Annotated in this window: 206 protein-coding genes, 2 tRNA genes, 4 other RNA genes, 6 pseudogenes and 1 other annotated feature (2 of these 219 running past the window's edge); of the genes and pseudogenes, 90 read left to right on the forward strand and 128 right to left on the reverse strand. The window is 59.2% G+C overall.

What is annotated here, in order from left to right; all coding sequences use genetic code 11:
- From ACQUTI_RS03055 to ACQUTI_RS03080, 6 genes are all read left to right on the forward strand, one after another.
- Positions 1–527, forward strand: the 3' portion of a protein-coding gene (locus tag ACQUTI_RS03055; RefSeq protein ID WP_004202926.1) for an ABC transporter permease. 433 nt of this gene lie to the left of the window's left edge; only the last 527 of its 960 coding nucleotides appear in the window; the start codon falls outside the window, past its left edge; its stop codon occupies positions 525–527.
- Positions 524–1474 (forward strand): oligopeptide ABC transporter permease, encoded by a 951-nt coding sequence (gene opp4C / locus ACQUTI_RS03060; RefSeq protein WP_072140468.1) that lies wholly within the window; start codon positions 524–526, stop codon positions 1472–1474. The genes ACQUTI_RS03055 and opp4C overlap by 4 nt, the downstream gene beginning before the upstream one ends.
- Positions 1471–2451: an ABC transporter ATP-binding protein gene (locus ACQUTI_RS03065; protein ID WP_114465570.1), complete on the forward strand. Its 981-nt coding sequence runs from the start codon at positions 1471–1473 to the stop codon at positions 2449–2451. The genes opp4C and ACQUTI_RS03065 overlap by 4 nt, the downstream gene beginning before the upstream one ends.
- Complete coding sequence (locus tag ACQUTI_RS03070) at positions 2448–3419, forward strand: ABC transporter ATP-binding protein (RefSeq protein ID WP_049092639.1); 972 nt, start codon at positions 2448–2450, stop codon at positions 3417–3419. The genes ACQUTI_RS03065 and ACQUTI_RS03070 overlap by 4 nt, the downstream gene beginning before the upstream one ends.
- 368 nt (positions 3420–3787) lie before the next feature.
- Positions 3788–4315 carry an anti-virulence regulator CigR family protein gene (locus ACQUTI_RS03075; RefSeq protein ID WP_023318456.1) on the forward strand — a complete coding sequence of 176 codons (528 nt, stop codon included), beginning with the start codon at positions 3788–3790 and terminating at the stop codon, positions 4313–4315.
- 118 nt (positions 4316–4433) lie between these two features.
- Positions 4434–4922: a DinB family protein gene (locus ACQUTI_RS03080; protein WP_254465459.1), complete on the forward strand. Its 489-nt coding sequence runs from the start codon at positions 4434–4436 to the stop codon at positions 4920–4922.
- A 13-nt stretch (positions 4923–4935) separates the two neighbouring features.
- On the opposite strand, the gene ACQUTI_RS03085 is transcribed toward ACQUTI_RS03080, so the two are convergent.
- From ACQUTI_RS03085 to ACQUTI_RS03095, 3 genes and pseudogenes are all read right to left on the reverse strand, one after another.
- Positions 4936–5739: a helix-turn-helix transcriptional regulator gene (locus ACQUTI_RS03085; protein ID WP_306065949.1), complete on the reverse strand. Its 804-nt coding sequence runs from the start codon at positions 5737–5739 to the stop codon at positions 4936–4938.
- Positions 5740–5895: 156 nt separating this feature from the next.
- Positions 5896–6009, reverse strand: a pseudogene (locus tag ACQUTI_RS03090) (helix-turn-helix transcriptional regulator); the annotation flags it as partial.
- A 159-nt stretch (positions 6010–6168) separates the two neighbouring features.
- A complete protein-coding gene (locus ACQUTI_RS03095) occupies positions 6169–7701 on the reverse strand; it encodes an MFS transporter (RefSeq protein ID WP_254465458.1) in 1533 nt (510 codons plus the stop codon).
- A 116-nt stretch (positions 7702–7817) separates the two neighbouring features.
- Between ACQUTI_RS03095 and ACQUTI_RS03100 the strand changes: the two genes are divergently transcribed.
- The gene (locus ACQUTI_RS03100; protein WP_109938399.1) at positions 7818–8735 is read left to right on the forward strand and encodes a LysR family transcriptional regulator; all 918 of its coding nucleotides are present in this window, start codon (positions 7818–7820) and stop codon (positions 8733–8735) included.
- Between the two features lie 74 nt (positions 8736–8809).
- Here ACQUTI_RS03100 and ACQUTI_RS03105 read toward each other — a convergent pair whose 3' ends face one another.
- The 4 genes from ACQUTI_RS03105 to ACQUTI_RS03120 all read right to left on the reverse strand — a co-directional run bounded on the left by ACQUTI_RS03105 (position 8810) and on the right by ACQUTI_RS03120 (position 13433).
- Positions 8810–9799 (reverse strand): isopenicillin N synthase family dioxygenase, encoded by a 990-nt coding sequence (locus ACQUTI_RS03105; protein WP_074377614.1) that lies wholly within the window; start codon positions 9797–9799, stop codon positions 8810–8812.
- A 20-nt stretch (positions 9800–9819) separates the two neighbouring features.
- The gene (locus ACQUTI_RS03110; protein WP_048294994.1) at positions 9820–11238 is read right to left on the reverse strand and encodes an amidohydrolase family protein; all 1419 of its coding nucleotides are present in this window, start codon (positions 11236–11238) and stop codon (positions 9820–9822) included.
- Between the two features lie 11 nt (positions 11239–11249).
- On the reverse strand, positions 11250–12239 hold the full coding sequence (locus ACQUTI_RS03115) for an ABC transporter substrate-binding protein (protein WP_043519923.1): 990 nt from the start codon (positions 12237–12239) through the stop codon (positions 11250–11252).
- 294 nt (positions 12240–12533) lie between these two features.
- Positions 12534–13433 carry a LysR family transcriptional regulator gene (locus ACQUTI_RS03120; RefSeq protein ID WP_122542770.1) on the reverse strand — a complete coding sequence of 300 codons (900 nt, stop codon included), beginning with the start codon at positions 13431–13433 and terminating at the stop codon, positions 12534–12536.
- 207 nt (positions 13434–13640) lie between these two features.
- Here ACQUTI_RS03120 and ACQUTI_RS03125 point away from each other — a divergent pair, with 207 nt between their 5' ends.
- The 12 genes from ACQUTI_RS03125 (at position 13641) to ACQUTI_RS03180 (ending at position 25717) form a co-directional block, all read left to right on the forward strand.
- On the forward strand, positions 13641–14609 hold the full coding sequence (locus tag ACQUTI_RS03125) for a PDR/VanB family oxidoreductase (protein WP_048324506.1): 969 nt from the start codon (positions 13641–13643) through the stop codon (positions 14607–14609).
- Positions 14610–14620: 11 nt separating this feature from the next.
- The gene (locus ACQUTI_RS03130; protein WP_169319455.1) at positions 14621–15904 is read left to right on the forward strand and encodes an amidohydrolase family protein; all 1284 of its coding nucleotides are present in this window, start codon (positions 14621–14623) and stop codon (positions 15902–15904) included.
- Positions 15894–16376: a RidA family protein gene (locus tag ACQUTI_RS03135; RefSeq protein WP_004202959.1), complete on the forward strand. Its 483-nt coding sequence runs from the start codon at positions 15894–15896 to the stop codon at positions 16374–16376. The genes ACQUTI_RS03130 and ACQUTI_RS03135 overlap by 11 nt, the downstream gene beginning before the upstream one ends.
- On the forward strand, positions 16369–17250 hold the full coding sequence (locus ACQUTI_RS03140; RefSeq protein WP_017899559.1) for a creatininase family protein: 882 nt from the start codon (positions 16369–16371) through the stop codon (positions 17248–17250). The genes ACQUTI_RS03135 and ACQUTI_RS03140 overlap by 8 nt, the downstream gene beginning before the upstream one ends.
- Positions 17250–18233 carry an ABC transporter substrate-binding protein gene (locus ACQUTI_RS03145; protein ID WP_126494295.1) on the forward strand — a complete coding sequence of 328 codons (984 nt, stop codon included), beginning with the start codon at positions 17250–17252 and terminating at the stop codon, positions 18231–18233. The genes ACQUTI_RS03140 and ACQUTI_RS03145 overlap by 1 nt, the downstream gene beginning before the upstream one ends.
- On the forward strand, positions 18230–19060 hold the full coding sequence (locus ACQUTI_RS03150) for an ABC transporter ATP-binding protein (protein WP_032431880.1): 831 nt from the start codon (positions 18230–18232) through the stop codon (positions 19058–19060). The genes ACQUTI_RS03145 and ACQUTI_RS03150 overlap by 4 nt, the downstream gene beginning before the upstream one ends.
- 1 nt (position 19061) lies before the next feature.
- Entirely contained in the window at positions 19062–19877 is an 816-nt protein-coding gene (locus tag ACQUTI_RS03155) for an ABC transporter permease (protein ID WP_032456197.1), read from the forward strand.
- A gap of 26 nt (positions 19878–19903) precedes the next feature.
- Positions 19904–21325, forward strand: a complete 1422-nt coding sequence (locus ACQUTI_RS03160) for an FAD-binding oxidoreductase (RefSeq protein ID WP_167878459.1) — start codon at positions 19904–19906, stop codon at positions 21323–21325.
- 674 nt (positions 21326–21999) lie between these two features.
- A complete protein-coding gene (locus tag ACQUTI_RS03165; protein WP_108450365.1) occupies positions 22000–23553 on the forward strand; it encodes a hypothetical protein in 1554 nt (517 codons plus the stop codon).
- The gene (locus ACQUTI_RS03170) at positions 23550–24239 is read left to right on the forward strand and encodes a hypothetical protein (RefSeq protein ID WP_108450364.1); all 690 of its coding nucleotides are present in this window, start codon (positions 23550–23552) and stop codon (positions 24237–24239) included. Before ACQUTI_RS03165 ends, ACQUTI_RS03170 begins: the two co-directional genes overlap by 4 nt.
- Before the next feature lie 10 nt (positions 24240–24249).
- On the forward strand, positions 24250–25185 hold the full coding sequence (locus ACQUTI_RS03175) for a peptidoglycan-binding domain-containing protein (RefSeq protein WP_060655959.1): 936 nt from the start codon (positions 24250–24252) through the stop codon (positions 25183–25185).
- A gap of 52 nt (positions 25186–25237) precedes the next feature.
- Positions 25238–25717, forward strand: coding sequence for a hypothetical protein (locus ACQUTI_RS03180; protein WP_064189797.1), 480 nt, complete (start codon positions 25238–25240; stop codon positions 25715–25717).
- Between the two features lie 137 nt (positions 25718–25854).
- Here ACQUTI_RS03180 and chrA read toward each other — a convergent pair whose 3' ends face one another.
- The 4 genes from chrA to ACQUTI_RS03200 all read right to left on the reverse strand — a co-directional run bounded on the left by chrA (position 25855) and on the right by ACQUTI_RS03200 (position 29907).
- Entirely contained in the window at positions 25855–27222 is a 1368-nt protein-coding gene (gene chrA / locus ACQUTI_RS03185; protein ID WP_065877524.1) for a chromate efflux transporter, read from the reverse strand.
- On the reverse strand, positions 27191–28150 hold the full coding sequence (locus tag ACQUTI_RS03190) for a chromate resistance protein ChrB domain-containing protein (RefSeq protein ID WP_122542778.1): 960 nt from the start codon (positions 28148–28150) through the stop codon (positions 27191–27193). Before ACQUTI_RS03190 ends, chrA begins: the two co-directional genes overlap by 32 nt.
- 129 nt (positions 28151–28279) lie before the next feature.
- Positions 28280–29473 (reverse strand): MFS transporter, encoded by a 1194-nt coding sequence (locus tag ACQUTI_RS03195; protein WP_004202975.1) that lies wholly within the window; start codon positions 29471–29473, stop codon positions 28280–28282.
- Between the two features lie 197 nt (positions 29474–29670).
- On the reverse strand, positions 29671–29907 hold the full coding sequence (locus ACQUTI_RS03200) for a tautomerase family protein (RefSeq protein WP_004202976.1): 237 nt from the start codon (positions 29905–29907) through the stop codon (positions 29671–29673).
- A gap of 60 nt (positions 29908–29967) precedes the next feature.
- Here ACQUTI_RS03200 and ACQUTI_RS03205 point away from each other — a divergent pair, with 60 nt between their 5' ends.
- Complete coding sequence (locus tag ACQUTI_RS03205; protein ID WP_048324517.1) at positions 29968–30429, forward strand: winged helix-turn-helix transcriptional regulator; 462 nt, start codon at positions 29968–29970, stop codon at positions 30427–30429.
- 236 nt (positions 30430–30665) lie between these two features.
- The gene (locus ACQUTI_RS03210; protein ID WP_004202979.1) at positions 30666–31883 is read left to right on the forward strand and encodes an MFS transporter; all 1218 of its coding nucleotides are present in this window, start codon (positions 30666–30668) and stop codon (positions 31881–31883) included.
- A 60-nt stretch (positions 31884–31943) separates the two neighbouring features.
- Here the strand turns inward: ACQUTI_RS03210 and ACQUTI_RS03215 are convergent, their stop codons facing one another.
- Entirely contained in the window at positions 31944–32852 is a 909-nt protein-coding gene (locus ACQUTI_RS03215; RefSeq protein WP_004202981.1) for a DUF535 family protein, read from the reverse strand.
- A gap of 289 nt (positions 32853–33141) precedes the next feature.
- On the opposite strand from ACQUTI_RS03215, the gene ACQUTI_RS03220 reads away from it, so the two are divergent.
- Positions 33142–33282, forward strand: a complete 141-nt coding sequence (locus ACQUTI_RS03220; RefSeq protein ID WP_002908189.1) for a hypothetical protein — start codon at positions 33142–33144, stop codon at positions 33280–33282.
- A 45-nt stretch (positions 33283–33327) separates the two neighbouring features.
- Here the strand turns inward: ACQUTI_RS03220 and ACQUTI_RS03225 are convergent, their stop codons facing one another.
- Positions 33328–34218: a LysR family transcriptional regulator gene (locus tag ACQUTI_RS03225; RefSeq protein ID WP_017899570.1), complete on the reverse strand. Its 891-nt coding sequence runs from the start codon at positions 34216–34218 to the stop codon at positions 33328–33330.
- 140 nt (positions 34219–34358) lie between these two features.
- Between ACQUTI_RS03225 and ACQUTI_RS03230 the strand changes: the two genes are divergently transcribed.
- From ACQUTI_RS03230 to ACQUTI_RS03255, 6 genes are read left to right on the forward strand one after another with little or no spacing between them, the layout of a single operon-like run.
- Positions 34359–35066, forward strand: coding sequence for a CoA transferase subunit A (locus ACQUTI_RS03230; protein WP_004202983.1), 708 nt, complete (start codon positions 34359–34361; stop codon positions 35064–35066).
- A gap of 1 nt (position 35067) precedes the next feature.
- The gene (locus ACQUTI_RS03235; RefSeq protein ID WP_049003325.1) at positions 35068–35724 is read left to right on the forward strand and encodes a CoA transferase subunit B; all 657 of its coding nucleotides are present in this window, start codon (positions 35068–35070) and stop codon (positions 35722–35724) included.
- A 9-nt stretch (positions 35725–35733) separates the two neighbouring features.
- Positions 35734–36915 carry an acetyl-CoA C-acetyltransferase gene (locus tag ACQUTI_RS03240; protein ID WP_122542780.1) on the forward strand — a complete coding sequence of 394 codons (1182 nt, stop codon included), beginning with the start codon at positions 35734–35736 and terminating at the stop codon, positions 36913–36915.
- An 11-nt stretch (positions 36916–36926) separates the two neighbouring features.
- A complete protein-coding gene (locus ACQUTI_RS03245) occupies positions 36927–37850 on the forward strand; it encodes a 3-hydroxyacyl-CoA dehydrogenase family protein (RefSeq protein WP_122542782.1) in 924 nt (307 codons plus the stop codon).
- A gap of 44 nt (positions 37851–37894) precedes the next feature.
- On the forward strand, positions 37895–39289 hold the full coding sequence (locus ACQUTI_RS03250; RefSeq protein WP_196531944.1) for a GntP family permease: 1395 nt from the start codon (positions 37895–37897) through the stop codon (positions 39287–39289).
- Between the two features lie 23 nt (positions 39290–39312).
- Positions 39313–40083 carry a 3-hydroxybutyrate dehydrogenase gene (locus ACQUTI_RS03255; protein ID WP_122542784.1) on the forward strand — a complete coding sequence of 257 codons (771 nt, stop codon included), beginning with the start codon at positions 39313–39315 and terminating at the stop codon, positions 40081–40083.
- A gap of 19 nt (positions 40084–40102) precedes the next feature.
- On the opposite strand, the gene ACQUTI_RS03260 is transcribed toward ACQUTI_RS03255, so the two are convergent.
- Positions 40103–40975, reverse strand: coding sequence for a LysR family transcriptional regulator (locus ACQUTI_RS03260; RefSeq protein ID WP_004145376.1), 873 nt, complete (start codon positions 40973–40975; stop codon positions 40103–40105).
- Between the two features lie 106 nt (positions 40976–41081).
- Between ACQUTI_RS03260 and budA the strand changes: the two genes are divergently transcribed.
- The 4 genes from budA to ACQUTI_RS03280 all read left to right on the forward strand — a co-directional run bounded on the left by budA (position 41082) and on the right by ACQUTI_RS03280 (position 45378).
- A complete protein-coding gene (gene budA / locus ACQUTI_RS03265) occupies positions 41082–41861 on the forward strand; it encodes an acetolactate decarboxylase (RefSeq protein WP_002908205.1) in 780 nt (259 codons plus the stop codon).
- Between the two features lie 9 nt (positions 41862–41870).
- Positions 41871–43550: an acetolactate synthase AlsS gene (gene alsS, locus ACQUTI_RS03270; protein WP_004202990.1), complete on the forward strand. Its 1680-nt coding sequence runs from the start codon at positions 41871–41873 to the stop codon at positions 43548–43550.
- A 23-nt stretch (positions 43551–43573) separates the two neighbouring features.
- A complete protein-coding gene (locus tag ACQUTI_RS03275) occupies positions 43574–44344 on the forward strand; it encodes a (S)-acetoin forming diacetyl reductase (protein ID WP_004151179.1) in 771 nt (256 codons plus the stop codon).
- 392 nt (positions 44345–44736) lie between these two features.
- Positions 44737–45378, forward strand: coding sequence for a hypothetical protein (locus ACQUTI_RS03280; RefSeq protein ID WP_122542788.1), 642 nt, complete (start codon positions 44737–44739; stop codon positions 45376–45378).
- Positions 45379–45506: 128 nt separating this feature from the next.
- Here the strand turns inward: ACQUTI_RS03280 and ACQUTI_RS03285 are convergent, their stop codons facing one another.
- The 4 genes from ACQUTI_RS03285 to ACQUTI_RS03300 form a co-directional block, all read right to left on the reverse strand.
- The gene (locus ACQUTI_RS03285) at positions 45507–46043 is read right to left on the reverse strand and encodes a GNAT family N-acetyltransferase (RefSeq protein ID WP_023318484.1); all 537 of its coding nucleotides are present in this window, start codon (positions 46041–46043) and stop codon (positions 45507–45509) included.
- Positions 46044–46118: 75 nt separating this feature from the next.
- Entirely contained in the window at positions 46119–49235 is a 3117-nt protein-coding gene (kexD, locus tag ACQUTI_RS03290; RefSeq protein ID WP_122543653.1) for a multidrug efflux RND transporter permease subunit KexD, read from the reverse strand.
- A gap of 37 nt (positions 49236–49272) precedes the next feature.
- Positions 49273–50157 (reverse strand): ABC transporter six-transmembrane domain-containing protein, encoded by an 885-nt coding sequence (locus tag ACQUTI_RS03295; protein ID WP_049093749.1) that lies wholly within the window; start codon positions 50155–50157, stop codon positions 49273–49275.
- A 229-nt stretch (positions 50158–50386) separates the two neighbouring features.
- Positions 50387–50776, reverse strand: coding sequence for a transporter (locus ACQUTI_RS03300; RefSeq protein WP_004184323.1), 390 nt, complete (start codon positions 50774–50776; stop codon positions 50387–50389).
- 282 nt (positions 50777–51058) lie between these two features.
- On the opposite strand from ACQUTI_RS03300, the gene ACQUTI_RS03305 reads away from it, so the two are divergent.
- Entirely contained in the window at positions 51059–51763 is a 705-nt protein-coding gene (locus ACQUTI_RS03305) for a response regulator (protein WP_032431070.1), read from the forward strand.
- Positions 51760–52821, forward strand: coding sequence for a HAMP domain-containing histidine kinase CrrB (gene ccrB / locus ACQUTI_RS03310; RefSeq protein WP_043519876.1), 1062 nt, complete (start codon positions 51760–51762; stop codon positions 52819–52821). The genes ACQUTI_RS03305 and ccrB overlap by 4 nt, the downstream gene beginning before the upstream one ends.
- On the opposite strand, the gene ACQUTI_RS03315 is transcribed toward ccrB, so the two are convergent.
- The 3 genes and pseudogenes from ACQUTI_RS03315 to ACQUTI_RS03325 all read right to left on the reverse strand — a co-directional run bounded on the left by ACQUTI_RS03315 (position 52818) and on the right by ACQUTI_RS03325 (position 55568).
- Entirely contained in the window at positions 52818–53753 is a 936-nt protein-coding gene (locus ACQUTI_RS03315) for an ATP-grasp fold amidoligase family protein (protein WP_043519874.1), read from the reverse strand. The genes ccrB and ACQUTI_RS03315 overlap by 4 nt on opposite strands.
- 236 nt (positions 53754–53989) lie before the next feature.
- Positions 53990–55027, reverse strand: a pseudogene (locus ACQUTI_RS03320) (S66 family peptidase).
- A 178-nt stretch (positions 55028–55205) separates the two neighbouring features.
- On the reverse strand, positions 55206–55568 hold the full coding sequence (locus tag ACQUTI_RS03325; protein ID WP_023318491.1) for a TonB family protein: 363 nt from the start codon (positions 55566–55568) through the stop codon (positions 55206–55208).
- 811 nt (positions 55569–56379) lie between these two features.
- On the opposite strand from ACQUTI_RS03325, the gene ACQUTI_RS03330 reads away from it, so the two are divergent.
- Both ACQUTI_RS03330 and ACQUTI_RS03335 read left to right on the forward strand, forming a co-directional pair.
- Positions 56380–57096 (forward strand): SDR family oxidoreductase, encoded by a 717-nt coding sequence (locus ACQUTI_RS03330; protein WP_017899578.1) that lies wholly within the window; start codon positions 56380–56382, stop codon positions 57094–57096.
- 128 nt (positions 57097–57224) lie between these two features.
- Positions 57225–57920: an alpha/beta fold hydrolase gene (locus tag ACQUTI_RS03335; protein ID WP_017899579.1), complete on the forward strand. Its 696-nt coding sequence runs from the start codon at positions 57225–57227 to the stop codon at positions 57918–57920.
- A gap of 1112 nt (positions 57921–59032) precedes the next feature.
- On the opposite strand, the gene ccmI is transcribed toward ACQUTI_RS03335, so the two are convergent.
- From ccmI to ACQUTI_RS03395, 12 genes are all read right to left on the reverse strand, one after another.
- The gene (gene ccmI, locus ACQUTI_RS03340; protein ID WP_060655968.1) at positions 59033–59875 is read right to left on the reverse strand and encodes a c-type cytochrome biogenesis protein CcmI; all 843 of its coding nucleotides are present in this window, start codon (positions 59873–59875) and stop codon (positions 59033–59035) included.
- A complete protein-coding gene (locus tag ACQUTI_RS03345; RefSeq protein WP_074186545.1) occupies positions 59872–60318 on the reverse strand; it encodes a cytochrome c-type biogenesis protein in 447 nt (148 codons plus the stop codon). The genes ccmI and ACQUTI_RS03345 overlap by 4 nt, the downstream gene beginning before the upstream one ends.
- Positions 60319–60329: 11 nt before the next feature.
- Complete coding sequence (locus tag ACQUTI_RS03350) at positions 60330–60884, reverse strand: DsbE family thiol:disulfide interchange protein (RefSeq protein ID WP_122542580.1); 555 nt, start codon at positions 60882–60884, stop codon at positions 60330–60332.
- Entirely contained in the window at positions 60881–62833 is a 1953-nt protein-coding gene (locus ACQUTI_RS03355) for a heme lyase CcmF/NrfE family subunit (RefSeq protein ID WP_080935626.1), read from the reverse strand. Before ACQUTI_RS03355 ends, ACQUTI_RS03350 begins: the two co-directional genes overlap by 4 nt.
- Positions 62830–63288 carry a cytochrome c maturation protein CcmE gene (gene ccmE / locus ACQUTI_RS03360; protein ID WP_428923202.1) on the reverse strand — a complete coding sequence of 153 codons (459 nt, stop codon included), beginning with the start codon at positions 63286–63288 and terminating at the stop codon, positions 62830–62832. Before ccmE ends, ACQUTI_RS03355 begins: the two co-directional genes overlap by 4 nt.
- Positions 63272–63502, reverse strand: a complete 231-nt coding sequence (gene ccmD / locus ACQUTI_RS03365; protein WP_004203001.1) for a heme exporter protein CcmD — start codon at positions 63500–63502, stop codon at positions 63272–63274. The genes ccmE and ccmD overlap by 17 nt, the downstream gene beginning before the upstream one ends.
- Complete coding sequence (locus ACQUTI_RS03370) at positions 63499–64236, reverse strand: heme ABC transporter permease (RefSeq protein ID WP_064183289.1); 738 nt, start codon at positions 64234–64236, stop codon at positions 63499–63501. Before ACQUTI_RS03370 ends, ccmD begins: the two co-directional genes overlap by 4 nt.
- Before the next feature lie 49 nt (positions 64237–64285).
- Positions 64286–64945 carry a heme exporter protein CcmB gene (gene ccmB / locus ACQUTI_RS03375; RefSeq protein WP_017899585.1) on the reverse strand — a complete coding sequence of 220 codons (660 nt, stop codon included), beginning with the start codon at positions 64943–64945 and terminating at the stop codon, positions 64286–64288.
- Positions 64942–65565, reverse strand: a complete 624-nt coding sequence (ccmA, locus tag ACQUTI_RS03380) for a cytochrome c biogenesis heme-transporting ATPase CcmA (protein ID WP_428923203.1) — start codon at positions 65563–65565, stop codon at positions 64942–64944. Before ccmA ends, ccmB begins: the two co-directional genes overlap by 4 nt.
- Before the next feature lie 83 nt (positions 65566–65648).
- On the reverse strand, positions 65649–66989 hold the full coding sequence (locus ACQUTI_RS03385) for a c-type cytochrome (protein WP_428923204.1): 1341 nt from the start codon (positions 66987–66989) through the stop codon (positions 65649–65651).
- A 10-nt stretch (positions 66990–66999) separates the two neighbouring features.
- The gene (locus tag ACQUTI_RS03390) at positions 67000–68784 is read right to left on the reverse strand and encodes a GMC family oxidoreductase (RefSeq protein WP_002908285.1); all 1785 of its coding nucleotides are present in this window, start codon (positions 68782–68784) and stop codon (positions 67000–67002) included.
- 2 nt (positions 68785–68786) lie between these two features.
- The gene (locus ACQUTI_RS03395; RefSeq protein ID WP_074194570.1) at positions 68787–69542 is read right to left on the reverse strand and encodes a gluconate 2-dehydrogenase subunit 3 family protein; all 756 of its coding nucleotides are present in this window, start codon (positions 69540–69542) and stop codon (positions 68787–68789) included.
- A gap of 501 nt (positions 69543–70043) precedes the next feature.
- On the opposite strand from ACQUTI_RS03395, the gene ACQUTI_RS03400 reads away from it, so the two are divergent.
- Positions 70044–70415: a VOC family protein gene (locus ACQUTI_RS03400; RefSeq protein WP_004203014.1), complete on the forward strand. Its 372-nt coding sequence runs from the start codon at positions 70044–70046 to the stop codon at positions 70413–70415.
- Between the two features lie 7 nt (positions 70416–70422).
- Here the strand turns inward: ACQUTI_RS03400 and ACQUTI_RS03405 are convergent, their stop codons facing one another.
- From ACQUTI_RS03405 to ACQUTI_RS03415, 3 genes are all read right to left on the reverse strand, one after another.
- Positions 70423–71493, reverse strand: coding sequence for an ABC transporter ATP-binding protein (locus tag ACQUTI_RS03405; RefSeq protein WP_428923205.1), 1071 nt, complete (start codon positions 71491–71493; stop codon positions 70423–70425).
- Positions 71486–73255, reverse strand: a complete 1770-nt coding sequence (locus ACQUTI_RS03410; RefSeq protein WP_004189548.1) for an ABC transporter permease — start codon at positions 73253–73255, stop codon at positions 71486–71488. The genes ACQUTI_RS03405 and ACQUTI_RS03410 overlap by 8 nt, the downstream gene beginning before the upstream one ends.
- 75 nt (positions 73256–73330) lie before the next feature.
- Entirely contained in the window at positions 73331–74419 is a 1089-nt protein-coding gene (locus tag ACQUTI_RS03415; RefSeq protein WP_004203017.1) for an ABC transporter substrate-binding protein, read from the reverse strand.
- A gap of 303 nt (positions 74420–74722) precedes the next feature.
- Between ACQUTI_RS03415 and ACQUTI_RS03420 the strand changes: the two genes are divergently transcribed.
- Both ACQUTI_RS03420 and fdhF read left to right on the forward strand, forming a co-directional pair.
- The gene (locus tag ACQUTI_RS03420; RefSeq protein WP_004203019.1) at positions 74723–75802 is read left to right on the forward strand and encodes a malate/lactate/ureidoglycolate dehydrogenase; all 1080 of its coding nucleotides are present in this window, start codon (positions 74723–74725) and stop codon (positions 75800–75802) included.
- 246 nt (positions 75803–76048) lie between these two features.
- A complete protein-coding gene (fdhF, locus tag ACQUTI_RS03425) occupies positions 76049–78199 on the forward strand; it encodes a formate dehydrogenase subunit alpha (RefSeq protein ID WP_428923206.1) in 2151 nt (716 codons plus the stop codon).
- A 40-nt stretch (positions 78200–78239) separates the two neighbouring features.
- Here the strand turns inward: fdhF and ACQUTI_RS03430 are convergent, their stop codons facing one another.
- A complete protein-coding gene (locus ACQUTI_RS03430) occupies positions 78240–79397 on the reverse strand; it encodes a M20 aminoacylase family protein (RefSeq protein WP_004203021.1) in 1158 nt (385 codons plus the stop codon).
- A gap of 296 nt (positions 79398–79693) precedes the next feature.
- Here ACQUTI_RS03430 and ACQUTI_RS03435 point away from each other — a divergent pair, with 296 nt between their 5' ends.
- From ACQUTI_RS03435 to ACQUTI_RS03445, 3 genes are all read left to right on the forward strand, one after another.
- Positions 79694–80893 carry an MFS transporter gene (locus tag ACQUTI_RS03435; protein WP_004203023.1) on the forward strand — a complete coding sequence of 400 codons (1200 nt, stop codon included), beginning with the start codon at positions 79694–79696 and terminating at the stop codon, positions 80891–80893.
- A 115-nt stretch (positions 80894–81008) separates the two neighbouring features.
- A complete protein-coding gene (locus tag ACQUTI_RS03440) occupies positions 81009–81443 on the forward strand; it encodes a VOC family protein (protein WP_428923207.1) in 435 nt (144 codons plus the stop codon).
- 41 nt (positions 81444–81484) lie between these two features.
- Positions 81485–81877, forward strand: coding sequence for a VOC family protein (locus ACQUTI_RS03445; RefSeq protein WP_017899596.1), 393 nt, complete (start codon positions 81485–81487; stop codon positions 81875–81877).
- A gap of 129 nt (positions 81878–82006) precedes the next feature.
- Here the strand turns inward: ACQUTI_RS03445 and ACQUTI_RS03450 are convergent, their stop codons facing one another.
- From ACQUTI_RS03450 to ACQUTI_RS03490, 9 genes and pseudogenes are all read right to left on the reverse strand, one after another.
- A complete protein-coding gene (locus ACQUTI_RS03450) occupies positions 82007–82594 on the reverse strand; it encodes a DUF1062 domain-containing protein (protein WP_254465463.1) in 588 nt (195 codons plus the stop codon).
- 299 nt (positions 82595–82893) lie between these two features.
- Positions 82894–83616, reverse strand: coding sequence for an amino acid ABC transporter ATP-binding protein (locus tag ACQUTI_RS03455; protein ID WP_002908374.1), 723 nt, complete (start codon positions 83614–83616; stop codon positions 82894–82896).
- Positions 83603–84367, reverse strand: coding sequence for an amino acid ABC transporter permease (locus tag ACQUTI_RS03460; RefSeq protein WP_004151161.1), 765 nt, complete (start codon positions 84365–84367; stop codon positions 83603–83605). The genes ACQUTI_RS03455 and ACQUTI_RS03460 overlap by 14 nt, the downstream gene beginning before the upstream one ends.
- A gap of 63 nt (positions 84368–84430) precedes the next feature.
- Positions 84431–85198, reverse strand: coding sequence for a basic amino acid ABC transporter substrate-binding protein (locus tag ACQUTI_RS03465; protein ID WP_004203029.1), 768 nt, complete (start codon positions 85196–85198; stop codon positions 84431–84433).
- Positions 85199–85290: 92 nt separating this feature from the next.
- Positions 85291–86224, reverse strand: a pseudogene (locus tag ACQUTI_RS03470) (MurR/RpiR family transcriptional regulator).
- Positions 86190–87167, reverse strand: a complete 978-nt coding sequence (locus ACQUTI_RS03475; protein WP_074195275.1) for an ABC transporter substrate-binding protein — start codon at positions 87165–87167, stop codon at positions 86190–86192. Before ACQUTI_RS03475 ends, ACQUTI_RS03470 begins: the two are co-directional and overlap by 35 nt.
- The gene (locus ACQUTI_RS03480; RefSeq protein ID WP_004203033.1) at positions 87157–88209 is read right to left on the reverse strand and encodes a FecCD family ABC transporter permease; all 1053 of its coding nucleotides are present in this window, start codon (positions 88207–88209) and stop codon (positions 87157–87159) included. The genes ACQUTI_RS03475 and ACQUTI_RS03480 overlap by 11 nt, the downstream gene beginning before the upstream one ends.
- The gene (locus ACQUTI_RS03485; RefSeq protein WP_231786708.1) at positions 88206–89231 is read right to left on the reverse strand and encodes a FecCD family ABC transporter permease; all 1026 of its coding nucleotides are present in this window, start codon (positions 89229–89231) and stop codon (positions 88206–88208) included. The genes ACQUTI_RS03480 and ACQUTI_RS03485 overlap by 4 nt, the downstream gene beginning before the upstream one ends.
- The gene (locus ACQUTI_RS03490) at positions 89228–90049 is read right to left on the reverse strand and encodes an ABC transporter ATP-binding protein (RefSeq protein ID WP_004203036.1); all 822 of its coding nucleotides are present in this window, start codon (positions 90047–90049) and stop codon (positions 89228–89230) included. Before ACQUTI_RS03490 ends, ACQUTI_RS03485 begins: the two co-directional genes overlap by 4 nt.
- 505 nt (positions 90050–90554) lie before the next feature.
- On the opposite strand from ACQUTI_RS03490, the gene ACQUTI_RS03495 reads away from it, so the two are divergent.
- Entirely contained in the window at positions 90555–92627 is a 2073-nt protein-coding gene (locus ACQUTI_RS03495) for a TonB-dependent siderophore receptor (RefSeq protein ID WP_124989303.1), read from the forward strand.
- Positions 92628–92881: 254 nt separating this feature from the next.
- On the opposite strand, the gene ACQUTI_RS03500 is transcribed toward ACQUTI_RS03495, so the two are convergent.
- The 7 genes and pseudogenes from ACQUTI_RS03500 to ACQUTI_RS03530 form a co-directional block, all read right to left on the reverse strand.
- Entirely contained in the window at positions 92882–93670 is a 789-nt protein-coding gene (locus ACQUTI_RS03500; RefSeq protein ID WP_017901271.1) for an ABC transporter ATP-binding protein, read from the reverse strand.
- Positions 93664–94659: an ABC transporter permease gene (locus ACQUTI_RS03505; protein WP_017901272.1), complete on the reverse strand. Its 996-nt coding sequence runs from the start codon at positions 94657–94659 to the stop codon at positions 93664–93666. The genes ACQUTI_RS03500 and ACQUTI_RS03505 overlap by 7 nt, the downstream gene beginning before the upstream one ends.
- Positions 94640–95677 (reverse strand): ABC transporter substrate-binding protein, encoded by a 1038-nt coding sequence (locus ACQUTI_RS03510; RefSeq protein ID WP_032456230.1) that lies wholly within the window; start codon positions 95675–95677, stop codon positions 94640–94642. The genes ACQUTI_RS03505 and ACQUTI_RS03510 overlap by 20 nt, the downstream gene beginning before the upstream one ends.
- The gene (locus ACQUTI_RS03515; protein WP_032456231.1) at positions 95674–96648 is read right to left on the reverse strand and encodes an ABC transporter substrate-binding protein; all 975 of its coding nucleotides are present in this window, start codon (positions 96646–96648) and stop codon (positions 95674–95676) included. Before ACQUTI_RS03515 ends, ACQUTI_RS03510 begins: the two co-directional genes overlap by 4 nt.
- Positions 96649–96653: 5 nt before the next feature.
- Entirely contained in the window at positions 96654–97805 is a 1152-nt protein-coding gene (locus ACQUTI_RS03520; protein ID WP_216555314.1) for an acyl-CoA dehydrogenase family protein, read from the reverse strand.
- Positions 97792–98887, reverse strand: a pseudogene (locus tag ACQUTI_RS03525) (LLM class flavin-dependent oxidoreductase). The gene ACQUTI_RS03520 and the pseudogene ACQUTI_RS03525 overlap by 14 nt, the downstream one beginning before the upstream one ends.
- A gap of 144 nt (positions 98888–99031) precedes the next feature.
- Positions 99032–99925, reverse strand: a complete 894-nt coding sequence (locus ACQUTI_RS03530; RefSeq protein ID WP_428923208.1) for a LysR family transcriptional regulator — start codon at positions 99923–99925, stop codon at positions 99032–99034.
- Between the two features lie 106 nt (positions 99926–100031).
- Between ACQUTI_RS03530 and ACQUTI_RS03535 the strand changes: the two genes are divergently transcribed.
- Positions 100032–100634, forward strand: a complete 603-nt coding sequence (locus tag ACQUTI_RS03535; RefSeq protein WP_048295026.1) for a cysteine dioxygenase — start codon at positions 100032–100034, stop codon at positions 100632–100634.
- A 5-nt stretch (positions 100635–100639) separates the two neighbouring features.
- Positions 100640–102220, forward strand: coding sequence for a rhodanese homology domain-containing protein (locus ACQUTI_RS03540; protein WP_163619481.1), 1581 nt, complete (start codon positions 100640–100642; stop codon positions 102218–102220).
- 12 nt (positions 102221–102232) lie between these two features.
- Here the strand turns inward: ACQUTI_RS03540 and ACQUTI_RS03545 are convergent, their stop codons facing one another.
- The 8 genes from ACQUTI_RS03545 to ACQUTI_RS03580 form a co-directional block, all read right to left on the reverse strand.
- Positions 102233–102958, reverse strand: a complete 726-nt coding sequence (locus ACQUTI_RS03545) for a polyphenol oxidase family protein (protein ID WP_216555312.1) — start codon at positions 102956–102958, stop codon at positions 102233–102235.
- Positions 102959–103059: 101 nt separating this feature from the next.
- Positions 103060–104256 (reverse strand): 3-(3-hydroxy-phenyl)propionate transporter MhpT, encoded by a 1197-nt coding sequence (mhpT, locus tag ACQUTI_RS03550; RefSeq protein WP_065877487.1) that lies wholly within the window; start codon positions 104254–104256, stop codon positions 103060–103062.
- 71 nt (positions 104257–104327) lie between these two features.
- The gene (mhpE, locus tag ACQUTI_RS03555) at positions 104328–105344 is read right to left on the reverse strand and encodes a 4-hydroxy-2-oxovalerate aldolase (RefSeq protein WP_023318522.1); all 1017 of its coding nucleotides are present in this window, start codon (positions 105342–105344) and stop codon (positions 104328–104330) included.
- Entirely contained in the window at positions 105341–106291 is a 951-nt protein-coding gene (mhpF, locus tag ACQUTI_RS03560; RefSeq protein ID WP_004203053.1) for an acetaldehyde dehydrogenase, read from the reverse strand. The genes mhpE and mhpF overlap by 4 nt, the downstream gene beginning before the upstream one ends.
- Complete coding sequence (gene mhpD / locus ACQUTI_RS03565; RefSeq protein WP_043519828.1) at positions 106284–107090, reverse strand: 2-keto-4-pentenoate hydratase; 807 nt, start codon at positions 107088–107090, stop codon at positions 106284–106286. The genes mhpF and mhpD overlap by 8 nt, the downstream gene beginning before the upstream one ends.
- A 9-nt stretch (positions 107091–107099) precedes the next feature.
- Positions 107100–107966 carry a 2-hydroxy-6-oxonona-2,4-dienedioate hydrolase gene (mhpC, locus tag ACQUTI_RS03570; protein WP_032456237.1) on the reverse strand — a complete coding sequence of 289 codons (867 nt, stop codon included), beginning with the start codon at positions 107964–107966 and terminating at the stop codon, positions 107100–107102.
- 17 nt (positions 107967–107983) lie between these two features.
- Positions 107984–108928 (reverse strand): 2,3-dihydroxyphenylpropionate/2,3-dihydroxicinnamic acid 1,2-dioxygenase, encoded by a 945-nt coding sequence (gene mhpB / locus ACQUTI_RS03575; RefSeq protein ID WP_023318525.1) that lies wholly within the window; start codon positions 108926–108928, stop codon positions 107984–107986.
- 1 nt (position 108929) lies between these two features.
- Positions 108930–110594: a bifunctional 3-(3-hydroxy-phenyl)propionate/3-hydroxycinnamic acid hydroxylase gene (locus tag ACQUTI_RS03580; RefSeq protein WP_004203057.1), complete on the reverse strand. Its 1665-nt coding sequence runs from the start codon at positions 110592–110594 to the stop codon at positions 108930–108932.
- Between the two features lie 177 nt (positions 110595–110771).
- On the opposite strand from ACQUTI_RS03580, the gene ACQUTI_RS03585 reads away from it, so the two are divergent.
- The 4 genes from ACQUTI_RS03585 (at position 110772) to ACQUTI_RS03600 (ending at position 114478) form a co-directional block, all read left to right on the forward strand.
- Positions 110772–111584 carry a DNA-binding transcriptional regulator gene (locus tag ACQUTI_RS03585; RefSeq protein WP_048295034.1) on the forward strand — a complete coding sequence of 271 codons (813 nt, stop codon included), beginning with the start codon at positions 110772–110774 and terminating at the stop codon, positions 111582–111584.
- Between the two features lie 92 nt (positions 111585–111676).
- Positions 111677–112735 (forward strand): ABC transporter substrate-binding protein, encoded by a 1059-nt coding sequence (locus ACQUTI_RS03590; RefSeq protein WP_064154458.1) that lies wholly within the window; start codon positions 111677–111679, stop codon positions 112733–112735.
- On the forward strand, positions 112725–113732 hold the full coding sequence (locus ACQUTI_RS03595; protein WP_004203061.1) for a FecCD family ABC transporter permease: 1008 nt from the start codon (positions 112725–112727) through the stop codon (positions 113730–113732). Before ACQUTI_RS03590 ends, ACQUTI_RS03595 begins: the two co-directional genes overlap by 11 nt.
- On the forward strand, positions 113729–114478 hold the full coding sequence (locus ACQUTI_RS03600) for an ABC transporter ATP-binding protein (protein WP_004203063.1): 750 nt from the start codon (positions 113729–113731) through the stop codon (positions 114476–114478). Before ACQUTI_RS03595 ends, ACQUTI_RS03600 begins: the two co-directional genes overlap by 4 nt.
- Here ACQUTI_RS03600 and ACQUTI_RS03605 read toward each other — a convergent pair.
- From ACQUTI_RS03605 to ACQUTI_RS03620, 4 genes are all read right to left on the reverse strand, one after another.
- Positions 114462–115205, reverse strand: a complete 744-nt coding sequence (locus ACQUTI_RS03605; protein ID WP_048295036.1) for a substrate-binding domain-containing protein — start codon at positions 115203–115205, stop codon at positions 114462–114464. The two genes, ACQUTI_RS03600 and ACQUTI_RS03605, sit on opposite strands and share 17 nt — an antisense overlap.
- A 56-nt stretch (positions 115206–115261) precedes the next feature.
- Positions 115262–116098 (reverse strand): shikimate dehydrogenase family protein, encoded by an 837-nt coding sequence (locus ACQUTI_RS03610; RefSeq protein ID WP_032456243.1) that lies wholly within the window; start codon positions 116096–116098, stop codon positions 115262–115264.
- A 15-nt stretch (positions 116099–116113) separates the two neighbouring features.
- The gene (locus tag ACQUTI_RS03615; RefSeq protein WP_004203068.1) at positions 116114–117436 is read right to left on the reverse strand and encodes an MFS transporter; all 1323 of its coding nucleotides are present in this window, start codon (positions 117434–117436) and stop codon (positions 116114–116116) included.
- Positions 117437–117507: 71 nt separating this feature from the next.
- The gene (locus tag ACQUTI_RS03620; protein ID WP_336579710.1) at positions 117508–119361 is read right to left on the reverse strand and encodes a bifunctional sugar phosphate isomerase/epimerase/4-hydroxyphenylpyruvate dioxygenase family protein; all 1854 of its coding nucleotides are present in this window, start codon (positions 119359–119361) and stop codon (positions 117508–117510) included.
- Positions 119362–119487: 126 nt separating this feature from the next.
- Between ACQUTI_RS03620 and ACQUTI_RS03625 the strand changes: the two genes are divergently transcribed.
- Positions 119488–120126, forward strand: a complete 639-nt coding sequence (locus ACQUTI_RS03625; protein WP_004203071.1) for a TetR/AcrR family transcriptional regulator — start codon at positions 119488–119490, stop codon at positions 120124–120126.
- A gap of 17 nt (positions 120127–120143) precedes the next feature.
- Here the strand turns inward: ACQUTI_RS03625 and fumD are convergent, their stop codons facing one another.
- Both fumD and ACQUTI_RS03635 read right to left on the reverse strand, forming a co-directional pair.
- A complete protein-coding gene (gene fumD, locus ACQUTI_RS03630; RefSeq protein ID WP_004203074.1) occupies positions 120144–120356 on the reverse strand; it encodes a fumarate hydratase FumD in 213 nt (70 codons plus the stop codon).
- 236 nt (positions 120357–120592) lie between these two features.
- Positions 120593–120724 (reverse strand): hypothetical protein, encoded by a 132-nt coding sequence (locus ACQUTI_RS03635; RefSeq protein WP_004217210.1) that lies wholly within the window; start codon positions 120722–120724, stop codon positions 120593–120595.
- On the opposite strand from ACQUTI_RS03635, the gene ACQUTI_RS03640 reads away from it, so the two are divergent.
- The 3 genes from ACQUTI_RS03640 (at position 120669) to ACQUTI_RS03650 (ending at position 122822) form a co-directional block, all read left to right on the forward strand.
- Positions 120669–120854 (forward strand): hypothetical protein, encoded by a 186-nt coding sequence (locus ACQUTI_RS03640; RefSeq protein WP_418133804.1) that lies wholly within the window; start codon positions 120669–120671, stop codon positions 120852–120854. The two genes, ACQUTI_RS03635 and ACQUTI_RS03640, sit on opposite strands and share 56 nt — an antisense overlap.
- A gap of 7 nt (positions 120855–120861) precedes the next feature.
- Complete coding sequence (pykF, locus tag ACQUTI_RS03645; RefSeq protein WP_004203076.1) at positions 120862–122274, forward strand: pyruvate kinase PykF; 1413 nt, start codon at positions 120862–120864, stop codon at positions 122272–122274.
- 311 nt (positions 122275–122585) lie between these two features.
- Entirely contained in the window at positions 122586–122822 is a 237-nt protein-coding gene (locus tag ACQUTI_RS03650) for a major outer membrane lipoprotein (protein ID WP_002908860.1), read from the forward strand.
- Positions 122823–122883: 61 nt separating this feature from the next.
- Here ACQUTI_RS03650 and ldtE read toward each other — a convergent pair whose 3' ends face one another.
- The 8 genes from ldtE to ACQUTI_RS03690 form a co-directional block, all read right to left on the reverse strand.
- Positions 122884–123870, reverse strand: a complete 987-nt coding sequence (gene ldtE, locus ACQUTI_RS03655; RefSeq protein WP_004203079.1) for a L,D-transpeptidase LdtE — start codon at positions 123868–123870, stop codon at positions 122884–122886.
- Between the two features lie 99 nt (positions 123871–123969).
- Positions 123970–124386 carry a cysteine desulfuration protein SufE gene (gene sufE, locus ACQUTI_RS03660; protein WP_004203081.1) on the reverse strand — a complete coding sequence of 139 codons (417 nt, stop codon included), beginning with the start codon at positions 124384–124386 and terminating at the stop codon, positions 123970–123972.
- A gap of 11 nt (positions 124387–124397) precedes the next feature.
- Positions 124398–125618 (reverse strand): cysteine desulfurase SufS, encoded by a 1221-nt coding sequence (gene sufS / locus ACQUTI_RS03665; protein ID WP_254465448.1) that lies wholly within the window; start codon positions 125616–125618, stop codon positions 124398–124400.
- The gene (gene sufD / locus ACQUTI_RS03670) at positions 125615–126889 is read right to left on the reverse strand and encodes a Fe-S cluster assembly protein SufD (protein WP_048295038.1); all 1275 of its coding nucleotides are present in this window, start codon (positions 126887–126889) and stop codon (positions 125615–125617) included. The genes sufS and sufD overlap by 4 nt, the downstream gene beginning before the upstream one ends.
- Complete coding sequence (gene sufC / locus ACQUTI_RS03675) at positions 126864–127610, reverse strand: Fe-S cluster assembly ATPase SufC (protein ID WP_004203085.1); 747 nt, start codon at positions 127608–127610, stop codon at positions 126864–126866. The genes sufD and sufC overlap by 26 nt, the downstream gene beginning before the upstream one ends.
- A gap of 16 nt (positions 127611–127626) precedes the next feature.
- Positions 127627–129114, reverse strand: coding sequence for a Fe-S cluster assembly protein SufB (gene sufB / locus ACQUTI_RS03680; protein ID WP_002908877.1), 1488 nt, complete (start codon positions 129112–129114; stop codon positions 127627–127629).
- Between the two features lie 2 nt (positions 129115–129116).
- Positions 129117–129494 carry a Fe-S cluster assembly scaffold SufA gene (sufA, locus tag ACQUTI_RS03685; protein ID WP_004203089.1) on the reverse strand — a complete coding sequence of 126 codons (378 nt, stop codon included), beginning with the start codon at positions 129492–129494 and terminating at the stop codon, positions 129117–129119.
- A gap of 480 nt (positions 129495–129974) precedes the next feature.
- Positions 129975–130172: a hypothetical protein gene (locus ACQUTI_RS03690; protein WP_004203090.1), complete on the reverse strand. Its 198-nt coding sequence runs from the start codon at positions 130170–130172 to the stop codon at positions 129975–129977.
- Between ACQUTI_RS03690 and ACQUTI_RS03695 the strand changes: the two are divergent.
- Both ACQUTI_RS03695 and lldD read left to right on the forward strand, forming a co-directional pair.
- A pseudogene (locus ACQUTI_RS03695) lies at positions 130171–130263 on the forward strand (hypothetical protein); the annotation flags it as partial. The gene ACQUTI_RS03690 and the pseudogene ACQUTI_RS03695 sit on opposite strands and share 2 nt — an antisense overlap.
- A 288-nt stretch (positions 130264–130551) precedes the next feature.
- Positions 130552–131736, forward strand: coding sequence for an FMN-dependent L-lactate dehydrogenase LldD (gene lldD, locus ACQUTI_RS03700; protein WP_017900850.1), 1185 nt, complete (start codon positions 130552–130554; stop codon positions 131734–131736).
- Between the two features lie 55 nt (positions 131737–131791).
- Here the strand turns inward: lldD and ACQUTI_RS03705 are convergent, their stop codons facing one another.
- The 4 genes from ACQUTI_RS03705 to ACQUTI_RS03720 form a co-directional block, all read right to left on the reverse strand.
- Entirely contained in the window at positions 131792–134893 is a 3102-nt protein-coding gene (locus ACQUTI_RS03705) for an efflux RND transporter permease subunit (RefSeq protein WP_135730036.1), read from the reverse strand.
- Entirely contained in the window at positions 134890–135999 is a 1110-nt protein-coding gene (locus ACQUTI_RS03710) for an efflux RND transporter periplasmic adaptor subunit (protein ID WP_043519809.1), read from the reverse strand. Before ACQUTI_RS03710 ends, ACQUTI_RS03705 begins: the two co-directional genes overlap by 4 nt.
- A 74-nt stretch (positions 136000–136073) precedes the next feature.
- The gene (locus ACQUTI_RS03715; RefSeq protein WP_004203096.1) at positions 136074–136688 is read right to left on the reverse strand and encodes a TetR/AcrR family transcriptional regulator; all 615 of its coding nucleotides are present in this window, start codon (positions 136686–136688) and stop codon (positions 136074–136076) included.
- Positions 136689–136785: 97 nt separating this feature from the next.
- Entirely contained in the window at positions 136786–137781 is a 996-nt protein-coding gene (locus ACQUTI_RS03720) for an NAD-dependent epimerase/dehydratase family protein (RefSeq protein WP_064794723.1), read from the reverse strand.
- A gap of 96 nt (positions 137782–137877) precedes the next feature.
- Here ACQUTI_RS03720 and ACQUTI_RS03725 point away from each other — a divergent pair, with 96 nt between their 5' ends.
- The 5 genes from ACQUTI_RS03725 (at position 137878) to ACQUTI_RS03745 (ending at position 142987) form a co-directional block, all read left to right on the forward strand.
- Positions 137878–138789 (forward strand): LysR family transcriptional regulator, encoded by a 912-nt coding sequence (locus ACQUTI_RS03725; protein ID WP_032456255.1) that lies wholly within the window; start codon positions 137878–137880, stop codon positions 138787–138789.
- A 157-nt stretch (positions 138790–138946) separates the two neighbouring features.
- Positions 138947–139945: an ABC transporter substrate-binding protein gene (locus ACQUTI_RS03730; protein ID WP_004203100.1), complete on the forward strand. Its 999-nt coding sequence runs from the start codon at positions 138947–138949 to the stop codon at positions 139943–139945.
- Positions 139945–140982 carry a FecCD family ABC transporter permease gene (locus tag ACQUTI_RS03735; protein WP_032456256.1) on the forward strand — a complete coding sequence of 346 codons (1038 nt, stop codon included), beginning with the start codon at positions 139945–139947 and terminating at the stop codon, positions 140980–140982. Before ACQUTI_RS03730 ends, ACQUTI_RS03735 begins: the two co-directional genes overlap by 1 nt.
- Positions 140982–141743, forward strand: coding sequence for an ABC transporter ATP-binding protein (locus ACQUTI_RS03740; RefSeq protein WP_004203103.1), 762 nt, complete (start codon positions 140982–140984; stop codon positions 141741–141743). The genes ACQUTI_RS03735 and ACQUTI_RS03740 overlap by 1 nt, the downstream gene beginning before the upstream one ends.
- An 11-nt stretch (positions 141744–141754) precedes the next feature.
- Positions 141755–142987, forward strand: coding sequence for an MFS transporter (locus tag ACQUTI_RS03745; protein ID WP_114446970.1), 1233 nt, complete (start codon positions 141755–141757; stop codon positions 142985–142987).
- 64 nt (positions 142988–143051) lie between these two features.
- Here ACQUTI_RS03745 and ACQUTI_RS03750 read toward each other — a convergent pair whose 3' ends face one another.
- Positions 143052–144083 carry a methionine synthase gene (locus ACQUTI_RS03750; RefSeq protein WP_004203106.1) on the reverse strand — a complete coding sequence of 344 codons (1032 nt, stop codon included), beginning with the start codon at positions 144081–144083 and terminating at the stop codon, positions 143052–143054.
- 23 nt (positions 144084–144106) lie between these two features.
- Positions 144107–145084 carry a DUF1852 domain-containing protein gene (locus ACQUTI_RS03755; protein ID WP_004203107.1) on the reverse strand — a complete coding sequence of 326 codons (978 nt, stop codon included), beginning with the start codon at positions 145082–145084 and terminating at the stop codon, positions 144107–144109.
- A 597-nt stretch (positions 145085–145681) separates the two neighbouring features.
- On the opposite strand from ACQUTI_RS03755, the gene ACQUTI_RS03760 reads away from it, so the two are divergent.
- Complete coding sequence (locus ACQUTI_RS03760) at positions 145682–146002, forward strand: hypothetical protein (RefSeq protein ID WP_004203108.1); 321 nt, start codon at positions 145682–145684, stop codon at positions 146000–146002.
- 98 nt (positions 146003–146100) lie between these two features.
- On the opposite strand, the gene ACQUTI_RS03765 is transcribed toward ACQUTI_RS03760, so the two are convergent.
- The 3 genes from ACQUTI_RS03765 to ydiJ all read right to left on the reverse strand — a co-directional run bounded on the left by ACQUTI_RS03765 (position 146101) and on the right by ydiJ (position 150015).
- The gene (locus ACQUTI_RS03765; RefSeq protein WP_004203110.1) at positions 146101–146349 is read right to left on the reverse strand and encodes a GlsB/YeaQ/YmgE family stress response membrane protein; all 249 of its coding nucleotides are present in this window, start codon (positions 146347–146349) and stop codon (positions 146101–146103) included.
- A gap of 202 nt (positions 146350–146551) precedes the next feature.
- A complete protein-coding gene (menI, locus tag ACQUTI_RS03770; RefSeq protein ID WP_004203111.1) occupies positions 146552–146962 on the reverse strand; it encodes a 1,4-dihydroxy-2-naphthoyl-CoA hydrolase in 411 nt (136 codons plus the stop codon).
- A complete protein-coding gene (gene ydiJ, locus ACQUTI_RS03775; RefSeq protein WP_428923232.1) occupies positions 146959–150015 on the reverse strand; it encodes a D-2-hydroxyglutarate dehydrogenase YdiJ in 3057 nt (1018 codons plus the stop codon). Before ydiJ ends, menI begins: the two co-directional genes overlap by 4 nt.
- A gap of 218 nt (positions 150016–150233) precedes the next feature.
- On the opposite strand from ydiJ, the gene ydiK reads away from it, so the two are divergent.
- Positions 150234–151346, forward strand: coding sequence for an AI-2E family transporter YdiK (ydiK, locus tag ACQUTI_RS03780; protein ID WP_049092301.1), 1113 nt, complete (start codon positions 150234–150236; stop codon positions 151344–151346).
- Between the two features lie 190 nt (positions 151347–151536).
- Positions 151537–151644: antisense sRNA RprA (gene rprA / locus ACQUTI_RS03785), an RNA gene on the forward strand.
- An 85-nt stretch (positions 151645–151729) separates the two neighbouring features.
- On the opposite strand, the gene ppsA is transcribed toward rprA, so the two are convergent.
- Positions 151730–154108 (reverse strand): phosphoenolpyruvate synthase, encoded by a 2379-nt coding sequence (gene ppsA / locus ACQUTI_RS03790; protein WP_004203115.1) that lies wholly within the window; start codon positions 154106–154108, stop codon positions 151730–151732.
- A gap of 75 nt (positions 154109–154183) precedes the next feature.
- On the opposite strand from ppsA, the gene ACQUTI_RS03795 reads away from it, so the two are divergent.
- The 4 genes from ACQUTI_RS03795 (at position 154184) to hemP (ending at position 156816) form a co-directional block, all read left to right on the forward strand.
- Positions 154184–154303: a hypothetical protein gene (locus ACQUTI_RS03795; RefSeq protein ID WP_004203117.1), complete on the forward strand. Its 120-nt coding sequence runs from the start codon at positions 154184–154186 to the stop codon at positions 154301–154303.
- Between the two features lie 144 nt (positions 154304–154447).
- On the forward strand, positions 154448–155281 hold the full coding sequence (ppsR, locus tag ACQUTI_RS03800) for a posphoenolpyruvate synthetase regulatory kinase/phosphorylase PpsR (RefSeq protein ID WP_002909061.1): 834 nt from the start codon (positions 154448–154450) through the stop codon (positions 155279–155281).
- A gap of 154 nt (positions 155282–155435) precedes the next feature.
- Positions 155436–156482, forward strand: coding sequence for a 3-deoxy-7-phosphoheptulonate synthase AroH (gene aroH, locus ACQUTI_RS03805; protein ID WP_004203118.1), 1047 nt, complete (start codon positions 155436–155438; stop codon positions 156480–156482).
- Positions 156483–156636: 154 nt separating this feature from the next.
- Positions 156637–156816: a hemin uptake protein HemP gene (gene hemP / locus ACQUTI_RS03810; RefSeq protein ID WP_023290103.1), complete on the forward strand. Its 180-nt coding sequence runs from the start codon at positions 156637–156639 to the stop codon at positions 156814–156816.
- A gap of 29 nt (positions 156817–156845) precedes the next feature.
- On the opposite strand, the gene selO is transcribed toward hemP, so the two are convergent.
- The 4 genes from selO to ACQUTI_RS03830 all read right to left on the reverse strand — a co-directional run bounded on the left by selO (position 156846) and on the right by ACQUTI_RS03830 (position 160248).
- Positions 156846–158288, reverse strand: coding sequence for a protein adenylyltransferase SelO (gene selO, locus ACQUTI_RS03815; RefSeq protein WP_135698759.1), 1443 nt, complete (start codon positions 158286–158288; stop codon positions 156846–156848).
- A gap of 113 nt (positions 158289–158401) precedes the next feature.
- Complete coding sequence (locus tag ACQUTI_RS03820) at positions 158402–158866, reverse strand: NlpC/P60 family protein (RefSeq protein ID WP_002909082.1); 465 nt, start codon at positions 158864–158866, stop codon at positions 158402–158404.
- A gap of 81 nt (positions 158867–158947) precedes the next feature.
- The gene (gene btuD, locus ACQUTI_RS03825) at positions 158948–159697 is read right to left on the reverse strand and encodes a vitamin B12 ABC transporter ATP-binding protein BtuD (RefSeq protein WP_043519798.1); all 750 of its coding nucleotides are present in this window, start codon (positions 159695–159697) and stop codon (positions 158948–158950) included.
- Positions 159697–160248 (reverse strand): glutathione peroxidase, encoded by a 552-nt coding sequence (locus ACQUTI_RS03830; protein WP_004203124.1) that lies wholly within the window; start codon positions 160246–160248, stop codon positions 159697–159699. The genes btuD and ACQUTI_RS03830 overlap by 1 nt, the downstream gene beginning before the upstream one ends.
- Before the next feature lie 236 nt (positions 160249–160484).
- On the opposite strand from ACQUTI_RS03830, the gene ACQUTI_RS03835 reads away from it, so the two are divergent.
- The gene (locus ACQUTI_RS03835; protein WP_004203125.1) at positions 160485–161285 is read left to right on the forward strand and encodes a MetQ/NlpA family ABC transporter substrate-binding protein; all 801 of its coding nucleotides are present in this window, start codon (positions 160485–160487) and stop codon (positions 161283–161285) included.
- 45 nt (positions 161286–161330) lie between these two features.
- Here ACQUTI_RS03835 and btuC read toward each other — a convergent pair whose 3' ends face one another.
- Complete coding sequence (gene btuC, locus ACQUTI_RS03840) at positions 161331–162308, reverse strand: vitamin B12 ABC transporter permease BtuC (RefSeq protein ID WP_004203127.1); 978 nt, start codon at positions 162306–162308, stop codon at positions 161331–161333.
- A gap of 121 nt (positions 162309–162429) precedes the next feature.
- The gene (locus ACQUTI_RS03845; protein ID WP_428923209.1) at positions 162430–163863 is read right to left on the reverse strand and encodes a gluconate:proton symporter; all 1434 of its coding nucleotides are present in this window, start codon (positions 163861–163863) and stop codon (positions 162430–162432) included.
- A gap of 327 nt (positions 163864–164190) precedes the next feature.
- On the opposite strand from ACQUTI_RS03845, the gene ACQUTI_RS03850 reads away from it, so the two are divergent.
- The 3 genes from ACQUTI_RS03850 to ACQUTI_RS03860 are packed head-to-tail and all read left to right on the forward strand — an operon-like array spanning position 164191 to position 166707.
- Entirely contained in the window at positions 164191–165054 is an 864-nt protein-coding gene (locus ACQUTI_RS03850) for a LysR family transcriptional regulator (RefSeq protein ID WP_428923233.1), read from the forward strand.
- 37 nt (positions 165055–165091) lie between these two features.
- On the forward strand, positions 165092–166357 hold the full coding sequence (locus tag ACQUTI_RS03855; RefSeq protein ID WP_323073592.1) for a D-amino acid dehydrogenase: 1266 nt from the start codon (positions 165092–165094) through the stop codon (positions 166355–166357).
- Positions 166354–166707, forward strand: a complete 354-nt coding sequence (locus ACQUTI_RS03860) for a RidA family protein (protein WP_004203134.1) — start codon at positions 166354–166356, stop codon at positions 166705–166707. The genes ACQUTI_RS03855 and ACQUTI_RS03860 overlap by 4 nt, the downstream gene beginning before the upstream one ends.
- Positions 166708–166759: 52 nt before the next feature.
- Here ACQUTI_RS03860 and ihfA read toward each other — a convergent pair whose 3' ends face one another.
- The 10 genes from ihfA to ACQUTI_RS03910 all read right to left on the reverse strand — a co-directional run bounded on the left by ihfA (position 166760) and on the right by ACQUTI_RS03910 (position 175621).
- Positions 166760–167059 (reverse strand): integration host factor subunit alpha, encoded by a 300-nt coding sequence (ihfA, locus tag ACQUTI_RS03865; protein WP_002909098.1) that lies wholly within the window; start codon positions 167057–167059, stop codon positions 166760–166762.
- Positions 167060–167063: 4 nt separating this feature from the next.
- Positions 167064–169451: a phenylalanine--tRNA ligase subunit beta gene (gene pheT / locus ACQUTI_RS03870; protein ID WP_122542823.1), complete on the reverse strand. Its 2388-nt coding sequence runs from the start codon at positions 169449–169451 to the stop codon at positions 167064–167066.
- Between the two features lie 15 nt (positions 169452–169466).
- Complete coding sequence (gene pheS / locus ACQUTI_RS03875; protein WP_002909105.1) at positions 169467–170450, reverse strand: phenylalanine--tRNA ligase subunit alpha; 984 nt, start codon at positions 170448–170450, stop codon at positions 169467–169469.
- 63 nt (positions 170451–170513) lie between these two features.
- Positions 170514–170638: a sequence feature (Phe leader region), on the reverse strand.
- Positions 170589–170633: a pheST operon leader peptide PheM gene (gene pheM / locus ACQUTI_RS03880; RefSeq protein ID WP_001386830.1), complete on the reverse strand. Its 45-nt coding sequence runs from the start codon at positions 170631–170633 to the stop codon at positions 170589–170591. (Overlaps the previous feature by 45 nt.)
- A 118-nt stretch (positions 170639–170756) precedes the next feature.
- A complete protein-coding gene (rplT, locus tag ACQUTI_RS03885) occupies positions 170757–171113 on the reverse strand; it encodes a 50S ribosomal protein L20 (protein ID WP_000124850.1) in 357 nt (118 codons plus the stop codon).
- A gap of 50 nt (positions 171114–171163) precedes the next feature.
- Entirely contained in the window at positions 171164–171361 is a 198-nt protein-coding gene (gene rpmI / locus ACQUTI_RS03890; RefSeq protein WP_001124225.1) for a 50S ribosomal protein L35, read from the reverse strand.
- Positions 171362–171453: 92 nt separating this feature from the next.
- The gene (gene infC / locus ACQUTI_RS03895; protein WP_004189469.1) at positions 171454–171996 is read right to left on the reverse strand and encodes a translation initiation factor IF-3; all 543 of its coding nucleotides are present in this window, start codon (positions 171994–171996) and stop codon (positions 171454–171456) included.
- A 3-nt stretch (positions 171997–171999) separates the two neighbouring features.
- Positions 172000–173928, reverse strand: a complete 1929-nt coding sequence (gene thrS, locus ACQUTI_RS03900; protein WP_017900777.1) for a threonine--tRNA ligase — start codon at positions 173926–173928, stop codon at positions 172000–172002.
- 431 nt (positions 173929–174359) lie between these two features.
- The gene (locus tag ACQUTI_RS03905) at positions 174360–174593 is read right to left on the reverse strand and encodes a hypothetical protein (protein ID WP_004203141.1); all 234 of its coding nucleotides are present in this window, start codon (positions 174591–174593) and stop codon (positions 174360–174362) included.
- 269 nt (positions 174594–174862) lie between these two features.
- A complete protein-coding gene (locus tag ACQUTI_RS03910; RefSeq protein ID WP_004203142.1) occupies positions 174863–175621 on the reverse strand; it encodes a DUF481 domain-containing protein in 759 nt (252 codons plus the stop codon).
- A gap of 356 nt (positions 175622–175977) precedes the next feature.
- Here ACQUTI_RS03910 and pfkB point away from each other — a divergent pair, with 356 nt between their 5' ends.
- The 3 genes from pfkB to ACQUTI_RS03925 all read left to right on the forward strand — a co-directional run bounded on the left by pfkB (position 175978) and on the right by ACQUTI_RS03925 (position 178266).
- Positions 175978–176910: a 6-phosphofructokinase II gene (gene pfkB, locus ACQUTI_RS03915; RefSeq protein ID WP_004203145.1), complete on the forward strand. Its 933-nt coding sequence runs from the start codon at positions 175978–175980 to the stop codon at positions 176908–176910.
- A 93-nt stretch (positions 176911–177003) separates the two neighbouring features.
- Positions 177004–177288 carry a type V toxin-antitoxin system endoribonuclease antitoxin GhoS gene (gene ghoS, locus ACQUTI_RS03920; protein WP_064149766.1) on the forward strand — a complete coding sequence of 95 codons (285 nt, stop codon included), beginning with the start codon at positions 177004–177006 and terminating at the stop codon, positions 177286–177288.
- A 105-nt stretch (positions 177289–177393) separates the two neighbouring features.
- The gene (locus tag ACQUTI_RS03925; protein ID WP_004203150.1) at positions 177394–178266 is read left to right on the forward strand and encodes a fructosamine kinase family protein; all 873 of its coding nucleotides are present in this window, start codon (positions 177394–177396) and stop codon (positions 178264–178266) included.
- Positions 178267–178309: 43 nt separating this feature from the next.
- Here ACQUTI_RS03925 and tonB read toward each other — a convergent pair whose 3' ends face one another.
- Positions 178310–179056 carry a TonB system transport protein TonB gene (tonB, locus tag ACQUTI_RS03930; protein ID WP_004203153.1) on the reverse strand — a complete coding sequence of 249 codons (747 nt, stop codon included), beginning with the start codon at positions 179054–179056 and terminating at the stop codon, positions 178310–178312.
- A gap of 210 nt (positions 179057–179266) precedes the next feature.
- On the opposite strand from tonB, the gene ACQUTI_RS03935 reads away from it, so the two are divergent.
- A complete protein-coding gene (locus ACQUTI_RS03935; protein WP_002910042.1) occupies positions 179267–179563 on the forward strand; it encodes a YciI family protein in 297 nt (98 codons plus the stop codon).
- Positions 179564–180246: 683 nt separating this feature from the next.
- On the forward strand, positions 180247–180894 hold the full coding sequence (locus ACQUTI_RS03940) for a YceI family protein (protein WP_072206868.1): 648 nt from the start codon (positions 180247–180249) through the stop codon (positions 180892–180894).
- Positions 180895–181172: 278 nt separating this feature from the next.
- Here the strand turns inward: ACQUTI_RS03940 and ACQUTI_RS03945 are convergent, their stop codons facing one another.
- The gene (locus ACQUTI_RS03945) at positions 181173–181346 is read right to left on the reverse strand and encodes a YciY family protein (RefSeq protein WP_023290120.1); all 174 of its coding nucleotides are present in this window, start codon (positions 181344–181346) and stop codon (positions 181173–181175) included.
- A gap of 143 nt (positions 181347–181489) precedes the next feature.
- On the opposite strand from ACQUTI_RS03945, the gene cls reads away from it, so the two are divergent.
- Both cls and ACQUTI_RS03955 read left to right on the forward strand, forming a co-directional pair.
- Positions 181490–182950, forward strand: a complete 1461-nt coding sequence (gene cls, locus ACQUTI_RS03950) for a cardiolipin synthase (RefSeq protein WP_004203158.1) — start codon at positions 181490–181492, stop codon at positions 182948–182950.
- 34 nt (positions 182951–182984) lie between these two features.
- Positions 182985–183314 carry an HI1450 family dsDNA-mimic protein gene (locus tag ACQUTI_RS03955; RefSeq protein WP_002910079.1) on the forward strand — a complete coding sequence of 110 codons (330 nt, stop codon included), beginning with the start codon at positions 182985–182987 and terminating at the stop codon, positions 183312–183314.
- Between the two features lie 63 nt (positions 183315–183377).
- Here the strand turns inward: ACQUTI_RS03955 and ACQUTI_RS03960 are convergent, their stop codons facing one another.
- From ACQUTI_RS03960 to ACQUTI_RS03995, 8 genes are all read right to left on the reverse strand, one after another.
- Entirely contained in the window at positions 183378–184205 is an 828-nt protein-coding gene (locus ACQUTI_RS03960) for an ion transporter (protein ID WP_004203160.1), read from the reverse strand.
- A gap of 54 nt (positions 184206–184259) precedes the next feature.
- Complete coding sequence (oppF, locus tag ACQUTI_RS03965) at positions 184260–185264, reverse strand: murein tripeptide/oligopeptide ABC transporter ATP-binding protein OppF (protein WP_002910083.1); 1005 nt, start codon at positions 185262–185264, stop codon at positions 184260–184262.
- Complete coding sequence (locus ACQUTI_RS03970; protein WP_004151853.1) at positions 185261–186274, reverse strand: ABC transporter ATP-binding protein; 1014 nt, start codon at positions 186272–186274, stop codon at positions 185261–185263. The genes oppF and ACQUTI_RS03970 overlap by 4 nt, the downstream gene beginning before the upstream one ends.
- Positions 186275–186285: 11 nt before the next feature.
- Complete coding sequence (oppC, locus tag ACQUTI_RS03975) at positions 186286–187194, reverse strand: oligopeptide ABC transporter permease OppC (protein WP_004145396.1); 909 nt, start codon at positions 187192–187194, stop codon at positions 186286–186288.
- A gap of 14 nt (positions 187195–187208) precedes the next feature.
- Positions 187209–188129 carry an oligopeptide ABC transporter permease OppB gene (oppB, locus tag ACQUTI_RS03980; protein WP_002910089.1) on the reverse strand — a complete coding sequence of 307 codons (921 nt, stop codon included), beginning with the start codon at positions 188127–188129 and terminating at the stop codon, positions 187209–187211.
- 85 nt (positions 188130–188214) lie between these two features.
- Positions 188215–189849 carry an oligopeptide ABC transporter substrate-binding protein OppA gene (gene oppA, locus ACQUTI_RS03985; RefSeq protein WP_004203164.1) on the reverse strand — a complete coding sequence of 545 codons (1635 nt, stop codon included), beginning with the start codon at positions 189847–189849 and terminating at the stop codon, positions 188215–188217.
- Positions 189850–190592: 743 nt separating this feature from the next.
- Positions 190593–191240 (reverse strand): YchE family NAAT transporter, encoded by a 648-nt coding sequence (locus ACQUTI_RS03990; protein WP_002910095.1) that lies wholly within the window; start codon positions 191238–191240, stop codon positions 190593–190595.
- Between the two features lie 213 nt (positions 191241–191453).
- Positions 191454–191639, reverse strand: a complete 186-nt coding sequence (locus tag ACQUTI_RS03995) for a hypothetical protein (protein WP_032425908.1) — start codon at positions 191637–191639, stop codon at positions 191454–191456.
- Between the two features lie 77 nt (positions 191640–191716).
- Between ACQUTI_RS03995 and adhE the strand changes: the two genes are divergently transcribed.
- Positions 191717–194392 carry a bifunctional acetaldehyde-CoA/alcohol dehydrogenase gene (gene adhE / locus ACQUTI_RS04000; RefSeq protein WP_004203165.1) on the forward strand — a complete coding sequence of 892 codons (2676 nt, stop codon included), beginning with the start codon at positions 191717–191719 and terminating at the stop codon, positions 194390–194392.
- A gap of 146 nt (positions 194393–194538) precedes the next feature.
- On the opposite strand, the pseudogene tdk reads toward adhE, so the two are convergent.
- Positions 194539–195156, reverse strand: a pseudogene (gene tdk, locus ACQUTI_RS04005) (thymidine kinase).
- 561 nt (positions 195157–195717) lie between these two features.
- Between tdk and hns the strand changes: the two are divergent.
- Positions 195718–196125 carry a histone-like nucleoid-structuring protein H-NS gene (gene hns, locus ACQUTI_RS04010; RefSeq protein WP_002910103.1) on the forward strand — a complete coding sequence of 136 codons (408 nt, stop codon included), beginning with the start codon at positions 195718–195720 and terminating at the stop codon, positions 196123–196125.
- Between the two features lie 121 nt (positions 196126–196246).
- Here hns and galU read toward each other — a convergent pair whose 3' ends face one another.
- The 3 genes from galU to rssA all read right to left on the reverse strand — a co-directional run bounded on the left by galU (position 196247) and on the right by rssA (position 199352).
- A complete protein-coding gene (gene galU / locus ACQUTI_RS04015; RefSeq protein ID WP_043519787.1) occupies positions 196247–197149 on the reverse strand; it encodes a UTP--glucose-1-phosphate uridylyltransferase GalU in 903 nt (300 codons plus the stop codon).
- Positions 197150–197346: 197 nt separating this feature from the next.
- On the reverse strand, positions 197347–198360 hold the full coding sequence (gene rssB / locus ACQUTI_RS04020; RefSeq protein WP_017900771.1) for a two-component system response regulator RssB: 1014 nt from the start codon (positions 198358–198360) through the stop codon (positions 197347–197349).
- 89 nt (positions 198361–198449) lie between these two features.
- A complete protein-coding gene (rssA, locus tag ACQUTI_RS04025; protein WP_004203175.1) occupies positions 198450–199352 on the reverse strand; it encodes a patatin-like phospholipase RssA in 903 nt (300 codons plus the stop codon).
- A gap of 112 nt (positions 199353–199464) precedes the next feature.
- On the opposite strand from rssA, the gene ACQUTI_RS04030 reads away from it, so the two are divergent.
- The 7 genes from ACQUTI_RS04030 to ACQUTI_RS04060 all read left to right on the forward strand — a co-directional run bounded on the left by ACQUTI_RS04030 (position 199465) and on the right by ACQUTI_RS04060 (position 201701).
- Positions 199465–199923: a YchJ family protein gene (locus tag ACQUTI_RS04030; RefSeq protein ID WP_017900770.1), complete on the forward strand. Its 459-nt coding sequence runs from the start codon at positions 199465–199467 to the stop codon at positions 199921–199923.
- A gap of 42 nt (positions 199924–199965) precedes the next feature.
- The gene (gene purU / locus ACQUTI_RS04035) at positions 199966–200808 is read left to right on the forward strand and encodes a formyltetrahydrofolate deformylase (protein ID WP_004203178.1); all 843 of its coding nucleotides are present in this window, start codon (positions 199966–199968) and stop codon (positions 200806–200808) included.
- A 159-nt stretch (positions 200809–200967) separates the two neighbouring features.
- Positions 200968–201052: transfer RNA gene (locus ACQUTI_RS04040), tRNA-Tyr, on the forward strand.
- 43 nt (positions 201053–201095) lie between these two features.
- Positions 201096–201228: non-coding RNA, RtT sRNA (locus ACQUTI_RS04045), on the forward strand.
- 38 nt (positions 201229–201266) lie between these two features.
- Positions 201267–201351 (forward strand) — tRNA-Tyr (locus tag ACQUTI_RS04050).
- A gap of 43 nt (positions 201352–201394) precedes the next feature.
- A non-coding RNA gene (locus tag ACQUTI_RS04055) (RtT sRNA) lies at positions 201395–201526 on the forward strand.
- Between the two features lie 43 nt (positions 201527–201569).
- A non-coding RNA gene (locus ACQUTI_RS04060) (RtT sRNA) lies at positions 201570–201701 on the forward strand.
- Between the two features lie 116 nt (positions 201702–201817).
- On the opposite strand, the gene ACQUTI_RS04065 is transcribed toward ACQUTI_RS04060, so the two are convergent.
- Positions 201818–202261, reverse strand: coding sequence for an Lrp/AsnC family transcriptional regulator (locus tag ACQUTI_RS04065; protein ID WP_023318559.1), 444 nt, complete (start codon positions 202259–202261; stop codon positions 201818–201820).
- A gap of 107 nt (positions 202262–202368) precedes the next feature.
- Between ACQUTI_RS04065 and ACQUTI_RS04070 the strand changes: the two genes are divergently transcribed.
- On the forward strand, positions 202369–203265 hold the full coding sequence (locus ACQUTI_RS04070; RefSeq protein WP_049116203.1) for a DMT family transporter: 897 nt from the start codon (positions 202369–202371) through the stop codon (positions 203263–203265).
- Here ACQUTI_RS04070 and narI read toward each other — a convergent pair.
- The 5 genes from narI to ACQUTI_RS04095 all read right to left on the reverse strand — a co-directional run bounded on the left by narI (position 203262) and on the right by ACQUTI_RS04095 (position 211714).
- Complete coding sequence (gene narI, locus ACQUTI_RS04075) at positions 203262–203939, reverse strand: respiratory nitrate reductase subunit gamma (protein ID WP_002910189.1); 678 nt, start codon at positions 203937–203939, stop codon at positions 203262–203264. The genes ACQUTI_RS04070 and narI overlap by 4 nt on opposite strands.
- A complete protein-coding gene (gene narJ / locus ACQUTI_RS04080) occupies positions 203939–204649 on the reverse strand; it encodes a nitrate reductase molybdenum cofactor assembly chaperone (protein WP_023318561.1) in 711 nt (236 codons plus the stop codon). The genes narI and narJ overlap by 1 nt, the downstream gene beginning before the upstream one ends.
- Positions 204646–206181 (reverse strand): nitrate reductase subunit beta, encoded by a 1536-nt coding sequence (narH, locus tag ACQUTI_RS04085; protein WP_004203183.1) that lies wholly within the window; start codon positions 206179–206181, stop codon positions 204646–204648. The genes narJ and narH overlap by 4 nt, the downstream gene beginning before the upstream one ends.
- Positions 206178–209921 (reverse strand): nitrate reductase subunit alpha, encoded by a 3744-nt coding sequence (locus tag ACQUTI_RS04090; protein WP_023318562.1) that lies wholly within the window; start codon positions 209919–209921, stop codon positions 206178–206180. The genes narH and ACQUTI_RS04090 overlap by 4 nt, the downstream gene beginning before the upstream one ends.
- Positions 209922–210325: 404 nt before the next feature.
- Positions 210326–211714 (reverse strand): NarK family nitrate/nitrite MFS transporter, encoded by a 1389-nt coding sequence (locus ACQUTI_RS04095; protein ID WP_004203185.1) that lies wholly within the window; start codon positions 211712–211714, stop codon positions 210326–210328.
- Between the two features lie 311 nt (positions 211715–212025).
- Between ACQUTI_RS04095 and narX the strand changes: the two genes are divergently transcribed.
- Together narX and narL are read left to right on the forward strand one after the other, a co-directional pair.
- The gene (gene narX, locus ACQUTI_RS04100) at positions 212026–213804 is read left to right on the forward strand and encodes a nitrate/nitrite two-component system sensor histidine kinase NarX (RefSeq protein ID WP_114508253.1); all 1779 of its coding nucleotides are present in this window, start codon (positions 212026–212028) and stop codon (positions 213802–213804) included.
- Between the two features lie 10 nt (positions 213805–213814).
- Positions 213815–214465, forward strand: a complete 651-nt coding sequence (gene narL / locus ACQUTI_RS04105) for a two-component system response regulator NarL (protein ID WP_002910198.1) — start codon at positions 213815–213817, stop codon at positions 214463–214465.
- Here narL and ACQUTI_RS04110 read toward each other — a convergent pair.
- From ACQUTI_RS04110 to nasR, 7 genes are all read right to left on the reverse strand, one after another.
- Positions 214462–215844: a YchO/YchP family invasin gene (locus ACQUTI_RS04110; RefSeq protein WP_053810220.1), complete on the reverse strand. Its 1383-nt coding sequence runs from the start codon at positions 215842–215844 to the stop codon at positions 214462–214464. The two genes, narL and ACQUTI_RS04110, sit on opposite strands and share 4 nt — an antisense overlap.
- Before the next feature lie 153 nt (positions 215845–215997).
- Positions 215998–218604, reverse strand: a complete 2607-nt coding sequence (locus tag ACQUTI_RS04115) for a nitrate reductase (RefSeq protein ID WP_138100197.1) — start codon at positions 218602–218604, stop codon at positions 215998–216000.
- The gene (gene nirB, locus ACQUTI_RS04120) at positions 218604–222671 is read right to left on the reverse strand and encodes a nitrite reductase large subunit NirB (protein ID WP_428923210.1); all 4068 of its coding nucleotides are present in this window, start codon (positions 222669–222671) and stop codon (positions 218604–218606) included. Before nirB ends, ACQUTI_RS04115 begins: the two co-directional genes overlap by 1 nt.
- A 10-nt stretch (positions 222672–222681) precedes the next feature.
- A complete protein-coding gene (locus ACQUTI_RS04125) occupies positions 222682–223470 on the reverse strand; it encodes an ABC transporter ATP-binding protein (RefSeq protein ID WP_043520495.1) in 789 nt (262 codons plus the stop codon).
- Positions 223471–223479: 9 nt separating this feature from the next.
- Complete coding sequence (ntrB, locus tag ACQUTI_RS04130; RefSeq protein ID WP_004203197.1) at positions 223480–224364, reverse strand: nitrate ABC transporter permease; 885 nt, start codon at positions 224362–224364, stop codon at positions 223480–223482.
- A gap of 1 nt (position 224365) precedes the next feature.
- The gene (locus ACQUTI_RS04135; RefSeq protein ID WP_114508256.1) at positions 224366–225622 is read right to left on the reverse strand and encodes a CmpA/NrtA family ABC transporter substrate-binding protein; all 1257 of its coding nucleotides are present in this window, start codon (positions 225620–225622) and stop codon (positions 224366–224368) included.
- Between the two features lie 244 nt (positions 225623–225866).
- Positions 225867–226621, reverse strand: the 3' portion of a protein-coding gene (gene nasR / locus ACQUTI_RS04140) for a nitrate regulatory protein NasR (RefSeq protein ID WP_032456276.1). Its footprint extends 427 nt past the window's final position; only the last 755 of its 1182 coding nucleotides appear in the window; its start codon lies off the right edge, out of view; it ends in the stop codon at positions 225867–225869.

The raw sequence follows: 226621 nt of genomic DNA on the forward strand, positions 1-226621 counted from the left end.
TCTGCCTGTTGCTGATTAAATGGTTTGCCGTCGATCTCCACTGGCTGCCGGTAGGCGGGATGACCAATACCGGCAGCGACGAAAGCGGCTGGCAGTATGTGCTGCAAGTGGCTGCCCACCTGGCGCTGCCGGTGCTGGCGCTGGTGATGCTGCAGGCGGGCAGCCTGACGCGCTATGTGCGCGCCAGTATGCTCGACGTGGTGAAAATGGATTTTATCCGTACCGCCCGCGCCAAGGGATTACATGAGCGCACGGTGATCCTTAAACATGCGTTGCGCAACGCCCTGCTGCCGATCATCACCCTGCTGGGCTTTGAGCTGCCGGGGCTGTTCTCCGGGGCGATCATTACCGAAAAGGTATTCAACTGGCCGGGGGCAGGCCACATCCATATCGACTCGCTGGCCGCCCGCGACTATCCGGTGCTGATGGGGTTTACTCTGTTTCTGGCGGTGCTGACGATAGTCGGTAATTTGCTCGCCGACGTGCTGTACGCCTGGGCCGATCCACGTATTCGGGTGAGGTCATGATGATCCTGTCTTACTTTGCTTCCCGTCGCCGCCAGCGGCAGGCGGCTATCCCGGCGCTGGCGCACATTACCCCCTCTCCCTGGCGCCAGGGATGGCGACAGCTGCGCCGTAACCGGCTGGCCATGTTCTGCCTGATCCTGCTGGCCGTAATGGCGGTGTGGTGCGTGCTGGGGCCCGTCTGGTCGCCGTGGAAAGATGATGCCACCGACGCCCTGAGCATCAACCAACCGCCCGGGGCGGAACACTGGCTGGGGACCGATTTCCTTGGTCGCGATGTCTACACCCGCCTGCTGCTGGCCGGGCGCATCTCGCTGATTATCGGCCTGCTGACCATGGTGATGTCGGTATTCCTCGGCTATCTGCTCGGCGCCCTCTCGGGTTATGTCGGTGGGTTAACCGACAGAGTGATCATGCGCGTGGCCGACCTGGTGATGACCATCCCTGGATTGCCGCTGTTGATTGTTGCCGGGGCGATGCTTTCCGAGCTCGATTTTTCCCCGGACTCGCGCATCTATATGGTGGTGGTAATGCTCAGCCTGCTGGAGTGGCCCCGACTGGCGCGGCTGGTGCGCGGGCAATGTCTCTCCCTGCGCGAACGCGATTTTATGCTGGCCACCCAAGTACTGGGCCTGTCGGCGCGTCGCCGGCTGTTTGGCCACCTGCTGCCGAATACCATTCCGATTCTGGTGGTGATGGCGACCATGGCTGTCGCCAACGCCATTCTCAGCGAATCCGCGCTGAGCTATCTCGGCCTCGGCGTGGTGCCGCCAACGCCGTCGTGGGGCAATATGATGGATGCCGCCAATAGCCTGATCGATTTCCAGCGTCGTCCCTGGTTGTGGATGCCGCCTGGGATCGCCATCTTTCTCACCGTGATCGCCATTAACGTGCTGGGCGATGGCCTGCGCGACGCCATGGATCCCAATATGAAACCGAGGCTGAAATGACCCTACCGTTAGTCTCTTTTAATCATCTCTCCGTCTCTTTCGCTGGCGAACGTCATCGCGTGCGCGCGGTGCAGGACGTCTCTTTCACGATTCAGGCCGGGCAAACCGTTGGCGTGGTGGGCGAGTCCGGCTGCGGCAAAAGCGTCACCGCCATGGCGCTGATGGGCCTCCTGCCGTCGCAGGCAGCGCGCATCGACGGCGGCGAAATTCGTTTCGCGGACCGCGATCTGCTGCGGCTGAACCCCAGACAGATGGCCGACCTGCGCGGCCACCAGCTGGCCATGATCTTTCAGGAACCGATGTCGGCCCTGAACCCGGTGTTGACCATCGGCGAACAGCTGTGCGAACCAGCGTTCCGCCACCTCGGCGCCACGCCGAAAGCCGCCTGGCAGCTGGCTACCCGGCTGCTAAGCGAGGTCGGCCTGGCGCGCGGCGACAGCCTGATGGCCAGCTACCCCCACCAGCTATCCGGCGGCATGCTGCAGCGGGTGATGATCGCCATGGCACTGAGCTGTCAGCCCAAACTGCTGATTGCCGACGAACCGACCACCGCGCTGGACGTCACCGTGCAGGCGCAAATCCTGCGCCTGCTGCGGGACCGGGCGCGGGCCAGCCAGATGGCGATGATGCTGATTACCCACGACCTGGGGGTGATCGCGCAGATGGCCGAACAGGTGGTGGTGATGTATGCCGGGAGGATCGTGGAACAGGGCGCCACGGCGGAGGTGCTACGCCATCCGCAGCACCCTTATACGCGTGGGCTCATCGCCTCCCGCCCGGTGCCGGGCGAGCGGCGTCGGCGACTGTACTCGATTCCCGGTCAGGTACCGGATCTGGCCGCCCTGCCGGCGGGCTGCGCTTTTGCCGGGCGCTGCGAACGGGCGACGCCGCGCTGCCGGGAGGCGATTCCGCCGCTGCTCGGCGAGCGCCAGCGGGCCGCCTGCTTTTATAGCGAATTTGCGGAGGCGACAGCATGAGCGATCGCTATGTTATTGAAGTGGATGGATTGAAGAAGTATTTTCCGCTGCGCGACGGCCTCTTTGGCCAGCAGACCGGCGAGCTTCGCGCGGTGGACGGCGTCAGCTTTAACATCCGTCCGGGCACTATTTTTGGCCTGGTGGGCGAGTCCGGCAGCGGCAAAACCACCGTCGGCCGAACCCTGCTTGGCCTGTACGAGAAGAGCGCCGGCAGCGTGAAATTTCACGGTCAGGAGCTGGCCGACCTGACCGCGCCTGCCCTGCGCGCCATACGGCCGAGGATGCAGCTGGTATTTCAGGATCCCTACAGCTCGCTGAACCCGCGGCTGCGTATTGGCGAGGCGATAGGCGAAGCCATGCTGCAGCACAAGCTCTGCACCCGCGATGAGCTCTATGACCGGGTGATCGACGTGATGAAGATCTGCGGCCTGGCGCCGGAACACTACGCCCGCTTTCCGCATCAGTTTTCGGGCGGCCAGCGCCAGCGGATCGGTATTGCCCGGGCGCTGATCCTCAACCCGGATTTTATCGTCGCCGATGAGCCCATCTCGGCCCTCGATGTGTCGATTCAGGCGCAGATCATCAATTTGTTTTCCGACCTGCGCGACGACCGCGGCGTCACGTTTCTGTTTATCTCCCACGACCTCGGGGTGGTGGAGCATTTATGTGACGATGTGGCGGTAATGTATCTCGGGCAACTGGTGGAAAGCGCCAGCCGCGATGCGCTGTTCAGCCGCCCCCTCCATCCCTACACCCGCGCTCTGCTAGCCGCGGTGCCGACCCTCGACCCGCACAGCGAACCGCAGGCGCTGGTGCAAGGCGAGATCCCGGATCCGACCAATCCTCCCGCCGGCTGCCGCTTTTCATCTCGCTGCCCGCAGGCCGGCGATCTGTGCCGCAGAGAAGCTCCGGCGCTGCGCGAGGTGGCCCCTGGCCATCGAGTGGCCTGCCATTGGGTCGCGTCCTGAGCGCGGCCGACGGGGGTTATTTATTTCTAAACAACCGGTCGATTGTGCGCAGCGGCGCCAGGATTTACTATCCGCTCCGTCTTGTGAGACGCGTTATGAATGAAGCGTAATATTTTTGTTCATTTTTGCCCGATGGCTTCGGGCATTTTTTTGCGACACGCCCGGGAGCGATCCTGCCGGCGACAAATTTAGCGGGGCGCGGTCGCCCGTCTGTCAAAACGCAGCAATGGAATTGCTCGCCCGCGTCCCGCTATTCCTTAATGACCTTCCCGTGAAATCCCGGAAAAAAATAAGACTCTATGAGATTGCCTGAGGCATAGCGTTATCTTATTTTTTAAGCGTGTACTCCACATTAAGGAAGCAAGATCATGCTTAAGCGTCGCACTATTAAAACAGCACTGGCGGCGGTTATTTCTCTCGCCGTCATGGCGGCACCGGCCTATGCCAACCCGGGTAACGGTAATGGCAATGGCGGCGGTAATCACGGGAACAGTGGTAACCATGGCAATAGCGGCAATCATGGTAACAGCGGTAACAGCGGCGACCATGGTAATAAAGGACAAAATAAAGGTCAGTCCACCGCCGATCATGGCAACCGCAAAAACTACGGCAAGCCCGACCACGTCGACAGCGATATTAGCTTCTCACGGGCGCGCTCCCTGGCCGTGAACTACGGTCTGGTCGGCTATCAGGCGCTGCCTCCGGGTATCGCCAAAAATGTCGCCCGCGGCAAACCGCTCCCTCCGGGTATCGCGAAAAAGACCCTGCCAGCTTCTATGATTAACGATCTGCCCTATTATCCGGGCTATGAATGGCGGGCGGTCGGCGATGACCTGGTGCTGGTAGCGCTGAGCACTGCCATTGTCACCGCCGTGATTAACGGTGTGTTTGACTAACTCACCTGCTTATTAAAAAGCCTCGCTCCGGCGAGGCTTTTTTTGTGCCTGGCGCTGGAGAGTGACAACTCGCTGGCATCATCGCTAAGATAATGGCTCAACCAACCCGGGACCGACTATGGACAAAGATACTGTAGTGACGCTGTTGAAGTACAAGCGCTGGATTGACCTTGCCACCTTGCAGGCGATCCGCGCGATAGACGGAACAATACATGGCGAAAAACGCCACCTGACCCTCAGGCTGATGAACCATATTCATGTCGTTGACATGATTTTCCGGGCGAATCTGCGCGGCATGACGCACGGTTACACCGCGCTGAATACCCCCGAGACGCCAACCATTGATGCGCTGGAAACGGCAATGACCGCCTGTACGGACGAATACATTCACTACGTCAGCGCCATGACCCCCTCCGATTTCCACGAACGTATCGCCTTCAAATTTGTCGACGGCGGCGACGGCAATATGACCGCGATGGAGATGTTGAACCACATGCTCTTTCACGGCGCCTATCACCGCGGCGCGGTGGGCTGGATGATTGGCGAATGCGGCGGCGTGCCGCCGAAAGATGTGCTGACCGTTTTCCTGCGCGACCATCATTCCTGAGGATGCGAGAGCATCAGCCGTGAATCGCGCGAATGATCAGCAGTAGTTCTGCCTGATTACGGGTGTGGGTTTTCCGGTACAGGGCGCTAAGGTGGGTTCTGATGGTGGCGATAGATACGCCCAGATGTAAGGCGCACTCATCCGGCGTCATGCCCCGCACCAGCAGCTCCGCCACCGCATTTTCGGCAGGCTTGACGTTAAACAGTTCCATCAAGGCGCTGCCGGTGAGAAACGGCTCGGGAATAATCACGCAGGCCATCCCGGTCTGGCGGGCCGCCGGGATCACGAGGATTGGTTTCGGCTGACGCCCGGCGGTATAGCACACGCCTGCCCTCGGCGGCTCTGCCGTCCGGGTGGCCTGCTCGATAGCCCGTTTCAGTTTTTTACTGTCGGTATTGAGGCACAGCGTATCGCCCCCGCTATACCAGGAGAGGCGGGTGTTAGCGCGCAGGTAGCGTTCGGCATGCGCGCTGGCGTAGAGAATTTTACCGCCATGATCCACCAGCCATACCGGGTAGATCCCGTTGTCCATCACCGCGCTCTGGTATTTTATGGTGTCTCGCAGCTGTTCAAATCGGGCGTGAAGCTGGCAGGCGGTTTTTAACGCCGGGATCAAGCGCCTGAACAGTTCAAACTGCGCCGGCTGCGGATAAGCCGCCGTATTGGCCGTCATCAGTGACAGATAGGTGGCATAGCCATTGAGGGTGCATAGCTTGACGCTGGTAAGATTATTCAGATCGTTAGGGTGATGAAACTCATTGTAATAGACGCTGCCGGCAATAAATTTATCGCCTAAATACTCGCGGTCCCGGTACATTTGCCCGACCGGTAACGCGGTCAATATTTTTTCGGCGGGATCGATGGCCAGAAACACGTCGCGATAGGCGGTGAAGACCTTCTCCTCCAGCAGGAATGAATCGGTCAACAGATGCGCATTGCCTTTATCGTAGAACAGAAATGCCGCGTACTGATGGCCGGTGAGGAACGCCAGTTTCTGCAATGCCGATTTCCACAAATCGGGATCCAGGGTGGCCATCAGCACCGTTTCCAGGATCTCGATGTAAATCAGTTCCGGATCACTCGCCATACCGCCACCTGTGAGTCACTGTTTCCGCTGCCGGAGCGGCGCATGTGGCCGCCCTGATCAGCATAGTTCCGCCAGCGAAACAATGACAGTCCCGGTTCGCTAAGCAGACCGGGAAAGGCGGTTGCCGGGAGCGTGACGCCAATGCGCTATCAAGGAGGCTCAGGATCCGCTGTTGCGGGTTTGGATAGCGCTCCCCTTCCGGCATAGCGTCCGCCAGACCATCAGGACGCACAGCAGGGTGACAACCGCCAGCCCACTAAACAGTAGCGTATAAGCAGAGTCATAGCTCTCGCGCAGCGCCCGGAGGGAAAAGTCAGGCAAAAGCGCAGCCGCCTGCGGCATATTGCCGGCTCCCAGCCAGCCTGCGGCGCGGTGAATCACCTCGGGGGCATACCCGTGAACGCGACTCTGCAGGGTCAGGGTATTGCTTGCCGTTAATACCGCGGAGACTATCGCCAGGGCGATCCCCTCGCCGGCAACGCGAACGGTGTTGAACAGGCCTGCCGCCATACCGGCTTTCGCCACCGGCACAGCGGATATCGCCAGGCCGTCCATCAGCCCCCAGGGAAGCGCCGCCCCCGCCCCACAGAGGATCAGAGCCAGCACCAATTGCGAAAGATGGTTACTGTGAAAAGCATCGCCCAGCAACAGCAACCCGACGGAGGCCATCGTCAGCCCTCCCGTGGATACCCGCCCCGGTGAAAACCAGCGGGTGAGCAGGGCCGCAACGGATGGGAAAATCAGCATCGGCGCGGTCAGCGCCATCAGATATAGCGCGCTCTGCGACTCACTCATCCCCTCTCCGCCCATAAAATGCAGTGGAACAACAATCAGCAGGACCACGTAGCAACAGCAGGTGGCGACAGGCAGCAACAGTACGCCGACAAAACGCGGATGGCGCAGCAGGGAGAGTTCCAGCACCGGGTTGCTCACCCTCTGGCAGCGCACGGCAAACGCCACGAACAGTCCCGCCGACGCGATGAACAAGGCCAGCGTGGTCAGCGATAAAAAGCCGCGGGCCGGAATGACCATAAGCGATGCAGTAAACAGCATCAGGGCCAGCGTAAACAGGGTTAAGCCGAGGTTGTCGGGTGTCCGCGGCTGGCTTTGTTCTGCCGCCGGCAGATACGCCAGACCGATAAGCAGTACCATCGCCGAGAGCAGCGCAAACAGGGCGTATACGCCGCGCCAACCCACCGCGTCGGTCATGAAGCCGATCAGCAGCGGGCCGAACGCCAGGCCGGCGCCGAACACCGTGCCCAGGATGCTGAATGCCCGCGTCCGCTGAGCACCGTCATACAGCTGGGCCAGCGCCGCACTGCCGCTGGCTAAAATCATCGCCGCGGCCAGACCTTGCAGCGCCCTCAGCACGCCTGACAGGAAGAGATTGTGCGTCAGACAAAACAGCAGGCTGCTCAGGCAAAACAGCGCGGCGCCGGCGATAAAAATACGTTTTCTGTCGATGGCATCCGCCGTCACCCCTGCGGCCAGCAAAAAGCTGCCGAAAGTCAGCATAAAGCCATTGGTCAGCCACGACAGCGCAGCGGGAGAGCCGCCCAGCGACTGCTGTATCGCCGGGGTGGTCATGACGCCGCCGGTAAAACTTAACGGCAGCAGCAAGGCCGCCATAAAGACAGAAAGCGCGGCCAGGGCGCTGGCGTATCGGGAAGGTGTTCTGGCGGTGAGTAACATCGGGCGGCCCTCATCAGTCGGCAAGGAATGAATAAACTATCGCCATCCTATTGCGGACGTTCTTGCCGATAAATAGACTGAAAATATCTTCTTAAGAGACAAAAGGTTTATAATCGATGGACAGCCTCACTTCGCTGACGTCCTTTGTCCGCACCGCCGAAACGCTAAGCTTTGTTCAGGCCGCCAGGCTGCTGGGGATATCTGCCTCGGCGGTGGGTAAGAATGTCGCCCGGCTTGAGCATAAGCTGGGGGTCCGGCTGTTCAACCGCAGCACCAGAAACGTCAGCCTGACGGCGGAGGGGGCCGCGTTTCTGACCCGCTGCCAGAGTATCCTGGAGCAGATCCAGGAGGCCGAGTCTGAGCTGACCAGCAGTCTTTCACAGCCCACCGGTAAACTGAGGATTTCACTGCCTGTCATCGGCTACCGCCTGTTGCTCCCCGCCCTCACCGCCTTTAGCCGTCTTTATCCGCAGGTTGAACTGGATCTCGATTTTAGTGACCGGCTGGTCAATCTGATCGATGAAGGATTTGATGTCGCTATCCGCAGCGGCGAACTAGCGGACTCCCGCTTGATCGCCAGAAAGCTGGGGGGCTTTCGTTTTGTGCTCTGCGCCAGTCCGGCCTATCTGGCGGAATACGGTGTTCCCGGCTCGCCAGCGGAATTAGCGGCGCACAAGTGTATTTTTTTTCGCTTCCCCGCGACAGGGCTGATCCAGCCCTGGGAACTGCGCGATATGCGGCTGACGGGAGATTTCAGGGCCGCTGCCATTATGACAGTCAATAACATTGAGGCCGCCATTCGCTTAAGCGCGGCGGGGATGGGCATCGCTTATGTGCCTGATTTTGTCGTGCGCGAGGCCATCAACGAGGGACAACTGCAGGAGGTGTTGCCCGGCTGTTGCGTCAAGGATGGGCATTTCTCGGTCCTGTGGCCCGCCAGCCGCTACCTGTCACCAAGAATACGCTGTTTTATTGATTTTATAGCTGCGGCAGAGATACCCTTGTCACCCGTATCGGCAAGCCCTACCCCCTGAAAAGCTCAGCGCCGGATGTCCTGCCGCGCGGCCAGCGAAAGCCGGCGGCAGGACATACCACTCAAGGGAGCATCTTACCCTTTGGCAAAATTGGCCTGGATCCGCTGCTGCAGATAATCCTCGGCGCTGATGGGCGGGTACTTCCTCTGCGGCCCGAGGATCTCGACATCTTTATTGGCCTGGCAGAAAAACGCCAGGCTGTAGCGCGGCCCCTGATATTCGTGGGGCAGCGGGTTTCTCACCCGGTGGAAGTTAGACGGCAGCTGGTCGTCGCTCCAGCGCATTAGCATATCGCCGATATTGCAGGTGATGACCTCTTCGCGCGGCTCAATGCTGGTCCACTGCTGGCTTTCGCGGTCTTTACCGGGACAAACCTGCAGGCCGCCCTGACCGGGGCGCTGGAACAGCAGCGTCAGACAGTCAAAATCGGTATGCGCGCCGGCCCGCCACATTCCCTGCTGCGACTGCTCGGTTGCATAGTAGTGCAGCATGCGCAAGGTGCTCTGATAGGTGTCACGCTGCGGATCGTGCGCGGTGGTGAAAAACGATTCCGGAAAACCGAGCTTTAACGCAAAGCAGGAGAGGATCTTCATCCCCAGCTGCCAGCACTGCGATTCAAACCCGAGCATCGTCTGTCGGAAGCCTGGCAGCTCCCGATCGCTGGGCCAGCGCCCATCCATCAGCGGACGGGTTATCTGATAGGACTCTTTTTGATCCGGCGTGCGGGTCGATGGCCGAACCTGCGCCTTGCTCTCCCAGCCGGCGTTGCCGGCCAGCGGATACTGGCGCTTCACCTCGTCGGGCAGGTTGAAAAACGCCTCGGTCGTGCTGAACGCCTGGCGGATCTCCGCCAGCGGAATACCATGGTGGCTGACCTGGAAGAAGCCGATCTCCACTGCCGCCTCCCACAGTTGTTCGGCAATATCATTTTTTCTTTCGGCAAAGTTCGACAGGTCGATACAGCGCACTTCGCGGGCGAAGGTCTCTTCACCCTCGGCGCCCATCAGCGCCTCTTTTTCCAGTTCCTGTAAGGCGTAGCGTTGATTCTGAGTAGTTGCGTTCATCTTCATTATCCTGTTATCAGTTAAACAGCGACGCGCTGTTGGAGGGTACGGACGGCCGCCAGCGCGTCGTGGCGCATCGCGTCAAGGTCGAGACCGGGAATGGCGTCATCTTCCACGATGGGCCGGCCATTCAGCAGCAGCGCCTTCAGCGCGGCGCGCCCGCCGCAGGCCACCGGCCCAATGGCCATGTCGTGCAGGCCGAAGTAGCGCGGATCGTCCAGCCGGTAAATGGCGAGGTCCGCCTGCATGCCGACCTGCAGAGTGCCGCTCTGCGCTAAGCCGAGGATCTGCGCCCCGCCGGCGCTGCCCCAGCGCACCACATCCTCCACCGTGGCCGCATCGGCCCCGCCCTCGAAGGTGCCTCCGGCGTAGCGCGGCTGCGCCAGCATCCCCTTGCGCGCGCGCTGCAGCAGCCATGCGGCGTGGGCTTCGCTTTGCATATCCGCCGCCTCATTGGAGGCAGCGCCATCCACCCCCAGCGAGACCGGGACCCCGGCCTGCTCCAGCGCCAGCAGATCGGCGATGCCGCTGCCCAGCCGACCGTTGCTTTGCGGGCAATGGGCGATGCCGGTTCCGGTGCGGCCCAGCAGGGCAATCTCCTCCGGCAGCAGCTTCACCAGATGGGCAAACCACACGTCATTTCCCAGCCAGTCATGCTCCGCGCAGAACTGCACCGGCGTCATGGCGAATTTCTGCCGCGCGGCGTCAAGATAATCGACGGTTTCCGATAAATGGCTGTGCAGCCGGATCCCCAGCTGGCGGGCCAGCTTCGCCATCTCCCGCAGCTGGGCGCCCGGCGCGGAGTGCAGGACGGTAGTGGGCGCCATCACCACCCGGCGCAGAGAATCGGGCCGGGGGTCGTGATAGCGGCTGACCAGCCGTTCGACATCCGCCATATAGCCGTCGAAGGTTTCCGGACGCAGCGCCACCGGCAGATCCTGTTCCACCGCCCGACCCTGGGTCGCCCCACCCCGGCACAGAACGATGCGCATCCCCAGCGCTTCCCCTTCGCTGAAGACAATCTCCGAGGTATCGAAAGGCATATCTGGCCAGTACAGGTAGTTGTGATCCGCCACGCTGGCGCAGCCCGAGCGCAGAAGCTCCACCAGGCCAATGCGCACCGCCAGACGAAAGGTATGTTCATCGAAAGCCGCGCGAAAGCGGTACGGCGTGGCGCTCAGCCAGGCCGTCAGGCTCTGGTTCAGCCCCTGCGGCTCGCCCTTCAGCAGCGACTGAAAAAGATGGTGGTGCGTGTTCACCCATGCCGGATAGATCACACAGTCGCGGGCATCGATCTGTCGCTCTTCCGGAAGCGGCGTCAGGCTGCCGATGGCCGCAATCTTGCCGTCGCGGATGCGAATATCTGGCCCGGCCAGCCGCGCCGCCTCTCCGGGCAGACCGCTGAGGATGGCATGGGCATTTTTAATAATTAATGACATGGCGTCGCTCCTCAGGGTTTAACCTGCATGGCCTGAACAAATTCGGTGGTGTAGGCCTGTTTCCAGTCGGTGGCCGCCGCCAGCAGACCGGCGCTGACCATAAAATCACGCGTCTTTTGCCAGCGCGCGTCGGTCATCGTCCCCCAGCCCTGACTGGCGGCATCCCCGCCGTCGATCAGATGATGCTCACGGATCTGGGTCACGCCCCAGGCGAGCAGATCGTCGGTCATTTTCGGATTGTCCTGCTTAATCAGCGCATTGCCCGGCGCCGGATCCTTGAGATAGCTCACCCAGCCCTCCATTGAGGCGCGGACAAACTTCGCCATCGCCGCTTTACGCTCGGCGATGGTGTCCGGGCGGGCGATAAGAATGCCGCCATAGGGAGGGTAACCATGCTCAGAAAAGAGGAAGAAGTTGGCCTTCACCCCAGCCTTCTGCACCTGGAACACCTCGGAGCTGACATAAGCCTGCTGGGCGACAGCGTCGTCGACGACAAAGGGTTGAATATTGAAGGTGTAGGGGCGAACCTGAGCGTCGCTCAGCTGGTATTGCGCCTTCAGCCACGGCCACCATGTCGCCTGACCGGAGCTGGAGACCAGAATGGTTTTATCTTTCAGCCCCTGCAGGGAGGTGACATCGGCGTGGGTCAGCAGCCCCTGGGGATCGTACTGAAAGGGCGCGGCAATGGCTTTCGCCTGGAAGCCGCGCTGAATGCCTTCCAGCAGCTGCAGATCGTAACCGATGATCACATCGGCCCGCTTCGACAACAGCAACTGCATGCCGTTGACCTGGGGGCCACCGGAGCGGATCTCGACGTCGAGACCATATTTTTTGTACAGCCCAGTGGCCTGAGCCTGATAATAACCCCCCTGCTCCGCCTGAGCGTACCAGGAGGTCAGCAGAACGATTTTCTCCTCGGCCTGAACGGCCAGCGAGACACCGCCGAGGGCCATCAGGCCCAGCCAGCGTAAACCCCGGGGAAGGCGTGCGCCTGTTTTCATTATCCCTCTCCTCTTTACGCCGGGAGGGGGAGCGAGCGAATGTGGCTCAGCCTCCCATCCCGGTCAACATTGAACCGCGACATGGTGACTGAGCAATGTCCCGTATGGATAACCCGTACTGACCGCTTCTACTCACACTTAGCTATACAAAAACAATGCCAGATTTTATCGCCCGCGCGCGGCCGCGCAAAATCGCCTGCGCCGCCGCCCTGGGGCATGCAACCTTTGATTCATGCACACAAAAAACGCACCATTATGGTGCACTAATGAATGATTTTAGTGCCTGCCGGTCTCTCACAGCTGGCTGAAGAGCATCTCCAGCTGGTTCAACATCATCGAGGCGGCAAGTGAAAGCTGGCGGGCGGGCGAGACGCACAGCGCCAGCGTGAAAGGCTTAAGCTGCGGATCGGTAAGCGGCACAAACGCCAGCTGGCCGGACTCGATCTCATCGAGAATATCCAGCCGGCACAGTATGCCGATACCCATCTGCTCTTTAATCAGGGTGCGGATCATGTGGATGTTATTCGACACCGCCACCTCCTTCACCTCGTTGCCGCTGATGTTCACCAGCGCCTCTACCGGTTCGCTGATCATCAATGGGGCGGAGGGCAGGATAAACGGGTAGTCGATGCACTGGCTAAAGCGCACAGCGCTGCGGCTGGCCAGCGGATGGCCGGTGGGCATCACGATCCCCATATTCATTTCGGCAAACGCCCTCACCTGCAGTTCACGGGAGGTCTGCGGGTTGAGCATGATGCCGAAATCCGCCTCGCCGGAGATCAGCGCCTGCTGGATGTGGATATTGTTGATGGTGGTCAATGTAAAAGAGATGTTGGGATAATGTTTATGCACCTCTTTGAGCATCGTCGAAAAGAAATGCCGGTTAATGGCATCGATGGTGGCGATGCGCACATGCCCGCGCCGCAGTCCGCGCAGGTCATCCAGCTGCTCACAGACCCGGGTAAAGTCCTTTTTCCAGTTATTGGCCGCATGCAGCAGCAGCTCCCCGGCGGCGGTCAGCCGCAGCCCGGTGGGATGGCGCTCAAAGAGCGGCATCGCCAGCTCCTGTTCCACGCGCAAAATCTGACGGTCGATAGAGGACGCAGAGACATGCAGCGCCTCTGACGCTTTACGAAACGACCCCTGACGGGCCACTTCAGTGAAATAGAGCAGAAATCGGGAGAAGGCAAACATCGTTTGGGTGCTCTCTTTTTTGCAACGGGTTGTGCGAATCAAAGCTCTGGACGCAACAGTTTTATCACAATACCGTAGCATTCATAGCGGAGAAACGATCGTTTCACCCATTTTCTTGCACGCCGGACAGTTCACCGCGAAGGGGAGTTATCTCTTCGCCGACCCTGGCCGCCCTGCAGACAGCGGAATGAGGGAGAGTAAACGGTAATGCACAGCCACGATTTTATTTCGGTCTCGGTCGGGGAAATACGGCCTAACGGCGAGGGAAATCTGTCTTTAATATTGCAGGCAGCGGCCGGGGAAATATTACCGGCCTACTCCGCCGGGGCGCATATCGATATTATTATTCCCGGCGTCGGCCCGCGGCAATATTCCCTGTGCGGCATTCCTGACCGCGGAAATCGCTATGAAGTTTGCGTCAGGCTGGCGGACGCTTCCACCGGCGGCTCACGCTATTTGCACCAGCAGCTCAAAGCCGGCGATCGGCTCTCCATTTCGCAGCCGCGCAACCATTTCCCCCTGCCGCAAGCCGGGCGCTACCTGCTGTTTGCCGGCGGTATCGGCATCACGCCGTTGCTGGCGATGGCTGACGCGATTGCCGCCAGAAAGGGTGAGCTGGAGCTGCATTATTATGTCGCCAGCTCGCGCCAGACCGCCTTCTCCCCGCGCCTGGCTCAGCTGGCCGCGAGCGGCACGGTGGCGATTCACTGCAGCGAGGAAGGCGAGTCGTTTCGCCAGCAGATCCCCCCATGCTTAACCGCGCCCGATCCTGATACCGCGGTGGTGGCCTGCGGCCCGGAGGGCTTTATTCAGCGACTGCGGTCGGTCATGGATGAATATCGCTGGTCGCCGTCGCAATTTGTATTCGAGCGCTTCACTCCCGCGGCGGAAAATAATACTGCGGCGAAAAACGCTTTTTATATTGAGCTGGCCTCCAGCGGGCAGCGTCTGCAGGTCGCCGCGGATCAAACCATTGCTCAGGTATTACAGCACGCCGGGGTGGAGGTCATGCTCTCCTGCGAACAGGGAATGTGCGGGTCATGTATTACCGGGGTCCTCGACGGGATCCCCGAGCACCGGGACAGCGTGCTGACGGCGGAAGAGAAAGCTGGCAACGACCAGATCACGCTCTGCTGTTCGCGGGCGAAATCACCGGGTCTGGTTTTGGATCTGTGAGGAGACTGACGATGACATTCTCCTCCTCTTGCGCGCCGCTCACCGGTATCAGCCGCGCCCGACTCCCGGCCTGGGCGCTGCCCGAAGGCTGGCCGACGCAGGCCAACGGTGAACCGCTGCTGGCGGACCTGGCCTTTCGCGATGGCCGGATCGCCGCATTGACCCCAACCGACCAGCCGGCTCCCGGCCTGTGGGATCTGGCGGGGGCGTTGACGCTCCCCGGTCTGGTGGAACCCCATGCCCATCTGGATAAAACCTTTACCATTGAACGCTGCCGTCCGGCGCAGGCCGGGCTGCTGCCGGCGATCCACGCCATGCATGAGGATCGCCGACACTGGACCGGGGCGGATATTCAACGTCGGGCGTCCGCCGCGCTGGCCCGGGCGGCAGCGAATGGCGTGACCCATTTGCGCAGCCATATCGACTGGTTTACCACCGACGCGCCGGACGCCTGGCAGGAGATCGCCCGCCTCGATACCGGCGGCATCACCCTGGAGCGGGTGGCGCTGGTCCCGCTGCCCCTGTTTCAGGATCCGGCGGATGCCGAGGCCATTGCCCGTGCGGTCGCCAACAGCGGGGAGCGCTGCCTGCTGGGCGGCTTCATCCACTCCTCCAACTGGGACGCCGCCGCCATGGCAAACCTGCTGCATAGCGCAGCCCGCTGGAAACTGGATCTGGATTTGCATATCGATGAGGAGCTCAGCGAGGTGTCTCAGGGGCTGACCTGGTTGGCGGATCATCTCTCCCGCCACCCTTTCCCCGGACATATCTGCTGCAGCCACGGCTGCGCGCTGGCCGCCGGCAGCGACGCGCAGGCGGCGCAAATCCTGCGTCAGCTGGCGGCGCACGGCGTCACCCTTATCGCCCTGCCGATGACCAACCTGCTGCTGCAGGATGCGACGTTCGGCCGCACGCCGCGCCAGCGGGGGATCACCCTGCTGCACGAGGCGCAGGCCGCCGGCGTGGCCACCCTGCTTGGGTGCGACAACGTGCAGGACGCTTTTTGTCCGGCGGGAAGCTACGACCCGCTGGACACCCTGGCCTGCGGCCTGTTCAGCGCCCAGCTTAGCGACCCGTTCGACCGGCAGTCGCGGCTGATCTGCGATCGCGCGGCGCTAACCAGTTCGCCGGCAGACGCGGCGCCCTTTGCCGTCGGGGCGGCGGCCAGCGTGGTGATTTTCCCGGGTAGCGACCGCTTTACCTGGCCTTTAAACAGCGCCGCCCGTCTGGTGGTTAACCACGGCAGGTTAACCCACCGGCGAGTGTGGCAGGAGGAGATGGCACATGAGTCTTGAAGCAGGCGCGGGGGCGCCGCTGGCGCGGTATGCCGCCTGGCGCAGAGCCGGCGATTTTATCTTTCTCTCCGGCATTATTCCGGTCAATCCCCTGACCGGCACCATCGTCAATGGCTTTCAGGATGTGCCTGAGCCGGTGCGGGAGCTGCTGGGGGCGACCGGCGAATTTTCAACCGATGCGAAACAGGGGCCGATACTCGCCCAGAGCTGGTACGTCCTGGAAAGCATCCGCCGCACCGTGGAGTCCGCGGGAGGGCAGATGAGCGACGTTATCAAGCTGGTGCAGTACTTTCGCAACCTTGACCATTTTCCCTATTACAGCCGGGTCAGGAAGCTGTTTTATCCCGACCAACCGCCCGTTTCCACCGTGGTGCAGGTCAGCGAAATGCTGCCCGACGCCACGGTATTGATTGAAGTCGAAGCAACCGTCTGGTTACCCCAGCCAATTCACTCGAGGCACCGCGATGATTAACGGTTACATTCCTGCAGCGCGCTTTCTCCCTTTCCTGAGCTGGACGGACGTGGCCGCCCTGCCGGATAAAAGCAATACGGTTATCGTCCTCCCCACCGGGGCGATCGAACAGCATGGCCCGCATCTGCCCTGCTCGGTGGACAGCGTGATATCTTCCGGCGTGGCGGGCCATGCCCTCGCCAGGCTACCGGCGGCGATCCCGGCCTACGCCATCCCGCCGATCGTCTACGGTAAGTCAGAGGAGCATCTGCATTTTCCCGGCACCCTGACCCTCAGCGGCGATACGCTGCTGCATACCCTGCTGGAGATCGCCGAATCTCTCTATCGGGCCGGTTTTCGCAAGCTGCTGATGATCAACGGCCACGGCGGCCAGCCGCAGATCCTGCAGATCGCCTGCCGGGAAATGCGCCTGCGCCACGGGGATTTCATCGCCATCCCGCACGATGTGTTCAACGTGCCCAACTGCGAAAAACAGTTTCTCAGCCCGCATGAACAGCGGATGGCGATGCACGCCGGGCATAGCGAAACGGCGCTGATGCTGGCGCTGGCGCCGGAGTGCGTTCATATGGAGCGGGCGGTCGCCAACTTCCCGCCGGAATTCCCCTGCCCGACCCTGTCGAAAGGCCGCCCGGCGGCGGCATGGGCAGCGTATGACTTTGGCCCCAGCGGGGTGATTGGCGACCCGACCCCGGCGACGCGGGAGCAGGGCGAAGGGCTGCTCGACTCCCTCGCCGCCAGCTGGGCGCAGGCAATCATCGAGATCCACCGCATGGCCTGGGTCGAACGTCGCGAACCGACCTGGGGCAAACAGCACTGGCACGGCTTTGTCCAGTCCCTCCCCCCCTCTATCGCTGCTGATTCCAAGGAGCCCTGATGAATACCAGATCGACGCCCGTTTTTACCCTGCTGACCGTGGCCGCCCTCGCGACCTCAGCCTCCTCCTTCGCGGCGGAGAAGTTTACGTTTCTCACCAACTGGTATGCCCAGGCGGAGCACGGCGGGTTTTACCAGGCCCAGGCCACCGGGCTGTACCAACACGCCGGTCTCGATGTCGAAATTAAAATGGGCGGCCCGCAGATCAACGTTATGCAGCTGATGGCGGCCGGTCAGGCGGACTGCACCCTTGGCGACAACGGCCAGGCGCTGGAGACCTGGCAGGCGGGGGTGCATGCGGTAACCGTCGCCACCGTGTTCCAGCACTCGCCGACGGTGTTTATCACCCATAACAAAGTAAGCAACCCGGCTGAGCTTAAAGACAAAACCTTCCTGCTCGCCACCGAGGCCTATACCTCCTTCTGGCCGTGGGCGAAGAGCGAGCTGGGTCTGGCTGGCAGCAAAGTGCGCCCCTATACCTTTAACGTCCAGCCGTTCCTCGCCGATAAAAATCTGGTGCAGCAGGGCTACGTCACCTCCGAGCCGTTCTCCGTCGCCAAAGGCGGGCAGCCGTTCTATGTCTATCCGCTCAGCGACTGGGGCTACCCGCCCTACGGCAACTCGATCATCTGTATGGCGGACACCATCCGCAAACGTCCGGCGGCGGTGGCGGCCTTCGTCAAAGCCTCCATGGAGGGCTGGAAAAGCTACCTGCAGAATCCCACCCCCGGAAACAACCTGATCGGCAAAGCGAATCCACAAATGGGCGCCGAGCAGATCGCCTTTGGCATTGCCCAGATGAAGCACTACCAGCTGGTGACCGGCGGCGATGCTAAGACCGGCGGCATCGGCATCATCACCGAGCCGCGGCTGAAAAAAACCTGGGACATGCTGGTGAAAAACAAACTGATCGACGCCAGCAAGGTGCCGTTTGAGCAGACTTACACCCTGGAGATGGTCAAAGACGCCGGAGTGATGCCATGAATACCGCCCCGAAACTGACCGTGATGAGCGACACCCGCTTTACGCCCGCCTCCGCCACGCCGGCCATTGAGGTGCTGTCGGCGGAGAAGATCTACAGCAACGGCACCCGGGCGCTGCTGCCCGTCAACCTGACCATCAATCAGGGGGAGTTCATTACCCTGCTCGGTCCGTCCGGCTGCGGTAAAAGTACGCTGCTGAAGATGGTCGCCGGCCTGGTGGAGCCCAGCGACGGCAAGCTGATGCTGTGGCGGCGCGACAGCCGGGAAAAGGCCCAGCATCCGCTCTCGTTTGTCTTCCAGGAAGCCACCCTGATGCCGTGGAGCAGCGTGCGCAATAACGTCAGGCTGCCGCTGGATCTGGCCGGCGTGCCGCGCGCGGAAGGTAATACCCGGGTGAGTGAAGTCCTTGAACTGGTGGGGCTGGGCAAGTTCGCCGACGTCCTGCCGCGCGAACTCTCCGGCGGCATGCAAATGCGCGTCTCCATCGCCCGCGGTCTGGTCACCCGGCCAAAGCTGCTGCTGATGGATGAGCCCTTCGGCGCGCTGGATGAAATTACGCGCAACAAGCTCGACAGCGATCTGCTGCGTCTGTGGCAGGAGCAGAACCTGACGGTGGTCTTCGTCACCCACTCGATCCACGAAGCGGTGTTTCTCTCGCAGCGGGTGATCATGATGGCGGCCCGTCCCGGACGGGTGGTGGAAGATATCGCCATCCGGGAGCCGTTCCCGCGCAGCGAGGCGTTCCGCGTCAGTCCGGCCTTTTCCCTGTATGCCCGTCAGCTGCAGGACAGTCTGTTGCAGGCCAGCCAGTCTGGTATGGAGCCATAATATGAAAACCACAACCGCAACGCCGTGGATCCAGCATCCGCGTTTTCTCAAAATTCTCTATCCGACCCTCGTCGCGGTGGCGGTGGTGCTCCTGTGGCAGGGCGCGGTAAGCTATTTCCGCATCCCGGCCTTTCTGGTGCCGTCGCCGCTGGTGATGCTGGACAGCCTGTGGACGCATCTCACGCCGCTGCTGCTGGCGCTGCTGTTTACCCTTAAGATCACCCTGATCTCGTTTCTGCTGTCGATTGTCATCGGCGCCGCCGTGGCGTTTATCCTAGTGCAGAACCGGTTTGTGGAAACCGCCCTGTTTCCCTACATCGTGTTTTTGCAGGTGACGCCGATCGTCGCCATCGCCCCGCTGATCATCATCTGGGTGAAGGACGCCACCCTCTCGCTGGTGGTGTGCGCCACCCTGATGGCGGTCTTCCCCATCATCTCCAATACCACCCAGGGACTGCGCAGCGTCTCTCCCGGCCTGCTGAGCTATTTCCGCCTCAATCACGCCAGCCGCTGGCAAACGCTGGTGCGACTGCGTATCCCCTCGGCGCTGCCCTATTTCTTCGGCGCGCTGCGTATTTCCAGCGGGCTGTCGCTGATTGGCGCGGTGGTAGCGGAGTTTGTCGCCGGCACTGGCGGGACCAATACCGGGCTGGCCTATCAGATCCTGCAGGCCGGCTATCAGCTGGATATCCCGCTGATGTTTGCCGCGCTGCTGCTGATCTCTCTCGCCGGGATTGCGCTGTTCGGCGTGATGTCCTGGGTCTCGCGTCGGGCGCTCAGCGCCTGGCATGAAAGCGAATCCGTGCAATCTCATTAATGTTCTGCTGACGAACAGGAAAAAGAATGATGACTGATGAACAGCGTCAACAAGCGATAGCGGCGATCCAGCAGGCACTCCCAGCGCTGGAGTGGACCCTGCAGCCGGCGAAACTCAAACGGCTTTCCCGCGATTTTCACTGGTTCAGTCCGGTGCTCACCGAGCAGCTGGCGGGAAAACAGGCGGACGCGGTGGTTCGCCCGCGCGATGAAGAGGAGCTGCGGCAACTGGTCTCCTCCTGCGCGCAGCACCAGCTGCCGCTGACCCTGCGCGGAAGCGCCACCGGCAACTACGGCCAACTGGTCCCCCTCGAAGGCGGGATGCTGGTGGATATGACCGGGCTCAACCAGATCGTCGCCCTCGGCAACGGCACGGTGAGAGCCCAGGCCGGCATTCGCCTGGCGGACATCGAAACCGCCGCCCGCCCGACGGGCTGGGAGCTGCGCTGTATGCCGTCGACCTATCGCCTGGCGAGCCTGGGCGGCCTCTACGGCGGCGGGTTCGGCGGCATCGGCTCCATCAACTATGGGCCGCTGGCGGCGCCCGGCAATGTGCTCAGCGTCAAAGTGATGACCGTCGAGCCGGTCCCTCGCGTACTGACCGTCCCGGCTCCCGAAGCGCTGCTGCTGCATCACGCCTACGGCACCAACGGCATCATTCTCGAGGTTGAGCTGGCGCTGGCTCCCGCGCACCAGTGGATAGAACGCCTGGACGTGTTTGACGATTTCGCCGATGCGCTGAACTATGCCAACGCCTGCGTCCGCTCCCCGGGACTGGTGAAGCGCCAGGTGGCGCTGCTGGCCACGCCGATCGCCGATTATTTTAGCCACCTGAACGATCGTTACCGCGCCGGCCAGCATGCGGTTATCAGCCTGATCGCCGTGGAGAGCGAAGGACTCTGCGCCAGCCTGTTACCGCGCCATCGCGGGAACAACGCCATCCGTCAGGCCAGCGACGAGGCCCGGACGCAAAACGCCTCGTTAATGGAATACTGCTGGAACCACACCACCCTGCATGCGCTCAAGGTGGACAATACGCTGACCTATCTACAGACGGCGTTTGATCCGCTGCGCTATCCGCAGCAAATTTTACAGATGGAGCAGCATTTCGCCGGGGAGGTAATGTCCCATATTGAATTTCTGCGCGATATCGAAGGCAACCTTACCGCCAGCGGTCTGCAGCTGGTGCGCTATACCACGCCCGAACGTCTCAACGCGATCATGCAGATATTTCGCGATAACGACGTCAAAATTAACAATCCACACGTACTGCAGGTTGAGGACGGCAAACAGGGGGTTATCCGCCCTGACGTGGTGGCGGTTAAACAATCTCTCGACCCGGCAGGATTGCTTAACCCCGGCAAGCTGCGCGGCTGGGCGCTGCGCGACCAGCTGGAGCTGGACAGCAACCCGCTGGCGCGGGCCACCCGCGAAAGCCCCGCGACCTGATCGCCCCCGCTCCGCGTGCGGGCTAACGCGGAGCGGGCCCGTCTCTCTTCCCCCTGCCCGCACGGCGAGTTTTTTTACGTCACTCATTCATATGAATGAGTGGTGTCTCTGTTTCCTCCGTTATACTCATCAAAAAAGCGACGATGAATTTATTCTCGTGGGTTAATTTCGCGGATAGATATGCTTGTTCTGACCACTATTTTATCGGACTCACTAAAAATTACTGGTGAATATGATGAAGAAAATCACACGCAGCGCAGTCGTTATTCTATATGCATTACTCTTCCGCCATTTTACTGGTGGGAGGCATCCTCTTTCATCATGATTAATAAATAACAAAGAAGCATGGGCAATTTTTAAATTACCACGCAGCCATGACGCATCCAAATACATTCTGTCTTTTGCAAGACATAAAACTTGCCGTCATTAATAGTGTTTATATCTAGCGGTTAGAGAAAACTGAAACCAGTAGCTATTGCGGTTCTTTTTTCCTCATATTGGTCTCGCGACAATAAGTATTAGTCTATCGATCATCAGTTAATTTGATTTGTACTCACGGAGGAAAATGATAACTAAAGCCTGTAGCATTGAAAATCAAAATCATTTTTTATGGTAATTCAGGATGCCTCATTATGACGTCCTGCCAATAACGGCCCCACATCGATGAGGTGACTATGGCTAACCAATCAGAAATAAACTGGGCACGGATTTGTAAACTTCCACTGCAAATTGCGATGGTGGGTCTATCTATATTTGCCGTTGCCAAGCTTTTTACATATCTCGATTTACCCCCCATTTCCTGGCCCTCGAAAGAGACAGGCAGTGGGCTCAAGGCCTTTATTGCCATCATCGTTTTCTTAGTCGGCACAGGAATGGTGTCTTTTCTTTGGTGGCTCTCTTCTCGCTATTTTAGACTGGTGGGTTGCGCCGGGGAAAATATCGATAAGGTAGCGCAACTCAAAGACCTGCCCATGGGGCTGCCTGAAGGCACCGTTCGGGCCGTTTTAGCGCTGATCGTGGCCGTTGTGGGCCTGCCTCTGTTGCTGTTCAGCTCTCAATTGGGTACCAGCCCGGAGATTGCCGGGTATCTCAATGGCATTATTACCGGTGTTTTTGGGTATTACTTTGGCACCCGGGCGGCAGCTTCGACGACTAATACGAACAACAGCGTCGCCAGTGCACAGCAAGCGGCGCAAGAGCAAACCAGGCAAGCGGAGAAAGCGCAGAATAATGCCAACGAGAAAATGCAGCTTGCCGAAAAAATACAAAGTACGGCGGATGTCGATTCTTTGCTCGACAAAACGCAACGGCAGTTGGCCTTAGCGAAGGCATTACTGGCAATGCTCCCACAGACTAACTCATTGCCTACCGGACTGGGAGATGTTCTACCCGGAGACCTGAACAATACTATTACCCGCGCAGAGAGCATTATTAATGCCTTGCGTAATCTCAGTAAGAAAGATGTCACCTCCGATCAACTTGACGAACTCAATCAAGTCGTCAATATCCTGACCGGCGCCACTTCACCATTGAGTGTCCTTTTAAGCAAAGCGGCACCCTTAGTGGCACCGGCCATGCCGGCATTAGGCCCCATCGCCGGGATCGTGATGCTGCTGGGTGTCGGCGCTAAACTGGGTTCCGATCAGTTCAAGCGCTGGCGCGCTCGCGTACTGGCAGCCCCGCTGGCCCAAGGGCTGGTTGAAAGCGGGACGCTTACACTCCCCCTGACCCGTGCCGCCCTGGAGAACGCACCTGCAGCCACCCCCTTTTTTGCCTCACGGCCAGCGGCAGAGGTCGACAGCGTCCTGGCAAATGTGCTGGCAGCTGACGATCCTGTGTCTGTGCTCAATGAGGCCTATGGGCCCAACGGACACGTCGCTGCTGACATCGTCCATGACATCGAGGAAGCCACATCTATCGTTACCGCACTGCAGCAATCTCTCCTCGCTCTCTATGGCAAGGGTGACATTACGGAAGAGATCGCCAGCAAAGTGCGCGCAAGCCTGACATCACCCGCGTCTCAAGCATTGGGGGCAGCCAGCACAGCCTTGAACAATTTGAGTGCTTCGGACATCAATCAGCTTATTAATCAGGTCTCTGGTGTTTCAAGGGTGGAAGCCAATCCTGCAGACAGCAGGGCTGCTTTCGACCTGCTGATCATGCTTGTCGATGCTGCCCGCCGTGAGAACGTCGACTTTGTCCAGGCGATTGCGGATCTCAAGTTATGAAGCGCATGCAACGTTTTCTCAGACTGGCCAGCTTGCTATGCCTGCTGACTGCCTGCGCCACCATGCAACTGGCCCACATGAAACAGTTGCAAAGCACCCGGCAGTACGAAGCGATCATTGCGGAAACGCCAGTGGCTTCCTGCAACGATCCCTCTCAAAGTCGTGAAGTCTGTCGGCAGTTCTACGCTATTCGGGGCCATGCCTATCTCAAACTCGCGATGAATGAGTCTCAGCCGGGGGCTCACTGCCCCATGCCAACCCCATCAGCACGGGCCAATATCGACAATGCGGTGCACGATTATGCGCTTGCGTCTTCTGCCGCCGCCAGGGGCAGTGAAGATGAGACACATCTGTTGGAGAATCAGGCCCTTGCTTTGACCTGCTCAGCCCCCTTTAAGCAACCCGCTGAGGCAGTGGCAATGACACGTGAAGCCGTGGCAAAACTGGACCTGTTACCGCCGAATCCATCCCGCGCGCTTACCGCCAGTAATGCCTTCCTCAGCCTGGCTCAGCGTACCGACCTGCCGCAGGCCGATCGCTGTCAGGCCGCCCGTGATGCTCGAATACGCGCCCTGGGCGGACTGAACGGGCAACCGCCAGCCACAGGCGAGATAGCAATACGTCTCCATCAGACCGTCAATGCCGCTGCCATCGGTGGCCCAGGTCTTCCCTCCACCTGTGTATGAGGTAGATACCATGAGCGAACCACGTGACCTGTTTTATTGTTTTCCGCTGATGCGGGGTGAAGATGTACGTGCTGTACAAAAGGCGCTGACCACTCTCGGAGTGCAACCCCCTTGTGGAACTTCAGACGGTATTTTTGGCAATGCCACTCGGCTTTCAGTGGAAGCCTTCCAGCGTAGCGTACACGATTTAATTGTCGATGGCGTCGTGGGCAGGTTGACCCATGATGCGTTATTCGGGAAGACACTTGCGGCGTTTCCTGAGCCGAAAGCCGGGATAGCACCGGCTCAGTGGTCACCTCCGGACGTCTCCTCGTTGATACGCTCAACGGCTTCAAAACCGCCTCTCAGTCGTGAACAGGCCCTCCAGTGCCGTGACTGGTTAATGCAAAACTTTGGTTCCGGGATAGAGAAAGCCGTTGCGGGCACCCCTTTTGATGCTTTGCTGATTTGCGCCATCGCCGCCAAGGAAACCGCCCCGATATGGCTCAACTGGATAAATCAGATGAGTGCCAACGAAATTCTTGCCCGCTGTGTTTTTGATGCCAGCGGTGATGCCCCAGGCACCAGCCGAATCGCATTTCCATCCACTACCGCCGACTTTCGTGACAAGTATGGAGATCAGATAACCACAGAGTTTATCGACGAGGCCAACCGTACCCGAACCCTCAGAAAGATGGAGCCGAAGGACTGGGTCTATAAAGGTTATGGAATATTCCAGTACGACTTGCAACACATCTTGACAGATCCCAGTTTTTTCCTGAACAAGCAATGGCGAGATTTCCCAAGTTGCCTGACGCGGGTGTTGAATGAATTAACGTTAAAGCACCATTCCGCCGACGGAGATTTACGCGAGACTATCCGCCTCTATAACGGCAAGGGGGAACGCGCACAAATCTATGCAGACCACGTACTCATCATGTACGACTGGATGAAGAAAAGCGCCTAGCAGCTTTGTATATGTTCACTATTACCCAACCCAAAATGACGAGGACAAAACTATGCCTAATGGTTACGACTTAATAGACGCAGCAAGAAGTCAGCTTAATGTTAAAGAGGAACCACTTAACAGCAACTCTGGCCCGATGGTAAATACCTATCTCGACTACGTGGGTAGCCCCTCCGGCTCGCCATGGTGTATGGCTTTCGTCTACTGGTGTAGCTGTCAGGCTGATATTCCCGGCCTGCCTAAAACCGCCAGCGTAGCGAAATTCTATCAGGAGTCATTAGCGCTCGGAAAAATAATATCTATTTCCGACATTGCCGTTGGCGATATTGTTTTAAGGGTTGATTATCCCGTCCAGGCCAACGGTCAAAAGCCAGGAGATCATGCCGGAATTTACACGGGGACAGTTGATGGGGTGCCACAATATATCTCGGGGAATACGATATCTGGCAAGGATTCAAAAAATGATGGAACCAGTTCCTATGTCGATGAACATGAGATGAAGCATTTTAATTACGCCGCGCGGTTTTGGTAACGAGGTTATTCCGCGGGAAGTATGCAACAACTTTAAAAAATGAAGATATTGCCACCCATCCGGCCAGTGCCTGCTGAGGCACTGGCCTTTACCCCGCTACCGTATCTAGCCACGTGTCTCTCACCCCGAAGCCGACCTCACCCTGCGCCGGACAGTCCCGCCATATGGACGATAAGCCCCACCGCGGCGGCGGCGGCCAGTACCCAGGTCAGCTTCCACTTATAGCGAAACAGCAGCCCGGTGGCGGCGATAGCAATGGCCGCAGACCATGGGTCGAAACCGGATGGTCCCCAGACACTATGCCAGATAAAAAACAGCGCCAGATTCAGGATAACGCCCACCACCGCGGCGGTAATGGCGGTCAACGGCGCGGTAAATCCCACTTTATTATGCGTGGTTTCAATAAACGGCCCGCCGGCGAGAATAAAGATAAACGAGGGTAAAAAGGTAAACCATGTCACCAGGCACGCCGCCGCGATGCCCCCCAGCAGCACATCATCAACGCCCAACACCGCTTTGGTGTAGCCGCCGACAAACCCGACAAAGGTCACCACCATGATCAACGGTCCGGGGGTGGATTCCCCCAGGGCGAGGCCGTCCATCATCTGCCCTGCGGTCAGCCAGCCATAGTGGGTCACCGCCCCCTGGTAAACGTAAGGCAAGACGGCATACGCCCCGCCGAAAGTCATCAACGCGGCTTTGGTAAAGAACCAGCTCATCTGGGTCAGCGGGTGCGCCCAGCCCAGCATTAGCGCCAGGGTGGCCATCGGCACCAGCCACAGCAGTATCCCGGCGATCAGCACCCGGGCAGTGCGCCGCCAGCTGAACAGGGCGTGGGCTGGGATCGGCGTCGCGTCATCAATAATGGCGGCCCCGCCAGGCTGACTCTGCGCGCGATGGGCGTCGGCTTTGCCGAAGGTCGCCGGCGCCACCCGTCCGCCGATAAACCCGACGATCGCCGCGGTCAGGACGATCAGCGGAAAAGGTACGTTCAGCGCAAAAATAGCGACAAAGGCTGCGGCGGCAATGGCCCAGTAGGCGCCATTTTTCAGCGCCCGCGAGCCGATGCGGTGCGCCGCCTGCAGCACGATCGCCGCCACGGCGGGTTTGATGCCATAAAAAATCCCCGCCACCACCGCGACATCTCCCCAGACGAGGTAGATCCACGCCAGCGCGATGAGCAACACCAGCGAGGGCAAAATAAACAGCACCCCGGCGATGATGCCTCCCCAGGTTTTATGCATCAGCCAGCCGATATAGGTCGCCAGCTGCTGGGCCTCCGGGCCCGGCAGGACCATACAAAAGTTGAGCGCGTGCAGGAATCGCCCTTCCGAGATCCAGCGTCGGTTATCCACCAGCTCCTGGTGCATCATGGCGATCTGCCCGGCAGGTCCGCCGAAGCTGATGAAGCCGAGCTTCAGCCAGAAGCGAAATGCCTGCCAGAAGGATACGGAAGCGACGACGGAAGGGCTGTCAGTCTGCGGAAGAACCACCGTTTTGCTCATGATTACCAGACCTCATTTCACAGGACTTCAGTAAGCCGTCGAACAGCGAGCAGGCTGCCGCCAGCAGTTGGTCATCGTCCGTAATGGTTTCCCGCAGCCCTGCAAGAATGCTTTCCACCCCCGCCGCCTCCGGGGTGGATACCCCACCGACGTCCAGGAAGTGGATCAGCCGGCCCAGAGCGTCGGGGATAGCGGCCTCCAGAGCAAAGCGCCGGACCAGAACTTCGAAGGTCACCCGCGTGCCAACGTGGCTGAACGGCGCCCCGTCATAATCAAAACCAACCGCCGTCGCCGGGCAGTCCTCAGGCGCGGCCAGCCACAGGAACCGCGCATCAGGGTCGATAAAGCGCTGAATTAGCCAGGCGCTGGCCAGACGATCGACCCACGGGCGTCGGCGGGTGGCCCACAAACGGCCGCGAAAGGCCTCTCTATCCAGAAGGCTCAGTTCGCCCGCAACCGCCTGCGGCTCGTCCGGCGATAGCCGCTGATTAATCGCCTGCTCGAGGGTGGCCAGTCGCTCAGCGGCCTGCTCCCGGGCGGCCCCCGGGAAAAAATCGATAGCCGCGATCCGCTGGTAGTCACGCTGAATTTTACGCAGCTGTTTGAGCTGAGCCGCCAGTCCGTCGGCGGATAACGCCCCCTGCAGCGCCAGCAGATCCTGCAACAGCGCATCATACTGTTCGCGACGATCGAATAGCGGCCTGAGCGCCTCCTCTTCCGCCGACTCAATCGTAAACACATACCCGGCCCCGCCCTCCGCGCGGATCACCTGGCAGGTGCTGAGGAAAATGTCATAGCCCTGGCGCACGTCGGGCAGCAGATAGACCCCGTCGCGCAGGACCGCCGCACCGCTCTGCTTCAGGGTTCGCCAGACACGCATGCGCAGCGTGGCTTGAGACGTCGTCAGGTTAAGGATCAAGAGATGCATTGTCATGATGTAGAGATTACTACAGCATGTAGCGTGTGTGACGTTTATTCGCGCGCAGGTTAAGATGAATTTCAGCAATGCATAGCTAAAAAGCACAAAACGAGGGCCCGCGCAGCGGCAGGCCAGGCGCTAAGCGCGGGGCGGCGATAACGGGCGCAGCAGCAGGGTGAACAGCGCCAGCCCCACCGGCGCCAGGGAGCCCCACAGCACCGCGTTCCAGCCGAAGGCGTTGAGCAGAACGCCGGACGAAAACGAACCCACGATCATCACGCCGAAGACCAGAAAATCGTTGAGCGACTGAACCTGGGTCTTCTCTTCCGGGCGGTGGAAATCGATAATTTTCGCCGAGGCGCCGGTGAAGCCAAAGTTCCAGCCGATGCCGAGCAAAATCAGCGACAGCCAGTAATGATACACCCCGACGCCGCTGAGACCGACCGCCACCGAGGCGCCGGTGATCAGCAATCCCGCCGCCGCCATGCGCGCTGCGCCGAAGCGCTGGATCAGCCGGCCGGTGACAAATCCCGGACCGTACATCGCCATCACATGCCACTGGATCCCGAGGTTGGCGGCCTGCTGGGAAAGGCCGTGCATATGCATGGAGAGCGGCGCGGCGGTCATCAGAAAATTCATCACCATATAGGCCACCGCGCCGCTGAACACCGTGGTGGCAAAGCCCGGCTGGCGGACAATCTCGCGCAGCGGCCGCCCTCCGCGAACGCTGGCCGCCGCGGGCTCTGCTGGCGTCACGCCTGCCAGCAGAATGGCGGCGAGCGCCGCCACCAGCGCCTGAGCGAGGAAGGTGAAGGCGAAGGTATGAGTCGGCCAGAGGTGCATGGTGCCGGTGACCAGCATCGGGCCAATGATCCCGGCGGCCACGCCGCCGCCCATCACCAGCGACAGCGCGCGGGCGCGACGTTCCGGAGCGACGCCGTCGGTGGCGGCAAAGCGAAAACTGAGCGCCACCGCGGCATAGGCGCCGCCAAGCATCGCGGCGAAACAAAACAGCAGAAAAGAGCCCAGCACCACCGCCAGAGCGGCCGCCAGACCGGTAACCACCCCGGCGCCGGTACCGGCCATAAACGCGGCTTTGCGGCCCCGCTTACGCGCCAGCGCGCCGAAAGGCAGAATCGAGGCCGCCATCCCCAGCACAAACAGGGTGATCGGCAGCGTGGCCAGCGACGGGCTGGGGGCGATGGTATTGCCGACGATAGCGCCAGTGGCGTAGAACACCACCGAGTTGGCGCCGGCCAGCGCCTGAGCGACGGCCAGGCGGATGATATTGTTGTTCTGCGCCGCCAGCGGCAGCATCTGTTCGCTAGACATCCGTTGTTTTCACCAGTTTGAGAGTGGCGCCAGGCGGGTCGTCTGGCATCGCGCCCTGTTTGTTGGGTTCCCTGACCGTTACCTTAGCCGCAAAATACGCTTTTGCACCATAGCGAATAGCAATATTACCCGGCGACCTGGCCCTCTTCTGCGCCAGATCGCCGGGCCGGGCTTCGCAGCCCGCTTTTTTCAGGAAATCAGTCGCGCCGCGCCGCGGCGAATTTAGCCGCAATCATCGCGGCCGTCGGCTGGACGCCCCCCAGGCTCCACTGCTCCGGGTCATGTTCATCAATGCGGATCCACACCGACTGGCGGAACTGCGGATCGCCCTGCCCCTCAATCTCCACCAGCAGATCGGTCATCCGCCGCAGCAGCTCACTTTTCTGTTCCGCGGTCATGATCCCTTTAATGGTTTGCACGTTAACAAATGGCACGCTATGCTCCTTAGCATCTAAGTCTAAATTTCAAACTCAGAGTAGAAGGCCAATCTCACGATGTCAAAAAATAAATCATTGCCCTACCTCGATCCTGAGCTGTGCGGCCTGGCGGAAGGAGCCAAAATACTGGGCGACCGCTGGGTGCTGCTGATCCTCCGCGAGGCGTTTTACGGCGTGACGCGCTTTGAAACGATGCAGGCGCATACCCATATTACCCGCCAGACGCTCACCATCCGGTTGAAAACCATGACCGAAATGGGCTTGCTTCGCAAAGTCCCCTATCGGGAAGCGGGGGCTCGCGAGCGCTATGAATATGTTCTCACCGAAAAAAGCCGTAGCCTGGCGCTGGTGCTGTTCGCCCTGATGGAATGGGGCCACCAGCAGGTGCTGCACAGCACGCCGCATATTGCGCTGGTGGACAGCGCCAGCGGCGAGGCCGTCCATCCCGGGTTCGTCACCGCCAGCGGCAGCGTGGCGAATCCCGCCGCGCTGCAGATCGTTAAGGCAGACGAACGCTGAGAGCGGCGCGGTTGCCCTGATACAGAACTTTCGTAGGCCTCTGGCGGAAGCCGCGACGAGCAGGTATGTTGCATTGCCACGTTACCCGACGACTGGGTGACATTTTGGTTTCATCGAACGGTGCGATAAAGAATGAGGCTCTCTGCCGGGTCCGATCCCGGCTATTATTCGTGGCGCACGCCATGACCGCCCTGGTCCGCCGCTGATCCGCGGATCGTTCATGCTAAAGGAAGAAAATGTCGCTTCGTTCACTGCGGGCTTTATGTTTGACCAGCTTCTTTATCGCCGACGTTCGCGACGGCCTCGGCCCGTTTCTGGGGATCTTTCTCACCCAGCGTCACTGGCAGGCGGAGGACATCGGCCTGTTGATGACCGTCGGCGGCGTGGCCGGCCTGCTGGCGACCCTGCCCGCCGGCTTCATCACCGACACCTCGCGGCATAAGCGCGTGCTGTTGGCCGGGGTCTGCCTGGCGATCACCCTGACCACCCTCCTGCTCTGGTTCAGTCAGAAGACCAGCGTGGTGGCCCTTTCACAGGTTGCCAGCGGGATCTGCGCGGCCTTTGTCGGACCGTTAATCGCCGGGATCACCCTTGGGCTGACCCGACAGCGCGGCTTTAGCGCTCAGATGGGAAAAAACGAAGCCTTCAACCATGCGGGGAATTTCTTCACTGCGCTGATTGCCGGGGCCATCGCCTGGTACTGGGGCATCGGCGGCATTTTCATCCTGATGGCCTGTACCACCCTGTTTACCCTGATCGCCCTGCTGGCAATCCGCAGCAGCGATATTGACGATGACGCCGCCCGCGGCCTCGAGTCGGCCGTCACGCCCGCTGTGCCTGGGTTTGCCATCCTGTTCCGCCATACGCCGCTGCTGATCGCCGGCGTGACCCTGATGCTGTTCCATCTCGCCAACGCCGCGCTGTTGCCGATGCTCAGCATGCGGATCGCCGCCGCGCCGGGACACCTCAATCCGGGGCTGTTTGCCGCCGCCACGGTGATTATTTCGCAGGTGGTAATGATCCCGGTGGCCATCCGGGTCGCCGGCAGCATCGACAAATATGGTTACTGGCGATGCATTCTGCTGGCGCTGCTGATCATGCCCATCCGCGCGGCGCTGGCGGCCGCCAGCGACGCCCCGGCGATGATGGTCCCGGTGCAAATTCTTGATGGTCTGGCGGCAGGGATTTTGGGGGTGGCGGTGCCCAGCTTTATCGTCTCGCTGCTGCGCGGCAGCGGGCACGTTAACGCCGGACAAAGCGTGGTGATGCTAATGCAGGGCGCCGGGGCGGCGATGAGTCCGGCGTTAACCGGCGCTATCGCCGGGCGCTACTCTTTTGCTACCGCCTTCGGCGTGCTGAGCGTTATCGCGCTGGTCGCGCTGATAGTGTGGTGGCGCAGCGCCCCGCTGCTCACCAACTCGGTGTCGCCGCCGATCGGCGAGAGCGGCCAGTAAAGAAAGGATATCGTCAGGCGGACAACAGCCCCCTGCTGCCTGCCTGACGTGGGAAAGGCGTTAATTCATCTGCGGATTCAAGGTTATTTGCCGCAGAGCGTTCGCCATTTCGAGCTGAATCAGCTCTTTGACACCTTCGCGCTTAATAAACTGGCTGCGGTGTTTACTTTTTACCTCTTCAAGACTTTTTTTGATCTCCTGCGCCGGCAGTTTATACCAGCCGCGAGCCTGTTTCTCTCCGCCCATTTCCAGCCACAGCGATGAATAACTGGCTTTCACCAGATCGCTTTTCACGTGGTAATCGGAATCAATCGCGTAGACCGTAGTGATGCCGAAATAACGCAGGAAACCATACAGCACGCTCATGATGATATTTTTCGGCCGCGCGCCATGCAGCTCTTTGGTCAGCACCTTCACCTCATCATTGGTGATATCTTTCCCGCCCTGTATTCCGCCGATATAAGCGCGGCCATCGTCGGTACAGGAAAAACAGACGCTATAAACGCGCCGGTCGCCGAGAAACAGCTGCAGCATCAGCTCACCCTCCTCCTGAAACGGCGATGCCAGCAGCTTAACGTCAAGCTTTTCGCCATTTTTCAGAGGAATAGCAAACATCGTCCGGCCAAAATCCGCCACGTTATAGAGCTGCGGCAGCACATCGGGCTGAAACGTTTTCTCGATAAAATTCAGCGAACCGTGGGCAATATCCAGCTTGCGCCGTTTTGACATCCGTTTATTAAGATAGGCCTTAAAGGGTTTATCCTCGAAAGGCACCAGTCCCTGGGTCACGGCGGTCAATCGTGCGCACTGATATTTGGCGCAAAGTCCTTGATATTCTCTGTATTTACCTCCTGCGAGCGAGAGCTCTCTGCATTTTCGTAAGAATTTTTTATAGCTTATTTTGACCTGACCGATCACTTTATTATGTTTACGCCATTCTTTGATGGCGCCTGTAACAGTATGTTCCATTGATTAAGATCCATAGATTCATCCATAATCGCGGCCATATTAACATAAAAGCCATTCGTCAATGCTTAATTACACCTTCGTTGTCCTTTCATTTAATATTTAGGCAGGAAATTATTCTGGTGGAGATATTTAAAGCTAACGCCATCCTGTCAACGGTTATTTATGGTGGGTTTTATCTGCTGCCGGCGGACTTAACGCTCTGTGCGTTCGGCGCGAAGAGCGGTTACCTCCGCAGGCGGTTATGCCCTATACTTGACGCTGATTCAAAACCAGCAACGATAGGTAACTTATGGAAATTGATCTCGACAACCTGGTCTTCAGCGGCCTGGATGAAGCGGAAGAGCGCAACGCGGAGCGTCTGGAAGAAGCGGACAAAAAAGCCCAGGCGATCGTTGCCGATGACGATTGCGGCGACGCCTGCAAAATCTGATTATCAAACCGGCCTGCGGGCCGGTTTTTTTGCCCCCCCGCCCCCTCAGGTGGGTAAATACCCTTTCAACGTATCCAGCAGCGCCTGCGCCGCCTTCGACAGCGGCAGATGTCCGGCATGGATCGCCCCAACGCACTTTTCAATCGGCGGATCGCTGAGCGGAATGCACACTGCCCCCAGCGAGGTCATCTGCGTTTTGCATAGCGCCGGCACCGCGCTGCCTCCCAGACCGCTGGCTACCATCCTCCCCACCGTCACCAGTTGGTGGCTCTCCAGCGCCACGTCCAGCTGACGCCCGCTGCGCGCCAGCGCCTCCTCCAGCATCAGGCGCACCGCCGAGGGACGCTGGAGGGTGATAAAGTCGAGAGTTAACAGCTCCTGCCAGGTGAGCTTTTTTTTCTTCGCCAGCGGCGATTGCCGGGGAACGATCGCCACGAAGCGGTCCACCGCCAGCGGGGTAAACAGCAGGTTGTGGTTGGGCGATGGCTCGAAAGCGATGCCCATCTCTACCCGCCCCTCACGCACCATCTCGATTACCTGCTCATTGATCACATCATGCACCGTGACGTTCACCCCGGCATAGCGGTCGCGGAAGGCTTTCAGCGCCTCCGGCAGAACGTTGGCGGCGAACGACGGCATCGCGGCGACCGAGATTTTGCCGCGCTGCAGGGTAAAGCTCTGGCGCATCGCCTCCTCAACGTTATCCCAGTCGGCCAGCAGTTGACGGGCCATCGGCAGAAAGAGTTCCCCCTCCTGGGTGAGGGTCACTTTGCGGGTGCTGCGCTGCAGCAGCGCGCCCCCCAGCGCCTCCTCCAACCCTTTGATGGTCAGGCTGAGCGCTGGCTGCGACAGATTCAGCCTTTCGCTGGCGTGGGCGAAATTGAGAGTGTGAGCTACCGCTAAAAACGCGCGTAACTGTTTGACACTCATTCTCATTTTTCATCCTGTTAACTAATTGAAAGAAATTAGTTAACAGGAAATTAATTAAATTTCCAAATGAGTGAGTCACAAATTCAAAATTATCAAATCAGTCGCCCGCGCCAATGATAAGGGTATTGCAAGGCAGGAGAGACTAGATGGCAGGACTGGATAAACGCGTCGCCAGCTACGAAGCGGCGCTGGAAGGGTTAACGGACGGCATGACGCTGCTCGCCGGCGGCTTCGGCCTGTGCGGTATACCCGAGAATTTGATCGCCGAGGTGAAGCGTCGCCAGGTGAAGGGGCTGACGGTGGTTTCCAACAACTGCGGCGTCGATGGCTTCGGTCTCGGCATGCTGTTGGAGTCGCGCCAGGTCAGCAAGGTAGTGGCCTCTTACGTCGGGGAAAACGCGCTGTTTGAACAGCTGGTGCTGAGCGGCGAGCTGGCGGTAGAGCTCACCCCGCAGGGAACGCTGGCGGAAAAAATCCGCGCCGGCGGCGCCGGGATCCCCGGCTTTTACACCGCCACCGGCTATGGCACGCCGGTCGCCGAAGGCAAAGAGGTGCGCCAGTTCGACGGTAAAAATTACATTCTTGAACAAGCTATTCGCGGCGATTTCGCCCTCGTGAAGGGCTGGAAGGCTGACTGGTACGGCAATGTGGTTTATCGCCATACCGCACAGAATTTCAACCCGCTGATGGCCACCGCCGGGCGCATTACGGTGGTGGAGGTGGAAGAGATTGTGCCGCCGGGCGAACTGCCGCCCTCCGCCATTCACACCCCGGGGATCTATGTCGACCGGCTGATCGTCGGGCAATTCGAAAAACGTATTGAACAGCGCACCCTGCGCGCCGGAGGGCACTGAGATGTTAACCCGCGAACAAATGGCGATGCGCGTCGCCCAGGAGCTGCGCGACGGCGACTACGTCAACCTTGGGATCGGTATCCCGACGCTGGTAGCCAATTACATTCCCGCCGGCATTGAAGTGATGCTCCAGTCGGAGAACGGCCTGCTGGGGATGGGCGAGTTTCCCGATGAGGAAACCCTCGACGCCGACATGATCAACGCCGGCAAACAGACCGTCACCGCGCAAACCGGGGCGGCGATCTTCGATTCGGCCCAGTCGTTCGCCATGATCCGCGGCGGCCACGTCGATCTTACGGTTCTTGGCGCCTTTGAGGTCGACGTCGCAGGGAATATCGCCTCGTGGATGATCCCCGGAAAAATGGTCAAGGGGATGGGCGGCGCCATGGACCTGGTGGCCGGCGCGCAGAACATCATCGTGGTGATGACCCACGCCTCAAAGAACGGTGAATCCAAACTGCTGCCGCAGTGCACCCTGCCGCTCACCGGCGTGGGCTGCATTCGCCGGGTGCTCACCGACCTGGCCCTGCTGGACATTGTCGACGGGGCGTTTGTCCTGCGCGAAGTGGCCCCGGGGGTCAGCCCCGACGAAGTGATGCGTAAAACGGCGGGACGGCTGATCGTCGCCGACGACGTGCGCGAAATGCGCTTCAGCTAAGGAGAGACCATGACCGATATTGCCATAGTTGCTGCCGTACGCACCCCGGTCGGCAGCTTTCGCGGCGCCTTCGCCCCGCTTTCCGCCGTCGACCTCGGCGCGGCAGTGGTGCGCAGCCTGCTTGAACGCTGCCAGCTGCCCGCCGCAGCTGTCGATGAACTGATTTTCGGCCAGGTGCTCACCGCCGGCTGCGGGCAGAACCCGGCGCGCCAGACCGCGCTGCGGGCCGGCCTGCCGGTGGACACTCCAGCGGTCACCGTCAATCTGGTGTGCGGCTCAGGGCTGAAAGCGGTTCAGCAGGCGGTGCAGGCGATCCGCTGCGGCGACGCCGAGATCGTTATCGCCGGCGGCCAGGAGAGCATGAGCAATGCTCCCTATCTGATGAATGGCGCCCGCGACGGCCTGCGTTTCGGCCATGCCAGCCTGCAGGACAGCATGATCCAGGACGGCCTATGGGACGCTTTTAACGACTACCACATGGGCATTACCGCCGAGAACCTTGCCGACGCCTTCGACATCAGCCGCGAGCGCCAGGACGCCTTCGCCGCCAGCTCCCAGCGCAAAGCGGCGGCCGCTATCGCCGCCGGACGCTTTCGCGAGGAGATCGTCCCGGTCAGCGTCCCGCAGGGCAAAAAACCTCCGCGTGTCGTGACCGACGATGAGCAACCGCGCCCGGAGACCAGCGAGCAGCAGCTGGCCAAGCTGCGCCCGGCGTTTCGCCCGGCTGACGGCAGCGTCACCGCCGGGAATGCCTCATCGCTGAACGACGGCGCTGCGGCGGTCCTGCTGATGAGCGTCGATAAAGCGCACGAGCTTGGGCTGCCGGTGCTGGCGCGCATTGTCAGCGCGGCGGTCGCCGGGGTCGACCCGTCGGTGATGGGCATCGGCCCGGTGAGCGCCTGCCGCCAGGCGCTGCAGCGCGCCGGCTGGGCGCTGGACGAGGTGGATCTGATCGAAGCCAACGAGGCCTTTGCCGTCCAGGCGCTGGCCGTCGGCCAGCTGCTCGAATGGGACAGCGAGAAGGTCAACGTTAACGGCGGCGCCATCGCCCTGGGCCATCCCATCGGCGCCTCCGGCTGCCGGATCCTCGTCAGTCTGGTGCATGAGATGCAGCGCCGGGGCGCCAGCAAAGGGCTGGCCACCCTGTGCGTCGGCGGCGGACAGGGCATCGCCATGACCCTTCAACGTTAACAGGAGCCACTATGTTTACACCACGCCTGGCGGTACTCGGCGCCGGACTGATGGGCGTCGGCACTGCCTGCCATTTCGCCCGTCACGGTCACGCCGTCCGCCTGTATGACACCGATCCGCAACGTCTCGCCGAGGTACCCACAGTAGCCGGGGCGATCCTGCGCGAGCTGGAGGCGAGCGGTCAGCAGGATCCCGCCGACCGCGACGCCGTGCTGAGCCGTTTAACCCCTACCCCGGCGCTGCAAGCGCTGGCGGACGCCACGCTGCTGATTGAAGCGATCCCCGAACGGCTGGGGCTGAAGCACGCCCTGTATGCCGAACTGGAAACGCTGATCGCCGACGAGGCGATTATCGCCAGCAACACCAGCGGCCTGCCGCCGGATCAGCTGGCGCAGGGCATGCGCCTCCCGGAACGGCTACTGATCGCCCATTTCTGGCATCCGCCACACCTGATCCCGCTGGTGGAAGTGGTGCCCGGGAGCGCCACCCTGCCCCATCTGGCGCGCCAGGTGAGCGACTTTTGCGCCGCCTGCGCGCTGGAAGCGGTGGTGCTCAACCGCGCCGCGCCGGGCTTTGTCGGCAACCGGCTGCAGTTCGCCCTGCTGCGCGAAGCGCTGCATATCGTCCACAGCGGCATCGCGTCCCCGGAGGTGGTGGACCAGGTGATGCGCGCCTCGCTGGGCCGCCGCTATGCGATGGTCGGCCCGCTGGAGGCAGCGGACATGACCGGCCTGGCGACGGTCCAGGATATCTGCCAGCACCTGCTGCCGGAGCTGGCCAGCGGCACCGAGATGATGTCGCTGGTGGCAGAGAAAGTGGCGCGAGGCGACACCGGCGCCCGCAGCGGGCAAGGCTTTTACCGCTGGGACGAGGCCCGGCGCCAGCGCATCCAGTCGCGCCGGGAACACCAGCTGCGCTTCGCCCTGAAACCCTAGTATCTCGTTCTGTACCCCTACAATAACAATGAGAGTGAGACGTCGTGATGAGTGTGATAATAGCCCTGGCCGCGCTGGCATTACTGATGCTGGCAGCCTACCGTGGATACAGCGTGATCCTCTTTGCGCCGATCGCCGCCCTCGGCGCGGTGCTACTCACCGACCCGGGCGCGGTCGGCCCGGCCTTTACCGGCCTGTTTATGGAAAAAATGGTCGGCTTTGTGAAGCTCTATTTCCCGGTGTTTCTGCTGGGCGCGGTATTCGGCAAGCTGATTGAGCTGTCGGGATTCTCGCGGTCGATTGTCGCCGCCGCCATCCGCATCCTTGGACGCCGCCATGCGATCCCGGTGATCGTGCTGGTGTGCGCCCTGCTGACCTACGGCGGGGTATCGCTGTTTGTGGTGGCCTTTGCCGTCTACCCTTTCGCCGCCGAGCTGTTTCGCCAGAGCGGGATCCCCAAACGGCTGATCCCAGCCACCGTCGCCCTCGGGGCCTTCTCGTTTACCATGGACGCCCTGCCCGGCACGCCGCAGATCCAGAATATTATTCCCACCAGCTTCTTCGGCACCAACGCCTGGGCGGCCCCGTGGCTGGGGCTTATCGGCTCGCTGTTCATTATCCTCTTCGGTTTGCTGTGGCTGGAGCGCCAGCGCCGCAAAGCGCAGGCCAGCGGCGAAGGCTATGGGACCGACCTGCAAAATGAGCCGGAGACCCCGGATGACATCAACCTGCCGCATCCGCTGATCGCTATCGCCCCGCTGCTGCTGGTGGGGGTGCTGAATCTGCTGTTTACCCACTGGATCCCGCAGTGGTACGGCGCCAGCCATGAGCTCACCCTCCCGGGTCTGGCGAAGCCTGTGGTCACCGAGGTGGGGAAAATCACCGCCATCTGGGCGGTACAGGCGGCGCTGCTCTCCGGCATTGTGCTGGTACTGGTCTGCGGCTACCGCAATATTCGCGGCCGGCTGGCGGAAGGAAGCCGGACGGCGGTGGGCGGGGCTATTCTCGCGGCGATGAACACCGCCTCTGAGTATGGCTTCGGCGCGGTTATCGCCGCCCTGCCGGGTTTCCTGGTGCTGTCGAAAGCCCTCGCGGCTATTCCCAATCCGCTGTTAAACGAGGCGATCAGCGTCACGGTGCTGGCCGGGATCACCGGCTCGGCCTCCGGGGGAATGAGCATTGCCCTGGCGGCGATGTCCGAGACCTTTGTCGCCGCCGCCCACGCCGCCAATATTCCGCTGGAGGTCCTGCACCGCGTCGCCGCCATGGCCAGCGGCGGCATGGATACCCTGCCGCATAACGGGGCGGTGATCACCCTGCTGGCGATCACCGGCCTGAGCCATCGCCAGGCCTACGGCGGCATTTTCGCCATCACGGTGATCAAAAGCCTCGCGGTACTGTTTGTCATTGCCACGTTCTATGTGACCGGCATTGTCTGAGACCCGACTGAAGGAGAAATATGATGAATTTAAACGGTAAAACAGCGCTGGTCACCGGCTCCACCAGCGGCATCGGCTTAGGGATCGCCAAAGTGCTGGCGCAGGCAGGCGCCCAGCTGGTGCTCAATGGCTTCGGCGACAGCAGCTACGCCCGGGCTGAAGTCGCCGCGCTGGGCAAGATCCCCGGCTATCACGACGCCGACCTCCGCGACGTCGGGCAGATCGAGGCGATGATGCGCTATGCCGAAAGCACCTTCGGCGGCGTCGATATCGTGATCAATAACGCCGGCATCCAGCACGTGGCCCCGGTGGAGCAGTTCCCGGTGGACAAATGGAACGACATCATCGCGATCAATCTCTCCAGCGTCTTCCACACCACCCGCCTGGCGCTGCCGGGCATGCGCCAGCGCAACTGGGGGCGCATCATCAACATTGCCTCAGTGCATGGCCTGGTGGCGTCGAAAGAGAAATCGGCCTATGTCGCCGCCAAGCACGCGGTGGTCGGTCTGACCAAAACCGTGGCCCTGGAAACCGCGCGTAGCGGCATCACCTGCAACGCCATCTGCCCCGGCTGGGTGCTGACCCCGCTGGTGCAGCAGCAGATCGATAAGCGCATCGCCGAGGGGGTCGACCCGGAGCAGGCCAGCGCCCAGCTGCTGGCGGAAAAACAGCCTTCCGGGGAGTTTGTCACCCCGCAGCAGCTGGGCGAAATGGCGCTGTTCCTGTGCAGCGACGCCGCCGCCCAGGTGCGCGGCGCGGCGTGGAACATGGACGGCGGCTGGGTGGCGCAGTAAGCCGCAGGCGTCGCGAAGTTCAGAACATCGCCAGAAAGCGTTTCACCGTGCGCGAGCGCTCGAAGCGCCGCCAGGCGATGGCGATATCGGTCTTCAGCGGCGCCCCGCTGAGCGGGTGATAGCTGACGTTCGGCTGCTGGATGCAGGTCATCGACTGCGGGACCAGCGCGAAGCCGAACCCGGCATTGACCATGCTCAGCGACGACGAAATTTGCGACGACTGCCAGGCGCGCTCCATATCGATGCCGGCGCGCAGGCAGCTGTTGTACACCAGCTCATACAGCCCCGGAGCCACTTCCCGCGGGAAGAGGATCGGCGCCACGTCGCGCAGCTGCTCCAGGGCCAGGGTCGGCTGCGTCGCCAGCGGGTTATCGCGCGGCAGCGCGATAACCATCGGCTCCTCATCGATAATCCGCAGATTAAAGGCCTTACTGCTCTCGCACGGCAGACGGACGAAGGCAATATCCAGCTCGGCCTCGCTCAGGGCGGTCATCAGATTGGCCATATTGTCTTCCATCTGGTGCAGGGTCACCCCAGGGTGGTCGAGCTGAAAACGGTGCAGCAGCGTGAAGATTTGCGGGTGGAAAGCATCAGAACTGGTAATGCCTAGCGACAGGCTGCCGTTCATCCCGCGGGCAATGCCCTTGGCCTTCTCCAGCGCCGCATCGCTCATGGCGAGGATCTGACGGGCATCCTCATAGAACGACTCACCGGCCTCGGTGAGCTCCACACCGCGGGTCAAACGCCGAAACAGCGGGGTCCCCACCTCGCGCTCAAGCCGCTGAATTTGCTGACTTAACGGAGGCTGTGAAATACCCAGTTCCTTGGCGGCCTGGGTGAAGTGCCGCGTCCTGGCGACGGCGACAAAATAGCGAAGATAACGAAGTTCCATATCGAAAACGTCTCAAACCAGCATGGTTTCTATATTGGAACTGTGAGCTGAATCGGGTCAACATTTATTTAACCTTTCTTATATTTGTTGAACGAGGAAGTGGTATATGAATCATTCTGCTGAATGCACCTGCGAAGAGAGTCTATGCGAAACCCTGCGGGCGTTTTCCGCACAGCATCCCGAGAGCGTGCTCTATCAGACATCGCTCATGAGCGCCCTGCTGAGCGGGGTTTACGAAGGGAGCACCACTATCGCCGACCTGCTGAAGCACGGCGATTTCGGTCTCGGCACCTTTAATGAGCTGGACGGGGAGCTGATCGCTTTTAGCAGTCAGGTCTATCAGCTGCGGGCCGACGGCAGCGCGCGCAAAGCCCAGCCGGAGCAGAAAACGCCGTTCGCGGTGATGACCTGGTTCCAGCCGCAGTACCGGAAAACCTTCGACCACCCGGTGAGCCGCCAGCAGCTGCACGAGGTGATCGACCAGCAAATTCCCTCTGACAACCTGTTCTGCGCCCTGCGCATCGATGGCCATTTCCGCCATGCCCATACCCGCACCGTGCCTCGCCAGACGCCGCCGTACCGGGCGATGACCGACGTCCTCGACGATCAGCCGGTGTTCCGCTTTAACCAGCGCGAAGGGGTACTGGTCGGCTTCCGTACCCCGCAGCATATGCAGGGGATCAACGTCGCCGGGTATCACGAGCACTTTATTACCGATGACCGCAAAGGCGGCGGTCACCTGCTGGATTACCAGCTCGACCACGGGGTGTTGACCTTCGGCGAAATTCACAAGCTGATGATCGACCTGCCCGCCGACAGCGCGTTCCTGCAGGCCAATCTGCATCCCGATAATCTCGATGCCGCCATCCGTTCCGTAGAAAGTTAAGGGGGTCACATGGACAAACAGTATCCGGTACGCCAGTGGGCGCACGGCGCCGATCTCGTCGTCAGCCAGCTGGAAGCCCAGGGGGTACGTCAGGTGTTCGGCATCCCTGGCGCCAAAATCGACAAGGTATTCGACTCACTGCTGGATTCCTCCATTCGCATTATTCCGGTACGCCACGAAGCCAACGCCGCGTTTATGGCCGCCGCCGTCGGGCGCATTACCGGTAAAGCCGGCGTGGCGCTGGTCACCTCCGGCCCGGGCTGCTCCAACCTGATCACCGGTATGGCCACCGCCAACAGCGAAGGCGACCCGGTGGTGGCCCTGGGCGGCGCGGTGAAACGCGCCGATAAAGCCAAACAGGTCCACCAGAGTATGGATACGGTGGCGATGTTCAGCCCGGTGACGAAATACGCCGTCGAGGTGACCGCGCCGGACGCGCTGGCGGAAGTGGTCTCCAACGCCTTCCGCGCCGCCGAGCAGGGCCGCCCGGGCAGCGCTTTCGTCAGCCTGCCGCAGGATGTGGTCGATGGCCCGGTCAGCGGCAAAGTACTGCCGGCCAGCGGGGCCCCGCAGATGGGCGCCGCGCCGGATGCCGCCATCGACCAGGTGGCGAAGCTTATCGCTCAGGCGAAAAACCCGATCTTCCTGCTCGGCCTGATGGCCAGCCAGCCGGAGAACAGCGCGGCGCTGCGCCGTTTGCTGGAGGCCAGCCATATTCCGGTCACCAGCACCTATCAGGCCGCCGGGGCGGTGAATCAGGATAACTTCTCTCGCTTCGCCGGCCGGGTCGGGCTGTTTAACAACCAGGCCGGGGACCGTCTGCTGCAGCTCGCCGACCTGGTGATCTGCATCGGCTACAGCCCGGTGGAATATGAACCGGCGATGTGGAACAGCGGCAACGCGACGCTGGTGCATATCGACGTCCTGCCCGCCTATGAAGAGCGCAACTACACCCCGGACGTCGAGCTGGTGGGCGATATCGCCGGCACCCTCAACAAGCTGGCGCAAAATATCGATCGCCGGCTGGTGCTCTCCCCGCAGGCGGCGGAGATCCTCCGCGACCGCCAGCACCAGCGCGAACTGCTGGACCGCCGCGGCGCGCAGCTGAATCAGTTTGCTCTGCATCCGCTGCGCATCGTTCGCGCCATGCAGGATATCGTCAACAGCGACGTCACGCTGACCGTGGACATGGGCAGCTTCCATATCTGGATTGCCCGCTACCTGTACAGCTTCCGCGCCCGTCAGGTGATGATCTCCAACGGCCAGCAGACCATGGGCGTCGCCCTGCCCTGGGCCATCGGCGCCTGGCTGGTCAATCCTGAGCGCAAAGTGGTCTCCGTCTCCGGCGACGGCGGCTTCCTGCAGTCGAGCATGGAGCTGGAGACCGCTGTCCGCCTGAAAGCCAACGTGCTGCACCTGATCTGGGTCGATAACGGCTACAACATGGTGGCCATCCAGGAAGAGAAAAAATATCAGCGCCTGTCCGGCGTCGAGTTCGGGCCGATGGATTTTAAAGCCTATGCCGAGTCCTTCGGCGCCAAAGGGTTTGCCGTGGAAAGCGCCGAGGCGCTGGAGCCGACCCTGCGCGCGGCGATGGATGTCGACGGCCCGGCGGTGGTGGCCATTCCGGTGGATTATCGCGATAACCCACTGCTGATGGGCCAGCTGCATCTGAGTCAGATTCTGTAAGTCATCACAATAAGGAAAGGAAAATGAAAAAAGTCGCACTTGTTACCGGCGCCGGCCAGGGGATTGGTAAAGCTATCGCCCTTCGTCTGGTGAAGGATGGATTTGCCGTGGCCATTGCCGATTATAACGACGCCACCGCCAAAGCGGTCGCCTCGGAAATCAACCAGGCCGGCGGCCGCGCCATGGCGGTGAAAGTGGATGTTTCTGACCGCGACCAGGTATTTGCCGCCGTCGAACAGGCGCGCAAAACGCTGGGCGGCTTCGACGTCATCGTCAACAACGCCGGCGTGGCGCCGTCCACGCCGATCGAGTCCATTACCCCGGAGATTGTCGACAAAGTCTACAATATCAACGTCAAAGGGGTGATCTGGGGCATCCAGGCGGCGGTTGAGGCCTTTAAGAAAGAGGGTCACGGCGGGAAAATCATCAACGCCTGTTCTCAGGCCGGCCACGTCGGCAACCCGGAGCTGGCGGTATATAGCTCGAGTAAATTCGCGGTACGCGGCTTAACCCAGACCGCCGCTCGCGACCTCGCGCCGCTGGGCATCACGGTCAACGGCTACTGCCCGGGGATTGTCAAAACGCCGATGTGGGCCGAAATTGACCGCCAGGTGTCAGAAGCCGCCGGTAAACCGCTGGGCTACGGTACCGCCGAGTTCGCCAAACGCATCACCCTCGGTCGGCTATCCGAGCCGGAAGATGTCGCCGCCTGCGTCTCCTATCTTGCCAGCCCGGATTCTGATTACATGACCGGTCAGTCATTGCTGATCGACGGCGGGATGGTATTTAACTAATAAAAAATAAGCTCTGACATGGCTTGCCCCTGCTTTCGCGCAGGGGCTTTTTTTTGGTTTGAGTGTAAGCATCCCGGCGAAACGAAGCATCAATATTTGAGGGCTTCTGGCGTTCCTACTTGCGCTTCTGGCACGACGTGGGCAATCTGACTGGGATGAAGGTCTGATTTGAGCGAGGAGCGGAAGTTCGGGAACGGGATAGCTCCATTGATGACTTTATGCTACGTGTTAAACCACAGGTAATGGAGTTGCTGCCGGAGAAAGTAGTATTCTTTAGACTGAGATCTTTTGAAAGGAACTGTAGTTGCTATAAAATTGAGGAACCAAATTTTTTAGCTTTTAAAAAATAAAATATTATCTCTTTTAGAAATTAGATAAGCAGGAGAAAAGCTATGATATCGATAATAAAGGACCTATTTAGTAACCAAGTGATTTCCGCAGTCATTCTTACTATCATTGGAGCGATTACAAAAAAGTATATTCAGTTTCATCGCAGAGACTTTTTTTCACGCTCATCCTCCGAGCAGATAAAAGCAGTCGAATGGCTTAGAACCTCTTCTGTACCCATCTCCGATCCGTTAGCAAAGGCGGAACAGCAGTTCCGCCTACAGTCGTTCGGACTGCATAGAGATTGGCATTTATCTTATAAAATCATATGCTTAAGTTCCGATTATGCACAGTCGTTGATTCCGTCCCTGAAGGCAGTCTTGCGTTATCAGGGCATGTACACAATTACTAACGGGAATATATACCCTCATAAATTCCATAAGCGGATAATACCTTTTGTGTTAATATCTTTGCTATTATATATCGGTGCTGAGATATACAGAGGTTCTTCACAGAGTGATGGTATAGAGATTTTGAAATCTCTATACGTCGTTATTGTGGCTTTTATAGTATGGTGTTGGGTCGCTGCTTGTGCTCTGAGAGTATCAAGCATCAGTAAAAAGCTCAATGCCTATATCCCACCCGCAAACGATTTTAAATCCAAGACATACGATTTCAGTTCAATACTCAATAATAGATATCCCTAGCCTGGCTGATCTGCTTCCCGTAAATACTGATACCTGGCAGTAAGCGAGATCCGCTTCTGGCACGGCGCGAACTGTTAACTGAGCCAAAGGTCCGCCATGAGCGAGGAGCGGACATTTTTCTTCGTCCTCTACTTCATCCATTCTTTATGCAGTAACGCATAGATGTATGTGTCGTCATACCTTGCTTTACCCTCCTCGTTTTCAAAGGAGACAAATTCTTTAAAACATCCTTCACGTCGCATAAGTAGTCGCTCGCATAATTTTTGAGAGGAGTAATTATAATCTTCCACCCAGGCATACAAACGTCTGGCGCCTTTTACTTTAAATAAATAATCAAACAGTGCAGCAACTGACTCGCTTGCATATCCCTGATGTTCAAAACGTTGATTAAAATGCCAGCCTACTGACCAGGTATTGCTGTCTGGCTCGTTGCTATTGTCCGCAAAAAGATGTCCGATTAACGTATCGGTTTCATTTAGACAAACGGCAAACTGTGTTGGGTCAGAGGCTCGTTTAGCCACGTCGACCTCTGCCTCAGCGAGTGAATGTAACTTTTCATCCTTAAAGCAAGGAGTACGTGGTGAAGAGAGGTAATCGAAAAGAGCTGCCGCATCCTCTTCCTTAAAATGGCGAATGATTAATCTTTGAGTGGTAATGATGGTCATAATGTCCTTGATAATGTAATGCCAGCCAGTTCAGCAAGAAGTCTGCTTTAAACTGGCCGGAACACAGGGCAGAGATTAGCCGTTCCGGCTATTCCCCAGTCTGTATTTTCGCATGCCTGTAAATCGTGTGATCGTCACGAAAAATACCGGAACAAAGAAAATGGCTAGTAGCGTTCCGCTAATCATCCCGCCGAATACACCGGTACCAATCGCATGCTGCGTGCTGTCGCTGGCTCCACTGGCAAGCATCAGCGGAACAACACCTAATGTGAAAGCCAGAGAAGTCATCAGAATTGGCCGTAAGCGTAGCTTTGCAGCCGTCAATGTCGCGTCAATAAGGCTCTTTCCTTCTTTCATCAATTGTCTCGCGAACTCGATAATCAGAATCGCATTCTTGGCGGAAAGTCCAATCAGGGTTATCAGACCCACTTTGAAAAAGACGTCATTCGTCATATTTGTAACGGATACGGCCAGCACAGCGCCGAGCAGCCCCAGAGGAACAACGAGCATGACCGCGAAGGGAATGGACCAGCTTTCGTAAAGAGCAGCCAGCACCATGAATACCACCAGTACCGAGATCACAATAAGACCCGGAAGCTGTGATGCAGACTCTTTTTCCTGTAACGAACTTCCCGCCCACTCACCGGCGAACCCCGGTGGTAAGTGCTCAGCCAGATTGTCCATTGCCGCCATTGCGGTACCTGACGATTTTCCCTGTGCGGAACTCCCGGTTATGCGTATGGCAGGATATCCCTGATAGCGTATCAGTTGCTGCGGTGCTACATTCCACGAAAGCGTCACAAAAGTGGATAACGGAAGCATCTGCCCCAGACGGTTTTTGACAGACAAAGCCAAAAGTTGTTCAGGCTGCATCCGGTATGGCGCATCCGCCTGGACGATAACCTGCTGAACCCGACCATTATTGGTATAGTCATTAACATAATTGGAACCTGCTGCAACGGAGATGGTTTGATTTATTTCATCAAACGAAACCCCCATGGCCTCCGCTTTTTCCCTGTCGATATGCAGGTCAAGGCTTGTTCCCTCACCAAGCCCATCAATATAGACATCGGCAAGTTGAGAATTATGATTTGCCTGCACAATAAGTTCATCGGCCGCCTTCTTGAGTGCCTGATATCCTTTCCCGCCTCTGTCCTGTAAATAGTAAGTGAACCCGGATGAGGTTCCCATATCAGAAATGGCCGGAGGCAGCAGACTCATCGTCACCGCGTCCGGCACGCTTCCCATGCGTGACTGAATAGCGTCGGCTTCCTCCTGTGCCGTGGTTCCTTTGCGTTGCTTCCAGTCCTTGAGGGTGGTAAATGCCATGGCCGAGTTTTGACCTGAACCTGAGAAACCAAATCCCAGGATCATAATGTTACTTTCTACCGCCTGCCGATGGGCGATCTCCTCTTCAAATGTATCGACGACCTTAAGCGTCCGCTGCATCGTGGCATCAGAAGGAAGCTGGATTGAGGACATAAAATAACCCTGATCTTCATCGGGTAAAAATGATGATGGTAAGGTGGACAGCCCGGCAAACAATGCCAAACATAATGCAGCGTAGATCATCATCATACGGCCGGTACGCTTCAGTACAAATCCCAGACCAGTGGCGTAAAACGAAGTCAGGCGATGAAAGTGAGCGTTAAACCACGCTGAAAATACGCTGCTTTTACCCTGATGAATACCATGTGGTTTGAGCAGGGTTGCACAAAGCGCAGGCGTTAACGTCAGCGCCAGGAATGCCGACAGTAAAATGGATATCGCCATCGAAATGCTGAACTGTCGATAAATAATACCCACAGAACCGCTGGCAAAGGCCATTGGTATAAACACCGCAGTGAGCACCAGCGTAATACCAATGATTGCCGGCGTAATTTCACGCATCGCTTCTCGCGTTGCATCCTGTGGAGACATTTTTTTGTCTTCCATCAGTCGTTCGACGTTCTCCACCACAACAATAGCATCGTCAACAATAATCCCGATGGCCAGTATCATTCCAAACATGGTTAAAATATTGATGGAATAACCGCTTAATAGCATTACGGTAAATGTGCCGAGCAGCGCCACGGGTGCCACAATCGCAGGAATAAGCGTACAGCGTATCTTGTGAAGGAAAAGCAGCATCACGAAAAAGACCAGAACCATGGCTTCAACAAATGTCTCAACTACCTTCAATATCGATAGCTTTACAAATGGAGCCGTATCGAAAGGCACGGTGAATGTCATTCCCTCGGGAAGCACACCGGACAGTTCTGTTAACCGCGCGCGGATACCCGACGCAGTACTAATCGCATTTGCGCCAGGAGACAACTGAATGGCGGCTGCCGTTGCAGGCACGCCATTTTCACGGATGCCAAATGCGTAACTTTGCAACCCGGATTCCACGCGGGCAACGTCTGCCAGTGTCACCCGGGCGGCTGAGATCTGTGATTTAATCGTGATATTGCGAAATTCTTCAACCGAAGAGAGCTGCCCTTTTACCGTTATTGGATAGGTCACCTCTTGGCTGCTCGTCGCGGGTTCATCTCCGGTTCTGCCCGGTGAAACAATCACGTTTTGTTGACTGATGGCGCTTAATACATCCGTAACAGAGAGCCCATAGCTGTGTAATTTCATCGGATCCAGCCATATGCGGAGTGCCTTTTCTCCGCCAAAAAGCTGGACTTTACCTACACCGGGTACGCGACGGAGTTCATCAGTAACATTCCTTGCAAAATAATCGCTTAAGTCAGCTTCCTGATAGTCTCCGTTTGGCGATTTTAACCCCACCATCATTAAAAAACCGGAATTAGCTGCCTCAACATTTATCCCATTCTGTCTTACCGACTGCGGCAGGCGAGATTCCACAATTTTAATTTTGTTTTGCAGATCCATCTGGGCGAGTTTGATGTCGGTGCCGGGTTTGAAAGTTACCGTAATTGACGCCATCCCTGTCGTGTCACTGGAAGATTCAAAATAGAGTAAATTGTCAACACTCGCAATTTCACGCTCGATCAGAGACACGACGGATGTGTTCATCACTTCCGGGCTGGCTCCAGGGTAACTCACTGAAATGATAATACCGGGTGGCGCAACTTCAGGGTATTGCGCAACCGGTAAACGAGGTATGGACAACAGTCCCGTCAGAACAATAAACAGGGCAATAACCCATGCGAAGATGGGGCGCTCAATGAAAAAGTGCGGCATCAGGTGTACTTCCAGTCAACATACAAAGGGTAAAAGTTCAGCATGGTTTTCCTGATAAAGAGGTCTCATCGTCAGTCGAAACCCGTTTACCGATATCCCTGAGCTGGGAAAATTTCTCAAGAAGTTGTGGTGCGTCATCCAGGCTTGTTGCAAACATCCACATATAGGTCATGACGGAATAAATATGTCCGGCATTAATTCCGGATTCCATGCTCATCCTGATAATGGTCATGGAAAAGAGAGCAGAAACCAGAAGGCCTATTGATAAATATCCCCATGCCTCTCTGTCGGATAACACCACGCGCAGACGGGCAAGTGTGTCATAATGTCGCTTAAGAGCACCAAAAGACGCCTTATTAACATAATCGACCTCTTTCTCAAGGCGATTATTCAGCCGTCTGTAGAATGACTCATTTTTGCTGGCATAGCTTGAGACAAAACACATCAGTATTGCCACGATGATCAAACAGGCTATACCTGTCCAGAATTCAATCCATAACAGCATAATTGCTGCGCCGAAAAGGGAAATGATCGAGGTGATCAATACGGGCAGGTGCAACTCGAAGAAATCTACAAATTCACGGGACAGAGTGACTCTCGCAGCAATAGTCGAGTGATTAAGTGAATATTTTCGCTGGGATAATACTACAGTCACAGCAAGACTTGCGTAGATACGTGCAAACGTTCGCGTATCGACACTACGTCTGGCGGCTCCCATGCACCACATGAACAGAACCATCAGGCCATAAAGGGCCGCATGTGACGTCTGTCCGCCCAGTATGGCATTTATCGCCATGCCCGCCAGAACGGGGTAGAGCAGGAATGCAACGTTTTCAGCAATAACCAGCATGAAAGTAATGCACAATTTCTTTCTGTGCCGCCAGGCAAGTCTCTTAAGTGAGATAGCAACCCCGGGGGCCATAGGTTTGTCGTCGCCTTTATAAATCATGATAAATTATATTAAACATCTGGGTGTAAAGGGTTCTGCAGTTGGTTTATTATGTCAGCTAAGTGAAACGAGACAGCAGAACAGAGCAGTCATAAATCCATGTGCTAAGTGTAACGTGATGATGTCAATCGTGAATGGATGTTTTATGGAGGATATGTGTACTCACTCCTGAGGTTATGTATCATATTGACATTGCATAATATCAAACCATTCTTATACATAAACATAAAGGTAGTCCGCAAAAGAAAACCATTAAAAAAAATTCATAATAAAAAACAAAATCATAGATATCTGGAAAAGTATTCAAAAGCAGATGTAATACAATGATGGTGTGTATAAACAGTAAAACCAGACCGAATGTTATTGCAATGAAGTTTTTAAAAACTCCAGGTTTTTTCTGAATAATAAATGATAATGCTGTAATGATTATCAAAACACGAATCAGTAAAGATGAGGGTAATGTGGATTCTACTTTTTCATTAATTGAATGCACAAGGTAAAGCCAGGTAGATAGCAACCCATATGAAACGATGCAAAATAAAAGTGAGGCCATCAAATTCTCGCGCCGGAAAAAACATTTAGTCAGCACCATAAAACTCCTTAGACAAAGTACATATTGCATGCACCACTTAACCTGGTTGTAGATTATCACTTAGCGATGTTGATTAATTATTTATAAAATGTGTAGTGAATATGGAGAGTGAGTCTGGTAAAATTTTAAGAAAATTTCTTGATGAACTTTTCCAAAAAATACCTGTCAAAAGACATCAAATTGATAATTAATGCTTGTAATTGAGTTAAAGAGCTTTAAGCATGACGATAAAAGTGCTTTCAGGGTAAAATGCATGTTGTCATCAGCACTGTGGAAGAAAATATGAACAACAACAATCTGATTATCGTCGCAGAAGACGATGATGACATCGCTGCCATACTGACAGGCTATTTACGTAAGGCAGGTATGAAAACCTTAAGAGCCGAAGACGGTGAGCAGGCAATCAATCTTACCCGTCTGAACAAGCCTGATCTCCTGCTATTGGACATCCACCTGCCCGTGTACGATGGCTGGAATGTTCTCACCACGTTAAGAAAGGAAACGAATGTACCGGTCATCATGGTGACAGCACTGGATCAAGACGTTGATAAACTGATGGGGCTACGGCTCGGGGCTGACGACTATGTGATAAAACCCTTCAATCCATCTGAGGTTATTGCCAGGGTTGAAGCAGTGCTTCGCAGAACCAGACCGGTTGCAGAGTCTACACATTCACGGCCTTTAAGAACGCCTTTTTTAACGATTTATCCTGATGAATTTTACGTTGAAATCACTGCGCAAGGTGAGGTTTCCACGCCAGTATTAACCACCACTGAGTTTAAACTTTTAACCTATCTGGCGAGAAACCCGAGAAAAGTCTGTTCACGTGAAGAGTTACTCGATGCGTGTTTACCTGAGGGAGACTCGCTGGATCGTACTGTAGACAGTCATATGAGTAAACTTCGGAAAAAGCTTGAACATGCCGGATTGAGGGGCATTCCGGAAAGCATCCGAGGATTAGGCTACCGGTTGGGTGACAAAAAATGAACAAAGAAACAATTCTGAGCCGTCAGATTTTGACATATATGTTGTTGTTAACGTTTGTTATTATTGCCATTGCAATACTCGGTTCCTACTTATTTTATAGTTTCCTGATTTATTACCTGCCGGGTGGAATGAACGAAGGTAGTGAAGATGCTATGACATTCCTTGACTGGATGTGGATTCTGATGGCGTCCATTACCAGTCTGGTCGTTGCACTTTTCTTTACCGTAAAGCTGTCTGCAAGAATATTCAACCCACTGAATGACGTTGCATACAGCCTGAAACAAATCTCTCGGGGGAACCTTAGTGCCAGAGCATTTAACAGCAGTTCTAAGTTGGGAGAGATGAATAGGCTCGTCAATGACTTTAATGAGATGGCTGAAAAGTTACAGACGCTGGATGCGCAGCGAAATTTATGGAATGCTGCAATTGCTCATGAACTCCGGACGCCGGTGACTATCTTACGTGGGAGGCTTCAGGGACTGGTTGACGGCGTTTTCGAACCAGAACCGTCGTTATTCAGAAACCTTCTTAAACAAACTGAAGGTCTGACCAACTTAATTGAGGATCTCCGCGTCGTGAGTTCGTCAGGAGGAGCAGGATACTCCTTGATGCTGAGTGAAGTCGATCTCAAGGCCACGATTTCAAATGCGCTTGATACCTTTTGGCCGGACTTTGATAAAAAGCATTTCAAAATTGTCACTGAGATTAACCATCAGTATTGCGTTTGCGATCCCTTACGCATTATTCAGTGCCTCACCGTTCTTTTTGATAATGCCTTGAAATATTCCACATCACAAACGCTCTTAATAAAAAATGGTATTACAGGAAACGATAATTTTATTATCGTTCAGGACAAAGGACCTGGAATTCCTGAAGAATTCCAGAAGTCCTTATTCCAGCCTTTTCAGCGAGGAGAATACGCCAAAAATATTAATCCAGAGGGCTGTGGTTTAGGGTTGTCGGTAGTTAAAGCCATTATGTGCGCCCACGGCGGAGACGTTAGCTATAGTTTAACACCAGAAAATGGCTCACTTTTCAAACTCTCATGGCCTGTTTAAGGGCATGAATACACAGGCTCGATCGAACCTGTTTTAGCAACAGACAGATCCCACATACTGCCGAGTTTTGCGTCCCAAATTGATGGGGTGATTTTAAGTTTGCCTCTTTTGGGACTTAATGTTATTTCGCTGAAATAGATATCATCTCCTTTTAGCATAAGATCGACGCGGCAGTAGTCTATTTCTTTTGCTAAGTCCTGGGCGGCAATAACGGATTTATGAAATGATTCGGGTTCATCAACCGGCAATGGCGTGTTTGGGTACTCCATCTGAAAGGGTTGTAAATTCCACGCTCTGTCATAAACGTTAATGAATTCGTTTCCATCGCTGTCAGTAAAGTCGGCCTCGATAAAACATGCCACACCGTGAAAGCAATGTATTCTTATCATTTCCGGAGTTATATTTCGGTGTTTACTGGAAAATAGATCCAGATACATTTCGCATAGGATCACGGGTGGTATGTTTTTATACTGCCATTCTCTGGTCGTATAATACATATTCTTTTTAAGAGATAGTTTTAATTTGCTTTTAACCTTAGCGGGATCAATATTCGTTTTATCCGTGCATATGACCGCACTACCACTATCATGATTGCATTTCAAAACAAATTTTGAGGGAAGTTTGTCGAAATCAATATCATCAACTCTGTTATAAACACCTACTAAAGGAATAAGCTTAATTAAATTAGTCCGTTTCTCAACATACTGCCTGACCAGAAGTTTATCAGCAAGCAATGTATAAAATGGGTTGTGGATAAATAAAATGCGATGGCAAATTTTCTCATTAAGCGTTACAGGGTTGAGTAAATCCGGATATGTGCCAGATATTTCTCTTAACCTGTCTGCATGAAATGAAATGTCATTAGTCAAAATTGTTCTGCATTTTCTCAACAAATATTCAATGTATTTGATTTGATAGTTTATTTTGTTCATAACACCTCCGGTTCAGAAAGGAAATTCTGACAGAGGTTTGTTGATTTATTTTTTGCAAATTATGGAGAGTATATGGACCGACATGCTTCTTTATTAACAGAAATTAATCCGGACCATTGTCCGCGCCTTGCACGAATCGGAAAAGTTAACTGCACTGAAGATCCGCTCTGAACGAAGAGCGGATCTTCAGTGCAAAAGAACAGCAAGGCCCGCCTTTATTATTAATAATGCCTTATCTACAACTGCTGAGTTACCCAGCTACCATTTTCAGCGAAAAATACCGTCGCATCGGCTCCATTGACCAGGGATATTTGAGGAGGTATGTGGCCAATATCAACATCATACAGTACGGGCACGGCAATATTCTCAAAAGCGGCTTTAAGGGCATCCAGATAATTATGTTTAGTCGGGTCGCTTACGTCGGGTGCAGCACTTCTGCCGATAAGAACACCATTTAAGTTATCAAACCAACCCTGTAATCGTAAGCTAAATAATGCGCGTGTTAATTCACAGGGAGCCATTTCCACATTTTCAAAATAGAGGGTTATTCCTTGAGGGCTATTGCTCGCCTTGAACAAGGGCACATTCCCGAATGGTGTACCTGCTAACCTGGATATTATTTCGAGGCAGCCGCCGATCAGTTTCCCGCTAAATGTCAGAGAAGATGTAACACCATCAAGGCGTTTCCACTGTGTTTTTTGGGTCAGATTGAAACCTCCGTCTGACGCTGTTCCCCATTGATTTTCATCCGCTTGAAATGCTGTTGAAGAGTACTGTTTGATTACAGTTCCCCGATTCGATTCCAGAATTTCCCATACGGCCTGAGTGGTGGCATCTAACTTTTGAGCGCCAAGATCCATGAGGTTCGGCCCATGCAAAGTAGCCCAGCCCGATATCGTCGTCAGTGGGAAATGAAGTGTACTAAGATCTGAAAAGCCCACAAACCATTTTGGTTTAGACCAGGACAACAGATCAAAATCAATCAAATCAAGTAATTCCATCGCCAGATCACCGCCCCAAGGTGGCATAACAGCTTTTATATCTGGGTCAGTAAGATAAGACATTAATTCTTCAACGCGAGAAAATTTAGTGGCGCTTTTATTTTTGTGCTGCGAGCGTAAGCAGCGTCCTTCGCGGACCTAGTAACCTCTTTTCTTTAGGTTTTTTATGGCGAGTTCCAGTCTGGGATGCAGATGTTCAGGTACGCCAGAAGAGGGAGCGGTTACACCAATAACATCTCCTGGAGCCAGCCTGGGTGGAAAGAGGACACTCATGGATAAATCCTTTTCAGAACATATAGAATTCCATAATCCATAATTAAAGCCAGGATGTAAAATTAACAGGCGAACACTCCGCTTGTTTTTTCTATGAGCCTTTAAAAGGTCTGCTCATGGCACCCAAGGGACTTTACCGGCGTAGATGATGCGTCAGGCAACTAATCCTCAAAAGTGCTTACTGCTTATTCGCGGGACCGCCGGCTGATTTGGGTTGGATCATGACGACTACTCTTTTAGCTATTCCCGGTTTCCCCTTTTCAAAGCGCCATTTACTCATCATTTTCTCGATGATTTTATGTTCAAACTCCGGAGTCGTTGTCGATTCCAGTATCTTAACATTCTGAACTCTGCCATCTGAATCAACATCATACTGAATCCGCAGAGCATTCGGCAGGAGGTTTCCGTTCTTATCATGAGTGGTAATTGCTGTGTTTGCAGAGGAAATGCTGCCTGAAGGTGTGCTGGCGCTGGCCGGTATACCGGCGCAGAGTGCCAGGAACAATGGCAGAATCAGGGTGAATAGTCTGATAGCTTGCATAAATCGTCCGAATTCCAAAATTAACCATGAATCTTCACGTTACCAACGGCGCGAGTGACAGGCTACCAGATGAAATGATCAGTGAATACCGCGTCTTCAGCGGCAATCCCTTTGACCTCCTTACCAGGCGCTTCGTACCACATCCATTCCCGGGGTCGTTTCGCTATCAGGACTAGTGGGAGCTGAGCGACTAAATCAACGATTCCTTTGCCAGCTGTCAGCTACGCTGTCCGGCTCGTCAGGGAACATGACCCGGCTAACACCCACATATGATGAGCATTGATTCGCGTCCCGCGCCGAAGACGTTCAGCTAATTCTTTTTAACTTCGATGCTCGGGATCTGCAGCGCTTGCAACGTTAAGGGAGTGATCTTCGGGGCCTAAGCGGCAGCTTGCTGCTGATGCTAAGGGGAGATTCTTCAGTCATTCCTGCGACACCTGGGAGCTTAACACGGAAGCGGCTGAGCATAGCGCCAGAAGGGAGAATCCCGGATAGCGATGCGTGACGCCTTATCCCGGCTACGCTGTTGGGCCGCTCTTGTGCCGTATTTTTGCCGGTTGGCGGCTGCGCCTTACCCGGCCTACAAAAACTCGCTAACTGACTGGCTTACGCCGCGTTGAGTGGTACCTGGGCATGTCAGCGCTTTCCGCTCCTGGCATAGAGCGGACAAACCAGCTGAGCCAAAGGTCCGCCATCAGCGAGGAGCGGAAGTTGGTCATTATTCTGCTAGTCTGATAGACGGTGAACACAAAAATGGGATTTCAGTAATCATCTGATTCGCATCCCTCCTAATGAGACAGAGGATTCTACTATGGAACCTTATCGTACTTTTCTTATTACTGGCGCAACCAGAGGGATAGGAAGAGCGCTCAGTGACAAATTATCAGGACAGGGTCACCTTGTTGTGGGTATTGCCCGTCATGTTGATGCCGGCTTTCCGGGGGTTTTATATACGGCCGACCTGAGTAGTGCTGATGAAACTCGCGTAGTTTTATTAAAAATTACCGAAAATCATGAAATTCACGGCATCGTAAATAATGTAGGTGTGGCCTTACCTCAACAATTGGGAAACATTGATATTCAAACGTTCCTGAATGTTATGGATATCAATGTACGGGTGGCAGTTCAGATAACACAAGCGCTGGTTAGCAACATGAAGAGCAGAGGCTGGGGAAGAATTGTGAATGTATGTAGCCGTGCTATTTTCGGTGCGACTGACAGAACAGCTTACGCAGCGGCCAAAAGTGCTCTGGTAGGTTGTACACGAACCTGGGCCTTAGAGCTTGCTCAATTCGGGATCACCGCAAACGCGATTGCTCCCGGGCCAATAGAGACAGAGCTTTTTCATAGAACACGACCTGTTGGAAGTGAAGCAGAACAACGCATTTTATCGACAATACCTATGGGCAGACTTGGTTCTCCTGCTGAAGTGGCTTCAGCAATAGCCTTTCTTTTATCATCAGACGCGAGTTTTATTACTGGCGTAGTACTGCCTGTTGATGGTGGAGGAAGCCTGGGAGGACGTTAGAAACGTTAAGGGACTCTGTGGAAATAGACAGCGCCTATCCAGGGCTGGGATTTGATATTGTCGCAGTTAATAAGATATTTTTGACCTGTCAAACCCAATAAATACACTGATACATTTAAGCGAGACATATGAGTTTAAAGCCGCGTAAAATCGTTTTAATTCCCGGGTTTATGCTGAATGAAATGCTGTGGCATGAATTTGAAAGATACCTGCCGTCAAACTGTATTGTTCATCATGCATCTGTAACTGAAGGACGAACCATTCATGATGTAGTGCAGCATCTGATTACTTTTCTGCCTGAGAAGTTTTCTTTGATAGGTTTTTCGATGGGAGGGTATATTGCCCGACAACTGGCAGCAGAATTCCCTGAACGTGTAGAGTCCTTAGTGCTTATTGCCAGTTCCTTACGGGAAGATACGCCGTTAGAGGCTGAAGCAAAGCGGAAAAATGTGCAGTCATTGTCCCCCACAACGTTTAAGGGGCTGAGCAGCTATGCTATTGCCCGGTCACTCCACCCTCTCAACACATCAAATCAGGATATGATTTCAGCTATCCAGAAAATGGGATACTCTCTGGGATTTGAAGCCTTCATCACGCAATCATCCTTATCCAGACAAGGTATACCTTCTGCAACAATATGCTGTCCAACATTGGTTATAGCCAGTGAAGATGATGCCATCCGTTCGATGAAGGAGGCAAAAGAGTTGGTCGAAGCCATACCTTCTGCGTCGTTAAGAATTATTCGGGATTGCGGCCATATGATTCCGCTCGAACAGCCCAGGGAGTTGGCAAGAACTATTGTTGAATGGCTCCCGGCTACGTAAATTATTGGGCGTTTATCCGGCAAATATCCTGACTGACTTCATCAGGGTATGGTCTGTTCCTGGTCACCAGCAAACATGAAGTTCTGCAATAGCAACACGGAAGCGGCTGAGCATAGCGACAGCAGAGAAAATCCCGGATGGCGGCGTATGGCACCTTATCCCGGCTACGCTGTTGGGCCGCTCTTGTGCCGTATTTTTGCCGGGTGACAGCTACACCTTACCCTGCCCACGATTTGGCGCTCTATTCGCGCCCTTCGTAGGCCCGCGCAAGCGTAGCGCCGCCGGACAAGGACAGCGGGCACGGAGCCGATTTTGTGCCGGGTGGCGGCTACGCCTTACCCGGCCTACAGTTCGTGCGACCTGTCGTTAATTTATTCACCCGCCTTGCTGAAACTGCCGGTGCTGGCGGCCTCAAAATCGCTGAGACGTTCCCGGAAGGCCGGGGCAGCCCGCATGGATGCGGGCTGAGGGCCGTGTTTTGCACGGACGCTGCCTCGGCCCGACCCGAAGCCTGCAGGGATAAGTCGAAGGGACCACGCAGTGGCGATTTTGCTGGCCGGAGCCCGGGGGTACAGGGAGCGGCGGCGACTGGCCGCCCCCTGTGCGCTCCCTGCGCCATGCCAGGCATAACGCAGACGATTAACCTGGAGCGCAAACTACGCTGAAGTCACGCGTGATAAACGCTTTGCCCGGGCTGAGAACCTGTAAAACCGATAACAGTCTCCCCCGCCGCCGGGCAAGATATCGCACCGTGGCCGCCATGTTGCCGGGTGGCGGCTGCGCCTTACCCGGCCTACAAAGACCTCCCGTCAGCTCATATCCCCGGGCCCACGCTAACGCAGCGCCGCCGGGAAGATATCAGGCTCCGAGCTCAACATGTTGCCGGGTGGCGCTTCGCTTACCCGGCCTACAAAGGCTACCCGCGATTTGGCGCTCTATTCGCGCCCTTCGTAGGCCCGCGCAAGCGTAGCGCCGCCGGGCAAGGACAGCGGGCACGGAGCCGATTTTGTGCCGGGTGGCGGCTGCGCCTGACCCGGCCTACGAAAACAGGGCTGCCCGTACTCTTCTGGTGGCATGCCCCAGACCCGCGCCTGCGCAGCGCCGCCGGGCAGTTACTGCGCCAGCTGCTGCGCCTGCGCCAGCTGGCGGACGATCGCCTCGCGCCGCGCATCCCCTTCCGGCAGCCGGGCCAGCAGCGCCTGCAGGGCGGCCACGGCTTCGGGGTAATCTTCATTACGCACCGCGCTCAGGGCCAGCATCTCCAGCACCGGCAGGCTGTTCGGCTGCCGCTGATGCAGGTCACGCAGCAGCAGCTCGCCCATCCGAACCTGACCGCTATCTCCCGCCCGCACCAGCGCGCTGGCGTAATCGAAAGCCGCCGCCGGGTCATCCGCCGCCAGAGCATGCGCCCGGCCAAAGGCGCCGATCGCCGTCTCGCCATCGTTTAACAACAGGCCCAGCCGTCCAAGCAGCTGCCAGCCGGGGAGGTCATTCGGGGTATCCTGCAGGTGGCTGCGCAGGCCAAGCCGCAGCTCCGCCAGCTCATCCATTCGCAGCGGCGCCGCCGTCGGGTCCTTAACCTGCTGCAACAGCGCAGGATAATGCCGTTCAGCCTGCTGCCAGAGCAGCACCTGGCCGATATCGCTGGTTTTCAGATACAGGCCCAGACTCAGGACTACCAGCAGCAGCGCCCCCGGAAGCAGCGCCCAGCGGCTTAGCGGCCGTTCGCCAGGCTGTGCCTGGGGCGGGATATCGGTCAGCAGCGTGCGCTGCAGCTCGACGACCAGCGCCGGGTTGTCCTCGCCGCGCTCCTGCGTCAGCTCCTGCAGGCGCGACTGATACAGGGCGCGGTTGAGGGTATCGCGGTCCACCGCCCCGTTGCCCGTCCATGGGTAATAAAGCAGTCCCAGCGCGCCAGCCAGCAACAGCCCGGCGATAACCACCAACAGGCTCATCGTTCTTTTCCTTCTTTCAATAATTCCGCCAGCCGCTGGCGCTCTTCAGCGCTGAGCGCCGCGTCAGGGATGTCGCGACGACGCGCGCGGGCGACAATCATCCCGGCGCCCGCCAGCACGAACAGCCCCGGCCCCATCCACAGCAGCACCGTGCCCGCGGTCAGCGGCGGCTCGTAGCTGACAAAATTGCCGTAGCGGGCCACCATATAGTCAACGATCTGCCCTTTCGTTTTCCCCTGCTGCATCAGCTCGTACACCTTCTGCCGCATATCGGCGGCAATCATCGCGTTCGAGTCAGCGATGCTGTTGTTCTGGCATTTCGGGCAGCGCAGCTGGGAGGTGATCTCGCGAAAGGCCTGCTCCTGGGCCTCATCCTTAAACTGCCAGGTATCGATGGCGGCCCACGCCTGGCCGGTCAGCATCAGCGCCAGCAGGATGCCCATTACCCCTCTCATCAGCCCGCCCCCCGGTTGTATTGATTCCACAGCGGCTGGAGCACCTCGCGCCACACCCGTTCGTTCAGGTCGCCGGCGTGCCGCCAGCGGATGATGCCCTGACCGTCGATGAGAAACGTCTCCGGCGCGCCATAAACCCCCAGATCCAGGCCGAGCATGCCGTTGCCGTCGTACAGGCTCAGCCTGTACGGATTACCCAGGCGCTGCAGCCAGCTCATCGCCTTCTGGCGATCGTCTTTGTAGTTCATCCCCACCACCCGCACGCCCTGCTGCGCCAGGCCGTTGAGAAACTGATGCTCGGCGCGACAGGTTGGGCACCAGGTGGCCCAGACGTTGAGCAGCAGCGGCTTGCCGTCAATCAGCGTCCGCCGGTCCAGCGTCTGACCGGGGGTATTCAGCGCTTCAAGGCGAAACTCCGGCAGCGGTTTGCCAATCAGCGCCGACTCAAGGGTCGTCGGGTCGTCGCCATCGGCGTTGCGCATCAGCTGCCAGAACAGCGCAGCGGCCAGCGCCAGAAACAGCGCCAGCGGGATAAACAGCAGCTTCCGGTTCATGAGGCCTCCTGCAGCTTCTTACGCATCCGATAGCGCGGGTCGAGCATGCAGCACAGACCGCCGAGGGCCATCAGCACCCCGCCGTACCAGATCCAGCGAACGAACGGTTTGTAGTACAGACGTACCGCCCAGCTGCCGTCGCTCAGCTCTTCCCCCAGCGCGGCGTACAGATCGCGGGTCAGCCCGCCGCTGATCGCCGCCTCGGTCATCATCATCCGGCTGGCGGTGTAAAAGCGTTTCTCGGCATACAGCGTCGCTTCCGGGCGTCCGCTATGGGTCACGGCGATAATGCCTTCGCCGCCGGTCCAGTTGGGGCCGACGATATTGCGCACGCCGTTAAACACAAAGTGATAGCGGTGGATATCGATACTGTCGCCGGGGCGCATCCGTACATCGCGCTCCACGCTGTAGTTCTGGCTAAAAGTGATGCCGATAACGGTCACCGCCACGCCGACGTGACCGAGCACCATCCCCCACTGGCTGCGGGTCAGCGTCCGCAGGCCGCGCCAGAAGCCGTGGCGATGAGTGGCCCGTTCGTGAACCTCCAGCAGGGCGAAGATCAGCACCCACAGGGCCATCATCAGGCCAATGACCGCCATGGCGGTGATACGATCCTGCAGGAGCCACGGCAGCGCCAGAGAAAGTGACAACGTCACAACCAGGGCGATAATCAGGCGCTTAATCTGCCTGGCGATGTCATCGCGCCGCCAGCGGATCAGCGGCCCCAGCCCCAGCAGCAGCGCAAACGGCGCCATCAGGGCGGTGAACATGGTGTTAAAGAACGGCTCGCCGATGGAGATGCTGCCGAGGCCCAGCTCTTTATGCACCAGCGGCAGCAGCGTTCCGAGGAGCACCACCAGCATCGCGGCCATCAGCAAAATATTGTTGCCAAGCAGGAACGACTCGCGCGACCACAGGGTATGTTCCACCCGCGCCCGCACCCGGCCGCCCTTCAGGGCGTACAGCAGCAGCGACCCGCCGATGGCGACAATCAGCAACGCCAGGATAAACAGCCCGCGCGATGGATCCGAGGCGAAGGCATGCACCGAGACCAGCACCCCGGAGCGCACCAGGAAGGTGCCCAGCAGGCACAGGGAGAAGGCGGCGATGGCCAGCAGCACCGTCCAGGCGCGGAAGCTGCCCCGCTTCTCGGTCACCGCCAGGGAGTGCAGCAGCGCGGTTCCAACCAGCCACGGCATAAACGAGGCGTTTTCCACCGGGTCCCAGAACCACCAGCCGCCCCAGCCCAGTTCGTAATAGGCCCACGCCGAGCCCAGCACGATGCCGAGGGTGAGGAACATCCATGCCGCCTGGGTCCAGGGACGCGACCAGCGCGCCCAGGCAGTATCCAGCCGGCCCGCCAGCAGCGAGGCGATGGCGAAGGCGAAAGCCACCGAGAAGCCGACGTACCCCATATAGAGGATCGGCGGATGGAAAATCATGCCGATATCCTGCAGCAGCGGATTAAGGTCGCGGCCATCAATGGGGTACTGCGGCAGGCCGCGGCTGAACGGGTTGGAGGTAAAGAGGATAAACAGCAGGAACCCCAAGGCGATCATCCCCATCACCGCCAGCACCCGGGCGACGGCGTCGAGCGGCATCCGTCGGCTGAAGAGGGCGACGGCGAAGGTCCAGACGCTGAGCAGCAGAACCCACAGCAGCAGCGAGCCCTCATGCGCCCCCCAGGTCGCCGCCACCCGATACCACACCGGCAGCGCGCTGTTGGAGTTTTCCGCCACGTAGCGGACGGTAAAGTCGTTGACCACGAAGGCGTGCACCAGCAGCAGGAAAGCGCCGCCGATACAGGCGAACAGCCCGCAGGCCAGCGGCCGGGCCAGGGCCATCAGCCGGCGGTCCTGCCGCGCCGCGCCCCACAGGGGATAGACGCTCAGGAGCAGCGCCAGCCCCGCCGCCAGACACAGTAAAAAGTTGCCCAGCTCCGGCATCATGGCTGCGCCTCCGTTTTCGCCGGCGTCATGGCGTTTTTCACCTCCGGCGGGGTGTAATTTTCATCATGTTTGGCCAGCACCTGCTGGGCGGTAATATGCCGCTCGCCGTCCAGTACGCCCTGGGCCACCACGCCCTGCCCTTCACGAAACAGGTCCGGCAGAATGCCCTTATAGCTGACGTCCACCACCCCGCGGGCGTCATACAGCTTAAAGCGCACGTCGAGGGTTTGCGGGTCGCGCTGCAGGGAGCCCGGCTGAACGTAGCTCCCCACTCGCAGGCGCTGCCCGGTATGAGGTAGCGCCCGGGTTTCCGTTTTGCCGTAGATAATTTCCCCCGGGGTGTAAAACAGATCGATATTGCTGCTCAGGGCGTACAGCGTCAGGCTGACAGTGAGCCCAAGTCCGGCGAGCACCGCCAGCACGATATACAGCCGGGTTTTACGACGCGCTTGCATCCGCGGCCTCCTTGTCATGTTCGCGGGCAGCCGCGATCCGCCGCTCGCGCGCCTGCTGGCGTCGCACCTCATGGAATAGCGCCCGCCGCGCCCACAGGGTGTGCACCGTCAGCAGGCCAAAGGCGGCGACGGCCACCGCCACCGCCAGCCAGACGTACAGGGCATAGCCGCCCATATTCAGGAAGGCGGCGAACGAAGAAAAAGCGGGGCTCATCGGACGGCTCCTTTGTTAGCCAGCGCCACCACCCACGGTCGACGACGCTCCAGCTGCAGGATCAGGTTACGCAGGCGCATCAGGGTCAGGGTGACCGACAGCGTGAGGAAGGCAAAGATACAGATCCGCAGCGGCAGACGCATGCTCGGGTCGATGGTTTGCTGCAGGTTGGTCGAACCCTGGTGCAGGGTATTCCACCAGTAGACCGAGTAATGAATGATGGGCAGATTGACCACCCCGACCAGCACGAGGATCCCCGCCGCGCGCCCGGCCAGCCGCCGGTCGTCAAAGGCGTGCCACAGGGCGATGACCCCGGCATACAGAAACAGCAGCACCAGCTCCGAGGTCAGGCGGGCGTCCCAGATCCACCAGGTCCCCCACATTGGCTTGCCCCACGCCGCGCCGCTGACCAGCGCCACCAGGGTGCAGATCGCCCCCACCGGTGCCAGGGCGGCGATCGCCAGGTCGGCCATTTTGATCTGCCAGACCACCCCGACGAAGGCCGCGACGGCCATCGCCAGGTAAAGCCCCATCGACCACATCGCCGCCGGGACGTGAAGATACATGATCCGGTAGCTCTCCCCCTGCTGATAGTCCGCCGGGGCGAAGCCAAATCCCCATCCCAGGCCGATGACCAGCAACAGCGCGCTCAACGCCGCCAGCCAGGGGATCCAGCATCCGCACAGGCGGTACAGCCGCTCGGGGATCGCCAGTTGATGTAACGCTTTCCACATAGACGCTTACTCACACGGTTATGATGGCCGCGCCCGCAGGCGCAGCGAATTATTGCACGGTTAGCCGCAGCGCGGCGGCGGTGGCGAACGGACACAGGGTGGCGCTGGCGGTTAAGAACGCCGCCAGCATCGCCAGATAGCCGCCGACCGGGAGCCCGGCGGCGGCGGCCTGGCAGGCCGCGGTGGCGAAAATCAGCAGCGGCACCGCCAGCGGCAGCACCAGCAGGCTCAGCAGGACGCCGCCGCGCTTCAGGCCGACGGTCAGGCCAACCCCCACCGCGCCAAGAAAACTGAGCGTCGGGGTGCCGAGCAGCAAGGTCAGCGCCAGCACGCCGGCGTCATGCACGCTCATCCCCAGCAGCAGCGCCGCCAGCGGAGAGACGATCAGCAGCGGCAGGCCGCTCATCATCCAGTGGGCGACCACCTTCACCAGCACCACCGCCACCAGCGGCGTCGGCAGAAGCAACAGCTGCTCCAGGGAGCCGTCCTGCCAGTCGTCACGAAACAACCGATCCATCACCAGCAGCGCCGCCAGCAGCGCGGCGACCCATACCACGCCCGGCGCAATCTGCGCCAGCAGCTGCGGCGCGGCGCCGACGCCGAACGGAAACAGGGTGATGACGATCAGAAAGAACCAGAGCGGATTGAGGATCTCCGCCCCGCTGCGCCACGCCAGGCGCAGTTCCCGGGCCAACAGCGCCCGCATCATTGCCACCTCCCGTCGCCGCCGCCGAGGCGCAGGGTGCACAACGGGCAGCGCAGCGGCCGCAGCGGCTGGTGGGTAGTGAGGATCGCGCTTCCCCCCTGCCGGGCGTGCTGCTCCAGGCGTCGGGTCAGGGTTTCCATCGCCGTGGCGTCGAGGGCGGTGAACGGCTCATCGAGGATCCACAGCGGCGCGTCGGTTAACCACAGGCGGGTCAGCGCCACCCGGCGCTGCTGCCCGGCGGAGAGCTGGCTCAAGGGGAGATCTTCATAGCCCGCCAGGCCGACGGCGGCGAGGGCGCGTTCCCGCTGCTGAAGGCGGCTGGCCGGAAAGAAGAAACGCAGGTTTTCATCGGCGGTCAGCGCCGCGTTGACGCCGGGCTTATGGCCCAGCCACAGCAGCTGACGATGAAATGACTCCCGGACCTTCGCCAGCGGCTGGCCCTGCCAGCTCACCCCGCCGCTTTCCGGGCGCGCCAGGCCGCAGAGGATCCGCAGCAGCGAGGTTTTCCCCGCGCCGTTATCACCGGCGACCTGCAGCAGCTCACCGGCAGCAAGGGACAGCGTCAGCTCCGCAAACAGCGGTCGATCGTCAACGATGCAGGTCAGTCGCTCTGCATGCAGCATGAAGGCAAACTCCTTGATTCAGACAGTATTTTACGTCCTGGCTAAGTATGGGTTGCGCCGCGTGGGCGACGCAACCCTGACGGTTACTGTCCGGCCCCCGGCAGCTTCGAGATATCAGCGTTGCCTAACGCCTTCTCATCGTGCGCCGCGGTCTCCTTACGTACCTTCGCCACATCGCTGGCGCTGACCGCCGGCGCGTTGTTGCCCCAGCTGGTGCGGATGAAGTTGACCACATCCGCCACCTGGTGGTCGTCCAGACGCCAGCCGAACGACGGCATGGTCAGGTTGGAGACCGCGTCTTTCACCGCCGGCGTGGTGCTCCCGGTCAGAACGATATGGATAAGCGAAGTGGCATCTTCGGTCTGCACCACCGGATTGCCCTTCAGCGACGGGAAGGCGCGTTTATAGCCTGCGCCGTCGGTGCGGTGGCAGGCGGCGCAGTTATCGACGTACAGCGCGGCGCCGGTTTTGCTGTCGTTACCCTTCCACAGATCTTTCGCCACGCTGTCTTCCACCGGGGCTGGGGTCTGTTTGCCGCCGCGCGGCGGGAGCGACTTCAGATAGCGGGCGATGGCGGTGATGTCGTCATCAGAAAGATACTGCAGACTGTGCTCCACCACATCGCTCATGCCGCCGAAGACCACCGATTTATCGTTACGTCCGGTTTTCAGGAACTCGACCAGCTCGGCTTCGCTCCAGGTCCCCAGACCGTCGCGGTTTTCGCCGCGCAGGCTGGAGGCAACCCAGCCGTCAATCGGCGCATTGCTGCCCGCCAGGTAATCATCGCCTTCGCTTTCGCTGAGCGCTTTTTCCTGCATCGTCAGGCTACGCGGGGTATGACAGGCGCCGCAGTGGCCCAGGCCTTCCAACAGATAGCGGCCGCGCTCCAGCACCGGGTCAACCTGCGGGTTGGCGACAAAGTCGCTCGGCGTCGGCGCGAAGATGCCGCGCCAGAACGCCAGCGGCCAGCGCATCGACAGCGGCCACGGGATGTCGGTGTCCTTGTTGGCGACATTCACCGGCTCCACGCCGTGCATAAAGTAGGCGTACATGGCGCGCATGTCCGCTTCGCTGATCCGTGCGAACGAGGGATAAGGCATCGCCGGATAGAGCGTGGAACCGTCTTTCCGCACGCCCTTGCGCACCGCGTCGTCGAACTCTTCGAAGGTGTACCCGCCAATGCCGTGTTCTTTATCCGGCGTGATATTGGTGGAGTAGATGGTGCCGATCGGCGTCTCCATCGGCAGACCGCCGGCGAAAGGTTTGCCCGCTTTGCCGTTGGTGTGGCAGGCGACACAGTCCCCCGCCCGCGCCAGATACTCCCCTTGCTTAATCAGATTGCTGTCCACAGGCGCCTCTTCGGCGAAGGCCGCGCAGCTCAATGCCCCAAGCACCAGGGCCGATAACCATTGCATTTTCATCATCTGCCTTCCTTTATGCCTGCACCAGGGGACCCGGATTTTTCAGATACTGCTCGCGGATCGCCTTCGCTGACCAGTAGGCCAGCGCGGCCACCGTGCCGGTTGGGTTATAGCCCAGCCCCTGCGGGAAAGCGGAGGCGCCGATGACGAAGACGTTATGCACGTCCCAGCTTTGCAGATAACGGTTAACGGCGCTGGTTTTCGGATCCTCCCCCATCACCGCCCCGCCGTTCATATGGGTGGTCTGGTAGGTGGTGGTATCAAAGTGGCTGTTGGCGTTTTTCGGGCTGCCGAGGATATATTTCGGCTTCATCGCTTTGGCGATCGGCGCCATCTTATCGAACATAAACTGCGCCATCTTGATGTCGTTTTCCTGCCAGTCGAAGGTCATGCGCAGCAGCGGCTGGCCAAAGACGTTTTTGTAGTTCGGATCAAGATCGAGGTAGTTCTGCCGATAGGACTGGTGCGCGCCGTGGGCATCCATCGACAGGTGATGGGTGTAGGTATCGGCCACCGCCGCTTTCCACTTGCTGCCCCACGCCGGGGTGCCCGGCGGTACCGGGAAACCGGAGATGGGCTTGGTCCCGGCCTGGTTGACCCAGAACGGCGAACCGCCGACAAAGCCGGCCGCGCCGTGGTCGAAGTTGTCGGCGTTGAAGTCGTCGACGCCGACGCCGTTGCCGCCCGCGCCGATAAACGGGTTGGTATAAGTGTCTTTGTCGAAAATGGCCTTGATGGTGGTCATGTTCTGGTAGGCGAAGTTACGCCCCACCACCCCTTCGCCGGTCTCCGGATTGTACGGTTTACCGATCCCGGAGAGCAGCATCAGGTGCACGTTATGGAACTGGAAGGCGCCGATGATCACCAGGTCCGCCGGCTGCTCCATTTCGCGCCCCTGGCCGTCGACGTAGGTCACGCCGGTGGCGCGGGATTTGTCGTCGGTCAGGTTGACCTTCAGCACGTTGGCGTTGGTCCGCAGCTCAAAGCGTTTTTCCTGGCGCAGCGCCGGCAGGATGTTCACGTTCGGCGAGGCTTTAGAGTACATGTAGCAGGCGTAGCCGCTGCAGAAACCGCAGAAGTTGCACGGACCCATCTGCGCGCCATAGGGGTTGGTATAGGAGTCGGAGGTGTTGGCCGACGGCAGGTTGTAGGGATGGTAACCCACCTCGAGCGCCGCTTTTTCAAACAGCTGCGCTGACCAGGTGTTTTTCTGCGCCGGCAGCGGGAAGTCGTCTGAGCGGTCCGGGGCGAAAGCGTTGCCGCCGCGGCCTTTACCGACGACCTTGCCCTTGATCGACCAGGCAGTCCCGGAGGTGCCGAACACTTTCTCCGCTTTATCGAAGAACGGTTCCAGCTCGTCGTAGGTGACGCCGAAATCCTGGATGATCATATCCTGGGGAATGAAGTTTTTGCCGTAGCGCTCTTCATAGTGGCTGCGCATCCGCAGTTCGATGGGATCGACGCGGAAATGGACACCGGACCAGTGCAGCCCGGCCCCACCCACGCCGGTACCCGGCAGGAAAGCCGCCAGCTGGCGATACGGCACCGCCTGCTGGCTGGTGTTATGGCGGATGGTGACGGTGCTTTTCGACAGATCCTGGAACAGCTTGCGGCGGATGTTGTAGGTCAGCTCATCAATCACCTGCGGATAGGCGCCGTCCGGCCAGGTGTCGCGCATCGGACCGCGCTCCAGCGCCACGACGTTGAGCCCGGCTTCGGTCAGCTCTTTGGCCATGATCGCCCCAACCCAGCCGAAGCCGACGATCGCGACATCGGTTTTTTTCAATACGGTGGCCATGATTACGCCCTCTCCCCATTAATTGATACCGGCGGGAAGGGGTAGCGTTCGCCCCGTTCAACCCAGTCCATAAAGTCGGCGCGCGCGCCGGGAAAATTAATCAGCGTCCAGCCGACCATGCCTTTATTACCGCCATGGATCGGGTCGCTGAAGAAGCCTTCTCGGGTGTTCTGTAGCAGATAGGTGAAGAACAGCGAGGCCGGTAGCTGTTTGAACTCGGCTTTGCCGGATTCCCACAGGCCGAGCGCCTCGTCCTGTTGCTCGTTGCTCAGTTCAGCGAAGGTCTTGTGATACTTGTCCTGACACCACGCCTCGGCGTCGGCGATCCCGAGGTTATAGATCTGTTTGGGCACCAGCGGCAGCTGATAGCCCATCTCTTTCGGCACGTCGGGGTTGAAGGGCCCCTGCATATACCAGATGGAGCCGGTGGCGTAAGGGGTATTGAGCTGGCGGTCGATAAACTCCGGCACGCCGGCCTCTTTGGCGCCGGGGCCAAGTTCATCCGCTGGGATCAGGCGCGCGACGGCGGCGTTGATAAACGCCCACTCACGATCGTTGAAGAACTGCGGCTTCCAGTCGCTGGCCGCCGCCGTGTTCCCGGAGGCTGGCTCTGAAGCGGGGGCCGCCTGCGCGGTCGCGCTGGTGGCCACGCCAATGGCCCCTGCTCCCGCGCTGCCGATCACCACCGTCGGGATCAGCGCCATCGACTTCACCAGGAAATCACGCCTGGAATTGTTAGTTTTCTCGCTCGACATCATCACATTCCTGTCATTGAAAATTACTGTTTTTGTCGCTGACAAAACCAGTGAATGTCGTGCTGGAACCGATACCATTGCGCTTTTAAACCGCTTAGCGTCTGGCCCGGCCCGGCAAGTCGGATAAAACATCGCCAGAGGCGATATCATTTATAGGGTTATCGTTTGGATAGTAGACGATTCTCAACGAAACGCGGGAAATCGGAGAGAAATTCACCGGAATGTCATCGTGAGAAGGGTGCTGCCATAACCTTGAGGCGGTAAACCGGCGGCGTTCACACCGCGCTGAGCTTACCCATGCGCCAAAAAAGAGTGACTTGTATCACAAATGTTATTTTTTGTTTATGGTACATGGCAGATTAAACGTCTGTAAATACTCGTATTAGGAATAATTAAACATTTTGAGCTGTTAAAAAAGTTAATAACCGTTGTTAACTATTTTGCATCTATTTCCCGGCTAACGCGTTCGGCTGGCGATATCCCGTCCACAGGAGAAGAGAAGATATGTTCGATCATGTGAAATTCGGCGTCAGTGATTATGCCGCGAGCAAAGCGTTCTTTTTACAAGCCCTTGCCCCGCTTGGCGTAACGCTGGTCGGCGAAGGCGAGCCGACCTACGGCGCAGAGCTGGCCGGCAGCGGCGATGTCTCTTTGTGTCTCTATCAAAGTGCGGACAAACCGGCGCCGCTGCATATCGCCTTTCGCGCCGACAGCCGCGAACAGGTCGACGCCTTCTGGCAGGCGGCGCTGGCCGCCGGAGGAAAGGACAACGGCGCACCGGGGTTACGACCAAACTACCACGCCAGTTATTACGCCGCCTTTGTGATTGCGCCAGACGGGCACAATATTGAAGCCGTGTGCCATCTGGCGTCTTAACCAGCGGTTACCGCTGCGGAAAAATCCACACATCCTCCGCCGGGAGCGTCAGATGACAGTGTTCGGCATCGCGCAGCGCCGTTCCGTAGGCGCGCAGCGGGAAATCGTCGCCCTCGGTGCGGAACAGGTACTCCCAGCGGTCGCCGAGGTACATGCTGGTCAGCAGCGGTAGCTGGAGACTGTTATCCTGCGCCGCGCCGTCCAGACGCAGGCGCTCGACGCGGATCACCGCCGTCGCCGGCTCGCCGACGCTAACCCCCTCGCCCGCTCGCCCCCACAGGCTCCAGCTGGCGCCTTCGATCCGCGCCCTGCCGTTCTCCAGCGCCATTACCTTGCCGTGCAGGCGGTTATTGCTGCCCATAAACTCGGCGGCGAACAGCGTCGCCGGGCTGCCATACATCTCCTGCGGCGTCCCCTGCTGCTCGATGACACCATTGTTCAGCAGCAGAATACGATCCGAGATGGCCATCGCCTCATTCTGATCGTGGGTGACCATCAGCGCCGACAGGCCCAGCTTGACGATCAGCTCGCGCAGAAACACCCGCGCCTCTTCGCGCAGCTTGGCGTCAAGGTTGGAGAGCGGCTCATCCAGCAGGATCACCGGCGGGTTGTAGACCAGCGCCCGGCCGATGGCCACCCGCTGCTGCTGGCCGCCGGAGAGCTGGTGCGGATGGCGGTTGCCAAGGTGCCCGAGCCCCAGCTGATCCAGCACGCGCTGCACCCGCTCTTTTATCTCCCCGGCGGCCACTTTACGCAGCTTCAGCGGATAGGCCACGTTGTCGAACACCGTTTTGTGCGGCCACAGGGCATAGGACTGGAACACCAGCCCGAGGTTACGCTCTTCGGCCGGGATCTCGCTGCGCGGCGTGCCGTCGTACACCGTGCGGTTGCCGATGACGATCCGTCCGCTCGTCGGTTTTTCCAGCCCGGCCACCGCCCGCAGTAGCGTGGTTTTGCCGCTTCCCGACGGCCCCAGCAACGACACCACCTCTCCCCGGCCGAGCGTCATCGACACCCCTTTCAGCACCGGGTTGTCGCCATAGGTGAGATGCAGATTTTCTACCGATAACTCAATCATGTAATTTCACTCCAAAGCGCAGGGCGATGCCAAGGCCAATCACCACCAGCAGAATATTGATAAAGGAGAGCGCCGCGACGATATCGATGGCCCCCGCCGCCCACAGCGACACCAGCATCGAGCCGATGGTTTCGGTACCCGGCGACAGCAGATAGACGCCGGTGGAATATTCGCGCTCAAAGATCAGGAACATCAGCAGCCAGGAGCCAATCAGCCCATAGCGCGACAGCGGGACGGTGACGTGGCGGGTGATCTGCCCCCGCGAGGCGCCGGTGCTGCGCGCCGCCTCCTCCAGCTCCGGGCCCACCTGCAGCAGCGTCGAAGAGATGAGCCGCAGGCCATAAGCCATCCATACCACGGTGTAGGCCAACCAGACGCTGAAGATGGTGTTGCGCAGCGCGCGCAGCTGCACGATAAGGTGCTCCCGCAGCCAGTCGGCCACCGGCAGCGCCGAGAGCCAGCCGTGCTTCAGCGACTGATCGAGCCACATCGGCACAAACAGGAACACCCACAGAAAGGCCAGACCGGCCAGCAGCCCCGGCACCGCGCGCGGGACCAGCACGCTGTAGTCAAGAAAGCGGGTGACGTTGTCCGCTTTGCGGTGCATGGCGATACCGACAAACAGATAGCAGATCACCGCCAGCGCGCCGCCGACGATGCCGATAGCCATCGAGTTGACGATCGCCCGCAGCAGGTTGGGCTGCTGCCAGATATTGTGGAACGTCGTCAGCGACAGCTCATCCCACAGCGACACGCCGACGCCCCAGTTGGAGATAAAGGCGCGCAGCGCCACGCCGAGCAGCGGCACACCGATGGTCACCGTCAGCCAGGCCACCACCACCGCCCCGGCCACCCAGCGCCATTTGCCCAGCGGCAGCGCCCGCGCCTGCGACGCCTTGCCCTTCATGGTGACAAAGCGGTTGGCGGTGCGCATCAGCCGCCGCTGGAGCATCACCAGCGGGATGGTGATGCAGATCAGCACCACCGCCACCGCCGCCATCAGATGGTAGGAGGGGGTGCCGAGCTTGTTGGTCAGCTTATAGAGATAGGTCGCCAGCACCATGTTGCCCTCGGGGTCGCCCAGCACCAGCATCAGACCGAAAACCTCCAGACCGAGGAAGAAGAGCAGCACGCAGGCGTAAAGGATGGACGGCCGCACCATCGGCAGACTCACCGAGGTCATCACCTGCAGCGGCGTGGCGCCGACGGTGCGCGCCGCCTCTTCCACGTCGGAACCGACGCTGCGCAGCGCCGAAGAGATATAAAGATAGGCGTGCGGCACGTGGGTTAAGCCGGCGATGACCACAATGCTGAACATCGAGTAGATATTCCACGGCACAAAGCCGATCAGCTGCTGCGCCCACTGGGAAAAGAAGCCTACCGGCCCGGCGGCCACCACGTAGCCAAAGCCCAGCACCATCGGCGAGACGAAGATCGGCACCAGGATCAGCGGCTCAATGAACCGCCGGCCGGGTAAATCGGTGCGTACCATCAGAAAGGCCAAAATACCGCCCAGTGGAATGGCGATAATCACCAGACCAAAGGCCAGAATAAAGCCTGACCTTAACGCCAGATAAAAATCCGGGTCGGTAAAAATAAAGGCGAACGCTTCCAGGCTCCAGGATTTGGAGCGGGAAAAGAACGGCGCGGAGAGAAAACTCTGCACCACAATAAATAACAGCGGGACATAAATCACCAGCGCCGTGATGCACACCACCACGCCGCGCGGCAGCCCCTGCCACTTTCTGCGTAATACATTCATGGTTCATCCCTTTGGTCAGGTGAATAAACCCGCCGGGTGTGAATAAGGGGGCATCGGCGATGCCCCGGGGGAGGATTATTTCGCGGCGGCGCTGCGCCATTGTTTAATAAACTGCAGACGTTTTTGCGGCTGTAAATAATCCAGCAGCGTTTCGTTGACCGGGATCGGTTTTAACGCTTTGCCCAGCAGCGCGGTCATGCCGTCGATATCATTTTTGCCTTCAATATCGCGACGAATAGAGGGAATATCCGCCTGACTGGCGAGGATCTGCTGGCCTTTTTCCGACAGGACATAGTCCAGCCACAATTTTGCCGCATTGGGATGTTCGCTCTCCTGGCTAATAAACGAGACGCGGGAGAGCACCAGCACGTAATCTTTCGGATAGGCAATGCCTAAAGAGGGATCGTTTTTCGCCCGCGCTTCCGCATAGGAGCCAAGGATGTTATAGCCGATCAGGTTTTCGCCAGAGGAGACGCGCTCCATCATCGTGCCGGTGGAAGACTGCACCGTCAGGCCGCCTTTGGCGATATTCGCCAGGTCGGTAAAATAGTTCGCGTCGGCCTGGCTGTCCTGCACCGCCAGCATAAAGCCGAGGCCCGATTTTTCGATATCGTAGGTGGTGACTTTGCCTTTAAATTTATCGGCCTGGCTGGCGATCAATTTTGCCAGCGCGGTATGCGAATCCGGAACCTCATTCTGCGGGATCAGCCGTTTGTTATAGATAAATACCACCGGCTCGTAGGTGGTGCCATAGGCTTTCTGCTGCCACACCGCCCAGTCGGGCAATTGCTTCACCTCCGGCGAGGCATATTGTTCCGCGTATTCGGTGGCTAATTTCAGCGCCGTATCCATCGATGAGCTCCACACCACGTCCCCGCTGCCGCCCCCGGCGGCCTGCTCGCTGATATAGCGGTTATACAGCTCGGTGCTGTTCATGTCGTTATATTCGACTTTGACGCCCGGATATTGCGCTTCGAATCCTTTAATTAACGGCCCGGCGGCTTTGGTATCGGTTGTGGAATAGATCACCACCTTGCCCTCTTTGACGGCGGCATCAACCGTTTTTTGATAATCCGCCGGATAGCCCGCAGGCACCTCCGCCCAGGCGGCACAGGCGAAAACGGCCGTCAGTGAAACCACTAAACCACTTATTTTCTTATACATGATACCAACCTTTAATAATCAATTAACAAACACAAATTTAACATATAGTGGTATCAGCTGCCCTTGCAACGCCGGGGCTGGCTTTTTTCTGGCTTTTGTGACAGTGGCAGAATTTAAAAATGTGGTGTTTATGACGTTAATTAAAACGCGATCGCGGACCGGTTTTTTATCGTCTGGCGTATAACGCAGACGCTGGCGCAGTGGCGTGACGCCCGGAGCCCCCGCCCTTGATCTTCTGCGCCGGGCGGCGCAGCATAAAACGGCAAACATAACAAAATAACAACAGACTACAGGAGAGAATCAGTGCCAACAGGACACCGCTTTCTGGCGACGGATCTGCATCAGTTTGTCGTCTCACTGTTTACCCATCTCGGCAGCCGCTCAGAAGAAGCGACGCTGGTCGCCGACCACCTGATCGCCGCCAACCTGGCCGGGCATGACTCCCATGGCGTCGGGATGATCCCAAGCTATGTGAAATCCCATGCCGGCGGTTTTCTGCAGCTCAACCGCCACGCCACGGTCACCAAAGATGCCGGCGCCGTGGTCACCCTCGACGGCAACGCCGGCTTCGGCCAGGTAGTCGCCCACGAAGCGATGCAGTTAGGTATCGAAAAGGCGAAGCAGCACGGCATGGCGGCTATCGCCCTGCGCAATGCGCATCACGTCGGGCGCATCGGCTACTGGGCCGAGCAGTGCGCCGCCGCCGGACTGATCTCCATTCACTTCGTCAGCGTAATCGGCGACCCGATGGTCGCTCCGTTCCGCGGAAAAGACAGTCGCTTCGGCACCAACCCCCTGTGCGTGGTGTTTCCGCGAGAGGGCCATCCGCCGCTGCTGCTGGACTACGCCACCAGCGCCATCGCCTTTGGAAAAACCCGCGTCGCCTGGCACAAAGGGGAAGCCGTGGCCCCCGGCTGCCTGATCGACGCCGAGGGGTTGCCCACCACCGATCCGGCGGTGATGCAAACCTCGCCGCTGGGCGCCCTGCTCACCTTCGCCCAGCACAAAGGCTATGCCCTGGCGACGCTGTGTGAAGTGCTCGGCGGCGCGCTCTCCGGGGGGCAAACCACCCATCAGGAAAGCCTGCAGACCAGCGTCGACGCCATCTTTAACTGCATGACCACCGTGATCCTGCGCCCGGACGCGTTCGATGCCCCGGACAGCCAGGCGCAGACGGAGGCCTTTATCGCATGGTGTAAACAGTCGCCGCACGATCCCGATGCCCCGGTGCTGGCCCCCGGCGAATGGGAAGCCGCCAACCGCGAAGCGCGCCTGGCCGAGGGGATCCCGCTGGATGCGGGCAGCTGGCAGGCAATCTGCGCCGCCGCACGCGACGTCGGCCTGAGCGAGTCGCATATCACCCGCTGCCGCCCTCTCGCGTAGCGGCGTTTTCCCCCGCAGAGCGTCTGACGTCGGCGCTCTGCGTCATCGTCATTAGTGACGAGGTCACGCTCCCGTCATCATCCATCTGAAGTTTTTCATTACAAATCAACACATTAAAATCTGGCACGAGACCTGCATAGCGCAGCGGGCCTGCGTCCGCATCACCACCAGGCGATACCGCGATCGTTGCCCGTCGGGCCCGGCGCGACAGCGATCCTCTGTTCACTGTTAACAGGTCTGTTACTGATGAAAAAAATCACGAGCGTGTGCCCCTACTGCGGGGCGGGTTGCAAACTTAAACTGGTTGTCGACAACAATAAAATCATTCGCGCGGAAGCCGCCGACGGCGTCACCAACCAGAACCAGCTGTGCCTGAAAGGCTATTACGGCTGGGATTTTCTGAACGACACGCAGCTCCTGACGCCCCGTCTTAAACAACCAATGATCCGCTACCAGAAAGGCGGCGCCTTTACGCCGGTCAGCTGGCAGGAGGCGATTCGCTATACCGCCAGCAAGCTCAGGGAGATCAAAGAGAAGCATGGCCCGCGCGCCATCATGACCACCGGCTCCTCGCGCGGCACCGGCAACGAAACCAACTATGTGATGCAAAAGTTCGCTCGCGCGGTGCTGAACACCAATAACGTCGACTGCTGCGCCCGCGTCTGCCACGGCCCTTCCGTCGCCGGGCTACAGCAGGCGCTGGGCAACGGGGCGATGAGCAATTCGATAAGCGACATCGAAAACTCGAAGTGCCTGCTGGTCTTTGGCTACAACTGCGCCGACTCCCATCCCATCGTCGCCCGCCGGGTAATCAAGGCCCGGGACAACGGCGCCAAAATCATCGTCTGCGATCCGCGACGCATTGAAACCGCACGCATAGCCGACCGTCATCTGCAGCTCAACAACGGCAGCAATATGGCGCTGGTGAACGCCTTCGGCTATGTCCTGCTGGAGGAGGAGCTGTACAACAAAGCCTATGTCGAACGCTACACCGAAGGGCTGGACGCCTACCGCGAGGCGGTGAAGGATTACGCCCCGGAAGCAGTGGAAGCGATTGTCGGGGTCAGCGCGCAGGCAATTCGCGAGGCGATGCGCATGTTTGCCGCCGCCCCTTCCGCCACCATTATGTGGGGCATGGGGGTCACCCAGTTTGGCCAGGCGGTGGACGTGGTGCGCGGCCTGGCAAGCCTGGCGCTGCTCACCGGCAACCTGGGGCGGGCGAACGTCGGTGTGGGCCCGGTTCGTGGGCAAAACAATGTGCAGGGCGCCTGCGATATGGGCGTGCTGCCGAACCTGTTCCCCGGCTATCAGGAGGTCACCGACCCCGCCGTGCGGGCCAAATTCGCCGCCGCCTGGGGGATCGACCCGGCGCAAATGGATGACCAGGTCGGCACCCGCATCACCGAAGTGCCGCATAAAGCGCTGACCGGCGAGATCAAAGCCTACTACATCATGGGCGAAGATCCGCTGCAGACCGAAGCCGACCTCGGCCTGGTGCGCAAAGGCATCGAGGCGCTGGACTTCGTGGTGGTGCAGGATATCTTCATGACCAAAACGGCGGAGATTGCCGATGTCCTGCTGCCGGCCACCTCCTGGGGCGAGCACGGTGGCGTCTTCACCTGCGCCGACCGCGGGTTTCAGCGGTTTGAACAGGCAATCCCTCCGGCGGGGAATGTGAAGCGCGACTGGGAGATCATCAGTCTGCTGGCCAGCGAAATGGGCTATCCGATGCACTATGAGAACAACCAGCAGATCTGGGACGAGATGCGCGAGCTCTGCCCGCTTTTCTACGGCGTGACCTGGGAGAAAATGGGCGATATGGGCCATGTTCAGTGGCCGTGCCCGACCCTCGACCACCCCGGCACGCCGTGGCTGTATAAAGACAACCGCTTCGACACCCCATCGGGTAAAGGGCAGCTGTTCGCCACCGCCTGGCGCGCGCCGGCGGAGCGTCCGGATGATGAATGGCCGCTGGTGCTCTGCACGGTGCGGGAGGTGGGGCACTACTCCTGCCGCTCGATGACCGGCAACTGCGCCGCGCTGCAGTCGCTGGCCGACGAGCCGGGACGGGTGCAGATAAATCCGGTGGATGCGCAACGGCTGGGGATCGCTGACAAACAGCTGGTGTGGGTCAGCTCCCGACGCGGGAAAGTCATCACCCGCGCCGACCTCAGCGATCGCATCAACCCGGGCGCGGTCTATATGACCTATCAGTGGTGGGTGGGCGCCTGCAATGAGCTGACCCAGGATAACCTCGATCCGATCTCCAAAACGCCGGAAACCAAATACTGTGCGGTGAAAGTGGAAGCGATAGCCGACCAGCAGTGGGCGGAGCGCTATGCCTGGACGGCCTACAGCGACATGAAGGCGCGACTGAAAGCCGCCGCCGACGTCTGACCTCAGGGAGCGCGCGCTCCCTGCTGCCGCTGCCGGTGGGTTACGCCGCCGGCAGCTGTTTCTCCACCAGCGCCACCCACATCGCCACCCCGTGGCTAATCAGCGCATCGTTAAAGTCATAGCTGGCGTTATGCAGCGGCTTCGACGGCGTTTCGCCATCGGTGCCGATCCAGAAATAGGCCCCCGGACAGGCCTCCAGCATGCAGGCGAAATCCTCTGAGGCCATCGACGGCGCCTGGTTCCAGCGCACCGCCTCCGCGCCAAGGGTGGCGACCGCCACCTCGCGCAGCAGCTGCGCCTGGGGCGCATGGTTTTTGGTCACCGGATACCCCGGAAACCAGCTAATCTCGCCCTGCACATCGGACACCTGCGGCTGGGTCGCCACATAGCTTTCGATAAGCTCCCGCACGCGGGCGCGAACGCGATTGCTCAGGCAGCGGAAGGTGCCGCGCAGCACCACGGTGTCCGGCAGGACGTTGATCGCCTCGCCGCCGTTTATCTGGGTGATGCTGACCACCGCCGAATCCTGTGGCGACAGGCGGCGGGAAGGAATGGTCTGCAGCGCCATAATCAGCTGCGCCGCAGCGACGATCGGATCGGCCCCGCTCTCCGGCATCGCCGCATGGCAGCTTTTGCCGCGCAGGGTGATCTCGAAGGCGTCGAGGGAGGCCATCATCGCGCCATCGCTGAGCGCCACTTCGCCAAGCGGGATCCCCGGCCAGTTATGCAGCGCGTAAATCGCATCCATCGGGAAGCGTTCGAATAACCCCTCTTCCACCATTTTGCGCGCGCCGCCGAGGTTCTCTTCCGCTGGCTGGAAAACAAAGTGGACGGTGCCGCTGAACTGACGGGTCTGCGCCAGATGGGCGGCGGCCGCCAGCAGCATCGCGGTGTGGCCATCGTGGCCGCAGGCGTGCATGACCCCGGCGCGGCGCGAACGGTAACTGACGCTCCCCAGCTCGGTGATCGGCAGGGCGTCCATATCGGCGCGCAGGCCGATGACCGGCCCGGGGCCGTTTTCCAGCGTCGCCACGACGCCGGTGCCGGCCAGCCCGCGATGAACCTGCAGGCCAAACGATGCCAGCAGCTCGGCGACGCGGCGCGAGGTCTCCTGCTCCTGATATCCGAGCTCAGGCGCGGCGTGAAACTCACGTCGCCAGCCTGTGGCTTCGGCGATCAGTGACGGCGATACGGCCATGTATTACTCCTTTCCTGCATAGCGTAATGCTGAATAATTTGGTCATGCGTTGCGTTTTTACCCGTCGCTCACCGGCGTCGGTTCGCTGCCGCTCCCTCCGTTATATCCTGTCGTTAACACGCTGACAACGTCACGAAATGCGGCGGCGGCGCGGCGTACAGGCCTGCCGTCGCCCGGCGGTCCTTTTTTGGTAGTGATTTCAACGGTGACAACGGCCAGGCGATTAATTATTATGCAGCTCAGGACGGCAATTTGCCGAAGGATCCACTACTGACCTCTCCGTCATCGGAAATAAAATGTTTAACCCAGACCAGAATCGTCTTGCTCCCACGCTGGCGATGATCATGGCCGCGTCGCTCGTGGGATTTATCACCGGCTATACGGTGCCGTTAATCAGTCTTGAGCTGGCGCAGCAGCAGATCGCGCCGCTGTATGTCGGCCTGCTGGCCGCCCTGCCGCCCGCCGGCATGATGATCTCCTCTTTCCTCTCTCCTGCGCTGTGCCGGCGCGTTGAGATGGGCGTGCTGCTGAGCGGCAGTTTGATCCTGCTGGCGCTGGCGACCATCGCCTCATGCATGACCACCGATATGACGCTGCTTCTGCTGCCGCGCCTGCTGACCGGCCTGGCCTCCGGGGTCATTATCGTCCTCGGTGAAAGCTGGATCACCGGCGGCGCGGCAGGCAACCAGCGCGCCACCCTCACCGGTATCTACGCCTCGGCCTTTACCGGCTGCCAGCTGGCCGGGCCGCTGCTGATCTCCGTCGGCCCCGCCTGGCAGGCCTCGGCGCTGATGGCGATCGTCGCGGTCACCGCCGTCTGCCTGCTGATGCTGCGCCATCTGCCCACCGGCACCCGCGAAAGCCTTGGGGAGCGCGCCAGCTGGCGCAGCCTCGGCGCCTTCCTGCCGGTACTGGCCTCCGGGGTCTTCTGCTTCGCTTTCTTCGACGCCAGCATCCTCGCCCTGCTGCCACTGTACGGTATGGATAAAGGGCTTAATGAAGGAATGGCGGTGCTGCTGGTGACCGTGGTACTTACCGGGGATGCGATGTTCCAGACCCCGCTCGGCTGGCTGGCCGACCGGGTCGGCATTCGCCGCGTGCATCTGGCCTGCGCGGTGGTTTTCAGCCTGTCGCTGCTGGCCCTGCCGCTGATGCTCGGTTCGCGCATTCAGCTGATGGCCATTTGCCTGCTGCTGGGCGCCGCGGCGGGGGCGCTTTATACCCTGTCGCTGGTACGGGCGGGGAAAACCTTCAGCGGACAGAAGCTGATTATGATTAACGCCCTGTTCGGCTTTTTCTGGTCCGCCGGCAGCGTCGCCGGGCCGGTAGTCAGCGGCATGCTGATCGGCATCACCGGCTACGATGGCCTGATCGCCACCCTGGTGGCCAGCGGCGTGCTGTTCCTGCTGATCCAGTGTCTGTGCAAAAACGAGAAAACCCTGCTCGCCAGCGAGCAGGAAGACGACATGGACGAAGCGACGGAGTCCGCGCAGTAGTCCTGACGGGCTGGCCTGGCGCCAGCCCTTTTTTTATGGCCCTTACCTGAGGGAATCCTGTTCTTGCTGGCTCACTGCTATAACCATTGCCGGCCCCCTGCCGAGAGGAAATTCCATGGAAAGCATGACGTTACATCGTGGCAGATTGATCGCTCATATCCTGCTGGTTGTCGAAGACTTTGAGGCAAGCAAAGACTTCTATACTGCCGTACTGTCGGCGCTGGAGATCCCGGTTATTACCACCGCTAATGACTACTTGCTGGCCGACGAACTGGTGGTGGCCTCACGCCACAGCCCGGAGGCTGCCGGGAAACTGACAGGACGCCACCACCTGGCGTTCCAGGCCAGAGATCGTGATAGGGTGGACGCTTTTTACCATGCGGCGCGGACCCATGGCGGCCGCGATAACGGCGCGCCTGGCGAACGACATTATCATCCTGGATACTATGCCGCTTTTGTGCTGGATCCGCAGGGGAATAATATTGAGGCGGTCTACCATGGCGAGGCTGAGCGCAGCGCCGGGTCTGTTGCGATCAGCTTCACGCAGTAAGCGGGCGAAAGACACCTTTTTGCCCGCAACAGGAGGACACTATGTTTTCATACATCATGTTGGGAACCAATGACCTGCCACGCGCCATCAAGTTCTATGACCCGTTAATGGCGCTGCTGGGACACGTCAAAGCCGGTCGTAACGAACAGGGGGCGTCCTGGGGCACCTTCAATGGCAACCACACCTGTGGGCTGTGCGTGGGCGTTCCTTTTGACCTGCAGCCTGCCGGGGTGGGTAATGGAACGATGGTGGCGCTTAACGCCCGCTCCGTCGAACATATTGCGGAACTGCATGCCCTCGCCCTGCAACTCGGCGGACGTGACGAAGGCGCTCCCGGTCATCGCCCACAATATGGCAACGGCTTTCACAGCGCCTACGTCCGCGATCCCGACGGCAATAAGCTGGCGTTTGTTTATTATGCGTCGGCAGCTTGAATGGCTGCTGCGGAAGTGCCTTTTTCAGGCAGTAATGCGTCATTCAGGACGGCCGACTTCGTCGTCCTGATTTCATTGAGAATCACGAAAAACCGCGGTTAAAGCGCTACGACTTCTCTCCCCGACGAGTTATCTACCGCGAAGTGATAACGTAATCCGGCGTCGCGCATACAGCGTTTCCGCCGCCAGCTGAAAATGATATTCCATCGCCTTCAGCTTTTTCGTCTTGAGCTGTTTTAGTGGAATACCCTCGATATGCCCTGTCGCGACCAACCACCGGATTTCAGCCGTACTCAGCTTGAGCTGTTTTTTCAGTATTGATAGCAGGCTGATGCGAAATGGCTGACTGACTCTGACGCGCACCGTTATCCGCGGGCACGCCATCAGCGTCACCGACCATTGCTCATGAATACGAAAATCAGGTTGCCCCGACGGCTCGGCGCGGTTGCGCTTCAGCGTCGCGAGGTCAGCGGCATAATAGTGAACCATAGCTGCATCGTTCTGCCTCAGGCGCTGAAGCAGTTTACGGTTTATCTTGCTGACGTGCAGCCTGGAAAACAGGGCGATATTCCACGTGTAATCGCAGTGCGTGCATTTATAGATGCTCCAGATATCCAGCAGCTTCTTTTGCGAATTCACCCGGATGGCGCCGGAAGGTGCGAAGTCGCGTTTTACATTGCAGGCGGGGCAGCGTTTGGCAATGTGCTGATACCCCACGGGCGTGACCGTCCATGTAACTGTCATAACGTACCTTTTTTAACCCATACGAAACCGAGTCCGTCATTAACGGACCATGATTTTTGGCGTATGAAAAATAGTTAGTCGCTATTTTTCAGTGGGTTAAAAAAAGATTTCCAACGTTATATTCCTGGAGAAGCCCAAAGCGATACCCGGAGATTAACAAAGGGGTTATCGCGGGATATATGAGTTCAGTCAATGTTTATACTGATGATGAAAAACATCATCAATATATTTGACAACACTCAGCGGGCTGGCCTGGCGCCAGCCCGCTCGGTTTACAGCACCTTGCTGAGGAACGCGGCGGTGCGTGGGTTGCTCGGCGCGCTAAAGATCTGCCCCGGCTTGCCCTCTTCCTGAATCACGCCCTGGTCGATGAAGATCACCCGGTCGGCCACTTCGCGGGCAAAGCCCATTTCGTGTGTCACGATCACCATGGTCATCCCCTCGCTGGCGAGGTTTTTCATTACCTCCAGCACGTCGCCCACCAGCTCCGGATCCAGCGCCGAAGTGGGCTCATCAAACAGCATAATCGACGGCTTCATCGCCAGCGCGCGGGCGATGGCTACCCGCTGCTGCTGGCCGCCGGACAGGCTCGAGGGCCAGGCGTCGCGCTTATCGCTTAAGCCCACCTTCGCCAGCAAGGCTTCCGCCAGGTCGACCGCCTGCTGGCGCGGCATATTGCGCAGATTCATCGGCGCCATAATCAGGTTTTCCAGCACCGTCATATGCGGGAACAGGTTAAAGCGCTGGAACACCATGCCAACGCTTTCGCGCATCTTGTTGAGGTCGGTAGTGCGGTCGTGAGCGGCAAAGCCGTTGACCACCACCTCGCCTTCGCTGACCGTCTCAAGGGCGTTCATACAGCGCAGGAAGGTACTTTTCCCCGAGCCGGACGGGCCGATGATGCACACCACTTCCTGCGGTTTAATATCGCAGCTGATGCCGCGCAGCACGTGGCTGTCGCCGAAGCGCTTATGTAAATTATTAATGTGAATCACTTTTGCCAAACCTCTTTTCCAGACGGTTAACCAGCTGCGCCAGCAGGAAGGTGATCACCCAGTAGACCAGGGAGATGGTCAGGTAGGGTTCCCAGTAGGTGGCGTAGGCGCCGGAGACGGTTCGCGCGGCGTAGGCCAGATCGGCCAGGCCAATTGCCGAGGCCAGCGACGAGTCCTTAACAATGGCGATGGCGTTGTTGCCCAGCGGCGGCAGAATGCGGCGAAACGCCTGGGGCAGGATCACCTTGCGCATGGTTTTCCACCACGGCATGCCCAGCGCGCGGGAGGCCTCCATCTGCCCTTTGTCGATCGACTGGATGCCGGCGCGGAAAATCTCCGACACATAGGCCCCGGCGTTAAGGGTGATCGCCACGATGCAGGAGAGGAACGCCCCGTAGCTGGCGCGCAGCTCGCGGGCAAAGTCGGCGCTCATCAGGCCGCTGGTCACCAGCAGGCCGTCGCGCGGGTTGATAAATAGCGGCACCAGAGCAAAGTGCACCACCATGATCTGCACGAACAGCGGCGTACCGCGGAAGGCGCTAACGTAAAAGCGCACCGGAAACTGCACCAGGTAGCGGAGAATATATTTCCACGGCCCGTGCTCGGCCTTCGCCATCCGTCCGAGACCGAGGGTTAACCCCCACAGCGTCCCGAGGATCACGCAGATAATGGTACATTTAATCGTCATCAGGGCGCCGTCCACAAACAGCGGGCCGTACTCCTCGATGATCTCCCAACGGAATCCCGTCATAGTCCTTCCCTAAAAAATACGGCTATCGCCTGGGCGATAGCCGTGGTCACTGAAAAAGGTGGCTTATTGCGCTGGCAGCGTCGGCACGTTGTCGTCGAACCAGGTTTTATAGATTTTGGCGTAAGTCCCGTCGGCAACGATCTTCTGCAGACCGGCGTTGATTTTGCCCAGCAGTTCGCTGTTGCCTTTCGCCACCGCGATACCGAAATATTGACGTTCGAATTTGGCATCCGGCACCAGCTTGAACTGCTTCTCCGGGTGCTGTTTGATGTAGTACTTCACCACCCCGACGTCACCCACCGCGGCGCTGACGCCGTCCTCGAACAGTTCCTGGAGCATCAGCGGGGTATTGTCGAAGCGCTTGATCGCCGTGCTGTTCTTGCCCAGCACCTCAGAAACCACGATATCGCCGGTGCTGGAGTTCACCACCCCGACCTTCTCGTTTTTCAGGGCCGCCAGCGAATCCACCTTCGAGTCCTGGGCGACGACGATCGACTGCTCGGCCGGGAAGTACGGCGCGGAGAAATCGACCATCTGTTTGCGTTTATCGGTGATGGTGATCCCGGAGATGATGATGTCGCGGTCGCCGGTGTTCAGCGTGGCGAAGATGCCTTCCCATGGGGTATTGACCAGCTTGACGTCAAAGCCTTCGGCTTTGGCGATGGCTTTAATGATGTCGATGTCGAAACCTTCCAGCTGTTTCTGGCTGTTTTCAAATTCAAACGGCCGGTAGGTGCCGCCGGAGCCGACGGTATAGGTTTCCGCAGCCGCCTGTCCGGCTGCCGTCAGCGCGGCCATCATGAAACACGCTTTGAGCAAATTCTTGACCATGAGATTTCCTTTTTATGCATTTATTTTGCATAAAAATACACACACTGACTTTTATATGCAACCGGAAACCTTCCCGCTGGTGAATTATCTTATCAACTGCCGCGTTTACCGCCGGATTTACCAATGGCCCGGTGCAGGTCGTTGATTCGCTTCAGGGATTTCACCGTTTTTTGTGGCGTGGTGGAGGCCACCGACAGAACAATCATCTCCAGACACACCAGCACCGTGCCGTGCAGCGGCATCCGGCTACTGTCCCCGCCGCGCGGGACGTCAATCACCACCTGCGCCTCCTGGCTGAAGCGCGAGTCCACCGCCTGGGTCAGCAGGATGGTCGGAATACCCAAGCGCTTCGCCTCGCGCAGGGTGGTCATCCCCTCACGATGGGGCGATTTTTGCCCCATCATGATCAGCACATCGCCGCGCTGCAGGCCGATGAGCTGCTCGGCGAGGCTGAAACCCGTGCGGTTCATCACATACGCCGGCAGGCCAATGCGGCTGAACAGCCGGGCGGTGTATTCGGCGAGGATCCCCGAGGCGCCGATACCGAAGATCCCCACCTGGCGTGCGTCGCTGAGCAATGCCACCGCCTGAGCCACCGCCGCGCGGTTGTCGGCCCGCGACAGGATCTCGCAAACCCGTTGATGGCCTTCCAGCACAAAATCAATACTGGAATTGACGTCGCTGGAGAGCGCGGTGACCGTGGAGCGCATCTTTTCCGCCGAGGTGACCGAGGTGCCGAACCAGCGCTCCATGGTCTGCTTAAGCTCGCGCAGCCCGGCGAAGCCCAGCGCCTGGATGGCGCGCACCACCGTGGCGTCGGAGGTCTGGGTCGCAGCGGCGATCTCCATCGCCGTCTGCTCCAGCACCACCTCGCGGTTGTCGTTGATATAGCTGACCACGGCCCGCAGTCGGGGAGAGAGCTGATGCGCCCGGGCGCGATAGCGTTCGCCGAACAGGTCGACCCGCCCCTTCTCTTTTTTTATCGCGCTTTTCATTTGGCCTCCGCCGGGAGCGGCCTGCCGGCAATATGCGACTGCACCTGGGCCACCATCAGGGAGAGCGCGGCGTAGGAGTTGGAGATCACCTCCTCCCGCGGCAGCAAAATATAGTGCCCGGTGCGGCAGGCGCGCATAAAGTCGCACCAGCCGGGCATCACCGCTTCCATCGCCTGCAGCTCATCCTGCGGCTTGCCGCCGGTATCCGACCGCCAGGTGGCGAAGACAAAATCGGCGTCCAGCTCCGGCAGCTGTTCCGCGCTGACGTCAATGCGCTGGCCGTCGGGGATCCGCTCAATCAGCGGCGGAAAGCGGAACCCGGCGTCGCGCAGCACCCGGCCCAGGGCATGATACGAATGATGCACCGTGACCTTGCCATTGTTCGCCTGGATCACCGAGACGGTGTACTGAGAAGGGTTGACCATCGCTTTCAGCTGCTTGATTTGTTCCTGATAGCGACGCTCAAGGATCGCCAGCCGCGGCTGGGTGCTGGTCAGCTGGGCCAGCTTGCGGTAAATCTCCGGGGCGCTGCCCTGTAAATGGTCGATACTCACCGTCGGGGCAATCTTCTCCAGCTGCTCCACCGACACGTGGCGACTGGGCTCGGTGATGATCAGATCCGGCCTGACGGCAGCCACCGCTTCCAGATCGATATCGGCGGTGCCAATAAAGCGGATATCGCTGTTATCGAAATCGACACCGGTGAGCTGGGCGCTGGAGCGCAGATAGTGGCTGCCGTCCGGGCGCGTGCGGCCGTGGCTGGCGATCGGTGGTACCCCGAGCTCAATCAGCGGAATAGTAATATCGAGATCGTGCATCGAAACAATGCGCTGCGGATGCAGCGGGACGGTGACCGTGCGGCCTAAATCATCGGTAAAAGTTTGAGTATGTGGGTCGGCGGCGCTGACGGCCCCCGTCAGCAACAGCAGCAATGAGACGAACCAACGCATAATACCTTCCTGATTAAAGGGCATCACGGCGACGCCAGAGCAAGACAACAAAGAACGGGCAGCCCACCAGGGCAATCACAATCCCCGCCGGGATCTGCAGCGGCGCAAACGCCAACCGGCCAAGGGTATCGGTCGCCAGCACCAGCAAGGCGCCAATCAGGGCGCTGCCGCTCAGCAGCGAGACCTGGCCGCCGCGCAGCACGAAACGCGCCATATGCGGCGCCATCAGGCCCACAAAGCCCAGGCTGCCGACGCAGGAGACGCTGGCCGAGGTCAGCAGCACCGGGGCGAAAAAGCGCAGCAGAGTCAACTGCTGCAGACGCACCCCGAGGCCGATGGCGGTTCGGTCGCCCAGCAGCGCCGCGTCCGCCGCCCGGGCGGTACAGAACAGGATGATGGCCCCGGGCAGCGCCCAGCAAAAGGCCACCGCCAGCAGCGGCCAGGTGGCGGCCTGCAGGCTGCCCGCCAGCCAGATCATCGCCGTCTGCACGTCGCGTACGTCGGCGGTGGTCATAAAGATGCCGACCGCCGCCGCCAGGGTCCAGGAGACGCCGATGCCAATTAAAATAAAGCGCGGCCGCGAGCAGTCGCGGGCCAGCGTCAGGACCAGCAGGGCCACCGCCACGCCACCGACCATCCCCGCCAGCGGCCGCCAGACCAGGCCTACCGCCGGGAAAAACAGCACCAGCGCCAGGACCACGATGCTGGCCCCCTCTTTAACGCCGATCAGCCCCGGGTCGGCCAGCCCGTTGCGGGTGATACTCTGCATCGCCGCGCCGGCCAGCCCCAGCATGGCCCCGCACAGCAGCGCCATCAGGATCCGCGGCAGGCGAATATCAAACAGAATAAAGCGCGGCTGCTCGCCAATCTCCTGTGGCGCCAGCAGGGCCTGCGCCAGCGTCGATGCGGGCAGCGGATAGCTGCCGCGGCTGAGGCTGTACAGCCCGAGCGCCAGCAGCATCAGCAGCATAAAGGCGGCAATTTTCAGCGCCGCCGGGCGCAGCAGCAGCTGGCGGGAAGCGAAAAGCAGCGGCCGAAAACCGGCCCGGTGAACGGCGCGCGTCATTTAAAAAACCTCGCGGCGATAAAGATAAACAGCGGTGCGCCCACCAGGGCGGTCATCGCCCCGGTGGCCAGCTCCTGCGGCGCGACCAGCGTCCGGGCGGCGATATCTGCCAGGAGCAGCACCAGCGCCCCTACCGGCGCCGCCAGGGGCAGCGCCAGGCGGATATCTTCCGTCACCAGACGGCGCACCACGTGCGGCACCACCAGCCCGACGAAGCCGATCGGTCCGGCCACCGCCACCGCCGCGCCGCAGAGCAGCGCAATCGCCAGCAGGCCCAGCAGCCGCGTCTGGACGAGGTTCACGCCGAGGCCCAGCGCCACCTTATCCCCCAGAGCCAGCACGTTAAGGCGCGGGGCAAGGAACAGCGCGACGCCAAGGCCGATCAGCGCCGGGACCAGCGCCGTCCACAGCGTGCTCCAGTTCAGCCCGGCCAGATCGCCCGCCAGCCAGGTGCGCATCGCCAGCAGCGTTTGTTCATCGAGAATTAATATCGCCGCCGTCACCGCCGACGCAAACGCCGACAGCGCTACCCCGCACAGCGTGATGCGCAGCGGCGTCGCTCCGCCGCGACCGGCAGAGGCCAGCACCATCACCCCGCCGAACAGCAGTGCCGCGCCGCAGGCGGCGGTCAGCGGCCGCGCGGCGGGGAAAGCGCCGAGAGAGAACCCCAGCGCGGAGGTCGCCACCACTGCCAGCGACGCGCCGGCGTTAAGGCCGAGGATATGCGGCTCGCCCAGCGGGTTGCGGATCACCGTCTGCAGCAGCAGCCCGGCGACGCCGAGCGCCGCGCCGGTCAGCAGCGCCGCCGCCAGCCGCACCAGGCGCAGTTCGACGATAATCCGCTGCTCGAAATTGCGCGGATTGTACTCCAGCAGCGCCTGCAGCACCGTCTGCGGGGCGATCCAGCGGGCGCCCAGGCCAAGATGCACCAGCGAACCGGCGATAAGCAGCAGCGTAAGCAGGAGCAGCGCCAGTCGGGGACGGGCGCGCCGCCGCGCGGAAAGCAGGATAGTCACGCTCATTGCGCCGCCGCCTGGCGGGCGCGAAACGGCATAAAGAAGGGTTTGCCGGTTTGCGGGTTAATCGACATCTGCACGTCAACGTCAAACACGCGTTTAATCAGCTCAGGGCTACAGACTTCGTTGTCGCTAATCGTACCGGCGATGCGCCCCTGTTTGAGAAACACCAGCAGATCGGCGTAGTTCACGGCAAAGTTGAGGTCATGGAGCACCGTCACCACCGTGCGGCCATGTTCGCGGGTCAGGGTCTGGAGCAGCTCGAGGATATCGACCTGATAGCGCAGATCGAGCCAGGTGGTCGGCTCATCGAGCAGAATGGTGGCCGTTTGCTGGGCCAGCGCCATGGCGATCCAGCAGCGCTGACGCTGGCCGCCGGAGAGGCTGTCCACCGGCAGATGAGCGAACTCGCGGGTGCCCGTTAAGCGCAGCGCCTCCTCCACCGCCAGCTCATCGGCGTCTGACCACTGGCGCATCAGACCCTGCCACGGATAGCGCCCACGCGAGACCAGCTCGAAAACCGTTAACCCTTCCGGGGTCAGCGGCGATTGCGGCAGGATCCCGAGCTGGCGCGAGACGGCCTTCGTCGGCATCTGATGAATGGCTTGCCCGTCCAGACGCACGCAGCCGCCGAGCGGCTTCAGCATCCTGGCGATAGTCGACAACAGCGTTGATTTGCCGGAGCCGTTCGCCCCTGCCAGCACCGTCATTTTGCCGCTGGGGATGGTCAGGTTGATGTCGTCAACGATCAGGGTCTGGCCGTAGCCGGCTGACAGGGCATCCAGTACGATCCCCTGCTCTGCAGGTGTCACCCGCTGTGGCATAACTCGCTCCTGCGCCGCAGCGTTCCAGGCGATGGCTGGACATTCTGCAGTCAAATCAAAATAAATCTCATTCTCTTTTGATCATGACGGGGATGAATGTAGTAGTCAATAGTCGCCATCGTCTTCCTGCGGAGACGCTGACTACAGCGAGGCTGCGCCAACACAACATAATTTAAATAAAACAATATCAAAGAGATAACTGCATAACGCTCCCTACTGGAGGCGTTTAAAACGTCCTGTTCCTCGCCGCTGAAATTTTATCTTGCATAACGTTTACTACTACATTCCTTCATGGTTGAATGATTCTCAATTACACATATAAAGGCGCATTCAGACGCTAAACCACGTGTTTTTATTATTCAGGGCAATGATTTTATTGGCTTTATCTGACCGCAAAGGCAGATTCGTTCACGAGAAAAAGATAATGACTCAACCCCATGTCGCCGTCACCTCGTTGCAAGGGCGGGCGCTTTTTTCGCTTCTTTTTTTGGCCTCACCGGGATTAATGGCCGCGGAAAATCACGCGGCGAAAGATAACAACGATGCGGAAGAGACCATCACCGTGGTGGCCAACGACGCCCGGCAGAGCGCCACCAGCGGCTATCAACCGCTCAGCTCCTCTACCGCGACGTTGACCTCAATGCCGCTGCTGGATATTCCGCAGGTGGTGAATACCGTCAGCGATCGGGTTCTCGAAGATCAGCACGCCACCTCGCTCGATGAGGCGCTGTATAACGTGGCCAACGTGGTGCAGACCAACACCCTTGGCGGCACCCAGGACGCTTTTACCCGCCGCGGCTTCGGCGCTAACCGCGACGGCTCGATCATGACCAACGGCCTGCGCACCGTGCTGCCGCGCAGCTTTAACGCCGCCACCGAACGGGTGGAAGTCCTGAAGGGACCCGCCTCGACGCTGTACGGTATTCTCGACCCCGGCGGGCTGATCAACGTCATTACCAAACGGCCTGAGCGGCAGTTCTCCGGTTCGGTTTCCGGGACCTCCACCAGCTTTGGCGGCGGCACCGGCAGCGTCGACGTCACCGGCCCCATCGAAGGCACGAATCTGGCGTACCGGCTGATCGGCGAATATCAGAATGAGGATTACTGGCGCAACTTTGGTAAAAACAAAAGCCGCTTTATCGCCCCTTCCCTGACCTGGTTTGGCGACCGGGCGACGGTGACCGCGTCCTATTCGCACCGCGACTACAGCGCCCCCTTCGACCGCGGCACTATCTTCGATCTCAATACCGGGCATGCGGTGAACGTCGATCGCAAAACCCGCTTCGATGAAGCCTTTAATATTACCGATGGCTATTCCGACCTCGCCCAGCTCAACGCCGAGTATCGCCTTAACGACGCCTGGACCGCGCGCTTCGATTACAGCTACAGCCAGGATCACTATAACGATAACCAGGCGCGGGTGATGGCCTATGACTCGGCGACCGGCAACCTCACCCGCCGGGTTGACGGTACCCATGGCTCCACGCAGAAGATGCACTCGACCCGCGCCGACCTGCAGGGCAACGTGGTGGTGGGCGGCTTTTATAACGAACTGCTGACCGGCGTCGCCTATGAGAATTACGATCTGCTGCGCACCGATATGCTGCGCTGCAAGAACGTGAAAGGCTTTAACATCTATCATCCGGTCTACGGCACCCTGGACACCTGCAATACCGTCTCCGCGTCCGATAGCGATCAGCGGATCCAGCAGGAGAGCTATGCCGCTTACGTGCAGGACGCGCTGTACCTCACCGACAACTGGATCGCCGTCGCCGGCGTGCGCTACCAGTATTACACCCAGTACGCCGGTAAAGGCCGACCGTTTAACGTCAATACCGACAGCCGCGATGAGAAATGGACGCCGAAAGCCGGCCTGGTCTACAAAGTGAGGCCGAACGTGTCGCTGTTCGCCAACGTCGCCCAGTCGTTTATGCCGCAGTCGTCGATCGCCAGCTATATCGGCGAGCTGCCGCCGGAAGAGTCCACCGCCTACGAAGTGGGCGCCAAATTCGACCTGCTGGAGGGCATTACCGCCAATATCGCGCTGTTTGATATCCATAAGCGCAACGTGCTGTACACCGAGAGTATTGGTGATGAGACGGTGGCGAAAACCGCGGGCAAGGTGCGTTCCCAGGGGGTGGAGGTGGATCTGGCCGGGTCAATTACCGATAACCTCAGCATGATTGCCAGCTACGGCTATACCGACGCCAAAGTGCTGGAAGATCCGGATTACGCCGGGAAACCGCTGCCGAACGTACCGAAGCACACCGGTTCGCTGTTCCTGACCTATGACATTCATAACGTCTACAACAGCAACACCCTGACGGTCGGCGGCGGCGGCCATGCGGTCAGCAAGCGCTCCGGCACCAACGGCGCGGATTATTATCTGCCGGGCTATGCGGTGGCAGACGTGTTCGCCGCCTATAAGATGAAGCTGCAGTATCCGGTGACGCTGCAGGTGAACGTGAAGAACCTGTTTGATAAGACCTATTACACCTCTTCCATCGGCACCAATAACCTCGGTAACCAGATTGGCGATCCGCGTGAGGTGCAGTTCACGGTGAAGATGGATTTTTAACCCTTACCCTGGCAACGGATGTCGATTGCCGGGCGGCGCTGCGCTTGCACCGGCCTACGGACCTTCCCCTCGAGTTCGTAGGCCCGGTAAGGCGCAGCCGCCATCGGACAAAACAGGCGCCCGGCGCCGGATGCCCATTGCCGGGCGGCGCTGCGCTTGCACCGGCCTACAACAGCATGGCCTGCGGTCCTTCCCCTTCCTGTGGAGTTCGTAGGCCCGGTAAGGCGCAGCCGCCACCGGGCATTGCGTTCAGCTTACCAGTCCTCCTCCTGGCCGAGGATGCGCAATATATCCTGACGATGCTGCAGCAGCTGCGGGTTATCGCGATGGCGGGGAAAGGCCAGCGGCAAGGCGAACTCGGCGATAATCCGCCCCGGACGCGGCGACATCACCAGCACCCGCTCGCACAGCAGCAGCGCCTCTTCGATATCGTGGGTCACCAGCAGGCTGGTATAACCCTGCTGCTGCCAGAGGGCGATCAGCTCCCGCTGCATACTGATGCGGGTCAGCGAGTCCAGCTTGCCCAGCGGTTCGTCGAGCAGCAGCAGGCGCGGCTCGTTCAACAACGCGCGCGCCAGCGCGGCGCGCTGCGCCATCCCCCCTGACAGCTGCCGCGGCCACGCCTCGCTGAAGGCCTGCAGCCCGATGCGGTCAATCAGCGCGTCGGCCTTTGCTTCCAGCCCCCTTTTGCCCTGCGCCTGCGGGCCCAGCAGTACGTTCTGCCGCACCGTCAGCCACGGATAGAGCGTCGGATCCTGAAACACCAGTATGCGCTCCGGCCCCGGAGCGCCGAGCGGCGCGCCGTCGAACTGCATCTGTCCGCTCTGCGGCGCTTCCAGCCCGGCCAGCAGCCGCAGCAGGGTGGATTTACCGCAGCCGGAAGGACCCAGCAGCGCCACGCTTTCCCCCGGCCGCAGCTGCAGGCTGATATTCTCCAGCACCGGCACCGCCTGTTTGCCGAGCGTAAACGCGTGATGAAGATGGCTTATCGATACCGCCGCGCCGCGCGCTATCGTCTGCGAACCTGACGTCGCGGTTACCATTGCATCCCTCCCCGCTGCCAGCTCAGCAGCTTATCGCGCAGCATAAATAATCCGCTAATCAGGCCGGAGCACAGCAAGGCCATCACCAGCAGCGCGGCGTACATATTGGGATAGGCCGCCCAGCCCTGGGCCCACTGGAGGTAAAAGCCGATCCCCGACTTCACCCCGACCATTTCAGCCACAATCAGCACCGAAAACGACGCGCCAAGCCCCATAAACAGGCCGACAAAGACGTTCGGCAGCGCGGCGGGGATCGCCACCCGCAGGATCAGGAAACGCTGGCTGGCGCCGAGGGTCCGCGCCACGTCGTACCATGCCTTGTCAATGCCAATGACCCCGGACCAGGTCAGCACCGTAACCGGGAACCAGGTGCTCAGCGCAATCAAAAACACACTGGCGCCGAAGCTTGACGGAAAAATAAACAGGCACAGCGGCAGCAGCGCGGTAGACGGCACCGGCCCCAGCAGGCGTAACACCGGATGGACCCAGTAGCCAATCCGTTGCGACCAGCCAATGGCCAGACCGGTGATGAACCCGCTGCTGGTGCCGAGCAGCACGCCGAGCCCCAGCAGCCCCAGGGAGTGCAACAGGCTGTCGAGCAGACGCGGCCAGTCATCATGCAGCACCTCGATCAGCGCCTGCGGCGGCGCGAAAAACGGCACCGGCAGCACGCCGCTCTTGGCGGTCAGCCCTTCCCAGGCAGCGAACAGCACCGGCAGCAGCGCCAGCCACTTGCCGGCATGCCGCACGCGCGCGCCGCGCGCTCGCCAGTAGCGATAGCTCAGCGCCAGCAGCAGCAAGCCGCCGCCGAAGGTGAACTGCGCCAGCGCCCAGCCCTCGCTAAACGGCCAGCGCCGCCCGGCATCGGGCCAGGTCAGAGTAAACAGACCGCCCAGCAGCCACAGCGCGGCGGCCAGCAGCCCTTCTCCCCACAGCGGCGCGCGGCCGGTGGGGCGCGCCAGAGCCTGCTCAAGCGAAGACGTTGGCATAGATACTCTCCGCAAACTGATGGGGATCGGTGCCCGGTTTGATCACCTGCACCCGCTGCAGGTCGACCGCGTACTGCGTCAGCTCTTTCACGAACGCCTCACCCACCGCGTGGTGGCCGTGCCCCTGCCCGTGCAGAATGCCGCTCACCTCCGCTTCATTGGTATTGAGCGCATGGGCAAGGAAGGATTGCGCCACGCTTTCCGGGTGTTCTGCGGCATAGCTGTGCGCTTCAAGGATCGCCTGAGTGAGCGCCGCGGCGGCCGGTTTATGGTCCCGCGCCAGGCTCCCGCTCACCCCCAGCACGCAGCAGCTGAGGTTGGCATAATCTCCGGTCATATTGCTGGCGACAAGCTGATACTTGCCGGTCTCCAGCAGCCGATAGCTGAACGGCTCGCTGCCGCTGATGGCGGCGATTTCGCGTTTGTCCAGCGCCACGCTGAGCAGATCCGCCGGGTAGACTTTCCACTGCACGTCGCTGATCGGGTCGATACCGTGGCGCTTAAGCAGAATGGCGAAGAAGTTTTTATCCGGCCCGGCCATGTCGGTGACGCCGATGGTTTGTCCCTTCAGGCTCTCGAGGCCGCCGAACGGCGAGTCTTTGGCCGTCAGCAGGTTAAGACAGCCGCCGTGGGTCCCGGCGGTGAGCTTGACGTCAAAGCCCTGCTCCAGCGCCTTCAGCCAGCGCAGCGCCATCCCCACCCCGGCGTCGGCCTTGCCGGTGGCGATCGCCTCCAGCAGCACATCGGTGGAGTTACCGAAGTTAACAAACTCAACGTCGAGGTTATATTTACTGAAAATCTTCTGCTGCTCGGCGACGGCGACCGGCGCGAGGCATACCGCACTTTTATTGATCGCCAGCTTGATCTTGTAGGGCTCTGGCAGGCGCAGCGCCGGATGGGCATCGCCGCTGGCCATCTCCGCCATATCGTGAGCCCACAGCGGCAGAGAGACCCCGGCCAGCGCCAGGCCGCCGCTGAGCTGTAAAAAACGGCGGCGGGAAAAAGCGGATCGGCTCATGGCGTCACCTCCGCGTGGGCCGCCGCGGCGGGCACGCTAAAGCTGGGGTCAAAGGTCGGCTTCACGTCCAGCCGGGTGCGGATCAGGCCGTTGGCGAGATAAAAGTCCGCCGTCGCCTGCTGCTGGGTCACGGTTTCCTCTGCCAGCGGCTGCCACTGCGACTGGCGGTTGGCAAACTGCGCGCGGGCGATCTCGGCCGGGAAGCGGATGATCTCCCCCAGCGTTTTGCCGTAGCTGTCGAGATTGGCGTAGGCCCAGCGCTCGGCGCCGGCCAGGCGCTGGAGATAATCCTGCAGCGCGGCGCGCTTTTGCGGATCGTTAAGCGCGGAATCCGTTGCCGCAAGGAAGGTATTCCCCGGCAGCAGCCCTTTGCCGCTCACCAGGATCTGCCCCTCGTTGGTCTTCACCATCTGGGTGGTGTAGGGTTCCCAGGTCGCCCAGGCGTCCACCGAACCGTTAAGCAGCGCCACTTTGGCGTCCACCGGGCCGAGGAACACCCACTGCACCTCCTTCGGCGAGATGCCCGCCTGCTCGAGCGCTTTCAGCGCCACGAAATGACCAATCGACCCTTTGCCGGTGGCAATGCGCTTGCCTTTTAACCCGGCGGCGGTTTTTATCGCGCTGCCGGGGGAAACCAGCACTGCGGTCCCCGCCGGGTTGCTTTTGTCCACGGCAATCGCTTTCACCGGCGCGCCGTTAGCCAGGGCGAAGAGCAGCGGCGCATCGCCGATGATCCCCGCGTCCACGGCGCCCGCGTTAAGGGCTTCCGCCAGCGGCGCGGCGGCCGGGAACTCGGCCCACTTAATGTCATAGGGGAGGTTTTGCAGGGCGTTGGCCGCCTCCAGCTGCGAACGCATGCCGCCTTTTTGATCGGCAATGCGCAGGGTAAGCCGCTCCTGCGCCGTCGCGTAACCGCCCAGCGCCAGCAGCATCAGCGCTGCCGCCACCCGGCCTGAGAATGATAGACGCATCGTGATTATCCTTGTGATTGAAAGACGAAGTGGCCGGCTGCCAGCCAGGCGCTGTCGCTCTGCGGGGTATGCACCCGGCCGCAGAGCACATTGCGGTAGTGGCGTTCCAGCGGGTTCTGTCGGCTGAGGCCATGATTGCCGGTCAGCTCGAGCGCGATATTCACCGCCTGAATGGCGTTGTCGGTAATAGTGACTTTCGCCAGATTGGCCTCGATGGCGGAAAAGCGCAGCGCGGCGGCCTGCTCCAGCAGGCTGCGGTTCACCAGCAGCAGCCCGGCGATCTGCCCGACCTTCTCCTGCACCCGCGGCAGGCGGGAAAGCGGATGGCCGAGGCCCGCGGGCACCCGCCCCGTCAGCCACCTCACCAGCCAGTGGTGAGCGGCGCGGGCGATGCTGTCATAGATCGCCGCCAGCAGCGCCGTCTGCCGGTTGGCGAACAGGCGCAACGGTTCCGCCTGGGCAGAGGGTGGCGCATCGACAGGCCAGACATCCACCGCGTTCTCTGCCGCCACCCGCACGTGGCGAAAAATCACCTCATGGCTGCCGGTGGCCCGCATCCCGGCGTGATCCCAGCTTTTCACCACGCTAATCCCGGCGCTGTCGCCAGGCACCAGCCAGGTGCCCACCCGCGGCGGGTTATCATCGCTTCTCGCCCATACCGCCAGCCAGCGTAGCCCTTCAATGCCGGTGGTATAGATTTTATGACCGTTGATGTCCCAGCCGTCCGCGCAGCGGCTCGCCACGGTGTCCGGCAGGCCGCCCCGCGCCGGGGAACCCAGCTCCGGCTCAACGCGCAGGCTGTTGATCAGGCCACCGCGTTCGACGGCGTCGTGAAAAACCTGCTGGCGCAGCGGCGCGTGCCAGGCGTCGTTTTCCGCCAGCCGCAAATGGTGCAGATACTGCATGCAGACGATCAGCGCCGTCGCCGGCTCACCCCAGGCGATGGCGGCGATGGCCTGCTGCAGCTGGGCCAGGCTGGCGCCCGCGCCGCCGTAAGCACGCGGCACGGCGAGGCTTAACCAGCCCCCCGCGCGCAGGTGGTCGATATTGCGCCAGGGAAAGTCGCCGCTGGCGTCGAGGCTGGCCGCCTGCTCCGCCATCTGTTGGCGTACCGCCGTCAGCTGCTGCGCCCAGTCGTCGCGCTCAGGATGGATCACGATGCGCGCTCCGCCGCCGCACGCCGCGCGGCTTTTTCACGAGCGATCGGCAACAGCGCCCGGCCGTAGTCTGCCGCATCGTTCAGCGGGTCGAATCCGCGGATCAGGAAGTTGCGCACCCCGAGGTCGTAGTAATCGAGCAGCGCATCGGCCACCTGCTCCGGGGTGCCCACCAGGGCGGTAGAGTTATGCCCGCCGCCCACCAGCTGGGCGATGCCGGTCCACAGGCGTTTGTCCACCACTCTGCCCTGCGCGGCGGTGGCCCGCAGCCGCTGGGCGCCGATGCTGTCCGGTTTGGCCTTGAAACCGCCCCCGCGCTGCGCCGCCTGCTCGGTGGCGACATGCAGGATATGCTCGGCTTTCTCCCAGGCCTCGGCTTCGCTGTCGGCGATAATCGGCCGGAACGAGACGCTGAAACCGATGTCACGCTGGTGTTTCGCCGCTTCGGCGCGCACGCGCTGGATGGTCTCGCCGGTTTGCGCCAGCGACTCGCCCCACAGGGCGAAGACGTCGGCGTGTTTGCCGGCGACGGCGATGGCCGCTGCCGACGAACCGCCGAAGTAGATGGGAAGATGCGGCTTTTGCAGCGGACGAATAGCTGACCAGGCCTGTTCGGCCTGATAAAACTCGTTGTGAATATCGACAGGCTGCTCGCTGGTCCACACCTGGCGCACCACGTCGAGGAAGGCGTCGGTGCGGGCATAGCGCTGGTCGTGGTCGAGGTAATCGCCGTCCCGGCGCTGCTCGGCGTCATTGCCGCCGCTGATGATATGCACCGCCAGCCGGCCCCCCAGCAGATGCTCAAGGGTGGCGAATTTGCGCGCGGCGAGGGTCGGCGATACAAAACCGGGGCGATGGGCCAGCAGGTACTGAATTTTCTGCGTCGACAGTCCGGCCAGGGCGGTTACCAGAAAGCCGTCGGGTTGATCGGACCAGTGCCCCACCAGCAGGCGATCGAACCCGGCGGCTTCATGGGTTTGCGCGAAGCGAACAATATAGTCGCGGTCAAAGATCGGCCCCACCGGGGCAATCGTTTCGGAAGAGAGGCGGTGGCCAATCATGCCAAGAAACTGAATGCTCATGAACAACTCCTTGCGTCAGGGTAATGGAGTGGCCGCGACGGCGGCGCTGGTCATTACCCTATACAGAGTGTGTTAATGAACAAAATGCATTTTTATCATATCTTAATATGCAAGGCTTGCATTAATAGAAAATGAGTAGTGTTTTCAGTCGGATACTGTCAGCTGCTGCACCACTTTGCTGGCGAAAAAGATCAGCGGCGACTGCAGGTTGGCCAGATACTGAGCGTGGATCAGCCACAGCGACACCGCAGGCTGAAAATCGCTGAGGTTGACGACCTCGATCTCGTCCCGCCACGGGCTGGCCGCCAGCGCCGCCCGCGGCACCAGACCCAGCCCCAGTCCCTGCGCCACCAGCGCCATCTGCAGCTGGGCGCCCGCGCTCTCGACGTTAAGCTTCAGGCGCAGGCCCTGGCTTTGCAGCTCGCGGATGAGCCCGGCGCGCAGGCCACAGCCATCGGGGTTAAGGATCCAGCCCTGTTCGACGCACTCCCGCAGCGACGACGCCCGCAGATTCAGCCGCCGGGCGGCAATCGGCACCACCTCCAGGGGGCACAGCAGACGCCCGCTGTAGCCCTCGGCGAGGGTCTGCTGGGCGGGGCCCATCGCCAGCATGCCGTCCAGTTCGCCGTTTTCCAGCCGGCGCTGCAGCTCTCCGCTCCAGCCGCAGGTGACCTGCGGGGACAGTGCGGGAAACTGCTGGCTCAGCGCCGCCAGCGCCGCCGGCAGCGCGATCTCGCTGATACTCTGCGGTACGCCGAGACGCAGCGCGCCGCGCGGCTCGCCTTGCGGATCCAACAGGCTGTAGAGCTTTTTCGTCTCGCGCTTAATGCTCAGGCACTGCTCGTACACCCGCTGACCGGCGGCGGTCAGGGTCAGCGGGCGGGTCTGACGCGCTAACAGCATGACGTTCAGCTCCTGCTCCAGACGCTGCAGGCGCCGGGTGATCGCCGACTGGGTGATCCCCAGATAATCCGCCGCCTGATTGAGGGAAGAAAACTGCACTGTGGCCAGCAGAGCGTCAATATCGTCGATGCGCATAGGATCCTTATGTGAAATTTGCATATTAATATATGCGTAAATTGCATTTAAATAATATTAACGCCTCTGTTAGCGTTTTGACCAGTCCCTCTGACAGGAAGCGCACATGACTGCACCACGACTGGAAAAATTACGCCATTTTATTCATGAGGTTGACCGTCTGCACCGGGAACACCACTCGACCGCGCCGCTGCTTGACGCCGTGGCGCAGCGGCTGGCGGCGCTGGTGCGTCACGACGACTGGCTGCCGGAAGAGTACACCCTGCCGCACCCACACCATTACCAGCAGTATCTGCTGCATGCCGACTCCGGGGAGCGCTTCTCGATCGTCAGCTTCGTCTGGGGGCCGGGGCAGGCGACGCCGATCCATGACCACCGGGTGTGGGGGGCCATTGGGATGTTGCGCGGCGCGGAGGAAAATCAACGCTACAAGCTGGATGCCGATGGCATACCGCGCGCGCTGGGCGCCGCCACGCTTCTGCAGGCAGGTCAGGTGGAGAAAGTCTCCGCTGACGATGGCGACATTCATCGCGTCAGCAATGCGCTGGCGGATCGCGTCTCCATCAGCATACATGTTTACGGCGGCAACATCGGCGCGGTGAAGCGCGCAGTGTATACCCCGGAAGGCCAGCAAAAACCGTTTATATCCGGCTACTCCAACCGCCATTTACCCAATATCTGGGATTCCTCCCGCGAACACCAAGGATAACCATTATGTCCACTTACGCTTATCGCCAGGCCGCCGGGATCCGTCAGGCGCTGCTCGACCGTCGTGAACTGGCGCTGATCGACGTCCGTGAAGAGGCCGATTTCGCCACCGCTCATCCACTGTTTGCCGTCAATCTGCCGCTCAGCAAACTGGAGCTGGAGGTCCGCCGGCGGATACCGCGCTTCACCACCCCGATCACCGTCTACGACAACGGCGAAGGGCTGGCGGAGATCGCCGTCGAACGGCTGCGGACCTGGGGCTATCAGGATGTGGCCCTGCTGGCCGAGGGTCTCGCCGGCTGGCGCCGCAGCGGCGGCGAGCTGTTTCAGGACGTCAACTCTGCCAGTAAAGCTTTTGGCGAGCTGGTGGAAAGCGTGCGTCACACGCCGTCGCTCAGCGCCCAGGAGGTTCAGGCGCTCATCGACAGCCGGCAGGAGGTGGTGATCGTCGACGCCCGGCGCTTCGATGAGTACCAGACCATGAGCATCCCCGGCAGCATCAGCGTGCCCGGCGGCGAGCTGGTCCTGCGGGTGGAGAGCCTGACGCCCTCCCCGCAGACGCCGATCATCGTCAACTGCGCCGGACGCACCCGCAGCATCATCGGCACCCAGTCGCTGATCAACGCCGGGGTGCCGAACCCGGTCCATGCCCTGCGCAATGGCACTATCGGCTGGACGCTGGCCGGTCAGACGCTGGCGCACCAGCAGCAGCGGCAATACGACCCCTCCGCCCGCGCCTCCGGCGTCCGGGCCGCCGAGGCGGCGCATCTCGCCGAACGGGCCGGGGTGGCAGTCATCGATGAAGCGACGCTACAACGCTGGCGGCAGCAGAGCGACCGCACCACCTTCCTGTTTGATGTCCGCAGCCCCGAGGAGTACGCGGCGGGCCACTATCCTGGCAGCCTGAGCGCGCCAGGCGGCCAGCTGGTGCAGGAGACCGATCACTTCGCCAGCGTGCGGGGAGCGCGGATAGTGTTACTGGATGACGATGGCGTCCGGGCGGCGATGACCGGCTCGTGGCTGGCGCAGATGGGCTGGGAGACGGCGCGGCTGAGCGCGCTGTCGGCCAGCCAGCTGAGCGAGCGCGGGGTGCCGGCCGCCGAAGTGCCCCCCGCCCCGCCGGCGGAGGAGATAAGCCCGGCGCAGCTGGCGCAACAGCAGGAGGAGCCCGGGACGGTGGTGCTCGATTTTACCACCAGCGCCAACTTTGTCGCCCGCCATATCCCCGGCGCGTGGTGGCTGACGCGCTCGCAGCTGCGCCAGGCCCTGGAAGCGCTTCCTCCCGCGCAACGTTACGTGGTGACCTGCGGCAGCAGCCTGCTGGCCCGCTACGCGGTGCCCGAGGTGGCGGCCTTAACCGGTAAGCCGGTACAGGTATTGCGCGGCGGGACGCTGGCGTGGATCGCCGCCGGTCTGCCGCTGGCCCATGGCGACGACGGCCTCGCCGTCGAGCGCCGGGACCGCTATCGCCGTCCCTATGAAGGGACCGATAATTCCGCAGAGGCCATGCAGGCCTATCTGGAGTGGGAGTACGGCCTGGTGGATCAGCTGGCCCGCGACGGCACCCACGGTTTTCGGGTGATCTAACGCCAGCGCGCCTCAGGCCTGACGCATGATCCACGAGTACTGAAAGCTCTTCGGCGCCGGAAAATGGGTCCGGCGCCGGTAGGAGCCCAGCGATTGCGGCGTGCAATAGGTGCAGCTCCCCAGCCATTCAACGCTCGCCGGCGCCACCCCCGCCTCTGTGAAGATCGCTTCAGCGAAAGCGCGCAGATCAAACCACAGATTATCGCTGCCGCGTGCGGCGGCTTTAAGCGGATCGCTGACCGGGGCCGAACGGGAATGGAACAGCCGCTGGCGGTGGCGGGCCACCCGGTCACCGCCGGGCTGGTCCAGCAGTTGCTGATAAAATCCGGCGGAGACTTCGTAACAGCAAGGGTGAATATGCGGCCCCACGGCGATGACCAGATCGGTCAGCGCCACCCCCTGCTGGCGAAAAGTCGCCAGACTGTTGTCGACAATGCCGCTGGCCAGCCCCTGCCAGCCGGCATGGACGCTGCAGACGAAGCGACCGTCGCGCGAGGCGATCAGTATCGGCAGGCAGTCGGCGGTCACCACCCCCATCTTTTGCCCGGCCACGGCGGTAAACACCGCGTCGGCGTGCGGCCGCGTCGGCAGCGGCTGCTGATAGTGATGCACCTCATTGCCATGGACCAGCTTCACCGGGGCCAATTCGGCATAGGGAAAAGCGGCGGTTTCGTGGACATCGAGAAACGCGTGGCGGATGCCAGGGATAGCGTCGAGCAAGCGGGAGCGGTAAGCCATAGAGACGATAAACGACAGGGAATGATGTCTTACCTTAGGCCAGGACACGCGGAGAGGCAAGGCGGCGGCCCGGCATTTTTCCGCCAGACCGCCGGACAGCATCAGACCATGGCCGCGCGCTGCTGGCGATGCATCAGCCAGAATACCGCCACGCCGGCCAGCACGATGCCCGGCGCTGAGGCTGCCATCACCCCGACGGTGCCGGTGCCGAGGGCCAGCATCTTGCCGGCCAGCAAAGGGCCGCTCATCGCCCCGAGGCGGCCCACCGCCACGGCGGTGCCGACCCCGGTGGCGCGGATCGCCGCGGGATAGAAGAGCGGCGCCAGCGCGTAGAGCACGCTCTGGCCGCCGGTGGCGAACAGCCCGGCGACAAACCCCGCCAGCAGCATCCCGCTCAGCGTCGACGCACTGCCCAGCGCCAGCAGCGATGCCAGAATGCCGCTGTATATCAGCAGCGACATGCGCAGCGGAGTAAGCTTATCCATCAGCGCGCCCAGCAGCAAAGTGCCGCAGGCGGCGCCGATCTGCAGAGAGAACATCACCCCCGCCGCCTGGCTGGCGCTGAACCCCTGGCCCACCAGCAGCATCGGCAGCCAGTTGATGAGCATATAGACCACCAGCAGGGTGAAGAAATAGCCCAGCCACAGCAGCAGCGTGGCGGCAGCATGCCCCGGGGCAAACAGGGTGCGCAGCGGCACGCTGGTCTCCTCGCGCTGAAACGCCTGCGACTCCGGCAGCCAGCGCATCAACAGCGGGATCAGCAGCAGCGGGACCACGCCGCCAATCCAGAAGATGGTCTGCCAGGCCGCGGCGAGGCCAGAGAACCCCAGCGCCGCCGCCAGCGCGGCGCCAATGGGCACGCCGCAGTACATCAGGCTCACCGCCCGGCCGCGAAAGCGTGGGCCAGCGGCTTCCGAGGTTAAGGCAATCAGGTTCGGCAATGCCGCCCCCAGCCCGACGCCGGTGAGCAGGCGCGCCAGCAGCAGCGTCGGGAAGCTCCAGGCCACCGCGGTGGCCAGCGAGAACAGGCCAAACAACAGCACCGAGCTCAGCAGGATGCGTTTGCGCCCGTGGCGGTCCGCCAGCATGCCGCCCACCAGCGCGCCGGGCAGCAAGCCGAGGATCCCGGCGCTGAAGATCCAGCCCATCTGCATTTTATCCAGCGCAAAGGCCTGCGCCATGCCGACGGCGGCGATCCCCGCCGCCTGCAGATCCAGCCCCTCCATCAGGGCCACCATAAAACAGAGCCCGATGGTGACCATCAGGCGCGAGGAGTTTGCGGTCGTTATCTTGGTCATAGGGTACCTTGGCGATAGCCGGACAAGCGGATCAGGTGATGGGCGGCTGATGCGTGGTCAGCCGCGCGTTGTTATTTTTGGCGGTTAAGCAGATCCAGCGCGACGTCGACGATCATATCCTCCTGGCCGCCGACCATCCGCCGTTTGCCCAGCTCGACGAGAATATCCACCGCGCTGAGGCCATAGCGCGCCGCCGCCGCTTCGCTGTGGCGCAGGAAGCTGGAGTAGACCCCGGCGTAGCCCAGCGCCAGCGTTTCGCGGTCGACGCGCACCGGGCGGTCCTGCAGCGGCCGCACCAGCTCGTCGGCGGCGTTCATCAGCGCATAGAGATCGGTGCCATGTTGCCAGCCGAGCTTGTCGGCGGCGGCAATAAACACCTCCAGCGGCGCATTGCCCGCCCCCGCCCCCATCCCGGCCAGGCTGGCGTCTATGCGATCGCAGCCCTCTTCCACCGCGGCGATAGAGTTGGCCACCCCGAGGCTCAGGTTATGGTGGGCATGCATCCCGGTGGCGGTCTCCGGCTTCAGCACCGCCTTCAGCGCGCGGAAGCGGTCGCGAATGTCGTTCATGTTCATCGCCCCGCCGGAATCCACCACGTAGATGCAGGTCGCCCCATAGGATTCCATCTTCAGCGCCTGCTGCGCCAGCGCCTGCGGGGAGATCATATGGCTCATCATCAGAAAACCGACGGTGTCCATCCCCAGCTCGCGGGCAAAGGCAATATGCTGCGCCGCGACGTCCGCTTCGCTGCAGTGGGTGGCGACCCGCACCACCCGCGCCCCGGCCTGATACGCGGCTTTCAGGTCGTGCAGCGTGCCGATGCCCGGCAGCAGCAAGGTGGCGATTTTCGCCTGGCTGACCACCGCCGCCGCCGCTTCAATCCAGGCGATATCACTGTGGGCGCCAAAGCCGTAGTTGAAGCTGGATCCCTGCAGCCCATCGCCGTGGGCCACTTCGATGGAGTCCACCCCCGCCTTATCCAGCGCGCCGGCAATCTGCTGCACCTGCGCCAGGGAATACTGGTGACGAATAGCGTGCATACCATCGCGCAGCGTCACATCCGAAATGTAGAGTTTTTTACCGTTCATGCTGTCGCTCCCGCCGCGCTGTTCATTGCCCCGGCCATTTGCTCCGCCGTCGCCAGCGCCGCCGAGGTCATAATATCGAGGTTGCCGGCGTACGCCGGCAGATAGTGCGCCGCCCCTTCCACTTCGAGGTAAACCGCGGTTTTCAGGCCGGAAAAACGGCCCACGCCGGGGAGGTTGACCGGATTATCCTCGGGGATAACCTCAAACTGCACCTGCTGCTTCAGCCGGTAGCCTGGCACGTAAGCCTGCACCGCCGCCGCCATCTCGGCGATCGAGGCGGCAATCGCCTCCTGGGACGCCATCTCGCTCAGCACATACACGGTATCGCGCATCATTAGCGGCGGCTCCGCCGGGTTGAGCACGATAATCGCCTTGCCCTTGCCCGCGCCGCCGACTTTTTCAATCGCCTGCGAGGTGGTTTCGGTGAATTCGTCGATATTCGCCCGCGTGCCCGGCCCGGCGGATTGACTGGCGATGGAGGCCACGATCTCTGCATAATGCACTTTCGCCACCCGCGAAACCGCGGCGACCATCGGGATGGTCGCCTGGCCGCCGCAGGTCACCATATTGACGTTGCCCTGGTGGAGGTTGGCCGCGAGGTTGACCACCGGCACGCAGTATGGGCCAATCGCCGCCGGCGTCAGGTCGATGACGCGGATCCCCGGCTTCGCTTCGCGCAGCGCGGCATCGTTTTTGACGTGCGCCCCGGCGCTGGTGGCGTCGAAGACGAAGTCGATATCGGCAAACTCCGCCATCTGCATCAGGCCGCCCACCCCTTCGTGGGTGGTCGCTACCCCCATGCGCCGGGCGCGGGCCAGACCATCCGACTGCGGGTCGATGCCGACCATCACCGCCATTTCAAGATGCTGGCCGTGGCGCAGAATTTTAATCATTAAATCGGTGCCGATATTTCCGGAGCCGATAATGGCGACTTTACGTTTACGCATCACGATGTCCTTCTCCGGCGGCGACGAAGCGTGCCGCGACTGAGCCAATACCTTCAATATGGGCGACAAAGCTGTCCCCCTCGTTAATCGCCACCATCGGGCCTAGCGCCCCGGTGAGCACGATATCCCCCGCCCGCAGCGGTTCGCCGAGGCTGGCCATCTTGCGCGCCAGCCAGACCGCGGCGTTCAGCGGATGCCCCAGGCACTCGCTGCCCCGGCCGCTGGAGACCAGCTCCTGGTTGCGGGTCATCCGCATGGCGCACTGCTTCAGATCCAGCCCCGCCTGGCGCTGCGCCGGGCCGCCGATGACGTACAGGCCGCAGGAGGCGTTATCGGCGACGGTGTCGACAAAGCCGATTGACCAGTCGCGAATCCGGCTGCCCACCACCTCCAGCGCCGGCAGCACCCATTCGATGGCGTTATACAGTTCATCAAAAGTGGTATCGGCATGGGGCAGATCATGTTTCAGCACCAGGGCGATCTCGGCCTCCACCTTCGGCTGCAGCACGCGGCCAAACGGCACGTCGGCGTTGTCGCCGTAGCACATGTCGGCAAACAGGGTGCCGAAATCCGGCTGGTTGACCCCCAGCTGCTGCTGCACTTTGGGATGGGTCAGGCCCACCTTGCGGCCCACTACCCGCCGGCCATGGGCCACGTGGTGCTGAACGTTCAGGCGCTGGATGGCGTAGGCGGCGTCGGCGTTGTCGACGCCGAGGATATCGCGCAGCGGGGCGATCGCCTGGCCGGTCCGTTCGGCGTCGCGCAGCTGCTGCGCCAGCGCGTCAAGAGAAAAAGTCATCATCACTCCTTAGGCCCGTGCGAGGAAATTGAGCACCAGCTGATTAAAACTGTCGGCATGTTCCCACTGCGCCCAGTGGCCGCAGTCGCGGTAAATATGCAGCTCAGAGCCGGCGATCCCGGCGAGCAGGCGCAGCCCGGCGTCCATCGGCACGAAGCGGTCGTTGCGTCCCCAGACGATCAGAGTTGGCGCAGCGATCTCGCCGAGCCGCGGGCCAAAGTCAGGGAACTGCTTCGGGTTGGCTTCGAGGCTCTTGACGAAGTTGTCCAGATGGTCGCGGCGCGACAGCATATTGTTCAGCCGCGCCTCGAACAGCGCGTCAGTGAGGTCGCGGGTGTCAAAGACGAAAATGCTCATCATCTTCTTCAGGTTTTCAATGGTCGGCTCGCGGTACAGGGCGTTCAGCAGCTTGATGCCCTCCGTCGGCATCGGCGTGAACAGGCTCATGCCGCCGGTCCCCCCGCCCATCAGCACCAGCTTAGCCACCCGCTCCGGCCAGCTCAGGGTGAAGGCCACTGCGCTGTGGCCGCCCATCGAGTTGCCCAGTAGATGGACTTTATCGATCCCCAGCTGATCGACCACGCTTTTCAAAATGCGGGCGTTGAGATCCGAACGCGAGCCGCTGTTGATGATCGAATCGCTCTTCCCCCACCCCGGACAGTCGAGGAGCAGCACGCGATAGCCCGCCTCGACCAGCGGGTCAATATTGCGGCTGAAGTTGGCCCAGCCGGTAGCCCCCGGCCCGGAGCCGTGGAGCATCACCACGGTCTCTTTCCCGTCGCCGCAGTCATTGATATGGATACGCAGCGTGCGGCCCCCTTCGTCGACGTTGAGGAATCGGCTGGTGGCGGCTTCGGTTTGCGGTTGATAGCTCATGTTAGTCTCCCGGTTAATCAAATCTCGGTGGTGGCGCTCAGCGAGCCGAATCCGGCGATCCACTCGGGGATCGGCCGGTAATAGCGGCCTTCGCTACGCCAGCGGCCAAAAGCGGATAGCGCGGCAAAGGCGGCCACCCAGGTCTTAATTTCGTGCGTCGATTTGCCGGCCATCGCCGACAGCTCGTCGTTGCCGATCGCGTCCAGTTCGCTCAGCCGCCCCTGCTCCAGCAGGCTCATAAAGCGGTTGTCCCACACCGGATTAAGGGGATGGAGCGAGCGCGGGTCCTCGGTAAACCGGCGGGCGGCGCTGATCACCCGCTGCTGGCGCAGCTCGCGTTCGTCCGGCGGCAGCTGTTTGCCGCTGCCGAGCAGGCGGTCGCGCAGATGGGCGTCGGCCTTCGCCAGCTCCGGCACAGGCGGCTGGTGCGACAGCCCGCCAGAGCCGAGGATCAGCACCCGCTTATTGAGGGTGTTGAGGAAGCGGCCCATCGCCTCGCCAAGCTGCCGGGTGCGTTGAAAGCCCGGTAGCGGCGCGGCGACGCCGTTAATAAACACCGGCAGCACCGGCAGGCGATCCAGCCCACCCAGCAAAAACTCCAGCGGCTGGGCGAAGCCATGGTCCACCTGCATGTTGTACGACACCGCCAGGTCGATACCGCTGTTGAGCACGGCGTGAGCGCAGGCTTCTGCCAGCTCGGTGGGCACCGGCAGGTCGCCGGCGGCGCTGGCGAAGTCGCCGATGGCGGTGGCGCCGACGCCGAGGCAGAACGGCGGCATCACGTCATAGAAAAAACCGTTGTAGTGATCGGGGGCGAAGAGCACCACCAGTTCGGGATCGAATTCAGCGATCCGCCGCCGGGCGTCGGCAATCACCCCGTTGACCTCATCAAGGACCGCCTGCTCCGGGTCAACGAATCCCACCAGCGGGGTGTGCGACAGACAGTGCAGATAGGCATGCATATCAGGCCACCTTCTCTTCAGCGTGGGCGGTATCCCCGGCTGCGAGGGTCATTTTTTCCGCCAGGGCGGTCAGCTGCGCGCCGAGGGTTTGCGGGATAGCGAGGGCGGCGACAAAGCGGTCCGGCCTGACCACAGCGATGGCGGTGTGATGTTGCGCAAACCAGCTCTTCAGTCGGTTTTGCTTATCCCCCACCCGCAGCGTGCCCGGAGCGTTATCCTGCTCGCGGTGGATCTGCACCTCCGGCACCACCTGAATAAAGCGCACCCCTATCGCGCGCCAGCGAGCGATCTGCCCGGCGTCGAGCCCCCACTGCGGGTTGCAGCCCCAGCCGATAATGGCGAAATTCGCCCCGATAACCTCGTCGAGCAGGAGGCTCTCGCCATTCTCCAGCGTCACCTGCGGTTGAATAAACATTTTGCCCACCGGCGAAGATTTATCTGCGCCATCGGTCAGCAGCGCCCCCTCGCGATACTGCGGCATCGGCTTAAAGCGCATTTCGAGGAAGTAACGTTTCACCGGCGGCAGGTAGTTCAGCAGCCACGAGAGGCCATCGCGCACGGCCCCCTGCCAGCGCTTCGGCGGCGCCAGCACGTGGCCGGCGGTCACCGACAGGTCAATCATCGCCTTCGCGTGGTCGCGACGCTCCTGCTGGTAGCTGTCAAGCAGCGCCTCTCCCGCTTTGCCGTTGACCACCAGCGCCAGCTTCCACGCCAGGTTGAAGGCGTCGCGCATGCCACTGTTGTATCCCTGGCCCTGCCAGACCGGCATGATGTGCGCGGCGTCGCCGGCCAGCAGCACCCGGTCAATGCGAAAGCGCTCGGCAAGGCGCGCGTTATGGGTGTAGACCCGCTGGCGGATCAGTTCGACGCGATCCGGGTCCGGTAGCACTTTGCTCAGCAGGCGGCGCATATTGTGCGGCTCGCTGAGCTGGGCTTCGGTTTCCCCGGGCATCACCATAAATTCAAAGCGGCGCACGCCGTGTGGCAGCGCAGCGGAAACATAGGGCCGCACCGGGTCGCAGCACAGATAGACGTGCGGGGTGGCCAGCGGGTCGTTGGCAATATCGATGACGATCCACTGATTCGGCGCGGTCTTGCCTTCAAAGGGGACGTTCAGCGTACGGCGAATAAAGCTGGCGCCGCCGTCGCAGGCCACCAGCCAGTCCGCGCGCACCGTCTCCCGCTCGCCGTCCGGCCCTTTGATATTTAACGTGACACTGTCACTGTTCTGACTAAAGGCTTCCACCTCGCGGGAGAAGAGGCAACGGACCTGTGGGAAACGCTGCAGGCCGTGATACATCACCGCATCCACCTGCGGCTGGATAAAGGCGTTGCGCCGCGACCAGCCAAACTCATCGGTCATCGGCTGGATGTCGGCAAAGCAGCGGCCCTTCGGGGTCAGAAAGCGCATGGCGTGCCACGGCGTGGTGTGCGGCAGCACGTCATCCACCAGCCCCACCGCCTGCATCGCCCGCAGCGATTCATCGTCAATACCGATGGCCCGCGGGTAATCGATCAGTTTGTCGAGTTTTTCCACCAGCAGCACGCTGATGCCCATCTGGCCAAGGTAGTTGGCCATCATCAGGCCTACCGGACCGGCGCCGGCGATGGCGACCTGGGCGGTATGCTGCACGGCGGGTTGAATATCGGGTGTAGATGTTGTCATTCTCAGCGACCTCACGACTCGGAAACGGCCAGACCGGCAGGCCATTTGTTAATCATGTGTAAACGTATTTTTATAATGGGCTGAGTATAGGGCGGGGGTTTTCGGCTACAATCAAAACATCATCGAATGTGCACCAGGTGCACGCCACTGTTTATAAAGCATTTTCAGGAAGGTTTTATGCATAACGATGGGTCCACAGCGTACAAAACGGTGCGCGGATTAAGCCGGGGTTTATTGTTATTAAAATTGTTAAATAAATTCGACGGCGGCGCGACGCCGGGCCTGCTGGCGGAGTTTAGCGGCCTGCATCGCACCACCGTGCGCCGGCTGCTGGAGACGCTGCAGGAGGAGGGTTTTGTCCGCCGCAGCCGCTCCGATGACAGCTTTCGTCTGACCATTAACGTCCGCCAGCTGAGCGACGGATTTCGTGACGAACATTGGATTTCTGCCCTCGCCACGCCGCTGCTCGGCGAGCTGCTGCGCGAAGTACAGTGGCCGACGGACATCACCACCCTCGACGTCGACGCCATGGTGGTGCGCGAAACCACCCACCGTTTCAGTCGGCTGTCGTTTCACCGGGCGATGGTCGGACGGCGACTGCCGCTGCTGCTCACCGCCTCCGGTCTGACGTGGCTGGCCTTTGCTCCCGACGCGGAGCGCGACGCCATTCTCAGCATGCTGGCCGCCCGTCCGGAAGCGGAGTATCAGCTGGCCCGTGAGCCGGAGCGGTTGGCGGCGATCCTCGCCCGCACCCGCCAGAACGGCTATGGAGAAAACTTCCGCGGCTGGCGGCAGGAGGAGAAAATCGCCTCTATCGCCGTGCCGGTCTGCAGCCAGCAGCGGGTCATCGGCTGCCTCAACCTGGTCTATATCGCCAGCGCCATGACCATTGAGCAGGCGGCGCAAAAGCATCTCTCCACGCTGCAGAGGGTGGCGGGCCAGATAGAGGCGCGCATGGAGGATCAAGAAGTGTGGTACGAAATGCCTTGATCGTAGTGAGGATAAACGCGATCAACCATTGCGCCCGGCATCGTTATATAATTTAATACACAACGAATTTTTCACGCCATTCGGGCCAGATCATGCCAAAACACCCCTTACTGCTGGGCCTGACGCTGCTCAGCGCCAGCCTGTTCACCGGTCAGGCCTTCGCCGACCGCACTGTCACCGACCAGTTGGGTCGCCAGGTCACCCTCCCCGACCACGTCACCCGCGTCGTGGTTCTGCAGCATCAGACGCTCAACCTGCTGGTGCAACTGCATGCCGCTGAGGATATCGTCGGCGTCTTAAGCAGCTGGAAGAAACAGCTCGGGCCGCAGTTCGCCCGCTTTATGCCCGAGATCGGGCAACTGGCGACCCCGGGCGATCTCACTCAGGTCAATATTGAAAGCCTGCTGGCGCTGCGTCCGCAGGTGGTTTTCGTCGCCAACTATGCGCCGCCGGCGATGATCGCGCAGATCCAACAGGCCGGGATCCCGGTGGTGGCCATTTCGCTGCGCCAGGATGCCGCTGGGGAAAAAAGTAAAATGAACCCCACCATGGCTGACGAGGAGCAGGCCTATAACGCCGGACTGGTAGAGGGGATCCGCCTTATCGGCGAGGTCGTCGAACGCCAGCCCGAGGCCGAGGCGCTGATTCACTACACCTTTGAGGCGCGTAAGCAAGCCAATGCGCCGGTGGCCGATATTCCCCAGAACCAGCGGGTGCGGGTGTATATGGCCAACCCCGATCTGAATACCTACGGCGCCGGCAAATACACCGGTCTGATGATGGCGCACGCCGGGGCGCTGAACGTGGCGGCCGCCAGCGTAACAGGCGCCCGTCAGGTGTCGCTGGAGCAGGTGCTGGCGTGGAACCCGCAGGTGATCTTCGTCCAGGACCGTTATCCGCAGGTGGTCAAACAGATAGAGAACGACCCGCAGTGGCAGGCGATCGATGCGGTGAAACATCACCGCGTGTGGCTGATGCCGGAGTACGCCAAAGCCTGGGGTTACCCGATGCCGGAGGCCCTGGCGCTGGGCGAGCTGTGGATGGCGAAAAAACTCTACCCTTCGCGTTACCAGAACATCGATGTGGACAGTAAAGCCAGGGATTACTATCAACGCTTTTACCGCGTAGCGTGGACGCCAGATGCCCGCTAACCACCGTCCCTGGCTGTTGCAGGGCAGCCTGGCGCTGGCGACGCTGGCGATCGCAGTCGCCTCTCTCTGTTTCGGCCAGTTCCCGTTAAGCCTGAGCGCCGTTGGCCACACCCTGATCCATCTCCCACCAGGCGAAGGGGTGATCGGACAGATCGTCTGGTCGGTTCGCCTGCCGCGCGTGGTCATAGCTTTGCTGGCCGGGGGCGCGCTGGGGCTGTGCGGCGCTACCTTACAGGGCGTGTTCCAGAACCCGCTGGTCGACCCGCACATCATCGGAGTGACCTCTGGCTCCGCCTTCGGCGGCACGCTGGCGATCCTGTTGGGCGTCGGCGGCCTGCTGATGATGGCCTCGACCTTTTTCTTTGGCCTCGTCGCGCTGGGGCTGATTTACGCCCTCGCCGCCCTGCAGGGGCGGGACAGCACGCTGGGGCTGATTCTGTCCGGGATCATCCTCAGCGGCTTCTTCGCCGCGCTGGTCAGCCTGATGCAGTACCTCGCCGACAGCGAAGAGACGTTACCGAACATTGTCTTCTGGCTGCTCGGCAGCTTCGCAACCGCCAGCTGGCATAAGGTACTGCTCATGATCCTGCCCATGGCGGTGGCCGCCGGGGTGTTGTGGAAGCTGCGCTGGCGAATCAATCTGTTGGCGCTGGAGGAGCGCGATGCCCGCAGTCTTGGCGTTCCGGTGGCCGCGCTGCGTCGCGCCGTGCTGGTCTGCTGCGCGGTGCTGGTGGCAGCGCAAGTGGCGGTCAGCGGCAGCATCGCCTGGATGGGACTGGTGGTCCCGCACCTCGCCCGTCTGCTGGTGGGCGCCGACCATCGTCGCCTGCTGCCCGCCGCCTTCTGGCTCGGCGCCGCCCTGATGCTGGTGGTGGACGATATGGCGCGCACGCTGACGCAGGCGGAGATCCCGATCGGGATCATCACAGCCCTGCTCGGCGCGCCGCTGTTTACCTTGTTGCTGGTGCAATCCCGACGCCGGAATACGCTCCAATGAACCGCTCATTGTCGCTGGAAGCGCTACGTTACGGCCACCGTCAGCCGCTCTTCGCCCCGCTCACGCTGGCCTGCCGTCCCGGCGAGATCTGGGCGGTGCTGGGCGCCAATGGCCGGGGAAAAAGTACTCTGCTGGATACCCTGACCGGCGTGCTGCCACCGCTGAGCGGCCGGGCGCAGTGCGAGGGCGGCGTCGCCCTGGTTCCGCAGTCGTTTCGTCCCGCTTTCCGCTGGCGAGTGAGCGATGTGGTGCTGATGGGCCGCGCCCGGCACGTGGATCTCTTTGCCCAGCCGGACGAGGAGGATGCCCGGCGGGTTGAGCAGGCGCTGGCGCAGCTGGGGATTGCCGCCCTGGCCGGGGATGACTTCGACGCGCTCTCCGGCGGCCAGCAGCAGCTGGTGCTGATTGCCCGCGCGCTGGTCAGCGCCAGTCAGAATATCCTGCTGGATGAGCCCTGCTCGGCGTTGGATCTCGGTAACCAGCAGGTGGTGCTCCAGCTGATCGACGACCTCGCTCACCGCCAGGCGCGCACCGTCCTGTTCACCACCCATGATCCGAATCATGCGCTACAGGTGGCCAGCCATACGCTGCTGCTTCTGCCGGAGGGCCAGTGGCTGGCGGGCGAGACTGCCGAAGTGCTGAGCGAAACGCACCTCCGGCAAGCGTACGGCCTGCCGGTACGTCTGATCTACCATCCCGCGTCCGCGTCCCCTCTGCTGGCGCCGGGGTTTACTCTGCGTCGCTGAACGGCATAAAACCCGCCTGCCGGAGATACCCCTGGCCAACGTCGCCGAGGATAAAGCGATACAGGGCCAGCGCGGCGGGATCGGCACTGAGGCGCGCCAACTGGTAATCGCAGCGAATATTCCACGCTGCCGGGATGGTCAGGGTACGCAGATCGTCGCAGGCGGCCAGCGCGGGGGCATAGTGCGCGTAGCCGATAAACAGATCCGCCAGATTCTGGCGAATAAGCCACGCGCCGGCTATCTCTCCCGGCGGCACGCTCAGTGAGTCTCTGCCGCCGACCAGCGGCTGCGCCCGCCCGGCCATCGCGTTGCCCAACCCTGGACAGCGCGCCTCGATTCGGGCAAACAGTTGCCAGGTGTAATCTCCTGACGGATCGCATCCCGGCGTGGAGGTCGCCAGCCGCAGGCGGGGCGTGCTGAGCAGCGCCAGCCAGTCCAGGCCATCGTTGTCTCGCGACCGCATGGCGGTCAGCATCAGCTGATTGCCGGCAAATCCCTGGCATTCCTGCGCCAGACCCGCCTGGAGCAGCGCCTGCGGGTGCGCCGCGTTGGCGGAAGCAAAAACCGCGCACGGGGTCCCGGCCTCGATCCGCTCGCGCAGCAGGCCGGCAGGGCCAAACTGCGCATCGACCGCCAGGCCAGTCTGCTGCTGAAAGTACGCCACCAGCGGCAGAAAAGCGCTTTTCAGGCTTCCCGCCGCCAGCAGCGTGAGAGGAGTGGACATTATAGATCGTCGCTATAAACCGGATAATATAGCGCTATATTACCCGGTTTGCCGCCACGTCAGTAGCGAATTTCCGCCAGCGCCCGGAGCTGTTCAGGGGTGGCTACCGGCAGGTCGAAAAAGCGCAGATAGGCGGGGATCATTTCAAACAGCATGTCGGTCCCGCGCTGGATGGGGCACTGTCGCGCCTGGGCGGCCCTCAGCAGCGGGGTATACTCCTGGGTCATCACCACCTCCCCCACCCAGGTGCCAGGCGCCAGACGGTCCACGTCCAGCGGCAGCGGATCGCTGACCTTCATCCCCAGCGGCGTGGCGTTAACCACCAGCTCGTGTCCGGCCGGATCGCGCTGCATCAGGGTGATATCGAGCTGCGGATAGTGCTGATGCAGCCGTCCGGCGAGAGCGTGCGCCACCTCCGGTCGGGTATCGTACAGGGTCAGAGCGCTAACCCCTGCCGCCGCGAGAGAGGCGGCGATAGCCGACCCCACTCCGCCGTTGCCGACCACCAGCGCCCGCGTCCCCTCAGGATGAAATCCTTTGCGGCGCAGGCCCAGCACAAAGCCGTCACCATCGAACATGTCCCCGGAGAGGCTGCCGTCCGCCTCGCGACGGATGGCGTTACAGGCGCCGGCGATAGCCGCCGTCGGGCTCAGGCGCTGCACCAGCTCGCAGGTGGCGATTTTATGTGGCATCGTCACCAGCGCGCCGATGATATTGGTCATCGTAAACAGCGGCGGAATAAACGCGGCATAGTCCTCCGGTTTGACCCCCATCGGCACCACCTTCACGTCCACCTGCTGGTCGACAAACCACGGGTTGTAGATCATCGGCGCCTTAAAACTGGCGGTCGGATAGCCAAGATGCGCTATCAGCCGCGTATTCCCACTAATCACCATGCCTTGCTCCTTTGTTTACTGCGATAACTCGATACGTTTGACGTCGCCGAGGATAAACAGATAGGCCACCACACCCAGCAGCGCGGCGCCGCCGATGTAGATCAACGCGTAGAAGAAATTGCCGAACCCGGCGACGATAAAGCCGATCACCAGCGGGGTGAGGATCCCCGCGAGGTTGGCGCAAAAGTTGAACAGGCCACCGGTAAGTCCGCCCAGCCCCTTCGGGGCGATGTCGGAGATCAGCGTCCAGCCGAGGCCCACCATCCCCTGGCCAAAAAAGGCAAACGACATCACCAGGATCACCGCCAGGTCACTCTGCAGCCAGTTGGCGGAGATGATACAGCTGGCCATCAGCAGGCCAGCGACGATCGGCAGCTTACGCCCCAGGTTGGCCGACCCGGTGGCTTTGAGCAGCTTGTCGGAGATCCAGCCGCCAAACATCACCCCACCGGCGGCGGCGACAAACGGCAGGATGGAAAAGAAACCAACCTTCAGCCACGGCATATGGCGTTCGGTGGCCAGCCAGGTCGGGAACCAGGTGAGAAAGAACACCAGCACGGTATTGCCGGCAAACTGACCGATGCTGGCGCCGATGATCTGGCGTTTGCTCAGCAGCTGGCGGACCAGCGGCCAGCTGAACGCCACCTGCTGGTCCGTCGGGGCGCTCAGGCCGCCGCCGTTTTCGATATGCTCACGCTCCTGCTGGCTGAGACGAGGATCTTCATGCGGTTCGCGGTAGCAGCGCCACCACACCAGGGCAAACAGAATGCCAACCGCGCCGACGCTGACGAACAGCACCCGCCAGCCGAAGCCATCCATGATCCAGAACAGCAGCGGGGCAAAGCAGGCCAGCCCAAGATACTCCCCCACGGTGTACACCGCCGTGGCCTTCGCGCGCTCCTGCTGCGGGAACCAGGCGCTGACCACCCGGCTATTGACCGGAAAGCACGGCGCTTCGCTGACGCCAAGCCCGAAACGGCACAGCAGCAGCGTTTTCAGCCCCACCGCCATGCCGTGGAACAGGGTAAACAGCGACCACAGGGTCAGCGACAGAAAATAGGTGACTTTGTTGCCAAAGCGGTCAAGAAACAGCCCGCCGGGGATTTGCGCCAGGGCGTAGGTCCAGGCGAAAGCGGAGAAAAGTATCCCCATGATCGCTGGATCGATCCCCAGCTCAGCGGTGAGCTTTGGGGCGGCGATCCCCAGCACGGTGCGGTCGAGGTAGTTGATCATGGTGCCGATGGCCAGCAGCGCAAGAATGCCGATGCGCCGCCGGGAGCGGCGCGCGGTGACGGCCGGCTGGGCGGCAGCCGTCGGGTTAGGGCTATATGAGCTCATAGTCAGTTCCTGTCTCGGGTACAGAGGGTGTTGTTATTGTGTTTCAGGCATAATGAACCATTTGATTCAGGCTAACAATACTGCATCGCCGCCAGGCGGACGGCCGCATTCGCCGCGCCATAGAGCGCGTAGCCTGCCCGTCGTTCGGTTAATTCAAAGAAGAAGCGCCCGGCGGTGAAGGGCCGGGTATACAGGTGCAGGAACGCCCCGCCCTGCGGATCGCGGTCGTAGAGAAGCTGCCGCCGCTGGAGCTGCCCGATGTCCAACTCGCCGCCAAAACGCGCCAGCAGATCGTCATAGTAATTGGCCGGGATCGGCAGCGCATGGCCGGCAACCGCGGCGAGCTGGTCGCAGGTGGCCGGCAGATCGCGGCAGGCAAAGGCGGCATGCTGCAGCCCTGCCCCCTGGTAGCAGGCGACCGATCGGGCGATCTGCGTCGCCCGGCTCTGGGAGATATTCAGCGCCAGGCGGATATCGCCCTGCGGGCTGCGCACTGCCAGACTGCGCACCAGTCCATAGGGGTCCGGCAGCGTCTGCTCATGTTCAAGGGTAAAGCCAAACACCGTGCGGAAGAACATCACCCAGTTGTCGCGGCTGTCTGCCTCCATCCCCAGCGTCAGATGGTCGATACCGAGGTAATCTTCGCGCACCGTCAAACCGTCGCGCAGGAGAAAATCGCGCTCGTAGATCGCCTCTCCGGCGTCGATCAGATAGACCAGGCTGCCGTCAGGGGCGCAGATCGCCGGGATCGGCGTCTCGTTCGGCCCGGCGTCGCCCTGCCAGGTGGCATACCCCAGCGCGCGGGCGCGAGCGACAATCGGCGCACTGCTGTCGACCCGCAGCGCCATCGCACAGAGCGATACCCCATGGCGTTGATAAAAGTGATCGGCCCAGCTGTGGGGCTGATGGTTAATCACGATCCGCGCCCCGCCGTTGCGCCACAGCGTGACCTGTTTGGAGCGGTGGCTTCCCTCGTGCTGAAAACCCAAAGCCTGCAGATGCTGCCCCAGGCGCTGCGCCTCGGCGACGCTGGCGGCGAATTCAATAAACTCCAGCCCGTGATAGTTCGGCAACGGCGGCGGTGAAAACAGATCGGCATCGCACGCCGGGAGCCGGCGACGAGTCTGCTCCTCCAGCCACAGCAGCGAACGATAACCATCTTTGGCCGTCGCGCCGTTTGGCGAGGCGCGAAAACCGTCATTAAAGATCTCCAGCGACCAGGGGCCGCGATAGCCGCAGCGGGTGATCTGCTCGGCAAACGCCTCCAGCGGCAGCTCCCCCTGCCCGGGGAAGCAGCGGAAATGGCGACTCCACTCCAGGAGATCCATTTTCATATACGGCGCATCGGCGAGCTGAACGAAGGTGATTTTCTCCACCGGCACCGATGGCAGCGCGTCGAGGGTGTCGCCCCGGGCCAGGATATGGAAGCTGTCGAGCACCAGGCCCAGCGCCGGGCTGTCCACCTGCTGCACCCGCTCCCAGGCCTGATGCCAGCGGTTCACATGGGTTCCCCAGGCCAGCGCCTCATAGCCGATTACGATCCCCTCCTCTTCCGCCAACGTGGCCAGCGCCCGCAGGTCCGCCACCTGCAGTTCGCTATCCGCCGAGCAGTCCGGCTGCACATTGCTGCACAGCAGCAGCGTGTCGCAGCCCAGCTCGCGCATCAGCGCAAATTTGCGTCTGGCGCGGGTCATATTGGCCGCAAACTGCGCCCGGCTGGCGCCTTCAAAATCGCGAAAGGGTTGAAAAAGCGTGATTTTTAACCCTAAATCGGCGGCCAGCTGGCGGATTTCCGCCGGCGTCCCCGTATAATAGAGCAGATCGTTCTCGAAAATTTCCACACCCTGATAGCCCGCCGCCGCAATAGCGTGCAGCTTCTCTGGCAGGGTGCCGGAAATCGAAACGGTGGCGATAGAGCGCAGCATAAGGTCCTCGGGTCAATAGCTGACGTGAGTCTTGAATATGTATCATTTGGTTCATTTGCGCCATACCAGGTTGCTAAATTGTGATCATTATGTGTATTTTTTGTCACCCAAGAAAAAGGAGTTGCCATGACCGCCGTTGCTCATGATGAAGCACAATCTCTGAAGGAGCGGATCTTCAGCGCCGCTATCGCCGTCTTTGCCGAACACGGGCTGTCAGGCGCCCGCATGGAGCAGATCGCCACCGAGGCGCAGACCACCAAGCGCATGGTGGTCTACTACTTCAAAAGCAAAGAGCAGCTCTATCAGGAGGTGCTGCAGCATGTGTATGCGCGGATCCGCGAAACCGAGCAGCAGTTGGGGCTGGAGAATGTGCCGCCGGTAGAGGCGCTGGTGCGGCTGGTGCGCTGGAGTGTGCGCTATCACGCCACCCATGCGGACTATATGCGGGTGATTTGCATGGAGAACATGCAGCGCGGCAAGTGGCTGAAGACCTCAGGGGATCTGAAGCCGCTGAATCGAACCGCCCTGTCGATTCTGGAAGACATTTTGCAACGCGGCCAACAGCAGGGCGTCTTTCAGGCGGGGCTGGAAGCGCGCGATGTCCACCGGTTGATCAGCAGCTTCAGCTTTTATCAGGTGTCGAATTTCTACACCTTCAGCAGTCTGTACCTTGACGATCCGCTGCCCGCCATTGACGATGAAGCGATGGTGGCCCACCACTGCGACATTGCCGTCCGGGCGGTGGTCCGCTTTGTGATTTCCTGACCCGCCGGCGAAAGGCGTCAGTGTCCGGAGAGGGCATGAATGACCTTCGCCATCGCCTCCTCGGTGAGCGGTGAACGCTGGATTTTGCTGTTCGCCAGCGAGGTGCGCAACACGCCGGCGATGACAATGTGTTTTGGCTCCTGACCAAGGTCACGCATCTCCAGCACTACTTTGCCCACCACGCGGCACATTTCCTGGTACAGCTCGTCGTCTTTCGCTTTATTTCCCATTGAGTCTGGCTCGCATTTTCTCATTATCAATCAAATCATTATTGATAGATTTTTCCGACAACGCAAATCATCCCACCGTTAACGGCTCAATGGGGTATTTTAGCGCCTCATGATGTCAGTAAAATCCCTTTCTTACACCCCTTTTCATGCCGCCTGATGAAATATTGTGTTGCGTAGTTTTATGCATAACGTGCCGGTTTTGTTACGCGTTTTGTCCATAATTTGAAACGAGGTTTTTATTTTCCTTTTTGATTTCGGCAGCGTATAATGCGCTTCGATTCTTTCTTGAATGGTTTCAGCGCATTGGACTGCATGATAAAACGCATAACACCTTGCCACATTTCATGGGCTGAACCGCCAGCACACATTCTTCTGCACGCTTCAGGGTTGTCACCTATCCTTAGGGCGTGGCTTAGCAACTTTCGTAATACAGGTTTGGCTCCCCGGCAGTGCGCCCGCGGAGCGAGAATTCCATATCCTTCACAACTTAAAGACTAAAACTGTCATGAAAAAGACCAAAATTGTTTGCACCATCGGTCCGAAAACCGAATCTGAAGAGATGCTGACCAAAATGCTGGAAGCCGGCATGAACGTGATGCGTCTGAACTTCTCTCACGGTGACTATGCGGAACACGGTCAGCGCATCCAGAACCTGCGCAATGTGATGAGCAAAACCGGTAAGAAAGCCGCTATTCTGCTGGACACCAAAGGACCGGAAATTCGTACCATCAAGCTGGAAGGCGGCAACGACGTCTCCCTGAAAGCGGGCCAGACTTTCACCTTCACCACCGATAAATCCGTTATCGGCAACAGCGAAATCGTAGCGGTAACCTATGAAGGCTTCACCTCTGACCTGAGCGTCGGCAACACCGTTCTGGTGGACGATGGCCTGATCGGCATGGAAGTGACCGCTATCGAAGGCAACAAAGTTATCTGTAAAGTGCTGAACAACGGCGACCTTGGCGAGAACAAAGGCGTGAACCTGCCGGGCGTCTCCATCGCCCTGCCGGCGCTGGCGGAAAAAGACAAACAGGATCTGATCTTCGGTTGCGAACAGGGCGTGGACTTCGTCGCGGCCTCCTTCATCCGTAAGCGTTCCGACGTCGTCGAGATCCGTGAGCACCTGAAAGCCCACGGAGGCGAAAACATCCAGATCATCTCCAAAATCGAAAACCAGGAAGGCCTGAACAACTTCGACGAAATCCTCGAAGCCTCTGACGGCATCATGGTTGCTCGTGGCGACATGGGCGTTGAGATCCCGGTTGAAGAAGTTATCTTCGCGCAGAAAATGATCATCGAAAAATGTATCCGCGCGCGCAAAGTGGTTATCACCGCTACCCAGATGCTGGACTCCATGATCAAGAACCCGCGTCCGACCCGCGCTGAAGCCGGCGATGTGGCCAACGCCATCCTCGACGGCACCGATGCGGTGATGCTGTCCGGCGAATCCGCGAAAGGTAAATACCCGCTGGAAGCGGTCACCATCATGGCGACTATCTGCGAACGTACCGACCGCGTCATGACCAGCCGTCTGGATTTCAACAACGACAACCGTAAACTGCGCATCACCGAAGCGGTGTGCCGCGGCGCGGTAGAAACCGCTGAGAAACTGGAAGCACCGCTGATCGTCGTCGCCACCCAGGGCGGTAAATCCGCACGCGCTGTGCGCAAATACTTCCCGGATGCCACCATCCTGGCGCTGACCACCAACGAAACCACCGCTCGCCAGCTGGTGCTGAGCAAAGGCGTTGTGCCGCAGCTGGTGACAGAGATTGCCTCTACTGATGACTTCTATCACCTGGGCAAAGATCTGGCGCTGAAGAGCGGCCTCGCGCGCAAAGGCGACGTGGTAGTGATGGTCTCTGGCGCATTAGTCCCGAGCGGCACCACTAATACCGCTTCCGTGCACGTGCTGTAATAATTTACAGGTTAATTGGTTTTTTTTAATAAAGCGCCTCTCGGGGCGCTTTTTTTATTCATCGGCTAGCTCTTCCTATTAAAAATGCAAATCGGAATTTACTATTTAATAAGAGATTATCTAAGATGAATCCGATGGAAGCGCGCTGTTTTCACTCGCCTTTTTCAGCGATTTTGACCAATTCGATGCTTCTTTGAGCGAACGATCAAAAATAAGTGCGTTCAGGTAAAAAAAATATTCTCATCCCAAAAAAGTTTGTGTAATACTTGTAACGCTACATGGAGATTAACTCAATCTAGAGGGTATTAATAATGAATCGTACTAAACTGGTACTGGGCGCGGTAATCCTGGGTTCTACTCTGCTGGCTGGTTGCTCCAGCAATGCTAAAATCGATCAGCTGTCTTCTGACGTTCAGACTCTGAACGCTAAAGTTGACCAGCTGAGCAACGACGTGAACGCAATGCGTTCCGACGTTCAGGCTGCTAAAGACGACGCAGCTCGCGCTAACCAGCGTCTGGACAACCAGGCTCACTCTTACCGTAAGTAAGAGTTCTGGTAATAAAAATGGCGCACTCAGTGCGCCATTTTTTTTGCCCTCGCGCTGAGGGCTACTGGGTGAGCAGGCCGTTATCAGACGAACTGTTCTGCGCCGACAGCGACGTCGCCGCGCTCCCCGCCCCCGTCGATACCACCACCGGATAGCCCGCCCTTCTCGACATCGCTTTTTTCAACTGCTGGTCATCCACCGCTTTATCCTCTGCGAAGGCGTGAAACGCCGCTGGCAGCGTGTAAGCGATGGTCCGGGTGTTTTCCCCTTCCGTCTGCGACAGCGGCCTGTGGACCTCTACGTAGCGTTTACCATCCGGTTCGACGGCAAACTTCACCGGCTGATTGATGATCCGCACTGGCGTCCCGGTTTTCACCTGACTGAACAGCGCCTTGATGTCATCAGCGTTCATCCGCATACAGCCCGAGCTGACGCGCAGCCCAACGCTGTCCGGGGCGTTAGTCCCGTGGATGAGATATTCGCCGTTACCGTAGGCCAGACGCAGCGCATAGCGACCCAGCGGGTTATTCGGCCCGGCCGGCACCACCGCCGGCAGCGTCACCCCTTTCTCCAGCGAGCGCGCACGGATGCCGGCGGTGGGTGTCCAGGTCGGGTTAGGGATCTTCTGCCCGACGCGGGTGGTCATCTCCGGGGTTTCCAGTCCTAACTGGCCGATGCCCAGGGGATAAACCTGGACCTGATTCTCTCCCGGCGGGAAGTAGTACAGCCGCAGCTCCGCGAGGTTGACGACAATCCCCTCCCGCGGCGCGTCAGGCAGCAGCATCTGCGAAGGGATCAGCACCTGGGTCCCGGGCTTCGGCTGCACCGGCGCAATGGTATCGTTGGCTTCGAGGATCAGCATCGCCGCGGTATCGAAATGGCGGGCAATCGCCTGCAGGTTGCGATCGCTCTCCTGAACCGTCCAGTACTGGTTCTGGCCAATCAGCCGGCTGTTAGCCGGAGGCAGCGGGTAGTCGACGGCCCAGGCGGCCGGGGAGGCGCCAAGGGCGCTGAGAAGGGCTAAGGTGATCATCGTTTTGCGTTTCATACTGAGATTCCTTCTTTCGCTGATAAAACGCCAGGAGACTGAACGGCGGCAGGGTCAGCGCCCTGCCGGACGTAACAGAATGAAATCTACCTGTTTATTCTAGCTAATATTTGCGGCTTTCGCGCGTATCGCGCGGATCATGGCTTCGAGGCCCTGCGAGCGGGAGGGGGTAAGATGCTGGGTGAGAGCCATTTTTTCAAACCACGGGCGGACGTCGAACTCGACGATGTCCTGGGCGGTCATCCGGTCATAAAGGATAAACACCACCGCAATCAGCCCTTTGACAATCGCCGCATCGCTGTCGCCGCGCAGGGTGACAACGCCGGAAGGATCCTGCGCCATCACGATCCATACCTGGCTTTGACAGCCCTGAATAATATTCTGCGGGCTGTGCTCCGCGTCGCTCAGCGGCGCCAGCCGCTGGCCCAGCTCAATGATATAGAGATACTTCTCTTCCCAGTTGGCGCAACGGCTAAAATTGCGCAACAGTTTATCTTTGTCCGGTAATGCCGTCATCGTCACGTCCTTTACCCTAATAATTTGTGGATCCGCTGGAGGCCGGCCACCAGGCGGTCCACCTCTTCCGTGGTATTGTACATGGCCAGCGACGCCCGACACATGGCCGGTACCTGATAGCGGGCCATCAACGGCATGGCGCAGTGGTGCCCGGTCCGCACGGCGATCCCGTAGTTATCGAGGAAGCTGCCGACGTCATAGGCGTGATGCTGGCCGAGGTTAAAGGCAATCACCCCTTTGCGCTGCGCCGGACCGTAGAGGATCAGGTCCGGCACCGCGCGCAGGGCCTCCAGCGCGTAGCGCATCAGCGTCTGTTCGTATTCGGCGATCTGCGTCAGTCCCAGTTGGCTGACGTAGCTCAGCGCGGCGCCGAGGCCAATGATCCCGCCGGTATTCGGCGTGCCGGCTTCAAAGCGCCACGGCGCCTGGTTCCAGGTGGTGCCCTCCGTCAGGCTGACGGTGGCGATCATCGACCCGCCCCCTTCCCAAGGCGCCATGGTCTGCAGCAGCTCGGCCCGGGCGTAGAGCACGCCGATCCCGGTCGGACCATACAATTTGTGGGCGGAGAAGACATAAAAATCACAACCCAGCGCCTGAACGTCCACCGGGTGGTGCATCACCGCCTGAGCGCCGTCCACCAGTACTTTCGCGCCATGCTGATGCGCAAGGGCAATCAGCGCCGACAGCGGGTTTTCGGTGCCCAGCACGTTGGAGACTTCGGTGATCGCCAGCAAGCGGGTACGCTGGTCAAACAGCCCGGGAACCATGTCCAGCTGCAGGGTGCCGTCCGGGTTGAGGGGGATCACCCGCAGCTCAGCCCCCACCCTGGCGCAGAGCATCTGCCACGGTACGATGTTGGCGTGGTGCTCCATCTCGCTGATGATGATGTTATCCCCAGCGCCGACGTTGGCATTTCCCCAGCTGTTGGCCACCAGGTTGATGCCCTCGGTGGTGCCGCGCACGAATACCAGCTCCTCCGCCGATCCGGCGTTAAGGAAAGTGGCCGCCTGCTGGCGCACCGCTTCCATCCGCGCGGTGGCTTCCGCGCTGAGGGTATGGATCCCACGATGCACCGCCGCGTAGCCGTGACGATAGAATTCCGCTTCGGCGCCGATCACCGCCTCCGGTTTCTGGGCGCTGGCGGCGCTGTCAAGATAGACCAGCGGCTGGCCGTTGACCTCCCGGCTCAGTACCGGAAAATCGGCGCGAACCCGTTCTACTGAAAATGTCATGCTGTGCCTCCCGGCAAACGCTCTCCAATTCGCGCCAGCACCTGCTCTCTGAGTGCGTCGCTGCGGATAGCTTCGGTAAGCTCGGCGGCGAAGGCGTAGAGGATCATCTGCTGCGCCGCCTGCTGTTCAATCCCGCGCGAGCGCAGATAGAACAGCTGTTCTTCGTCTATGCGCCCGACCGTCGCCCCGTGGCTGCATTTCACGTCATCGGCGTAAATCTCCAGCTGCGGTTTGGTGTCGACTTCCGCCAGCCGCCCGAGCAGCAGATTGTTGTTGGTCATCTGCCCGTCGGTTTTCAGCGCGTGCGGCGCGACGTTGATCAGCCCGTTAAACACCGCCCGGCCCTTATCGCTGACGATGGTTTTGTGCAGCTGGCGGCTGGTGCAGTACCCCACCTGGTGATCCAGCCAGGTGCGGCTGTCGCAGACCTCATTTTTTACCGGCATCGCCAGCGAATTAAGGCGCAGGTCGCTATTTTCGCCGCCCAGACGCGTGCTGGTGTGGTGACGCAGCACCTGGCCGCCGAGCAGGAAACTGCTGCTGAAGGCCGAGGCGTCGCGGCCCAGCTGCAGGTCGTTATGGGCGAAGTGGTAGCTATGCGCGTTCTCGAACGCCAGCTTGATGTGCTGCAGGCGTGCGTTGTCCGCCACCGTCATGGTCAGCCGCCCGCCGGTGAAGTGCGGTTGCTCATCGAAACTGAGGTAATGCTCGACAATCGTCGCCTCCGCCCCGCTCTCCAGCGTCAGATGGTGACGATAGTGGGCGGTATTCAGCGCATCGCCGGCCAGGCCGCGGGTGATATGCATCAGCAGCAGCGGCTTATCCAGGCGACGGTTGCGCGGCACGCGAAGGCGGGTCACCGACTGCGCCAGGCTTTCGGTCAGATGGAGAAACACTTCCGGCTGCAGGGCATCCGGCAGATGCTGGCGCTGGTTATCAACGCTAACCTCCACGCCGCTGGCGGCGAGATCGTCGCTCAGCTCAGGATGATAGCGGCCGTCGATAAACACCAGACGCCAGGCGTCCAGCGGCAGCGCCAGCGCGTCACGCTGTTCGGCGCTGAGCGACGCCCCCTCCTCGGCGACGAAGCGGCCGTTAAGTAGCGCGTCCAGCGGGGTGTATTTCCAGTCCTCCTGCTTGCGCGTCGGCAGCCCCAGGCGCAACAGCTGCTGCAGATGCTGGCTGGCCTCCGGCGTACGCTGGTCGCCCTGCGCTTCAAACAGATGGTGCCACTGCTGCAGCGCGTTACTGCTGTTCGGTAAGCCAGCCATAGCCCTGCTCCTCCAGCTGTTTGACGAGGGTGAAATCCCCCGACTTCACAATCCGCCCCTGATAGAGCACATGTACATAGTCCGGCTTGATATAGTCAAGGATGCGCTGATAGTGGGTGACGATGATGAAGGCGCGTTTGCCGTCGCGCAGCGCGTTCACGCCCTGGGAGACGATTTTCAGAGCATCAATGTCCAGCCCGGAATCCGATTCATCGAGAATGCACAGCTCCGGCTCAAGCACCGCCATCTGCAGAATGTCGTTGCGCTTTTTCTCGCCGCCGGAGAAACCCACGTTCACCGAACGGGTCAGCAGATCTTCCGGCATCTGCAGCAGCTTAATTTTCTCTTCCATCAGGTCCTGGAAATCGAAGCGATCCAGCGGCTCCTGGCCGCGATAGCTGCGTACGGCATTTAGCGCAGTCTGCAGGAAGAACTGGTTGCTGACGCCGGGGATCTCCACCGGATACTGGAAGGCCATAAAGATGCCTTCCCCGGCGCGATCTTCCGGGGCGAGCTCCAGCAGGTTTTTGCCCTTAAATTCGACGCTGCCGCCGGTGACCTCGTAATCTTCGCGCCCGGCCAGGGTGGCCGAAAGCGTACTTTTCCCCGAGCCGTTTGGCCCCATTATGGCGTGGACCTCCCCCGGACGCACCTCAAGGTTCAACCCGCGCAGGATCGCTTTATCTTCGACGGCGACATGTAAATCTTGAATACTTAACATCTTTTTTCCTTAATTATCAGCCGACGCTATGCTCAAGGCTAATGGCCAGCAATTTTTGCGCCTCTACGGCGAACTCCAGCGGCAGTTCGGAGAAGACGTCTTTACAGAAGCCGTTGACGATCATCGAGATGGCATCGTCTTCGCTGATCCCGCGCTGCAGGCAGTAGAACAGCTGGTCCTCACCGATCCGCGAGGTGGTCGCTTCGTGTTCCAGCTGAGCGCTGTTGTTGCGACATTCGACATAGGGGAAGGTATGCGCCCCACAGTCCGGGCCGATCAGCATTGAATCGCACTGGGTATAGTTGCGGGCATTGGTGGCGGTCGGCATGATTTTGACCAGCCCGCGATAGCTATTCTGGCTGTGTCCGGCGGAGATCCCTTTCGAGATGATGGTCGAGCGGGTGTTCTTGCCGATATGGATCATTTTCGTGCCGGTGTCCGCCTGCTGATGGCCGCTGGTCAGCGCCACCGAAAAGAATTCGCCGATCGAATTATCGCCGCGCAGGATGCAGCTGGGGTATTTCCAGGTGATGGCCGAGCCGGTTTCCGACTGGGTCCATGACATTTTGCTGTTCTCCCCTTCGCACAGGGCGCGCTTGGTGACAAAGTTGAGGATCCCTCCGGTGTTGTTGTCCCCCGGGAACCAGTTCTGCACCGTGGAGTATTTCACTTCCGCGTCTTTATGGATGATGACCTCCACCACCGCGGCGTGCAGTTGATAGCTGTCGCGCACTGGCGCCGAGCAGCCCTCGATGTAGCTGACGTAGCTGCCTTCATCGGCCACCAGAATGGTGCGTTCAAACTGGCCGGTCTTTTCGGCGTTGATGCGGAAATAGGTCGATAGCTCCATCGGACAGCGGACGCCCTTCGGCACATAGATAAAGGTGCCATCCGAAGCCACCGCGGCGTTCAGCGCGGCAAAGAAGTTGTCATTGCCCGGCACCACGGTCCCCAGATACTTTTTCACCAGTTCCGGATGGTCGTGGATCGCCTCGCCGAAAGAGCAGAAGATGATCCCCTGCTCCGCCAGCTTTTCACGGTAGGTGGTCGCCACCGACACCGAGTCGAATATCGCGTCCACCGCCACCTCGCGCCCTTCGCGCACCGGTACGCCCAGCTGGTTAAAGGCTTCTTCCACCTCGCTGGTCAGAAAGGTGTTGGCCCCGGTCTGCTGCACCGCGCCGGGCTCGGAGGCGCAGGTCTCATCGCAGTTGCCGCAGGAGGGGGCGGAATAGTAGCTGTAATCCTGATAATTCAGCTTATCGTAATGCGCCTTCAGCCAGTGCGGCTCTTCCATCTCCAGCCACGCCCGGTAGGCATTGAGCCGGAACTCCAGCATCCACTGCGGCTCATTGCGGCGGGCGGAGATGGCGCGAACCACTTCTTCATTAATGCCTTTGGCCAGCTCATCGGTCTGCAGGCGAGTGAAAAAGCCCTCTTTATAATTGAGCGGGCCGCCGGTCCAGGTTTTGACATCGTCTGTTGCTTCAGTATTACGCGACATAGTTACTCCGCCTGCACCCCAAAACTTTCGCCGCAGCCGCATTCGTGCTGCGCTTTCGGGTTATGAAATTTAAAGATTTCATTTAATCCTTCCCGGACGTAATCCAGCTCCGTACCGTCAATGAACGGCATCGCCTGCAGCGGCGCGTACAGCTTCGCCCCTTCAGATTCAAAGAGCAGATCGTCGGGCGCCGGCTCGGCAATCATTTCGAGCACATAGCCAAAACCGGCGCAGCCGCTGGTTTTAATACCCAGCCGTAGCCCCTTTTTATCCGGTTGCTTGCGCATCAGATCGCGAATATGCGCGGCAGCGGCCGGCGTCATGGTCAGTCCCTGCCAGCTGAAATCGGCGGGATTAAAGGTTCCTGCTTGTACTTCCATCGATAGACCTCCAGGTTGGCGCCATCAAGGCATACCGCCATGTTAGTGATAATGATTATCACTTCAACCCTTCTCCAGCAGGGGTATTGCCCCAATTAGCGCTTTTTATAAGCATAGACCCTTGGCCGGGGATTATCAGGGTGCGCAAGTTGAACCTAATTATATGATTTATAATATTTTATTTTGATATCGTTCTATCACCGCACGCAATGGCAAAGATGTATCGAAAATACCGATTTATGCGATAGCAGCAGACCACCTTCCTGATTAACCTTGTCGTAGAAACCAAAAAAGTGACGGCGTCACTAAGCAGCCATGCGCGCTGAACAGGCGCTGGCCTGCGGAATGAGAAAGCGTAAGCAGAAAGCGTCAAGGCGCAACGCTTTCGGCAGGGGCGGTCGCGGCCTGGCGGGGGACGTGGCCGCGATCGGGGGGAGATAAACCGCGATAAAACGGGTAGCCAGGAAGGCTATCGGTTGGCTAAGTTCCTTTTCTCACCAGGCGGGCGGCCTGGACAAAAACTTCATCCTCCACCCCATCCCCCTTCTGTCTGCCCAGCCGCACCAGCTCATCCACGATACTCCCCTGATTAATCTGCTTTTGGGTCGCCACTAAGCTAATGACCGCCGCGCCGATAGCCATGCCAATCAATGCCGTTTGTTCATCTTTATCTTTCATGGTGTCGCTCCGTCTGTCCTCCTCAGAAAGGCTAGCAAAAGATAGCATCTGCTCAATTTCAAAATCACCTTCTTTACACCTCCCGGAAAACGCAGGCGCCGAGCTGACCACGCTTCCTTGCTATGGCGATAGCGCAAAACGCTGTCGCACCACATCGGGTCTTTTATTTGGCCCGAATTCACGCTTCGCGGAAATAAATAAAAATAACGCGCGTGCCCAAGGCAAAAAAAAGAAATAACCATTTAAGCGACAAATCCAGTTTATTCCATTAGGGAATGGCTTGGATGCTAATATTTCATTTCCCCACCGCCTTTTAGAAGCCTATAGTTTTTTTGCCTGCAGAACATCCACTTAGGTTAAAAGACATAAGGATATAATCATGATTGTTTCAGCCCCCAGCGATTATCGCGAAGCCGCTCGTCGCCGTCTGCCACGTTTCCTTTTTGACTATATTGACGGTGGCGCGGTGGCGGAAAATACCATGAACGCTAATGCCGCCGAGCTCGCCTCGGTAGCCCTTCGCCAGCGCGTGCTGTGCGGAGCGGGTGAGCCGACGCTGGCCACCACCATCCTTGATGCCCCATGGGCGATGCCCGTGGCGCTGGGGCCGGTCGGGGCCACCGGAATGTACGCCCGCCGCGGCGAAGTCCAGGCGGCCCGCGCCGCCTCCCGCGCCGGGATCCCTTACACTCTGTCCACCGTGTCGGTCTGCTCCATTGAGGAGGTGGCGAGCCACGCCAGCGGTGCGCTCTGGTCCCAGCTGTACGTACTGAAAGATCGCGGCTATATGCGTAATGCCCTGGAACGCGCCTGGGCTGCCGGCATGAAAACCCTGGTATTCACTGTCGATATGCCGATCCCCGGCTCACGGTATCGCGATAACCGTTCAGGGATGTCCGGGCCGCACGCCACCTTGCGACAGTATCTTCAGGCCTGCACCCACCCGCGCTGGGCAATGAACGTCGGCCTGGCGGGCAGACCCCTGTCGTTCGGTAACATCGAAGCCTATACCGGCCACAAAATGACCATGGATGACTATATGGGGTTCATCAGCAACAACTTCGACCCGTCCATCGCCTGGCACGATCTGGAGTGGATCCGCGACAGCTGGCCAGGAAAGCTGATCATTAAAGGGATCCTCGATGCCGACGATGCGCGCAATGCCGTGCGGCTGGGCGCCGATGGCATTGTGGTCTCCAATCACGGCGGCAGACAGCTCGATGGCGCCATCCCCACCGCCCGGGCGCTGCCGCGGGTGGCGGATGCGGTCGGCGACGATCTGACGGTCCTTGCCGACTCCGGAGTGCGCTCCGGCGTGGACGTTATTCGCCTGCTGGCCCTCGGCGCGAAGGGAGTCCTGCTTGGTCGGGCCTATATTTATGCCCTCGCCGCCGCAGGCGAAGCGGGGGTGGCACACCTGCTGCGCTTATTTGCCGAGGATATGAAGGTCACCATGACCCTCACCGGCGCCACCTCGCCCTCCGCCATCAGCCTCGATTGCCTCGACCGGCTGGAAAAAGATCAACAGCGCAGCCGTGCGGTCCCGGTATCCTTATCTGCCTGACGCAGCCCGGGGCCGGGCCTGACCGCGTGCCCTGGCCCGGTCCGGCAAGGGGGAATTACCCCTGAGGGTCCAGCGCCGGACGTTGCGCTGCGTCAGCCGGTCGCTCGGGGCGGATGCGGAACCAGATCGCATACATGGCCGGCAGGAAGATAAGGGTCATGATGGTTCCCCCCAGCGTCCCGCCAATCAGCGTATAGGCGAGCGTCCCCCAGAAAACCGAATGCGTCAGCGGAATGAACGCCAGGATCGCCGCCAGCGCGGTCAGCAGAACCGGACGGGCTCGCTGCACCGTCGCCTCCACCACCGCGTGGAACGGATCGAGCCCCGCCTGCTGGTTATGGTGGATTTGACCAATCAGGATCAGCGTATTTCGCATCAGGATCCCTGACAGGGCGATCAGGCCCACAAGGGCATTGATGCCAAACGGCTGATTGAACAACAGCAGCGTCGGCACCACGCCAATCAGCCCCAGCGGCGCGGTCAGGAAAACCATGACCATCGCCGACAGGGAACGTACCTGCAGGATAATGATCAGCAGCGTGAGGGCGATCATTATCGGAAATAACGGCACCATTGCCCGGGTGGCTTTGCCTGACTCCTCGATCGACCCCGCCGTCTCGATGCGATACCCCGGCGGCAGGGAGTCGATAATGGGCTGCAGCGTCTTCATCAGCGCGCTGGAGACATCCGGCGGCTGCAGGTTATCTGCGACATCTCCCCGGACGGTAATGGTCGGCGTGCGGTCGCGACGACGGAGCAGGGGTTCTTCCATCCTGACGTCGACTTCACCGATCTGCGACAAAGGAACCCGCTGCCCGCCGCTGCCTACGAGAGTGAAGTCGGCGATTTTCGCCGGGTCCAGACGGATATCGCCCGCCGCGCGGCCGATGACCTGCACCGCGCGAATATCCTCCCGGACGGTGGTGATGGGGATCCCTGACAGCAGGAACTGCAGCTGCTGGGCGACGGCCTGGGAACTGAGCCCACTCGCCTGCAGCCGGTCCTGATTGAGGCTGAAATGCATCACCGGTACCCGCGACCCCCAGTCGCTATTGACGGTGCGCATCAGCGGACTGGCCTGCAGCACCGCTTTCACCCGATCGGCGATATCGCGCAGGGTGTGCGGATCGGGCCCCATCACCCGCCAGGCGACCGGATAAGGCGAATAAGGGCCAAAGACCAGCTGCGTGACGCGCACCCGCGCCTGCGGCGCAAGGCCATTGGCCACCGCCTCCCGCAGCCGCAGCTTAAGCGCCTCGCGCGAGGCCGGACCGTCGGTCAATACCACCAGCTTGGCAAATGAGGGATCGGGCAATTCCGGAGCCATCGCCAGGTAAAAGCGCGGCGCGCCCTGGCCGATATAGCTGGTGACAATCTTCGCCTCCGGCTGCTGCTGCAGCCAGCGCTCAATTTTCGCCGTCGCGGCGCTGGTCTGGATAATCGACGACCCGTAAGGCATCTGCACCTCAACCAGCACTTCCGGGCGGTCGGAGGTGGGGAAAAATTGCTTTTTCACCACGCTCATTCCCAGTAACGCCGCCATAAACAGCACCACCACCCCGGCGGCCACGCGCCATTTGCCGGCGATAACCCGGGTCAGCAGCCGGCGGAAGCGCTGATAGCGCGGGGTGTCATACAGCGCGGCGTGGCCTGCCGCCGCGGACTTCCTCTCCGGTAACAGGTGTACGCCCAGCCAGGGGGTAAAAATCACCGCCACGATCCAGGAGGCAATCAGCGCGATACCGACGATCCAGAACACGTTGCTGGCATACTCCCCGGCGGTGGATTGCGCAAACCCGTTAGGCATAAAACCCACGGCCGTCACCAGGGTGCCGGCCAGCATGGGCGCCGCGGTGTGGCTCCAGGCATAGGCGGAGGCTTTGAGGCGGTCATACCCCTCCTCCATTTTGACCACCATCATTTCAATGGCGATAATGGCATCATCCACCAGCAGCCCCAGGGCGAGGATCAGCGAGCCGAGGGTGATGCGGTCGAAGTTTTTACCGGTGGCGGCCATCACCACAAACACCACGGCCAGGGTGAGCGGCACCGCCGCCGCGACCACCACCCCCACGCGCCAGCCCATGCTGACAAAGCACACCGCCATCACCACCAACAGAGCGACAAAAAATTTGATCATGAACTCATCAACCGCCGCGCTGATATTCACCGACTGATCGGTCACTTTGGCCAACGACATGCCGAGCGGCAGGCTCTGATTGATGCTGTCCGTTTCGGCGTCCAGCGCTTTCCCCAGCGCCAGACCATTCCAGCCCTCGCGCATCACCACCCCCAGCAGCAGCGCCGGTTCCCCCTGATTGCGGATCAGGAAGGTAGCAGGATCTTCATACCCCCGCTCAACCGTGGCGACATCGGCGAGTTTCAGCGTTCTGCCCCCGGCAATAATCGGCGTGTCGCGGATCTGCTGCAGGCGGTCGAACGCCCCGTCGAGGCGGATAAAGATCTGCCCGCCACGGGTCTCAATGGCCCCGGCGGCGGTCAGCACATTCTGATTGTTCAGCGCGGCAAAAATCGCCTCCGGCGAGAGCCCCAGGGTGGCGAGACGGTCATGAGAAAAGGAGAGATAAATGCGCTCCGCCTGTTCGCCGAGAATATTCACTTTTTTCACCCCAGGTACATGCAGCAGCTGCTGGCGCAGGGCTTCAGCGTCACGCACCAGCTGCCGCGGCGGCTCTCCCCGCGCTTTCAGGGCAAAGAGGGCAAAGGTGACATCGGCGAATTCGTCATTCATCATCGGGCCGGAGACGCCGGCAGGCAGGTTATTCGCCTCATCCCCGAGCTTTTTGCGCGCCTGATAAAACTGCTCCGGCACCTCGGAAGGCGGCGTCTGATCCTGCAGCGATAAGGTGATTAACGCCATCCCGGGACGGGTATAGGTCTCGGTGCGATCGTACCACTTCAGCTCCTGGAGCCGTTTTTCCAGCGGCTCGGCTACCTGATCCTGCATCTCCTGCGCGGTGGCGCCCGGCCAGACGGTGATGACCGTCATTTGCTTGACCGTAAATGGCGGATCTTCCGCCCGACCGAGCCCGAAAAAGGCCACCAGCCCGGCGACCGAGATAAGGATAATCAAAAACAGGGTTACCGACCGCTCGCGGACGGCCAGCGCGGAGAGATTAAAACGCCCGCCGCTCATGGCTGACTCCCGTCGGCATCATGCTCGCGTCGGTCCGCCAGACGCACCGTCTCGCCCTGGTGCAGAAGATGGGCGCCCAGGGCGACGATGGGCTCCCCGGGCTTCAGCGGGCCGGTCACCCGCGCCGTTTCATCATTCAGGCCGATCACCGTCACCGGTTGCCAGGAGACGGTGGCCGGGCGCGATGCAATGCGCCAGACGCCAGGGCCGTTGCCCGGATCGTAGACCGACGCCAGGGGCACCTCCAGCACCTCGCCTGGCCCCTGGTCGCTGCTGATACGCAGGGTCACGGTTGACCCCAGCGGCGCATTCGCCAGCGCGCCGTTCAGCACATAGCGCGCTTCAAAGGTGCGGGTGGCGGCGTCAGCCGCGTCCGAAAGCAGCCGCAGGGTCGCGGTGACCGGCTGAGATTCGCTGCCATAGCGTGTCGCCAGCGCCTCGCTGCCGACCGCTGGGCGCAGCGTCTCCGGAAGCTGCACCCGCGCTTCGCGCTGCCCTGCCCGCGCCAGACGGATCACCACCTGCCCGGCGCTGACCACCTGTCCCGGCTCGGCGAGCGTTTCCACCACCACGCCGTCGGCATCCGCCAGCAGTCCGGCATAGTCGGTGGCGTTTTGCGCCACGTTTGCCTGCGCCTGGGCCGCGCTGAGATCGGCTCTCGCCGCCTCTGCCGTCGCGTTGATCTGGTCGAACTCCGCCGCCGAGACGGCGCCGCTGGCCACCAGGCCGCGATAGCGGGCCAGATCGTTGGCCGCTTTTTTGGCTCGCGCCCGCGCGGCGTCGACCGCCCGCTGTTGGGACTGCGCCTGCAAGGTTAGATCAGCCGGATCCAGGCGCAGCAGCAGTTGACCGCGCCGGACGCTCTGCCCGGTCTCAACCAGCCGGGCAAGGATTTTTCCCGATACCCGGAAGCCGAGATCGCTTTGGGTACGAGCGACCACCACGCCGGTAAAGGCCCGCGAGCTGGCCTCCGCGCGCTCGACGGTCGCCACCCTCACCAGCGGCGGCCGGGTGCGGGGATCGTCATGATCGGCAGGTTCGCCGCAGCCCGCGAGGGCCAGCGGCAGGAGGCAGACGGCAAGATGGACGGCGTTGGGCCTGAGCATGGGTCACCTTAATGAAAAGACCGGTTGGTGACTGCATTCTCAGACTAGTGACCAATAAAGTCAATGGTCACAAATCAGGGGGAGAGACTTCTCAGGATCAGGGAGGCAAGCAGCACCGCCGCGGTGGGCGCGGTGTCGAGATTGTATTGCAGCTGCACCGGGTTGATGAAAGGACACATCACCATATAGACCGCCAGGGTCGCCTCATCCAGCGGGGTTTTGCGCTCGAACTCACCCGCCTGGCGGCCTTCGACCAGGATTTGACCAATCAGCTGCTGCAGATGACCGGCATACTGCTCCGTTGAGGGCCATTTATCGCGCGCCGCGACGGCGGCGATATCGTACAGTTTGCGATCCTCGAAAAACAGTTCACTGCCGGCCTCGGTCAGCGCCCGGAACAGGCGGCGCAGCTTCTCGCTGGCGGAGGGTGCATCGGCGATGGCCTCGCTGACGGCCACCATGATCTTCTCCAGCCGGCTGGCGCAGATTGCCTCGCCAATCGCCTGCTTGGAGTCAAAAAACTTGTAGATATAGGCTTTGGAAAAGCCTATTGCTTTGGCGAGATCGGTGACCGTGGTCTTTTCATAGCCATAGCGACTGAAGTGCGCCATGGCCGCGTCAAGAATCTGGTCCCGAACGCTGTGGTCAACGGGGCCACGGCTTGCTGGGGTGGGGGTATTTTTCGTCATCCATTTAGCTTAATGCGATCGCTATCGTTTGACAACGAGTGACGTTATTATGATTTGGTCACAATAACGCCCCACCCTGCTCACCTCTCTCGCCGCGTTATGCCTCACGCGCCTCATGGTTAATCGCGCCGGCGGGCAGACAGCCCAGGCCTTGCAGCGTCAGATGTACGGCGCGATCGAGCGGGGTATGCGGCTCCGCGCCTAAAAAAGCCACCAGCTTATCGTTGCGCAGGCGTACCGGTAGACGCCAGAGATAGTGCATCTCGACCATTTCGCGCAGGGTGGCGTTGAAGGGCGCCGCCAGCTTCACCAGCCACCAGGGAAATGACTTCACTACCACCCTGCCGCCATAGAGGGCGACCACCCGCTGGATCGCCTGGCTCATTTCGCTGCCGTCCGGGTCCCAGTGACCCTGCATATGAAAGCGGGCAAACGGCTCAAGCTCATGCCTGCGGGCCAGCAGCGCGGCGATGGTGGCGGCAACGTCGGGCAGCCATGCCCACTGATGCCCCACGCCGATCGCCCCTGGTAGGCTGATAGTCCGGGGAAGCTGACCTGGCTTGACCAGCCCCTGGGAAAACCAGTTATTTCCGGCGCGCGGACCAAAATAATCGCCCGCCCGGACAATCAACGCCCTGCCGCCGCGCTGTACGTAATCCTCCAGCGCCTGCTCCATTTCCACCCGAATGGCGCCTTTGCGGGTCACCGGCCGTTGCGCGGCCGCTTCAGCAATCAGCGGAAAGGCATCCGATCCATAGTTGTAAACCGTGCCGGGCAGGACAACTAACGCCCGCTGCTGGGCGGCGGCCTGCAGGGTGTTGCGCAGCATAGGTAGTACCTGCTGCCGCCAGTGCCGGTAGCCCGGCGGATTGACCGCATGGACGATCACGTCGCAACCGGCAGCCGCCGCCGCCACCTGCCCGGCATCCAGCGCGTCCCCGGCAATCCACTGCATGCCCTCTTCGGGCGCACGAAGCTGGGCGCCGCGCTTCAGCGCCCGAACCTGCCAGTTGTCCGCCGCCAGCCGACGCGCCACTTCCCCGCCTATGCCCCCGCTTGCTCCCAAAATCAGGACTTTGCCGCTGCTGTTCATCGTCTTTCCCCGTTCGCTAATGGATGCTTGACAGCCTACCTGCGGCTCATATCAAATGAAATTGCATACCATCATCGAGCGGCTATACATTTTTGTATGAATACCTCTATTCCCTGGGAGTGGTACCGAACCTTTCTCGCCGTCCTGCAGGAAGGCTCTTTATCGGGCGCATCGCGCACCCTGAACATCACTCAGCCGACGGCGGGTCGCCATATCGCCGGCCTGGAGGCCGCCCTCGGCCAGGCCTTATTTACCCGCTCGCAAACCGGCCTGCTGGCGACCGACGCGGCGCTGGCGCTGCAGGCGCACGCCGAGACAATGGCCAACACCGCCCGGGCGCTGGAACGCACGGCGGCTAACTTTAGTCGCGACAGCACCGATCTGCGTGGCGTGGTGCGGGTGGCCGCCAGCGAGGTGGTCGGCGCCGAGGTGCTGCCGCCGCTGATTGCCCGGCTCAGGCAAGCGTGCCCGAGTATCGTCATCGAACTGATGCTCTCCAATCGATTTCAGGATCTGCTTCACCGGGAGGCGGATATCGCGGTGCGGATGGTCGCTCCGCAGCAGGAGCAGCTTATCGCGCGGCGTCTCGGCAGGATCGAGCTTGGGCTGCATGCTACCGATGCCTATCTGACCCGCCAGGGTCGGCCCGCTACGCCTGAGGAGCTTGACGGCCACGCGCTGATTGGTTTCGACAGCGCCACGCCCCTCGTTCGCCGGGCTCTTGCGCGCTATCCCCGTTTTCAGCGCGAGGCCTTCGCAATGCGCACCGATAGCGACCTCGCCCAGCTGAATCTGATCCGCGCCGGGGCAGGGATCGGCATCTGCCAGGCGCCCCTCGCCGACGGCATTATTCCCCTGCAGCGAGTGCTGGCGGCCGACTTTTCTCTGTATCTCGATACCTGGCTGGTGATGCATGAGGACCTGCGCCATAGCCCCGCCTGTAAGCGGGTATTTAATTTCCTCGCCGAGGGGTTGCAGACGTATATTCGCGGCCCTCTGGCGCGCTGACCCACCCGCCTCGCGGGTAATCCCTTCCCTGCTGAAATAGTCACTCATTGACACTGTAAATACGGCATTGTATAAAACCCCGCCCCAATAATGAGTTTCATTTGCATTACTCCCATTTACTGGTCATTTACTCGCCTGTGTACAAGGATAGCGTTTAATGAAGAAGGTCCTCTGCGCGTTAGGCTTGATGTTCACCGCCGTCAGTTCCGGGCTGGCAACAACCTACCCCCTGACGATTGAAAACTGTGGCTATCAGGAGACCTTTACCCGGCCGCCGGAGCGCGTGGTCGCGCTGGGGCAAAATACGGTCGAAATCCTGCTGCTGCTTGGGCTGCAAAAGCAGGTGGTGGCCAGCGCCTTCTGGCCGACTACGGTATTACCGCAGCTGGCTGAGCAAAACGCGAAGATTAAAACCCTGACGGTGGAAATCCCGAGTCTGGAATCCGTGCTGGCGCAAAATCCCGATTTCGTTCCCGCCCAGTTGCCGCTGCTGCTGGGGCCGGAAAGCAAAGTCGCCAGGCGTGAAGATCTTGCCACCGTTGGCGTGAACAGCTACGTGTCGCCGGGGATGTGCGCCACCAAAAAGGCTACCGGCGATATGTACGGCAGCCGGCAGAAGCTGTGGGACATGACCTGGCTGTATCAGGAAATTAGCGATTTCGCCCGCATTTTCAACGTCGAAGATCGTGGCCAGGCGCTGATCGCCGATTTCAAAAAACGTGAAGCCGACCTGCGTCAGGAGTTCGGTAAAAGCAAAAAAGATCTCTCCTTCGTCTTCTGGTTCTCCAGCGCCTCGCCATCGGCCGATGCCTATGTCGGCGGTAAAAACAGCGCCTCCGGCTTTATCGCCAACGTGCTGGGCGGTCATAATGCGATAACCTCCGAGACCGAGTGGCCCACGGTGAGCTGGGAGAGCATCATTGCCGCCAACCCGGATGTGATCGTGGTCTCGAGCCTGGATCGTAACCGCTGGGCGCTGGATAAGGCCGAGGAGAAGATTAAATTCCTCAAAAGCGATCCCGCCGTCAGCCAGCTGGAGGCGGTGAAAAAAGGCCATATCGTGGTGATGGACGGCCAGGCGATGAATCCGACCATCCGCACCCTTTACGGCGCGGAGCAGGTGGGCGAACAGCTGAGAAAAATGGGGCTTAACTGATGAGCGCCGCCGTACTGCAGACGCGCCGCAGCATGCTGCTCACCGGCTGGTGTGTCGTCGCCGTGTGCGTGCTGGCGCTGGTGATCGCGGTGGGCGTCAGCGTCGGCGAACTGCCCATCCCGCTGCAGAACGTCTTTTACGCTATCAGCAATAAAACCGGCTTAACCGCGGTGCCTCTCAATCGTATCTCCGAGAGCGTTATCTGGGATTTCCGCCTCAGCCGCGCGCTGGTCGCCGCCTGCTGCGGCGCCGGCCTCGCTATCTGCGGCGCCGTGCTGCAAAGCCTGCTCAAGAACGCCCTCGCGGAACCTTACGTCCTCGGCGTCTCCGCCGGGGCCTCCACCGGCGCGGTATCGATTGTGGTGCTGGGCCTTGGCGCCGGGGCGATCTCCCTCTCCGTCGGGGCGTTTGCCGGAGCCTTCGCCGCCTTCGCCTTTGTTGCCTTTCTGACCAACGGCGCGCGCGGCGGCAATGAGCGCACCATCCTGGCGGGCGTCGCCGCCTCGCAATTATTTAACGCCCTCACGGCCTACACCATCAGCACCTCCGCCAGCGCGCAGCAGGCGCGCGATGTGATGTTCTGGCTGCTGGGCAGCTTCAGCGGCGTCCGCTGGCCCGAATTCCAGCTGGTTCTGGTGGTGGTCCTCGCGGGCCTGGCGGTCTGCCTGTGGTATGCCCGGGCACTGGACGCGTTCACCTTCGGCGACGATGCCGCCGCTTCGCTGGGCATTGCCGTGCCGCGCGTGCGCCTGATCCTCTTCACCACCGCGGCGGTGATCACTGCCACCATCGTCAGCATGGCCGGCTCGATCGGCTTTGTCGGCCTGGTGGTGCCGCACGTGATGCGCTTCTTCTTTGGCCCGCTGCACCGGACGTTGCTGATCGCCAGCGCGCTGGCGGGGGCGATCCTGATGGTGCTGGCGGACATTGCCTCGCGCCTGCTGATTGCCCCGCAGAGTCTGCCGGTCGGAGTGGTGACCGCCCTGGTTGGGGTGCCTTTCTTTGCCGTGATTATCTACCGCTCAAGGAATAAGTGATGAGTATTTGCGCTGAAAATATCACCTGGAAGGCAGGCAAAAAGGTCATCGTCAATAATGTCTCGCTGCGGGTGTCGCGCGGCGAAACGGTGGGTCTGCTGGGCCCCAACGGCTGCGGCAAATCCTCGCTGCTGCGGGTTCTGGCGGGCCTGCGCCGCCCGGATGCGGGTCGCGTCACCCTCGACGGCCACGACATCGCCCGGATGGCGAAAAAGCAGCTCGCCCGCCGGGTGGCGTTCGTCGAGCAACACGGCATGACCGAGGCCAATATGCGGGTGCGCGACGTCGTGCGGCTGGGACGTATTCCGCACCACTCGCCGTTCTCCAACTGGAGCGCTCAGGATGACGAGGCGGTCACCGCCGCGCTGCAGCGGGTGGCGATGCTGGAGAAAAGCGACCAGGGGTGGCTGAGCCTCTCCGGCGGCGAGCGGCAGCGGGTGCATATCGCCCGCGCGCTGGCGCAGAACCCGAGTGAGATCCTGCTGGATGAACCTACCAACCATCTGGATATTCACCATCAGATGCAGCTGATGCAGTTGATCAGCGAGCTGCCGGTGACCAGCATTGTGGCCATTCACGATCTTAACCATGCCGCGATGTTCTGCGATTCGCTGATCGTGATGCAGCAGGGGCAGATCCTCGCCAACGGGACGCCGGAGGAGATTTTGTCCGAAGCGCTGCTGTGGGACGTTTTCCGGGTGAAAACCAAAATCGAGATCTCCCCGTACCACGGTAAAAAGCACATTCATTTCATCGTTTAGGTTGGGCGAGTATGCCTCTCTTCCCCCTGCGCCCTGCGGCGACCCTCTGGCCTCCCGTTTTACTGGGAAGCCAGTTCGTTTTTAATATTGGCTTTTATGCGGTCGTCCCTTTCCTTGCCCTCTTCCTGCGCGACGAGATGCTGCTTTCCGGCGGGCTTATCGGCCTGATCCTCGGGCTGCGCACCTTCTCTCAGCAGGGTATGTTTATCATCGGCGGGACGCTGGCCGACCGCTACGGCGCTAAGGCGATCATCCTCGCCGGCTGCGTGGTTCGCGTCGCCGGCTATCTGCTGCTGGCGTGCGGCACAACGCTGGAGCCGATTATCCTCGGCGCCTGCCTGACGGGCGTCGGCGGGGCGCTGTTCTCCCCGTCGATCGAGGCCCTGCTGGCGCGGACCGGTACCCACAGCCAGGCCAACGGAAAACGCAGCCGCGCAGAGTGGTTTGCGCTGTTTGCGGTGTGCGGTGAGCTGGGGGCGGTTATCGGCCCGGTGGCCGGAGGGTTACTGAGCGGGATCGGCTTTCGGCATATCGCCCTCGCCGGTGCGGGGCTATTTCTTCTGGCGCTGCTGGTGCTCTTTTTCTGTCTGCCCGCCGACGGGCAGCGGACACAAACGCGCAGCCGGGTTCCGTGGTGGACCCCTTTGCGCCAGCCGCGCTTTGTCGCGTTTATTCTCGCCTACAGTTCATGGCTGTTGAGCTACAACCAGCTGTACCTCGCCCTGCCGGTGGAGATCCAACGCGCAGGCGGCCGTGAGCAGGATCTGGCGCCGCTTTTTATGCTGGCCTCGCTGTTGATTATCACCCTGCAGCTTCCTCTCGCCCGCTTCGCACGACGTATTGGCGCCGTGCGCATCCTGCCGGTGGGCTTTCTGCTACTGTCGGCTTCCTTCGTCAGCGTGGCGTTATTCGCCGCCTCGCCGCCCGCCGCCGGCTGGCTGCGATTATTGCCGTCGGCCTGCTTTGTCACGCTGCTCACCCTCGGCCAGATGCTGCTGGTGCCCTCAGCCAAGGATCTAATCCCGCTGTTTGCCGAGGAGTCGACGCTGGGCGCCCACTACGGGGCGCTTGCCACTGCGGGTGGGTGCGCGGTGTTAGCCGGGAATTTTCTGCTCGGCCATTTGCTTGACCAGGCGCTCACCCCCTCGCCGCAGGCGGTCTATCCCTGGCTTCTGCTGGCGCTGTTTCCGTTGTGCAGTGCCGTGGCCCTGCGGGCGATCTGCCGCCCGCTGGCGGCAACCTGACGCTGAGCGGGTAACGGCCCGCTCAGGAGGTTAACCGGGAGAAGCGCACGAAAGCCAGTCCGCCTTATTTTACCGCCAGCTCGCGGCGAACGATCTCGGCACCGGCGCTTAAGGCGTGCAGTTTGCCGGTCGCGACCTGGCGCGGCAGCGGCGCCATACCGCAGTTGGTGGAGGGGTAGAGCTTGTCGGCATCGACGAACGCCAGCGCCTTGCGCAGGGTAGCAGCCACCTCTTCCGGAGTTTCAATCGCATGGCTGGCGACATCGATCGCCCCGACCATCACCTTTTTACCGCGGATCAACTCCAGCAGATCCATCGGCACCCGCGAGTTGTGGCACTCGAGAGAGATAATATCGAGGGACGATTTCTGCAGCTGCGGGAAGGCCTCCTCATACTGACGCCACTCTGAGCCCAGCGTTTTTTTCCAGTCGGTATTGGCCTTGATGCCGTAGCCGTAGCAGATATGCACTGCCGTCTCGCACTTCAGCCCTTCAGTGGCTCGTTCCAGCGCGGCGATCCCCCAGTCGTTCACCTCATCGAAGAAGACGTTGAAGGCCGGCTCATCGAACTGAATAATATCGACCCCGGCGGCCTCTAACTCTTTCGCTTCCTGATTGAGGATTTTGGCGAACTCCCAGGCCAGCTTTTCCCGACTTTTATAGTGATTGTCATACAGCGTATCGATCATGGTCATGGGGCCCGGCAGCGCCCATTTTATCGGCTGACTGGTGAGCTGACGCAGATAGCGCGCGTCCTCAACGAAGACCGGTTTCTGGCGCTCTACGGCGCCCACCACGGTTGGAACACTGGCCTCATAGCGGTTACGAATTTTCACGATCTCGCGTTTGGCAAAATCAACGCCGCTGAGGTGTTCAATAAAGGTGGTGACAAAGTGCTGCCGCGTTTGCTCGCCGTCGCTGACAATATCGATCCCGGCCCGCAGCTGGTCGTCGAGGGACAAACGCAGGGCGTCGCGCTTGCCGGCCAGTAATTCTTCGCTGGACAGTTTCCAGGGCGACCACAGGGTCTCTGGCTGCGCCAGCCAGGAAGGTTTCGGTAAACTGCCAGCGGTGGAGGTCGGAAGCCATGTTTTCATAATAAGGAACCTTTTATATTGGTTTAGCAACGCGCGAAGTTAGCAGACCATTGCTCAAGCAACGTCTTGTGCGGGTCGATAAAATGTTGTTGTGTAAATTTACCCTGCTCTATCGCCAACAGGCTGCGCTCTTCCCGGTCATACACAATTTTGGTGACGGAATGATCCAGGTGATTGAGATTGGGCTGATAGTATTGCCCCGCCGCGGAATTCGCGTTGTAAATCTCCGGACGATATATTTTTTGAAACGTCTCCATCGTGCTGATGGTCGCGATCAGCTCCAGGCTGGTGTAATCGCTGAGCAGATCGCCGGAAAAATAGAAGGCCAACGGCGCGACGCTGTGTTTCGGCATAAAATAGCGCACCTGCAGCCCCATTTTGCTGAAATAGCGCTCGGTCAGCGAGACGCCTTCCTGGGCATATTCAATACCGAGGACCGGATGTTCGTTACCGGTGCGACGATAAACATCTTTGCTGGATACGCTCAGACAAATCACCGGCGCCTTGCTGAAACTGGTCTTATAGGCGCTGGATTGCACGAAATCCTTAAAGATATTGCCGTGCAGCTCGCCAAAGTTTTCGGGCACGCTGAAGCGGCTCTGGTCTTTATTATGCTCCAGCAGCAGCACGCTAAAATCATAATCCCGTACCCAGGAAGAGAAGTTATTGCCGACGATACCGGCATGGCGCTCACCGGTTTTTTTATCGACAATATGCGTTTGCAGGATCTCTATCACCGGAAAACTGGCGGCATCAGCAATATTCATCTCGACAGAAATAATATCCAGTTCCACCGCATAGCGATCGTTGTAGGGATTATCCCAGTGCGCCAGGGTATTAAACCGGTTATTCATCATGATTAACGTATTGCGCAGATTGTCCTGACGGCTCTCCCCTCTCGCCAAATTGGCAAAATTGGTGGTAATACGCGTATTTTCCGCAGGGTTATAATTTTCATCAAACCGGCTGCGCTTAATCGTATAGGTAAATTCGTTATTCATGGCGATTGTCCATCCTGGTGTCGGGCATAAAGCGGAATAAGCGGAGTACTCTCCACTGGCGACGCAGAGTCAGACCTGGCGCGCTTCAACCGGTAAATGTTGTTGATTCGTTAATGGGTCTATTTTTGCCAGAGTCGGTGATGGAGGGAAAGCGACTTAAATTCATTGCAACATGAGCTATCCTCATGTTGCTCCGCTAAGCGCAAGGTGCGGTTCGGGGTATCATCATGACGCCATGGTCAGGCGCGGCAGTTCAGGCAACGCCAGGCTAATAATCGTTTGTCCAGGGAATGCATGCAGGGTACAATCTTTAACCACTATAATACGTGCTGTGACCTGGCCGCCGTACCCGTTTGCTGGAGCTTTTGTCGTAAAGAATGATTGTTGATATCAGTATTATGTCGATGTGCATGGCCGTGCTGCTGATTATGAGCGTACTGCTGAATTAAGAGGCTCCCGAACACAATGACACCCGCTCTCATCTGACCTTCACATTCGCGAGGAATAAAGGAGATTCAGAGGATTCGCGCCGCACGGCATTGTCCCGCCTGCCGCCGCCCTCTACTCTTTATGCACTTGCTTATCGAGGATAACCAGATGAAAAAAGCTCTCTTTGCGCTGTTCGCTATTGCTGCCGTGGCCGCCGCCAGCGCTTTTGCGGCTGATAAAACCGACGCTCCGACGCCCGCTGTCGACAACGGCGGCCGTCCTCCGCTGGAGATGGGTCATGGTCCCCTGCCGCCGTTCCCGCCACCGTTTCCGCCGCGCAAGCCGGTGCTGTTTTCAGCAACGGTCGCGACCGATACGCCGGCGGAAACCATTAACAAACTAACCGCCCTGATCCCGACCGGTCAGGCGAAGCACTACGAAGTTCACGTGGAGGTGGTGCCGGTTGCGGAGGATGCCGACGGGCAATAGCCCTGGCGTGGGTACGCTGCCTGAGTCCTGCGATAATAAAAAAGCTGCCGCTTATCGCGGCAGCTTTTGTTAACTTGAATAAAACAGAATGCAGAGAATTAGCTGCGCACTTTACGGTAGATAAACAGCACAACCAGCGCACCGATTACCGCCACCACGAAGCTGCCGAAATTAAACCCGTCGACTTTGCCAAAACCAAAGAAGGTACTGATCCAGCCGCCGACCACGGCGCCGATGATCCCCAGAATAATGGTTACAATAAACCCGCCGCCGTCTTTCCCCGGCATAATCCACTTGGCTAAAATACCGGCAATAAGTCCAAAAATGATCCAGGAAAGAATACCCATGGTTAACCGTCCTCTTGTTACCTTTATGCATTTCGTATTGAAAAGAGTAGCATATATAACGAGATTGGATCGGTAATAATCTATTTATTAGATAATTTCTTGCCGCTGCGCGGTAGTGTTCTCACGCCATCTCTCGCGCTGCCAGGCCCTTTGCCGCTTATTACCTTGAAAAAAGGGAGGCTATTCGCCTCCCCCTTACGGTTTATATTACCGCGGTGGTTAGCCGCGATGAACAGCACAATCGCGACTGTTCGTCGAAGATTTCAATTTGCCAGACCTGATGGCGAGTCCCGACGTGCAGCGCTTTGCACACGCCCCGCACCCGGCCCCCACGCGCTGAACGGATGTGGTTGGCGTTAACCTCCAGCCCCACCACCTTCTGTTCGCCTTCGCTGCACAGATAACCCGCCACCGACCCCAGCGTCTCCGCCAGCACCACCGACGCCCCGCCGTGCAGCAGACCAAACGGCTGCTGGGTGCGGCCATCCACCGGCATGGTGGCCTCCAGCGTATCGTCGGTAAACGTCTCAAAGCGAATATCCAACAGCCCTACCATGTTTCCCTCACCGAGCCGGTTAAGCTGCTCCAGCGTGGTCTGACGTTTCCAAATCATCCGATTATCTCCAGTAACGCCTGCAGCGGGTGGCGAACGCCGCTGCCTTCAATGCGCTTCACCTGGCTGCGGCAGGAGTAGCCCGTCACCAGACAGCGGTTACGCGGCAGCCGCTGCATCGCCTGCTGCCAGGAGAGCGCGTAAATGGCCAGCGAGTTGGCATGGTTTTTCACTTCATGACCATAGGTGCCTGCCATCCCGCAGCACCCAACGCTGACGTTTTCCAGCTTCGCGCCGAAGTGGGCAAAAATCTCTGCCCACTGCTTTGCCGCCGCCGGCAGCGCGGTCACTTCCGTACAATGACCGAACAGGTACCAGGGCTCGCCGCCGAGATCGGGACGGGCGTCGGTCGGCAGGGCCTTCGGCAACCACTCATGCACCAGCATGACCTGGAAATCGCCGCGCTTGTCGCCGAGCGTTTGCTTATATTCATCGCGGTAGCAAAGCACCAGCGCCGGATCGACGCCGACCAGCGGCATCCCCAGCTGCGCCACGCGGTTAAGGAAGTCTGCCGTTTTCTGCGCGGTGCGCGCGAAGCGGGTCAGGAATCCTTTAATATGCTGCGCCTTGCCGTTCGGCGAGAACGGCAGGAGCACCGGCTGATAGCCTAAGGCCTCGACCAGACGGATAAAGTCAGCCACCACCTGAGCGTCGTAATAGCTGGTGAAGGGATCCTGCACCACCAGCACCATCTTCGCCTTCTGCTCGTCGCTCAGCGCTTCGAGCTGCTCAAGGGTCATATTGGCGGAGCGGTGGCCGGCCATCTGCTGCTTCAGCGACGGCGCCGAGAGCAGCGGCAGATCGACCATCCCGATATGCTTCTCCGACAGCTTTTTCAGCCACGGCTGGTTAATGAAGAAGTTAAAGGTCTTCGGCGCCTGGGCCATCAGCGGCGCATAGGACTCCACCGACGCCACCAGATGATCCCGCACCGGACGCAGATAGCGGCTGTGATACAGCTGCAGGAAGCGCGAGCGGAACTCCGGGACATCGATTTTGATCGGGCACTGGGTCGAACAGGCTTTGCAGGCCAGACAGCCGGACATCGCCTCTTTGACCTCGTGCGAGAAGTCATATTCCCCTTTGCGCGCATGCCAGCTGTTACGGGTGCGCGCCACCAGCGAGCGCAGGCTAACGCCCTGCTCCGGCAGCGCCTTCTCCAGCTGATTGGGATCGACGCCGCGATCCGCCAGCAGGCGCAGCCATTCGCGGACCAGCGTCGCCCGCCCTTTCGGCGAGTGGATGCGCTGGTTGCTGACTTTCATCGACGGACACATCGGACTTTTTACGTCAAAGTTGAAGCACAACCCGTTGCCATTACACTCCATCGCCCCGCGCCAGCTGCTGCGCACCGCGATGGGGATCTGCCGATCCCAGGTGCCACGCTTCACCGCGTCGACTTTCATCATCGGCGCGTCGACTCCTTCCGGAGGACAGATTTTCCCTGGGTTCAGGCGGTTATCGGGATCGAAGACCGCTTTGATCTTCCTAAGTTCGCCGTACAGCGCCTCGCCAAAGAAGGCCGGGCTGTACTCTGCGCGGAAACCTTTGCCATGTTCCCCCCACAGCAGGCCGCCATACTTCGCCGTCAGCGCCACCACATCGTCGGAGATCTGCTTCATCAGCACCTCCTGCTGCGGATCGCACATGTCCAGCGCCGGGCGCACATGCAGCACCCCGGCGTCGACGTGGCCAAACATGCCGTAGCTCAGGCCGTGGCTGTCGAGCAGCGCGCGGAACTCGACGATATAATCCGCCAGGTGTTCGGGCGGGACACAGGTATCCTCGGCAAAGGGGATCGGCTTGGCGGCACCTTTAGCATTACCCAACAGGCCTACCGCCTTCTTGCGCATGGCATAGATGCGCTCCACGCCATCAAGATCGTGACAAACCTGCCAGCCGATGACTCCCGCCTCGCTGAGGGCCATCAGCTCGTCCAGCCGCTGGCACAGGGTGGTGACCTGCTGGTCAATCAGCGCCGCGTCATTCCCGGCGAATTCGACGATATTCAGCCCGAGCATCTCTTTATCCGGTACGTCGGTGATCAGTTCGTTCACCGAGTGCCAGACGATATCCTCGCGCGCCAGATTGAGGACCTTAGAGTCGACGGTCTCCACCGACAGGGCCTTGGCTTCCACCATAAAGGGTGCATTACGCAGCGCAGAGTCAAAGGAGTCATATTTGACGTTGACCAGCCGGCGCACCTTCGGCAGGCGGGTAATATCCAGCCGCGCTTCGGTGATAAACGCCAGCGTCCCTTCCGAACCGGTTAAAATTCGGGTCAGGTCGAACTCGCTCATCTCATCGTTAAAGACGTGGCGCAGATCGTATCCGGTGAGGAAGCGGTTGAGTTTGGGAAACTTATCCATGATCAGCTCGCGCTGCGCCTTGCAGCGCTGGTAGACCGTGTTGTAGATCCGGCCGATCGTCGAGGGCGTATTGCCCAGCGTCTCCGCCAGCGCCACCGGCACCGCCTGGGTATCGAGGATATCACCGCCCATCAGCACCGCCCGCAGGCCAAGCACGTGATCCGACGTCTTACCGTACACCAGCGATCCCTGTCCGGACGCGTCGGTGTTAATCATCCCGCCCAGGGTAGCGCGGTTGCTGGTGGAGAGCTCCGGGGAAAAGAAATAGCCATAGGGCTTGAGAAACTGATTCAGCTGATCTTTGATGACTCCGGCTTCAACGCGCACCCAACCCTCTTCGGGGTTGATTTCGATAATGCGGTTCATATAGCGGGACATATCGACGATAATTCCGCCGTTCAGCGCCTGGCCGTTAGTGCCGGTGCCGCCGCCGCGCGGGGTGAAGATCAGCGATTTAAAGCGTGGTTCGGCGGCGACGCGCGCCAGTAGCGCGACGTCTGCCGTGGAACGTGGAAAAAGGACCGCATCCGGCAGCAGCTGATAGACGCTGTTGTCGGTGGCCATCGTCAGCCTGTCGGCATAGCTGGTGGCGGTATCGCCGGTAAAACCCTGTTGCTCCAGTACCTGCAAAAAATTCAGCACCAGCTGAACTACCCCTGGCGCCTGAGAAATTTGTGGGATCATCACACTTGACCCTGCCTGACTATGTTGTGTTTGAAAATATTGTGTTGGTGCTAACTAAACGTTTGCGTAGCGCATTCAACTTTTTATCACATTTTTTTCATATGCGCCCACGTGTTTTCTGTGCAAAATCAGCCCGGCAAAATTATTGATATTATTATCAGTACATGGATTTACGCGGCGCCAGCTTTTTGGCGCGACTGGAAAGGTAAAATTTATCTATGATTAACCCCCATCAGCCTCGGGACATACCGCAAATACTGCTGTCGGTGCTGTTCCTGGCCCTGATTATCATATCCTGCCTGTGGGTTGTGCAGCCGTTTATTCTGTCCTTCGCCTGGGCCGGCACCGTGGTGATCGCCACCTGGCCGGTGCTGCTGCGTCTGCAGCGTGTGCTGTTCGGCAAACGGATGCTGGCGGTGCTGGCGATGACCCTGCTGCTGTTTTTGCTATTCGTTATTCCTATCGCTCTGCTGGTCAACAGCCTGGTGGATAACAGCGTTCCGCTGATCAAACTCATCAGCAGCGGAAATGTGACGCTGCCGGATTTCACCTGGCTCAACAGCGTGCCGCTGGTGGGCGATAAGCTCTACTCCGCCTGGCATGGCCTGCTGGATATGGGCGGCTCGGCGATTATGGCCAAGGTTCGCCCCTATATTGGCACCACTACCAGCTGGTTTGTCGGTCAGGCGGCGCACATCGGCAAGCTTCTGGTCTACTGCGGTTTGATGCTGCTGTTCAGCGCGTTGCTCTACTGGCGCGGTGAGCAGGTGGCCTACGGTTTCCGCTATTTCGCCACGCGCCTGGCGGCTAAACGCGGTGACGCCGCCGTGCTGCTGGCCGGCCAGGCCGTGCGCGCCGTGGCGCTGGGCGTGGTGGTGACAGCCCTCACCCAGGCGGTGCTGGGCGGTATCGGCCTTGCCATCTCCGGCGTGCCCTACGCCGCTCTGCTGACCGTGGTGATGATCTTTACCTGTCTGGTCCAGCTCGGGCCTTTGCTGGTTCTGGTGCCGTCGATTATCTGGCTTTACTGGAGCGGGGACACCACCTGGGGCACCGTGCTGCTGGTGTGGAGCTGCGTGGTCGGCACCATGGACAACGTTATCCGCCCGGTGCTTATCCGCATGGGCGCCGACCTGCCGATGATCCTCATTCTTACCGGCGTCATTGGCGGCCTGATCGCCTTCGGCATGATCGGTCTGTTTATCGGTCCGGTGCTGCTGGCCGTCTCCTGGCGCCTGTATGACGCCTGGGTGCACGAAGTGCCGCCGCCGCCGAAAGACCCCGACGTCGTGCTCGAAGAGCTCAGCGAGCTGGAGGCCGGGCGCAAGTAATGCATTGTCAGGCGGGGAGACCCGCCTGTTTCCCCGCCAGCACAATTGTTAAGCAAAATTTATTGATCGCCGGCTCAACGCCAGACTTGTAGGCCCCTCACCCGCGTTTCACCTCCCGGACCTTCACAACAATTTAACTATTGAGAGGAATCTGATCGACGGCAAAGGCCCCGCTGCCTACTATTAGCTCACGGTTATAAATCAACACCTTGATTTATAAGCATGGAAATCCCCTGAGTGAAACAACGAATTGCTGTGTGTAGTCTTTGCCCATCTCCCACGATGGGCTTTTTTTTGTCCTGCGCTCACGACACCTGGCGCTCTGACACAGGCAAAAAAAATCCCCGGCATCGCTGCCGGGGATCGGTGTTGTCAGGGCGAACTTATTTATTCAGTTCCGCCAGACCTAACCAGGTTTGCACCACGGTGTCCGGGTTGAGGGACAGGCTATCGATCCCCTCCTCCATCAGCCAGGCGGCAAAATCTTCATGGTCAGACGGCCCCTGGCCGCAGATGCCGACGTATTTACCCTGCTGCTTCGCGGCGCGGATCGCCATCGACAGCAGGGCTTTCACCGCGTCGTTGCGTTCATCAAACAGCTCAGAGACCACGCCGGAGTCGCGGTCCAGACCGAGCGCCAGCTGGGTCATGTCGTTCGAACCGATGGAGAAGCCGTCGAAGTATTCGAGGAACTGCTCCGCCAGCAATGCGTTCGACGGGATCTCGCACATCATGATGATCTTCAGCCCGTTCTCGCCGCGCTTCAGCCCCTGACGCTCCAGCTCTTCGACCACCGCTTTCGCCTGGGCAACGGTACGGACGAACGGCACCATCACTTCAACGTTGGTCAGCCCCATGTCGTTACGCACGCGCTTCATGGCTTCACATTCCAGCGCGAAGCAGTCGCGGAAGCTTTCGGAAACGTAGCGTCCGGCACCGCGGAAGCCGAGCATCGGGTTCTCTTCTTCCGGCTCATAGCGCTCGCCGCCTACCAGGTTGGCGTATTCGTTCGACTTGAAGTCCGACAGACGCACGATCACCCGTTTCGGATAGAAAGCGGCACCGAGGGTGGCGATCCCTTCGGTCAGGCGGCCAACGTAGAACTCTCTCGGCGAATCGTAGCCTTTCATCAGCTCGCGGATTTCGTTCTGCAGACCCGGCTCCTGGTCGTCAAACTCCAGCAGCGCGCGCGGGTGCACGCCAATCATGCGGTTGATGATAAACTCCAGCCGCGCCAGACCCACGCCTTCGTTCGGCAGGCAGGCGAAGTCGAAGGCGCGATCCGGGTTGCCAACGTTCATCATCACCTTCAGCGGCAGATCCGGCATGTCGCCGACGCTGGAGCTCTTGACGCTGAAGTCGAGCAGCTCGGCGTAGACATAGCCGGTATCGCCTTCGGCGCAGGAGACGGTCACGTTCTGGTTTTCCTGAATGCGATCGGTGGCATCGCCGCAGCCGACCACCGCCGGAATACCCAGCTCACGGGCGATGATAGCCGCGTGGCAGGTACGGCCGCCGCGGTTGGTGACGATCGCCGAGGCTTTCTTCATGATCGGTTCCCAGTCCGGGTCGGTCATATCGGTAACCAGCACGTCGCCCGGCTCAATGCGGTTCATCTCGCTGATATCGTGGATCACCTTCACCGGACCGGCGCCAATGCGATGGCCGATGGCGCGCCCTTCGGCGATGATCTGCCCCTGAGCGTGGAGGGTATAACGCTCCATCACCTGGCCGCGGGAACGCACGGTTTCCGGACGCGCCTGGACGATAAACAGCTTACCGGTGTGGCCATCTTTCGCCCACTCGATATCCATCGGACGGCCGTAGTGCTTCTCGATCTGCACCGCCTGCTTCGCCAGCTCCTGCACCTCCTCGTTGGTTAACGAGAAGATATCGCGCTGCGCCTGCGGCACATCTTCGATACGCACCTGCTTGCCGTGCTCCTGGGTCGGCGCGTAAACCATGCGGATCTTTTTCGAGCCCATGGTGCGGCGCACGATCGCCGGGCGGCCAGCGGCCAGCGTCGGTTTGTGGACGTAGAATTCGTCCGGGTTCACCGCGCCCTGCACCACCATCTCGCCCAGACCCCACGCCGAGGTGATAAACACCACCTGGTCAAAGCCGGATTCGGTATCGATGGAGAACATGACGCCGGAGGAGGCCAGATCGGAGCGGACCATCCTCTGCACCCCGGCGGAGAGCGCCACGCCGCGATGATCGTAACCCTGATGCACGCGATAGGAGATCGCGCGATCGTTAAACAGTGAAGCAAATACGTGCTTCACGGCAACGAGCACGGCGTCAAAGCCCTGCACGTTGAGGAATGTCTCTTGCTGCCCGGCGAAGGAGGCGTCCGGCATATCTTCCGCGGTGGCGGAAGAGCGCACGGCGAATGAGGCCTCGGCGTCATCGGCGGACAGCAGGTCATAAGCATCGCGAATCGCGTTTTCCAGTTCGCTCTGGAAGGGGGTATCGATGATCCACTGTCGGATCTGCGCGCCCGCTTTCGCTAATGCGGAAACGTCGTCAATGTCGGTTTCATCCAGCAGCGCATAGATGCGCTGGTTAACACCGCTTTGGTCCAGGAACTGGTTGAAAGCATCAGCGGTGGTGGCAAACCCGTTAGGTACGGAAACACCCATACCGGACAGATTCGTAATCATTTCACCAAGGGAGGCATTTTTGCCCCCAACTCTGTCTACATCATTCATGCCGAGTTGGTTATACCAAAGCACCAGCGGTGACGAGCCATTGTTGGACATCGAGACAATCCTTTTGTGATTTAATACCAGTGAAAAAAATTTCACGATCGACTGCAAGATTATCCTGACATATTTATGGTGCTGAAAAAAACGGTGAATCGTTCAAGCAAATTATTTTTTCTTTTTTCGGACTGTTCCTCTGATATAGATAACTTGATGATTTTTAGGAATTATGACGAGAAACGCTGGAAATAACGGCAAAAAAAAGAAAATGAACCACCCTTTTCATAAAAAACAAAAATAGTGTTTCAATTTTAACAAGAGACAAATCAAACAGGGATATGCTTAAATTTAATATCCGCTTTCAGGCAATTAAACTCATTATACCGGATGGTCAAAATGGAAAGTGCTGTAGATCGCCACGTATTTTATATTTCTGACGGTACCGCCATTACGGCGGAGGTGCTGGGACATGCCGTCATGTCGCAATTCCCGGTCGCCATCAGCAGCGTGACCCTGCCGTTTGTGGAAAATATCAGCCGCGCGCGGGCGGTGAAAGAGCAGATCGACGCCATTTATCAGCAAACGGGCATCCGCCCGCTGGTGTTCTATTCCATCGTCATTCCGGAGATCCGCGATATCATTCTGCAAAGCGAGGGCTTTTGTCAGGATATCGTTCAGGCGCTGGTGGCCCCGCTGCAGCAGGAGCTCAACCTCGACCCGACCCCGGTGGCGCACCGCACCCACGGCCTGAACCCCGGGAACCTGATCAAATACGATGCGCGTATCGCCGCCATCGATTACACCCTCGCCCATGACGATGGCATCTCGCTGCGCAACCTTGACCAGGCGCAGGTGATCCTCCTCGGCGTGTCGCGCTGCGGCAAGACGCCCACCAGTCTGTACCTCGCCATGCAGTACGGCATTCGCGCCGCCAACTATCCGTTTATCGCCGACGATATGGACAATCTGGTTCTGCCGGCCTCGCTGAAACCCCTGCAGCATAAGATGTTCGGCCTGACCATCAATCCGGAACGTCTGGCGGCGATCCGCGAGGAGCGCCGGGAGAACAGCCGCTACGCCTCGCTGCGCCAGTGTCGGATGGAAGTGACCGAAGTGGAGGCGCTGTATCGCAAGAATAAAATCCCCTGCCTGAACAGCACCAACTATTCCGTTGAGGAAATAGCGACAAAAATCATGGACATCATGGGGCTGAATCGCAGGATGTACTAATACACTAGTACATTATTAAAAATTTGTTTATGCTATCACCCGTGGCCTATACAGGATCATGCCCTGCTCTTGCAATAAGCAGGGATTGGTTTATCGTGATGCGCATCACTTCCCGGCATTTTCGCTGGCGAAGAAACAGATTTTTGAGACCCCAATGAATAAAACAGACGAATTGCGTACCGCGCGCATTGAAAGCCTGGTAACGCCCGCGGAGCTGGCCCAGCGCCATCCCGTTACGGCCGACGTGGCCGCCCACGTCTCGGCCTCCCGTCGCCGAATTGAAAAAATCCTCAACGGCGAAGACCGCCGCCTGCTGGTGATTATCGGCCCCTGCTCCATTCACGACACCGACGCGGCGATGGAGTATGCCCGCCGCCTGCAGACCATGCGCGAGCGCTACCAGCCGCAGCTGGAGATCGTGATGCGCACCTACTTTGAAAAACCCCGTACTGTGGTGGGCTGGAAAGGCTTAATCTCCGATCCGGATCTCAACGGCAGCTACCGGGTCAACCACGGGATTGAGCTGGCACGGCGCCTGCTGCTGCAGGTCAATGAGCTGGGGGTGCCGACGGCCACCGAGTTTCTCGATATGGTGACCGGTCAGTTTATCGCCGATCTCATCAGCTGGGGAGCCATCGGGGCGCGCACCACTGAAAGTCAGATCCACCGTGAAATGGCTTCGGCGCTCTCCTGCCCGGTCGGGTTTAAAAACGGCACCGACGGCAATACGCGCATCGCCGTGGACGCCATCCGCGCCTCCCGCGCCAGCCATATGTTCCTCTCCCCGGACAAGCAGGGGCAGATGACGATTTACCAGACCAGCGGCAACCCGTTCGGGCATATCATTATGCGCGGCGGCAAACGGCCGAACTATCACGCCGAGGACATCGCCGCCGCCGGCGAGGCGCTGCGGGAATTCGATCTGCCGGAGCAGCTGGTGGTCGACTTCAGCCATGGCAACTGCCAGAAGCAGCATCGCCGTCAGCTGGAGGTGTGCGCCGATATCTGTCAGCAAATTCGCGCGGGCTCTACCGCCATCGCCGGCATTATGGCGGAGAGCTTCCTGCAGGAAGGGACCCAGAAAGTGGTTCCCGGCCAGCCGCTGGCCTGGGGCCAGTCGATCACCGATCCCTGCCTGAGCTGGGAAGACAGCGAACGTTTATTGAGTGAGCTGGCGGCCGCCACGGCCACCCGTCTGTGACCGCTCCGCCCGCCGCGCATGCGGTGGGCGAACCCCTTCTGACATTCCCTACCAAATTCGGTAACACGATAAATAACGCTTGCCGTCAAAAACAACATTATTGATAATGATTATCATTGTTGCTTTGATTTTTATTTTGAGAGCTATGACGCGTATGGATAACACTGCCACAGCTGAAAAACCAAAAGACAATGCCCCCTATCCCGTGGCGACGGACAGACAGATCAGCAGTCGGGTTCTGTTAGGCAGCGAAGGACGGGTAGTCATTGAGCATGGCGGCCAGCGCTATCTGCTGCGCCAGACCCACGCCGGGAAGTTGATCCTGACCAAATAGTCGCCCCGCGGTGCGCGGGGCGAGGCGAGTTAGCTCGAGCAGCTGACTTCCAGACGTTTCCCCCAGTCCGGCGGCCGGCGGACGTAGTCGTCCTCGCGATCGGTGAAAGGATCGGCCAGCGCGGCATGCAGACGCTCCAGCTCCCCCATATCGCCAGCCTCAGCCTGCTCGATCGCCCGCTGCGCCAGCCAGTTACGTAATACCAGCGCCGGGTTGACGCCCTGCATCCGCTGCTGGCGCTGGGCATCCCCCACCTGTTCATCACGCAGCCGCGCGCGATATCCGGCGAACCAGCTGTCGAAAGCCGCACGGTCGATAAACTCGTCGCGCAGCGGCGAGGCGGCGCTGAGCTGTTCGCTGTGGCTCAGCAGGCGGAACGTTCGGGTATAGTCGCTTCTCTCGCGGATCATCAGGGCAAACAGACCGTCGAGCAGGTCGTTATCCCCTTTCTGCTGGCTGAACAGGCCAAGCTTGTCGCGCATCCGCTGGCCATAGGCGGTCAGCAAGGCGTGCTGATACTCATCCAGCGCCGCATTCAGCGCTTCGGCGCTGATAAACGGCGACAGCGACTGGGCCAGACGCTGCAGATTCCACAGCCCCACCGCCGGCTGGTTTTCAAAACTGTAGCGCCCCTGATAGTCGGAGTGGTTGCAGATGAAGTCCGGCTGAAAATCGTCAAGGAAGCCATACGGGCCGTAGTCGATGGTCAAACCGAGAATCGACATGTTGTCGGTATTCATCACCCCATGGGCAAAGCCCACGGTTTGCCAGCTGGCGATGGTCTGCGCGGTACGCGTGACAACGTCACGGAACCATAACAGGTACTTGTCCGCCTCATCCTGCAGTTGCGGCCAGTGGTGGCGAATGACATAGTCGGCCAGCTGCTGGACCTTCTGCGGCTCGCGACGATAGTAAAAATGTTCGAAATGGCCAAAGCGGACATGGCTCTCGGCCACGCGCATCAGCATCGCGCCAGGCTCCACGCGCTCGCGGTAGACCGGCGTATCGCTGGTCACCATCGCCAGGGCGCGCGTCGTCGGGATCCCCAGGGCGTGCATCGCCTCTGACGCCAGACTTTCCCGGATCGTCGAGCGCAGCACGGCGCGGCCGTCTCCCATCCGCGAATAGGGGGTCAGGCCGGCGCCTTTCAGATGCCAGTCGTAACGACGGCCATCCGCCAGCTGCTGCTCGCCGAGCAGGATCCCACGGCCGTCGCCCAGCTGGCCGGCCCAGGCGCCAAACTGATGGCCGCTGTATACCTGCGCCAGCGGGGACATGCCCGGGAGCAGCGCTTCCCCGCCCCAGACGCCGGCCCCGCTTTCAGGCGCAAACAGCGCGTCAGGGACGCCCAGCTGTTGCGCCAGCGGGGCGTTGCGCCAGATAAGTCGGGCGTTATCCAGCGGCGTTGGTGACAGGGAAGTGTAAAAGTCCGGCAGTTCATCCCGCCAGTGGGTGGTAAAAGAAAGGGTCATGGTTCCTCCTCTCTCCAGTGTAGTGCCTGGAACAGCGGATTAACACGGGCGGAGTGCAGGGTTATCGGCATAAAAAAGGGAAGCGCTCGCTTCCCTCAGGCCGCTGAATGACGTCAGATACGCCGCGCCTGCCAGAACTTTTTGTTCCAGTAGACGTTATCCAGCGAGGAACGGGTGACGCCCTGACTGGTGGAGGCATGTATAAACTGGTTATCGGTATCGTAGATGCCGACGTGCAGGCCGCTTTCGCCTGAGCCGGTTTTGAAGAACACCAGATCGCCAGGCAGCAGATCGCGCTTATCAATCCGGGTACCGATTTCCGCCTGCTCGCGGGTTTCGCGCGGCAGCTGGAGGGCAAATTTATCGCGAAACGTGCGCACCACAAAGCCGGAGCAGTCGACGCCGCGCGGCGTCATGCCGCCGTAGCGATACGGTGCGCCGCGCCAGCTGCGCAGCTGCTCGTTCAGATTCGCCACCACCGTAATGGAGTCAGCCAGCCGAGGATTCGGCGGCGGTGCCCGATGGCTGCTGCAGCCGGCTAAAATTAACGCCGCCGCCAACATGAACCAGAAGCGCATTTCAGATGATCCCTCTGTCCCTAGTCTCTTTATCGCAATAATTTAGCTTGTTTATCAATATAGTGACAAGATAACTGCGTGCTACTGTGACGCGATGAGCATAATATGACCGGCCACCTCCACGCGCTGGAACGGGATCGCATAGGCGGCGGTTAAATTTTCCTCATTCAGCACCTCGGCGGTCTCCCCGCAGGCGATGGCTTCCCCCTGGCAGAGCAGCCAGCTCTGTCCGGCATGGCGCAAAGTGTGGTTGAGATCGTGACTGCTCATCACCACCGCAATTCCCGCCGCGCTTAGCTCGCGTAACAGCCGATCCAGCGCCGCCTGCTGGGCCACATCCAGACTGTTCATCGGCTCATCCAGCAGCAGCAGTTGACCCATGGGATTGCTTAAGGGATCGATCTGCAGGATCACTGCCGCCAGCCGCACGCGCTGCCACTCGCCGCCCGACAGCTGATTGACCGGACGGCCCAGCTTATTGTCCAGACCAAGCCGGGCCGCGATATCGCTCAGACGGGCGCTATCACCCTGCTGCTGCATATGCAGCGCCAGGTAGTGCCACACCGGCATGGCGAACGGCGGGGTCTGGTGTTGACACAGATATCCGCGACGGCGCGCCAGCTCCGTCGCCGGCCACTCGTCAAGCCGTCGTCCGTTAAAATGAATCGTACCGGGGCCGTCGGACAGTCCCGCCATGCGGGCCAGCAGCGTGCTCTTCCCTGCGCCGTTAGGCCCCACCAGGTGGACGATCTCCCCGGCGCGAAAGGCCGCAGAAAACGGGGCCAAACGCCCCGCCGCTTCTACATCCTGTAGCTGCATCAGAAACGACATTATTTCGCCAGCGCTCCTTTAATCGCCGCCACCAGCTGCGGATCGTCCGGCGTCATGTCCGGAGAGAAGCGCTGAATGACGTTGCCCTGGCGATCGACGAGGAATTTTTCGAAATTCCACAGAATGTCGTCCACGTACAGCGGCGCCCGGCCCTTGCTGGCCATCCGCTCATAAAAACCGCTGCCTTCCGGGGCCACCGCCTTCGGCGCGGCGGCAACCAGCTTTTGATAGAGCGGCGCGCGATGTTCGCCGTTGACGTCAATCTTGCTGAACAGCGGGAAGGTGACGCCGTAGGTGGTGCTGCAGAAGGTCTTAATCTCTTCTTCACTGCCCGGCTCCTGGCCGAGGAACTGGTTGCAGGGGAAGCCCAGGACGCTGAAGCCCTCGCCGGCAAACTGCTTTTGCAGGTCCTCCAGTTGCTCGTACTGCGGCGTCAGGCCGCATTTGGAGGCCACATTGACGATCAGCAGTACCTTGCCGGCAAAGGATGCCAGGGTGGTTTTCTCGCCATCAATGGTCGTCACTTCGGTATTCAGAATGTCATGTTGCATAGCCTGTCCTCAATGGATAAACCGGTTTCCGGTGAAGGTGATCCCTATCTACTGTAGCGGATTCAGCGCCCGCCATTCTACTGCCAATCCCCGCGAGTTGTCGCATGATGTAACAGCGCTTCGCTGCCCGTCGGCAACATGAAATCCTCTCAATTGGGCAGGCAACCATTTCCGTGTACAGTGTTCCATGAATGTAATATGGTTTTGTTACTTGTTAATTTAAGAGAGTTTTATTGATGAAGAAGTTGTTTAGCCTGGCGTTAATCGCCGCCTCTGTCGCCCTGCTGAGCGCCTGCTCTCCGGATGAAGATAATAAAGTGAAAGTCGCTATCAATACCGGGCCGGACGAAGCCATCTGGAAAGTAGTGGAGCAGGTAGCGAAGGATAAATATCACCTCGACGTCGAAGTGGTCTCCTTCAATGATTACGTGCTGCCTAACGAAGCGCTGAACAACAAAGATGTGGATGCCAACGCCTTCCAGACCCTGCCTTACCTTGAGGCGCAGTCGAAGGAGCGCGGCTATAAATTCGCGGTGGTGGGTAAAACCTTTGTCTTCCCTATCGCCGCCTATTCACATCGCATCAAAAATATCAGCGAGCTCCCTGAGGGGGCGACAGTGACCATCTCTAATGAAACCACCACCCTGGGCCGCAGCCTGCTGCTGCTGCAGGCGCAGGGACTGCTCAAGCTGAAACCGGGCGTCGGCTATTTACCCACCACGCTGGATATCATCGACAACCCAAAACAGCTGAAAATTGTGGAGGTGGATACCCCGCAGCTGACTCGTACTCTGGATGACCCGAACGTCAGCCTGTCAATCATTAACACCAACTTCTCCGCCCAGGCTGGCCTGTCGGCCGCCCGCGACGGCCTGTTCATGGAGGGACCGGATTCCCCTTACGTGAATGCGATCGTCGCCCGCGAGGATAACAAGGACAGCAAGAAAATTCAGGAACTGAAAGCCGCCTTCCAGACCAGTGAAGTCGCGGAAAAAGCGAAGGAAGTCTACAAAGGCGACGCGATCAAAGGCTGGTAAGCCCGAGCCGGCGCCGTCCCTGCAGACGGCGTCGCGCTATCCCCGTCACCGCGAGCGCAGCAGCAACCAGATAAAGACCGGCGCGCCCAGCGTCGCCGTCACCACGCCAATCGGCAGCTCAGCGGCGGAAAGCGCCAGCCGGGCGATAATATCCGCCCCCAGCAAAGCGCTTGCCCCCGCCAGCATGCAGGCCGGGAGCAACACCCGGTGATCGCTCAAGCCGCATAGCCGCAGAATGTGCGGGATCACCAGGCCGATAAAGCCAATCGCCCCCGCCAGCGCCACGCTCACGCCGACCATCCAGCCGGTCGCCACCACCAGCAGCTTGCGCCACAGCCACAGCGGCAACCCGAGCTGACGGGCGGAGACTTCGCCCAGCGCCAGTAAATTCAGGGGTTGTGACTGCAGACAGACCCAGCAGAGTACCGGCAGGAGGGCTATCATCAGCCACAGCTGCTGCCAGTCGACGCCGCCAAACCCGCCCATCATCCAGTACATCAGCTGCCGCAGGTCAAAAGAGGTGGAGAAGTACACCGCCCAGGTCATCAGGGCGCTGCAGATGATGCCCAGCGCCACCCCCGCCAGCAGCAGACGGCTGGTGGAAAGATGGCGGCGGGCGAAACGCAGCAGAATAAAGGTGATCAGCAGCGCGCCGAGGATCGCGCACAGCCCAAGCGCCCAGCCTGGTAACAGGCCTTTGCCCAACAGGACGGCGGCAATCAGCCCGACGCCCGCGCCGTTGGAGACGCCCAGCAGACCCGGTTCCGCCAGCGGATTTTCAAACAGCGCCTGCATTATCGCCCCGGAGAGCGCCAGCGCCGCCCCCACCAGCAACACCGCCAGGGTCCGAGGCAGGCGGATCTGCCAGATAAACAGCTGCCCCTTGGCGCTGAACCACTCGCCGGGCGGGATCCATTGATCCCCCGCGCACAGACTGATCAGCAGGGTGACCAGCAGCAACAGCGTTAAACCAAAGAGCCAACGCCGGCTGCGGCGCTGTTGGAGATGGGCGAGAGTCAGCATAGATTCCATTACGCACTGGGAACAAGAGGCTGATTTTACGGTGGCTGTCGCGGTGAGAAAAGGAAAACCTCACGGCCAAACGTCGACGCGGAGGAGGCTCCCCCGCGTCGACCATCCCGCTTTACACCAGGATCTGAAACAGCAGCGCGAAGAGAATGATGTTCGCCACCACGATTGCCCAGCCGTTATAGAGCATGTATTTCAGATGAGTAGACTGTGCCAGCCCCATCTGGCCGAACATGTCCGATGAGGGGAACGGCCCGAACCAGTCCACCTGAGACGAGGCCAGCAGCACTGCGGTGGTCCCCTGCGGCGGCACGCCGGCGGCCATCAGCATTGGGCCAAAGATTTTATGAGTAAAGGTCATCTGGGCCACCGCCGCGCCAGGCACATGGCCGATAATATTGAACGCGAAGATGCAAAAGCACAGCCAGGCCGGGGAGATCCCCTCCAGCAACGGCTGGGTATACTCCAGCAGCCCTTGATAGGCGTGCAGGCCATCCATCAGCTCAAGGATCGGGTTGTACAGCCAGTAGAGAATAAACATCCACACCAGACGACCGCAGCCGTGATAGAGCGCCTGCAGGATCTGCGTCGGCCGCAGGCCGCCCACCAGCCCGGTCATCAGCGCCACCAGCAGCATGACGATAATTGCAAAGCTAAAGCCGGCTTTAATCACCACTCCAACTACCGCCATCACGATGATGGTCGCGGCGAAAGCCAGCGCGCTTAATTTACGCCGGCGCTGCTGCGCGGCGTTAAGTTCCTCTTGCGGCTTTTCCGAGAGATCGACTTCATAGCGCAGTTTGCCTTCGGTCATCTTCTGGATCCGTCCCGCCATGATCCAGCCGGCTAACAGGGTGACGGCGCTCATCGGCAGGCCGACATACAGCAGATAATCCGGATAGCTCAGTCCGCCAAGGCTGAGGATCGTCACGGTACTGGGAGTGAAGGGCCCGGTAAAGAGTCCAACGGAACCGGCGGTCATCATCAGCGCAGCCACCGTCGGCGGCGTTAAGCGTACCGCCGCCGCTACGGGGATAATCACTGCGACAATAATCGCGTTGCCACCGGCCATGGTGCCCAGCGAACCGCAAATTAAAATCGATGACACCACAATGCCGAACTTGACCCGCGTCTGGCTCGACAGCCCAATACGGTGGACCACGAATTTCACCAGCTCAACCGCCGCGCCGGTGCGCGTGGCTACCTCCCCCACGCCGGCGCCGAGCATAATGATAAGCCCGACGGTGGCAATAAATGACCCGGTGGATTTCGCCAGCATCACGCCCATTTCCGGCAGACCGGTTGAGGTCATGATCATGGCGATAATAATCGAGGAGATGACCGCCAGCACAATATCGACGCCGATCAGCGATAATATCGCTAACGCCACCAGCGGCGTAAATCCCAGCAGGCCAAGCTCGCTGCCCGGTCGACCGTGGCACCACAGCGCAATCAACACGAACAGCAGCAATAACAGACCGGTAATAACGTTTTTTCGCGTGATATTTCGTCTGACAGGCGTATTGCCTGCGAGCGTTGAGTCACTCATAACACTCCTTAATGCCAATCAATCCGACCGTAAAGGTCAGGTGGTGTATTGGGGCCTGCTCAGAAAATATCCTCCCTCTTTTTCATTATTGGCCGCGGCCTGAGGGTCTGGTGGGGTACAAAGGAAACGATTCTGAGAGCGTTTTATTCCGCCATCAGGCGGGGCCAGCAGCACAATATGTAACCAACGCGCTGATTGGTGATTAAATTTATGTTAACTTAGTGTTAGTAGAAAATGACTTTTTATCGGTAGGCTATAACCCTGAGTTAACTGTTCATGAAACTGCGTCATCTGGAAATCTTCTATGCCGTCATGACCTGAGGCTCTCTGTCGCGGGCAGCGGAATCGCTCAATATCTCCCAGCCAGCGGCCAGCAAAGCGTTAAAAAGCGCCGAGCTGAAGCTGGGCTTTACCCTCTTTCAGCGGGTGCGCGGCAAGCTGCTGCCGACCAGCGAGGCGATCACACTTTTCGAAAAAGCGCAGACTATTTATCAGGACCTCGATAACCTGCGCCTGCTGGCCGATAACCTGGCCCGCGATCCGCGTGCCAAAATCACCTTAGGCTGCCTGCCAAGCCTGGGGTTAAGCCTGGTACCGGAGCTGGTGACCGATTTTTATCAACAAAACAGCAATCTGGTAATGACGCTCACCACAGAACACACCGAGACGCTGGTTAGAAAACTGGATTTACGCGAGATAGATTTAGCGCTGACGCTTCAGCCGGTGCAGCAGGGAGAGATCCTTACCACCCTGATTGCCGAAGTGCCGCTGGTGTATATCGACCGTCATTATCGTCAGGGTGCGGTGGACATCAGCGAGATCGACCAGCAGCGATGGATCTCGCCGGGGCCGCATTCGCTCTCCGCCGCCATCGCCACCCGTCGCGACTTTTCCACTACCCGGCTAAACGTCCAGACCTACTATATGGCCACCGAGTTCGTGAAGCGCGGCATGGGCTGCAGCATTACCGATATCTTTTCCGCCCAGCACAACCTTTCTCCCGAGATGATCCATCCCATCACGCCGCCGATCGCAATTAACCTCTGCCTGTTACGGCGGGCCGACGTTTCCCTGAGCCCGATGGCGCAAAAGTTCGTCGATTTTCTCTGCCAGCGCCTGCGCCAGCAGCTCAAGGAGATTAACCTGCGGTTATACCCTGACCATAAAAAGTCAATTGCGCCGCTGGGGTAAATGCTTTGACATAACCCGATAAATTGATCAGCGGTGGATATATCGGGTTATGAACAAACGCATTGTCATTATCGGCGGCGGCGTGGTCGGTCTGGCCACGGCCTGGGAACTGATTAAGCGCGGCCATCAGGTGCAATTACTGGAGCGCAATGGCGAACCGGCCAGCGCCACCAGTTTTGCCAACGGTGGACAATTAAGTTACCGCTACGTCGCTCCTCTTGCCGACAGCGGCGTTCCCCTGCAGGGGATGAAATGGATGGGTAAAGCCGATTCGCCGCTCAATATGCGTCTCAATATCTCTTTTCAGCAGTGGCGCTGGCTGCTGCAGTTCCTGCGCGCCTGTAATAGCCAGACCAATAAAATAAACGGCGACCATATATTGCGTCTGTCGCTGCTCAGCCGGCAGGTTATGCAGTCGTGGCGGGAAGAGGATAGGCTTGCCGATTTTCACTGGCGACGCAGCGGAAAATTAATTATCCATCGCCGGGAATACGATTTTACTAAAGCGGCAAGAGGGATAGATCCTCAATATCAGCAGGTGCTGAATGCTGAAGCCTGCCTGCGGCTGGAGCCGGCGCTAAAACATATCAGCCCTTCGCTACAGGGCGGCATTTATTCGCCGGGGGATGAAACGGCGGATTGCCATCAGTTTTGCCTTGCGCTGCTCGACAAGCTCACCGCCAGCAGCCGCTTCAGCCTGCTGACCCACTGTGAGGTGCTGCGGCTCACTAAGCGCGGCGGACGCGTCAGCGCCCTGGAGACCAGCCGCGGGAGCATCACCGGCGATGAGTATGTCGTCGCCGCCGGAAACGGCAGCGGCCCGCTGCTGGGACATCTGGGCGTTCGCGTGCCGCTCTGCGCCCTGAAGGGGTACAGCCTGACCCTTCCCTATCCCCAACAGACGGGCATTGCGCCGGACATCAGCGTTACCGACTATGGGCACAAAATTGTCTATGCCCGCCTTGGCCAGCAGTTGCGCATCGCAGCGATGGTGGACATCGGCTACGACGGCGACGAACTGCGCGAAAGCCGCATTCAGGCGCTGAAGAGCATCGTCGCCCGCAGCTTTCCCGAACTCGAGGGGTTGGACAAGGCCGAAGCCTGGACCGGCATGCGCCCCTCAACGCCAGCCGGCCCACCGCTGCTGGGACGCGCCGGCTACCCCAACCTGTGGATGAACCTCGGCCAGGGAAGCCTCGGCTTTACCCTCGCCGCCGGCAGCGCGGTGGTGCTGGGCGCGTTAATCGACAATCAGATGCCAGACATTTCTTTAGAAGGTCTCACATGGAAACAAACCGCATGACAATTATTCGCAATCATCCACAACCTCGTCTTTCCGCCAGCGTTGAGTATGGCAATCTGCTGTTCCTCTCCGGACAGACGCCGAAAAGCAACGAGGAGGAGATCACCTTGCAGACCCGCGAAGTGCTGGAGAAGATCGACGCCCTGCTGGCGGAGTCCGGGAGCGATAAGCGGCACATTCTCTCCGCGCAGATCTGGCTGAAAAATATCGAACGTGACTTTGCTGCGTTCAATGAGGCGTGGGTGGAGTGGATGCCGGACGGCCATAGCCCGGCGCGAGCGGCCGTGCAGGCGGAGATGGCGCGACCAGAAATCCTGGTGGAGATCATGCTCACTGCCGTTAAAGCGTAAGTTTCGACAGAAAAGAAAAAGGCCGCGATGCGGCCTTTTTAATTAGTTCAGATTATTTGTCTTTAGGCGACGCGTTTTCGACACGGCTTTTCAGCTTCTGACCGGGTCTGAAGGTCACCACGCGCCGGGCTGTAATGGGAATATCCTCCCCCGTCTTCGGGTTACGTCCCGGGCGTTGGTTTTTATCCCGCAAATCGAAGTTGCCGAACCCGGAGAGTTTGACCTGTTCTCCGTTTTCCAGAGCACGACGGATCTCTTCGAAAAACAACTCGACCAGTTCTTTGGCATCCCGCTTGCTAAGCCCAAGCTTATCAAACAGATATTCTGACATTTCAGCTTTTGTAAGCGCCATAGGTTCAATCCCTCAATGATGCCTGGAATCGCTCTTTTAATGCCTCTACACATCTGGCAACGGTAGCGGCAATCTCCTCTTCTTCGAGTGTACGGCTGGTATCCTGCAGGATCAGGCTAATCGCAAGGCTCTTATACCCTTCCGCCACACCTTTACCACGGTACACGTCAAATAAGTTTACGCCAACTACCTGATTTACGCCAACTTTCTTACATTCGGCTAAAACATCGGCGGCAGCCACGTTTTCCGCGACCAGCACCGCGATGTCGCGACGGTTCGCCGGGAAGCGGGAAATATCGCGCGCCTGAGGCACCACGCGGTCTGCGAGCTTGTTCCACTCCAGTTCAAACACCAGAGTGCGACCGTTCAGATCCAGTTTACGTTCCAGCTCAGGATGAACAACCCCAATGAAACCAATGCGTTCACCTTTAAGATAAATCGCTGCGGACTGCCCCGGATGCAGCGCGGTGGTCGCTTCAGCACGGAATTCGATATCCGCTAATTTTCCGGTTAAATCCAGAACGGCTTCCAGATCGCCTTTCAGATCATAGAAATCGACCGTCTCTTTCGCCAGTGTCCAGTGCTCTTCGTAGCGGTTGCCGCAGATGGCCCCGGCCAGCATCACATCCTGACGAATGCCCAGCGGCGCGTTGGTGTCCGGCACAAAGCGCAGACCACTCTCAAAGATGCGTACCCGGCTCTGCTGACGGTTCTGGTTGTAGACCACGGTCCCCAGCAGGCCAGTCCACAGCGACAGGCGCATCGCCGACATTTCGCTGGAGATCGGGCTTGGCAGGATCAGCGCCTCTTCACCGGCGTGGATCAGCTGCTGGACTTTCGGGTCGACGAAGCTGTAGGTGATCACTTCCTGATAGCCTTTGTCATTCAGCAGCGTTTTCACCCGCTTCAGCGACAGGTCGGCTTCACGGTGGGTACCCATGATCAGACCCGCCTGCACCGGCTCATCAGGAATGTTGTTGTAGCCATAAACGCGAGCCACTTCCTCGACCAGATCCTCTTCGATCTCCATGTCGAAACGCCAGCTCGGGGCCACCGCCTGCCATTCGCCTTCGCCCACCGTCACTTCGCAGCCGAGGCGCTGCAGAATATCGGTAACCTGCGCGTCGTCGATATGGTGGCCAATCAGGCGATCCAGTTTGCTACGACGCAGAGTGATGGTGGCGCGTTTTGGCAGAGTCTCTTCGTTGGTCACGTCGATCACCGGGCCGGCTTCGCCGCCGCAGAGGTCGATCAGCAGACGCGTGGCGCGCTCCAGCGCTTTATACTGCAGGGCCGGATCGACGCCGCGCTCATAGCGATGAGAGGCATCGGTGTGCAGGCCGTGACGGCGCGCGCGGCCGGTGATAGACAGCGGGCTGAAGAAGGCACACTCCAGCAGCACGTTCTGGGTTTCGTCGTTAACGCCGGAGTGCTCCCCGCCGAAGATCCCGCCCATTGCCAGCGCTTTGTTGTGGTCAGCAATGACCAGGGTATCGCTGTCGAGCTTCGCTTCGGAGCCATCAAGCAGGACCAGGGTTTCGCCCTCTTTCGCCATGCGCACCACGATCCCGCCTTCGATACGGTCGCGGTCAAAGGCGTGCATCGGCTGGCCAAGCTCAAGCAGCACATAGTTGGTTACGTCAACCACCGCGTCGATGGAGCGGCTCCCGCAGCGGCGCAGTTTCTCTTTCATCCACAGCGGCGTCGGCGCTTTGACGTTGATGCCTTTCACCACGCGGCCCAGATAGCGCGGGCACGCCTGCGGGGCGTCAACCTGAATCGGCAGCACATCGTCAATGGTGGCGGCAACCGGGGTGATTTCCGGCGCGTTCAGCGGCGCCTTGTTCAGCACGGCCACGTCGCGCGCGACGCCGATGATGCCCAGGCAGTCGGCGCGGTTCGGGGTGACGCTGATCTCGATGGTGTTATCGTCTAGCTTAAGGTATTCGCGAATATCGGTACCGATCGGCGCATCCGCCGGCAGCTCGATAATTCCGCTATGATCGTCGGAAATGCCCAGCTCGGAGAAGGAGCACAGCATCCCTTCTGACGGTTCGCCGCGCAGCTTCGCAGCCTTGATTTTAAAATCGCCCGGCAGCACGGCGCCGATGGTCGCCACGGCGACTTTCAGCCCCTGACGGCAGTTTGGCGCGCCGCAGACGATGTCCAGCAGGCGTTCGCCGCCGACGTTGACTTTAGTGACGCGCAGTTTGTCGGCGTTCGGGTGCTGACCGCACTCCACGACTTCACCAACAACGACGCCGTTGAAGCTGCCGGCAACCGGCTCAACGCCGTCCACTTCGAGGCCCGCCATGGTGATCTGATCGGAAAGCGCTTCGCTGTCGATCGCCGGGTTAACCCACTCGCGTAACCACAGTTCACTGAATTTCATTGTTCTGTCCTGCCCTTATTTAAACTGTTTGAGGAAACGCAGATCGTTTTCGAAGAACGCGCGCAGATCGGTGACGCCATAGCGCAGCATGGTCAGACGCTCCATGCCCATGCCAAAGGCGAAGCCGGAATACACTTCCGGATCGATACCCACATTGCGCAGCACGTTCGGGTGCACCATACCGCAGCCCAGCACTTCCAGCCATTTGCCGTTTTTACCCATCACGTCGACTTCCGCGGACGGTTCGGTGAAGGGGAAGTAAGACGGACGGAAGCGTACCTGCAGATCTTCTTCAAAGAAGTTGTTCAGGAAATCGTGCAGGGTTCCTTTCAGGTTGGTGAAGCTGATGTTTTTATCAACGATCAGACCTTCCATCTGGTGGAACATCGGGGTGTGGGTCTGATCGTAGTCGTTACGATAGACGCGTCCCGGCGCGATAATACGGATCGGCGGCTGCTGGTTTTCCATGGTGCGGATCTGCACGCCGGAGGTCTGGGTGCGCAGCAGGCGAGTGGCATCGAACCAGAAAGTGTCGTGGTCAGCGCGCGCCGGATGGTGACCCGGGATATTCAGCGCATCGAAGTTGTGGTAATCGTCTTCGATTTCCGGGCCCGTCGCCACGGTAAAGCCGAGCTCACCGAAGAAACTTTCAATACGGTCGATGGTGCGGGTGACCGGATGCAAGCCGCCATTTTCAATGCGGCGACCCGGCAGCGAGACGTCGATGGTCTCTGCAGCCAGACGAGCATTCAGCGCCGCCCCTTCCAGTTCGGCTTTGCGCGCATTCAGCGCCTGCTGTACCTGCTCTTTCGCTTCGTTGATGACCGCACCGGCTGCCGGACGCTCTTCCGGCGGCAACTCACGCAGGGTGGTCATTTGCAGGGTCAGATGCCCTTTCTTACCCAGGTATTCCACGCGGACGTTGTCCAGCGCAGCAACATCTGATGCCTCGTTAATGGCTGCCTTGGCACTGGCAACCAGCTCTGCGAGATGTGACATGGTTTTCCTCATTATGTCGGTGCAGACACCGGTTATAGTGAAATTAATATTCCGAATCCATATACGAAAAAAGCCTCCACAGGGGAGGCTTTCTGGCGCTGTTTTCCGTTTCTTCTTTCACGCGCTAGCCTCCTGAGTTCAGGTGCTAAAGTAAAAAAAGAAGCGGAAAATAGCAGCATTCATGCTTGCATTACCTTGTCTGGTAAGAAACGTCAGACCTGTATTGAAAAGCCTGCGCCGATAAAAGTCAATGTATTGATGGTGTTGAAACGAAAAGAGGGAGACAAGCTCCCTCTTTCAACTGGCTTATGCCAGAGCTGCTTTCGCTTTTTCGACCAGAGCGGTGAACGCTACTTTGTCGAATACGGCGATGTCAGCCAGGATCTTACGGTCGATTTCAACAGAGGCTTTTTTCAGGCCATTGATGAATTTGCTGTAAGAAATACCGTTCTGACGTGCTGCTGCGTTGATACGTGCAATCCACAGTTGACGGAACTGACGTTTACGTTGACGACGGTCACGGTAAGCGTACTGACCAGCTTTGATAACAGCCTGGAAGGCAACGCGGTATACGCGAGAACGCGCACCGTAGTAGCCTTTAGCTTGTTTCAAAATTTTCTTGTGACGTGCACGTGCAATTACACCACGTTTTACGCGAGCCATGTGTGCTCTCCTGTATCTATTCTAAGTTAAAAAAGTTAAACGTTAACGACTTATGCGTACGGCAGGCACGCGATAACCAGGCCCAGATCGCCTTTGGAAACCATGGCTTTCGGACGCAGGTGACGTTTACGCTTGGTAGCTTTTTTAGTCAGAATGTGACGCAGGTTAGCGTGCTTGTGCTTAAAACCACCTTTACCGGTTTTTTTGAAGCGCTTAGCAGCACCGCGTACGGTCTTAATTTTTGGCATTTTAATAACTTCCACTTCGCATTGTTAATAAACGAAACAAAGGCGAACAAAACCAGTGAGCCGAAGCCCACCGGAAATGTTTCTTGATGGCCTTACTGTTTCTTCTTAGGAGCGAGCACCATGATCATCTGGCGGCCTTCGATCTTCGTTGGGAAGGATTCGACTACTGCCAGTTCAACCAGATCGTCTTTCACGCGGTTAAGCACTTCCATACCGATCTGCTGGTGGGCCATCTCACGACCGCGGAAACGCAGCGTGATCTTGGCCTTATCGCCATCTTCGAGAAAGCGAATCAGGCTGCGGAGTTTTACCTGATAGTCACCTTCATCAGTACCAGGGCGGAATTTAATTTCCTTAACCTGGATAACTTTCTGCTTCTTCTTCTGTTCCTTAGAAGACTTACTCTTTTCATAAAGGAACTTGCCGTAGTCCATGATACGACAAACTGGCGGCTCGGCGTTAGGGCTGATTTCAACTAAATCTACTCCAGCCTCTTCAGCCTTTTCGATAGCTTCTCTCAGACTCACAATACCCAGCTGCTCACCTTCCAGACCTGTTAAGCGAACTTCCTGGGCGCGAATCTCGCCATTGATACGATTCGGACGTGCCGTTTGAACTCGTTTTCCGCCTTTAATACCTTATTCCTCCAGTTGTTGAAGACTGCGGCTGCGAATCTCTTGTTGCAGCTTCTCGATCACTTCATTTACGTCCATGCTGCCGAGGTCTTTCCCGCGACGGGTGCGCACGGCCACTTTGCCGGCTTCGACTTCTTTGTCGCCACAGACCAACATATACGGGACACGACGTAAAGTGTGCTCGCGGATTTTAAAGCCAATCTTCTCATTTCTCAAGTCTGCTTTTACACGAATGCCCGCATTTTGTAGTTTACGCGTCAATTCGTTAACGTATTCAGCCTGAGAATCGGTGATATTCATGACCACCACCTGCACTGGCGCAATCCAGGTTGGGAAGAAGCCAGCGAACTCTTCGGTCAGGATGCCAATGAAGCGCTCCAGAGAACCGAGAATCGCACGGTGGATCATGACCGGCACCTGACGCTCGTTGTTTTCGCCCACATAGGAGGCGCTTAAACGCTGCGGCAGAGAGAAGTCCAGCTGTACCGTACCGCACTGCCATGCACGATCGAGGCAGTCATACAGGGTAAATTCAATTTTCGGGCCGTAGAACGCCCCTTCACCCAGTTGATATTCAAATGGGATATTATTTTCTTCCAGCGCCACCGCCAGATCCGCTTCCGCGCGATCCCAGGTCTCGTCGCTGCCGATACGTTTTTCCGGGCGAGTCGACAGTTTGACAACGATCTTCTCGAAGCCAAAGGTGCTGTACATATCGTAGACCATACGAATACAGGCGTTCACTTCATCGCGAACCTGATCTTCAGTACAGAAGATATGCGCATCATCCTGGGTAAAGCCACGAACGCGCATCAGACCGTGCAGCGCACCTGACGGCTCGTTGCGGTGGCAGCTACCGAACTCCGCCATACGCAGCGGCAGGTCACGGTAGGATTTCAGCCCCTGGTTGAAGATCTGCACGTGGCCCGGGCAGTTCATCGGCTTAATGCAGTATTCACGGTTCTCAGAAGAGGTGGTGAACATCGCATCTTTGTAGTTGTCCCAGTGGCCGGTTTTTTCCCACAGCACGCGGTCCATCATGAACGGACCTTTCACTTCCTGATACTGGTACTCTTTGAGCTTGGAGCGCACGAAGGTTTCCAGTTCACGGAAGATAGTCCAGCCGTCGTTATGCCAGAAGACCATACCCGGCGCTTCTTCCTGCATGTGGTACAGGTCGAGCTGCTTGCCGATTTTACGGTGGTCGCGCTTCGCGGCCTCTTCCAGGCGCTGCAGGTAGGCGTTCAGGGCTTTCTTATCGGCCCACGCGGTACCATAAATGCGCTGCAGCATCTTGTTGTTGCTGTCGCCGCGCCAGTACGCGCCTGCGGTTTTCATCAGCTTGAAGTGATGGCAGAAACGCATGTTCGGCACGTGCGGACCGCGGCACATATCGATATATTCTTCATGATGATACAGGCCAGGCTTGTCATCATGAGCAATGTTTTCGTCAAGAATAGAAACTTTATAGCTTTCGCCGCGCTTCACGAAGGTTTCACGCGCTTCGTGCCAGCTCACTTTCTTCTTGATGACATCGTAGTTTTTCTCGGCGAGCTCATGCATACGTTTTTCGAGCGCGTCGATATCTTCCTGAGTCAGGGTGTGATCGAGGTCTACGTCATAGTAGAAGCCATTATCAACAACCGGACCGATAGCCATTTTGGTGTTGGGCCACAGCTGTTTGATAGCATGGCCTAACAGGTGCGCGCAGGAGTGACGAATGATCTCCAGCCCTTCTTCATCTTTAGCCGTGATAATAGAGAGGGTGGAATCGGTTTCGATCGGGTCGCAGGCGTCTACCAGTTCACCGTTTACCCGGCCGGCGATGGTGGCTTTCGCCAGGCCTGGGCCGATATCCAGCGCGACGTCCATCGGGCTGACGGCGTGATCAAAATGGCGTTGGCTGCCATCAGGAAGCGTAATTACAGGCATTTTATGTCCTTATTTGCAGTGGTGCCCCACACGAAAGAGCACATACAAAACAATATAATCATAATTATCACCAGGTTAAGGCGCAGTTCCCGCTTCACTCTGCGAAAAGAGGAGCACGACCGGAGCGATCGTTCCCGCCTGCTGCCGCCTGCTGATAACACCGGGGAGTAGTTTACACATCATTGGTACGTGATTAAAGCCGCAATAGCATAAATGATGGCGGAATGCGGAGAAAACAAGAGCGGCGCGGATAAAAGCAGAATATCCGCCAGGAAGGGCCGATAATAATCACCAGCGAAGCCGGACGATATTATGCGGGCTAACTAAAAGAGACGCGTTGATATTGCCTGCGTGATGTTTAGCGCGGGTCGTTAAACCGGTACCACTTTACCCGGCTTAATAGACTGCCCGTGAAGCAGTAGCCTGCGATATTAAGACCACTCGCCTGCCACCAGCGTATGCACATTAAAGGCATCGCTCATGGATTGTCCGGTGCTACGGGAACCGGGGGCAATATTCGATCCGGCCTCAACGTCGGTAGCTTTGGCGATACCTACCTGCGTATGGTCCTGGTTACCCGACGGCGGAACTGGCGTGGCGGCCGATGCGCCAAAGGAAAGCACGCACAGCGCCAGGGCTGCGATGGTAAATTGGCTTTTTTTCATGATGTTTATTCTCTTATTACGGAAGACGGACCGAACAATGTCTCCATTCGGTCAGTGGCTGTTAGTATAGATCCAGATCACATATTTGTCCGTCGAATATTTAGCTTTTCGTGTCAAATAGAATGAATATTTGTCAGCAAATGGAGAATAATGGAGAAAAAATGGAGGCCAGTTTCTTTTTATAAAAACTAAAACGAATTGCCAGAAAAAATAATGTCACTTATTGCTAAATCTAAAACGATCAGGCCGGGAAACCCGGCCTGAAAATATTACATTTTATACCCGAGGGAGAGCGAGGTCCGGCGATCGGTATGCTCCGGCGCAGACGCCGGCGGCTCCGAGTTCCAGGTGACGTTGTACGCCACTTTCAACGCAAAGTGGGCGTTAATCGCCACGTTTAACGCACTCTCTGAGTTGACCGTGGTGTCCTCGGCGCCAAATACCGATACCCCTTGGGTAAATTTGGCGTTATCGGTCATCTGCCAGGCCCAGGTTCCGGAGGCGTAGCCCAGCGGTTGAGTGTCGGTATCCCCGTCGGTGTATTCGTCATAGCGGACGCCAGGACCAAATTCAAACCGCAGGCTGTGCACCGGTCCGTTGAGGATTTGACGACCATAGCCCGCCGTCAGGACATCGCGCTGCTGATAGCCGTTATAACGGTCGGTTAGCCAACTGCCCTGCCCAAAGACGTAGTTCATATCGGTCAGGTTATAGCGACTACGACCACCGACTGCATATTTCTCTGAGGAGCGCTCATCGTTGGACGAGGTGTTGCTGGCGTTGCCCCACAGGGACCAGGCGGTGGTGTTGCCATACCAGGTCAGGGTGGAATCAGCCGTCATTGAGGAGTTCTTGGTGTTGCCGGACTGCGCCAGGTAACCTGCGTTGACCACCCCTTCGAACGGTTTTTTGGCAGCGGAAGGGTCATCCATGACGGTAAATACAGAATCATCGGCCATTGCGCCAACAGACGCAAAAAGCCCCCCCGCCAGCATGACCGCTGCGGGTACTGTCTTTAAAAGCTTCATTATAACTCTCTAAAATACATTTTTTTAGGACAGTACAAATGATGAACAGGCCTAACCATGCCGGCTCATTGAATTTAGCGTCCGTACAACATAAAAGAGACCTGTGGGTCCCGGAAACTTTCGCGAGGATCGCGGAGTGCAGGTCCTAAGAAAGGTAGCAAATTATAAAAAAGCACGAATAACATAGCAATCACTTACTCTTTCGTTTTTTGAATAAGACAGCTCCGGAAACAATCTTTATTTCATAATGAAAATACAGGCTTCTTTGCAAATCTCTCAGGGACAGCACTTTCCCTCCCTGAATCATCGTGCCATGCTTAAATAAAGCACAGTCGCCGTATTAAGGAGGAGAAGGAATGACCAAAATTTATACGCTCACGCTGGCCCCCTCGCTGGATAGCGCCACCCAGACCCCGCAGATCTACCCGGAAGGGAAACTCCGCTGCAGCGCGCCGGTATTTGAACCCGGCGGCGGCGGGATCAACGTCGCCCGCGCCGTGACCTTTCTCGGCGGCAAAGCCACCGCCATTTTCCCGATTGGCGGCGCCACCGGCGAGCACCTTGCCGCCCTGCTGGCCGATGAGCAGGTGCCGATCGAAACCGTCGAAACCCGCGACTGGACGCGACAGAACCTGCACGTTCACGTGGCCGCCAGCGGCGAACAGTATCGCTTTGTGATGCCCGGCGCCGCGCTGACAGACGATGAATTCCGCCGCCTGGAAGAAAAAGTCCTGACCATCGACCCCGGCTCACTGCTGGTGATCAGCGGCAGCCTGCCGCCAGGTATCAGCGTCGAAAATCTGATGCAGCTGGTTAAAAATGCGCAACAGCAAGGCCTGCGTTGCATTATCGACAGCTCCGGCGATGCGCTGGCCGCCGCGCTGGACGTCGGCAATATTGAATTAGTGAAGCCAAACCAGAAAGAGCTCAGCGCCCTCGTGCAGCGCGATCTGAGCCAGCCTGATGACGTCCGCCTTGCCGCTCAGTCGTTGATCCAGTCCGGTAAAGTGCGCCGGGTGGTGGTCTCCCTCGGTCCGCAGGGGGCGTTAGGGGTTGACGCCAGCGGCAGCGTTCAGGTGGTGCCGCCGCCAATGAAAAGCCAGAGCACCGTCGGCGCCGGCGACAGCATGGTGGGTGCCATGACCTTGCGTCTGGCGGAAAACGCCAGCCTCGAAGACATGGTACGCTTTGGCGTCGCCGCCGGTAGTGCCGCGACCATCAACCAGGGTACCCGCCTCTGTTCGCAGGCCAATACGCAAAAAATCTACGATTATCTCTGCGGACGTTGATTTCCCCTGCCCCTCCGCCCCGGCGGAGGGGAGCCGCGAGATTTGCAGGATGGTCTATGCTGGAAAGGCCATACATAACAACGGGGTGTCGAGATGAGCAATGAAATTACCGCCTGGGTCGTCAGCGTAACCTTCCATGAGCAGGCGCTGACGGAGATCAATGAGGTCAGCAACCATTTTACCCGTGCCGGGTTTGTACTAACGCTCAATGATGAAGAGGGCACGCCCCATGAGCTGGGCACCAATACCTTTGGCCTGCTGAGCGCCCAAACAGCCGAGGAAGTGAAAGCTCTCAGCGCCGGCCTGGCGGAATCGGCCCTTGGCCGTCCGGCAGAAATCGCCGTCAGCACATTCGCCGAGTGGTTAAAAGCTCAATAAATGCGTTTAGCGCAACGGAAAGCGTCAGTTGTGCGTCAGTTCCAGGTTTACCCGGTAGTAATGCGCTAACCTTATGATATGGTGGAAAACATGGGGAGAGACAGCATGTGGCAAGCAATCAGTACTCTTTTACGCGATTGGCATACCGAAGACGCTGAAATCGAACTGAAAACCGAGCTGCCCGGCGGAGAGATCCATTCCGCCTGGCATTTGCGCTTCGGCGGCAAAGATTACTTCGTGAAATGCGACGAACGGGAACTCCTGCCTATCTTCACCGCCGAGGCCGATCAGCTGGAGCTGCTGTCGCGAAGCAAAACCGTTCGCGTACCGCAGGTCTTTGCCGTCGGCAGCGATCGCGACTACAGCTTCGTGGTCATGGAATACCTCCCTCCCCGTCCGCTGGATGCGCATAACGCTTTCCTGCTTGGCCAGCAGTTAGCCCACCTGCATCGGTGGAGCGATCAGCCGCAGTTCGGTCTGGATTTTGATAACGATCTTTCCACCACGCCGCAGCCCAACGCCTGGCAGCGTCGCTGGTCGGTGTTTTTTGCCGAGCAGCGTATCGGCTGGCAGCTGGAGCTGGCGGCGGAGAAAGGGTTGCACTTTGGCGATATCGATACCTTAGTCGATGTGGTACAGCAGCGGCTGGCCAACCATCAGCCGCAACCTTCGCTGCTGCACGGGGACCTGTGGTCCGGCAACTGCGCCTTAGGGCCGGATGGCCCCTACATCTTCGACCCGGCCTGCTACTGGGGCGACCGCGAGTGTGATTTAGCTATGCTGCCGATGCACCCGGAACAACCCCCGCAGATCTATGACGGCTATCAGTCCGTCTCGCCGCTACCGGCTGGTTTTCTCGAGCGTCAGCCGATTTACCAGCTTTATACCCTGCTGAACCGGGCGATATTGTTCGGTGGCCAGCACCTGGTGACAGTCCAGCAGGCGCTGGACGATGTCCTGATGGAAAAAACGCGTTAGACAAGGTTTACGGCGGACCTCACCGGTCCGCCGCCCTGCATTATCAGTTAATCTCGACGCCGTTGAGGCGGAATTTAATGGTCATCGTCACGCCGGTTCCCGGTCTTGCCTGCTCGTAACGCCATCTGCGCATCGCGCTTTTCACCTCGCGCTCGAACATATTCGCCGGCTGGGCGGAGAGGATCTGCAAATTATCAATTCGGCCATCTGGCGTAACGTCAAACTTCACCCGCACCGTCCCTTCAATGCGCAGCGCCTGAGCGCGCGCCGGATAGGTCGGCTGGACACGGCTGATGGCCCGCGGGCCGCTCGGGGCAGTGACGGTGGGTTTGGCCGCTGCGGTGGAGGTGCTCGGCGCGGTGCGCGCTGGCGTCGTATTGTTGTTTTCAAACGGTGAAGCCGGACGCGGCTCCGCTGCCGGCTTGACGTCCCGCTTAGGCTGCTCAACCTTTTTCTCCGGCTTGGGCTTCGGTTTAGGTTTGGGCTTCGGCTTAGGTTCTGGTTTATGGATCACCACCGGCGCCTCTTTCGGCGGCTCAGGGACCACCTCAGGTTCCGGCTCTGGTTCGGGTTCAACAACGGGCTGCACGACGGGTTGCGCCGCCGGGGGCGGCTCAAGATCGGCCGGCGCCACCATGGTGATCTCTATCGGCTGCGTCGGGGAAGGCTGTTCAATAACCTGATGTACCGAGGTATAAAGCAACCCCGCCACAACGGCACCGTGGATAGCCACGGACAGCAGCGTTGGCCACGGGAAGCGGCGAGGTAAATCAAGGGTCATTGCGCTCATAGTCGTTTCTGTTGAAAAATGATGCTCCGATTTTAAATGCAAATAGCAATCATATTCAATAAGCCGTCTTAACCTGAGTCAATTTTTGCCACCATTTGCGGAAAAAAGCCGCGTCGGCAGGGCATTCGGCGCCGGGGCGCATCTTTGCATTGCAGTCCATCGTCGTTTAACTTAACGTAATTCGCCTGTTTATTGATAAGGAGCTTTGCCGTGCTTTACGTTATCTACGCTGAAGATATCGCCGATTCTCTGGAAAAGCGGCTCTCGGTTCGCCCCGCGCATCTTGCGCGTCTACAACTTTTACATGATGAAGGTCGGTTGCTTACCGCCGGACCAATGCCGGCCGTTGACAGCAACGAACCGGGCGCAGCTGGATTCAGCGGCTCAACGGTAATCGCTGAGTTTGAATCGCTGGAAGCGGCTCAGGCCTGGGCCAATGACGATCCGTACATTGCAGCTGGCGTCTACCGCCAGGTCTCTGTTAAGCCGTACAAAAAAGTATTTTGAAAAAAATCCCCTGCTATTTTTCTGGTTAACCGCAAAAACACACCAGGCCATCAGATGAAAGGGCGCATTTTGCTACACAACATTAAAATGCCGCCCTTTTTAACCGCACGAAAGCGCTGGCTGTTATCAGCCTGAGATGCCTGGAAGATGAGCACATCTCTTCCCCAGCGACGACATCATCGACCATCACCTCGCCTTTTGCGGCAACAGAAAATGCCGACCAAACGTCGACGCCGGGCATGATATTGAATGGCTAATATATTGAATAAGTCTGTGACAGAGATCTTGCATGGATCTATCGCTTGCTTTGCATGCCAGCGCATCCCGACATCGTCCGGTAAATCTTAAACACAGTTGAAAGAAGATCGTTAAAGAGAGAGGGATTCTCAGCAACAGATATTAACGCCTGGAGTAAATAAGCATGTATATCCGGTTCAGCTGACATAGGACCAAATATCGCCTATCTTGCTGCATTCAGGATCGCGGTGTCTGGAAAGCAACCGGAAATAAAAAAATGCGCTGATCCAGGCATATCCCATAGGGATGAACGTATAAAGATCACGTGACCAGATTTACGTTACAGAGGATTTTTTTAATGCCTATTAATTTCGTTAGGTAAAATTCACGCGGAGTGATTGTAGGGTTATTATTGGTTGGTTAAAATATTTGAACGGGAATAACAAATGTTTTCAATAAGCCCTGCATTTTTTTGGGCTACCATTTATGCACCTGACGCTTATGAGGATTTTTGTATGAACACCCTGAAAAAAACCGCATTATTTTCTCTGCTTGCCTTATATATTCCTGTATCACAGGCCGCTGCGACAGAATATAGCCTGGATCCACAGCATACTTCGGTTGTTATTGCCTGGAACCATTTTGGTTTCTCTAACCCTACCGCCTATATCTCTGATGTTTCAGGGAAACTCTCTTTTGACAAAGATAACCCAGAGAAATCCTCTGTGCACGTCACGCTGCCAGTCAAAACCATTGATACGCATGTCAAAGCGTTAACGGATGAGTTTTTAGGCAAAGAGTACTTCGATGTCAAAACGTATCCTGAGGCAACCTTTCAGAGCACCCGGGTGGAAAGTAAAGGCGGCAATAAATATGATGTTGAAGGTAACCTGACCATTAAAGGCATCACTAAACCGGTAGTATTGCATGCCACCCTGAACAAGCAGGACATGCATCCGATGGTGAAAAAGGAGGCCATTGGTTTTGATGCCACTGGGGTAATAAAACGTTCAGACTTCAAGCTTGATAAATATGTTCCGGCGGTGAGTGATAACGTGACCATCACGTTATCTACGGAAGCCTATGCCAAATAAATTTACACCCACAAAAGCGGTGCATTTTAATCAGAGTGGTCACCCCGATAGTTAGCATGAAATTGAAAAACGATCGACAACCCCGCGCCCTGTTCAGGCTTCTGCAGGGCGGTTAATGTCTGTCGCAGAATAAGGAGTTCTGTCGGTAATTCCCCGTCATACCCTGACAGACATCGCATAGATATTTCATTAGGCCACCTGGCGATGTTAAAAGGGAGTTCGGCGCAGGGCTGAGAAAACGACAACGGCACCGCGCACGGTGCCGTTAGCCTGCTCGCTTAACAGTCGGGGAAAATAAACAGCAGAGCATGACGCTGCCGTTTCACCAGCCCCTTTCTGATGGCGAGGATCCGCATATTGCGGCGTGATTGGGCTTCCAGCCAGCGCGCTTTACGGCGATTCACCTGTCTCAGCATGCGCCAGCGCCCTACTTCCGTTCTACTACGCTTCATTGCAACGACTCTACGAGTGAAAACAGCCCCCATTATAAACCTCTGCCTGCGGCTGACCACCGCTTTCGCTGCGTTTTTATTTGCCAGAAAAATACTGATGCGTAAACTCATCACATAACGTCATTCAAAAGGATTTTACATCTATGACAACCTTTTACACGGTGGTGAACTGGCTGGTCATTCTGGGGTACTGGCTGTTGATCGCCGGTGTAACATTACGAATTCTAATGAAACGCCGCGCTGTGCCGTCCGCGATGGCATGGTTATTGATCATTTATATTCTGCCGCTGGTGGGGATCATCGCCTATCTCTCCTTTGGCGAGCTGCATCTTGGCAAGCGGCGGGCAGAACGCGCGAGGGCGATGTGGCCTTCCACGGCCAAATGGTTAAACGACCTCAAAGCCTGCAAACATATCTTCGCGGAAGATAACAGCCCGGTGGCCGAGTCCCTGTTCAAGCTGTGCGAACGGCGCCAGGGCATTGGCGGCGTAAAAGGCAACCAGCTGCAGCTGCTGACGGAATCTGACGACGTCATGCAGGCCCTGATCCGCGATATTCAACTGGCTCGCCATAACATTGAGATGGTCTTCTATATCTGGCAGCCAGGCGGCATGGCCGACAGCGTCGCCGAATCGCTGATGGCCGCCGCCCGTCGCGGGGTTCACTGCCGGTTGATGCTCGACTCCGCGGGCAGTGTGGCTTTTTTCCGCAGCCCATGGGCGGCAATGATGCGTAACGCCGGCATTGAAGTGGTCGAGGCTCTCAAGGTCAATCTGATGCGTGTGTTTCTGCGCCGGATGGACCTGCGTCAGCATCGCAAAATGGTGATGATCGATAACTATATCGCCTACACCGGCAGCATGAATATGGTTGATCCCCGCTACTTTAAACAGGACTCAGGGGTCGGACAGTGGATTGACCTGATGGCGCGCATGGAAGGCCCGGTGGCGACCTCGATGGGCATCGTCTACTCCTGTGACTGGGAGATCGAGACCGGAAAGCGTATTCTGCCGCCGCCGCCGGACGTCAATATCATGCCGTTTGAAGAGGCCAGTGGACATACCATCCACACGATCGCCTCCGGCCCGGGGTTTCCGGAAGATCTTATCCATCAGGCGCTGCTCACCGCCGCCTACGCGGCGAAAGAGCATTTGATCATGACCACGCCCTACTTCGTACCCAGCGACGACCTGCTGCACGCGATCTGTACCGCTGCCCAGCGCGGCGTGGACGTGAGTATTATTTTACCGCGCAAGAACGATTCGCTGCTGGTGGGCTGGGCCAGCCGGGCCTTTTTCACCGAGCTGCTGGCAGCAGGGGTGAAGATTTACCAGTTCGAAGGCGGCCTGTTGCATACCAAGAGCGTGCTGGTCGATGGCGAACTGAGTCTGGTGGGTACCGTGAATCTGGATATGCGCAGCCTGTGGCTCAATTTTGAAATCACGCTGGTCATCGATGACGCCGGCTTCGGCAGCGATCTGGCGGCGGTCCAGGATGACTATATCTCGCGCTCGCGCCTGCTGGACGCCCGTCGCTGGTTAAAACGTCCGCTGTGGCAGCGGATCGCCGAGCGACTGTTTTACTTCTTCAGCCCGTTGCTGTAAAACGTGCCCATCAGATACCGAATGAGTAGCAATCATGGATATGGATTTAAACAACCGTCTGACCGAAGACGAAACGCTTGAGCAGGCATACGACATCTTCCTCGAACTGGCGGCCGATAACCTCGACCCGGCGGACATCATTCTGTTTAACCTGCAGTTTGAGGAGCGCGGCGGCGCCGAGCTGTTCGACCCGTCTGCAGACTGGGAAGAGCATGTGGATTACGATCTGAACCCGGATTTCTTCGCCGAAGTGGTGATTGGCCTGGCGGATACCGACGGCGGGGAAATCAATGATATCTTCGCCCGCGTACTGCTGTGCCGCGAGAAAGATCATAAGCTGTGTCATATTCTGTGGCGTGAATAACGCTGACTAGCCAGTGAAAAGCCTGCCGCGTTCCTCCCGGCAGGCTTTTTTTATGCCGAGGGTTTACTGCGGTAACGCATGGCCACAGGCGTGACAAAACCGGGCGTTATCGTCATGGTGGCCCTGCTGGCACTGCGGGCATACCCGCTGCTGACGCCGCCGGTTCAGGGCGCTGGTCATATGGGTGGTGATAAGCCCGGTCGGAATGGCAATAATGGAGTATCCGATCAGGATGAGAATGGAGGCCAGGATGCGGCCCAGCGGTGTATGCGGCGTGATATCCCCGTAGCCGACGGTAGTGATGGTTACAATGGCCCAATAGACCGAAGCGTTGAGCGTGGTAAAACCATACTCTGGCCCTTCTATCAGGTACATTAACGAGCCGAAAATCACCATCACAATGGCGATAAACGAATAGAACAGGATCAGCTGATGGCGCGCGCTGACAATCGCCCGCCAGAACACATTGAGCGAAGGCATAAAGCGCAACAGTTTGAGAATACGCAACGCGCGGATCGCCCGCATTGCCCGCCAGGCAAAGACATAATTGAGGCTAATTTCCGGCCACAGCCACATCACGTACAGCGGCAGGATGGTCGCTAAGTCAATAAACCCCCAGAAGCTGAAAATGTAGTGGAGCGGATTGGGCCATGTCGCAATACGCAGCAGATACTCCAGGGTAAAGACCGCGGTCACCAGCAGCTCCAGCCAGACGAAAATATGCCATTCATCTAATGTCAGATGATATTGCGTGCCCAGCCCCGACTCGACAAATATCACCACCACGCTGAGCAATGCGAAAAGTCCGCACAGACCTTCGAAGCGGCGGCCGGAACGTCGGTTTTGATCGAAAAGCAAATGATAAAGCCGCAGGCGAGCGGCAGAAAGCATACCCACTTCGTTAACCTCGCAAAAAAAAGGGCTGACCTGCGTCAGCCCCTGAGATTATAACGGGTCTACCTTAAGGCAGGAAACCGCATGGCGGAAGCTGCCTTCCAGCACCGGACGGGTTTTGGCGCACTCCGGTCCAGCGAGCGGACAGCGGGTGCGGAAGACACAGCCCGAAGGCGGATTAATCGGCGAGGGTAATTCGCCCTCCAGCAGTTGGATGGTTTTCGTTTTTTCGAGGTCCGGATCGGGGATCGGCACCGCCGACATCAGCGCTTTGGTATAGGGATGCAGCGGATTATGGTACACCTCATCGTAGGTTCCCAGCTCCACCGCATGGCCCAGATACATCACCAGTACGCGATCGGAGATGTGCTTAACTACCGCCAGATCGTGGGCGATAAATATCAGCGACAGTCCCATTTCACGCTGCAGCTGCTGCAGCAGGTTGACCACCTGGGCCTGGATGGACACGTCAAGTGCGGACACCGGCTCATCGCAGATAATCAGCTTCGGCTCGAGGATCAGCGCCCGCGCGATGCCGATGCGCTGACACTGACCGCCAGAGAACTCGTGCGGATAGCGGTTGATCAGGTTAGGCAACAGCCCGACTTTCATCATCATCGCCTTCACGCGATCGCGCACTTCCTGACGCGGCATCTTCGGATGATAGGTACGCAGCGGTTCAGCGATGATTTCTCCGATGGTCATACGCGGGTTCAGCGAGGCCAGCGGATCCTGGAAGATCATCTGGATATCGCTGCGCACGTCGCGCCACTCTTCCTGCTTCATGCCCAGCAGATCTTTACCCAACCAGGCCACTTTGCCATCGGTGGCCTTCACCAGGCCAATGATGGCGCGGGCGAAAGTCGATTTACCGCAGCCTGACTCCCCCACCACGCCGAGGGTCTCGCCTTCATAGAGACGCAGCGTCACGCCATCTACGGCTTTCAGCGTTTTCGACGGCTGCCAGAACCACTGTTTGCCATCTTTAATATCGAAATGCACCTTCAGGTCGGCAATTTCGAGCAGGACTTTTCGTTGTTCAGTTACGGCGTTCATAGCAGATCCCCCACCGGTTTAAAGCAGGCGCGCAGGCGACCTGGCGCGAAAGACTCCAGCGGCGGCGCGCTGCTGCACTGTTCCATTGCATGCGGACAGCGCGGCTGGAATGGGCAGCCTTTCGGCAAACGCAGCAGGTTCGGCGGGTTGCCCGGAATGGTCAATAACGCATCGCCTTCGGCATCCAGACGAGGAACCGCATTCAACAGCCCAATAGAGTATGGGTGCGACGGCTGATAAAAGACATCGCGCGCCTGACCGTACTCCATGGTGCGGCCCGCATACATCACCAGCACTTTATCGCAGATCCCCGCCACGACTCCGAGGTCATGGGTGATCATAATGATGGCCGTATTAAATTCGCGTTTCAGCTCATTCAGTAACGTCATGATCTGCGCCTGCACAGTGACGTCCAGGGCGGTGGTCGGCTCATCGGCAATCAGCAGCCGCGGCCGGCACAGTAGCGCCATGGCAATCATCACGCGCTGGCGCATCCCGCCGGAGAACTCGTGCGGGAACATCTTCATGCGCTTGCGCGCTTCCGGCATTTTCACCGCGTCGAGCATCTTGACCGACTCTTCAAATGCTTCGGCTTTGCTCAGCCCCTTATGCAGCATCAGGACTTCCATTAACTGCTCTCCCACCCGCATATATGGGTTCAGAGAGGTCATCGGATCCTGGAAAATCATCGAGATTTGCTCGGCGCGCAGTTTGTTCAGCTCACGCTCGGGCAAATTGAGGATTTGCCGACCGTTAAAGGTGGCGGAACCCCCGATGCGACCGTTGGCCGCCAGCAGCCCCATCAGGGCGAAGGCGGTCTGCGATTTACCGGAGCCGGACTCCCCGACAATACCGAGCGTCTCCCCCGCCTGGAGGGTGAAGTTCAGATCATTGACGGCGGTGACATCGCCATCCGGCGTTTTAAAGGTGACGCGAAGATCTTTCACGTCCAGCAGCAGGCCGCTGTGACTCTGCGCTTGCGGCGCTTTTGCCGTTTCAATCATGGTCATGGCAGCGCTCCTTAGCGGTCTTTCGGGTCGAGGGCATCACGCAGACCATCGCCGATAAAGTTGAAACAGAACAGGGTCACCACCAGGAAACCCGCCGGGAACAGCAACAGCCAGGGCGAGACCTCCATTGAGTTGGCGCCATCGCTGAGCAACGCCCCCCAGCTGCTGAGCGGCTCCTGCGTCCCCAGCCCCAGGAAGCTGAGGAAAGATTCGAAGAGGATCATACTGGGGACCAGCAGCGAGGCATACACCACCACCACGCCCAGCACATTAGGAACGATATGGCGCAGCACGATGCTCGCTGTGGAGACACCGCCGACCTGCGCCGCCTCAATAAACTCTTTGCGCTTCAGGCTCAAGGTCTGTCCGCGTACGATACGGGCCATGTCCAGCCAGGAGACCATGCCGATAGCGACAAAAATCAACAGGATATTCTGACCAAAAAAGGTCACCAGCAGGATAACGAAGAACATAAACGGGAAGGAGTTGAGGATCTCCAGCAGACGCATCATCACCGAATCCACTTTGCCGCCGAGATACCCGGAAAGCGAACCGTACAGCGTGCCGAGGATCACCGCCACCAGCGCCGCCGCCACCCCAACCATCAGCGAAATACGCCCGCCGATCGCCACGCGCACCAGCAGATCGCGACCGGAGGAGTCGGTCCCAAAGTAGTGGCCAGAGGCCATGTCCGGGGCATTGGACATCATGCCCCAGTCGGTATCGAAATAGGAGAATGACGACACCATCGGCGCGAAGGTCACGAACAGCGCAATGAGCACCAGCATAATCAAGCTGGTGACCGCGGCGCGGTTATGCATAAAGCGGCGACGCGCATCCTGCCAGAGGCTACGCCCCTCCACTTCCAGCTTCTCACTGAAGTTTTCCAGCGCCTCGCTATTTTTCTTACTTAACATCATGGCGAACTCCGGCTTCAGTAGCGAATCTTCGGATCGATAACGGCGTAAAGCACGTCAACGATGGCGTTGAACAGAATAGTCAGGGCACCCACGAGGATCGTCAGGCTGAGCACCAGCGAGTAGTCGCGGTTAAGCGCCCCGTTAACGAACAGCTGGCCAATCCCCGGCAGGCCGTAAATGGTTTCAATGACCATTGAGCCCGTAATGATGCCCACGAAAGCCGGCCCCATATAGGAGAGCACCGGCAGCAGCGCCGGCTTCAGCGCATGGCGCAAAATAATGCGGCGCATCGGCAGCCCCTTCGCCCGCGCGGTGCGGATAAAGTTAGAGTGCAGCACTTCAATCATTGAGCCGCGGGTAATTCGCGCGATGCTGGCGATATAGGCCAGGGAAAGCGCCACCATCGGCAGGATCATAAATTTCAACGCCCCGCCGTTCCAGCCGCCGCCCGGCAGCCAGTGCAGGGTAATAGCAAAGATCATCACCAGCAGAGGCGCCACCACAAAGCTCGGAATAACCACGCCGGTCATGGCTACCCCCATCACCGCATAGTCCCAGCGGGTATTCTGCTTCAAAGCGGCAATAACGCCCGCAGCGACGCCGATCACTACCGCCAGCAAAAAGGCAGCGAAGCCCAGTTTCGCCGAAACCGGGAAGCTGGCCGCCACCAGATCGTTGACCGAATAATCTTTGTATTTAAAGGAAGGACCAAAATCGCCATGCGCCAGCTGCTTCAGGTAATTGAAGTACTGCGTCATGATGGGGTCGTTTAAATGGTATTTTGCTTCAATATTCGCCATGACTTCCGGCGGTAGCGTGCGTTCCCCGGTAAAAGGACTTCCCGGAGCCAGACGCATCATGAAGAATGAAATGGTAATAAGAATGAATAGCGTCGGAATCGCTTCCAGACAGCGACGTAAGATAAATTTTAACATTGCCCGTACCTTCTGGCGTGTGCCTTTGCACTGCTCTCAAATAAGACACGATGGAGCGAGCACAGGCCCGCTCCACGTATTGCCATTAATGTTTGATAACGTAAAGGTCTTTGGTATAGACGTTATCCATCGGGTCTTTACCGGTGTAGCCACCGACCCACGGTTTCACCAGGCGGGCGTTAACGTAGTAATAGACCGGTACGATCGCGCTGTCTTTGTCCAGCTGCTGCTCTGCTTTCGCATAGGCTGCAGTGCGCTGCGCTTCATCGGATGCTTTTACGGATTCAGCCATAATCTTATCGAACGCCGGGCTCTTATAGTGCGCAGTGTTCATTGAGCTGTCTGAAAGCATGGTATTCAGGAATGAGGTTGGCTCGTTATAGTCGGCGCACCAGCCTGCACGCGCCACGTCATAGGTACCCTGATGACGGGTATCGAGGAACGTTTTCCACTCCTGGTTGACTAACTTCACGTCAATGCCCAGGTTTTTACGCCACAGCGAGGCGGCGGCAATCGCCAGCTTCTTGTGCAAATCAGAGGTGTTATACAGCAGGTTGAAGGTCAACGGTTTATCGGCGCTATAGCCGGCTTCGGCCAGCAGTTTTTTCGCTTCTTCATTCCGTTTTTCCTGCGACCAGGTAAACCATTCCGGCTCGGTCAGTTTCGCGCCATCGGTATACGGCGGGGTGTAGCCGTAGGCCGGCAGATCGCCCTGTCCTTTTACCTTATTGGCAATAATGTCGCGGTCCAGACCCAGCTTCAGCGCGGTACGTACGCGCACGTCGGTGAACGGTGCTTTCTGATTGTTAATTTCGTAGTAATAAGTACACAGATACGGGTCAACGTGCAGCTCGTTCGGGATCTCTTTTTTCAGTTTCTGGAAGAGCTCGATCGGCAGCTGGTTATAGGTCATATCCAGCTCACCGCTGCGGTAACGGTTAACATAGGTCACTTCAGAAGAGGTCGGCAGCCAAGTGACAGTGTTAATAACGGTTTTGGCATTATCCCAGTAATGCGGGTTGCGCTCCATGACGATACGTTCGTTGACCACCCAGTCTTTCAGGGTGTACGCGCCGTTGGTGACGATATTGCCAGGCTGCGTCCACTTCTCGCCAAATTTTTCAATCGCTGGTTTGTAGACAGGAGACATCGCCGGGTTAACCAGCAGTTTATAAAAATAGGGTACTGGCTCGCTGAGGGTGACTTCCAGCGTGTGGTCGTCAATGGCTTTTACGCCCAGTTCGCTCGGAGCTTTCTTGCCGTCAATGATTTCGTCGACGTTCACGATATGACCATACTGCGGATAGCTGGCATAAGGAGACGCGGTTTTCGGATCCACCAGACGCTGCCAGCTATAAACGAAGTCCTGGGCGGTCACCGGCTCGCCGTTAGACCATTTCGCATCTTTACGCAGATGGAAAGTCCAGACTTTGAAATCTTTATTATCCCAGCTCTCTGCCACGCCAGGGATCGGGTGGCCATCTTTCGGCGAGGTATTCAGCAAGCCTTCGAACAGGTCGCGGCTAATATTCGCCTCAGGCACCCCTTCGATTTTATTCGGGTCCAGCGATTGCGGTTCGGCGCCGCTATTTCGCACCAGCGTTTGCTTATCCGAAAGCTGCACACCGGCCGGGACATCCGCTGCCATAGCCATATTGCCGGCCATGAGTGCGGATAGCACTCCCGCGGCGATCAAACGTTTTTTAGTGATGATGGTCATTGTGTTGTAACTCCAGTCATTATAATTACTGGTTTTTTAACCAGCCTGTTTTTTTCCCGTTTAGGGGATCTGTCCAGCGCAGGAGTGTTTGCGATTGGCAGATTGCTATCACCGACTTATTTATTACGACCGCTCGAACGGCAGTCTTAACGTCGATTCGTTCCCCCTCGCTGGGGGGCAGTTCCGGCATAGCGAGATCATTAAAAATGATTCTCATTTACGCACATAATTCAGCAGACGATAACGGCGGAAAGTACCAAAAGGTAAACACCTCCGCCAATGCAATTTGCAAATATGTTACCGGATTCTCTTTTATTGCCGGCTTTGCCAGCGTTACTCGCGGTTGCCACAAAACACCGATAGAAAAATATCATTATTAATCATTTAGTTATGATGCTTTCACCAGCCAACATACTGATCAACGACCGCAAGATGATTTTTTGTACAAAAATTTAACAATAGATTACTTTTTAGCACATTCATCTACAGCCTTGTTAAAATTACTAATATCATTTCGATGATCCGACAGCAAGTACCAGAGAATGATGTGAAGAAAATAACATCACAGGATGGGGAGACGTGAGGGGAATGTTAAGAGAAATATTTCATATATTAATGAAAATTATGGAATTAATAGCGATATCGCAAAATGTTATTCTTACCGCCGGTTACGCGCTGGCTAATAGGTTTTGCTAATAATCGCGCAGGCGAGAAGGGAACCTACCCGCCTGCGTGGCAACCAGCTAACTCAGCAGCCCCGGAAAGAGCGCTTTAATCCCCGTCACAATAAACTCAATGCCAAGGGCCATCAGCAGCAGGCCCATAATACGGGTGATAACGTTGATCCCTGTCTGCCCTAGCAGACGCACCAGCCACGGCGCCATGCGGAAAATCCCCCAGCAGCAGAGGGCAAAGACGGCAATCGCCAGTGAAAAACCGACGAGGTGCACCCAGGAGTGATACCGCGTACCCCACACGATAGTGGAACTGATTGCCCCCGGTCCGGCCATTAGCGGTAGCGCGAGAGGAACCACGCCGATGCTCTCCCGCACCGCCGTCTCCGACTTCTCCTGCTTGTTCTGCTTATCTTCACCGAGCTTACCGCTGATCATCGACATCGCGATGGTCACCACCAGGATGCCGCCGGCGATACGGAACGAATCAATGGAGATACCAAAAATCTGCAGAATGCCATCGCCGAGAAACAATGACGTCAGGAGGATGATCGCCACCGACAGGTTGGCGGTCAGGTTGGTCTTATTGCGCACTGCTGCCGGTTGGTAGCTGGTCATACTAATGAACACCGGAATAATGCCCACCGGGTTAACCAGAGCAAATAAGCCGATGAAAAACTTGAAATATGCAGAAAAATCGAACAGTGATTGAGTCACAATGGGCTCCGCAGCATCATCAAAATTGGCGGTTGACTGTTAACAGCATAAAATAACTGCGCGAAACATACGCTTTTTGCATGCAATATTCATTATAAATATGCATAACCCGGTGATATGTATCGAATGTTAGCTATTTGTAGTTTTAATGCTAATCGTTTTTTTAATTTCAAAACCCTCCCATTACACTTGATCGAACCGGTCAAAAAGCAGTCAGCTGAAAGGTATCAGCAGTGCCAATACTTGATCTAAATCACGTAATTTGTACTCAGAAGTGAGTAATCTTGATGACACCAACAGAGTGGAAGGCAGCAGTACCTGAAAGTTAAAAAGATAAAGCTTTTTTAGTAAATCGGTAAAACAGCGTCCTGATTTTCCTACATAAACATTTACATGCAAGCTGTTTACAGCCTGTCTATAATGTCGAATCGAGCGACTGATTTACTAAAAAAGTTTAACATTATCAGGAGAGCATTATGGCTGTTACTAATATCGCTGAACTGAACGCGCTTGTTGAGCGTGTCAAGAAAGCCCAGCGTGAATATGCCAGTTTCACTCAAGAACAAGTCGACAAAATCTTCCGCGCCGCCGCGCTGGCCGCTGCAGATGCTCGAATCCCTCTCGCCAAAATGGCCGTTGCCGAATCCGGCATGGGCATCGTTGAAGACAAAGTGATCAAAAACCACTTCGCTTCCGAATACATCTACAACGCTTATAAAGACGAAAAAACCTGTGGCGTCCTGTCAGAAGACGACACTTTTGGTACCATCACTATCGCTGAACCTATCGGCATCATCTGCGGTATCGTTCCGACCACGAACCCGACTTCAACAGCCATCTTCAAATCGCTCATCAGCCTGAAGACGCGTAACGCCATCATTTTCTCTCCGCACCCGCGTGCTAAAGAAGCCACTAACAAAGCGGCTGACATTGTCCTGCAGGCTGCCATCGCTGCCGGCGCACCGAAAGACCTGATTGGTTGGATCGATCAGCCGTCTGTTGAGCTGTCTAACGCCCTGATGCACCACCCGGATATCAACCTGATCCTTGCAACCGGTGGTCCAGGCATGGTGAAAGCAGCATACAGCTCCGGTAAACCTGCTATCGGCGTAGGTGCCGGTAACACCCCGGTGGTGATTGATGAAACGGCTGACATCAAACGCGCCGTTGCTTCCGTTCTGATGTCTAAAACCTTCGATAACGGCGTTATCTGTGCTTCTGAGCAGTCCGTTGTGGTGGTTGATTCCGTTTATGACGCGGTTCGCGAACGTTTCGCCAGCCACGGCGGCTACCTGCTGCAGGGTAAAGAGCTGAAAGCCGTTCAGGACATTATCCTGAAAAATGGCGCGCTGAACGCCGCTATCGTTGGTCAGCCTGCAGCGAAAATCGCTGAACTGGCAGGCTTCACCGTACCGGCCACGACTAAAATCCTGATTGGCGAAGTCACCGACGTTGACGAAAGCGAGCCGTTTGCTCACGAAAAACTGTCTCCGACGCTGGCGATGTACCGTGCGAAAGATTTCGAAGACGCCGTGACCAAAGCAGAAAAACTGGTCGCCATGGGCGGTATCGGTCATACCTCTTGCCTGTACACCGACCAGGATAACCAGCCGGCTCGCGTGGCTTACTTCGGCCAGATGATGAAAACGGCGCGTATCCTGATCAACACCCCGGCTTCTCAGGGTGGTATCGGTGACCTGTACAACTTCAAACTCGCTCCTTCCCTGACTCTGGGTTGTGGTTCCTGGGGTGGTAACTCCATCTCTGAAAACGTTGGTCCGAAACACCTGATCAACAAGAAAACCGTTGCTAAGCGAGCTGAAAACATGTTGTGGCACAAACTTCCGAAATCTATCTACTTCCGTCGTGGCTCCCTGCCTATCGCACTGGATGAAGTGATTACTGATGGTCACAAACGCGCGCTGATCGTGACTGACCGCTTCCTGTTCAACAACGGTTATGCCGATCAGATCACCTCCGTACTGAAAGCTGCGGGTGTGGAAACTGAAGTCTTCTTCGAAGTTGAAGCTGACCCGACGCTGACCATCGTACGTAAAGGTGCTGAACTGGCGAACTCCTTCAAACCAGACGTGATCATCGCGCTGGGCGGCGGTTCCCCGATGGATGCGGCGAAAATCATGTGGGTCATGTACGAACATCCGGAAACCCACTTCGAAGAACTGGCCCTGCGCTTTATGGATATCCGTAAACGTATCTACAAGTTCCCGAAAATGGGCGTTAAAGCCAAGATGGTGGCGATCACTACCACCTCCGGTACCGGTTCTGAAGTTACGCCGTTCGCCGTTGTGACCGACGACGCGACAGGTCAGAAATATCCGCTGGCGGACTACGCGCTGACCCCGGATATGGCCATCGTCGATGCCAACCTGGTGATGGATATGCCGAAATCGCTGTGTGCGTTCGGTGGTCTGGATGCAGTGACCCACGCCCTGGAAGCTTACGTTTCCGTTCTGGCTTCTGAGTTCTCTGACGGCCAGGCTCTGCAGGCGCTGAAGCTGCTGAAAGAGTACCTGCCGGCGTCCTACCACGAAGGTTCCAAGAACCCGGTTGCCCGCGAGCGCGTACACAGTGCCGCTACCATCGCCGGTATTGCGTTTGCTAACGCCTTCCTCGGCGTGTGCCACTCCATGGCGCACAAACTGGGTTCCCAGTTCCATATCCCGCACGGTCTGGCCAACGCCCTGCTGATCTGCAACGTTATCCGCTACAACGCGAATGACAACCCGACCAAGCAGACCGCGTTCAGCCAGTACGACCGTCCGCAGGCTCGTCGTCGCTACGCTGAAATCGCCGATCACCTGGGTCTCTCCGCACCGGGCGACCGCACCGCAGCGAAAATCGAGAAACTGCTGGCATGGCTGGAAAGCGTGAAAGCTGAGCTGGGTATTCCGAAATCTATCCGCGAAGCTGGCGTTCAGGAAGCTGACTTCCTGGCCCACGTTGATAAGCTGTCTGAAGATGCATTCGATGACCAGTGCACCGGCGCTAACCCGCGCTACCCGCTGATCTCCGAACTGAAACAGATCCTGCTGGATACCTACTACGGTCGCGAGTTCGTCGAAGGCGAAGCCGCCGCGAAAGCCGAAGCGGCACCAGTGAAGGCTGAGAAAAAAGCGAAAAAATCCGCTTAATCAACAAGCATAAACGTTCTGCAAGCCCCGTCATCTGACGGGGCTTTTTTTTGCCTGCCGTCAGCCATGCTTTAACCCTGCTAACCCAACGGAGCGCAGGCAATAAAAAAGGCGCCTACAGGCGCCTGGACGAGCTTCTGCGCGTATTAGCAGGGGCGGTGCAGGTTTTGTACCTGGGTTAACGAGCCGACGCTCAGCGCTTCTTTATAATGCTTACGACAGACTGAAACGTATCGTTCATTACCGCCGATGACGACCTGCTCGCCCTCATTATAAGGACGCCCCTCCTGATCGAGGCGCAGCACCATGCTAGCCTTTCGTCCGCAGAAACAGATGGTTTTTAGCTCCACCAGCTTATCTGACCAGGCCAGCAAATACTGGCTACCGGTGAAGAGCTCACCGCGAAAGTCTGTCCGCAGGCCATAGCAAAGCACCGGAATGTCCAGCGTATCGACAACTTCAGACAGCTCATGAACCTGCTCGCGCGTCAGAAACTGGCTTTCATCCACCAGCACGCAGTGAATCGGTTTTAACTTGTGCTATGCGGCAATATCGTTATATAGCGACGTCTGTGGATTATACAAACGGGCCGGCGACGAGAGACCGATACGCGAGCTAACTTTTCCGGCGCCAAAGCGGTCATCAATCTCAGCGGTATAAACGACGGTACGCATCCCCCGCTCCTGGTAATTGTACGAAGATTGCAACAGAGCGGTCGACTTACCTGCATTCATTGCAGAGTAGTAGAAATAAAGTTGTGCCATCGGCTGCGTGACCCCAATCAAAGTGTTTTATCGCGGCGGAGATTATACCATATTTTATGCGTACAGCCGCCCGTTTAGCAGGGGTATTGTATCGCAGCCGAAGAGCCTGCAAAGCCAAAGGATTAAGAGGATGAATTGAATTTACAGGGCCATTATTTGTGCGCCCCGTTACGCTACTGGCGGGGTAACCATTGTCTTTTCGTGCTTATAGGGCGGTTAACTATGGGGCTATAAGCTGGGCCGCACGTTGTTTTATATTAAGTCTCGTAACCAAAAATGCGCTAATACTGACGAGGGTTATTTACCCATGTAAAGGATAATTTTTCTCACCGTACCTCAGAAAAAGCATACCGTCTCAGTGTCTTAGCTTACCTTCTCCTCATCGCTATAAGGATGAAAGATGTGAAGCGGCACGGGAATTTTAACTTAAATTAATTAATTCTCGCGACAAATAACCAGTAATTTTGAATTCCTTACATTCCCCCCTATTGCACAACGCATTTTATCGCTCTATTATTAGTTCAACAAACCACCCCACAATATAAGTTTGAGATTACTACAATGAGCGAAGCACTTAAAATTTTGAACAACATCCGTACTCTTCGTGCGCAGGCAAGAGAATGCACCCTGGAAACGCTCGAAGAAATGCTGGAAAAATTAGAAGTCGTTGTTAACGAGCGCCGTGAAGAAGAAAACGCCGCCGCGGCAGAAATTGAAGAACGTACGCGTAAGCTGCAGCAATATCGTGAAATGCTGATCGCTGACGGTATTGATCCGAATGAACTGCTGAGCACCATGGCAGCCGTTAAAGCCGGTACCAAAACCAAGCGTGCTGCACGTCCGGCTAAATACAGCTATGTCGACGAAAACGGCGAAACCAAAACCTGGACCGGCCAGGGCCGTACCCCGGCGGTGATCAAAAAAGCAATGGATGAGCAAGGTAAATCACTGGACGATTTCCTGATCTAATCTCCGTTGTTACGATATAAAAATCCCGCTGCGGCGGGATTTTTTTTGCCCCCAGGGGCCGATATAAAAAACCGGGAGCGCATTGCGACTCCCGGTTTTGTGCTTTCAGCAGCGCTGCGGATTACTTCGCAACCGCGGTTTCCAGCCAGGCTTTAAAATCGTCACCCAGCGTTTTGTGGCGAATACCATATTCGACGAACGCCTGCATGTAGCCAAGCTTATTACCGCAGTCATGGCTCTTGCCTTTCATATGATAAGCTTCGACCGTCTCTTTTTCGATCAGCATATCAATCGCGTCAGTCAACTGAATTTCATCACCGGCACCCGGAGGTGTCTTCGCCAGCAGCGGCCAGATATCGGCGCTGAGGACATAGCGCCCCACCACCGCCAGGTTGGACGGCGCGACGTCAGCTTTCGGCTTCTCTACCACACCCACCATCGGTACGCTTTCGCCCGGCTGCAGAGACTCACCTTTGCAGTCAACCACGCCATAGGCGGTCACGTCGTCGACAGGCTCAACCATAATCTGGCTGGCGCCGGTCTCATCGAAACGAGAGATCATCTCCGCGAGGTTATCGCGGCTCAGATCGGATTCATATTCATCCAGAATAACGTCTGGCAGAATAACTGCGACCGGCTCATCACCCACCACCGGATGGGCGCAAAGCACCGCGTGTCCCAGACCTTTTGCCAGGCCCTGACGAACTTGCATAATGGTTACGTGTGGCGGACAAATAGACTGCACTTCTTCCAGCAGCTGGCGTTTCACACGTTTTTCCAGCATCGCTTCCAGCTCAAAACTGGTATCGAAATGGTTTTCGATAGAGTTTTTGGACGAGTGCGTTACCAGAACAATTTCAGTAATTCCTGCAGCGATACATTCATTAACAACGTACTGAATTAACGGCTTATCTACCAGCGGCAGCATTTCTTTTGGAATCGCTTTGGTGGCCGGCAGCATCCTGGTGCCTAATCCCGCAACCGGGATAACCGCTTTTCTGACTTTAGAATTAAGGGCAGCCATTGAAATCTCCTGGACTGTTTGTTTTTTAAACTTCTCGTTACAAATAACGTGTCGAGTATATCAGTCAAGCGCGTATTCACTGGTCTGAAAAGCTTCCGATAGCCTCGAATTAGGACTTTTACGCATAAAACTGCTCGATGTTACCACCGCTAAAGGGCAACGGGTAATCCCGTCTGCTTAGATATAACCGTAATTGCTCATTCCGCAGACAACATTAAGCGTAAACGCCCTCCAGCCCCCCAAATTTGGCACTGCCATGAGGTACAACGCTGGCTAATTTGGTTAAGGTAAGCATCACCCAACGTTCCCAAAGGAACGCCATTACTAATCTGAATTTGATGCTCACCGGTATTCAGCGTGCCATTGAGCCCCGCCGACACCAGAATTAAATTTTTCAGTCCGCTGTGGTAATACCCCACTAACAAAGGAAACTGACCGGGAAGGTTTGCCTGACGCAGCAGCTGATTCACCTGTTTTAGCAGACTCCCCATTTCTGGAAGCCGTTGTCCCTGATGCGCCAGTTGCTCCTGTAACAAGCCATTGAACAACGCGCGCAATAATAAAGCTGCCAGTACGCCATTATCTCCTGCTCGTGTGACATCCAGACAATAGAAGGCCAAATCATTGTCCGAGAGCGGCGCGATATCGAGTACCAGACCGGGTTTATCCGCCGACACCAGCTGGCGATAATGAATGCGGCAGTGCGACATTTCCTGTTGCACCGGCGGCTGTAATTCCTGCAGTAATCGTGAGGCGGCGGTAGGATTACTGACCAGCGCGTCCCAGTCCTCAAATAGACGCTCTTCCTCTTCCACACGTGAACTGAACATCGCAGGATAGAGGCACGCATAAACGGTTTCACGCAGGCGATTGAAATCTTTTACTGGCTTTAACAACACGTCCTGAACGCCAAGCCGCAACGCTTTGGCTATATCGGCCATGTTTTCGGTAGCGGAAATCATCAGGATCGGTAGCTGCTCGCCGCGATTACGCAACGTCTCCACCAGCTCCAGACCGTTCATTCTCGGCATCGAAATGTCGCAGATCATCAGGTCCGGATGCACCTCCGTCATTTTATGCAGGGCATCCTTGCCATCTTCCGCCTGGAAGGTCGTTGCTCCCAGCGAGGTCAGCCATCCATGCAAGAGTGAGCGGAAAACGGGTTCGTCTTCAACTATCAGAATCTGTTTTCCCGCCAATGGCTGCGTCATGATATCTCCCCTGGCTGACGATAATTCAATAGTGGCACGCTATTCTCACTATCGCCTGTCAGAATTTGCTTAAGTCAGGTACTCGTGCGTCAAATCGCGGTACGCACTAAGGGTAATAATTCATCCATTTTCTTTTCTACCGCCAGCTGCCCTGCGGTAATCGCCTCGCCGGCGCGATGGAAATCAAGCGTCGAGACTTGTGGACAGTACGGTTGCAACAGGATATCCGGCGGGTCGCCCGCCATACGATTGCGTTTAAGACGATTCTCCAGGACCTGGATAGAAGTGGTCATGATCTCCATCGCCGTCGGCGTCACGGCCGTCCGGCGGGAACTCATTTGCGTCAAGCGTGCGCGCAGACGAGTATGCCATGGCCCCTCCTTCGCTTCGGCTTCGCGCCGCGGCGTTTCGAGGGAGAATAAATCCTGCTGCATAAGGTGGGCATCATGTTGCAGATCCACGGCAATCACGATATCGGCCCCCATTGCCCGCGTAAGCGACACGGGAACCGGATTGACCACCGCGCCATCGACCAGCCAGTAACCATTATGCCTTACCGGCGACATTAACCCCGGCATACTGCAGGAGGCTCGAATCGCTAAATGCAGATCGCCTTCGGTAAACCACAGCTCCCTGCCAGTGCTTAAATTTGTCGCGACGGCGGCAAATCGCCGTTCGCAGTGTTCGATATCGGTCACGGGCATGATGCGGCGATAATGATTGAATACCTTTTCACCCCGCAACAGTCCACCGCGGCGCCAGGAGAGGTCCATCAGTTTCAGAACGTCCCAGTTGCTGAAAGAGCAGACCCAGGACTCAAGCGCCGGGAGCCGGTTACAGGCATACGCCGCCCCTACCAGCGAACCGATAGAGCAACCGGCCACGATATCAATCTCAATGCCGGCCTGCTGGAGGGCGTTGATGACGCCAATATGCGACCATCCGCGGGCGGCACCCGCACCTAACGCCAGACCAATTTTAAGCTTTCTCATTAGTACTGATAACTATCCTTCCACTCTGAGCGTGGCAACATTGTCACGGCTCAGTTAACATAAAGCCCTTTGGCGTAGAAGCGCCGTTACTCATTCTTCCATGGAGGCTGTTTTGTCGCAATTATGCCCCTGTGGCAGCGCACTGGAGTATAGCTCATGTTGCCAGCGATATCTGTCCGGCGCTGAGCTTGCGCCAGGCCCGTCACAGCTTATGCGCTCCCGTTACAGCGCGTTCGTCATGAAAGATGCCGACTACCTGATCAAAACCTGGCATCCGTCCTGTCAGGCGCGGCAGTTTCGCGCCGAACTGGAGAAAGGCTTTGCCCACACAGAATGGCTGGGCTTAACCCTGTTCGCCAGCGATGAAGGACGAGCCGCAAATGAAGGCTTTGTCAGCTTTATCGCCCGCTTTAATGACAATAACCGCCCGGGCGCCATTATTGAACGTTCCAGATTCTTAAAAGAAAATGGACAGTGGTACTATATCGACGGGACACGACCGCTGATTGGCCGTAACGACCCCTGCCCTTGCGGTTCAGGTAAAAAATTTAAAAAATGCTGCGGCCAGTAACGCTGCCGCAGCGCTTGCAAACACTACAGGATTTTCCTCGCGATGCATTCATTACAACGTAAAGTACTACGCACTATTTGCCCTGATCAGAAAGGCCTCATCGCGCGTATCACCAATATCTGCTACAAGCACGAACTTAACATTGTGCAGAACAACGAATTTGTTGACCACCGCACCGGTCGTTTCTTTATGCGCACCGAACTGGAAGGCATTTTCAACGACGCTATTCTGCTGGCCGATCTGGACAGCGCCCTGCCGGAAGGCTCGATTCGTGAACTCAATCCGGCAGGCCGCCGCCGGGTGGTGATTCTGGTGACGAAAGAGGCCCACTGCCTCGGCGATCTGCTGATGAAAGCCAATTACGGCGGGCTGGATGTCGATATTGCCGCGGTTATTGGTAACCATGACACCCTGCGCCCGCTGGTGGAACGTTTTGGCATCCCGTTTGAACTGGTCAGCCATGAAGGGCTGAGCCGCGAAGAGCACGACAAACAGATGGGCGACGCGATTGCCGCCCACGAGCCGGATTACGTGGTGCTGGCCAAGTATATGCGCGTGCTTACGCCGGAATTTGTCGCCCGTTTCCCGAACAAGATCATTAACATTCACCACTCGTTCCTGCCGGCGTTTATCGGCGCGCGTCCGTATCATCAGGCCTATGAGCGTGGCGTGAAGATCATCGGCGCCACCGCCCACTACGTGAATGATAATCTGGACGAAGGCCCCATCATTATGCAGGACGTCATTCACGTCGATCATACTTATACCGCAGAAGATATGATGCGTGCCGGGCGCGATGTCGAAAAAAACGTATTGAGCCGGGCGCTGTATCAGGTACTGGCGCAGCGCGTCTTCGTCTACGGCAACCGGACGATTATTCTTTAATCGACTGAGAAATGAATTGGTTAGCTTTACGGCGTTACGGGTAAAAATCAGGCAACCAGTTTATTTTTGTCAAAGGAATGCTTTACAGGGGCGCATCATTTGGTATGATGCGCCCCGCTTCCCGAGAAGGAAGCAGGCCAGTATTAAGCATTACCCCGTGGTGGGGTTCCCGAGCGGCCAAAGGGAGCAGACTGTAAATCTGCCGTCATCGACTTCGAAGGTTCGAATCCTTCCCCCACCACCATTATTCACTACAGTGATATGGTTTTCCCGACAAGCGTAAACGATGTTTGCACTTAGCGGGAAGGGTAAGAACCTTCGACTAAGGTTCGACTCGAGCACCAGCGAGAGAACGTTGCCGCAGGCAACGGCCCGAAGGGCAAGGAGCGATAGCGACGAGTTATCCTTCCCCCACCACCATTCATTTTGCTGAATAGCCTACAATGTGATTTTCCCCTGGTGGGGTTCCCGAGCGGCCAAAGGGAGCAGACTGTAAATCTGCCGTCATCGACTTCGAAGGTTCGAATCCTTCCCCCACCACCATCCCTTCATGTATTACCCAGCTTACTCCACTTGCGATACTTTATATTCTGCCCTACGGGGAAGGATGAGAAGCTTCGACTAAGGTTCGACTCGAGCGTAGCGAGAGAACGTTGCCGCAGGCAACGGCCCGAAGGGCGAGGCGCTTTAGCGCCGAGTTATCCTTCCCCCACCACCATCCCTTCATGTATTACCCAGCTTACTCCACTTGCGATACTTTATATTCTGCCCCACGGGGAAGGATGAGAAGCTTCGACTAAGGTTCGACTCGAGCGTAGCGAGAGAACGTTGCCGAAGGCAACGGCCCGAAGGGCGAGGCGCTTTAGCGCCGAGTCATCCTTCCCCCACCGCTGTTGCACTCTCGTCAGCCACCTGTTCTGCTATCTCCTCGCTCGCGCTTCGCTTAGCGAGGCTACAGGTGTGCCGTCTGGTAGTCCGGTCAGGTGCGCCGCACCGCCTCCGGGAAAACTCACAGCGGGGGCAGTCGCCTCTTCACCGGCGAACTTTTCACCACCGAGGTATTGCACTGCGCAAATTCGGCCAGGCCGTCCAGTAGCGTATCCAGCTGGGCAATATCACGCACCACCAGTCGCATCACGAAACAATCCTCTCCGGTCACTTTGTCACTTTCAATGCACTCCGGCATCGCCTGAATATATTTATCCACCTTTTGCAGTAGACCAGGCAGCGGCCGAACCCGCACCAGCGCCTGCAGGCTGTAGCCCAGCGCGGCGAGATTCACCCGCGCCCCATAGCCCTGAATCACGCCCCGCTCCTCCAGGCGCTTCACCCGCTCGGCGGTGCTCGGCGAGGTCAGCCCCACCCGCGCGCTCAATACCTTCAACGAGACTCTGGCATCCTGAGTCAGGCAAGTGAGGATCGCCCGGTCAATTTCATCAAGTACGTCATTCATGTTTTTTACCTAATTATGAAAGGGATTTCCCCCTGTTTGCCTTAATTCAGCCATGTCAGGCTGTCAGGATTTTTCGCACAATACTGGAAAACTTCTGGAGGTGAAATATGCAAATTACCCGCGGCGTCTGGCAAATGAGCCTGGCGATGATAATTTCTGGCTCGATCGGCGCGTTCGTGCTGCTCTCTGGTTTGCCGGTAATTGATGTGGTGTTCTGGCGCTGCCTGATTGGCGCGCTCACCCTGCTGCTGTTCATCATTCTCAGCCGCCAGCCCTTCAGTCGTCTCACGCGCTTCACCCTCGCCCTCGCGGTACTTGGCGGCATCGCGCTGGTCATCAACTGGCTGCTGCTGTTTGCCGCCTACTCGCGTATTTCAATTGGCATGGCCACGGTGGTCTACAACACCCAGCCGTTTATGCTGGTGCTGATGGGCATGGTGTTGGGGGAACGGGTCAGCGCCGTAAAATGGGGATGGTTACTGTTGGCCTTCGGCGGCGTGGTGATCCTGCTGTCAAGCGAGCTTGCCCCGACGCACGGCGAAAGTCTCACGGCCGGCGTTTTGCTGGCATTAGGCGCGGCATTTTTCTATGCCCTGACCGCCATCATCGCCCGCAAACTGCATCCGCTCCCTGCTCAGCATATTGCCTTTATTCAGGTGCTCGTCGGCGTCGTGATGCTGCTGCCGCTGGTGCAAATGCCCGACTTTTCTGCCAGCTTCCCCTGGCGCTATCTGCTGATCCTCGGCGTCGTCCATACCGGGATCATGTATCAGCTTTTATATAGCGCGATACAGAAGCTGCCGACGCCCATTACCGGTTCGCTCTCCTTTATTTATCCGTTGGTGGCGATGGGGGTCGACTATCTGGTCTTCCATCATGCGTTAACCCCTGTGCAGTTGCTCGGCGGGATGCTTATTCTGTTTGCCGCCGCCGGGAATAACCTCGGCTGGGGCGAAAAAAAACCCCGCCAGGGCGGGGTCAGTCAGCGGTCGCGGGCCAGTTAGCGACGGGCGCGGACAATCTGGTATTTGCGCGTCAGGTACTCTACCGGCGCGCTCCAGATATGAACCAGGCGAGAGAATGGGAACAGCAGGAACAGGGTCATCCCCAGCACCAGGTGGACGCGGAAGATAAACGCCACGCCATCCAGGTGCTGCGACGCACCGCCGTGGAAGGTGACCACCGACTGCGCCCAGCCGACCAGCTTCATCATTTCGCTGCCGTCCATATGCTGGGCAGAGAATGGGATCGTCAGTAGACCCAGCGCACACTGCACCATCAGCAGGGAGAGGATCAGAATATCCGCGCCGGTGGTGGTGGCGCGCACGCGTGGGCTGAGCAGACGACGCTTGAGCAGCAGTAAACCGCCCACCAGGGTCATCACGCCGCAGGCGCCGCCGGCGATCATCGCCATCTTCTGCTTGACGTCGATCGGCAGGAAGGATTCATACATCCAGTGCGGGGTCAGCATGCCGAGGAAGTGGCCTGCGAAAATGCCGAGGATGCCGATATGGAACAGGTTCGACGCCAGGTTCATTCCCTTACGGTCCAGCATCTGGCTGGAGGCGGCGCGCCAGGTGTACTGACCGTAGTCGTAGCGCAGCCAACTGCCGATCAGGAACACTGAACCCGCAATGTACGGATAAATGTCAAAGAAGAACATATTCAGGAAGTGCATTATTGCTGTCCTCCGTTAGAGATATTCAGATATTGCGGGGCCACGGCTCCGGCAAAACGACGCTGGTGAGCGGAAATCTCCGACTCGCCGCAGCCCTGGTCGGCAAAGAATTTCACCTGTTCTTCTTCCCAGACCGCGTCCAGCGCCTGCGGCGTATCGTCGCGGGCTTCGTCGGCAATCTTCTCCGCCACCTTCTGGCTGTCGACCTGAGTGTTTGCCAGCTTCAGCAGCAGTTCGAACAGCACCGCATAACGGCTCTCGCGCTGCTGCAGCCGCGCGCTGAGCAGGCCGAGGATCGGCGCAACGTCCCGCAGGCCGCCAAGCGCTTCCTCTTCCGGCAGCTGCGCCAGATACTCCAGATACAGCGGCAGATGATCCGGCAGCTCGTGGCTATCGAGCAGCAGACCGTGGCGCTCATACTGCGCCATCAGATCAACCATCGCCTGCCCGCGATCGCGGGATTCGCCGTGCACGTGTTCAAACAGCAGCAGCGAGGTGGCCCGGCCGCGGTCAAACAGTTCGCTATAGGCCGCCTGGGCATCCAGCGGATCCTGAGCCAGCAGATCGCGCAGAAAAACGCCCAGCGCGTGAGCATCCTCTTTGCTGAGTTTCTCTGATGACGCAAGCGCCTCGAACATCTCCTGCTGATGCTGCCATAAGGCAGCGTCAGGGTATTCGAGCAGGCGCGACACAATCACAAGTTCAATCATGCGTGCGGCTCCGTTTTGCTGGTCACGTCGATGGCGTCGATGCGACGGCTGTTGAACAGGTTGAACTGGCTGTCAGAGCCGTGGCAGCCGTCGCCAAAGCTAAAGCCGCAGCCGTTTTTCTCCGGAAACGCTTCCCGCGCCTGTTCACGATGGCTGCTTGGCACCACGAAACGATCTTCGTAGTTAGCGATCGCCAGGTAGCGGTACATCTCCTGAGCCTGCGCTTCGCTTAAGCCCACCTCATCCAGCGCGCGGGTATCGACAACGCCGTCAACGGTTTCCGCCCGCTTATAGTGACGCATCGCCAGCATCCGCTTCAGGGCCAACAGAACCGGTTGGGTATCGCCGGCGGTCAGCAGGTTCGCCAGATACTGCACCGGAATACGCAGGCTTTCCACGTCCGGCAGGATCCCATTGCTGCCCAGTTCGCCGGCATCGGCGGCGGACTGAATCGGCGACAGCGGCGGCACGTACCAGACCATCGGCAGGGTGCGATATTCCGGGTGCAGCGGCAGGGCCAGCTTCCAGTCCATCGCCATTTTCCACACCGGCGACTGCTGCGCGGCTTCAATCACCCCCTGCGGTACGCCATCTTTCAGCGCCTGCTCAATCACTTTCGGGTCGTTCGGATCGAGGAACACGTCCAGTTGACGCTGATAGAGATCTTTCTCGTTCTCGGTGCTGGCGGCATTTTCGATCGCGTCCGCGTCATACAGCAGGACGCCGAGGTAGCGGATTCGGCCCACGCAGGTTTCGGAGCATACCGTCGGCATTCCGGATTCAATACGCGGGTAGCAGAAGATGCACTTCTCAGATTTCCCACTCTTCCAGTTGAAGTAGATCTTCTTGTACGGGCAGCCGGTGATGCACATCCGCCAGCCGCGGCACTTGTCCTGGTCGATCAGCACGATGCCGTCTTCTTCACGCTTATAGATGGCGCCGCTCGGGCAGGTTGCGACGCACGCCGGATTCAGGCAGTGCTCGCACAGGCGCGGCAGATACATCATGAAGGTGTTCTCGAACTGGCCGTACATCGCCTTCTGCATGTTGTCGAAGTTCTGGTCTTTGGCGCGCTTTTCAAACTCGCCGCCGAGGATCTCTTCCCAGTTCGGACCGCTGGTGATCTTGTCCATCCGCTGGCCGGTGATCAGCGATCGCGGACGGGCGATCGGCTGGTGTTTACTCTCCGGGGCGTTATGCAGGTTCTGGTAGTCGTAATCGAACGGCTCGTAGTAATCATCGATGCCCGGCAGATGCGGGTTCGCGAAGATTTTACCTAACAGCATCGCGCGGTTGCCCATACGCGGCTGCAGCTTGCCGTTGATTTTGCGGATCCAGCCGCCCTTCCATTTCTCCTGGTTTTCCCAGTCGTTCGGAAAACCAACGCCAGGCTTACTCTCCACGTTATTGAACCAGGCGTACTCCATCCCTTCCCGGCTGGTCCAGACGTTTTTACAGGTTACCGAGCAGGTGTGGCAGCCGATGCATTTATCGAGATTCAGCACCATGCCGACTTGTGAACGAATTTTCATTTTACGCTCTCCTGTACCTGGTCATTGCCTTCGCCGTCTAACCAGTTAATGTTCTTCATCTTACGTACCACCACAAACTCATCGCGGTTGGAGCCGACGGTGCCGTAGTAGTTAAAGCCATAGGCCAGATGGCCATAGCCGCCGATCATATGGGTCGGTTTCGGCGTAATACGGGTAACCGAGTTATGGATCCCGCCGCGCTGGCCGGTGACTTCAGAGCCAGGCAGGTTCACGATGCGTTCCTGCGCGTGATACATCATGGTCATCCCGGCCGGCACGCGCTGGCTCACCACCGCGCGCGCCGTCAGGGCGCCGTTGGCGTTGAACACTTCGATCCAGTCGTTATCTTCGATACCCAGATCTTTCGCATCCGCCTCGCTCATCCAGACGATCGGACCGCCGCGTGACAGGGTCAGCATCAGCAGGTTATCGCTGTAGGTCGAATGGATACCCCATTTCTGGTGCGGGGTCAGGAAGTTCAGCGCCTTCTCCGGGTTGCCGTTGGACTTCTCGCCCATCACCGCTTTCACCGAGCGGGTGTCAATCGGCGGACGATAAACCAGCAGGCTTTCGCCAAAGTCACGCATCCACTGGTGATCCTGATACAGCGACTGACGACCGGACAGGGTACGCCATGGGATCAGCTCGTGAACGTTGGTGTATCCGGCGTTATAGGAGACGTGTTCGTCTTCCAGACCTGACCAGGTCGGGCTGGAGATAATTTTCCGCGGCTGCGCCTGAATGTCGCGGAAACGGATCTTCTCGTCTTCTTTGTTCAGCGCCAGGTGCGCGTGCTCGCGGCCGGTGATCTCGCTCAGCGCTTTCCACGCCTTCACCGCCACCTGACCGTTCGTTTCCGGTGCCAGGGTGAGGATCATCTCCGCGGCGTCAATGGCCGTCTCCAGCTTCGGCTGACCTTTCGCCGGGCCTTCCGCCTTGGTGTAGTTGAGCTTACGCAGCAGGTCCATTTCGCTCTGGGTATTCCAGGCGATGCCTTTCCCGCCGTTGCCGATGGTTTCCAGCAGCGGACCAATAGAGGTGAAGCGCTCGTAAGTCGCCGGATAATCACGCTCGACCGGAATAATATGCGGCGCGGTTTTCCCCGGAATCAGGTCACATTCGCCCTTCTTCCAGTCTTTGACGTCCAGCGGCTGCGCCATTTCCGCGGCGGAATCATGCTGGATCGGCAGCGTAACGACGTCGGTTTCTTTACCGAGGTGGCCCACGCACAGTTCTGAGAATTTCTTCGCGATACCTTTATAGATATCCCAGTCGCTCTTCGATTCCCAGGCCGGGTCAACGGCCGCCGACAGCGGATGAATAAACGGATGCATATCCGAGGTATTCATGTCGTCTTTTTCATACCAGGTGGCGGTCGGCAGCACGATGTCGGAGTAGAGACAGGTGCTCGACAAACGGAAGTCGAGGGTCACCACCAGGTCCAGCTTGCCGTCGAGGCCGTTATCTCGCCATTCGACTTCTTCCGGCTTCACGCCACCCTGCTTGCCAAGGTCTTTGCCCTGAATACCGTTCTCCGTACCCAGCAGGTATTTGAGCATGTACTCATGGCCTTTACCGGAGGAGCCCAGCAGGTTGGAACGCCAGATAAACAGGTTACGCGGATGGTTTTTACCGTTTTCCGGCTGCTCCGCCGCAAAGCGAATCGAGCCCTCTTTCAGGGATTTGACGGTGTAATCCACCGGCGTCATGCCGGCTTTTTTCGCCTCATCGGCGATGCGCAGCGGGTTAACGCCCAGCTGCGGCGCCGACGGCAGCCAGCCCATCCGCTCGGCGCGGACGTTGAAGTCGATCAGATGACCGCTGTAGCGGGATTTATCCGCCATCGGCGACAGCAGCTCCTGCGCGGTCACGGTTTCATAGCGCCACTGGCTGGAGTGGTTGTAGAAGTACGAGGTGCTGTTCATATGGCGTGCCGGACGCTGCCAGTCAAGGGCGAACGCCAGCGGCTGCCAGCCGGTCTGTGGACGCAGTTTTTCCTGGCCCACATAGTGCGCCCAACCGCCACCGCTCTGGCCGACGCAGCCGCAGAAGATCAGCATGTTGATCAGACCGCGGTAGTTCATGTCGAGGTGGAACCAGTGGTTGAGACCCGCCCCGACGATAATCATCGAGCGACCATGGGTTTTATCGGCGTTATCGGCAAACTCGCGGGCGGTACGGATGATATGCGCGCGGGAGACACCGGTAATTTTCTCCGCCCAGGCCGGGGTGTAGGCTTTCACTTCATCATAGCTGGCGGCGCAGTTGTCATCGTTCAGACCGCGCTCCAGGCCATAGTTGGCCATGGTCAGATCGTACACGGTGGTCACCAGCGCGCTGGAGCCGTCGGCCAGCTGCAGGCGTTTGACCGGCAGTTTGTGCAGCAGAATGTTTTCAAGAGCGACTTTGTTGAAGTGCTCAGAACCTTCGCCACCGAAGTACGGGAAGCCAACGTCCGCCACCTCGTCATGGCTGCCGAGCAGACTCAGACGCAGCTCAATCTCTTCGCCGGTTTTGCCATCGCGCTGTTCGAGGTTCCATTTGCCTTTATCGCCCCAGCGGAATCCGAGGGAACCGTTCGGCACGGTGAGATCGCCTTTCTCGTCAAAGGCGACGGTCTTCCATTCCGGATTCTTTTCCTGACCAAGGGAATCCACGAGGTCGGACGCGCGCAGCGTGCGGCCGGCGGCGTAATAGCCGTCGCGCTCCTCAAGCATCACCAGCATCGGCATGTCGGTGTAGCGACGCACGTAATCGGTGAAATACTGGCTCGGCTTATCAAGATGGAACTCACGCAGCATCACGTGGCCCATCGCCAGTGCCATCGCGGCATCGGTACCCTGCTTCGGCGCCAGCCACAGATCGCAGAGCTTGGCGATTTCGGCGTAGTCCGGAGTGATAGCCACGGTTTTGGTCCCTTTATAGCGAACTTCAGTAAAGAAGTGCGCATCCGGGGTACGGGTCTGCGGCACGTTGGAGCCCCAGGCGATGATATAGCTGGAGTTGTACCAGTCGGCGGATTCCGGCACATCGGTCTGCTCGCCCCAGGTCATCGGCGAGGCCGGCGGCAGGTCGCAGTACCAGTCGTAGAAGCTCAGGCAAGTGCCGCCGATCAGCGACAGGTAACGGGCGCCGGAGGCGTAGGAGACCATCGACATCGCCGGGATCGGCGAGAAGCCGGCCACGCGGTCCGGACCGTAAGTTTTCACGGTATAGACGTTGGAGGCGGCAATCAGCTCGTTCACTTCCTGCCATGAGGAGCGGACAAACCCGCCGCGACCGCGAGCCTGTTTGAAGCTTTTGGCTTTGTCGGCGTCTTCGATAATCGAGGCCCATGCCGCGACCGGATCGCTATGCTGAACCTTCGCCTCCCGCCACATCTTCATCAGGCGTTTGCGCATCAGCGGGTATTTCAGGCGGTTCGCGCTGTACAGATACCAGGAGTAGCTGGCGCCGCGCGGGCAGCCGCGCGGTTCGTGGTTTGGCAGGTCCGGACGGGTGCGCGGATAGTCCGTTTGCTGGGTTTCCCAGGTCACCAGCCCGTTTTTGACATAAATCTTCCAGCTGCATGAACCGGTGCAGTTAACACCGTGAGTGGAACGCACAATTTTGTCATGCTGCCAACGTTGACGGTATCCATCCTCCCAGTCCCGGTTGGTGTTTAGAAGCTGGCCGTGCCCATCGGCAAAGGTTTCACCCTTCTGTTTGAAGTAGCGAAACCGGTCCAGGAATTTACTCATCGGGTTTCTCCTGATATGGAGCCTGACGGCTCTCTGATAAATCGACATTGCTGGATTTGCAGCGAAGGTAACGCCATGAAAGCGGGCGGGAATTGATAGCGATCAATACGGACTGGCTTGTTAACGTGGCGCAAATTGGCAATTACCACCAAGGTGGTACAAAACTCAGCTTTTTAATTTGATGTTTTTTAAGGTTTTTTAGCGAAAAATAGCTCGCCAGACGCGGGATGGTTCACCAGGGAGGTATTAAGGGGTAGAGCGGTGACGCTGGCAAGCCGTCCCTCCCCGGCTCAGTGGCCAAAATGAATAAAAACGCTCAATAGTATGTTGTAACTAATTAAGCCAGTATAAAAGGCGCCTCCCTCAGGAGTGCGCCTGTATGAAGCGACATCGACTATGGCGAATTACTGACGCTTACGGCCGTATACCGCCCAGGTGATGATCACGCAGGCGATATAGAAGATCAGGAACACTTTCATCGCGCCGGCCGGCGAGCCGGTCAGATCCAGCGAGATACCGAACGCCTTCGGAATAAAGAAGCCGCCGATGGCGCCAATGGCGGAGATAAAGCCCAGCGCCGCCGCGGTATCGGTCGCCGCCTCGCGCATCGCCTGGGCTTCGCTGCCGCCCTGGGCCTTCACCCGGTCCATGGTCAGCTTACGGAAGATCACGGAGATCATCTGGAAGGTGGAGGCGCTGCCCAGCCCGGCGGTAAGGAACAGCACCATAAACACTGCAAAGAAGGCGATGAAGTTGCCGCCCTGGCCATTGGTCGGCAGCGTCAGGAACAGCAGCGCGCAGAAGACAGCCATCACCACGAAGTTCACCAGCGTCACGCGGGTACCGCCGAGACGGTCGGAGATCGCCCCGCCCATCGAACGCGCCAGCGCGCCAATAAACGGACCGAAGAAGGCGTAGTGCAGGATCTGCACGTCCGGGAACTGGGTTTTCGACAGCATGGCAAAACCGGCGGAGAAACCGATAAAGGAGCCGAAGGTCGCCAGATAGAGCAGCGCCATGATCCACAGATGCAGGCGTTTAAGCACCGGCAGCTGTTCGCTCAGCGAGGCTTTGGAAGCGGACAGGTCGTTCATAAAGAACCACGCCGCCAGGGTGAAGATAATCAGGAAAGGTACCCAGATCCACGCGGCGTTTTCCAGATACAGCATCGAGCCGTCCGGCTGCTGGCTGCCGGTCCCGCCAAAAATGGCAAACACCGAGACCGACACCACCAGCGGTGCGACCAGCTGCATCACGCTGACGCCCATATTGCCGAGGCCGCCGTTGACGCCCAGCGCCCCGCCCTGCTTCGCTTTCGGGAAGAAAAAACTGATGTTGGCCATACTGGAGGCGAAGTTGGCCCCGGCGAAGCCGCACAGCAGAGAGATGATGACGAAGACGCTAAACGGCGTGGAAGTATCCTGGACCGCAAAGCCCAGCCACACGCACGGCACAATCATGATCCCGGTGCTGAACGCCGTCCAGCGACGGCCGCCGAACAGCGGCACCATAAAGGCGTAAGGAACGCGCAACAACGCGCCGGAGAGCGCCGGCAGCGCGGTCAGCATAAACAGCTGATCGGTCGTAAACTGAAAGCCCACTTTGTTGAGGTTAACGGCAACGGCGCTGAACAACATCCATACGCAGAACGCCAGTAACAGACAGGGAACGGAGATCCATAAATTGCGGCTCGCCACATGGTGGCCGCGCTGTTGCCAGAATTCAGGATCTTCAGGCCGCCAGTCGGTAATGACCGAGCGATTAGCCTTCTCCGGGAGGGAAGATTGACTCATAGATACCTCTGATTATTCATATTTCCTGCCGCTACCTTAGGGGTTGTCCGGGGCGGTAAGTTGATATAAATCAAAGGAAAAGCGCGGACTAATTTGTGCAAAAATAGACCATGCTCCGAAGTGAGTAGAGAATGGTGGGAAAAAAAGTGTGGTTTTTCACACGGCTGCCGGGATGCGTATAACCCCTCTCCCAACGGTGCCTACCACCGACAATTAAGGAGTAACTCTTTGGGGGTATGGGTATACTCCAGGGGATAGCCGAGAATAAGCGCCACTCCCGGAGACACGACCGGTCAGGAGCCACGCATTCCATGTTAAAACGTCTTTTTACCCCGCTGACGCTGGTCAATCAACTGGCGTTGATCGTCCTGCTTGCCACCCTTACAGGCGTCGCCGGCATGGCGATCTCCGCGCGCCTGGTCAACGGCGTGCAGGGCAGCGCGCACGCCATTAACAAAGCCGGGTCATTACGCATGCAGAGCTACCGGCTGCTGGCGGCGATCCCGCTGAATGAAAACGATCAAAAGCTGGTCGATGATATGACCGCCACCGTCTTCAGTCCGGAGCTGCAAAACTCCGCCCGCCGCGACGGACAGGAGCGCGAGCTGCAGGCCCTGCAGCAGTACTGGCAGCTGGCGCTGGCTCCCGGCATGCAGCGCGCGGTCAACCAGGCGGAGGTCGCCCAGGATGTCGCCGACTTTGTCGATCGTATCGACCAGCTGGTGACCGCATTCGACCATACCACCGAGCAGCGTATCGAACGGGTAGTCTGGATCCATCGCCTCCTCGCCATCGGCATGGCGCTACTGCTGATCTTCACCATCATCTGGCTACGCGCGCGGCTGCTGCGGCCATGGAAACAGCTGCTGAGCATGGCGCGAGCGGTGAGCCAGCGTGATTTCACCCAGCGGGCGCACATCAGCGGGCGCAACGAAATGGCGACTCTCGGCATGGCGCTAAATAACATGTCGGAAGAGCTGGCGGAAAGCTACGCCGTGCTGGAGCGCCGGGTGCAGGAGAAGACCGCCGGGCTGGAACAGAAGAACGAGATCCTCGCCTTCTTATGGCAGGCCAACCGCCGGCTGCACGCCAACGCCCCGCTCTGCGAACGCATTTCGCCGGTGCTGAACGGTCTGCAGGGTCTGACGCTACTGCGCGATATCGAGGTGCGGGTCTACGATCTGGAAGATGAAGACAACCATCAGGAGTTTACCTGCCACTCGGATAATGAATGTGATGACATGGGCTGCTACCTCTGCCCACGCAACCTGCCGCCGCTACCGGATGGCGGCACAACGCTGAAGTGGCGGCTGTCGGATGCGCATAATCAGTACGGCATCCTGCTGGCGACGCTGCCGGTTGGCCGTCATCTCAGCCACGATCAGCAGCAGCTGGTGGATACGTTGGTTGAACAACTGACCAGCACCCTGGCGCTGGACCGCCATCAGGAGAAACAGCAGCAGCTGATCGTCATGGAAGAGCGGGCCACTATCGCTCGCGAGCTGCATGACTCCATCGCCCAGTCGCTATCCTGTATGAAGATGCAGGTCAGCTGCCTGCAGATGCAGGGCGACGCGTTGCCGGCGGAGAGCCGGCAGCTGCTGGGGCAAATTCGTAACGAGCTGAATACCTCGTGGGCCCAACTGCGGGAGCTGTTAACCACCTTCCGCCTGCAGTTGACCGAGCCGGGCCTGCGCCCGGCGCTGGAGGCCAGCTGTCAGGAGTACAGCGCCCACTTCGGCTTTACGGTGCAGCTTGATTATCAGCTTCCGCCGCGCTTTGTGCCGTCGCATCAGGCCATACACCTGCTGCAGATCGCCCGCGAAGCGTTAAGCAACGCCCTGAAGCATGCCAGCGCGACGGAAGTGACCGTGACGGTGTCACAACGCGATAACCAGGTCCGTCTGGTGGTGGCGGATAACGGCCGCGGCGTGCCGGACCACGCCGAGCGGAGTAACCATTACGGTTTAATTATTATGCGGGATCGCGCGCAAAGCCTGCGCGGCGACTGTCAGGTTCGGCGCCGGGAAACCGGCGGGACCGAAGTGATCGTCACGTTTATCCCGGAAAAAACGTTTTCCATCCAATAAGGAGACCCCCATGAGTCAACAGGAACGGGCAACCATCCTTCTCATTGACGACCATCCGATGCTGCGCACCGGCGTGAAACAATTGATTAGCATGGCGCCGGACATCCAGGTGATTGGCGAAGCCAGCAATGGCGCGCAAGGTATCGAGCTGGCGGAGTCGCTGGATCCGGATCTGATCCTGCTGGACCTCAATATGCCGGGCATGAACGGCCTGGAAACGCTGGACAAACTGCGTGAGAAATCGCTGTCTGGGCGGGTGGTGGTCTTCAGCGTCTCTAACCATGAAGAGGACGTTGTTACCGCCCTCAAGCGCGGCGCCGATGGCTATCTGCTGAAAGACATGGAGCCGGAAGATCTGCTGAAAGCGCTGCAGCAGGCGGCCGCCGGAGAAATGGTATTAAGCGAAGCGTTAACCCCGGTGCTGGCCGCCAGCCTGCGCGCCAACCGCGCCACCTCCGATCGCGACATCAGCCAGCTGACCCCGCGCGAGCGCGACATCCTCAAGCTGATCGCCCAGGGGCTGCCGAACAAAATGATCGCCCGCCGGCTGGATATCACCGAAAGCACCGTCAAAGTGCACGTCAAGCACATGCTGAAGAAAATGAAGCTCAAATCCCGGGTGGAAGCCGCGGTATGGGTCCACCAGGAGCGAATTTTTTAAGGCGAGTCCGTCCAGGAGACGCCTGGCGTGGTGAACTTGACCAGCGGCTCGGTCAGCGCCAGGGCGATCTCATTGGATGAGACGCGCTGCCCCTGTTTATCCTCTACCACCACCGACAGGCGCCAGCGGTTCGCGGCGCCCGGTTCACTGTTCCACACCGGCATAATCACGCTCCAGCCATCGGGACTGCGGGCATCCACCGGCGGCGTCAGGCTGAGCGCCTGGGTGTCGCCCTGCCAGTGCAGCGACTTGATACCGTGCAGACTATGGATCTGCAGCTTCAGCTGCACCGTCTCCCCGGACTGTAGATCCCAGGGCGGCGTGGCCAGATAGACCGTCAGATTTTTGCGCTGCCGATACTCCACTACCGGCAGATTATCCCGCTCCGGGCTGTCGAAGCGGCTGCCGCGCAGCGAGTTGCTGAACGCCACCTCGTCCGCCGCCAGCTGCTGCTTGAGCGGCACACCAAAGCGGTAGTTGAGCTTCAGGCCAACGTTATTCTGGTTGACGCCATTTTCCCCTTGCTTATGCTTGGCGGTCACGGTGACCAGCGGGACCGGGGTGTAATTGAGCCCGACGGAGACGGCCACCGGGTTATGGTAGCCAGTGCCGGTATGAAACAGATCGACGCTGTCGCCGAAGTACTGTTCGACGCTGACGCTGGTGTTGATGTGCTCATAAAACGGCAGTCGCGCCTGGGCGGTAACGTCATACCCTGCGGCCATCCGCTGCTCCTGGGTTTGATTCTCCCGCAGCTGCCAGTCGCCCAGCGGATGGTAGTAGTTCGCCGACAGGCGGAGATATTCTCCCCACGCCTCGGCGCCGACGCTGCCGCGAGCCAGGCTTTCGCTCAGCACCTTGTCATAAAACGAGTTATAGCCCAGCAGCCAGCCGCCGACCCGCCAGCGCTGGCCAAGCCCAATGTTGCCCACCAGATCGTTCTCGCGCCGGGTTACCGAATACTGGTTCCACGTCAGGTAGCGATCGTTATCCTGCAACGGCACGAACCAGCTCCCTTTACTGCCAGTGAACTTCCCCTCTTTATCGACCAGCAGGTCGACATTGGCGTTGCCCCATGGCGAGAGCCAGCTCTCCAGCTGGTGGCTCACTTCATTGCCGAGTTTGTTGATGGCGAACATCTGCGCCTGTTCGCCCGCCGTCAGTCCGTTATCGCTCATGCTGGCCTCGCCGAACTTCTTAGCCACTTCGGCAAAGTGTCTGGCGTCGTCATCGACCTGCGGGGCGATCCCCAAATCGGGCAAGGAAGGTTCTTCCTGGGGAGTAAGAGTGGTGTGGCTGGCGGTCAGCGCCCAGACGGGAACGCCCGGCAGCAGCAGGAGAATGATCAGGGATGGCAGCAAACGGTACGACACAGGCATCAACTGGTTTTGCGCGGGCTCGCAGAAAAAATTGGAAGATGGTTTTAGTTTATCGTTTTTTCCCCTCTCCCGCAGCCCTGAGGACAATTCCAGGAATATGCTGAAACCGGTTGGGCAATCTGTCGCCCAACCACAGAAGATATCGCCCCGCCGTTAGGCCCCGGCGCGGGCCGGTTGCGTCGCCAGCAGCGCGTTGAGCTCCGGCACGCAGGAGCCGCAGTTGGTCCCGCACTTCAGCCTGGCGCCCAAAGCCCCGACGCTGGCGCAGCCGCTGGCGATGGCCTCGCCGATCGCCCGCTCGCCGACCCCAAAGCAGCTGCAGACAATCCGCCCCGGCGGCGCGGCGGCAGCGTCCGGTCGGCCGCTGAGCAGCGCATGGCGCCGGGCGGCATCGGACGGCGGCGTGGCGAAGGCGGCGCTTACTCCCGCGCTATCCACCGCCGGCTCGCGCGCATCGCTCCACCAGCCCAGCATCAGCCTCCCCTGATGCCACGCCAGCAGGTTCCACACTGCGCCGCCGTCTGCTATCTGCAGCTGCCAGCCGCGCTGCTCGCACCAGACCCTGAGCCACTGGCGGGCTGACGCCTCCCCGGCCAGCGAGTAGTGCAGCACTCCTGTCGCCGCCCGCCGCCGCCAGTGCCAGGCCGCAGGAAATGGCAGCGGTTCGCGACAAAACAGTTCGCTGTGCCAGGCAGGCTGCCAGGCGGCGATGGCCACCGCCGCCTGTTTACTCTCCGGCTGGGCGGAATGCGGGTCCGTGACGGCGGCCAGCAGGTTATTCACCCGCCCCTGGCGGGCGAACTGATTGTTCCAGTGCATGGGGACAAACAGCGAGCCGGGGCGCTGGCCTTCGCTGATCGCCACTTTCGCCACCATCACCCCATGGCGCGACCAGATACGCGCCAGCCCATCGGCGACAAGCTGGTAGCGAACGGCGTCCTGCGGCGCCACCTCCACCACCGGCTCCGCGATATGCTGCATCAGCCGCGGCACGGCACCGGTGCGGGTCATGGTGTGCCACTGATCGCGGATCCGCCCGCTGTTGAGGATCAGTGGATAAAAGACATCGGTTGCCGCCCGGGTCGGCTGAGGCGTCACCGGCACCATTCGCAACCGGCCATCGCGATGCCAGCCGCGCGTGACATCCAGGTCGGCGCGGCGGCGGCTGACTGGCCAGCGGACCGGCGCCATGGCGTCCCACGCCTCGCGGCTGAGATCCGCCAGCGCGCCGATATCAAACGCCCGCTGGCCGTCGTTTTCGAAACCGGACAGCGCCGCATGCTCGCGGAAAACGTCATGCGGATGCTGCCAGGCAAACGCCTCGCGATATCCCAGCGCCTGTCCCACTCGGGCGATGATCCACCAGTCCGCTTTCGCCTCCCCCGGCGGCGGCATAAAGCTGCGCTGACGGGAGATGCGCCGCTCCGAGTTGGTGACCGTGCCATTTTTCTCGCCCCAGGCCAGCGCCGGAAAACGGATGTGGGCGAAATGTCCGGTATCCGTCTCAGCGGCGACATCCGAGACGATCACCAGCGGACAGCCGGCCAGCGCCTGGCTCACCGCGTGGCTGTCGGGGAGGGACACCACCGGATTGGTGCCCATGATCCAGACCGCTTTCACCTCGCCGCGGCCGATGGCGGCAAACAGCTCCACGGCGGTCAACCCCGGGGTCTGCGCCAGCCGCTCGGTTCCCCAAAAGCGGGCCAGCCGCTGCAGATCGGCCGGCACAAAATCCATGTGCGCCGCCAGCATCGTCGCCAGCCCGCCGACTTCGCGCCCACCCATGGCGTTGGGTTGACCGGTCAGCGAAAAGGGGCCGCAGCCGCGGCGGCCATACTTTCCGCTAGCCAGATGGACGTTGATGATGGCATTACATTTGTCGCTGCCGCTGGCTGACTGGTTAATTCCCATGGTGTAGAGGGTGATGGCCCGCGGGGCGGCGATAAAATCGCGATAGAAACCCGCCACCTCATCGGCAGCCAGGCCGCAAAAATCAGCTACTTTCGCCACGTCCCAGCCACTCGCTTCGGCCAGCGCCTGCGCGCCATCGCGAAAACCGTCGACGCAGGCTCCAGCCTGCACCAGGGCGTTAAGCAACCCCACGAAAAGCCCGCCGTCGCTTCCCGGCGCCAGCGCCAGATGGCGATCGGCGATCTCGCAGGTGGCGGTGCGTCGGGGATCGATCGCCACGATCTGCAACCGGGGATTGTCCCGCTTCGCCTGCGCCAGACGCTGGTACAGCACCGGATGCGCCCAGGCAGCGTTTGAGCCGACCAGCACCACCAGATCGCTGTTTTCCACATCCTCATAGCTACAGGGCACCACGTCGGCGCCAAAGGCCCGCTTGTAGCCGGTCACCGCCGACGACATGCATAGCCGCGAATTGGTGTCGATGTTCGCCGCGCCGATAAACCCCTTCATCAGCTTGTTGGCGGCATAGTAATCCTCGGTTAACAGCTGGCCGGAGGCGTAGAAGGCCACCGCCTGCGGGCCGTGCTGGTCGATAACCTGTTGCAGGCGAGAAGCGGTCTCCGCCAGCGCCTGAGGCCAGGTCACCTTCTGGCCGTCCACCTCCGGCGCCAATAGCCGCCCCGCCAGGCCCGTGGTCTCCCCGAGGGCAGCCCCTTTGACGCACAGACGGCCGAGGTTGGCCGGGTGCTGGTCGTCGCCGCGCACGCTCACCCGCCCCGCGTCATCTACGCTCGCCAGCACCCCACAGCCTACGCCGCAGTAGGGACAGGTCGTTCGGATGGTCTTCATCAGGAGGCCTCCGCTCGCGCCAGCAGCTGCTGGCTGCCCACCCACACTTTGCCGTTTTCCACTTTCACCGGCCAGGCGCGCACCGCCTGTTCACCGCCGTCGCACGGCCAGCCGTCGCGCAGGCGAATCCGCTGTTTGTACAGCGGGGAGATCACCACCGGTTCCCCGCCGACGTCCCCTAGCAGCCCCCGCGACAGCACGTTGGCCGCGCTGCCCGGCTCGCGGTTGTCCAGGGCATACACCCGATCGCCGAAGCGGAACAGGGCGATCTGCCGCTCGCCTAACCGGGCGCCGATCCCCGCCTGCGCCGGAATGGCGTCAAGGTCGCAAATCGCCTGCCACGGCCGGGATGGGAGTTCGCCTTCGGGCAACGCTTCAGCAGGCAACGGCTGCGGCTGACCGCGCAGATCGTGGCGCTGCACCGCCTCGTCGGGCTGGTCGCTGTTAACGAAGGAGCGGAACAGCGCCAGACGCTGAGGATCGTTGAGGGTGGTCTGCCACTCGCACTGGTAGCTGTCGACGATGCGGGCCATCTCCTGCTCCAGCTCCTCGCCAATGCCGAGGCTATCCTCCAGCACCACCTGCCGCAGGTAGGCGACGCCGCCCTCCAGGTTGTCCATCCAGGTGCTGGTGCGCTGCAGGCGGTCGGCGGTACGGATATAGAACATCAGCAGACGATCGATGCTGCGGATCAGCGTCGCTTCGTCGAGATCGCTGGCAAACAGGTCGGCGTGACGCGGTTTCATTCCGCCGTTGCCGCAGACGTAGAGATTCCAGCCTTTGTCGGTGGCAATCACTCCGATATCTTTGCCCTGGGCTTCGGCGCACTCGCGGGTGCAGCCAGAGACCGCCATCTTGATCTTGTGCGGGGCGCGTAGCCCTTTATAGCGATGCTCAAGCCGCACCGCGAGCCCGGTGGAGTCCTGCACGCCGTAGCGACACCAGGTTGCGCCGACGCAGGACTTCACCGTGCGCAGCGACTTGCCATAGGCGTGGCCGGTTTCAAACCCGGCGTCGGCCAGCTCGCGCCAGATAGCCGGCAGCTGTTCCAGCCGCGCGCCAAACAGGTCGATGCGCTGGCCGCCGGTCACTTTGCTGTAGAGCTGATAACGTTTGGCGATCTGCCCGATGGCGATCAGCCCGTCCGGCGTCACTTCCCCCGCCGCCATCCGCGGCACCACCGAATAGGTTCCGTCCTTCTGAATGTTGGCGAAATAGCGATCGTTGGTATCCTGCAGCGGCAGGTGCGCCGGCTTCAGCAGGTATTCGTTCCAGCAGGAGGCCAGCACCGAGGCCACCAGCGGTTTACAAACCTCGCAGCCGTGCCCCTGGCCGTAGCGGCTAATCAGCTGCTCGAAGGTATGGATATGGTTGACCCGCACCAGGTGGTAGATCTCCTGGCGCGACCACGGGAAATGCTCGCAGACGTCTTTTTTCACTTCGACGCCCTGCGCCGCCAGCTGGTACTCCATCACCTGTTTCACCAGCGCGCTGCAGCCGCCGCAGCCGGTGGCCGCTCTGGTGCAGCTTTTTATCGCCGCCATATCCCCCGCGCCATTGTTCACCGCCTGGCAGATATCGCCTTTGCTGACGCTATGGCAGGAGCAGATCGGCGCGCTGTCGGGCAGCGCCGCCACCCCCAGCGCCTTCGGCGCGGCCCCCTCCAGCGCCGGCAGGATCAGGCTCTCCGGACGCGGCGGCAGCGCCATGCCGTTCAGCATCATCTGCAGCAGCGTGGCATAGTCGCTGGCGTCCCCCACCAGCACGCCGCCAAGCAGGGCTTTGCCGTCCTGACTGACGACGATTTTTTTGTAAACCTGCTGCGGACCGTCGGTCCATTGATAGCTCTGGCAGCCCGGCGTGCGCCCCTGCGCATCGCCAAACGAGGCCACGTCAACCCCCAGCAGCTTCAGTTTGGTGCTCATGTCGGCACCGCTAAAGCAGGCGTCCTCTCCTGCGAGGGTGGCTGCGGCGATCCGCGCCATCTGATAGCCCGGCGCCACCAGGCCGTAAATTTTATTATCCCACAGGGCGCATTCGCCTATCGCCAGCACGTCCGGGTCAGAGGTGCGGCACTGGCCATCAATGCCAATCCCCCCGCGCTCGCCGACCTGCAGCGCGCAGCCGCGGGCCAGCGCGTCCTGCGGGCGGATCCCCGCCGAGAAGACCACCATGTCGGTCAACAGCGTGCCACCGTCGGCAAAGTTCAGCCGCAGGCCGTCGGCCTCGCTCACGATGGCGGTGGTGGCTTTGCTGGTATGCACCCCCACGCCGAGGGCGACGATCTTCTCCCGCAGCATCGCCGCCCCGCCGTTATCCAGCTGGACGGCCATCAGGTTCGGGGCAAACTCCACCACGTGCGTCTCCAGCCCCAGCTGTTTCAGGGCGTTGGCGGCCTCCAGCCCGAGCAGGCCGCCACCGATCACCACCCCGCGCTTCGCCGCGGCGGCATGGGCGGCGATGCGGTCCAGATCGTCAAGGGTGCGATAGACAAAGCACCCGTCGAGATCGTTGCCAGGGACAGGCGGAACAAAGGGATAGGAGCCGGTCGCCAGCACCAGTTTATCCCAGTGGGTTTCATGTCCCTCGGCGTCCCGCACCAGCCGCGCGTCGCGGTCGATCGTCGCCACCGCCTTGCCGAGGCGGAGTTCGATGCCGTGCCGGTGAAAGAAATCATCGGCCACCAGCGACAGCGATTCGGCGCTGCGTCCGGCGAAATATTCGGAGAGATGCACCCGGTCGTAGGCGGCGTAACGCTCTTCGCCAAACACCACGATACGATATTGCTCATGCAGGTTGCGGCTCACGCATTGTTCGAGAAAATGGTGGCCGACCATGCCATGTCCCACCAGCACTAATACAGGTTTCGTCATCGTCATTATTCCTGCAGCCTGCGGCTGCGTTGAAGAAGGATCAAAAAGCCAGTCCGCGGTGGCGGGCTCGTCGCTTTCCAGGCGCGCGGTGAGCGCGGCGGCGGCAGTGCAATCGCCCATCAGCAGCACGCCGCGCAGGCGGCCGTCGCGCAGCAGCAGGCGACGATAGTGGCGGTCGATGGGGTCCCAGCTGGTAAAAATGTCATCCTGTTCGCCGGCCTGCTGCTCGCCAGCGCTAAAGAGTTCAATGCCGGTGACCTTCAGCCGGGTGCCGGCGTCCTGCCAGACAAAGCCCGCGCCGGGGACGCCGCACAGGCGATCCGCCAGCACTTCGGCCTGGCGCAGGCAGGGAGCCACCAGCCCCCAGGTCTGGCCGTCAATTTCGCAACATTCGCCAATGGCGCTGATCCCCGGCAGCGAGGCGGCCATCTGGCGGTCAACCACGATCCCCCGCTGGCACAGCACACCGGACTGCGCCGCCAGACGGTTGTTGGGCTGCACGCCGGTCGCCAGCACCACTCTGTTGGCGCGGAATACCCGCCCATCCGCCAGCCGCACGCCGTCGGCGTCGATGGCGGCGATCCGGCACTCCAGCACACAGCGAATGCCGCGCGCTTCAAGCTGCTGCCTGAGCTCATCGGCGGCAAAAGCGTCGGTCAGCGGCGCCATTAATCCGCCGCCGCGATGCAGGAGAGTGACCTCCCCGCCGTGGCGACGCAGCGCCGCCGCCGCTTCCACCCCCAGCACCCCACCGCCAATCACCACCGCCGGGCCGGGTATCGCCAGAATACGTTCCACGTCCGCCAGGGTGCGGAAGGGCATAACCTGCGGACGATCAATGCCCGGCAGCGGCGGGATAAAGGGCCGCGAACCGGTGGCGAACACCAGCTCATCCCACGGCAGCCAGGTCTCCGCGATGCGCAGCCGCCGTTGCACAACATCGACTTCATTCACCGCTTCGCCAGACCGCAGGCACACCCCGTGCCGGGTGTACCACTCCGCCGGCAGCAACGGGAGCTGCGCCGCTGTTTTTTCGCCAGCCAGCAGCGGCGAGAGCTGGATGCGGTTATAGGCCGGGTGCGGCTCGTCGCCGACGACGGTAATGGCAAACCGCGCAGGGTCGCGCTCAACCAGCCGCTGCACCATACGGGTGGCCGCCATGCCGTTACCGATCACCACCAGTCGCCGCGTCATGACCGCCTCCTTACGCCGCTTTCGGCTGTTTTTCATACAGGAAATGGAGGATCTGCTGGCGCAGATGGTGATACCGGCTGTCGTCCGCCAGCTGAACGCGGTGGCGCGGACGCGGCAGATCGACCGAGAGGATCTCGCCGACCGTCGCTGCCGGGCCGTTGGTCATCATCAGCACCCGGTCGGAGAGCAGCACCGCTTCATCAACGTCGTGGGTGATCATGACGATGGTGGTATTGAGCTCCTGCTGAATCTGCATCACCGTGTCCTGGAGGTGGGCGCGGGTCAGCGCGTCCAGAGCGCCGAAGGGCTCATCAAGCAGCAGCACTTTCGGCTTCATCGCCAGCGCCCGGGCGATACCCACCCGCTGCTTCATGCCGCCGGAGATCTCCCCGGGCCGTTTATGCAGCGCATGACCCATCTGCACGCGCGCGAGGTTGTGTTCGATCCACTCCCGACGCTCATGCTTGCTCATGGTGCGACGGAACACCTGGTCCACCGCCAGCGCCACATTGTCGAAACAGCTCAGCCACGGCAGCAGCGAGTGGTTCTGGAAAACCACCGCCCGCTCCGGCCCGGGCCCGGCGATTTCGCGGTTATCGCACAGCAGTCCGCCCTCTGTAGGGGTGGTGATCCCGGCGATCAGGTTTAGCAGAGTCGATTTTCCGCAACCCGAGTGGCCGATCAGGCTAATGGTCTCCCCTTCGACGATATCGAAGGAGACATTCTGCAGCGCCAGGAACTCGCCGCTGGCGGTGTTGAAGCGTTGGCTGACGGCCTGCACCTGAATTAATGGTTTCATTTTGGCTCCTTATTTTTCCTGCCAGCTAAAGCGGCGGGCGAGCAGCATCAGACCCTGCTCCAGCAGCAGGCCGACGACGCCGATAATGACGATGGCGATGATGATGTTTTCCACATTGAGGTTGTTCCACTCGTTCCAGATCCAGAAGCCGATCCCCAGCCCGCCGGTGAGCATTTCCGCCGCCACGATCACCAGCCAGGCGATGCCGATGGAGAGGCGCACGCCGGTGAGCACCGCCGGCAGCACCGCCGGAAAGAGAATTTTGCGCATCACCGTCCACTCCGAGAGCTGGAGGACGCGGGCGACGTTGAGATAGTCCTGCGGGATCCGCCGCACGCCTTCCGCGGTGTTGATCACCATCGGCCAGATGGAGCAGATAAAAATGGTCCAGCTGGAAGCCGGCTCCGCCTTCTGGAACAGCAGCAGGCCAATCGGCAGCCAGGCCAGCGGGCTGACCGGGCGCAGCAGAGCAATCAGCGGATTAAACATGCGGGCGAAGAACAGCGAACGGCCGATCAAAAAACCCAGCGGAATGCCCGCCAGCGCCGCCAGGCCGAAGCCCACCGCCACGCGCTGCAGAGAAGCCAGCACGTTCCAGCCGATGCCCATGTCATTCGGCCCGTCCTGATAGAACGGATCGGCGAACAGGGTCAGCGCCGAGTCCAGCGTGCTCAGCGGCGTGGGAAAGCCTTTGCTGTGCATCGCCGCCAGCTGCCAGGCCAGCAGTAGCACCCCCAGCCCCAGCAGCGGGGGCAGCAGGCGCTGGATGAGCTCACGCAGCCAGCGCGTGACGGTTGGCGTGGTGCGCCGGACCTGCACCGGCGGCAGGAGAATCACTTCGCCAGGCGCGTTCTCCACGCTGACGACCGGTTGCTTACGTTGTGCCTGCTTCATCTCATGCCCCCTTACGTTGAATAGCGAAATGGCGGGCGTAGCCTTCCGGGTCGGACCCGTTCCAGACCGTACCGTCCATCAGTGTGCTGCTGCGCATCGTGGCTGCCGGCGCGCTGATCCCCCCTATCGCCTGGGCGGCAGCCTGCCAGACGTCGATGCGATTAATGCGCGACGCCACCGCGAGATAATCCGGAGCCTGTTTCAGCAGCCCCCAGCGACGAAACTGGGTGAGGAACCACATCCCGTCCGACAGCCAGGGGAAGCTCACCTCGCCCTCGGCGTAAAAGCGCATCGGATGGGGATCCTGCCAGCGGCGGCCGAGGCCGTTGTCATACTCCCCAAGCATCCGGCCGGTGAGGTACTGCTCTTTGGTATTGAGCCAGCCGCGTCTGGCGAGCAGGCGGGCCGTCTCCCGGGTGTTCTCCGCCGAGGCGGCGATCCAGCGCTGCGCCTCCATCAGGGCCGCCACCAGCGCGCGGGCGGTGTTCGGCTGGCGTTCCACCCAGTCGCGACGGGCGCCCAGCACCTTTTCCGGATGCTCGGGCCAGATATCCTGGGAAGTGGCCGCGGTGAAGCCGATACGGTCGTTTATGGCGCGGGCGTTCCACGGCTCGCCGACGCAAAAGCCGCTCATATTGCCGATGCGCATGTTCATCACCATCTGCGGCGGCGGCACCACGACAGTGCGCACATCGTTAAAGGGATCGATGCCGGCGCTCGCCAGCCAGTAGTAGAGCCACATAGCATGGGTGCCGGTGGGAAAGGTATGGGCGAAGGTGTAGCTGCCCGGCGCGCTGCGGTCGATCAGCCGCTTCAGACCGCCGAGGTCGGTCACCCCTTTCTCCTGCAGTTCGCTGGAGAGGGTGATGGCCTGACCATTGCGGTTGAGGGTCATCAGATTGGCCATCGCCTGCGGCTTGCTGGCGATCCCCAGTTCAAGTCCGTACAGCAGGCCATAGAGAATATGCGCCGCGTCCAGTTCACCGGCCACCAGCTTGTCGCGCACCGCCGCCCAGCTGGCCTCCTTACTCGGCGCCAGGGTAATGCCATATTTTTTGTCAAACCCCTTCGCCGCGGCGATGGCCAGCGGCGCGCAGTCGGTCAGCGGAATAAACCCGACCCGCACGGTGGTCTGCTCCGGTCTGTCCGAGCCGCCGGCCCATGCGGCCTGCATCACGCCCGGCAGCAGCATCGCGCCGCCCAGCGCGGCCCCTGCCTGCAGCAAGCGCCGCCGTGAAATTGAAAATTTATCGCTCATATCCGCTCCACACGCGCAAAAAAAAAGCGCCCGACAGTGCATATGCACTGCAGGACGCCTTTATCCACGGACACCCGAACCGCCATTGGTTCGTCGCCCGGACTTTTATTCACTCACTATAACTAATGCAAAGGGGATGCCAGCTTTGGCAATGGCGCACTGGCGGGCTTTTCCTTTCGCCCGGGTCGGTTTGTCAGGCAAAAGTGCACCGCCGACAGGCAGCAAATGCCCATCGGTTGTGCATCTACTCCTTTGGAGTTACTGGCCAGATCGCCTTCACCATCAGAAGCGCGCGGGCTATCTCAACCATCCGCTGATTCTTGTCCATGGCCATCTTGCGCAGCGTCTGCCAGGCCTGCTCCTCCGGCATCCCCTGGTGTGTCATCAGCAGGCTTTTCGCTTTTTCGATCAGCTTGCGTTCCTCGAGTGCGTCTTTCAGCGAAGCCAGCTGACTGGAGAGCTGCTGCAGCTCATAGGCCTGCTGGCGCACCAGCGGCAGCAGCTGTTTATCCAGCCGCGGCGTCACGCTGTCGCTCTCCTCCCCGGCCAGCCAGCCAGGCGCGTCGTCTTCTAACAGCGCGTCGGTGGCGTCCAGCAGATCGTCGATCAGTTGCTCTTCCACTTCGCGCAGTTGCTCAAGCCGCTGGGTCTGCAGGCCGAACCAGCGCAGCGCCGTTTCCCCACCGTCTGCCGCCGGCTGGCGTGTGCAGGCGATCCGCCGCAGCTGCTCTATGTCCAGACCGGCCTGGCACTCGGTAGTAAACAGCTGGACGGTCGCCGGACTGCCCAGCGCCAGGAAGCTGTCGAAGCAGGGCTGCTGACCGTCAATACGGTCCACCAGCTGCTGGCGCAGGCTGTCGCTGAACTCGCCGCGGGTAAAGCCCAATGCTCCCAGCGCGCGCTCCTGACCCACCAATTCTTTTCCCTGCATAAAGCTGTACAGGGCGACCATACGCCCGGCTACCGGCGGGTCGTCAATGCTGTCATTGAGCTGCGGGA

Source organism: Klebsiella sp. 7-CIP_Kleb., from assembly GCF_050378655.1.
Classification (GTDB): Bacteria; Pseudomonadota; Gammaproteobacteria; order Enterobacterales; family Enterobacteriaceae; genus Klebsiella; species Klebsiella quasipneumoniae.

What these genes read in the sequence shown, in the direction of transcription:
- ACQUTI_RS03175 (WP_060655959.1), top strand. Translation starts at nt 24,250, where the DNA reads ATGAGCGAACCACGTGACCTGTTTTATTGTTTTCCGCTGATGCGGGGT.
- ACQUTI_RS03415 (WP_004203017.1), bottom strand. Translation starts at nt 74,419, where the DNA reads ATGTATAAGAAAATAAGTGGTTTAGTGGTTTCACTGACGGCCGTTTTC.
- ACQUTI_RS03745 (WP_114446970.1), top strand. Translation starts at nt 141,755, where the DNA reads ATGCCTCTCTTCCCCCTGCGCCCTGCGGCGACCCTCTGGCCTCCCGTT.
- ACQUTI_RS03905 (WP_004203141.1), bottom strand. Translation starts at nt 174,593, where the DNA reads ATGAAAAAAAGCCAATTTACCATCGCAGCCCTGGCGCTGTGCGTGCTT.
- ACQUTI_RS03195 (WP_004202975.1), bottom strand. Translation starts at nt 29,473, where the DNA reads ATGTCTAGCGAACAGATGCTGCCGCTGGCGGCGCAGAACAACAATATC.
- menI (WP_004203111.1), bottom strand. Translation starts at nt 146,962, where the DNA reads ATGATTTGGAAACGTCAGACCACGCTGGAGCAGCTTAACCGGCTCGGT.
- ACQUTI_RS03765 (WP_004203110.1), bottom strand. Translation starts at nt 146,349, where the DNA reads ATGGGTATTCTTTCCTGGATCATTTTTGGACTTATTGCCGGTATTTTA.
- ACQUTI_RS03475 (WP_074195275.1), bottom strand. Translation starts at nt 87,167, where the DNA reads ATGCCCTTTAATCAGGAAGGTATTATGCGTTGGTTCGTCTCATTGCTG.
- ACQUTI_RS03385 (WP_428923204.1), bottom strand. Translation starts at nt 66,989, where the DNA reads ATGATGAAAATGCAATGGTTATCGGCCCTGGTGCTTGGGGCATTGAGC.
- ACQUTI_RS03330 (WP_017899578.1), top strand. Translation starts at nt 56,380, where the DNA reads ATGGAACCTTATCGTACTTTTCTTATTACTGGCGCAACCAGAGGGATA.
- ACQUTI_RS03945 (WP_023290120.1), bottom strand. Translation starts at nt 181,346, where the DNA reads ATGAAGCGTAGTAGAACGGAAGTAGGGCGCTGGCGCATGCTGAGACAG.
- ACQUTI_RS03345 (WP_074186545.1), bottom strand. Translation starts at nt 60,318, where the DNA reads ATGGGCATCCTGCTGGCGCTGATGCTGACCGGCCAGGCGTGGGCCGCC.
- narX (WP_114508253.1), top strand. Translation starts at nt 212,026, where the DNA reads ATGTTAAAACGTCTTTTTACCCCGCTGACGCTGGTCAATCAACTGGCG.
- opp4C (WP_072140468.1), top strand. Translation starts at nt 524, where the DNA reads ATGATGATCCTGTCTTACTTTGCTTCCCGTCGCCGCCAGCGGCAGGCG.
- galU (WP_043519787.1), bottom strand. Translation starts at nt 197,149, where the DNA reads ATGGCTGCCCTTAATTCTAAAGTCAGAAAAGCGGTTATCCCGGTTGCG.
- ACQUTI_RS03595 (WP_004203061.1), top strand. Translation starts at nt 112,725, where the DNA reads ATGCCCGCTAACCACCGTCCCTGGCTGTTGCAGGGCAGCCTGGCGCTG.
- pykF (WP_004203076.1), top strand. Translation starts at nt 120,862, where the DNA reads ATGAAAAAGACCAAAATTGTTTGCACCATCGGTCCGAAAACCGAATCT.
- ACQUTI_RS03125 (WP_048324506.1), top strand. Translation starts at nt 13,641, where the DNA reads ATGCACAGCCACGATTTTATTTCGGTCTCGGTCGGGGAAATACGGCCT.
- ACQUTI_RS04110 (WP_053810220.1), bottom strand. Translation starts at nt 215,844, where the DNA reads ATGCCTGTGTCGTACCGTTTGCTGCCATCCCTGATCATTCTCCTGCTG.
- ACQUTI_RS03280 (WP_122542788.1), top strand. Translation starts at nt 44,737, where the DNA reads ATGATATCGATAATAAAGGACCTATTTAGTAACCAAGTGATTTCCGCA.
- ccmI (WP_060655968.1), bottom strand. Translation starts at nt 59,875, where the DNA reads ATGAGCCTGTTGGTGGTTATCGCCGGGCTGTTGCTGGCTGGCGCGCTG.
- mhpE (WP_023318522.1), bottom strand. Translation starts at nt 105,344, where the DNA reads ATGAACGGTAAAAAACTCTACATTTCGGATGTGACGCTGCGCGATGGT.
- ACQUTI_RS03445 (WP_017899596.1), top strand. Translation starts at nt 81,485, where the DNA reads ATGTTTTCATACATCATGTTGGGAACCAATGACCTGCCACGCGCCATC.
- ACQUTI_RS03750 (WP_004203106.1), bottom strand. Translation starts at nt 144,083, where the DNA reads ATGAAAACATGGCTTCCGACCTCCACCGCTGGCAGTTTACCGAAACCT.
- ACQUTI_RS03740 (WP_004203103.1), top strand. Translation starts at nt 140,982, where the DNA reads ATGAGTATTTGCGCTGAAAATATCACCTGGAAGGCAGGCAAAAAGGTC.
- ACQUTI_RS03120 (WP_122542770.1), bottom strand. Translation starts at nt 13,433, where the DNA reads ATGTTTGCCTTCTCCCGATTTCTGCTCTATTTCACTGAAGTGGCCCGT.
- chrA (WP_065877524.1), bottom strand. Translation starts at nt 27,222, where the DNA reads ATGAGCAAAACGGTGGTTCTTCCGCAGACTGACAGCCCTTCCGTCGTC.
- ACQUTI_RS03540 (WP_163619481.1), top strand. Translation starts at nt 100,640, where the DNA reads ATGTCCACTTACGCTTATCGCCAGGCCGCCGGGATCCGTCAGGCGCTG.
- ACQUTI_RS03860 (WP_004203134.1), top strand. Translation starts at nt 166,354, where the DNA reads ATGACAATTATTCGCAATCATCCACAACCTCGTCTTTCCGCCAGCGTT.
- pheS (WP_002909105.1), bottom strand. Translation starts at nt 170,450, where the DNA reads ATGTCACATCTCGCAGAGCTGGTTGCCAGTGCCAAGGCAGCCATTAAC.
- ACQUTI_RS03795 (WP_004203117.1), top strand. Translation starts at nt 154,184, where the DNA reads ATGGTGCTGAAAAAAACGGTGAATCGTTCAAGCAAATTATTTTTTCTT.
- ACQUTI_RS03505 (WP_017901272.1), bottom strand. Translation starts at nt 94,659, where the DNA reads ATGCCAACGTCTTCGCTTGAGCAGGCTCTGGCGCGCCCCACCGGCCGC.
- ACQUTI_RS03430 (WP_004203021.1), bottom strand. Translation starts at nt 79,397, where the DNA reads ATGGCCGTATCGCCGTCACTGATCGCCGAAGCCACAGGCTGGCGACGT.
- ACQUTI_RS03730 (WP_004203100.1), top strand. Translation starts at nt 138,947, where the DNA reads ATGAAGAAGGTCCTCTGCGCGTTAGGCTTGATGTTCACCGCCGTCAGT.
- tonB (WP_004203153.1), bottom strand. Translation starts at nt 179,056, where the DNA reads ATGAGCGCAATGACCCTTGATTTACCTCGCCGCTTCCCGTGGCCAACG.
- ACQUTI_RS03755 (WP_004203107.1), bottom strand. Translation starts at nt 145,084, where the DNA reads ATGAATAACGAATTTACCTATACGATTAAGCGCAGCCGGTTTGATGAA.
- ACQUTI_RS03845 (WP_428923209.1), bottom strand. Translation starts at nt 163,863, where the DNA reads ATGAGTGACTCAACGCTCGCAGGCAATACGCCTGTCAGACGAAATATC.
- ACQUTI_RS03170 (WP_108450364.1), top strand. Translation starts at nt 23,550, where the DNA reads ATGAAGCGCATGCAACGTTTTCTCAGACTGGCCAGCTTGCTATGCCTG.
- ACQUTI_RS03155 (WP_032456197.1), top strand. Translation starts at nt 19,062, where the DNA reads ATGAAAACCACAACCGCAACGCCGTGGATCCAGCATCCGCGTTTTCTC.
- ACQUTI_RS03715 (WP_004203096.1), bottom strand. Translation starts at nt 136,688, where the DNA reads ATGACGAAAAATACCCCCACCCCAGCAAGCCGTGGCCCCGTTGACCAC.
- ACQUTI_RS03085 (WP_306065949.1), bottom strand. Translation starts at nt 5,739, where the DNA reads ATGTACCGGGACCGCGAGTATTTAGGCGATAAATTTATTGCCGGCAGC.
- ACQUTI_RS04070 (WP_049116203.1), top strand. Translation starts at nt 202,369, where the DNA reads ATGCAAATTACCCGCGGCGTCTGGCAAATGAGCCTGGCGATGATAATT.
- ACQUTI_RS03300 (WP_004184323.1), bottom strand. Translation starts at nt 50,776, where the DNA reads ATGGTGCTGACTAAATGTTTTTTCCGGCGCGAGAATTTGATGGCCTCA.
- ACQUTI_RS03215 (WP_004202981.1), bottom strand. Translation starts at nt 32,852, where the DNA reads ATGGAACATACTGTTACAGGCGCCATCAAAGAATGGCGTAAACATAAT.
- ACQUTI_RS03640 (WP_418133804.1), top strand. Translation starts at nt 120,669, where the DNA reads ATGATAAAACGCATAACACCTTGCCACATTTCATGGGCTGAACCGCCA.
- ACQUTI_RS03400 (WP_004203014.1), top strand. Translation starts at nt 70,044, where the DNA reads ATGTTCGATCATGTGAAATTCGGCGTCAGTGATTATGCCGCGAGCAAA.
- ACQUTI_RS03725 (WP_032456255.1), top strand. Translation starts at nt 137,878, where the DNA reads ATGAATACCTCTATTCCCTGGGAGTGGTACCGAACCTTTCTCGCCGTC.
- ACQUTI_RS03925 (WP_004203150.1), top strand. Translation starts at nt 177,394, where the DNA reads ATGTGGCAAGCAATCAGTACTCTTTTACGCGATTGGCATACCGAAGAC.
- ACQUTI_RS03390 (WP_002908285.1), bottom strand. Translation starts at nt 68,784, where the DNA reads ATGGCCACCGTATTGAAAAAAACCGATGTCGCGATCGTCGGCTTCGGC.
- ACQUTI_RS03510 (WP_032456230.1), bottom strand. Translation starts at nt 95,677, where the DNA reads ATGAGCCGATCCGCTTTTTCCCGCCGCCGTTTTTTACAGCTCAGCGGC.
- ACQUTI_RS03150 (WP_032431880.1), top strand. Translation starts at nt 18,230, where the DNA reads ATGAATACCGCCCCGAAACTGACCGTGATGAGCGACACCCGCTTTACG.
- ACQUTI_RS03490 (WP_004203036.1), bottom strand. Translation starts at nt 90,049, where the DNA reads ATGCCACAGCGGGTGACACCTGCAGAGCAGGGGATCGTACTGGATGCC.
- narJ (WP_023318561.1), bottom strand. Translation starts at nt 204,649, where the DNA reads ATGATTGAACTTGTGATTGTGTCGCGCCTGCTCGAATACCCTGACGCT.
- fdhF (WP_428923206.1), top strand. Translation starts at nt 76,049, where the DNA reads ATGAAAAAAATCACGAGCGTGTGCCCCTACTGCGGGGCGGGTTGCAAA.
- pheT (WP_122542823.1), bottom strand. Translation starts at nt 169,451, where the DNA reads ATGAAATTCAGTGAACTGTGGTTACGCGAGTGGGTTAACCCGGCGATC.
- ppsR (WP_002909061.1), top strand. Translation starts at nt 154,448, where the DNA reads ATGGAAAGTGCTGTAGATCGCCACGTATTTTATATTTCTGACGGTACC.
- ACQUTI_RS03960 (WP_004203160.1), bottom strand. Translation starts at nt 184,205, where the DNA reads ATGCTTTCTGCCGCTCGCCTGCGGCTTTATCATTTGCTTTTCGATCAA.
- ACQUTI_RS03230 (WP_004202983.1), top strand. Translation starts at nt 34,359, where the DNA reads ATGGCAGGACTGGATAAACGCGTCGCCAGCTACGAAGCGGCGCTGGAA.
- ACQUTI_RS03255 (WP_122542784.1), top strand. Translation starts at nt 39,313, where the DNA reads ATGAATTTAAACGGTAAAACAGCGCTGGTCACCGGCTCCACCAGCGGC.
- ACQUTI_RS03140 (WP_017899559.1), top strand. Translation starts at nt 16,369, where the DNA reads ATGATTAACGGTTACATTCCTGCAGCGCGCTTTCTCCCTTTCCTGAGC.
- ACQUTI_RS03495 (WP_124989303.1), top strand. Translation starts at nt 90,555, where the DNA reads ATGGCCGCGGAAAATCACGCGGCGAAAGATAACAACGATGCGGAAGAG.
- ACQUTI_RS03710 (WP_043519809.1), bottom strand. Translation starts at nt 135,999, where the DNA reads ATGCTCAGGCCCAACGCCGTCCATCTTGCCGTCTGCCTCCTGCCGCTG.
- ACQUTI_RS03160 (WP_167878459.1), top strand. Translation starts at nt 19,904, where the DNA reads ATGATGACTGATGAACAGCGTCAACAAGCGATAGCGGCGATCCAGCAG.
- ACQUTI_RS03820 (WP_002909082.1), bottom strand. Translation starts at nt 158,866, where the DNA reads ATGCGCTTCTGGTTCATGTTGGCGGCGGCGTTAATTTTAGCCGGCTGC.
- ACQUTI_RS03515 (WP_032456231.1), bottom strand. Translation starts at nt 96,648, where the DNA reads ATGCGTCTATCATTCTCAGGCCGGGTGGCGGCAGCGCTGATGCTGCTG.
- ACQUTI_RS03970 (WP_004151853.1), bottom strand. Translation starts at nt 186,274, where the DNA reads ATGACCATGATTGAAACGGCAAAAGCGCCGCAAGCGCAGAGTCACAGC.
- narH (WP_004203183.1), bottom strand. Translation starts at nt 206,181, where the DNA reads ATGAAAATTCGTTCACAAGTCGGCATGGTGCTGAATCTCGATAAATGC.
- rssB (WP_017900771.1), bottom strand. Translation starts at nt 198,360, where the DNA reads ATGACGCAGCCATTGGCGGGAAAACAGATTCTGATAGTTGAAGACGAA.
- alsS (WP_004202990.1), top strand. Translation starts at nt 41,871, where the DNA reads ATGGACAAACAGTATCCGGTACGCCAGTGGGCGCACGGCGCCGATCTC.
- ccmB (WP_017899585.1), bottom strand. Translation starts at nt 64,945, where the DNA reads ATGATGCGGGCGCTGTTGGCCCGGGAACTGCGCCTGGCGTGGCGCAGC.
- ACQUTI_RS03180 (WP_064189797.1), top strand. Translation starts at nt 25,238, where the DNA reads ATGCCTAATGGTTACGACTTAATAGACGCAGCAAGAAGTCAGCTTAAT.
- ACQUTI_RS03205 (WP_048324517.1), top strand. Translation starts at nt 29,968, where the DNA reads ATGTCAAAAAATAAATCATTGCCCTACCTCGATCCTGAGCTGTGCGGC.
- ldtE (WP_004203079.1), bottom strand. Translation starts at nt 123,870, where the DNA reads ATGAAACGCAAAACGATGATCACCTTAGCCCTTCTCAGCGCCCTTGGC.
- ACQUTI_RS03065 (WP_114465570.1), top strand. Translation starts at nt 1,471, where the DNA reads ATGACCCTACCGTTAGTCTCTTTTAATCATCTCTCCGTCTCTTTCGCT.
- nirB (WP_428923210.1), bottom strand. Translation starts at nt 222,671, where the DNA reads ATGACGCGGCGACTGGTGGTGATCGGTAACGGCATGGCGGCCACCCGT.
- ACQUTI_RS03395 (WP_074194570.1), bottom strand. Translation starts at nt 69,542, where the DNA reads ATGATGTCGAGCGAGAAAACTAACAATTCCAGGCGTGATTTCCTGGTG.
- ACQUTI_RS03315 (WP_043519874.1), bottom strand. Translation starts at nt 53,753, where the DNA reads ATGAACAAAATAAACTATCAAATCAAATACATTGAATATTTGTTGAGA.
- ACQUTI_RS03535 (WP_048295026.1), top strand. Translation starts at nt 100,032, where the DNA reads ATGACTGCACCACGACTGGAAAAATTACGCCATTTTATTCATGAGGTT.
- ACQUTI_RS03240 (WP_122542780.1), top strand. Translation starts at nt 35,734, where the DNA reads ATGACCGATATTGCCATAGTTGCTGCCGTACGCACCCCGGTCGGCAGC.
- ACQUTI_RS03530 (WP_428923208.1), bottom strand. Translation starts at nt 99,925, where the DNA reads ATGCGCATCGACGATATTGACGCTCTGCTGGCCACAGTGCAGTTTTCT.
- ACQUTI_RS03405 (WP_428923205.1), bottom strand. Translation starts at nt 71,493, where the DNA reads ATGATTGAGTTATCGGTAGAAAATCTGCATCTCACCTATGGCGACAAC.
- fumD (WP_004203074.1), bottom strand. Translation starts at nt 120,356, where the DNA reads ATGGGAAATAAAGCGAAAGACGACGAGCTGTACCAGGAAATGTGCCGC.
- ACQUTI_RS03410 (WP_004189548.1), bottom strand. Translation starts at nt 73,255, where the DNA reads ATGAATGTATTACGCAGAAAGTGGCAGGGGCTGCCGCGCGGCGTGGTG.
- ntrB (WP_004203197.1), bottom strand. Translation starts at nt 224,364, where the DNA reads ATGAAGCAGGCACAACGTAAGCAACCGGTCGTCAGCGTGGAGAACGCG.
- ydiJ (WP_428923232.1), bottom strand. Translation starts at nt 150,015, where the DNA reads ATGATCCCACAAATTTCTCAGGCGCCAGGGGTAGTTCAGCTGGTGCTG.
- ACQUTI_RS03285 (WP_023318484.1), bottom strand. Translation starts at nt 46,043, where the DNA reads ATGACCATCATTACCACTCAAAGATTAATCATTCGCCATTTTAAGGAA.
- ACQUTI_RS03105 (WP_074377614.1), bottom strand. Translation starts at nt 9,799, where the DNA reads ATGAACGCAACTACTCAGAATCAACGCTACGCCTTACAGGAACTGGAA.
- rpmI (WP_001124225.1), bottom strand. Translation starts at nt 171,361, where the DNA reads ATGCCAAAAATTAAGACCGTACGCGGTGCTGCTAAGCGCTTCAAAAAA.
- adhE (WP_004203165.1), top strand. Translation starts at nt 191,717, where the DNA reads ATGGCTGTTACTAATATCGCTGAACTGAACGCGCTTGTTGAGCGTGTC.
- ACQUTI_RS03615 (WP_004203068.1), bottom strand. Translation starts at nt 117,436, where the DNA reads ATGAGCTCATATAGCCCTAACCCGACGGCTGCCGCCCAGCCGGCCGTC.
- ACQUTI_RS03210 (WP_004202979.1), top strand. Translation starts at nt 30,666, where the DNA reads ATGTCGCTTCGTTCACTGCGGGCTTTATGTTTGACCAGCTTCTTTATC.
- mhpF (WP_004203053.1), bottom strand. Translation starts at nt 106,291, where the DNA reads ATGCGTAAACGTAAAGTCGCCATTATCGGCTCCGGAAATATCGGCACC.
- narI (WP_002910189.1), bottom strand. Translation starts at nt 203,939, where the DNA reads ATGCACTTCCTGAATATGTTCTTCTTTGACATTTATCCGTACATTGCG.
- mhpD (WP_043519828.1), bottom strand. Translation starts at nt 107,090, where the DNA reads ATGACTTTTTCTCTTGACGCGCTGGCGCAGCAGCTGCGCGACGCCGAA.
- ACQUTI_RS03220 (WP_002908189.1), top strand. Translation starts at nt 33,142, where the DNA reads ATGGAAATTGATCTCGACAACCTGGTCTTCAGCGGCCTGGATGAAGCG.
- ACQUTI_RS03625 (WP_004203071.1), top strand. Translation starts at nt 119,488, where the DNA reads ATGACCGCCGTTGCTCATGATGAAGCACAATCTCTGAAGGAGCGGATC.
- ydiK (WP_049092301.1), top strand. Translation starts at nt 150,234, where the DNA reads ATGATTAACCCCCATCAGCCTCGGGACATACCGCAAATACTGCTGTCG.
- ccmE (WP_428923202.1), bottom strand. Translation starts at nt 63,288, where the DNA reads ATGCAAGCGCGTCGTAAAACCCGGCTGTATATCGTGCTGGCGGTGCTC.
- hemP (WP_023290103.1), top strand. Translation starts at nt 156,637, where the DNA reads ATGGATAACACTGCCACAGCTGAAAAACCAAAAGACAATGCCCCCTAT.
- ACQUTI_RS03440 (WP_428923207.1), top strand. Translation starts at nt 81,009, where the DNA reads ATGGAAAGCATGACGTTACATCGTGGCAGATTGATCGCTCATATCCTG.
- ACQUTI_RS03075 (WP_023318456.1), top strand. Translation starts at nt 3,788, where the DNA reads ATGCTTAAGCGTCGCACTATTAAAACAGCACTGGCGGCGGTTATTTCT.
- purU (WP_004203178.1), top strand. Translation starts at nt 199,966, where the DNA reads ATGCATTCATTACAACGTAAAGTACTACGCACTATTTGCCCTGATCAG.
- hns (WP_002910103.1), top strand. Translation starts at nt 195,718, where the DNA reads ATGAGCGAAGCACTTAAAATTTTGAACAACATCCGTACTCTTCGTGCG.
- ACQUTI_RS03100 (WP_109938399.1), top strand. Translation starts at nt 7,818, where the DNA reads ATGGACAGCCTCACTTCGCTGACGTCCTTTGTCCGCACCGCCGAAACG.
- ACQUTI_RS03080 (WP_254465459.1), top strand. Translation starts at nt 4,434, where the DNA reads ATGGACAAAGATACTGTAGTGACGCTGTTGAAGTACAAGCGCTGGATT.
- ACQUTI_RS03225 (WP_017899570.1), bottom strand. Translation starts at nt 34,218, where the DNA reads ATGAGAATGAGTGTCAAACAGTTACGCGCGTTTTTAGCGGTAGCTCAC.
- rssA (WP_004203175.1), bottom strand. Translation starts at nt 199,352, where the DNA reads ATGAGAAAGCTTAAAATTGGTCTGGCGTTAGGTGCGGGTGCCGCCCGC.
- oppF (WP_002910083.1), bottom strand. Translation starts at nt 185,264, where the DNA reads ATGAACGCCGTAACTGAACAACGAAAAGTCCTGCTCGAAATTGCCGAC.
- ccrB (WP_043519876.1), top strand. Translation starts at nt 51,760, where the DNA reads ATGAACAAAGAAACAATTCTGAGCCGTCAGATTTTGACATATATGTTG.
- ACQUTI_RS04095 (WP_004203185.1), bottom strand. Translation starts at nt 211,714, where the DNA reads ATGAGTCAATCTTCCCTCCCGGAGAAGGCTAATCGCTCGGTCATTACC.
- ACQUTI_RS03295 (WP_049093749.1), bottom strand. Translation starts at nt 50,157, where the DNA reads ATGGCCCCCGGGGTTGCTATCTCACTTAAGAGACTTGCCTGGCGGCAC.
- oppC (WP_004145396.1), bottom strand. Translation starts at nt 187,194, where the DNA reads ATGATGTTAAGTAAGAAAAATAGCGAGGCGCTGGAAAACTTCAGTGAG.
- ACQUTI_RS03245 (WP_122542782.1), top strand. Translation starts at nt 36,927, where the DNA reads ATGTTTACACCACGCCTGGCGGTACTCGGCGCCGGACTGATGGGCGTC.
- ACQUTI_RS03130 (WP_169319455.1), top strand. Translation starts at nt 14,621, where the DNA reads ATGACATTCTCCTCCTCTTGCGCGCCGCTCACCGGTATCAGCCGCGCC.
- ACQUTI_RS03500 (WP_017901271.1), bottom strand. Translation starts at nt 93,670, where the DNA reads ATGGTAACCGCGACGTCAGGTTCGCAGACGATAGCGCGCGGCGCGGCG.
- ACQUTI_RS03325 (WP_023318491.1), bottom strand. Translation starts at nt 55,568, where the DNA reads ATGCAAGCTATCAGACTATTCACCCTGATTCTGCCATTGTTCCTGGCA.
- aroH (WP_004203118.1), top strand. Translation starts at nt 155,436, where the DNA reads ATGAATAAAACAGACGAATTGCGTACCGCGCGCATTGAAAGCCTGGTA.
- narL (WP_002910198.1), top strand. Translation starts at nt 213,815, where the DNA reads ATGAGTCAACAGGAACGGGCAACCATCCTTCTCATTGACGACCATCCG.
- sufD (WP_048295038.1), bottom strand. Translation starts at nt 126,889, where the DNA reads ATGGCTGGCTTACCGAACAGCAGTAACGCGCTGCAGCAGTGGCACCAT.
- ACQUTI_RS03735 (WP_032456256.1), top strand. Translation starts at nt 139,945, where the DNA reads ATGAGCGCCGCCGTACTGCAGACGCGCCGCAGCATGCTGCTCACCGGC.
- ACQUTI_RS04090 (WP_023318562.1), bottom strand. Translation starts at nt 209,921, where the DNA reads ATGAGTAAATTCCTGGACCGGTTTCGCTACTTCAAACAGAAGGGTGAA.
- oppB (WP_002910089.1), bottom strand. Translation starts at nt 188,129, where the DNA reads ATGTTAAAATTTATCTTACGTCGCTGTCTGGAAGCGATTCCGACGCTA.
- ACQUTI_RS03110 (WP_048294994.1), bottom strand. Translation starts at nt 11,238, where the DNA reads ATGTCATTAATTATTAAAAATGCCCATGCCATCCTCAGCGGTCTGCCC.
- ACQUTI_RS03335 (WP_017899579.1), top strand. Translation starts at nt 57,225, where the DNA reads ATGAGTTTAAAGCCGCGTAAAATCGTTTTAATTCCCGGGTTTATGCTG.
- ACQUTI_RS03165 (WP_108450365.1), top strand. Translation starts at nt 22,000, where the DNA reads ATGGCTAACCAATCAGAAATAAACTGGGCACGGATTTGTAAACTTCCA.
- sufA (WP_004203089.1), bottom strand. Translation starts at nt 129,494, where the DNA reads ATGGAAGTACAAGCAGGAACCTTTAATCCCGCCGATTTCAGCTGGCAG.
- ACQUTI_RS04115 (WP_138100197.1), bottom strand. Translation starts at nt 218,604, where the DNA reads ATGAAGACCATCCGAACGACCTGTCCCTACTGCGGCGTAGGCTGTGGG.
- ACQUTI_RS03435 (WP_004203023.1), top strand. Translation starts at nt 79,694, where the DNA reads ATGTTTAACCCAGACCAGAATCGTCTTGCTCCCACGCTGGCGATGATC.
- ACQUTI_RS04135 (WP_114508256.1), bottom strand. Translation starts at nt 225,622, where the DNA reads ATGAGCGATAAATTTTCAATTTCACGGCGGCGCTTGCTGCAGGCAGGG.
- ihfA (WP_002909098.1), bottom strand. Translation starts at nt 167,059, where the DNA reads ATGGCGCTTACAAAAGCTGAAATGTCAGAATATCTGTTTGATAAGCTT.
- ACQUTI_RS03835 (WP_004203125.1), top strand. Translation starts at nt 160,485, where the DNA reads ATGAAGAAGTTGTTTAGCCTGGCGTTAATCGCCGCCTCTGTCGCCCTG.
- thrS (WP_017900777.1), bottom strand. Translation starts at nt 173,928, where the DNA reads ATGCCTGTAATTACGCTTCCTGATGGCAGCCAACGCCATTTTGATCAC.
- ACQUTI_RS03590 (WP_064154458.1), top strand. Translation starts at nt 111,677, where the DNA reads ATGCCAAAACACCCCTTACTGCTGGGCCTGACGCTGCTCAGCGCCAGC.
- ghoS (WP_064149766.1), top strand. Translation starts at nt 177,004, where the DNA reads ATGAGCAATGAAATTACCGCCTGGGTCGTCAGCGTAACCTTCCATGAG.
- mhpB (WP_023318525.1), bottom strand. Translation starts at nt 108,928, where the DNA reads ATGCATGCCTATCTGCACTGTCTGTCGCACACCCCGCTGGTGGGATTC.
- mhpC (WP_032456237.1), bottom strand. Translation starts at nt 107,966, where the DNA reads ATGAGCTATCAACCGCAAACCGAAGCCGCCACCAGCCGATTCCTCAAC.
- rplT (WP_000124850.1), bottom strand. Translation starts at nt 171,113, where the DNA reads ATGGCTCGCGTAAAACGTGGTGTAATTGCACGTGCACGTCACAAGAAA.
- ACQUTI_RS03940 (WP_072206868.1), top strand. Translation starts at nt 180,247, where the DNA reads ATGTTTTCAATAAGCCCTGCATTTTTTTGGGCTACCATTTATGCACCT.
- ACQUTI_RS04125 (WP_043520495.1), bottom strand. Translation starts at nt 223,470, where the DNA reads ATGAAACCATTAATTCAGGTGCAGGCCGTCAGCCAACGCTTCAACACC.
- ACQUTI_RS03720 (WP_064794723.1), bottom strand. Translation starts at nt 137,781, where the DNA reads ATGAACAGCAGCGGCAAAGTCCTGATTTTGGGAGCAAGCGGGGGCATA.
- ACQUTI_RS03145 (WP_126494295.1), top strand. Translation starts at nt 17,250, where the DNA reads ATGAATACCAGATCGACGCCCGTTTTTACCCTGCTGACCGTGGCCGCC.
- sufB (WP_002908877.1), bottom strand. Translation starts at nt 129,114, where the DNA reads ATGTCGCGTAATACTGAAGCAACAGACGATGTCAAAACCTGGACCGGC.
- ACQUTI_RS03115 (WP_043519923.1), bottom strand. Translation starts at nt 12,239, where the DNA reads ATGAAAACAGGCGCACGCCTTCCCCGGGGTTTACGCTGGCTGGGCCTG.
- budA (WP_002908205.1), top strand. Translation starts at nt 41,082, where the DNA reads ATGAATCATTCTGCTGAATGCACCTGCGAAGAGAGTCTATGCGAAACC.
- ACQUTI_RS03650 (WP_002908860.1), top strand. Translation starts at nt 122,586, where the DNA reads ATGAATCGTACTAAACTGGTACTGGGCGCGGTAATCCTGGGTTCTACT.
- ACQUTI_RS03070 (WP_049092639.1), top strand. Translation starts at nt 2,448, where the DNA reads ATGAGCGATCGCTATGTTATTGAAGTGGATGGATTGAAGAAGTATTTT.
- ACQUTI_RS03485 (WP_231786708.1), bottom strand. Translation starts at nt 89,231, where the DNA reads ATGAGCGTGACTATCCTGCTTTCCGCGCGGCGGCGCGCCCGTCCCCGA.
- ACQUTI_RS03955 (WP_002910079.1), top strand. Translation starts at nt 182,985, where the DNA reads ATGGATATGGATTTAAACAACCGTCTGACCGAAGACGAAACGCTTGAG.
- ACQUTI_RS03235 (WP_049003325.1), top strand. Translation starts at nt 35,068, where the DNA reads ATGTTAACCCGCGAACAAATGGCGATGCGCGTCGCCCAGGAGCTGCGC.
- ACQUTI_RS03370 (WP_064183289.1), bottom strand. Translation starts at nt 64,236, where the DNA reads ATGTGGAAAGCGTTACATCAACTGGCGATCCCCGAGCGGCTGTACCGC.
- ACQUTI_RS03260 (WP_004145376.1), bottom strand. Translation starts at nt 40,975, where the DNA reads ATGGAACTTCGTTATCTTCGCTATTTTGTCGCCGTCGCCAGGACGCGG.
- ACQUTI_RS03910 (WP_004203142.1), bottom strand. Translation starts at nt 175,621, where the DNA reads ATGAAGCTTTTAAAGACAGTACCCGCAGCGGTCATGCTGGCGGGGGGG.
- btuC (WP_004203127.1), bottom strand. Translation starts at nt 162,308, where the DNA reads ATGCTGACTCTCGCCCATCTCCAACAGCGCCGCAGCCGGCGTTGGCTC.
- sufE (WP_004203081.1), bottom strand. Translation starts at nt 124,386, where the DNA reads ATGACGGCATTACCGGACAAAGATAAACTGTTGCGCAATTTTAGCCGT.
- mhpT (WP_065877487.1), bottom strand. Translation starts at nt 104,256, where the DNA reads ATGACCAAGATAACGACCGCAAACTCCTCGCGCCTGATGGTCACCATC.
- ACQUTI_RS03465 (WP_004203029.1), bottom strand. Translation starts at nt 85,198, where the DNA reads ATGGTCAAGAATTTGCTCAAAGCGTGTTTCATGATGGCCGCGCTGACG.
- selO (WP_135698759.1), bottom strand. Translation starts at nt 158,288, where the DNA reads ATGACCCTTTCTTTTACCACCCACTGGCGGGATGAACTGCCGGACTTT.
- sufC (WP_004203085.1), bottom strand. Translation starts at nt 127,610, where the DNA reads ATGTTAAGTATTCAAGATTTACATGTCGCCGTCGAAGATAAAGCGATC.
- btuD (WP_043519798.1), bottom strand. Translation starts at nt 159,697, where the DNA reads ATGTCGTTTCTGATGCAGCTACAGGATGTAGAAGCGGCGGGGCGTTTG.
- oppA (WP_004203164.1), bottom strand. Translation starts at nt 189,849, where the DNA reads ATGACCATCATCACTAAAAAACGTTTGATCGCCGCGGGAGTGCTATCC.
- ACQUTI_RS03635 (WP_004217210.1), bottom strand. Translation starts at nt 120,724, where the DNA reads ATGTGTGCTGGCGGTTCAGCCCATGAAATGTGGCAAGGTGTTATGCGT.
- ACQUTI_RS03705 (WP_135730036.1), bottom strand. Translation starts at nt 134,893, where the DNA reads ATGAGCGGCGGGCGTTTTAATCTCTCCGCGCTGGCCGTCCGCGAGCGG.
- pfkB (WP_004203145.1), top strand. Translation starts at nt 175,978, where the DNA reads ATGACCAAAATTTATACGCTCACGCTGGCCCCCTCGCTGGATAGCGCC.
- ACQUTI_RS03355 (WP_080935626.1), bottom strand. Translation starts at nt 62,833, where the DNA reads ATGATGCCGGAGCTGGGCAACTTTTTACTGTGTCTGGCGGCGGGGCTG.
- ACQUTI_RS03760 (WP_004203108.1), top strand. Translation starts at nt 145,682, where the DNA reads ATGAAAAAAGCTCTCTTTGCGCTGTTCGCTATTGCTGCCGTGGCCGCC.
- ACQUTI_RS03610 (WP_032456243.1), bottom strand. Translation starts at nt 116,098, where the DNA reads ATGGTGATTAGTGGGAATACGCGGCTGATAGCGCATCTTGGCTATCCG.
- sufS (WP_254465448.1), bottom strand. Translation starts at nt 125,618, where the DNA reads ATGACATTTTCAGTAGAACGGGTTCGCGCCGATTTTCCGGTACTGAGC.
- ACQUTI_RS03480 (WP_004203033.1), bottom strand. Translation starts at nt 88,209, where the DNA reads ATGACGCGCGCCGTTCACCGGGCCGGTTTTCGGCCGCTGCTTTTCGCT.
- cls (WP_004203158.1), top strand. Translation starts at nt 181,490, where the DNA reads ATGACAACCTTTTACACGGTGGTGAACTGGCTGGTCATTCTGGGGTAC.
- ccmA (WP_428923203.1), bottom strand. Translation starts at nt 65,565, where the DNA reads ATGCTGCATGCAGAGCGACTGACCTGCATCGTTGACGATCGACCGCTG.
- ACQUTI_RS03275 (WP_004151179.1), top strand. Translation starts at nt 43,574, where the DNA reads ATGAAAAAAGTCGCACTTGTTACCGGCGCCGGCCAGGGGATTGGTAAA.
- ppsA (WP_004203115.1), bottom strand. Translation starts at nt 154,108, where the DNA reads ATGTCCAACAATGGCTCGTCACCGCTGGTGCTTTGGTATAACCAACTC.
- ACQUTI_RS03350 (WP_122542580.1), bottom strand. Translation starts at nt 60,884, where the DNA reads ATGAACCGGAAGCTGCTGTTTATCCCGCTGGCGCTGTTTCTGGCGCTG.
- ACQUTI_RS03600 (WP_004203063.1), top strand. Translation starts at nt 113,729, where the DNA reads ATGAACCGCTCATTGTCGCTGGAAGCGCTACGTTACGGCCACCGTCAG.
- lldD (WP_017900850.1), top strand. Translation starts at nt 130,552, where the DNA reads ATGATTGTTTCAGCCCCCAGCGATTATCGCGAAGCCGCTCGTCGCCGT.
- ACQUTI_RS03135 (WP_004202959.1), top strand. Translation starts at nt 15,894, where the DNA reads ATGAGTCTTGAAGCAGGCGCGGGGGCGCCGCTGGCGCGGTATGCCGCC.
- ccmD (WP_004203001.1), bottom strand. Translation starts at nt 63,502, where the DNA reads ATGAGCCCCGCTTTTTCTTCGTTCGCCGCCTTCCTGAATATGGGCGGC.
- ACQUTI_RS03460 (WP_004151161.1), bottom strand. Translation starts at nt 84,367, where the DNA reads ATGACGGGATTCCGTTGGGAGATCATCGAGGAGTACGGCCCGCTGTTT.
- ACQUTI_RS03690 (WP_004203090.1), bottom strand. Translation starts at nt 130,172, where the DNA reads ATGAAAGATAAAGATGAACAAACGGCATTGATTGGCATGGCTATCGGC.
- ACQUTI_RS03580 (WP_004203057.1), bottom strand. Translation starts at nt 110,594, where the DNA reads ATGACAACATCTACACCCGATATTCAACCCGCCGTGCAGCATACCGCC.
- ACQUTI_RS03190 (WP_122542778.1), bottom strand. Translation starts at nt 28,150, where the DNA reads ATGCATCTCTTGATCCTTAACCTGACGACGTCTCAAGCCACGCTGCGC.
- ACQUTI_RS03585 (WP_048295034.1), top strand. Translation starts at nt 110,772, where the DNA reads ATGCATAACGATGGGTCCACAGCGTACAAAACGGTGCGCGGATTAAGC.
- ACQUTI_RS03095 (WP_254465458.1), bottom strand. Translation starts at nt 7,701, where the DNA reads ATGTTACTCACCGCCAGAACACCTTCCCGATACGCCAGCGCCCTGGCC.
- ACQUTI_RS04065 (WP_023318559.1), bottom strand. Translation starts at nt 202,261, where the DNA reads ATGAATGACGTACTTGATGAAATTGACCGGGCGATCCTCACTTGCCTG.
- ACQUTI_RS03305 (WP_032431070.1), top strand. Translation starts at nt 51,059, where the DNA reads ATGAACAACAACAATCTGATTATCGTCGCAGAAGACGATGATGACATC.
- ACQUTI_RS03830 (WP_004203124.1), bottom strand. Translation starts at nt 160,248, where the DNA reads ATGCAACATGACATTCTGAATACCGAAGTGACGACCATTGATGGCGAG.
- ACQUTI_RS03620 (WP_336579710.1), bottom strand. Translation starts at nt 119,361, where the DNA reads ATGCTGCGCTCTATCGCCACCGTTTCGATTTCCGGCACCCTGCCAGAG.
- kexD (WP_122543653.1), bottom strand. Translation starts at nt 49,235, where the DNA reads ATGCCGCACTTTTTCATTGAGCGCCCCATCTTCGCATGGGTTATTGCC.
- ACQUTI_RS03545 (WP_216555312.1), bottom strand. Translation starts at nt 102,958, where the DNA reads ATGGCTTACCGCTCCCGCTTGCTCGACGCTATCCCTGGCATCCGCCAC.